The 227,973-nt window shown below is 73.6% G+C and carries 199 protein-coding genes, 3 tRNA genes, 7 pseudogenes and 1 riboswitch (2 of these 210 only partly in view); of the genes and pseudogenes, 121 read left to right on the top strand and 88 right to left on the bottom strand.

All coding sequences use genetic code 11. The features are described from left to right. Window positions 1–620 carry the 3' portion of an SGNH/GDSL hydrolase family protein gene (locus AB0947_RS06685; protein WP_366749187.1) on the top strand. It extends 166 nt beyond the left edge of the window, so 620 of the gene's 786 nt are visible here — the last part of the coding sequence; its start codon lies off the left edge, out of view; it ends in the stop codon at window positions 618–620. Window positions 621–1,064: 444 nt separating this feature from the next. On the opposite strand, the gene AB0947_RS06680 is transcribed toward AB0947_RS06685, so the two are convergent. Further along, window positions 1,065–1,685, bottom strand: a complete 621-nt coding sequence (locus AB0947_RS06680; protein ID WP_366749151.1) for a TetR/AcrR family transcriptional regulator — start codon at window positions 1,683–1,685, stop codon at window positions 1,065–1,067. 56 nt (window positions 1,686–1,741) lie between these two features. Continuing rightward, complete coding sequence (locus tag AB0947_RS06675) at window positions 1,742–2,932, bottom strand: Glu/Leu/Phe/Val dehydrogenase dimerization domain-containing protein (protein ID WP_366749150.1); 1,191 nt, start codon at window positions 2,930–2,932, stop codon at window positions 1,742–1,744. A 182-nt stretch (window positions 2,933–3,114) separates the two neighbouring features. On the opposite strand from AB0947_RS06675, the gene AB0947_RS06670 reads away from it, so the two are divergent. The 13 genes and pseudogenes from AB0947_RS06670 to AB0947_RS06610 all read left to right on the top strand — a co-directional run bounded on the left by AB0947_RS06670 (window position 3,115) and on the right by AB0947_RS06610 (window position 15,812). Further along, a complete protein-coding gene (locus AB0947_RS06670; protein WP_366749149.1) occupies window positions 3,115–4,290 on the top strand; it encodes an MBL fold metallo-hydrolase in 1,176 nt (391 codons plus the stop codon). A 558-nt stretch (window positions 4,291–4,848) separates the two neighbouring features. Continuing rightward, window positions 4,849–6,714: pseudogene (locus AB0947_RS06665) on the top strand (ATP-binding protein); the annotation flags it as partial. A 689-nt stretch (window positions 6,715–7,403) separates the two neighbouring features. Then, window positions 7,404–7,838, top strand: coding sequence for a roadblock/LC7 domain-containing protein (locus AB0947_RS06660; protein ID WP_356341184.1), 435 nt, complete (start codon window positions 7,404–7,406; stop codon window positions 7,836–7,838). Between the two features lie 2 nt (window positions 7,839–7,840). Further along, a complete protein-coding gene (locus AB0947_RS06655; protein WP_366749148.1) occupies window positions 7,841–8,212 on the top strand; it encodes a DUF742 domain-containing protein in 372 nt (123 codons plus the stop codon). Further along, the gene (locus tag AB0947_RS06650) at window positions 8,190–8,789 is read left to right on the top strand and encodes an ATP/GTP-binding protein (protein WP_366749147.1); all 600 of its coding nucleotides are present in this window, start codon (window positions 8,190–8,192) and stop codon (window positions 8,787–8,789) included. Before AB0947_RS06655 ends, AB0947_RS06650 begins: the two co-directional genes overlap by 23 nt. Window positions 8,790–8,850: 61 nt before the next feature. Continuing rightward, complete coding sequence (locus AB0947_RS06645) at window positions 8,851–9,426, top strand: GAF domain-containing protein (protein WP_366749146.1); 576 nt, start codon at window positions 8,851–8,853, stop codon at window positions 9,424–9,426. Window positions 9,427–9,624: 198 nt separating this feature from the next. Beyond that, window positions 9,625–10,653: an L-threonine 3-dehydrogenase gene (gene tdh / locus AB0947_RS06640; RefSeq protein ID WP_366749145.1), complete on the top strand. Its 1,029-nt coding sequence runs from the start codon at window positions 9,625–9,627 to the stop codon at window positions 10,651–10,653. Window positions 10,654–10,697: 44 nt separating this feature from the next. Further along, a complete protein-coding gene (locus AB0947_RS06635) occupies window positions 10,698–11,891 on the top strand; it encodes a glycine C-acetyltransferase (RefSeq protein ID WP_366749144.1) in 1,194 nt (397 codons plus the stop codon). 30 nt (window positions 11,892–11,921) lie between these two features. Then, a complete protein-coding gene (locus AB0947_RS06630; RefSeq protein WP_366749143.1) occupies window positions 11,922–12,824 on the top strand; it encodes a LysR family transcriptional regulator in 903 nt (300 codons plus the stop codon). Window positions 12,825–12,870: 46 nt separating this feature from the next. Continuing rightward, window positions 12,871–13,437 (top strand): XRE family transcriptional regulator, encoded by a 567-nt coding sequence (locus AB0947_RS06625; protein ID WP_366749142.1) that lies wholly within the window; start codon window positions 12,871–12,873, stop codon window positions 13,435–13,437. Next, window positions 13,434–13,979, top strand: coding sequence for a GNAT family N-acetyltransferase (locus AB0947_RS06620; RefSeq protein WP_366749141.1), 546 nt, complete (start codon window positions 13,434–13,436; stop codon window positions 13,977–13,979). The genes AB0947_RS06625 and AB0947_RS06620 overlap by 4 nt, the downstream gene beginning before the upstream one ends. Before the next feature lie 54 nt (window positions 13,980–14,033). Then, the gene (locus tag AB0947_RS06615; RefSeq protein WP_366749140.1) at window positions 14,034–14,393 is read left to right on the top strand and encodes an MmcQ/YjbR family DNA-binding protein; all 360 of its coding nucleotides are present in this window, start codon (window positions 14,034–14,036) and stop codon (window positions 14,391–14,393) included. Window positions 14,394–14,519: 126 nt separating this feature from the next. Then, on the top strand, window positions 14,520–15,812 hold the full coding sequence (locus AB0947_RS06610) for an MFS transporter (RefSeq protein ID WP_366749139.1): 1,293 nt from the start codon (window positions 14,520–14,522) through the stop codon (window positions 15,810–15,812). Between the two features lie 73 nt (window positions 15,813–15,885). Here AB0947_RS06610 and AB0947_RS06605 read toward each other — a convergent pair whose 3' ends face one another. Both AB0947_RS06605 and AB0947_RS06600 read right to left on the bottom strand, forming a co-directional pair. After that, entirely contained in the window at window positions 15,886–16,797 is a 912-nt protein-coding gene (locus tag AB0947_RS06605) for a transketolase C-terminal domain-containing protein (RefSeq protein WP_366749138.1), read from the bottom strand. Between the two features lie 22 nt (window positions 16,798–16,819). After that, window positions 16,820–17,527 (bottom strand): transketolase, encoded by a 708-nt coding sequence (locus AB0947_RS06600; protein WP_366749137.1) that lies wholly within the window; start codon window positions 17,525–17,527, stop codon window positions 16,820–16,822. A 125-nt stretch (window positions 17,528–17,652) separates the two neighbouring features. Here AB0947_RS06600 and AB0947_RS06595 point away from each other — a divergent pair. Continuing rightward, window positions 17,653–17,726: transfer RNA gene (locus AB0947_RS06595), tRNA-Pro, on the top strand. A gap of 81 nt (window positions 17,727–17,807) precedes the next feature. Here the strand turns inward: AB0947_RS06595 and AB0947_RS06590 are convergent. The 5 genes from AB0947_RS06590 to AB0947_RS06570 form a co-directional block, all read right to left on the bottom strand. Continuing rightward, complete coding sequence (locus AB0947_RS06590) at window positions 17,808–18,539, bottom strand: hypothetical protein (protein WP_366749136.1); 732 nt, start codon at window positions 18,537–18,539, stop codon at window positions 17,808–17,810. 153 nt (window positions 18,540–18,692) lie between these two features. Next, window positions 18,693–19,229, bottom strand: a complete 537-nt coding sequence (locus AB0947_RS06585) for an NUDIX hydrolase family protein (RefSeq protein ID WP_366749135.1) — start codon at window positions 19,227–19,229, stop codon at window positions 18,693–18,695. 7 nt (window positions 19,230–19,236) lie between these two features. Then, window positions 19,237–20,412, bottom strand: coding sequence for an amidohydrolase family protein (locus AB0947_RS06580; protein ID WP_366749134.1), 1,176 nt, complete (start codon window positions 20,410–20,412; stop codon window positions 19,237–19,239). A gap of 2 nt (window positions 20,413–20,414) precedes the next feature. Next, window positions 20,415–21,818 carry a glutamine synthetase family protein gene (locus tag AB0947_RS06575; RefSeq protein ID WP_366749133.1) on the bottom strand — a complete coding sequence of 468 codons (1,404 nt, stop codon included), beginning with the start codon at window positions 21,816–21,818 and terminating at the stop codon, window positions 20,415–20,417. 39 nt (window positions 21,819–21,857) lie between these two features. Continuing rightward, complete coding sequence (locus tag AB0947_RS06570; protein WP_366749132.1) at window positions 21,858–22,670, bottom strand: SAM-dependent methyltransferase; 813 nt, start codon at window positions 22,668–22,670, stop codon at window positions 21,858–21,860. Between the two features lie 705 nt (window positions 22,671–23,375). Here AB0947_RS06570 and AB0947_RS06565 point away from each other — a divergent pair. After that, window positions 23,376–24,251, top strand: a complete 876-nt coding sequence (locus AB0947_RS06565; RefSeq protein WP_366749131.1) for a Cof-type HAD-IIB family hydrolase — start codon at window positions 23,376–23,378, stop codon at window positions 24,249–24,251. Here AB0947_RS06565 and AB0947_RS06560 read toward each other — a convergent pair. The 5 genes from AB0947_RS06560 to AB0947_RS06540 form a co-directional block, all read right to left on the bottom strand. After that, the gene (locus AB0947_RS06560; protein WP_366749130.1) at window positions 24,241–25,038 is read right to left on the bottom strand and encodes an SAM-dependent methyltransferase; all 798 of its coding nucleotides are present in this window, start codon (window positions 25,036–25,038) and stop codon (window positions 24,241–24,243) included. The two genes, AB0947_RS06565 and AB0947_RS06560, sit on opposite strands and share 11 nt — an antisense overlap. Before the next feature lie 67 nt (window positions 25,039–25,105). Next, the gene (locus AB0947_RS06555) at window positions 25,106–25,753 is read right to left on the bottom strand and encodes an endonuclease (RefSeq protein ID WP_366749129.1); all 648 of its coding nucleotides are present in this window, start codon (window positions 25,751–25,753) and stop codon (window positions 25,106–25,108) included. A 13-nt stretch (window positions 25,754–25,766) separates the two neighbouring features. After that, window positions 25,767–26,108 carry a DUF3140 domain-containing protein gene (locus AB0947_RS06550; protein WP_366749128.1) on the bottom strand — a complete coding sequence of 114 codons (342 nt, stop codon included), beginning with the start codon at window positions 26,106–26,108 and terminating at the stop codon, window positions 25,767–25,769. Window positions 26,109–26,136: 28 nt separating this feature from the next. Continuing rightward, entirely contained in the window at window positions 26,137–26,631 is a 495-nt protein-coding gene (locus AB0947_RS06545) for a DNA starvation/stationary phase protection protein (protein WP_366749127.1), read from the bottom strand. An 86-nt stretch (window positions 26,632–26,717) separates the two neighbouring features. Beyond that, window positions 26,718–27,527 carry a lysophospholipase gene (locus tag AB0947_RS06540; RefSeq protein ID WP_366749126.1) on the bottom strand — a complete coding sequence of 270 codons (810 nt, stop codon included), beginning with the start codon at window positions 27,525–27,527 and terminating at the stop codon, window positions 26,718–26,720. A gap of 165 nt (window positions 27,528–27,692) precedes the next feature. On the opposite strand from AB0947_RS06540, the gene AB0947_RS06535 reads away from it, so the two are divergent. The 4 genes from AB0947_RS06535 to AB0947_RS06520 all read left to right on the top strand — a co-directional run bounded on the left by AB0947_RS06535 (window position 27,693) and on the right by AB0947_RS06520 (window position 32,398). Continuing rightward, window positions 27,693–28,880 (top strand): thiolase family protein, encoded by a 1,188-nt coding sequence (locus AB0947_RS06535; protein ID WP_366749125.1) that lies wholly within the window; start codon window positions 27,693–27,695, stop codon window positions 28,878–28,880. 73 nt (window positions 28,881–28,953) lie between these two features. After that, window positions 28,954–30,465 carry a long-chain fatty acid--CoA ligase gene (locus tag AB0947_RS06530; protein ID WP_366749124.1) on the top strand — a complete coding sequence of 504 codons (1,512 nt, stop codon included), beginning with the start codon at window positions 28,954–28,956 and terminating at the stop codon, window positions 30,463–30,465. 83 nt (window positions 30,466–30,548) lie between these two features. Beyond that, window positions 30,549–31,322, top strand: coding sequence for a sulfite exporter TauE/SafE family protein (locus tag AB0947_RS06525; RefSeq protein ID WP_366749123.1), 774 nt, complete (start codon window positions 30,549–30,551; stop codon window positions 31,320–31,322). A 329-nt stretch (window positions 31,323–31,651) separates the two neighbouring features. After that, window positions 31,652–32,398: a cobalt-precorrin-6A reductase gene (locus AB0947_RS06520; RefSeq protein WP_366749122.1), complete on the top strand. Its 747-nt coding sequence runs from the start codon at window positions 31,652–31,654 to the stop codon at window positions 32,396–32,398. Between the two features lie 151 nt (window positions 32,399–32,549). On the opposite strand, the gene cobF is transcribed toward AB0947_RS06520, so the two are convergent. Together cobF and AB0947_RS06510 are read right to left on the bottom strand one after the other, a co-directional pair. After that, complete coding sequence (cobF, locus tag AB0947_RS06515; RefSeq protein WP_366749121.1) at window positions 32,550–33,332, bottom strand: precorrin-6A synthase (deacetylating); 783 nt, start codon at window positions 33,330–33,332, stop codon at window positions 32,550–32,552. 145 nt (window positions 33,333–33,477) lie between these two features. Further along, window positions 33,478–33,984 (bottom strand): DUF309 domain-containing protein, encoded by a 507-nt coding sequence (locus tag AB0947_RS06510; RefSeq protein ID WP_366749120.1) that lies wholly within the window; start codon window positions 33,982–33,984, stop codon window positions 33,478–33,480. A 104-nt stretch (window positions 33,985–34,088) separates the two neighbouring features. Here AB0947_RS06510 and AB0947_RS06505 point away from each other — a divergent pair. After that, a tRNA-Pro gene (locus AB0947_RS06505) sits at window positions 34,089–34,162 on the top strand. A gap of 254 nt (window positions 34,163–34,416) precedes the next feature. Continuing rightward, window positions 34,417–35,433, top strand: a complete 1,017-nt coding sequence (locus AB0947_RS06500) for a zinc-dependent alcohol dehydrogenase family protein (RefSeq protein ID WP_366749119.1) — start codon at window positions 34,417–34,419, stop codon at window positions 35,431–35,433. A gap of 90 nt (window positions 35,434–35,523) precedes the next feature. Here AB0947_RS06500 and AB0947_RS06495 read toward each other — a convergent pair whose 3' ends face one another. The 3 genes and pseudogenes from AB0947_RS06495 to AB0947_RS06485 all read right to left on the bottom strand — a co-directional run bounded on the left by AB0947_RS06495 (window position 35,524) and on the right by AB0947_RS06485 (window position 37,361). After that, the gene (locus tag AB0947_RS06495; protein WP_366749118.1) at window positions 35,524–35,694 is read right to left on the bottom strand and encodes a hypothetical protein; all 171 of its coding nucleotides are present in this window, start codon (window positions 35,692–35,694) and stop codon (window positions 35,524–35,526) included. A gap of 223 nt (window positions 35,695–35,917) precedes the next feature. After that, window positions 35,918–36,598 (bottom strand): annotated as a pseudogene (locus tag AB0947_RS06490) (polysaccharide deacetylase family protein); the annotation flags it as partial. Window positions 36,599–36,665: 67 nt separating this feature from the next. Continuing rightward, entirely contained in the window at window positions 36,666–37,361 is a 696-nt protein-coding gene (locus AB0947_RS06485) for a glycoside hydrolase family 11 protein (RefSeq protein WP_366749117.1), read from the bottom strand. Between the two features lie 312 nt (window positions 37,362–37,673). Here AB0947_RS06485 and AB0947_RS06480 point away from each other — a divergent pair, with 312 nt between their 5' ends. Then, the gene (locus AB0947_RS06480; RefSeq protein ID WP_366749116.1) at window positions 37,674–38,759 is read left to right on the top strand and encodes an endo-1,4-beta-xylanase; all 1,086 of its coding nucleotides are present in this window, start codon (window positions 37,674–37,676) and stop codon (window positions 38,757–38,759) included. Between the two features lie 171 nt (window positions 38,760–38,930). On the opposite strand, the gene AB0947_RS06475 is transcribed toward AB0947_RS06480, so the two are convergent. Continuing rightward, on the bottom strand, window positions 38,931–39,953 hold the full coding sequence (locus tag AB0947_RS06475; protein ID WP_366749115.1) for a LacI family DNA-binding transcriptional regulator: 1,023 nt from the start codon (window positions 39,951–39,953) through the stop codon (window positions 38,931–38,933). 133 nt (window positions 39,954–40,086) lie between these two features. Here AB0947_RS06475 and AB0947_RS06470 point away from each other — a divergent pair, with 133 nt between their 5' ends. Genes AB0947_RS06470 through AB0947_RS06455 form a run of 4 tightly spaced genes read left to right on the top strand, consistent with a single transcriptional unit; the run spans window position 40,087 to window position 45,551 of the window. After that, window positions 40,087–41,391 (top strand): extracellular solute-binding protein, encoded by a 1,305-nt coding sequence (locus AB0947_RS06470; RefSeq protein WP_366749114.1) that lies wholly within the window; start codon window positions 40,087–40,089, stop codon window positions 41,389–41,391. Window positions 41,392–41,398: 7 nt separating this feature from the next. Further along, window positions 41,399–42,355 (top strand): sugar ABC transporter permease, encoded by a 957-nt coding sequence (locus AB0947_RS06465; protein ID WP_366749113.1) that lies wholly within the window; start codon window positions 41,399–41,401, stop codon window positions 42,353–42,355. Beyond that, a complete protein-coding gene (locus tag AB0947_RS06460; protein ID WP_366749112.1) occupies window positions 42,352–43,170 on the top strand; it encodes a carbohydrate ABC transporter permease in 819 nt (272 codons plus the stop codon). The genes AB0947_RS06465 and AB0947_RS06460 overlap by 4 nt, the downstream gene beginning before the upstream one ends. Continuing rightward, window positions 43,167–45,551 (top strand): glycoside hydrolase family 3 N-terminal domain-containing protein, encoded by a 2,385-nt coding sequence (locus AB0947_RS06455; RefSeq protein WP_366749111.1) that lies wholly within the window; start codon window positions 43,167–43,169, stop codon window positions 45,549–45,551. The genes AB0947_RS06460 and AB0947_RS06455 overlap by 4 nt, the downstream gene beginning before the upstream one ends. 57 nt (window positions 45,552–45,608) lie before the next feature. Here AB0947_RS06455 and AB0947_RS06450 read toward each other — a convergent pair whose 3' ends face one another. The 6 genes from AB0947_RS06450 to AB0947_RS06425 form a co-directional block, all read right to left on the bottom strand. Further along, window positions 45,609–46,976, bottom strand: a complete 1,368-nt coding sequence (locus AB0947_RS06450) for a cellulase family glycosylhydrolase (protein WP_366749110.1) — start codon at window positions 46,974–46,976, stop codon at window positions 45,609–45,611. Window positions 46,977–47,186: 210 nt separating this feature from the next. After that, the gene (locus AB0947_RS06445; protein ID WP_366749109.1) at window positions 47,187–49,205 is read right to left on the bottom strand and encodes a beta-galactosidase; all 2,019 of its coding nucleotides are present in this window, start codon (window positions 49,203–49,205) and stop codon (window positions 47,187–47,189) included. A gap of 26 nt (window positions 49,206–49,231) precedes the next feature. After that, window positions 49,232–50,119, bottom strand: a complete 888-nt coding sequence (locus AB0947_RS06440) for a carbohydrate ABC transporter permease (RefSeq protein WP_366749108.1) — start codon at window positions 50,117–50,119, stop codon at window positions 49,232–49,234. Continuing rightward, a complete protein-coding gene (locus tag AB0947_RS06435) occupies window positions 50,116–51,096 on the bottom strand; it encodes a sugar ABC transporter permease (RefSeq protein WP_366749107.1) in 981 nt (326 codons plus the stop codon). The genes AB0947_RS06440 and AB0947_RS06435 overlap by 4 nt, the downstream gene beginning before the upstream one ends. Window positions 51,097–51,104: 8 nt before the next feature. Continuing rightward, entirely contained in the window at window positions 51,105–52,418 is a 1,314-nt protein-coding gene (locus AB0947_RS06430) for an extracellular solute-binding protein (protein ID WP_366749106.1), read from the bottom strand. Between the two features lie 268 nt (window positions 52,419–52,686). Beyond that, window positions 52,687–53,478 carry a GntR family transcriptional regulator gene (locus tag AB0947_RS06425; protein WP_366749105.1) on the bottom strand — a complete coding sequence of 264 codons (792 nt, stop codon included), beginning with the start codon at window positions 53,476–53,478 and terminating at the stop codon, window positions 52,687–52,689. Between the two features lie 176 nt (window positions 53,479–53,654). On the opposite strand from AB0947_RS06425, the gene AB0947_RS06420 reads away from it, so the two are divergent. From AB0947_RS06420 to AB0947_RS06400, 5 genes are all read left to right on the top strand, one after another. Then, window positions 53,655–54,674 carry a sugar ABC transporter substrate-binding protein gene (locus AB0947_RS06420; RefSeq protein WP_366749104.1) on the top strand — a complete coding sequence of 340 codons (1,020 nt, stop codon included), beginning with the start codon at window positions 53,655–53,657 and terminating at the stop codon, window positions 54,672–54,674. Next, the gene (locus AB0947_RS06415) at window positions 54,674–55,750 is read left to right on the top strand and encodes an ABC transporter permease (protein ID WP_366749103.1); all 1,077 of its coding nucleotides are present in this window, start codon (window positions 54,674–54,676) and stop codon (window positions 55,748–55,750) included. Before AB0947_RS06420 ends, AB0947_RS06415 begins: the two co-directional genes overlap by 1 nt. Window positions 55,751–55,753: 3 nt before the next feature. Then, window positions 55,754–56,665, top strand: coding sequence for an ATP-binding cassette domain-containing protein (locus tag AB0947_RS06410; RefSeq protein WP_366749102.1), 912 nt, complete (start codon window positions 55,754–55,756; stop codon window positions 56,663–56,665). Between the two features lie 2 nt (window positions 56,666–56,667). Then, complete coding sequence (locus tag AB0947_RS06405) at window positions 56,668–57,576, top strand: sugar phosphate isomerase/epimerase (RefSeq protein ID WP_366749101.1); 909 nt, start codon at window positions 56,668–56,670, stop codon at window positions 57,574–57,576. A 160-nt stretch (window positions 57,577–57,736) separates the two neighbouring features. Next, window positions 57,737–57,931 carry a hypothetical protein gene (locus tag AB0947_RS06400; RefSeq protein ID WP_366749100.1) on the top strand — a complete coding sequence of 65 codons (195 nt, stop codon included), beginning with the start codon at window positions 57,737–57,739 and terminating at the stop codon, window positions 57,929–57,931. Between the two features lie 48 nt (window positions 57,932–57,979). On the opposite strand, the gene AB0947_RS06395 is transcribed toward AB0947_RS06400, so the two are convergent. Genes AB0947_RS06395 through AB0947_RS06385 form a run of 3 tightly spaced genes read right to left on the bottom strand, consistent with a single transcriptional unit; the run spans window position 57,980 to window position 60,968 of the window. Beyond that, a complete protein-coding gene (locus tag AB0947_RS06395; RefSeq protein WP_366749099.1) occupies window positions 57,980–58,984 on the bottom strand; it encodes a Gfo/Idh/MocA family oxidoreductase in 1,005 nt (334 codons plus the stop codon). 32 nt (window positions 58,985–59,016) lie between these two features. Next, entirely contained in the window at window positions 59,017–59,793 is a 777-nt protein-coding gene (locus AB0947_RS06390; protein WP_366749098.1) for an SDR family oxidoreductase, read from the bottom strand. Window positions 59,794–59,801: 8 nt separating this feature from the next. Then, window positions 59,802–60,968, bottom strand: a complete 1,167-nt coding sequence (locus tag AB0947_RS06385) for a phytanoyl-CoA dioxygenase family protein (RefSeq protein ID WP_366749097.1) — start codon at window positions 60,966–60,968, stop codon at window positions 59,802–59,804. A 110-nt stretch (window positions 60,969–61,078) separates the two neighbouring features. Between AB0947_RS06385 and AB0947_RS06380 the strand changes: the two genes are divergently transcribed. Beyond that, window positions 61,079–62,110 carry a LacI family DNA-binding transcriptional regulator gene (locus tag AB0947_RS06380; RefSeq protein WP_366749096.1) on the top strand — a complete coding sequence of 344 codons (1,032 nt, stop codon included), beginning with the start codon at window positions 61,079–61,081 and terminating at the stop codon, window positions 62,108–62,110. Here the strand turns inward: AB0947_RS06380 and AB0947_RS06375 are convergent. After that, a complete protein-coding gene (locus AB0947_RS06375) occupies window positions 62,091–63,251 on the bottom strand; it encodes a Gfo/Idh/MocA family oxidoreductase (protein ID WP_366749095.1) in 1,161 nt (386 codons plus the stop codon). The two genes, AB0947_RS06380 and AB0947_RS06375, sit on opposite strands and share 20 nt — an antisense overlap. A gap of 127 nt (window positions 63,252–63,378) precedes the next feature. On the opposite strand from AB0947_RS06375, the gene AB0947_RS06370 reads away from it, so the two are divergent. After that, window positions 63,379–64,386, top strand: a complete 1,008-nt coding sequence (locus AB0947_RS06370; RefSeq protein ID WP_366749094.1) for a LacI family DNA-binding transcriptional regulator — start codon at window positions 63,379–63,381, stop codon at window positions 64,384–64,386. A 25-nt stretch (window positions 64,387–64,411) separates the two neighbouring features. Here AB0947_RS06370 and AB0947_RS06365 read toward each other — a convergent pair whose 3' ends face one another. Continuing rightward, window positions 64,412–64,756: a cupin domain-containing protein gene (locus AB0947_RS06365; protein ID WP_030646947.1), complete on the bottom strand. Its 345-nt coding sequence runs from the start codon at window positions 64,754–64,756 to the stop codon at window positions 64,412–64,414. Window positions 64,757–64,885: 129 nt separating this feature from the next. On the opposite strand from AB0947_RS06365, the gene AB0947_RS06360 reads away from it, so the two are divergent. Next, entirely contained in the window at window positions 64,886–65,401 is a 516-nt protein-coding gene (locus AB0947_RS06360) for a hypothetical protein (protein WP_366749093.1), read from the top strand. Window positions 65,402–65,429: 28 nt separating this feature from the next. On the opposite strand, the gene AB0947_RS06355 is transcribed toward AB0947_RS06360, so the two are convergent. Continuing rightward, window positions 65,430–66,008 (bottom strand): helix-turn-helix domain-containing protein, encoded by a 579-nt coding sequence (locus tag AB0947_RS06355; protein ID WP_366749092.1) that lies wholly within the window; start codon window positions 66,006–66,008, stop codon window positions 65,430–65,432. Between the two features lie 242 nt (window positions 66,009–66,250). Here AB0947_RS06355 and AB0947_RS06350 point away from each other — a divergent pair, with 242 nt between their 5' ends. Together AB0947_RS06350 and AB0947_RS06345 are read left to right on the top strand one after the other, a co-directional pair. After that, on the top strand, window positions 66,251–67,681 hold the full coding sequence (locus AB0947_RS06350) for an MFS transporter (protein ID WP_366749091.1): 1,431 nt from the start codon (window positions 66,251–66,253) through the stop codon (window positions 67,679–67,681). 45 nt (window positions 67,682–67,726) lie between these two features. After that, window positions 67,727–67,800 (top strand) — tRNA-Pro (locus AB0947_RS06345). Between the two features lie 93 nt (window positions 67,801–67,893). Here the strand turns inward: AB0947_RS06345 and AB0947_RS06340 are convergent. Both AB0947_RS06340 and AB0947_RS06335 read right to left on the bottom strand, forming a co-directional pair. Continuing rightward, window positions 67,894–68,961, bottom strand: coding sequence for an NAD-dependent epimerase/dehydratase family protein (locus AB0947_RS06340; RefSeq protein WP_366749090.1), 1,068 nt, complete (start codon window positions 68,959–68,961; stop codon window positions 67,894–67,896). Window positions 68,962–68,974: 13 nt separating this feature from the next. Next, entirely contained in the window at window positions 68,975–69,427 is a 453-nt protein-coding gene (locus AB0947_RS06335) for a MerR family transcriptional regulator (protein WP_366749089.1), read from the bottom strand. A gap of 183 nt (window positions 69,428–69,610) precedes the next feature. Between AB0947_RS06335 and AB0947_RS06330 the strand changes: the two genes are divergently transcribed. The 4 genes from AB0947_RS06330 to AB0947_RS06315 all read left to right on the top strand — a co-directional run bounded on the left by AB0947_RS06330 (window position 69,611) and on the right by AB0947_RS06315 (window position 73,936). Then, window positions 69,611–70,399, top strand: coding sequence for a LytTR family DNA-binding domain-containing protein (locus AB0947_RS06330; RefSeq protein WP_366749088.1), 789 nt, complete (start codon window positions 69,611–69,613; stop codon window positions 70,397–70,399). Between the two features lie 76 nt (window positions 70,400–70,475). Next, entirely contained in the window at window positions 70,476–70,880 is a 405-nt protein-coding gene (locus AB0947_RS06325; RefSeq protein ID WP_366749087.1) for a hypothetical protein, read from the top strand. A 49-nt stretch (window positions 70,881–70,929) separates the two neighbouring features. After that, a complete protein-coding gene (locus AB0947_RS06320) occupies window positions 70,930–72,684 on the top strand; it encodes a cation acetate symporter (RefSeq protein ID WP_366749086.1) in 1,755 nt (584 codons plus the stop codon). Between the two features lie 34 nt (window positions 72,685–72,718). Next, window positions 72,719–73,936: a histidine kinase gene (locus AB0947_RS06315; RefSeq protein WP_366749085.1), complete on the top strand. Its 1,218-nt coding sequence runs from the start codon at window positions 72,719–72,721 to the stop codon at window positions 73,934–73,936. Between the two features lie 18 nt (window positions 73,937–73,954). Here AB0947_RS06315 and AB0947_RS06310 read toward each other — a convergent pair whose 3' ends face one another. The 7 genes from AB0947_RS06310 to AB0947_RS06280 all read right to left on the bottom strand — a co-directional run bounded on the left by AB0947_RS06310 (window position 73,955) and on the right by AB0947_RS06280 (window position 81,125). Then, the gene (locus AB0947_RS06310) at window positions 73,955–75,388 is read right to left on the bottom strand and encodes an amino acid permease (RefSeq protein ID WP_366749084.1); all 1,434 of its coding nucleotides are present in this window, start codon (window positions 75,386–75,388) and stop codon (window positions 73,955–73,957) included. 177 nt (window positions 75,389–75,565) lie between these two features. Next, window positions 75,566–76,261: a GntR family transcriptional regulator gene (locus AB0947_RS06305; RefSeq protein WP_366749083.1), complete on the bottom strand. Its 696-nt coding sequence runs from the start codon at window positions 76,259–76,261 to the stop codon at window positions 75,566–75,568. A 23-nt stretch (window positions 76,262–76,284) separates the two neighbouring features. Next, complete coding sequence (locus AB0947_RS06300; RefSeq protein WP_366749082.1) at window positions 76,285–77,286, bottom strand: proline racemase family protein; 1,002 nt, start codon at window positions 77,284–77,286, stop codon at window positions 76,285–76,287. A 13-nt stretch (window positions 77,287–77,299) separates the two neighbouring features. Beyond that, a complete protein-coding gene (locus tag AB0947_RS06295; protein ID WP_366749081.1) occupies window positions 77,300–78,199 on the bottom strand; it encodes a dihydrodipicolinate synthase family protein in 900 nt (299 codons plus the stop codon). A 76-nt stretch (window positions 78,200–78,275) separates the two neighbouring features. Beyond that, a complete protein-coding gene (locus tag AB0947_RS06290; protein ID WP_366749080.1) occupies window positions 78,276–79,673 on the bottom strand; it encodes an NAD(P)/FAD-dependent oxidoreductase in 1,398 nt (465 codons plus the stop codon). After that, window positions 79,666–79,968, bottom strand: coding sequence for a (2Fe-2S)-binding protein (locus AB0947_RS06285; protein WP_366749079.1), 303 nt, complete (start codon window positions 79,966–79,968; stop codon window positions 79,666–79,668). Before AB0947_RS06285 ends, AB0947_RS06290 begins: the two co-directional genes overlap by 8 nt. After that, window positions 79,965–81,125 carry an FAD-binding oxidoreductase gene (locus AB0947_RS06280; protein ID WP_366749078.1) on the bottom strand — a complete coding sequence of 387 codons (1,161 nt, stop codon included), beginning with the start codon at window positions 81,123–81,125 and terminating at the stop codon, window positions 79,965–79,967. Before AB0947_RS06280 ends, AB0947_RS06285 begins: the two co-directional genes overlap by 4 nt. 140 nt (window positions 81,126–81,265) lie before the next feature. Between AB0947_RS06280 and AB0947_RS06275 the strand changes: the two genes are divergently transcribed. From AB0947_RS06275 to AB0947_RS06235, 9 genes are all read left to right on the top strand, one after another. Next, window positions 81,266–81,388 carry a putative leader peptide gene (locus tag AB0947_RS06275; protein WP_263983426.1) on the top strand — a complete coding sequence of 41 codons (123 nt, stop codon included), beginning with the start codon at window positions 81,266–81,268 and terminating at the stop codon, window positions 81,386–81,388. An 83-nt stretch (window positions 81,389–81,471) separates the two neighbouring features. After that, window positions 81,472–82,359, top strand: coding sequence for a glutathione S-transferase C-terminal domain-containing protein (locus AB0947_RS06270; protein WP_366749077.1), 888 nt, complete (start codon window positions 81,472–81,474; stop codon window positions 82,357–82,359). A 77-nt stretch (window positions 82,360–82,436) separates the two neighbouring features. Next, window positions 82,437–82,547, top strand: a riboswitch (SAM riboswitch). A gap of 354 nt (window positions 82,548–82,901) precedes the next feature. After that, on the top strand, window positions 82,902–83,885 hold the full coding sequence (locus tag AB0947_RS06265) for an amino acid ABC transporter permease (RefSeq protein WP_366749076.1): 984 nt from the start codon (window positions 82,902–82,904) through the stop codon (window positions 83,883–83,885). Next, window positions 83,882–84,673, top strand: coding sequence for an amino acid ABC transporter ATP-binding protein (locus AB0947_RS06260; protein ID WP_366749075.1), 792 nt, complete (start codon window positions 83,882–83,884; stop codon window positions 84,671–84,673). Before AB0947_RS06265 ends, AB0947_RS06260 begins: the two co-directional genes overlap by 4 nt. A gap of 110 nt (window positions 84,674–84,783) precedes the next feature. Then, window positions 84,784–85,803, top strand: coding sequence for an ABC transporter substrate-binding protein (locus AB0947_RS06255; RefSeq protein ID WP_366749074.1), 1,020 nt, complete (start codon window positions 84,784–84,786; stop codon window positions 85,801–85,803). A gap of 47 nt (window positions 85,804–85,850) precedes the next feature. Continuing rightward, window positions 85,851–86,660 (top strand): GNAT family N-acetyltransferase, encoded by an 810-nt coding sequence (locus AB0947_RS06250; RefSeq protein WP_366749073.1) that lies wholly within the window; start codon window positions 85,851–85,853, stop codon window positions 86,658–86,660. Beyond that, complete coding sequence (locus AB0947_RS06245) at window positions 86,657–86,788, top strand: putative leader peptide (protein WP_366749072.1); 132 nt, start codon at window positions 86,657–86,659, stop codon at window positions 86,786–86,788. Before AB0947_RS06250 ends, AB0947_RS06245 begins: the two co-directional genes overlap by 4 nt. A gap of 130 nt (window positions 86,789–86,918) precedes the next feature. Beyond that, window positions 86,919–88,121 carry an LLM class flavin-dependent oxidoreductase gene (locus tag AB0947_RS06240; RefSeq protein WP_366749071.1) on the top strand — a complete coding sequence of 401 codons (1,203 nt, stop codon included), beginning with the start codon at window positions 86,919–86,921 and terminating at the stop codon, window positions 88,119–88,121. 26 nt (window positions 88,122–88,147) lie between these two features. Further along, window positions 88,148–89,542: an NtaA/DmoA family FMN-dependent monooxygenase gene (locus AB0947_RS06235; RefSeq protein ID WP_366749070.1), complete on the top strand. Its 1,395-nt coding sequence runs from the start codon at window positions 88,148–88,150 to the stop codon at window positions 89,540–89,542. Between the two features lie 400 nt (window positions 89,543–89,942). Here the strand turns inward: AB0947_RS06235 and AB0947_RS06230 are convergent, their stop codons facing one another. Then, the gene (locus tag AB0947_RS06230; protein WP_366749069.1) at window positions 89,943–91,028 is read right to left on the bottom strand and encodes a M12 family metallopeptidase; all 1,086 of its coding nucleotides are present in this window, start codon (window positions 91,026–91,028) and stop codon (window positions 89,943–89,945) included. Window positions 91,029–91,122: 94 nt separating this feature from the next. Between AB0947_RS06230 and AB0947_RS06225 the strand changes: the two genes are divergently transcribed. Beyond that, on the top strand, window positions 91,123–92,847 hold the full coding sequence (locus AB0947_RS06225; protein ID WP_366749068.1) for a LuxR C-terminal-related transcriptional regulator: 1,725 nt from the start codon (window positions 91,123–91,125) through the stop codon (window positions 92,845–92,847). Between the two features lie 626 nt (window positions 92,848–93,473). Here AB0947_RS06225 and AB0947_RS06220 read toward each other — a convergent pair. Further along, window positions 93,474–96,086 (bottom strand): CHAT domain-containing tetratricopeptide repeat protein, encoded by a 2,613-nt coding sequence (locus AB0947_RS06220; protein WP_366749067.1) that lies wholly within the window; start codon window positions 96,084–96,086, stop codon window positions 93,474–93,476. 76 nt (window positions 96,087–96,162) lie between these two features. Between AB0947_RS06220 and AB0947_RS06215 the strand changes: the two genes are divergently transcribed. Genes AB0947_RS06215 through AB0947_RS06205 form a run of 3 tightly spaced genes read left to right on the top strand, consistent with a single transcriptional unit; the run spans window position 96,163 to window position 98,701 of the window. Beyond that, window positions 96,163–97,596 (top strand): S8/S53 family peptidase, encoded by a 1,434-nt coding sequence (locus tag AB0947_RS06215; protein ID WP_366749066.1) that lies wholly within the window; start codon window positions 96,163–96,165, stop codon window positions 97,594–97,596. After that, a complete protein-coding gene (locus AB0947_RS06210) occupies window positions 97,593–98,231 on the top strand; it encodes a sigma-70 family RNA polymerase sigma factor (RefSeq protein ID WP_366749065.1) in 639 nt (212 codons plus the stop codon). Before AB0947_RS06215 ends, AB0947_RS06210 begins: the two co-directional genes overlap by 4 nt. Window positions 98,232–98,245: 14 nt before the next feature. Further along, window positions 98,246–98,701: a hypothetical protein gene (locus AB0947_RS06205; protein ID WP_366749186.1), complete on the top strand. Its 456-nt coding sequence runs from the start codon at window positions 98,246–98,248 to the stop codon at window positions 98,699–98,701. Between the two features lie 93 nt (window positions 98,702–98,794). Here the strand turns inward: AB0947_RS06205 and AB0947_RS06200 are convergent, their stop codons facing one another. The 6 genes from AB0947_RS06200 to AB0947_RS06175 form a co-directional block, all read right to left on the bottom strand. After that, on the bottom strand, window positions 98,795–99,586 hold the full coding sequence (locus tag AB0947_RS06200; protein WP_366749064.1) for an N-formylglutamate amidohydrolase: 792 nt from the start codon (window positions 99,584–99,586) through the stop codon (window positions 98,795–98,797). Between the two features lie 136 nt (window positions 99,587–99,722). Further along, entirely contained in the window at window positions 99,723–101,942 is a 2,220-nt protein-coding gene (locus AB0947_RS06195) for an NADP-dependent isocitrate dehydrogenase (RefSeq protein WP_366749063.1), read from the bottom strand. Between the two features lie 37 nt (window positions 101,943–101,979). Beyond that, window positions 101,980–102,411 (bottom strand): DUF4186 domain-containing protein, encoded by a 432-nt coding sequence (locus AB0947_RS06190; RefSeq protein WP_366749062.1) that lies wholly within the window; start codon window positions 102,409–102,411, stop codon window positions 101,980–101,982. A gap of 42 nt (window positions 102,412–102,453) precedes the next feature. Further along, complete coding sequence (locus tag AB0947_RS06185) at window positions 102,454–103,545, bottom strand: mechanosensitive ion channel family protein (RefSeq protein WP_366749061.1); 1,092 nt, start codon at window positions 103,543–103,545, stop codon at window positions 102,454–102,456. Between the two features lie 189 nt (window positions 103,546–103,734). Then, window positions 103,735–105,273, bottom strand: coding sequence for an amino acid permease (locus AB0947_RS06180; protein ID WP_366749060.1), 1,539 nt, complete (start codon window positions 105,271–105,273; stop codon window positions 103,735–103,737). Window positions 105,274–105,397: 124 nt separating this feature from the next. Next, on the bottom strand, window positions 105,398–106,396 hold the full coding sequence (locus AB0947_RS06175; protein WP_366749059.1) for a hypothetical protein: 999 nt from the start codon (window positions 106,394–106,396) through the stop codon (window positions 105,398–105,400). 299 nt (window positions 106,397–106,695) lie between these two features. On the opposite strand from AB0947_RS06175, the gene AB0947_RS06170 reads away from it, so the two are divergent. The 3 genes from AB0947_RS06170 to AB0947_RS06160 are packed head-to-tail and all read left to right on the top strand — an operon-like array spanning window position 106,696 to window position 110,776. After that, window positions 106,696–108,126 (top strand): FGGY family carbohydrate kinase, encoded by a 1,431-nt coding sequence (locus AB0947_RS06170; protein ID WP_366749058.1) that lies wholly within the window; start codon window positions 106,696–106,698, stop codon window positions 108,124–108,126. Next, window positions 108,123–109,526: an FAD-dependent oxidoreductase gene (locus tag AB0947_RS06165; RefSeq protein WP_366749057.1), complete on the top strand. Its 1,404-nt coding sequence runs from the start codon at window positions 108,123–108,125 to the stop codon at window positions 109,524–109,526. Before AB0947_RS06170 ends, AB0947_RS06165 begins: the two co-directional genes overlap by 4 nt. 23 nt (window positions 109,527–109,549) lie before the next feature. Then, window positions 109,550–110,776: an FAD-dependent oxidoreductase gene (locus AB0947_RS06160; protein WP_366749185.1), complete on the top strand. Its 1,227-nt coding sequence runs from the start codon at window positions 109,550–109,552 to the stop codon at window positions 110,774–110,776. Between the two features lie 27 nt (window positions 110,777–110,803). Here AB0947_RS06160 and AB0947_RS06155 read toward each other — a convergent pair whose 3' ends face one another. Together AB0947_RS06155 and AB0947_RS06150 are read right to left on the bottom strand one after the other, a co-directional pair. Next, complete coding sequence (locus tag AB0947_RS06155) at window positions 110,804–111,568, bottom strand: crotonase/enoyl-CoA hydratase family protein (protein WP_366749056.1); 765 nt, start codon at window positions 111,566–111,568, stop codon at window positions 110,804–110,806. Between the two features lie 47 nt (window positions 111,569–111,615). After that, a complete protein-coding gene (locus AB0947_RS06150; RefSeq protein ID WP_366749055.1) occupies window positions 111,616–112,581 on the bottom strand; it encodes a lysylphosphatidylglycerol synthase transmembrane domain-containing protein in 966 nt (321 codons plus the stop codon). Between the two features lie 96 nt (window positions 112,582–112,677). On the opposite strand from AB0947_RS06150, the gene AB0947_RS06145 reads away from it, so the two are divergent. After that, a complete protein-coding gene (locus AB0947_RS06145) occupies window positions 112,678–114,582 on the top strand; it encodes an ABC transporter ATP-binding protein (RefSeq protein WP_366749184.1) in 1,905 nt (634 codons plus the stop codon). Window positions 114,583–115,201: 619 nt separating this feature from the next. Here AB0947_RS06145 and AB0947_RS06140 read toward each other — a convergent pair. Then, window positions 115,202–115,633 carry an ASCH domain-containing protein gene (locus tag AB0947_RS06140; protein ID WP_366749054.1) on the bottom strand — a complete coding sequence of 144 codons (432 nt, stop codon included), beginning with the start codon at window positions 115,631–115,633 and terminating at the stop codon, window positions 115,202–115,204. Window positions 115,634–115,951: 318 nt separating this feature from the next. Here AB0947_RS06140 and AB0947_RS06135 point away from each other — a divergent pair, with 318 nt between their 5' ends. The 5 genes from AB0947_RS06135 (at window position 115,952) to AB0947_RS06115 (ending at window position 124,278) form a co-directional block, all read left to right on the top strand. Beyond that, on the top strand, window positions 115,952–118,135 hold the full coding sequence (locus tag AB0947_RS06135; RefSeq protein ID WP_366749053.1) for an RICIN domain-containing protein: 2,184 nt from the start codon (window positions 115,952–115,954) through the stop codon (window positions 118,133–118,135). 95 nt (window positions 118,136–118,230) lie between these two features. Then, window positions 118,231–118,758: a 2Fe-2S iron-sulfur cluster-binding protein gene (locus AB0947_RS06130; protein WP_366749052.1), complete on the top strand. Its 528-nt coding sequence runs from the start codon at window positions 118,231–118,233 to the stop codon at window positions 118,756–118,758. Continuing rightward, window positions 118,759–119,754, top strand: a complete 996-nt coding sequence (locus AB0947_RS06125; RefSeq protein WP_366749051.1) for a xanthine dehydrogenase family protein subunit M — start codon at window positions 118,759–118,761, stop codon at window positions 119,752–119,754. A gap of 22 nt (window positions 119,755–119,776) precedes the next feature. After that, a complete protein-coding gene (locus AB0947_RS06120) occupies window positions 119,777–121,870 on the top strand; it encodes a xanthine dehydrogenase family protein molybdopterin-binding subunit (RefSeq protein WP_366749050.1) in 2,094 nt (697 codons plus the stop codon). Beyond that, window positions 121,867–124,278, top strand: a complete 2,412-nt coding sequence (locus tag AB0947_RS06115; protein WP_366749049.1) for a glycosyl hydrolase family 65 protein — start codon at window positions 121,867–121,869, stop codon at window positions 124,276–124,278. The genes AB0947_RS06120 and AB0947_RS06115 overlap by 4 nt, the downstream gene beginning before the upstream one ends. A 109-nt stretch (window positions 124,279–124,387) precedes the next feature. Here the strand turns inward: AB0947_RS06115 and AB0947_RS06110 are convergent, their stop codons facing one another. After that, the gene (locus tag AB0947_RS06110) at window positions 124,388–125,428 is read right to left on the bottom strand and encodes an NUDIX domain-containing protein (RefSeq protein WP_366749048.1); all 1,041 of its coding nucleotides are present in this window, start codon (window positions 125,426–125,428) and stop codon (window positions 124,388–124,390) included. A gap of 144 nt (window positions 125,429–125,572) precedes the next feature. Here AB0947_RS06110 and AB0947_RS06105 point away from each other — a divergent pair, with 144 nt between their 5' ends. After that, on the top strand, window positions 125,573–126,382 hold the full coding sequence (locus AB0947_RS06105; RefSeq protein WP_366749047.1) for a response regulator transcription factor: 810 nt from the start codon (window positions 125,573–125,575) through the stop codon (window positions 126,380–126,382). A gap of 57 nt (window positions 126,383–126,439) precedes the next feature. Continuing rightward, window positions 126,440–126,940, top strand: a complete 501-nt coding sequence (locus AB0947_RS06100; RefSeq protein WP_366749046.1) for an SRPBCC domain-containing protein — start codon at window positions 126,440–126,442, stop codon at window positions 126,938–126,940. Window positions 126,941–126,955: 15 nt separating this feature from the next. Here AB0947_RS06100 and AB0947_RS06095 read toward each other — a convergent pair whose 3' ends face one another. After that, window positions 126,956–128,059 (bottom strand): winged helix DNA-binding domain-containing protein, encoded by a 1,104-nt coding sequence (locus AB0947_RS06095; protein ID WP_366749045.1) that lies wholly within the window; start codon window positions 128,057–128,059, stop codon window positions 126,956–126,958. Between the two features lie 203 nt (window positions 128,060–128,262). Between AB0947_RS06095 and AB0947_RS06090 the strand changes: the two genes are divergently transcribed. The 4 genes from AB0947_RS06090 (at window position 128,263) to AB0947_RS06075 (ending at window position 130,999) form a co-directional block, all read left to right on the top strand. After that, on the top strand, window positions 128,263–128,964 hold the full coding sequence (locus AB0947_RS06090) for an isochorismatase family cysteine hydrolase (protein WP_366749044.1): 702 nt from the start codon (window positions 128,263–128,265) through the stop codon (window positions 128,962–128,964). 2 nt (window positions 128,965–128,966) lie between these two features. Beyond that, a complete protein-coding gene (locus AB0947_RS06085) occupies window positions 128,967–129,737 on the top strand; it encodes an SDR family oxidoreductase (RefSeq protein WP_366749043.1) in 771 nt (256 codons plus the stop codon). Between the two features lie 24 nt (window positions 129,738–129,761). Continuing rightward, window positions 129,762–130,379 carry a VOC family protein gene (locus AB0947_RS06080; RefSeq protein ID WP_366749042.1) on the top strand — a complete coding sequence of 206 codons (618 nt, stop codon included), beginning with the start codon at window positions 129,762–129,764 and terminating at the stop codon, window positions 130,377–130,379. Between the two features lie 161 nt (window positions 130,380–130,540). After that, the gene (locus AB0947_RS06075) at window positions 130,541–130,999 is read left to right on the top strand and encodes a pyridoxamine 5'-phosphate oxidase family protein (protein ID WP_366749041.1); all 459 of its coding nucleotides are present in this window, start codon (window positions 130,541–130,543) and stop codon (window positions 130,997–130,999) included. A 36-nt stretch (window positions 131,000–131,035) separates the two neighbouring features. Here AB0947_RS06075 and AB0947_RS06070 read toward each other — a convergent pair whose 3' ends face one another. The 4 genes and pseudogenes from AB0947_RS06070 to AB0947_RS06055 form a co-directional block, all read right to left on the bottom strand. After that, entirely contained in the window at window positions 131,036–132,256 is a 1,221-nt protein-coding gene (locus AB0947_RS06070) for a metallophosphoesterase (RefSeq protein WP_366749040.1), read from the bottom strand. Window positions 132,257–132,499: 243 nt separating this feature from the next. Then, window positions 132,500–133,642: an enolase C-terminal domain-like protein gene (locus tag AB0947_RS06065; protein ID WP_366749183.1), complete on the bottom strand. Its 1,143-nt coding sequence runs from the start codon at window positions 133,640–133,642 to the stop codon at window positions 132,500–132,502. 17 nt (window positions 133,643–133,659) lie between these two features. Then, window positions 133,660–133,959, bottom strand: a pseudogene (locus tag AB0947_RS06060) (thiamine pyrophosphate-binding protein); the annotation flags it as partial. 388 nt (window positions 133,960–134,347) lie between these two features. Next, window positions 134,348–134,875: pseudogene (locus AB0947_RS06055) on the bottom strand (sigma-70 family RNA polymerase sigma factor); the annotation flags it as partial. Between the two features lie 697 nt (window positions 134,876–135,572). Here AB0947_RS06055 and AB0947_RS06050 point away from each other — a divergent pair. After that, a complete protein-coding gene (locus AB0947_RS06050; protein ID WP_366749039.1) occupies window positions 135,573–137,357 on the top strand; it encodes a glycoside hydrolase family 15 protein in 1,785 nt (594 codons plus the stop codon). A 132-nt stretch (window positions 137,358–137,489) separates the two neighbouring features. On the opposite strand, the pseudogene AB0947_RS06045 reads toward AB0947_RS06050, so the two are convergent. Together AB0947_RS06045 and AB0947_RS06040 are read right to left on the bottom strand one after the other, a co-directional pair. Next, a pseudogene (locus tag AB0947_RS06045) lies at window positions 137,490–137,672 on the bottom strand (SDR family NAD(P)-dependent oxidoreductase); the annotation flags it as partial. A gap of 25 nt (window positions 137,673–137,697) precedes the next feature. After that, window positions 137,698–138,090, bottom strand: coding sequence for a hypothetical protein (locus AB0947_RS06040; protein WP_366749038.1), 393 nt, complete (start codon window positions 138,088–138,090; stop codon window positions 137,698–137,700). Window positions 138,091–138,340: 250 nt separating this feature from the next. Between AB0947_RS06040 and AB0947_RS06035 the strand changes: the two genes are divergently transcribed. From AB0947_RS06035 to AB0947_RS06025, 3 genes and pseudogenes are all read left to right on the top strand, one after another. Beyond that, window positions 138,341–139,006, top strand: a complete 666-nt coding sequence (locus tag AB0947_RS06035) for a hemerythrin domain-containing protein (protein ID WP_366749037.1) — start codon at window positions 138,341–138,343, stop codon at window positions 139,004–139,006. A 245-nt stretch (window positions 139,007–139,251) separates the two neighbouring features. Beyond that, window positions 139,252–139,616: pseudogene (locus tag AB0947_RS06030) on the top strand (MarR family transcriptional regulator). A 214-nt stretch (window positions 139,617–139,830) separates the two neighbouring features. Continuing rightward, complete coding sequence (locus AB0947_RS06025; protein ID WP_366749036.1) at window positions 139,831–140,949, top strand: amidinotransferase; 1,119 nt, start codon at window positions 139,831–139,833, stop codon at window positions 140,947–140,949. A 375-nt stretch (window positions 140,950–141,324) separates the two neighbouring features. On the opposite strand, the gene AB0947_RS06020 is transcribed toward AB0947_RS06025, so the two are convergent. Beyond that, complete coding sequence (locus tag AB0947_RS06020) at window positions 141,325–142,230, bottom strand: AraC family transcriptional regulator (protein ID WP_366749035.1); 906 nt, start codon at window positions 142,228–142,230, stop codon at window positions 141,325–141,327. Window positions 142,231–142,425: 195 nt separating this feature from the next. On the opposite strand from AB0947_RS06020, the gene AB0947_RS06015 reads away from it, so the two are divergent. The 6 genes from AB0947_RS06015 to AB0947_RS05990 all read left to right on the top strand — a co-directional run bounded on the left by AB0947_RS06015 (window position 142,426) and on the right by AB0947_RS05990 (window position 145,792). Then, on the top strand, window positions 142,426–142,986 hold the full coding sequence (locus AB0947_RS06015; protein ID WP_366749034.1) for a quercetin 2,3-dioxygenase: 561 nt from the start codon (window positions 142,426–142,428) through the stop codon (window positions 142,984–142,986). Between the two features lie 9 nt (window positions 142,987–142,995). After that, on the top strand, window positions 142,996–143,142 hold the full coding sequence (locus tag AB0947_RS06010) for a DUF1427 family protein (RefSeq protein ID WP_366749033.1): 147 nt from the start codon (window positions 142,996–142,998) through the stop codon (window positions 143,140–143,142). After that, window positions 143,139–143,375: a DUF1427 family protein gene (locus AB0947_RS06005; protein WP_366749032.1), complete on the top strand. Its 237-nt coding sequence runs from the start codon at window positions 143,139–143,141 to the stop codon at window positions 143,373–143,375. Before AB0947_RS06010 ends, AB0947_RS06005 begins: the two co-directional genes overlap by 4 nt. 10 nt (window positions 143,376–143,385) lie before the next feature. Beyond that, complete coding sequence (locus tag AB0947_RS06000) at window positions 143,386–144,351, top strand: amidohydrolase family protein (RefSeq protein WP_366749031.1); 966 nt, start codon at window positions 143,386–143,388, stop codon at window positions 144,349–144,351. A 19-nt stretch (window positions 144,352–144,370) separates the two neighbouring features. Further along, window positions 144,371–145,306, top strand: a complete 936-nt coding sequence (locus AB0947_RS05995; protein WP_366749030.1) for an alpha/beta hydrolase — start codon at window positions 144,371–144,373, stop codon at window positions 145,304–145,306. A gap of 276 nt (window positions 145,307–145,582) precedes the next feature. Continuing rightward, the gene (locus AB0947_RS05990) at window positions 145,583–145,792 is read left to right on the top strand and encodes a hypothetical protein (RefSeq protein ID WP_366749029.1); all 210 of its coding nucleotides are present in this window, start codon (window positions 145,583–145,585) and stop codon (window positions 145,790–145,792) included. Window positions 145,793–146,083: 291 nt separating this feature from the next. Here AB0947_RS05990 and AB0947_RS05985 read toward each other — a convergent pair whose 3' ends face one another. Next, window positions 146,084–147,700 carry an alpha-L-arabinofuranosidase B gene (locus tag AB0947_RS05985; RefSeq protein WP_366749028.1) on the bottom strand — a complete coding sequence of 539 codons (1,617 nt, stop codon included), beginning with the start codon at window positions 147,698–147,700 and terminating at the stop codon, window positions 146,084–146,086. Window positions 147,701–148,637: 937 nt separating this feature from the next. On the opposite strand from AB0947_RS05985, the gene AB0947_RS05980 reads away from it, so the two are divergent. From AB0947_RS05980 to AB0947_RS05965, 4 genes are all read left to right on the top strand, one after another. After that, on the top strand, window positions 148,638–149,546 hold the full coding sequence (locus AB0947_RS05980; RefSeq protein ID WP_366749027.1) for a zinc-binding dehydrogenase: 909 nt from the start codon (window positions 148,638–148,640) through the stop codon (window positions 149,544–149,546). Between the two features lie 73 nt (window positions 149,547–149,619). After that, a complete protein-coding gene (locus AB0947_RS05975; protein ID WP_366749026.1) occupies window positions 149,620–150,657 on the top strand; it encodes an AraC family transcriptional regulator in 1,038 nt (345 codons plus the stop codon). Window positions 150,658–151,450: 793 nt separating this feature from the next. Next, window positions 151,451–151,870 carry an aspartate 1-decarboxylase gene (gene panD, locus AB0947_RS05970; protein WP_366749025.1) on the top strand — a complete coding sequence of 140 codons (420 nt, stop codon included), beginning with the start codon at window positions 151,451–151,453 and terminating at the stop codon, window positions 151,868–151,870. 30 nt (window positions 151,871–151,900) lie between these two features. Continuing rightward, complete coding sequence (locus tag AB0947_RS05965) at window positions 151,901–152,245, top strand: GNAT family N-acetyltransferase (RefSeq protein ID WP_366749024.1); 345 nt, start codon at window positions 151,901–151,903, stop codon at window positions 152,243–152,245. Between the two features lie 647 nt (window positions 152,246–152,892). Here AB0947_RS05965 and gndA read toward each other — a convergent pair. Next, window positions 152,893–154,332 (bottom strand): NADP-dependent phosphogluconate dehydrogenase, encoded by a 1,440-nt coding sequence (gene gndA / locus AB0947_RS05960; protein ID WP_366749023.1) that lies wholly within the window; start codon window positions 154,330–154,332, stop codon window positions 152,893–152,895. Between the two features lie 271 nt (window positions 154,333–154,603). Between gndA and AB0947_RS05955 the strand changes: the two genes are divergently transcribed. Then, window positions 154,604–155,758 (top strand): transglycosylase family protein, encoded by a 1,155-nt coding sequence (locus AB0947_RS05955; protein WP_366749022.1) that lies wholly within the window; start codon window positions 154,604–154,606, stop codon window positions 155,756–155,758. A gap of 940 nt (window positions 155,759–156,698) precedes the next feature. On the opposite strand, the pseudogene AB0947_RS05950 reads toward AB0947_RS05955, so the two are convergent. Next, window positions 156,699–157,529, bottom strand: a pseudogene (locus tag AB0947_RS05950) (DMT family transporter); the annotation flags it as partial. Between the two features lie 228 nt (window positions 157,530–157,757). Between AB0947_RS05950 and AB0947_RS05945 the strand changes: the two are divergent. The 6 genes from AB0947_RS05945 to AB0947_RS05920 all read left to right on the top strand — a co-directional run bounded on the left by AB0947_RS05945 (window position 157,758) and on the right by AB0947_RS05920 (window position 166,667). Further along, a complete protein-coding gene (locus AB0947_RS05945) occupies window positions 157,758–158,537 on the top strand; it encodes a (2Fe-2S)-binding protein (RefSeq protein ID WP_366749182.1) in 780 nt (259 codons plus the stop codon). A gap of 40 nt (window positions 158,538–158,577) precedes the next feature. Continuing rightward, window positions 158,578–159,729, top strand: coding sequence for a glycogen synthase (gene glgA, locus AB0947_RS05940; RefSeq protein WP_366749021.1), 1,152 nt, complete (start codon window positions 158,578–158,580; stop codon window positions 159,727–159,729). Window positions 159,730–159,779: 50 nt separating this feature from the next. After that, window positions 159,780–161,000, top strand: coding sequence for a glucose-1-phosphate adenylyltransferase (gene glgC / locus AB0947_RS05935; protein WP_366749020.1), 1,221 nt, complete (start codon window positions 159,780–159,782; stop codon window positions 160,998–161,000). 126 nt (window positions 161,001–161,126) lie between these two features. Beyond that, a complete protein-coding gene (locus tag AB0947_RS05930) occupies window positions 161,127–163,448 on the top strand; it encodes a GH92 family glycosyl hydrolase (RefSeq protein WP_366749019.1) in 2,322 nt (773 codons plus the stop codon). A 146-nt stretch (window positions 163,449–163,594) separates the two neighbouring features. Then, window positions 163,595–164,926, top strand: coding sequence for a wax ester/triacylglycerol synthase family O-acyltransferase (locus AB0947_RS05925; RefSeq protein ID WP_366749018.1), 1,332 nt, complete (start codon window positions 163,595–163,597; stop codon window positions 164,924–164,926). A gap of 223 nt (window positions 164,927–165,149) precedes the next feature. Further along, on the top strand, window positions 165,150–166,667 hold the full coding sequence (locus tag AB0947_RS05920; RefSeq protein WP_366749017.1) for an SDR family NAD(P)-dependent oxidoreductase: 1,518 nt from the start codon (window positions 165,150–165,152) through the stop codon (window positions 166,665–166,667). Window positions 166,668–166,749: 82 nt separating this feature from the next. Here AB0947_RS05920 and AB0947_RS05915 read toward each other — a convergent pair whose 3' ends face one another. Further along, on the bottom strand, window positions 166,750–167,145 hold the full coding sequence (locus AB0947_RS05915; RefSeq protein ID WP_366749016.1) for a hypothetical protein: 396 nt from the start codon (window positions 167,143–167,145) through the stop codon (window positions 166,750–166,752). Between the two features lie 452 nt (window positions 167,146–167,597). Between AB0947_RS05915 and AB0947_RS05910 the strand changes: the two genes are divergently transcribed. Then, complete coding sequence (locus tag AB0947_RS05910; protein ID WP_319148262.1) at window positions 167,598–167,771, top strand: hypothetical protein; 174 nt, start codon at window positions 167,598–167,600, stop codon at window positions 167,769–167,771. Window positions 167,772–168,001: 230 nt separating this feature from the next. On the opposite strand, the gene AB0947_RS05905 is transcribed toward AB0947_RS05910, so the two are convergent. Continuing rightward, the gene (locus AB0947_RS05905) at window positions 168,002–169,387 is read right to left on the bottom strand and encodes an amidase (RefSeq protein WP_366749015.1); all 1,386 of its coding nucleotides are present in this window, start codon (window positions 169,385–169,387) and stop codon (window positions 168,002–168,004) included. A 177-nt stretch (window positions 169,388–169,564) separates the two neighbouring features. Here AB0947_RS05905 and AB0947_RS05900 point away from each other — a divergent pair, with 177 nt between their 5' ends. After that, complete coding sequence (locus tag AB0947_RS05900) at window positions 169,565–171,601, top strand: endo-beta-N-acetylglucosaminidase (protein ID WP_366749014.1); 2,037 nt, start codon at window positions 169,565–169,567, stop codon at window positions 171,599–171,601. A 94-nt stretch (window positions 171,602–171,695) separates the two neighbouring features. Here the strand turns inward: AB0947_RS05900 and AB0947_RS05895 are convergent, their stop codons facing one another. After that, window positions 171,696–172,397, bottom strand: coding sequence for a FadR/GntR family transcriptional regulator (locus AB0947_RS05895; RefSeq protein WP_366749013.1), 702 nt, complete (start codon window positions 172,395–172,397; stop codon window positions 171,696–171,698). A gap of 163 nt (window positions 172,398–172,560) precedes the next feature. Between AB0947_RS05895 and AB0947_RS05890 the strand changes: the two genes are divergently transcribed. From AB0947_RS05890 to AB0947_RS05855, 8 genes are read left to right on the top strand one after another with little or no spacing between them, the layout of a single operon-like run. Beyond that, complete coding sequence (locus AB0947_RS05890; protein ID WP_366749012.1) at window positions 172,561–173,625, top strand: sugar ABC transporter substrate-binding protein; 1,065 nt, start codon at window positions 172,561–172,563, stop codon at window positions 173,623–173,625. Continuing rightward, a complete protein-coding gene (locus AB0947_RS05885; RefSeq protein ID WP_366749011.1) occupies window positions 173,622–175,160 on the top strand; it encodes a sugar ABC transporter ATP-binding protein in 1,539 nt (512 codons plus the stop codon). Before AB0947_RS05890 ends, AB0947_RS05885 begins: the two co-directional genes overlap by 4 nt. Next, window positions 175,153–176,178 carry an ABC transporter permease gene (locus AB0947_RS05880; RefSeq protein WP_366749010.1) on the top strand — a complete coding sequence of 342 codons (1,026 nt, stop codon included), beginning with the start codon at window positions 175,153–175,155 and terminating at the stop codon, window positions 176,176–176,178. The genes AB0947_RS05885 and AB0947_RS05880 overlap by 8 nt, the downstream gene beginning before the upstream one ends. A 35-nt stretch (window positions 176,179–176,213) precedes the next feature. Next, window positions 176,214–177,554, top strand: coding sequence for an L-fuconate dehydratase (locus AB0947_RS05875; protein WP_366749009.1), 1,341 nt, complete (start codon window positions 176,214–176,216; stop codon window positions 177,552–177,554). Beyond that, entirely contained in the window at window positions 177,551–178,324 is a 774-nt protein-coding gene (locus AB0947_RS05870; RefSeq protein ID WP_366749008.1) for an SDR family oxidoreductase, read from the top strand. Before AB0947_RS05875 ends, AB0947_RS05870 begins: the two co-directional genes overlap by 4 nt. Beyond that, complete coding sequence (locus AB0947_RS05865) at window positions 178,321–179,289, top strand: aldo/keto reductase (RefSeq protein ID WP_366749007.1); 969 nt, start codon at window positions 178,321–178,323, stop codon at window positions 179,287–179,289. Before AB0947_RS05870 ends, AB0947_RS05865 begins: the two co-directional genes overlap by 4 nt. Continuing rightward, complete coding sequence (locus AB0947_RS05860) at window positions 179,286–179,600, top strand: L-rhamnose mutarotase (protein ID WP_366749006.1); 315 nt, start codon at window positions 179,286–179,288, stop codon at window positions 179,598–179,600. Before AB0947_RS05865 ends, AB0947_RS05860 begins: the two co-directional genes overlap by 4 nt. After that, window positions 179,597–180,436: an amidohydrolase family protein gene (locus AB0947_RS05855; RefSeq protein WP_366749005.1), complete on the top strand. Its 840-nt coding sequence runs from the start codon at window positions 179,597–179,599 to the stop codon at window positions 180,434–180,436. Before AB0947_RS05860 ends, AB0947_RS05855 begins: the two co-directional genes overlap by 4 nt. On the opposite strand, the gene AB0947_RS05850 is transcribed toward AB0947_RS05855, so the two are convergent. Further along, window positions 180,424–181,845: a lipase maturation factor family protein gene (locus AB0947_RS05850; RefSeq protein WP_366749004.1), complete on the bottom strand. Its 1,422-nt coding sequence runs from the start codon at window positions 181,843–181,845 to the stop codon at window positions 180,424–180,426. The genes AB0947_RS05855 and AB0947_RS05850 overlap by 13 nt on opposite strands. Before the next feature lie 128 nt (window positions 181,846–181,973). On the opposite strand from AB0947_RS05850, the gene AB0947_RS05845 reads away from it, so the two are divergent. From AB0947_RS05845 to AB0947_RS05835, 3 genes are all read left to right on the top strand, one after another. After that, a complete protein-coding gene (locus AB0947_RS05845; RefSeq protein ID WP_366749003.1) occupies window positions 181,974–183,188 on the top strand; it encodes a DUF6777 domain-containing protein in 1,215 nt (404 codons plus the stop codon). Window positions 183,189–183,840: 652 nt separating this feature from the next. Further along, window positions 183,841–185,907: a SpoIIE family protein phosphatase gene (locus tag AB0947_RS05840; protein WP_366749002.1), complete on the top strand. Its 2,067-nt coding sequence runs from the start codon at window positions 183,841–183,843 to the stop codon at window positions 185,905–185,907. Window positions 185,908–185,965: 58 nt separating this feature from the next. After that, window positions 185,966–186,829 carry a DNA-formamidopyrimidine glycosylase family protein gene (locus tag AB0947_RS05835; RefSeq protein ID WP_366749001.1) on the top strand — a complete coding sequence of 288 codons (864 nt, stop codon included), beginning with the start codon at window positions 185,966–185,968 and terminating at the stop codon, window positions 186,827–186,829. A gap of 76 nt (window positions 186,830–186,905) precedes the next feature. On the opposite strand, the gene AB0947_RS05830 is transcribed toward AB0947_RS05835, so the two are convergent. The 3 genes from AB0947_RS05830 to AB0947_RS05820 form a co-directional block, all read right to left on the bottom strand. Beyond that, complete coding sequence (locus AB0947_RS05830; protein WP_366749000.1) at window positions 186,906–187,559, bottom strand: zf-HC2 domain-containing protein; 654 nt, start codon at window positions 187,557–187,559, stop codon at window positions 186,906–186,908. A gap of 150 nt (window positions 187,560–187,709) precedes the next feature. Next, on the bottom strand, window positions 187,710–188,225 hold the full coding sequence (locus tag AB0947_RS05825) for a hypothetical protein (protein ID WP_366748999.1): 516 nt from the start codon (window positions 188,223–188,225) through the stop codon (window positions 187,710–187,712). A gap of 150 nt (window positions 188,226–188,375) precedes the next feature. Further along, complete coding sequence (locus tag AB0947_RS05820; RefSeq protein WP_171150625.1) at window positions 188,376–188,924, bottom strand: sigma-70 family RNA polymerase sigma factor; 549 nt, start codon at window positions 188,922–188,924, stop codon at window positions 188,376–188,378. A gap of 239 nt (window positions 188,925–189,163) precedes the next feature. Here AB0947_RS05820 and AB0947_RS05815 point away from each other — a divergent pair, with 239 nt between their 5' ends. Then, window positions 189,164–190,312, top strand: coding sequence for a CapA family protein (locus AB0947_RS05815; protein ID WP_366748998.1), 1,149 nt, complete (start codon window positions 189,164–189,166; stop codon window positions 190,310–190,312). Here the strand turns inward: AB0947_RS05815 and AB0947_RS05810 are convergent, their stop codons facing one another. Together AB0947_RS05810 and AB0947_RS05805 are read right to left on the bottom strand one after the other, a co-directional pair. Next, window positions 190,313–191,734: an amino acid permease gene (locus AB0947_RS05810; protein ID WP_366748997.1), complete on the bottom strand. Its 1,422-nt coding sequence runs from the start codon at window positions 191,732–191,734 to the stop codon at window positions 190,313–190,315. A 200-nt stretch (window positions 191,735–191,934) separates the two neighbouring features. Further along, window positions 191,935–192,414 (bottom strand): universal stress protein, encoded by a 480-nt coding sequence (locus AB0947_RS05805; RefSeq protein ID WP_366748996.1) that lies wholly within the window; start codon window positions 192,412–192,414, stop codon window positions 191,935–191,937. Between the two features lie 98 nt (window positions 192,415–192,512). Between AB0947_RS05805 and lysX the strand changes: the two genes are divergently transcribed. Next, window positions 192,513–195,791 carry a bifunctional lysylphosphatidylglycerol synthetase/lysine--tRNA ligase LysX gene (gene lysX / locus AB0947_RS05800; protein ID WP_366748995.1) on the top strand — a complete coding sequence of 1,093 codons (3,279 nt, stop codon included), beginning with the start codon at window positions 192,513–192,515 and terminating at the stop codon, window positions 195,789–195,791. 95 nt (window positions 195,792–195,886) lie between these two features. Continuing rightward, window positions 195,887–196,723 carry a polysaccharide deacetylase family protein gene (locus tag AB0947_RS05795; RefSeq protein ID WP_366748994.1) on the top strand — a complete coding sequence of 279 codons (837 nt, stop codon included), beginning with the start codon at window positions 195,887–195,889 and terminating at the stop codon, window positions 196,721–196,723. A 49-nt stretch (window positions 196,724–196,772) separates the two neighbouring features. Here the strand turns inward: AB0947_RS05795 and AB0947_RS05790 are convergent, their stop codons facing one another. Then, window positions 196,773–197,444 carry a class F sortase gene (locus tag AB0947_RS05790; RefSeq protein ID WP_366748993.1) on the bottom strand — a complete coding sequence of 224 codons (672 nt, stop codon included), beginning with the start codon at window positions 197,442–197,444 and terminating at the stop codon, window positions 196,773–196,775. Between the two features lie 332 nt (window positions 197,445–197,776). Between AB0947_RS05790 and AB0947_RS05785 the strand changes: the two genes are divergently transcribed. Then, on the top strand, window positions 197,777–198,778 hold the full coding sequence (locus AB0947_RS05785) for a hypothetical protein (protein ID WP_366748992.1): 1,002 nt from the start codon (window positions 197,777–197,779) through the stop codon (window positions 198,776–198,778). Between the two features lie 113 nt (window positions 198,779–198,891). On the opposite strand, the gene AB0947_RS05780 is transcribed toward AB0947_RS05785, so the two are convergent. Both AB0947_RS05780 and AB0947_RS05775 read right to left on the bottom strand, forming a co-directional pair. After that, on the bottom strand, window positions 198,892–199,656 hold the full coding sequence (locus AB0947_RS05780; protein ID WP_366748991.1) for a hypothetical protein: 765 nt from the start codon (window positions 199,654–199,656) through the stop codon (window positions 198,892–198,894). Between the two features lie 34 nt (window positions 199,657–199,690). Beyond that, on the bottom strand, window positions 199,691–199,822 hold the full coding sequence (locus AB0947_RS05775) for a hypothetical protein (RefSeq protein ID WP_366748990.1): 132 nt from the start codon (window positions 199,820–199,822) through the stop codon (window positions 199,691–199,693). A 772-nt stretch (window positions 199,823–200,594) separates the two neighbouring features. Here AB0947_RS05775 and AB0947_RS05770 point away from each other — a divergent pair. The 3 genes from AB0947_RS05770 to AB0947_RS05760 all read left to right on the top strand — a co-directional run bounded on the left by AB0947_RS05770 (window position 200,595) and on the right by AB0947_RS05760 (window position 204,787). Beyond that, window positions 200,595–201,560 carry an SCO0930 family lipoprotein gene (locus tag AB0947_RS05770; RefSeq protein WP_366749181.1) on the top strand — a complete coding sequence of 322 codons (966 nt, stop codon included), beginning with the start codon at window positions 200,595–200,597 and terminating at the stop codon, window positions 201,558–201,560. Window positions 201,561–201,833: 273 nt separating this feature from the next. Next, window positions 201,834–202,646 (top strand): SAM-dependent methyltransferase, encoded by an 813-nt coding sequence (locus tag AB0947_RS05765; RefSeq protein ID WP_366748989.1) that lies wholly within the window; start codon window positions 201,834–201,836, stop codon window positions 202,644–202,646. Beyond that, window positions 202,643–204,787, top strand: a complete 2,145-nt coding sequence (locus AB0947_RS05760) for an EAL domain-containing protein (protein ID WP_366748988.1) — start codon at window positions 202,643–202,645, stop codon at window positions 204,785–204,787. Before AB0947_RS05765 ends, AB0947_RS05760 begins: the two co-directional genes overlap by 4 nt. Here AB0947_RS05760 and AB0947_RS05755 read toward each other — a convergent pair. Then, complete coding sequence (locus tag AB0947_RS05755; protein WP_366748987.1) at window positions 204,724–205,644, bottom strand: LysR family transcriptional regulator; 921 nt, start codon at window positions 205,642–205,644, stop codon at window positions 204,724–204,726. The two genes, AB0947_RS05760 and AB0947_RS05755, sit on opposite strands and share 64 nt — an antisense overlap. Window positions 205,645–205,798: 154 nt before the next feature. Between AB0947_RS05755 and AB0947_RS05750 the strand changes: the two genes are divergently transcribed. Then, the gene (locus tag AB0947_RS05750) at window positions 205,799–206,689 is read left to right on the top strand and encodes an NAD(P)H-binding protein (protein ID WP_366748986.1); all 891 of its coding nucleotides are present in this window, start codon (window positions 205,799–205,801) and stop codon (window positions 206,687–206,689) included. A 745-nt stretch (window positions 206,690–207,434) separates the two neighbouring features. Here the strand turns inward: AB0947_RS05750 and AB0947_RS05745 are convergent. Then, window positions 207,435–208,319 (bottom strand): LysR substrate-binding domain-containing protein, encoded by an 885-nt coding sequence (locus AB0947_RS05745; RefSeq protein ID WP_366748985.1) that lies wholly within the window; start codon window positions 208,317–208,319, stop codon window positions 207,435–207,437. A 120-nt stretch (window positions 208,320–208,439) separates the two neighbouring features. On the opposite strand from AB0947_RS05745, the gene AB0947_RS05740 reads away from it, so the two are divergent. The 5 genes from AB0947_RS05740 (at window position 208,440) to AB0947_RS05720 (ending at window position 213,727) form a co-directional block, all read left to right on the top strand. After that, on the top strand, window positions 208,440–209,111 hold the full coding sequence (locus AB0947_RS05740) for a succinate dehydrogenase (RefSeq protein ID WP_366749180.1): 672 nt from the start codon (window positions 208,440–208,442) through the stop codon (window positions 209,109–209,111). A gap of 1 nt (window position 209,112) precedes the next feature. Then, complete coding sequence (locus tag AB0947_RS05735; RefSeq protein ID WP_366748984.1) at window positions 209,113–211,062, top strand: fumarate reductase/succinate dehydrogenase flavoprotein subunit; 1,950 nt, start codon at window positions 209,113–209,115, stop codon at window positions 211,060–211,062. After that, window positions 211,059–211,808, top strand: a complete 750-nt coding sequence (locus tag AB0947_RS05730) for a succinate dehydrogenase/fumarate reductase iron-sulfur subunit (protein WP_366748983.1) — start codon at window positions 211,059–211,061, stop codon at window positions 211,806–211,808. Before AB0947_RS05735 ends, AB0947_RS05730 begins: the two co-directional genes overlap by 4 nt. 246 nt (window positions 211,809–212,054) lie before the next feature. Continuing rightward, window positions 212,055–212,825 carry a GNAT family N-acyltransferase gene (locus AB0947_RS05725; protein WP_366748982.1) on the top strand — a complete coding sequence of 257 codons (771 nt, stop codon included), beginning with the start codon at window positions 212,055–212,057 and terminating at the stop codon, window positions 212,823–212,825. Continuing rightward, window positions 212,825–213,727, top strand: a complete 903-nt coding sequence (locus AB0947_RS05720) for a lysophospholipid acyltransferase family protein (protein ID WP_366748981.1) — start codon at window positions 212,825–212,827, stop codon at window positions 213,725–213,727. The genes AB0947_RS05725 and AB0947_RS05720 overlap by 1 nt, the downstream gene beginning before the upstream one ends. Window positions 213,728–214,023: 296 nt before the next feature. On the opposite strand, the gene AB0947_RS05715 is transcribed toward AB0947_RS05720, so the two are convergent. The 3 genes from AB0947_RS05715 to AB0947_RS05705 all read right to left on the bottom strand — a co-directional run bounded on the left by AB0947_RS05715 (window position 214,024) and on the right by AB0947_RS05705 (window position 217,669). Next, window positions 214,024–216,360, bottom strand: coding sequence for an excinuclease ABC subunit UvrA (locus tag AB0947_RS05715; RefSeq protein WP_366748980.1), 2,337 nt, complete (start codon window positions 216,358–216,360; stop codon window positions 214,024–214,026). A gap of 29 nt (window positions 216,361–216,389) precedes the next feature. Next, entirely contained in the window at window positions 216,390–216,587 is a 198-nt protein-coding gene (locus AB0947_RS05710; RefSeq protein ID WP_366748979.1) for an antitoxin, read from the bottom strand. A gap of 74 nt (window positions 216,588–216,661) precedes the next feature. Beyond that, a complete protein-coding gene (locus AB0947_RS05705) occupies window positions 216,662–217,669 on the bottom strand; it encodes an LLM class flavin-dependent oxidoreductase (RefSeq protein WP_366748978.1) in 1,008 nt (335 codons plus the stop codon). 71 nt (window positions 217,670–217,740) lie between these two features. On the opposite strand from AB0947_RS05705, the gene AB0947_RS05700 reads away from it, so the two are divergent. Next, complete coding sequence (locus AB0947_RS05700) at window positions 217,741–218,232, top strand: hypothetical protein (RefSeq protein WP_366748977.1); 492 nt, start codon at window positions 217,741–217,743, stop codon at window positions 218,230–218,232. Between the two features lie 21 nt (window positions 218,233–218,253). Here AB0947_RS05700 and AB0947_RS05695 read toward each other — a convergent pair whose 3' ends face one another. After that, window positions 218,254–218,469, bottom strand: coding sequence for a dodecin (locus tag AB0947_RS05695; protein ID WP_030348223.1), 216 nt, complete (start codon window positions 218,467–218,469; stop codon window positions 218,254–218,256). Between the two features lie 210 nt (window positions 218,470–218,679). Here AB0947_RS05695 and AB0947_RS05690 point away from each other — a divergent pair, with 210 nt between their 5' ends. Continuing rightward, entirely contained in the window at window positions 218,680–219,936 is a 1,257-nt protein-coding gene (locus AB0947_RS05690) for an extracellular solute-binding protein (RefSeq protein ID WP_366748976.1), read from the top strand. Between the two features lie 15 nt (window positions 219,937–219,951). On the opposite strand, the gene egtD is transcribed toward AB0947_RS05690, so the two are convergent. From egtD to egtA, 4 genes are read right to left on the bottom strand one after another with little or no spacing between them, the layout of a single operon-like run. Continuing rightward, entirely contained in the window at window positions 219,952–220,911 is a 960-nt protein-coding gene (egtD, locus tag AB0947_RS05685; RefSeq protein WP_366748975.1) for an L-histidine N(alpha)-methyltransferase, read from the bottom strand. Beyond that, a complete protein-coding gene (gene egtC / locus AB0947_RS05680) occupies window positions 220,908–221,723 on the bottom strand; it encodes an ergothioneine biosynthesis protein EgtC (protein ID WP_366748974.1) in 816 nt (271 codons plus the stop codon). Before egtC ends, egtD begins: the two co-directional genes overlap by 4 nt. Continuing rightward, window positions 221,723–223,066: an ergothioneine biosynthesis protein EgtB gene (egtB, locus tag AB0947_RS05675; RefSeq protein WP_366748973.1), complete on the bottom strand. Its 1,344-nt coding sequence runs from the start codon at window positions 223,064–223,066 to the stop codon at window positions 221,723–221,725. Before egtB ends, egtC begins: the two co-directional genes overlap by 1 nt. Next, on the bottom strand, window positions 223,063–224,412 hold the full coding sequence (egtA, locus tag AB0947_RS05670; RefSeq protein WP_366748972.1) for an ergothioneine biosynthesis glutamate--cysteine ligase EgtA: 1,350 nt from the start codon (window positions 224,410–224,412) through the stop codon (window positions 223,063–223,065). Before egtA ends, egtB begins: the two co-directional genes overlap by 4 nt. A gap of 271 nt (window positions 224,413–224,683) precedes the next feature. Here egtA and AB0947_RS05665 point away from each other — a divergent pair, with 271 nt between their 5' ends. Beyond that, the gene (locus AB0947_RS05665) at window positions 224,684–225,508 is read left to right on the top strand and encodes a TIGR02452 family protein (protein WP_366748971.1); all 825 of its coding nucleotides are present in this window, start codon (window positions 224,684–224,686) and stop codon (window positions 225,506–225,508) included. 180 nt (window positions 225,509–225,688) lie between these two features. Here the strand turns inward: AB0947_RS05665 and AB0947_RS05660 are convergent, their stop codons facing one another. Then, window positions 225,689–226,135: a type II toxin-antitoxin system PemK/MazF family toxin gene (locus AB0947_RS05660; protein WP_366748970.1), complete on the bottom strand. Its 447-nt coding sequence runs from the start codon at window positions 226,133–226,135 to the stop codon at window positions 225,689–225,691. 46 nt (window positions 226,136–226,181) lie between these two features. Further along, window positions 226,182–226,655, bottom strand: coding sequence for a hypothetical protein (locus tag AB0947_RS05655; RefSeq protein ID WP_366748969.1), 474 nt, complete (start codon window positions 226,653–226,655; stop codon window positions 226,182–226,184). A gap of 106 nt (window positions 226,656–226,761) precedes the next feature. Between AB0947_RS05655 and AB0947_RS05650 the strand changes: the two genes are divergently transcribed. Both AB0947_RS05650 and AB0947_RS05645 read left to right on the top strand, forming a co-directional pair. After that, window positions 226,762–227,448, top strand: a complete 687-nt coding sequence (locus tag AB0947_RS05650; RefSeq protein WP_366748968.1) for a helix-turn-helix domain-containing protein — start codon at window positions 226,762–226,764, stop codon at window positions 227,446–227,448. A gap of 263 nt (window positions 227,449–227,711) precedes the next feature. After that, on the top strand, window positions 227,712–227,973 hold the 5' portion of the coding sequence (locus AB0947_RS05645; protein ID WP_366748967.1) for a hypothetical protein. It continues 167 nt past the right edge of the window; 262 of the gene's 429 nt are visible here — the first part of the coding sequence; its start codon is at window positions 227,712–227,714; its stop codon lies beyond the right edge, outside the window.

Raw genomic sequence — 227,973 nt, 5'->3', positions numbered from 1 at the left:
TGCTGGACCAGATCGTGGCCGACCAGGTGCCGCAGGCCATCGACCTGGCTCCGGACCTGATCTCCTTCTGCGCGGGCGGCAACGACATCATCCGCCCCGGCACCGACCCCGACGAGGTGGCCGAGCGCTTCGAACGCGCCCTGGCCCGGCTGACGCAGGCCGCCGGCACGGTGATGGTGACGACCGGCTTCGACACCCGTGGCGTCCCCGTCCTCAAGCACCTCCGCGGCAAGATCGCCACCTACAACGGTCACGTCCGCGCCATCGCCGACCGGTACGGCTGCCCCGTCCTCGACCTGTGGTCCCTCAAGTCCGTGCAGGACCGCAGGGCCTGGGACAGCGACCGGCTGCACCTCTCGCCCGAGGGGCACACGCGCGTGGCGCTGCGCGCGGGACAGGTCCTCGGCCTGGACGTCCCGGCCGACCCGGAGCAGCCGTGGCCGCCGCTGCCGCCCCGGGGCACACTGGAGATCCGCCGCGACGACGTCCAGTGGGCGCGGGAGTACCTCGTCCCCTGGATCGGCCGCCGGCTGCGCGGTGAGTCCTCGGGCGACCACGTGACCGCCAAGGGCACGCTGTCACCGGACGACATCAGGATGCGGATCGCCGCGGTGGCCTGACCCGGCCGCCCCACCGCCCCGCCACGGCCCGCGCCCGCACCACCGGCGCGGGCCGTTGTCGCAGATCACCGGCGGCGCCGGGTCGGGGGGCTCGGCGAACAGGAGCGGCAGCCGGACGACTGCGTCCGGCAGCGCGGGCGGAGCGTCGCCGGCGGCGCGGTCGCTCCAGGCCGGGCCTGAACAGCCGGCCCCCGGCTTCGGTCTCCGGCTGGAACTCCGCGCTGGGCCGGCCCGGCACGCCCGTCCCGACGGGGAGCACCGCCATCGACGGCGTCCTCGTGCCGAAGGCCGACCGGTCGGATCCGCCGGCGCTCTGCGTCCCGGGCCGCCCCGGGCCCCGCGGGGGAACGGTGCTGCACTGGACGCGGCACCGCGGAGACTCCGCGCCCCGGTGCCGGCGTGTCCGCGTAAGGTCGCGGCGGCGGTTCCGCGGAGACCCGCGCGTCAGCGCCGCCTGTCCGTCAACGCACCGCGTTCCAGGCCCAGTTCGCGCGCGAGGGCGTCGTCCACCCACTCCTGCGCCCGGGACCGGGGCACCGCGCCCGGGTACGACGTGAGCTGCACCGCCAGCCCGTCCAGCAGCGCGGTCAGCCGCAGTGCCGTGCCGGCCGGGTCCGCGCACGCGAACTCACCGGCCGCCACGCCCTCGGCGATGACGCCGGCGATCGCCGCCTTCCACTGCTCGTCCAGCTCCCGGGTGACCTGCCGCAGTGCGGGCTCGCGCAGGGACACCGCCCAGCCCTCGATCCACAGCCGCCAGCCCTTGGCCTGTCCGGTCGGCGCGTACCAGCGCACCGCCGACCGCAGCCGGCGCAGCGCGGTGGTCCGCCGGTCCAGCAGCCTGCGCAGGCGCGCGAGATCGTCCTCGGCCGCGTAGGTGAACGCGGCGGCGACCAGCTTCTCCTTCGTGGAGAAGTGGTACAGCACCAGCGCGTTGCTCACCCCGAGGGCCGCGGCCACGTCGGCGATCCTGACCGCCGCCACGCCCCGCGCCTCGATCTGCCCGATGGCTGCCCGCAGCAGCTCCTCCCGCCGCTCGGCCACGCTCAACCGCACTCTCGCCACGCGGTCACCCTAGTCGTTGCCCCCGGTGCCGCCGAAGCCGTCGCACGGCAGGGCCGTCACCGGTACCGGCCGAACCGTTCCGCGATCACCGGCAACCGGTCCGCCACCAAGGCGTGCGCAGCCGTGCGCGGGGTCGTACCGTCGGCCTGCGCGCGGTCCAGCATCCGGCCGGTCAGGGCGCGCATCGAGCGCCGGACGTGGGCGAGCGCCTCGTCGGCGTCCGCGCCGATGTCGCCGAACAGGGTCCACCACCACCAGGCGTTCGTCGCGGAGTTGACCACCACGTCCGGCAGGACCGTCACCCCGCGCGCGGTCAGCAGCGCCTCCGCCTCGGGCAGCACGGGCATGTTGGCGGCCTCGACGATCCAACGCGCCCGGATCCGCTCCTGGTTCGCACGGTCGACGGCGTACGACACGGCGGCCGGCACCAGCACCTCCGCCTCCGCGGACAGCCAGGCGTCGCCGGGCAGTTCGCGGTCACCGGGGCGCAACGCCCCGCGGTCCACGGTGCCGTAGCCGTCCCGCGCCGCCAGCAGCGCCTCGACGTCGAGCCCCGCCGGGTTGGCGATCGTGCCCTTGATGTCGGCGACGGCCACGACGCTCAGGCCCGCGCGCGCGAGGAAGCGCGCGGTGGCCCCGCCCATCGTGCCGAGACCCTGCACGGCGACCCGGGTGCCCGGATACGGCACCGCCGCCCGGTCCAGGGCCGTCAGCACCGACTCGGCGACCCCGCAGCCGCCCACCAGTTCGTCCAGGCCGATGCCGTCCACCCGCACCGCGAAGGCGTCCGCGAGCCGCTGGCGGGCCGCGGCCTCGTCGTCCAGCAGCGGGTAGACCGCCTGGATCGAGGAGACCAGGCCCGCCTCGGCCGCCGCGCGGTCCACCAGGGCCTGGGTGAGACCCAGGTCCTCGCCGGTGGTCCAGCAGCTCTCGACGTACGGCCGCACGGCGCGCAGATAGCGCACGAGGAGCCCGTACGCCTCCGGGTCCCGGGGGTCGCAGTCGATGCCGCCCTTGGCACCGCCGAGCGGGACGTAGCGGCTCCCGGGGTCGTAGTGCAGGGCCTCCTTCATCGTCATGCCGCGGGCGAGTCCGGTGACCTCCTCCAGCGTGCAGCCGGGCCGCATCCGCAGCCCGCCGCTCGCCACGCCCCGCACCAGCCGGTCCACGACCAGGAAGCCCTGGCGACCGGTGACGTGATCGGTCCAGACGAGCGACAGCGAAGGGGCGGTGAGGGGGGTGGTCATGGGGCTTCCTCGGGGGAGCGATGAGGTGATCACCTGAACGGCGAGTCAGTATCCGGAGCCGGTTGGGACCCTGTCAACGCGCGGAAGGGAGCTTCGGCAGCGGACGGCGCACCCCCGCGGACCCTCGCCGCCTGCGCGGCCGACCATAATGGGGGACCTCACCCACTCCACCGGGAGGTACCGTGACCGGTCTGCGTTCCGCGAGCTCCGGGCTCCGCGCGCTGCGGCCCGCTGCGTTCGGAGCGGACCCGGGGGGTGAGCGCATGGCACGCATCCGCCGCTCACCGCATTTCAAGGACGGCGTCTTCCAGAACCCCGGCGGCCCCGCCCGCACCCGGCCCACCGGGTCCTCGCTGGACCTCGCGAAGGTGTTCCTGGACAAGGACACCCGGCCGCTGCGCGCCCCCAAGGGCATCGTCCCGGTGCACCCCACGACCTTCGCCGACCTGGCCAAGCCGCCCGCCACCGGACTGCGGCTGACCTGGATGGGCCACTCCAGCGTGCTCGCCGAGATCGACGGTCACCGCGTCCTGTTCGACCCCGTCTGGGGCGAGCGCTGCTCCCCGTTCCCCTTCGCCGGTCCCAAGCGGCTCCACCCGGTGCCGCTGCCGCTGGCCGCGCTCGGCCCGGTCGACGTCGTCGTCATCTCGCACGACCACTACGACCACCTGGACCTGCCGACCATCAAGGCGCTGGCCGGCACGGACACCCTGTTCGCCGTGCCGCTCGGCGTGGGCGCCCACCTCGAACACTGGGGCGTCTCCCCGGACCGGCTGCGCGAACTGGACTGGCACGAGTCCACCCGGGTCGGCGGCCTCACCCTCACCGCCACCCCGGCCCGCCACTTCTGCGGCCGGGGCCTGCGCAACACCCAGCACACCCTCTGGGCGTCCTGGGCCGTCGCCGGCGAGGAGCACCGGATCTACCACAGCGGCGACACCGGCTACTTCGACGGCTTCAAGGACATCGGCGCCGCCCACGGCCCGTTCGACGCCACGATGATCCAGATCGGGGCGTACAGCGAGTTCTGGCCCGACATCCACATGACCCCGCAGGAGGGCCTGCGCGCCCACCTCGACCTCCAGGGCGGCGCGCCGCACGGCGTCCTGCTGCCGATCCACTGGGGCACCTTCAACCTCGCCCCGCACCCCTGGGCCGAGCCGGGGGAGTGGACCAAGGAGGCCGCCGAGGAGGCCGGCCAGGCGGTGGCCCTGCCCCGGCCGGGCGAGCCGTTCGAGGCTTCAGGCAAGCTGCCGGCCGAGGCGTGGTGGCGGAGCGCGTCGGGGGACGTACGGCGCACCTGGCGCTCGGTCGGCGCGTTCGTGGCGGAGCCGCCCACGCGCGACACCGGCGCCTGACCGGCCGGCCGGGGCCGGGGGGCGTCCGGGGCCCTGGCCCCGGCTCACCCAGTTCGGCTGTCCGGCGTACGCCGGCATGCCGCTCGACCCCTGACCCAGGGCATGGCCAAAGCCAACACGTTGAGTGATGATCGGGGTGGACCGGGTCGCGCGGAGGGGCCCGGAGGCCGCCGCGCGGGCGGCGCCGGGAGCGTGCCCCCGCGCGCGTGCGCCGCGCGGGGAGAGCGCGATGGGCCGGGGTGATCGGCCAACCTTTCCGTTCCTGACCGCTTGTGACCAGGGTGGATCGCCCCTGACTTGATTCTGCCCGGTCCCGGGCGGCGGCCATCGGACCTTCGTGCGGCGCCTCATACCAGAGCGGGACGCTGCTGGGGTGACTTTGTCAACTGCCCACCGCACATGATGCTCAGGCGACTACTGTGAGTGTCCGCCGGGTGACGCGCGGCCGGGTGCACCGGCCCCGTCGGCCGGCAGCGATGACGCGTGCCCGCATCGACGCATGCCCGCACGGCGCACCGCACGAGGACACAGGCCCGACGGACCAGTACGAGGACGCAGATGTCTCACCTCCGAGCACCGGCCGCCCGCGCCGATCGCCGCGAGGGCGGCCGGCACGGGCGACCGGTCGCCCGACCCGCTCCCGCACTGCCCGAGACGCACATACGGCCCCAGCTGATGCGGCTCGCCGTCCTGCCGCCCCTCGCGGTCGCGCTGAGCGGCACCGCAGCGGTGCTCTTCAGCATCCGCTCCACCGGCGTGCGCACCGGCCCCCTGCTGTGGGCCGTGCTCGCCGGATCGGTCACCGTGGCGGTCGCCGGCATCCTGATCGCCGCCGTGGCCGCCGACCGCACCGCCCGCTCGGTCGCCGACCGCGTCGACGCGCTGCGCCGCACCGCCGCGCGCGGCGAGGCCGACCTGCACGCCCTGGTCGACGCGCTGCGGCAGGGCGAGACCCCGCCGCAGCGCGGCCCGCGCCGCCGGCCGCCCGCCGACGCCGACGACTTCGAGCTGCTCGCCGCCGATCTGGCGCGCGCGTACGACGGCGCCGTCACCGCCGTCGTACGGGCCGCCCAGCTCTCCAGCCAGACCGGCAGCCAGCAGAAGCTGGAGGTGTTCGTCAACCTGGCGCGGCGGCTCCAGTCCCTGGTGCACCGGGAGATCTCGACCCTGGACGACCTGGAGAACGAGATCGAGGACCCCGATCTGCTCAAGGGGCTCTTCCACGTCGACCACCTGGCCACCCGCGTCCGCCGGCACGCCGAGAACCTCGCCGTGCTCGGCGGCGCGGTCTCGCGGCGGCAGTGGAGCAACCCCGTCAGCATGACCGAGGTGCTGCGCTCCGCCATCGCCGAGGTCGAGCAGTACTCCCGCGTCAGGCTGGTGCCGCCCATCGCCGGCGAACTGCGCGGCCACGCCGTGGCCGACGTCATCCACCTGCTCGCCGAACTCATCGAGAACGCCACGGTGTTCTCCGCCCCGCACACCCAGGTGCTGCTCCGCGCCAACCTCGTCACCTCCGGGCTCGCCGTGGAGGTCGAGGACCGCGGCCTGGGCATGCCCGTCGCCGAGCAGGAGCGGATGAACGCCGTGCTCGCCGACCCCGACCAGGTCAACGTCGCCAGCCTGCTGGCCGACGGCCGCATCGGGCTCTACGTCGTCTCCCAGCTCGCCCGCCGGCACAGCATCCACGTGCGGCTGCAGACCAACATCTACGGCGGGGTGCAGGCCGTCCTCGTCGTGCCGCAGGCCCTGCTGGGCAACGCGCCGGGCGTGCCGGGCGCGGTCGCCGGGACCGCCGTACCGCAGCCGCAGCCGCAGCGGTCGGGGGAGGCCGGGGCGCCGCAGGTAAGCCGGGCGATGGCATCCGCGCCGCCCCCCGCGCCCGCGCCTTCGCCAGGTCCCGTGAGCGGCACCGAAGCGGGGGGTGCCGCACAGGGCGGGCGTGGCTCCGCGCAGGGCGGCGGGGACCGGGCCGGCGAGGCGGCCGGGGCCGGGACGGGCGGCGGGCAGACCGCGGCGACCGGGCGGCGCAGGCACGCCCAGCGGGGCCCGGGGCGCCGTGGGACCGAGAGCGGCGCGCGAGTGCGGCACGGAAGTGACCCGGCCCCGCTTCCCGTGCGCGGTGCCCAGGAGGCGCGGCCCACACCCGCCGAGGCCGTGCCCGGCATCAGCGCCGAGGACCGGGCGGCGGTGGAGGCGCACACGGGCGTCCTGCCCACCCCGCGCGTCGGCCCGGTCCGCGGCAGCATGGACAAGCCCCAACTGCCCCGCCGGCGCGCCCAGGAGCACATCGTGCCCCAGCTGCGCGGCGGACCGCTGCCCCGCCAGGAGAGCGACACCGTCGCCGGCCACGACCCCGGCCTGATGGCTGCCTTCCAGCGCGGCATCGGACTCGCGGAGGCCCAGCAGAGCCTGGAGGCCGAGCAGACGGAGCCGGGGTTCCGCGAGCCGGGGTTCCGGGAGACAGAGTCCGAGAAGACGGCGTACGAGAAGACGGCTTACGAGAAGACGGGGTACGAGACGGCGTACGGGCACATGGGCTCGGCCCACATGGATGCTGAGCACAGGGCAGGCGCGCACCTCCCGGCGTCCACGCCGGGACCGGCCGAGCCGACGCGCGAACGCCCCGAGCACGGCGATCCGGACCACATGGAGTCGCGGCACATGCGTCAGGCGCACATGGGTCAATTGCACATGGGCCAGGAGCACACAGGCCAAGCGCACCCGAGTCAGACGCACATGGGGTCGGACTACACGGGTGCGGACCACATGGGCCCGGACCACATGGGCCCGGGCCACACCGGCCCGGACCGCCCGGCCCAGGGCTACCCCGGTGCGCACCACATGGGACCGGGCCACATGTCCACCGACCACACAGCCCAGCCCCCCACTGCCCAGCCCCCCACTACTCCGGACCCCACCACACAGCACGTCGCCCCCATACCCCAGGCGCGCGCCCACGCGCCCGCAGCCGACGGTGTTCGCGGCAGCGGCCGGACCGAGGGGGGCGCGCCGGCCGGATGACCGCCTCCGCCCCCGCACCCCTGCGCCGTACCCCCACCCCCACCCCCAGCGCTCCCGCTGGTCTTCGTACCCCAAGGAGTCGATCCACCATGGCGAGCGATGCGCCGACCGTCCACGCCTCCGATCTCGACTGGCTGCTGAGCGGCCTCGTGCAGCGCGTACCGCACACCACCAGCGCGGTGCTCCTGTCCTGCGACGGACTGGTGAAGTCCGTGCACGGCCTGGACGCCGACAGCGCCGACCACATGGCGGCCCTGGCCTCCGGTCTGTACTCCCTCGGCCGCAGTGCGGGCGTCCGGTTCGGCGACGGCGGGGACGTCCGCCAGGTCGTCGTCGAACTCGACGCGACCCTGCTGTTCGTCACCACCGCCGGCTCCGGCACCTGCCTCGCCGTGCTGGCGGGCCGCGAGGCCGACGCCGCGGTGCTCGGCTACGAGATGGCGATGCTGGTCAAGAGCGTCCGCCCCTACCTGGTCACCGCGCCCCGGCAGCACGCCGTCGAATCCACGGCGACGAGGCCCTGAGCGTGGCCGCGGCCGGCGACGGACCCTGGCTGGACGACGCGGCCGGACGGCTCGTGCGGCCGTTCACGGTGAGCAACGGCCGCACCGAACCCAGCATCGCCCTCGACCTGATGTCGCAGGTGATGGCCACCGGCGTCACCCCGCTCGGCTACCTCGCCCCCGAGCACGCGCAGGCGCTCGACCTGTCCCGCGCGCCCGTCTCGGTGGCCGAGGTCGCCGCCCAGCTGAAACTGCCCGCCGTGGTCACCAAGGTGCTGCTCTCCGACCTGGTCGACTGCGGCGCGCTGACCACCAAGCCGCCCGTGTACCACCACACCCCCACTGACCGGTCTCTGCTGGAGGCAGTGCTCGATGGACTACGACGACAGCTCTGACCCGTTCCCGACCGCGCTCAAGATCCTGGTGGCGGGCGGGTTCGGCGTCGGCAAGACCACCTTCGTGGGCGCGGTCAGCGAGATCGCGCCGCTCAGCACGGAGGAGCTGCTCACCACGGTCAGCGTCGGCACGGACAGTCTCGACGGCGTCGAGAACAAGATGGAGACCACGGTCGCCATGGACTTCGGCCGGATCACCCTCGATCCGCACCATGTGCTGTACCTGTTCGGCACGCCGGGGCAGGAGCGGTTCTGGTTCATGTGGGACGAGCTGTCCGAGGGCGCGCTCGGCGCGGTGATCCTCGCCGACACCCGGCGCCTCCAGGACTGCTTCGCCGCCGTGGACTTCTTCGAGGAACGCGGGCTCGCCTTCGTCGTCGCCCTCAACGAGTTCGACGGCGCCCACCGCTACGAGCCGGAGGAGGTGCGGGCCGCCATCGACCTTGACCCGCAGATCCCGGTGGTCCGCTGCGACGCCCGGATCTCCAGCTCCGGGGTCCAGACCCTGCTCGTCCTCGTCCGCCACCTCCTCGCCCACGCCCCGGCGACCGCGCCCAGCCAGGGCGCCCACAGGTGATCCCGCCCTACCGCCCACGGAGCCCCTATATGAGGTACGCCCACAGCGACGGAGCCCGGCCATGAGCTACGAGCCGCCCCGGCCGGTCCGGGGTCTGCTGCTCACCCCCGAGGACAAGGAGGCGCCCGCCCGCGTCCACCGGTTGCGCCGGCTCGGCCTGGCGGACCGGCCCGACCCCGCGCTCGACGCCTTCGCGGGCCACCTCGCGCAGCTCACCGGCGCGCTCTACGCCATGGTCAACTTCATCGGCGAGGAGCACCAGTTCTTCGCGGGCCTGAGCGCCCCGGCCGTCTGCCCGGTCGTGCGGGACGACGGCACCAGCGCCGAGATCGGCCGGGCCCTGCCGCGCGACCACGGTTTCTGCCCCCATGTGGTGGTCCGCCGCAAGGCACTCGTCCTGGAGGACGTCGGCGACTACCCCCGGTTCGCGTGCAACCCGGTCGTCGACGGCTACGGCATCCGCTCCTACCTCGGCGCCCCCCTCATCGACAGCTCCGGCATGGCGCTCGGCACCGTGTGCGCGGCCGACACAGCGCCCCGCGCCTGGGGCAGGGCCGGCCTGGAGACCATCAAGGCACTCGCCGCCGATCTCGTCGTACGCCTCGAACGGAGCAGCGAGGACGGACTTCCTCTCTGACGCGGAGGACACCCGCGCGGGGCGGCGTGACGGGCGTTTTCGGGGGACGTGTAGGAAAGCTGAGGCGCCGGTTAAGAAAAGCTCGATGGACCCGGGCTCGCGCGTACGGCAGATTGCAGGGTGATTCCACCCCTCTGACCCGGTGCGGGCACCTTCGGCGCGCCCGCGGGCCGGGCCTCACCCACAGGAGCCGTAGCGTTGAAGGCGCTGGTCAAGGAGAAGGCGGAGCCGGGACTCTGGCTGACGGACGTCCCGGAGCCCGCCATCGGCCCCGGGGACGTCCTGATCAAGGTCATGCGGACCGGTATCTGCGGCACGGACCTGCACATCCGGTCGTGGGACGGCTGGGCCCGGCAGACGATCCGGACCCCGCTCGTGCTGGGCCACGAGTTCGTCGGGCAGGTGGTCGAGACCGGGCGGGACGTGACCGACATCCGCATCGGCGACCGGGTCAGCGGCGAGGGCCACCTGGTGTGCGGCAAGTGCCGCAACTGCCTGGCCGGCCGCCGGCACCTGTGCCGCGCCACCGTCGGTCTCGGCGTCGGCCGTGACGGCGCGTTCGCCGAGTACGTCGCCCTGCCCGCGACCAACGTCTGGGTGCACCGCGTCCCCGTCGACCTCGACGTCGCCGCGATCTTCGACCCGTTCGGCAACGCCGTGCACACCGCGCTGTCCTTCCCGCTGGTCGGCGAGGACGTGCTGATCACCGGCGCGGGCCCGATCGGCCTGATGGCCGCCGCCGTGGCCCGGCACGCGGGCGCCCGCAACGTCGTCGTCACCGACGTCAGCGAGGAGCGCCTGGAGATCGCCCGCAAGATAGGGGTGAGCCTGGCCCTGAACGTCGCCGAGTCCACCATCGCCGACGGACAGCGCGAACTGGGGCTGCGCGAGGGCTTCGACATCGGCCTGGAGATGTCCGGGCGGCCCGAGGCCATGCGCGACATGATCGCGAACATGACGCACGGCGGCCGGATCGCCATGCTCGGCCTGCCCGCCGAGGAGTTCCCGGTCGACTGGGCCCGGATCGTCACCTCGATGATCACCATCAAGGGCATCTACGGCCGCGAGATGTTCGAGACCTGGTACGCGATGTCGGTGCTGCTGGAGGGCGGCCTGGACCTGGCCCCCGTGATCACCGGCCGGTACGACTACCGCGACTTCGAGGCGGCCTTCGCCGACGCCGCGAGCGGCAGGGGCGGCAAGGTCATCCTGGACTGGACCGCGTAACCCCCTTCCCCCGCAAGCACCTTCAGGTATTCAGGAGCTCCCTCATGTTCGACACCGTCCGCGACGACCTGCGCGCCACCCTCGACGAGATCCGCGCCGCCGGCCTGCACAAGCCCGAGCGCGTCATCGGCACCCCGCAGTCCGCGACCGTGAACGTCACCGCCGGCGGCCGCCCCGGCGAGGTCCTCAACTTCTGCGCCAACAACTACCTCGGCCTCGCCGACCACCCCGACGTGATCGCCGCCGCCCACGCCGCCCTGGACCGCTGGGGCTACGGCATGGCCTCCGTCCGCTTCATCTGCGGAACCCAGGAGGTGCACAAGGAGCTGGAGGCCCGGCTGTCGGCCTTCCTCGGCCAGGAGGACACCATCCTGTACTCCTCCTGCTTCGACGCCAACGGCGGTGTCTTCGAGACCCTGCTCGGCGAGGAGGACGCGGTGATCTCCGACGCCCTCAACCACGCCTCCATCATCGACGGCATCCGCCTGTCCAAGGCCCGCCGCTTCCGCTACGCCAACCGCGACCTCGCGGACCTGGAGACCAAGCTCAAGGAGGCGTCCGACGCGCGGCGCCGCCTGATCGTCACCGACGGCGTGTTCTCCATGGACGGCTACGTCGCGCCCCTGGCGGAGATCTGCGACCTCGCCGACCGCTACGACGCGATGGTCATGGTCGACGACTCGCACGCCGTCGGCTTCGTCGGCCCGACCGGCCGCGGCACCCCCGAGCTGCACGGCGTCATGGACCGCGTCGACATCATCACCGGCACCCTCGGCAAGGCCCTCGGCGGGGCCTCCGGCGGTTACGTCGCCGCCCGCGCCGAGATCGTCGCCCTGCTGCGCCAGCGCTCCCGCCCCTACCTGTTCTCCAACACGCTCGCCCCGGTGATCGCCGCGGCCTCCCTGAAGGTCCTCGACCTGCTGGAGTCCGCCGACGACCTGCGCGTGCGGCTCGCCGAGAACACCGCGCTGTTCCGCCGCCGGATGACCGAGGAGGGCTTCGACATCCTCCCCGGCGACCACGCCATCGCCCCCGTCATGATCGGGGACGCGGCGAAGGCGGCCCGGATGGCCGAACTGCTGCTGGAGCGCGGGGTCTACGTGATCGGCTTCTCGTACCCGGTCGTCCCGCAGGGGCAGGCCCGCATCCGCGTCCAGCTGTCCGCCGCGCACTCCACCGAGGACGTCGACCGCGCGGTCGACGCGTTCGTCGCGGCGCGCGCCGAGCTGGCGGCCTGACCAGGGCGGACGCCCTGGGATAATGGGGGCATGATCGAGGCACGGCGGCTCCACATCCTCCGTGCGGTGGCCGACCACCGCACGGTCACCGCGGCGGCCGCCGCGCTCTACCTCACCCCCTCCGCCGTCTCCCAGCAGCTGACGGCCCTGGAGCAGGAGACCGGCCACCGCCTGGTCGAGCGCGGCGCCAGGGGCGTACGGCTCACCCCGGCGGGCGAGATCCTGCTCAGCCACACCAACGCGGTCCTCGCCCAGCTGGAGCGTGCCGAGGCCGAGCTGGCCGCCTACGGCTCGGGCGAGGCGGGCACGGTCACCGTGGCGGCCTTCGCGACCGGCATCGCCCAGGTCGTGGCCCCGGCCGTGGCCCGCCTCGCCCACCACGCGCCCGGCATAAGGATCCGTGTGCAGGACGCGGAGGGAGACGCCAGCCTGCCCATGGTCCTGGACCGGCAGGTCGACGTCGCGGTCGCCGTCGAGTACCGGGGCGCGCCGTCCGCCGACGACCCCCGCCTGACCCACGTCCCGCTGTACGCCGAGCCGTTCGACGCCGTGGTACCCCTGGGGCACCGTCTGGCGGACGCCCCCGAGGTGCCCCTCGCCGACCTGGCCAAGGACACGTGGATCGGGCCGTACCCCGGCAACCCGTGCCACGACGTGGTCGTCCTCGCCTGCGAGAGCGCCGGCTTCCAGCCCCGCCTGGAGCACTCCTCCGACGACTTCCGGGCCGTCGTCGCCCTCGCCTCGGCCGACGCGGGCGTGGCCCTCGTCCCGCGCTCGGCGCTGCGGGGCATGGACCTGGCCGGCGTGGTCGTCCGCCCCGTCGACGGCGTCGCCCCGACCCGCCGGGTCTTCGCCGCCGTCCGCCGGGGCGCCGAGGGGCACCCGCTGATCCGGCCGGTGCTGGAGGCGCTGGGCGAGGCGGCGCAGGCGTGAGGCTTCCGTAACGGCGCCGTCTCATTTCCGGGATAGCGTCCCGGAAATGAGAAACGAGGACACCGTCGATCTCCTCATCGGCGCCCGGCTCGCGGAACTGCGCGCCCAGCACGGCTGGTCGCTCGGCGAACTCGCGGAGCGCAGCGGGGTCAGCCGGTCCACCCTGTCACGCGCCGAACGCGCGGAGACCAGCCCCACCGCCGCCCTGCTGAACCGGCTCTGCCACGTCTACGGCCGCACCATGTCCCACTTGCTCAGCGAGGTGGAGGCGGCACCGGCCCCGCTGGTCCGGGCCGCCGAGCAGCGGGTGTGGGAGGACCGCGCCTCCGGCTTCGTCCGCCGGTCCGTGTCCCCGCCGCACACCGGACTGCGCGGCGAACTGGTCGAGGGCCGGCTCGTCCCGGGCGCGGACATCGCCTACGACCGCCCGCCCGTGCCCGGCCTGGAACAGCACCTGTGGCTGCTGGAAGGGGCTCTGGAGGTGACGGCCGGGGACCGGGTCCACCGGCTCGGCGCTGGGGACTGCCTGCGGATGCGGGTGACCGGAGCGACCCGCTTCCGCTGCGCCGGTCCGGACGAGGCGCGGTACGTGCTGGCGGTGGTGCGGCCATGAGGCCCCGCGGGGACACGGTGACCAGGGTGGAACGCTGGGACGGTGCCCGCGTGCGCGACCGCGTCGGCGACCTGGCGGCGCTGCTGACCGACACCGTGGCCTCGGGCGCCTCCGTCGGCTTCCTCGCGCCCCTCGGCCACGCGGCGGCGGTCGCCTGGTGGCGGGAGCGGGCGGAGGCCGCGGCGGCGGGCCGGCTCGCCGTCTGGGCGGCCCTGGACCCCGTGGGCCGGGTGACCGGCACGGTGGGCCTGGCCTGCCCCGACAAGCCGAACAGCAGGCACCGCGCCGAACTGGTCAAGCTGATGGTGCACCGCTGCGCGCGGGGGCGGGGCCTCGGCCGCCGGCTCCTCACCACCGCCGAAGAGGCCGCCGCGGCCGACGGCCGCACCCTGCTCCATCTCGACACCGAGACGGGCAGCCCCGCGGAGGGCCTGTACCGCTCGGCCGGCTGGACGAGGGCCGGGACCATCCCCGACTACGCGGCGAGCCCGGCGGGCGTGTTGCGGCCGACGACGCTGTACTACAAGCGGCTCGGAGGCTGACGGCCGGCGGGTGCGGCGGGGTGGCTGTCAGTGGCGGGAGCTACCGTGCGTGGCATGCCGGATGCACACGACGTACGCCGAATCGCCCTGTCCCTGCCGGACACCACGGAGAAGACCGCCTGGAGCATGCCCACGTTCCGGGTCGCCGGGAAGATGTTCGCGACCCTCCCCGAGGACGAGACGTCCCTCGCCGTGCGCTGCCCCAAGGAGGAGCGCGACGAACTGGTCCTGGCCGAACCGGGAAAGTTCTGGATCGCCGGCCACGAGGCGCAGTTCGCCTGGGTGAGAGCGAGGCTCGCCGCCCTGGAGGACGAGGACGAGCTGCGGGCCATCCTGGCCGACTCCTGGCGCCAGGCCGCCCCGTCCCGGCTCCTGGACGCGCATCCGGAGCTGGGGCTCCCGGCCGGGGGCTGAAAAGCCCGGCGGGCGCCTCCCGGGAAGTGGCATGATCCCGCCTCGGCGGCTGGGAAGAGGCCGCGGCAGGGGACGGGAAGCGGCACGGGCTGGGGAACGGCCGGGTCGGGGAGGGGAGCGCTCGGGATGACCGGAACGGACGCGCGGCGGGATGTCGCCGGCCGGGGTGTGCGCACGGCGGCGGCCGGTGTCCCGGCGCTCTGGTCGCGGGACTTCGCGCTCTTCTTCGTGGCCCGGGCCGTCGCCCGGCTCGGCGACACCATGCTGCCCGTCGCCCTCGCCGCCGGTCTGCTGGAACACGGGTACGGCGCGGGCGCGGTCGGCCTCGCCATGGCCTCCACGGCCGCCGCGTTCGCGGGACTCGTCGTCTTCGGCGGGGTCATCGCGGACCGGTTCAGCACCCGCAGGCTGATGATCGGCGCCGACCTGGTCCGGCTCGGCACCCAGTCCGTCGCCGCGGGCCTGTTCTTCACCGGGCACGTGGTGCTGTGGCAGATCTGCGCCATCGGCATCGCCAACGGCGTGGCCGGCGCGGTCTTCCAGCCCGGCGTGGCCAGCACCGTGCCCCGCCTCGCCACCGACATCCAGGGCGCGAACGGCGCCATCCGCATCGCCGAGTCCGCCGCCCAGCTCGCCGGTCCCGCCGTCGCCGGCGTCCTGGTGGGCCTCGCCTCGCCCGGCGGGGTCTTCGCCGCGCACGCCGCCACCTACGCGCTCAGCGCCCTGTGCCTGCTGCTGCTCCGGCTGCGCCCGCTCCCCGTCACCGCCCGCGCGGCCACCGGTTCCGCCCTGCGCGCCTTCCGCGCCGATCTCGTCGACGGCTGGCGGGAGTTCCGCTCCCGCGCCTGGCTGTGGGGCGTGATCGCCGTCTGGTGCCTCTACATGATCGCCGTGTGGGGCCCGACCGTGCCGCTGGTGGCAACCGAGGTCGTCCGGCACCACGGCCCCGGCGCGTACGGCCTGGTCAACTCGGCCCTCGGCGCGGGCACGGTGGTCGGTGGCCTGCTCGCCCTGCGGCTGCGCCCCCGCCGCATGCTCCGCGCGGGCGCGCTCTCCCTGTTCGCCTTCTTCGGCTTCCCCGCGACCGTCGGGGCGGGCCTCGGCGTACCGGCCATGGCGGCCGGGGCGGCGGTCGCCGGGGCCGGGATGTCGTTCTGGGGCGTGATGTGGGCGACCACCGTGCAGACCCAGGTACCGGCCGACGTCCTCAACCGCATCCACGCCTACGACGTGGCGGGCTCCCTCGCGATGATGCCGGTCGGCCAGGCCCTCGCCGGCCCGGCGGCCGCGTCCCTCGGCGCCGACCACGTCCTGCTGACCGCGGCGGTGGTGAGCCTGGCGGTGGCGGCCATCCTGCTGGCAGTGCCCGCGGTACGCGACTTGACCCGGGCCGACGCGACGGCATCCGCCGTGCCGTGATGACCGAGGTGACCCCTGGCGTGAGCGTCCCCGCATGCCGGCCCGCGCGGGGGCGCTCACCCGGGTCCCGCCGTCACCTGCCCCGCCCCGCATCCAGGAAGTGCCCGATCCGCTCCCGCAGGGTCGCCTCGTCCAGGCCGTGCGCGGCCACATGTTCCTCGATCGTGCCGTAGCGGCGCAGCTCACGGCGGCCGACGCCGAGGCCGAGCACCCGGTGCGGGACATCGGCCAGTGCCTCGCTCACCGCGGCCGTCGACGTCCCGGCCAGATACGGCTCGACCAGCACGACGTCCGTGCCCGCCGCCTCCGTCGCCCGGCGCAGCCCGGCCGCGTCGAACGGCCGTACCGTCGTCGCGTACAGCACGGTCACGTCCAGGCCCTCCGTCGCGGTGAGGACCGCGTCCAGCATCGGGCCGACCGCGACGACCACCCCCGAACGGCCCTCGCGGACGGTGACGAAGTGCCGGCCGTCGATGACCCGCCCCTGCCGGTTGGACTGCAGCGACAGCCGCACGTACACCCGGTCGTCGCCCGCCGCGACCGCGTGGTGCAGCAGCGTCTCGGCCTCGTCCGGGTGCCCGGGCACGTGCACGGTCCAGCCGTCCAGCGTGTCGAGGAGGGCCACGTCGCCCGGGGCCATGTGGGTGACGCCGCCGGCCGGCCAGTCGAAGGAGGCGGCGGCGCTCACCAGCACCGCGCCCGTGTCCTGGTGTCCCAGGTCCAGCTTGAGCTGCTCGAACGGCCGCTCCACGAGGAAGCTGGCGAAGGTGTGCACGATCGGCCGCAGTCCGGTGAGCGCCAGCCCGGCCGCCGCGCCGACCAGCAGCTGTTCCCGGATGCCGACGTTGATCACCCGGTCGGGGTGCCGGCGCTCGGCCTCGCGGAACCCGTCCCGGCCGATCTCGGCGAGGACGACCGCGACCCGGGGATCCTCGTCCAGCAGCCGGGAGGCGACGGGGGCGAAACGGTCACGCATGGTGTCCATCGAAAAGACCCTTTCCGGGAAGTCAGGCGTTCTTCGGCTCGACGCGGGCCACGACGACATGCGGCCGGCCGGGATGCGGGGCGGTGAACGCGGCGTACAGCGCCTCGTGGTCGCGCCCGTCGACGGTCACCGCGGACCAGCCCGCGGCCTCGAACCGGGCGGCGATCCCGCCGGGCAGCGCATGGCTCGCGGAGGAGTTGTCGACCACGACGGTGTGCAGCCGGTCGAGCCCGGCGGGCCCCGCGAAGGCGATCGCCTCGTGGTTGCTGCCCTCGTCCAGCTCGGCGTCCCCGATCAGCACCCAGACCGCCGGATCGGTCCGGCCCTGCGCCCGCAGGCCCAGCGCGGTGCCCACGGCGATCGGCAGCCCGTGGCCGAGCGAGCCGCTGCCGATCTCGGCCCCCGGCACCAGCACGCGGTCCGGGTGGTGCCCGAGCGGGGAGTCGTAGGACCCGAAGCCGGGCAGCCACTCGACGGGCAGGAACCCCTTGGCGGCCAGCACGGCGTAGTACGCCATGGGCCCGTGCCCCTTGCTCAGCAGGAAGCGGTCCCGGGCCGGGTCGTCCCGCCGCTCGGGAGTGACCCGGAGCACCCGGTCGTAGAGCACCCACAGCACGTCGAGCGTGGACGTGGCGGCGGGTCCGTGCTTCTCGTCGCCGGTCATCAGCCCCATCAGCCGGGGCAGGTCGTCGTAGCCGTGCGTACGGCTCTGATCCGTTGCGGTCGTCATACCGATGATCGTGCAACCTCAATCGGACTTGAGGTCAAACCGGGAAAGGGGCGCGCGACCACCGAGCCGAGTGCGGTATTGTTTCCCTGCGCGTTCGGCCGGGGAAAGCCCAGGTCAAACGGCACCGGGACGTGGCGCAGCTTGGTAGCGCACTTGACTGGGGGTCAAGGGGTCGCAGGTTCAAATCCTGTCGTCCCGACTTGTGAGAGTCGCCGGTGAGGGCCGGTTCCGGATGTCTCCGGAACCGGCCCTCCGACGTTCGAGCGGTTCTTCCGGCGGGTCAGGAAGCCGCCTTGTCGCCCTTGCTGCCGTCGATCACCTGTCCCGCCGGCGGGGGTGCCGCCTTGACCGGCTTCTCGTAGTCCGAGAAGACGACCGTGCCGGGATTCTCACCGCCGGACTGCTGGAGTTTGAGAATGTACGGCTTTCCCTCCGTGGCGACGTACATGGTGATGGTTTCGCCGCCGCCCTTCTTTTTCTTCAGGGCGATCGCCTCACGGCCGTTCACCGTGGTGACGCCGCCCTTCGTCATTCCCTTGCGCTCGGATGTGTCGCTGTCCATGTCGGCCAGGAATCCCTGCTTGTCGCACAGTCCCGTCGTACGGGCGTCACCGACCGGCACCTTCACCCAACGGCCGCTCAGCGCCTGGGCCTCCTTCCGGCCGCCGGCGGAGCCCTTGGCGGCGTTGGCCCAGAACTCCTTGTCACCCTTGACGTACGTTGCCTGGCCTGCGTGGATGACGTCGGCCGAGCCCCGTTCCATGGCCATCCGGCCCTTGCAGTTCTTCTGGGTGTCGACGTGGAAGTCGACCGTCAGGGGCTGCCCGTCCGCGGCGACCTTGCCGGCCATGCGCAGTGACGCGGCGTTCCTGGTGGCGGTCACCGCCTTGGCGGCCACCTGGTCCGCGCTCTGCCCCTTGAACGGCTGGTCCGACGATCCGTCGGCCGAGCACCCCGCGGCGCCCACGGCAGCGGTCGCGCAGATCACGGATGCGGCTAACGTGCGGCTCACAGACATGCAAAACCCTTCCCGGGAAACCTTCCGCATTTCCTGGACGGCCGCTCTTTTCCTCGCGGCGGCCGCCGTGGAAGTCCGGTTTCCCGGGAATTGTGGAATAGTCGCTTCCTCTTCTCCCCGAAGGCCGGGGCGCCGGTGACGGGTGGGTCAGAGAGCCAGCCCCACGTGCGCCAGGGCCTGCTTCAGCAGCACCCCGTGGCCGCCCGGCATCTCGTTCTGCACCGCCGGGGAGGCTGCCTCCTGGGGGCTGAACCAGACGAGGTCCAGCGCGTCCTGGCGGGGCCGGCAGTCGCCGGTCACCGGCACGATGTAGGCCAGGGACACCGCGTGCTGGCGCGGGTCGTGGTACGGCGTGATGCCCGCCGTCGGGAAGTACTCCGCGACCGTGAACGGCTGGAGCGAGGCGGGGACGCGGGGCAGGGCGACCGGGCCGAGGTCCTTCTCCAGGTGGCGCAGCAGCGCGTCACGGACCCGCTCGTGGTGCAGCACCCGGCCGGAGACCAGGGTCCGGCTGACCGTGCCGTCCGGGCCGATGCGCAACAGCAGCCCGATGCTGGTGACTTCACCGCTGTCGTCCACGCGCACGGGCACGGCTTCGACGTACAGGATCGGCATCCGGGCCCTGGCCATCTCCAGCTCGTCCGTGGTCAGCCAGCCGGGCGTGGTTTCGGTCATGTCAGACATTGCTTGATCATACTTTCCGGGTGGGGCGCCCGCTGGAATCGCGGGCCGGTTCGGATACGGGCGGTCCGTACAGTCGGCGGGCGTTGTCGCGGCCCGTCCAGGCCGCGATCCGCAGGGCGTCGGCGAGGCTGAACTCGTCGGCGTCGACGCGTTCTTGCAGCAGATCGGCGAGGCCCTGCCGGAAGCACAGGGCACCCAGGTGGTGGAACTCGGCCACACCATAGGCGTCGGAGCTGTACAGCAGTTTGCGGAACGGGGTGATCTCCAGCGCCTCCTCCAGCACGGCGCGGCAGCGGGCCGGGCCGGTGTAGTGCAGGGCGAGCCCCACGTCCAGGTACACCTGCTCGAACACCGCGGCCAGATAGGCGGCCTGCCGGTGGTACGGCCAGCAGTGCAGCAGCAGTACCGGGATCGTGCCGGCGGTCCGGTGCAGCCAGTCGGTGAGCAGGGCGGGGTCCGCGCGGTGCAGCCGTACGTCCGCGTCGCCGAAGCCGGTGTGCAGTTGCAGCGGCAGCCCCAGCTCGACGGCGGTCCACAGCAGGTGCCGGACCAGGACCGGGTCGGTGAGGCGTCCGCCCCGCGCCAGCCAGTGCCCGGCGGCCTGTGTCACCTCGGCCCCGGACGGGCGCTCCGGGTCCAGGGCGAAACCCGTGCGGTAGGCCGCGACGGACTTCACCGCGACCACGCCCGGCCGCCGTACGGCCTCCTCGGCGGCCGCGCGGAACACGGCCGCGTACTCGCCCGCCTCCACGCCCCCCGCCGCCACCGACTCCGCGATCCGCTCCAGCCGTACGACCTCACAGGCGGCGGCACCGGCGGCCGCCGCCAGCTCGGCGGGCGTCGTGAGGGGGTGCGGGGCGTAACCGGTGTCCACGCAGAACACCCCGGCTCCGGCCGCCGTCAGGAAGCGGCGGTTGACCTCCCGCCAGCCGAGCCGGGCGCGCCGGGCCACGTAGTCGGCGGGCGGTGCGTGCCGGGGCAGGTCCAGCAGGGGCGCGCAGTGGCGGCGCACGGCCAGGCCGGCCGGGCTGTCGAAGGGCGAGACGTCCGGCCAGGCCGCGCCCTCGGTGATCAGGGACGCGAACTCCGTGCCGCTCAGGTCAGCCGTGACCGCGCCGTGGCAGTGGTGGTCGACGAGCGGCAGCGCGGCGAGGGCCTCGTGGACGGGTCCGGGTGCGGCCATGGTCAGTACGTCCAGCGGTAGGCCGCCGCCACCTGCTCGGGGCCGAGCCCCTCGACGGCCGCCGCCTCGCCGAGCCGTACGGCGATCACCGCGTCGGCGAGGACCGGGCCCAGCGCGGCCCGCGGCACCGGGTCCGCGCGGAACTCCGCCACCGCCTCCGGCAGCGACCGCGGCAGCCGCCGTACGCCCAGGGCCGCCGCCTCCTCGGGGCCGTGGCGGGCCGGATCGCCGGTGATCTCGTCGGGCAGGGCGCGGGCCGCCGTGACGCCGTCGAGTCCGGCGGCGATCACACAGCCGAGGGCCAGGTACGGGTTGGCGGCCAGGTCGACCGGTTTGACCTCCATGTTGGCGTCCTGGTCGTGGCGGCCCGCCGTGCCCGTGACCATCCGCAGCGCGGCCTCGCGGGTCTCGCGGCCCCAGACGGTGAAGACCCCGGCCCACTGGGACGGCTTCAGCCGCAGATAGCTGGCCGGGCTCGGCGCGGTGACCGCCGTCAGGGCCGGGAGGTGGGCGAGGACCCCGGCCGCGAAGGACTCCGCCTCGGCCGTCATGCCGTACCGGCGGTCGCCGCCGGCGTGCAGGTTCACGCCGTCGCGCCAGCAGGACAGGTGCAGATGGCCGCCGTTGCCGACACCCTCGGCGGACACCGCGGGCGCGAACGACACGCGCAGGCCGTGCCGCTGGGCCACCGCCCGGATCGTCTGCCGGACCAGCACACTGAGGTCGGCCGCCGCCACCGGGTCCCGGGCGCCCACCGAGATCTCGAACTGTCCGGGCGCGTACTCGGGGTGCAGCTGGTCGACGTCCACGCCCTGCGCGGCGCACGCGGCCAGCAGGTCGGCGGTGTAGTCGCTCAGCCCGACCTGCCGGATCGCGCCGTACGCCGGGCCGGAGACGGCCGGTACGAACTCCCCGGGGGGCGCCGAGTCCAGCCCGACGGACCACTCGATCTCGATCGCGGCCTTGAAGGCGAGGCCGTGCCGTTCGGCGGCCTCGGTGACGGTCCTGCGCAGGAAGGTCCGGGCGCAGCCGGGATGCCGGGCACCCTCCTGGGTGATCCGGTCCACCGGCGCCCACGCCCAGCCGGGCTGCCCGGCCAGCGCCACCAGCCGGTCCAGGTCCGGGTAGAGCCTGAGGTCGCCGTCGGGGGAGCCGAGCACGTCGGTGGTGACGATCGAGTCGTGGGCGAGGAAGGTGTCGAACACCGGGGACATGCCGACGCCCCAGGACACGGCCGCCTCCAGCCGTCCGGTGGGGATCGTCTTCACCCGGCAGACGCCCGCGGTGTCCACGTACGCCAGCACGATGCCGCGCACGCCCTGGGCGGCCAGGTCGGCGGTGAGGCCGGCCACCCGGCGCAGGTCCCCGGGACGGCCGCCGGGCACGGGGTCGGCGAAAGTCGTCATGCGTCCTCCTCGGCGGGCCCGGCCCGCGCGCGGCCGGGGTCAGGGTTTCACGGCCACCGCGCCGAGCTGCGGCACCGGGGCGGCGCACGCCGACTCGGCGCGCCACTGCGAGCACGGCACCAGTCCCGGCTCCACCAGGTCCAGGCCCGCCAGGAACCCGGCGATCTCGGCGCGGCCGCGGGCGGTGATCGGCGGGGTGGCGTGGGCGTTCCAGAACTCCATGGCGGCCACGTTGCCCTCGCCGCCCACCTCGCGGTCGTCCGTCGGATGGGTGAGGACCAGGTGGCTGCCGGAGGGCATCGCCGCCATCAGCCGGCGCACGATGTCCCGGGCCTCGCCGGTGTCCAGGACGAAGTTGAGGATGCCCAGCATCAGCACCGCCACCGGCCGGTTCAGGTCCAGGGTCCCGGCGGCCCGTCGCACGATGCCGTCCGGGTCGTGGGCGTCGGCGTCGACGTAGTCCGTGACGCCCTCCGGGGAGCTGGTGAGCAGCGAGCGGGCGTGCACGAGCACGATCGGGTCGTTGTCGACGTACACGATCCGGGACTCGGGGGCGATTCGCTGCGCTATCTCGTGCGTGTTGTCGGCCGTCGGCAGGCCGGTGCCGATGTCGAGGAACTGCCGGATGCCCCGCTCGGCGGCGAGGAAGCGCACCGCCCGCCCCAGGAACTCCCGGTCGGCCCGCGCCACCGCCCGGATCACCGGGAACATCCCGGCGATCCGCTCGCCCACGCGCTGGTCCACCTCGTAGTGGTCCTTGCCGCCGATCCAGTAGTTCCACACCCGGGCGTTGTGCGCCACGCTGGTGTCCAGCCGTGCCGATCCGGCCCCCGGGGAGTCGACCTCGCTCACCTGTCCGCCCTTCTCACGTGCGGTTCTCCGCCGTCATTGTGCCTCCCGATGATCGAGCTGTCCCGCGAACCGGAAACGGCGATCGGTTCCGCCCGGGCTCGGGCCCCGCACCGGGCGGTCCGGGGAAGGTTTGCGCTTCGCTTCGGCGGTGCCTGGCAGGCGTGCGCTTCGCCTCCGGCGGTTTGGGGAGGGGTGGGCTTCGCCCCCGGCGGTTGCAGCGGAGTGGCCTGCCGGGTGCCCCAGTCCCCGGCGGTGGCAGCCAAGCGCTTCGCCCGTGGCGGTTGCGGGCAGGCTTGCGCCTCGCCCTGGTGGTTGACGACAGCCGGGTGCCCCGGCGCTCGACGGTTCGGGCGCTTGCGCCTCGCGCCGGTGGTTGCGGCCTGCCGGGCGCTGCGGTCCCCGGCCGTTCCAGCCGAGCGCTTCGCCCCCGGTGGTCGCGGGCGAGGCTTCCGTCCCGCCCCGACAATTTCGGCCTGCCGGGTGCCCCGGCTCCCGGTGGTTGCAGCCAAGCGGTTCGCCCCCGGTGGTTGCGGACGGGCCTGCGTCCCGCCCCGGCGATTTCGGCATGCCGGGTTCCCCGGCCCCGGTGGTCCTAGCGGAGCTGCGGTGCACGCGTGCTTGCGTCTCGCCCCCAGGTGGTTCCGGGGCGGTGGGGCGTATGAGGAACACTGGACCGGTAGCACCGCCCCCGACCGGAAGCAGGACATGCCCGCCACGCCCACGCCCCTCCTCGACGCCGCCGGCCTGCCCGCCGGCCCCGCCGACATCCGGCTGATCGTCACCGACATGGACGGCACGCTGCTGGACGACGCCAAGCGGATTCCCGACGGGCTGTGGCCGATGCTCGCCGAACTGCGCCGCCGCGGCGTGCTGTTCAGCCCGGCGAGCGGACGCCAGTACGCCACGCTCTTCCGGCAGTTCGAGGAGGTCGCCGAGGGCATGGTGTTCATCGCGGAGAACGGCACCTACGTGGTCCGCGACGGCGTGGAGCTGAGTTCCGACCCGCTGGACCGGTCCGTCGCCGCCGGGGTCGCCCGCAGGGCGCGGCGGCTGGTCGCGGACGGCGCGGACGTCGGCGCGGTCGTCTGCGGCAAGCGGGCCGCGTACGTCGAGCGCACCGACGAGGCGTTCCTGGCGGAGGTGCGCAAGTACTACGTCGAGCACCGGATCGTCGAGGACGTCACCGCCGTCGACGACGAGATGATCAAGGTCGCGCTGTTCGACTTCGGCTCTGCCGAGCACACCACCGCCCCGGCCCTCGCGGAGTTCACCGCGACCCACCAGGTCGTCGTCTCCGGCGAGCACTGGGTGGACGTGATGAACCGCACCGCCGACAAGGGCACCGCCCTGCGCGGCCTCCAGCGGGCGCTCGGCATCACGCCCGCCCAGACCATGGTGTTCGGGGACTACCTGAACGACCTGGAGATGCTCGACGCCGCCGAGTGGTCCTTCGCCATGGCGGGCGCCCACCCCGAGGTGATCCGGCGGGCCCGCCACCTGGCCCCGTCCAACAACGACGACGGCGTCCTGCGGACCGTCGCCCGGGTGCTGGACCTGCCGTACGACGGCGTCAGGGCTTGACCGCGACCCCGCCGTACAGGGAGACCGGCCCGTCGGACGTTTCCTCGGGCCGCCACTCGGCCACCGGCACGATCCCGGGCTCCAGCAGCCGCAGTCCCTCGAAGAAGGCGCCCACTTCGACCCGGGAACGCGCCACGAGGGTGACCCCGCCGGCCGCGTAGGCCGCGATGCCCCGCCGGACGTTCTCCGGTTCGAAGTCGGCGGTCATGGCCGAGAGCACCAGACAGCTGCCCGGCGCCAGCGCGCCGACCAGGGTGTCCACCAGGTCGTGGGCGCCGTCGTCGTCGGCGATGAAGTGCAGCAGGGCGATGAGCGAGAGGGCCACCGGGCGTTCGAGGTCCAGGACGCGGGCGGCCTGGCCGAGGATCGTCTGCGGATCGCGGGCGTCGGCCTGCACGTACTCGGTGACGCCCTCCGCGGTGCCGCGCAGCAGCGCGTGCGCGTGGGCCAGCACGATGGGGTCGTTGTCGACGTACACCACCCGGGCGCCGGGGACCACGGACTGGGCGATCTGGTGCAGGTTCGGCTCGGTCGGTATGCCGGTGCCGATGTCCAGGAACTGGCGGATCCCCCGTTCCGTTGCCAGCATCCGCGTGCTGCGGCGCATGAACGCCCGGTTCGCGCGGGCGGCCCTCGGGGCGCCCCCGTCGATCGCCGCGATCCGCCGGCCCAGCTCCTCGTCGGCCGGATAGTTGTCCTTGCCGCCGAGGAACCAGTCGTACACCCGGGCCGGATGCGGCCGGGTCGTGTCGATGCCGTCCTGGATCCGCGGCCCCGTCCCCGTCACGTGATGCTCCTCCGCCCGTCGGGTCCCGGTGGTCGGTCCGGGACGCGCGGGGAGCAGTCTGGCACGATCAAGCGGCCCGGCGCAGACAGTCTTCGGCCACCTCGTCGTCGAGCGCCGCCCGGACCAGCGCGGCGGCCAGGACGGCCGGCTCGGTGTCCCCGGCCAGCTTGGCGAGCTTGTCCGGCTCCTTCGGCAGGCCGAGCCGCCCGGCCCCGGACAGCGCCTTGCCGTCCAGGTACGGCGCGATGTCCGGCCACACCCGCTGCGCCTCGCGCAGGAAGATGTCGGCGCCGGCCGGCCCGATGCCCGGCTCCTCCTGGAGCAACCGCCTCAGCTCGCCGGTGTGCCCGCCCGCCTCCCGGTGCAGCCGGCGCAGGTCGCCGCCCCAGCGCTCGGTCAGCAGCTCGGCGCCGTCGCCGAGCTGGGTCGCGGTGCGTTCGTCGTACCGGCGGTAGCCGCCCCGGCCGAGCGCGTCCACCCGCTGCTGCCAGGCGGCCCCGGCCATCCGGCGGGGGCTGTCCAGGTGGTCCTCGTGCAGGGCCCGGGCGGCGGCTACCGCGACGGAGGCCCGGATCCGGGCACTGAGCAGCAGGGACAGCACGAGCAGCCGGTACAGCGGCTGCGGGGTGTCCTTCAGGCGGATGCCCGCCTCCTCGGCGTACGTCCGCCCGTACCCGGACACCAGCTCGCGCACGACCCGTTCGTCCCGGTCCATGGTCCGGCTCCGGCTAGGGCTTGAGCGGGTCGTGGCCCAGCGTCATCAGCCGGTGCCGGCGCCCGGTGTCCTCCGGCGTGCTCTCCGGCTCGGGTTCGTTCTCCAGGTCGGCCAGGTCACCGACCGTGTCGACGACCTTGTGCATGACCCGGACGTCGTCATCCGTGAGGTCGGTACGGCGCTTGCGCAGGATGGCGAGGACATGCTGGCCGGTGAGCGTCGCCTCCTCCGGGAGCGGTTCCGTCTCCTCGTCGGCGTCCCGGACCTTCAGCCAGGCCGCGAGTTCCGCCGAGGTCATGTTCACCACGCGGTGGAAGTCCTCCCACAGCGCCTCGGTCTCCAGGGCGTCGGCCATGGGTCTGCCCCTTCCGTGCGGGAGCGGTCTACTGGTTGGCGGCGTCTTCGCGCGGATGGTTCTCGGCCTCGAACATCCAGCGCTGCTTCTCCAGGTCGGCGGTGACGGAGATCAGCAGGTCCTGGGTGACCGGGTCGGCCTTCTCGGTCGCCTCGATCCGCTCGCGCAGCCGCCCGATGGCCGCCTCCAGCGCCGACACCATCAGCTCCACGACCTCGGTGTCGCGCACCCAGCCGTCCTTGGCGCCGGGCAGTGCGAAGGACGCGGCGATGGTCTCCGGCCGGCCGTCCGGCGGCACGCCCAGCGCGGCGGCACGCTCGGCCACCGTGTCCGAGTGGGTCCGGGCCGCGGCGACCACCTCGTCGAGCTGGAGGTGGATCGACCGGAACCGCGGGCCCACGACGTTCCAGTGCGCCTGCTTGCCGATCAGCGACAACCCGAGCAGGTCCACCAGGGTCTCCTGCAGGGCGGTTCCGGTGACGCGGAGCGCCTCCTCGGGCAGCGAGCTCTTGACCACGGTCATGGTCTCCGTACATCCCCTTCCAGCGGTTGTCCACGGTCATGTCCGACAGGGCGGGTGCCCGCTGGGCGGGGGAGCAAACCGGCAGATCAGCGGGGTAGTACCCGGTCCAGGAAGGCCAGCAGCTCCGCGAAGACCTCCCCCTTGCACGTCTCGTGGAACACCTCGTGCCGCGCCCCCGGGAAGATCCGCCCGGTGAGCCGGCCGCCGCTCAGCCGCTCCACCCCGGCGCGGCTCCCGGGCAGCGGCACCAGGCGGTCGTCGTCGCCGTGCAGCCACAGCAGCGGCAGCCCGCCGACGTCACCGCCCCGGGCGACGGTCTCCAGCGTCCGGGCGAACGCCTCCAGCGTCGGCCGCTTCATGGGCCCGTGCCACACCAGCGGATCGGCCGCGTACGCGGCACCGACGTCCGGGTCCCGGGAGAGCGCGGACGGGCTGACCGGGACGTCCGGGATCTCCTCCAGGGCCAGCAGCCGCCCCGGCAGCTCCCAGGCGCCGATCACCGGGCCGGACAGGACCAGGGCGCTCGGTTCACCGCCGTACCGCTGGGCGTAGCGGGCCGCGATCAGCCCGCCCATGGAGTGGCCCACCAGGACCAGCGGCAGGCCGGGGTGTGCGGCGCGGGCCGAGTCCGCCACCGTGTGCACGTCCGTGACCACGTCCTCGAAGTCCTCGATCAGCACCCGCTCCCCGGCCGACCGGCCGTGCCCCGCGTGGTCCGGCGCGTACACGGCGGCGCCGTGTCCGGTGAGCCGGGCGGCGAGTTCCGCGTACCGGCCGGCGTGCTCGCCGTACCCGTGTACCAGCAGTGCCAGGCAGCGGGGGGCCGGGTGCGGCCACTCCCGTACGGCGAGGGTTCCGTGCGTGCCGTCGAGGACGTGCTCGCGGACGTGGGGCATCTCTCCTCCAGCTGCCTCGGGGAAGGTCCCGGGGATCTTCCCAGTGGGGCGGTCGGCGGTCTATAGTCCAAAACTAGCAGTGCTAATTAATGGGCTGCCGGGCAGCGGGAGAGCTGTCGTGAGGTCCGTGCTGATCCACAGCGTCGTAGGTCAGGAGTCCCAGCCGTGCGTCCCGTCCACTTCGCGGCCGCCCGCCGCACCCCCATCGGCAAGCTGCGCGGAGCCCTCTCCGGGGTCCGCCCCGACGACCTGGCCGCGACCGTCATCCGCCGCCTGGTGGCCGACGTGCCCGCGCTCGACCCCGCCCGGATCGACGACGTCTACTGGGGCGCCGCCAACCAGGCCGGCGAGGACAACCGCAACGTCGCCCGCATGGCCGCCCTGCTCGCCGGACTGCCCGACTCCGTGCCCGGCGCCACCGTCAACCGGCTGTGCGCCTCCGGACTCGAGGCGGTCACCACCGCCGCCCGGACCATCGCCGCCGGCGAGGCCGACGTCGTGATCGCCGGCGGCTCCGAGTCCATGAGCCGCGCCCCTTTCGTCCTGCCCCGCCCCGACGAGGCCCTGCCGCAGCGCATCGAGACCTACGACACCCGGCTCGGCTGGCGGCTGGTCAACCCCGCCATGAAGGAGCTGCACGGCCTGCTCTCCATGGGCGAGACCGCCGAGGAGGTCGCCGCGCGGTACGGCGTCTCCCGCGAGCGCCAGGACGAGTTCGCCCTGCGCAGCCACCGGCTCGCCGCCGCCGCACGCAAGGACGGCCACTTCGACGGTGAACTCCTGCCCGTCGAGCGCCCCGACGGCATCGTGTTCGAGCAAGACGAGTGCGTCCGGGAGGACACCTCGCTGGAGAAGCTGTCCCGGCTGAAGCCCGTCTTCCGCGCGAACGGCACCGTCACCGCCGGAAACGCCTCGCCGATGAACGACGGCGCGGCCGGCCTGCTGCTGGTCAGCGAGGAGGCCCTGGACGAGCTGGGCCTGGAGTCGCTCGGACGCTACATCGCGGGCGCCTCCGCCGGTGTCCACCCCGACGTGATGGGCCTCGGCCCGGTCCCCGCCACCCGCAAGGCGCTGGGCCGGGCCGGCTGGGAGATCGGCGACGTCCAGGAGGCCGAGTTCAACGAGGCGTTCGCCGCGCAGGCACTCGCGTGCGTCGACCAGCTCGGCATCGACCCCGGCCTGGTCAACCCCAGCGGCGGCGCCATCGCCCTCGGCCACCCGCTCGGCTGCTCCGGCGCCCGCATCCTCACCACCCTGCTGCACCGGATGCGCCGCACGGGCGCGCGGCGGGGACTCGCGACGATGTGCGTGGGGGTGGGGCAGGGGAGCGCGGTGCTGGTCGAGAGGCACTAGAGCTCCCTCAACGGGGGGCACCCCGCAAGGGGATCCGGTACACGAGCCGCAGCAAGAAACGGAGCAGCACTCCATGGCCACCCTGTCCGTCGCCGCCATCCTCGCCGAGAACGCCCGGCGCCGCCCCGGCAAGACCGCCCTCGTCGAAGGCGATCTGCGGCTCACCTTCGCCGACGCGTGGCAGCGCGCGCTGGCCCAGGCGGGCGCGCTCACCGGTCTCGGCGTACGGCCCGGCGACCGGGTCGCCCTCATGGCCCCCAACACCGCCGAGTTCCCGGTGGCCTACTACGCGATCGCCGCGGCGGGCGGGGTCGTCGTCCCCGTGCACCTGCTGCTCTCCGCCGGCGAGGTCGAGCACGTACTGCGCGACAGCGGGGCCACCGTGCTGCTGGTGCACCCGGCCCAGGCGGAGACCGGCACCGCCGCCGCACGCGCCACGGGCGTCCGGGCCATCACCCTCGGCACGGAGTTCGAGAAGCTCGCGGCCGGCGCCGAGCCCCTCGCGTCGTACGTCACCCGGGCCGCCGACGACCCCGCGGTGATCTTCTACACCAGCGGTACGACCGGTGTCCCCAAGGGTGCCGTGCTCAGCCACTTCAACCTGGTGATGAACGCGACCGTCAACGCCTTCGACGCCAACGACATCCGCGCCGACGACATCGCCCTCGGCGCGCTGCCGCTGTTCCACGCCTTCGGCCAGACCGTCTCGCTCAACTCCACCTGGCGGGCCGGCGCCACCCTGGTGCTGCTGCCCCGCTTCGACGCGGCCCGCGCCATCGACCTGATGGTGCGCGAGGGCGTGAACACCTTCCACGGCGTGCCCACCATGTTCGTCGCCCTCGCGGCCGTCGCCGCGGACGCGGAGCGGCTCCCGGCGCTGCGCGTGTGCGTCTCCGGCGGGGCCTCGCTCCCGGTGGCCGTGCTGGAGCGGTTCGAGGCCGCGTTCGGCGCGGAGATCTACGAGGGGTACGGGCTGTCGGAGACCTCGCCGACCGCCACCGTCAACCAGCCGGTGTTCGGCACGAGGGCCGGCACCATCGGCCACCCCCTGTGGGGCATCGACGTGGAGATCGCCCGCGCGGAGGTGGAGGGCCGGATCGAGCTGCTGCCGCCCGGTGAGGTGGGCGAGGTCGTCATCCGCGGGCACAACGTCTTCTCCGGCTACCTCGGCCGCCCCGAGGCCACCGCGGAGGCCCTGGTGGACGGCTGGTTCCGCACCGGTGACCTCGGCACCAAGGACGACGAGGGCTTCCTGCGGATCGTCGACCGGAAGAAGGACGTCATCATCCGCGGCGGCTACAACGTCTACCCGAGGGAGGTCGAGGAGGTCCTGATGCGCCACCCGGAGATCGCCCAGGCCGCCGTCATCGGCCTGCCCGACGACCTGCACGGCGAGGAGGTGTGCGCCGTCGTCGTCCCCGCGCCGGGCACCGCGCCGGACGCCGCCGCGCTCATCGAGTGGTCCAAGGAGCACCTGGGCCGGCACAAGTACCCGCGGCGGGTGGAGCTCGCGGACGCGCTGCCGCTCGGGCCGAGCATGAAGGTGCTCAAGCGGGAGCTGCGGGCGCGCTACACGGGCCGCTAGACGCCGCACCGCCGTCGCACGGGGCCGCCCGCCGGGGCACTCGTCACGCCGGGTCCATGCATGGGCATAGCATCGGTCCCTCCATGAACACGATGACGCTCTGGCACATATCCGGCTGGGGGTTCGCGGCGCTCGCCCTCGCGGCCCTGCTCGTCGGCTTCTCCAAGACGGCCGTCAGCGGGGCCAACACGGTCAGTCTCGCGATCTTCGCGGCGGTCCTGCCCGCCCGCGCCTCCACAGGCGTGCTGCTGCCCGTCCTGATCGCCGGTGACGTGCTCGCCGTCCTCACCTACCGGCGGCACGCGCACTGGCCCACCCTGTGGCGGCTGTTCCCGGCGGTGGCGGCCGGCGTGGTGGCCGGCACGCTGTTCCTGGTGTGGGCCGACGACGGGATCGTACGGACCTCGATCGGCGCGATCCTGCTGCTGATGGCCGGGGTGACGCTGTGGCGCCGGCGGACGGCCGGCACCCCGGAGGACCCGGACGAGGCCGGCACCCGGGCGGGCCGCGTCAAGGCCCGCTCGTACGGTGTGCTCGGCGGGTTCACGACGATGGTCGCCAACGCCGGCGGGCCGGTGATGTCGATGTACCTGCTGTCCGCGGGGTTCCGGAAGCTCGGCTTCCTTGGCACCTCCGCGTTCTTCTTCCTCATCGTGAACGTCTCGAAGGTGCCGTTCAGCGCGGGCCTCGGGCTGATCGACGGCCGCTCGCTGCTCCTCGACGCCGCGCTCGTGGTGTTCGTCGTGCCGGGGGCGCTGTTCGGCAAGTGGGCTGTGAACCGGATCAACCAGCGACTCTTCGAACAACTCGTGATCGCGGCGACGGTCGTGGGCGGCCTGCAACTACTGCTCCGCTAGCCCGCCGGCGCTACTCCGCCGGCCGCTGTTCCGCCACGCGTCGGTACAGGTCGCGGTGCACGGCGAGCACGGCGACGAGCCGCGCCCCCGCTTCATTCCGCCGAAGGCCCGGTTGAGCGCGGCGCGGTCGAACCCCGGCCCGGCGCCGCCGGCCACGACCACGCGAGAGGGGCGGCTGTGGCGGCCGGCGGGGTCAGCACCTTCCACGACACGGTGCGGACCCGGTCGACGCCGATCGGGACGGCACGCGGGGACGCCGAGGACCGCACGGCCCGGCGGTGGCGACCCGGGCGGCGTGCCGGCCCGTACGACCTCGTACGCTCACCCCCATGCCCGCGCACGTCCTGATCCTCGGCGGCACCACCGAGGCCCGTCGCCTCGCCGCCGACCTCGCCGCCCGGCCCGGGGTGCGGGTCACCACCTCGCTCGCCGGCCGGGTCGCCCGGCCCGGGGCGCTGCCCGGCGAGGTGCGGACCGGCGGCTTCGGCGGGCCGGAGGGCCTCGCCGACTGGCTGCGCGCGCACCGCGTGGACGCCCTGGTGGACGCCACCCACCCCTTCGCCGCGTCGATCACCGACCACGCGGCCCGCGCGGCGCGGGCCACGGGCGTCCCCGCCGTCGTCCTGCGCCGCCCCGGCTGGCGGCCGGGCCCCGGCGACCGCTGGCACGACGCCGCGTCCCTGGCCGCGGCGGCCGAGGCCCTGCCCGGCCTCGGCCGCCGGGTGTTCCTCACCACCGGCCGCCTCGGCCTCGCGGCCTTCGCCCACCTCACCGGCCTGCGCTTCCTCGTCCGCTCGGTCGACCCGCCCGAGCCGCCGCTGCCCCCGGACACCACCGTCGTCCTGGACCGGGGTCCCTTCACGGTCATCGGGGAGACGGAACTCCTGCGCGCCCACCGCATCGACGTCCTGGTCACCAAGGACAGCGGCGGCGACGCGACGGCCGCGAAGCTGACGGCGGCACGGGGGCTGGGCCTGCCCGTGGTCGTCGTACGCCGCCCCGCCCTCCCGGCCGGCGTCACCGCCGTACCGGACGTGGCGGACGCCCTGGAACGGCTGGGCTTCGGCCCGGCCTGACGACGGCGGCCCGGACGCGGCCGATCGCGCACCAAGGAAAGACGGGCGACCAGGGCCGTCTAGCGGCCTCCCGCGTGGGGCCCCGCCGACAGCGCGGACCGGGGAAGCGCAGCGGCCGTGGCGCGCTGCCCGGCTCCCTCCGCCCCCTGGGTCAGTCCCCGCTTTCCCGCGACGGATGCCGGCGCAGCAGGTACGTGTCCATGATCCAGCCCTTGCGCTCCCGTGCCTCGGCCCGCAGCCGTTCGATGCGCGGGCCGGCCTCGGCGATCGGTCCGGAGACGAGGATCTCGTCCGGCGTGCCTATGTAGGCACCCCAGTAGATGTCCATGTCCTCCCCGGCGTACCGCCGGAAGGCCTGGTGCGCGTCGAGCATCACGACCACGTCGTCGACGCCCTCCGGGAAGCCCTCCGCCAGCCGCCGCCCGGTGGTGATCTGCACCGGCCGGGCGACCCGGTTCAGCCCGGTGCGATGCCGGGCGACCAGGGCGGAGACGCTGCTGACGCCCGGCACCACGTCGTACGTGAACCGCACCGCGCCCCGCTCCAGCACCTCCTCCAGGATGCCCAGCGTGCTGTCGTACAACGCGGGGTCGCCCCAGACCAGGAAGGCGCCCGTGCCCGCCTCGTCCAGTTCCTCGGCGATCAGCCGCTCGTAGATCCCGGCGCGGGCGCTGCGCCAGTCCCCGACGGCGGGGGAGTAGGCCGGTCCGCCCGCCGCCCGGTCCCGCTCCGGATCACGGGCCTCCACCACCCGGTACGACCCCTCGGGCAGATGGGCGTCCAGCATGTCCCGGCGGAGCCGGGTGAGGTCGCTCTTCACCTCGCCCTTGTCGAGCAGGAAGAACACGTCCGTGCCCCGCAGCGCCTTGACCGCCTGGAGGGTCAGCTGGTCGGGGTCGCCCGCGCCGATACCGATGACATGAATCTTTCGCACGCCCCGAGTGTGCCGCATGCCACTGACCATGCGTCCACCGGCTCCGCACAGCCTGCGACGACGGCCTGCTCGCGGGCGTGCGGGAGGCGTCCGGGGCGGGGGCACGCCGGGCCCTCGTCGGTGGTGCGGCTTCGGGGGGCGGGGGTCACGGCCCCAGGCGCGGTGCCTCGGTCCCCGCGTCGATCGGTGCCGCACCGTCCTCGACCCGTCCCGCCAGCTCCCGGGCCCAGCGGGTGAGGCCCGGCAGGTCCAGTCCGTACGGGCGGTCCTCGCCGCGTCCGGCCGACCACTCCTCGACCGCTTGGGCGCCCCGCCGCAGCAGCCGCGCCCCGCCGACGGTGTTCCCGCGGGCCGCGTGGGTGAGGCCGACCGCCAGCTGGGCAAGACCCCGCCACAGCGCGCGCTCCTCCTCCGGGCCCGACTTCCAGGCGTCCTCGAACACCTCGTGCGCGTGGAACGGCCGCCCCGAGGCCAGCAGCGCCCGCGCCTCGGCGACCGTGTCCTGCGGTGTCCGCAGGACCCCCTCCGGCTGCCGCGGGACGCCCTCGGCGCCGTACGGCAACGGGCGCCCCAGCCCGTCCCGGGGCCGCGCGTTCCGCGCCCGCCCGGCCGTGTCCCGGTCCCTGGCATCCGATGCGCCCGCGTTCGTCATACCGCCGATTGTCCCCCGTACCGCCGGGTCTCCTTCGGCGCACCCCCGGGCGTGGGGTAAAGTGCTGTCCGCACGATCACGCGGGGCATCGCGCGTGAGTGCGACGGGACGTGGCGCAGCTTGGTAGCGCACTTGACTGGGGGTCAAGGGGTCGCAGGTTCAAATCCTGTCGTCCCGACGTGTGGAAGTCGGCCAGGGCCGGTTCCGGAGGCATCCGGGACCGGCCCTGACGCGTGTGCGGAGACCGGCGGCGTCCGCCTGGCCGGCAGGGCGCCTCCCCGCCGCTGACTCGCCGGACGCCGGGATGAGCGGTTACCTGGAGCAAAGAGGCGTTCCCCGGGTGGCATCCGCCGCCCCGGGGGTGCCATACGGCCACGGGGGCCCGCGAGCCGCCCCGAGCCCCTCCCCCCACGAAACGTAAGGACTTCCCCCATGCGCGGAGCAGTGATCCACGCCCCTGGAGACGTGCGCTTCGAAACCCTGGACGACCCGGAGATCCAGGAGCCGACGGACGCGGTCATCCGTACGGCCGTCACCTGTGTGTGCGGTACCGACCTGTGGCCCTGGCGCGGCCTGGACGCGACCGACGAGGCACACCCCATGGGGCACGAGTACGTCGGCTTCGTCGAGGCGGTCGGCAGCGAGGTCACCTCGGTCAAGCCCGGCCAGTTCGTCGTCGGCTCGTTCGCGACCTCGGACAACACCTGCGCCAACTGCCGCAACGGCTGGCAGTCCAACTGCGTGAACCGCGAGTTCATGACCACCTGCCAGGCCGAGTACGTGCGCATTCCCAACGCCCAGGGCACCCTGGTCGCCACCGAGGAGGTGCCGGGCGAGGAGTTCTGGCCCGGCCTGCTGGCCGTCTCCGACGTGATGGGCACCGGCTGGTACGCCGCCGAGGCCGCCGAGGTCAGGCCCGGTTCCACGGCCGTGGTGGTCGGTGACGGCGCGGTCGGGCTGTGCGGGGTGATCGCGGCGAAGGAGATGGGCGCCGAGCGGATCATCGCCATGAGCCGTCACGAGTCCCGTCAGAAACTGGCCCGGCAGTTCGGTGCCACGGACATCGTCACCGAGCGCGGCGAGGACGGCGTCGCCCGGATCAAGGAGATGACCGACGGGATCGGCGTGGACTCGGTCCTGGAGTGCGTCGGCACCGGTGAGTCCATGCGGCAGGCCCTGCACTCGGCCCGGCCCGGCGGCAACGTCGGCTTCGTCGGCCTCCCGCACGAGGTGGCGATCGACGGGGAGGAACTGTTCCACACCCACGTCGGCCTGCGCGGTGGCCCCGCCCCCGTGCGCCGCTTCCTGCCCGACCTGATCGACCGCGTCCTGTCCGGGCGGATCGACCCGGGCAGGGTCTTCGACCTCACCCTGCCCCTGGAGCAGGTCGAGGAGGGCTACCGGGCCATGGACGAGCGCCGCGCCATCAAGGCCCTCCTCACGCCCTGACCCACGCCGTGGACCCGTCGGCGCCGGCGGGCGGGGCGCCGGCCAGGGTACGCCGCCGGCCCGGCAGCCGTGCCGGGCCTGCGGAGCTGTTCACTGTTCCTCCTCGTGCCTCGGATGCACGAGGAGGGGCGCGGCCGCGTGGGGCGGGGGACCGGCGTCGTCGTCGGTCTCGGGAAGGGGGAACAGGACTTCTTCGAGTGCCGGTGTGATGAAGAGGAACGCGATCACGAGGACGGGCACGAGCAGGGCAATCAGGATCACAGCACCTCCCGGAGGTCGGTCTGTGGCACCTGGTTGGGCCGCTCCCAGGATGCGCCCGAACGGCGTAACGCGCATGTCGTCCGGCCGCCGGGCCGCGATCCGCGGGTTCCCGCCGGGCGCGGGGGCATGGCCGCGGGGCCGGCCTGACCGGCCCGCGCACAGGGGTCGGGGGCGGCCCCGGTGGTGTCCGGAGCCGCCCCTCAGCCGTTCGTCCCGGGGGTCAGGGGGCCACGGCGCGGCCGGTCTGCGGGGAGATGCGGCCGGCGCACAGGCCCTTGCCGGCCAGCGTCTGCGCGATGCGCGGGATGGCCGCGAGGGTGTTGGCCGGCCACTCGTGCATGAGGATGATCTGGCCGTTGGCCAGCCGGGACACCGCCTGCACGATCGCGTCGGTGCTCGCGCCGTTCCAGTCCTGCGAGTCGACGTCCCAGATGATCTGCCGCAGGCCGTACTTGGCCTCCACCGCCTGCACGGTGGCGTTGGTCTCGCCGTACGGCGGGCGGAACAGCTGCGGTGTCCCGCCCCCGGCCGCGGCGATGGCCTGCTGGGTGCGGGAGATCTCGGAGTCGATCTGCGCCTGGCTCTGCTGGGTGAGGTGGGGATGGGTGTAGCTGTGGTTGCCGATCCACATCCCGGCGTTCGCCTCGGCCCGGACCTGGGCCGGGTAGGCGGCCGCGAACTGGCCCTCGTTGAACATCGTGGCCCGCAGGCCGTTCTGCCGCAGGGCGTTGAGCAGGGCCGGGGTGTGGTCGTTGGACGGGCCGTCGTCGAAGGTGAGCCCGACGTATCCGGAACAGGTGGCGGCGTGCGCCGGGGCCGCGTCGGTGACGGCGGTGACCGTGCCGGCCACGGCGGTCGCCGCGAGGGCCAGTCCGGTCAGCAGGGGGCGGGGTGCGGCACGCATGCGGGTGGGTCCTCCTCGGATGGGCGGCCTGACCGCCGTGGGGGGTGGATGGGGCGCAGGGGGAGGATCAGCCGCTCACCGTGAGGTTGGACGAGCCGCTGCTCTGGTACCCCTCGGTGGCGAGGATCATGTAGTAGTTGAAGCTGCCCAGCGGCATGCCGTAGCGGGCCCAGGCGTCGAAGTGGTTGCCGGTGGTGATGGTGCCGCCGGTCCTCTTGGACTGCCGGACGCTCCAGTACTGGTTGAAGGTCCTGGTGCCTTCCACGGACGGTGCGTTGTACCGCGTCGTCTGGTAGACGTCGTACGTGCCGCCGTCGCTGGTGACCGTGCCCTTGTACGTCCCGGTGGGCCGGTAGTTGCCCCAGTTGTCGACGATGTAGTACTCGACGAGCGGGTTCGAGGTCCACCCGTACAGCGACAGGTAGCCGTTGCCGGAGGGGTAGAAGCTGCCCGAGTACTGCACGTTCCTGCGTCCGCCGTTGCTCCAGCCCTTGCCGGCGACGAAGTTCCCGCAGTTCGTCCACGAGGTGCTGTAGTTGCCGCCGGAGTTCAGGGTCATCGAGACCGAACCGCCGCCGTCGGTCCAGAAGGAGTAGTAGAAGCCGTTGTTGGTGCCGGTCTGGTTGGTGGTGATGACCGTGGCGGCGTCGGCGGTGCCGGGCAGCAGCAGCCCGGACGCGGACGTGGCCAGCGCGAGCGCGCCGGCGCGGTTGAGGAAGCCCCTCCGGCTCATCGGGCGGGTGAGGGCGTGCTCCATGTCCATGCTTCCTCCTGGGTGAGGTGGGTTGTCATGTTCGCGCCATACGCCAGGGCCGAGCCGTCCCCGAGGAAGGGAGGCTCGATTGCTGGAGAGTATGGGGCGGGCGTGAAAGGGCGGTCAATGCGTCTGTTTCCGAAACATCATCGAAACTTGACGGCTAACTACGGGCTGTATAGCCGAAAGTTTCGATAGAGGGCGCCAGAGGCGCCCGAATAACTCCCCGTACGACGGTTGACGCGGAATTGACGGCTGTTTAGCGTGACGCAACGCTCGTCAGGTAATGCGAAAGTTTCTATTCGCCCACAGGAGTTGCCCATGAACCTGTCCCGCTCCCTCGCGGCCGCCGCCTCGGCCTGCTGCCTGGCCCTGCTCCCCCTCGCCGCCGCGAGCCCCGCGAGCGCCTCCGGGGGCGCCGCGGTGCCGGACCGTCCGCTGCGGCAGCTCGCCGCCGACGACCACCTGCGGGTCGGCACGGCCGTCGACATGTCCGCGCTCACCGACGACGCCGCCTACCGCCGGCTCGCGGGCTCCGAGTTCTCCACCGTCACCCCGGAGAACGTGATGAAGTGGGAGGCGATCGAGCCCCGCCAGGGGGAGTACGACTACGCGGCCGCCGACCGCCTGGTCGACTTCGCGCGCAGACACGGCCAGAAGGTGCGCGGCCATGTCCTGGTCTGGCACAACCAGTTGCCCTCCTGGCTCACCTCCGGCGAACCCGGCCCCGACCGGCTGCGCGAGATCCTGCACCGCCACATCACCGACACCGTCCGGCACTTCAGGGGCAAGGTCTGGCAGTGGGACGTGGTGAACGAGGCGTTCAACGAGGACGGCACCCTGCGTGACACCATCTGGCTGCGCGAGCTCGGCCCCGGCTACATCGCCGACGCCTTCCGCTGGGCGCACCAGGCCGACCCGCACGCCCTGCTGTTCTACAACGACTACAACACCGAGTGGACGGGTCCGAAGAGCGACGCCGTCTACGCTCTGCTCAGCCGCCTGCGCACGGAGGGCGTTCCTGTCGACGGGGTCGGCTTCCAGGGACACCTCGGCATCCAGTACGGCCTGCCCACCGGCATGGCGGCCAACTTCGCCCGCTTCGACAAGCTCGGACTGGCAACGGCCGTGACCGAGGCGGACGTGCGCATGCCCCTGCCGGCGGACCCGGACAAGCTCGCCACCCAGGCCGAGGGCTACCGCCTCCTGCTCGACGCCTGCCTGCGCGCCCGCCACTGCGTCTCGTTCACCGTCTGGGGCTTCACCGACGCGTACTCCTGGGTCCCCGGCACGTTCCCCGGCGAGGGCGCCGCGAACCTGTACGACGAGGAGTACCGCCCGAAGCCGGCGTACCGCGCGCTCCAGTCACGACTGGCGGGGCGGGCGCGGGCCGGGGGTGCCGAGTAGCGCGCGCCTCACTGCCCCGCGGACCGGCCGGCCACTGACGGCCGGCCGGTCCGCGCGTCCGCGACCCGGTACGGCGGCCGATGCGCCGGTACCGGGGTGAGCCGTGCCCGCGTGCCGTGGCGGCCGTGGGCCGGGGCGGGGCGGGGCCGGCGCCCCGCCGCGTTTGGCCCCTCAGCTCCTCGCGGGCGGTGCCGTGCTCTGCCGTACCACCAGGTGCGTGGCCAGTTCGATGCGCAGGGCCGCCTTCTTGGTGTCCTTCCGCCGCAGCAGCATCCGGGCCGCCTCCTCGGCCATGCGCTGGAGCGGCTGTTGCACGGTGGTCAGCGGCGGGCTCGACCAGCGGGCCGGCGGTACGTCGTCGTAGCCGACCACCGACAGGTCCCCGGGCACGCTCAGGCCGAGGACCCGGGCCGCCTCCAGGACGCCCAGCGCCTGGAGGTCGCTGCCGGCGAAGATCGCCGTGGGGCGGTCGGGCCGCCGCAGCAGGTCCATGGCGTGCTCGAAGCCGCCCTGGACGTGGAAGTCGCCGAACCGGACCAGCCCGGGGTCCGGTTCGTGACCGGCCATCGCCATCGCCGAGCGGTATCCGTCCAGCCGGGCCAGTGAGCACATCAGGTCCTCGGGGCCGGTGATGATGGCGACGCGTTCGTGCCCCTGGTCGGTGAGGTGGCGGGTGGCGGCGACTCCGCCGGCCCAGTTGGCCGAGCCCACGGACGGGACGTCGGGGTCGGGATCGCCCGCCGGGTCCACGATGACGAACGGAATGGCCCGGGACCGCAGTTGGCGCTTCACGTCCTCCGGCACCGTGGAGAAGACCAGCAGCACCCCGAGGGGCCGGCGGCGCAGCACGCCCCCGATCCACTCGGGTCCGGGAGCCTGCCGGGTCCCGCTCTCGGTGAGCGCCACGGTCGCGTCGTTCTGCTTGGCGACGTTCTCGACCCCGCGGATGAGTTCCATCGCCCAGACGCTCTCCAGCTCGTGGAAGACGATCTCGATGAGCGGGGCCTGCGGCTGTCCGGGGGTGCGCCGGCGGTAGCCGTGGGTCTCCAGCAGACGTTCGACCTTGGCGCGGGTCGCCGGGGAGACATCCGAACGACCGTTGAGGACCTTCGAAACTGTCGGCAGCGAGACGCCGGCTTCTCGCGCCACGGCTGCCAGGGTGACTCTCCGACCGACCTGGGCTTCTTCGGGCATGGCCGCAGCATAGGCCACTCGGCCGGATAACGGTTTGGCCGCGTAGGTGCACGACCGTTGACCATTTCTTCCCTCCGCTCCTACTGTCCAGCGCATGACTTTCGGGTCCAGAGCCGAAACTTTCGGAAGGCGGATGATCATGCGTACACGGATGCCCCGGGTGCTCGCCTGTGGTGCGACGCTCGCGCTGGCGGCGAGTCTCGCCGCTTGCGGGAACGGCAGCGGCGGGGGTTCCTCGAACGACGGCAAGATCCATGTGCTGGTGTACGGGGACGCCAGCAACAAGGTCGAGAAACAGATCGTCGACACGTTCAACAAGACGTCGAAGGTCAAGGCCGTCCTCGACACCATCCCCGGCGCCGACTACCAGCAGAAGCTGCAGACGATCATCAACACGCCCCAGGCACCGGACGTCTTCTTCAACTGGGGCGGCGGCAGCATCCAGCCGTTCGTCAAGGCCGGGCTGCTGATGCCGCTGGACGACTTCGTCAAGAAGGACCCGAACCTCGACGACAAGTTCCTGCCCAGCGTCTACAACAGCGCGGTCGTCGACGGCAAGCCGTACGGCATCCCCATGCGCGGCACGCAGCCGGTGCTGCTGTTCAACAACAAGAACGTGCTCGACAAGGCGCACGTGAAGCAGCCCCAGACCTGGGACGAGCTGGTCGACGCCGTCAAGAAGCTCAAGTCCGCGGGCGTCACCCCCATCGCCCTCGGCGGCGGTGACCAGTGGCCGACGCTGATGTGGTTCGAGTACGTCTACGACCGTGTGGCCGGCCCGGAGCTGTTCCAGAAGGCCCTCGGCGGCGACAAGGACGCCTGGGCGAGCGCGGACAGCAAGAAGGCGCTCGGCATGCTCAAGGAACTCGTCGACACCGGCGCCTTCGGCAAGAACTACGACTCGGTGAAGTACACCAACGGCGCCTCGCCCGCGCTGGTGGCCCAGGGCAAGGCCGGCTTCGAGCTGATGGGGTCCTGGTACTACGCGCAGCAGCAGCAGGACGCGAAGGACTTCGCAGCCAAGGGGCTCGGCTACGGCACGTTCCCGACGATTTCCGGCGGCAAGGGCGACCCGACCGACGTCGTCGGCAACACCAACAACTTCTATTCGGTGCTGAAGAAGACCAAGCACCCCGAGGCGGTCGCCGACTTCCTGAAGCTCATGTACTCCGACGAGTTCGTCAAGGCCCAGATGGCCATCGGCAACCTGCCCACCACCACCAACACCCAGAAGTTCCTGGACACCTCCGCCAGCCCCGAGTACTCCCGCTTCCAGTACGACCTGGTCGCCAAGGCCAAGTCCTTCCAGCTCTCCTGGGACCAGGCCTTCCCGCCGTCGGCCATGACGCCGATCCACCAGGCCGTCCAGCAGTTCTTCAACGGACAGCTCGACGCGGACGGCTTCATCAAGGCCATGCAGGCCCTTCCGACCGAATGAACCGCTCATGACCACACAGCTCACGAGTGCTCCGCCCTCCGCCGTGCCTTCCCGGAAGGCCCGGCGGCGGCCGGAGGACTCCTACTCCGCACGCGGCACGCGCCCCGGCTTCGGCTGGGCGCTGCCCGCCACCCTGTTCTTCGCCCTCTTCGCCCTCGCACCGCTGATCATGGTGGCGGTGCTGTCCTTCATGAGCTGGAACGGCCTGGGGTCACCGCAGTTCGTCGGCACGGACAACTGGAAGCGCATCCTCGACGACCCCGTCATGATCAAGAGCATCTGGCTGACCCTGCTGCTCACCGCCCTGGGCGTGGTCATCCAGACCCCGCTGAGCATCGTGCTCGGCGTCTGGGCCGCGGGACACCAGCGCAACCGCGCCGTCCTCTCCGCGATCTACTTCATCCCGCTGCTGCTGTCCTCCACCGCGGTGTCGGTGCTCTGGCGGGCCCTGCTCGACCCGAACTTCGGCATCCCGGCGCGCATGACCTGGCTGTTCGGGGACGGCAACCTGTTCGGTGAGCAGGCCTCGGCCATCGGGGTGCTGGCCTTCGTCAGCACCTGGCAGTTCACCCCGTTCCACACGCTGATCTACCAGGGCGCGGCCCGGGCGATCCCGCCGGTGCTGTACCAGGCGGCGGAGATCGACGGCGCGGGACGCTACCGCCAGTTCTTCCACATCACCCTGCCGCAGCTGCGCAACTCGATCGTCACCTCGATGATCCTGATGATCGTCGGCGGGCTCACCACGTTCGAGACCGTGCTCATCCTGACCCAGGGCGGGCCGGGCACGGACACCACGATCAGCGCCTACTACATGTACCAGAAGGCCTTCAAGGGCTTCGACTTCGGCGCCGGTTCGGCCATCGCCCTGTGCCTGGTCGTCGCCGCCACGGTGGTCTCACTGATCGTCGTCCGCGTCTCCGGCTACGACAAGATGCGCAGCGACATGGAGGGGGTGTCATGAGGCGCCGCCCCAACTACCTGGCCGGAGCGGGCTCGATCGCCTGGCTCGTCCTGGTGGGACTGCCGCTGTACGTGATGCTCGCCGCGACCCTGCGCACCCGGCAGGACTACGCGAGCAAGGGCCCGCTCTCCTTCCCCGGCGACTTCACCCTCGACAACTACACCGGGGCGTTCGACTCGGGCTTCGGGCAGTACTTCCTCAACACCATCATCGTCACCGTCTGCGTCGTCGCCGTGGTGCTGCTGCTCGTACCGCCCCTGGCCTACGCGATCGTACGCAGCCGCAGCCGTGTCACCTCGCAGATCTTCCGGCTGTTCCTGCTGGGCCTCGCCATCCCCGCCCAGGCCGTCATCGTGCCGATGTTCTACCTGATCAGCGAGGCGGGCCTGTACGACAACCTCCTCGGCGTCATCCTGCCCACCGCCGCGTTCTGCCTGCCGATGTCCGCGCTGATCCTCAGCGGCTCCATGCGCGACATCTCCCCGGAGCTGTTCGAGGCCATGACGGTGGACGGAGCGACCCCGCGGCGGATGTTCTTCCAGCTCGTCGTGCCGCTCTCGCGCGGCGGCCTGTCCACGATCGTGGTGTTCTCCGCGCTCCAGGCCTGGAACGGCTTCCTGTTCCCGCTCGTCCTGACCCAGTCCGACTCGACCAAGGTCATCACCCTGGGTCTGTACAACTTCCAGACCGAGCACGGGATCGACATCCCCGGCCTGCTGGGAGCCGTGACGCTCTCCATGGTGCCCGTCCTGCTCGTCTACCTGTTCGCCCGCCGCGCCCTCGTCCAGGGCCTGATGGGCATGGGAGGAAAGTGACCACCAACGTGGCCGTAGAGACCACCCCCGAGATCCCCCTCTGGAACGACCCGACCCAGGACATCGGCACCCGCGTGTCCGCGCTGATCGCCGCGATGACCCTCGAGGAGAAGATCGCCCAGCTGTACGGCGTGTGGGTCGGCGCGTCCGACGAGGGCGGCGAAGTCGCCCCGCACCAGCACGACATGGAGGAGGCCGTCGACCTCGACGCGCTCCTGCCGGCCGGGCTCGGCCAGCTGACCCGCCCCTTCGGCACGGCGCCCGTCGACCCCGCGCTCGGCGCGCTCTCCCTGCTGCGCACCCAGACCCGGATCGCCGCCGCGAACCGCTTCGGCATCCCCGCCCTGGCCCACGAGGAGTGCCTGGCCGGGTTCGCCACCTGGGGCGCCACCGCCTACCCCGTCCCGCTGTCCTGGGGCGCCACCTTCGACCCCGCCCTCATCCGCCGGATGGCCGCCGCCATCGGCCGCGACATGCGGTCCGTCGGCGTCCACCAGGGCCTCGCGCCCGTCCTCGACGTGGTGCGGGACGCCCGCTGGGGCCGCGTCGAGGAGACCATCGGAGAGGACCCCTACCTCGTCGGCAGCATCGGCACCGCCTACGTCCAGGGCCTGCAGTCCGCCGGTGTCGTCGCCACCCTGAAGCACTTCGCCGGCTACTCCGCCTCCCGCGCCGGGCGCAACCTCGCCCCCGTCGCCATGGGCCCGCGCGAACGGGCGGACGTCCTGCTGCCCCCCTTCGAGATGGCGGTGCGCGAAGGCGCCGCCGACTCCGTCATGCACGCCTACACCGACACCGACGGCATGCCCTCGGCCGCCGACGAGGACCTGCTCACCGGGCTGCTCCGGGACACCTGGGGCTTCGAGGGCACGGTCGTCGCCGACTACTTCGGCATCGCCTTCCTCAGCACCCTGCACGGCGTCGCCGGTGACTGGGCGGACGCGGCGGGCACGGCCCTGCGCGCGGGCGTCGACGTGGAACTGCCCACCGTCAAGACGTACGGCGCGCCCCTCGCCGAGGCCGTCGCCGCCGGCCGGGTGCCGGAGGCGCTGATCGACCGCGCGCTGCGCCGGGTCCTCCTCCAGAAGGCCCGGCTCGGGCTGCTCGACGCGGACTGGGACCCGGTCCCGGCCGCCCTCGGCGGAGCGGACCTGGACGACCCCGACGCCCTGCGCGGCACCGTCGACCTGGACAGCGCCGAGAACCGGGAACTGGCCCGCACGGTCGCCGAGGAAGCGGTCGTCCTGCTGCGCAACGACGGCACCCTGCCCCTCGGCCGGCCGCACCGCATCGCCCTGATCGGGCCCAACGCGACCGAGGCCACGGCCGTACTGGGCTGCTACTCCTTCCCCCAGCACGTCGGGGTGCACCACCCCGGGACCCCGCCCGGCATCGACCTGCCGACCCTGGAGGACGCCCTGCGGCGCGAGTTCCCCGACGCCGAGTTCACCGTCGTACGCGGCACCGGCGTGGACGACGGCGACGTCCTCGGCATCGCCGAGGCCGTCGACACCGCGCGCCGGGCCGACGTCGTCGTCGCGGCGCTCGGCGACCGCGCGGGCCTCTTCGGCCGGGGCACCAGCGGCGAGGGCTGCGACGCCGAGTCCCTGGCCCTGCCCGGCGCCCAGCAGCGCCTGCTCGACGCCCTGCTCGACACCGGCACACCCGTGGTGACGGTCCTGCTGGCCGGCCGGCCCTACGCCCTCGGCCGTGCCGTGGACGAGGCCGCCGCGATCGTGCAGTCCTTCTTCCCCGGGGTGGAGGGCACCACGGCCATCGCCGGCGTGCTCAGCGGCCGGACCAACCCGTCCGGACGGCTGCCCGTCAGCGTGCCCCGCGGTACCGGCAGCCAGCCCGCCGGCTACCTCGGCGCCCGGCTCGCCCAGGCCAGCGACGTGTCCAACATCGATCCCACGGCGGCCTTCGCGTTCGGACACGGCCTGTCCTACACGTCCTTCGAGTGGGGCGAGCTGACGGTGGAGCGGCCGGAGGCGGACACGGGCGGCGCGTTCCTCCTCGCCCTGACCGTACGCAACACCGGCGAGCGGGAAGGCACCGAGGTCGTCCAGCTCTACCTGCACGACCCGGTCGCCTCCGTCGTCCAGCCGGTGCAGCGCCTCGTCGGCTACGCCCGCGTCCCGCTCGCCCCGGGCGAGGCCCGCCGGCTGCGGGTCACCGTGCCGGCCGACCTGGCCTCCTTCACCGGCCGCGACGGGCACCGGGTGGTCGAACCCGGCGAACTGGAACTGCGGCTGGCGGCGTCCAGCGGCGACGCCCGGCTGACGGCGAAGGTCACCCTGACCGGCCCCGCACGCCAGGTGGACCACACCCGCCGGTTCCACGCGCTCTTCGAGCAGGAGCCCGCGCACCCCGCCGTCTGACGCGCCCCGCGCCGCCGGCCCGCTCCCCGGACCGCCGGGGAACGGGCCGGCGGCGCGTCAGCCCCGTTCCACGGTGACGGTCACCAGACCGCCCGGGACGGCGGACACCAGGGCCCGGCCGGCCGGCCGGCGTACGACGCCGGCGCCGCCCTCGGCCGTGACCCGCCAGGCGCCCGGCGGCAGGGACAGCTCGGTCACCCGGGAGCCGTGCGGCGCCGCGCGGTAGACCAGCCGGTACACGCCCGTGCCGGCGTCGTACGCGGCGGAGCGGACCGTGCCCGCCACCGCCTCCGCGTACGGCTCGGCGGTCAGCTCCTTGTGGGGGCGGAAGGCGCCGGTGCCGTCCACCGCGCAGTACCCGCCGCCGTAGCACCACACGTAACCCGCCCAGCCGGACGCGTAACGGCCGAGAGAGGCCATCGCGTCCCGGTAGAAGCGGTCCATGTGCGGCAGGGAGCTGTCCGGCGCACCCCACTCGCCGACCACCACCGGGACCCGGTACCGCTCCGGGTACGCGGTGACCGCCCGCTCGTACGCCTCGATCCAGCCCGCCCCGGGGTCGTAGTCGGCGCCGGCCTCCATGGCCGTGTCGTAGAAGTGCGGCGCGTACACCACCCGGGGGTCGTGGACGCGGCCGAGTCCGGTCGGTACGCCCTCGCCCACGACCGGGGTCGGCTCCACGAACAGCCAGGCGTCCCGGTCGGCCGAACGGACGGCGCGGGCGAGGCGGTCGTACATCGGCGTCAACTGCTCGCGTTCGATGCGGCGCGCGGCCGTCGGCAGGTCCTCCCCGGGCTCCGGCTCACCCATCGGCTCGTTGATCAGGTCGTAGCCGAGCACGGCCGGGTGGCGGGCGAAGCGGGCGGCGAGCGTGCGCCACATCCCGGCCTGGGCGCGCCGGAGGTCCGCGTCCTCGTAGAGATGGGTGAAGGCGCGCTGCACGGCGGGTTCGAAGTACTCGGCGAACCAGTCGTCCGGGTGCGCGGTGAACGGCAGCCCGTCGGTCCGGGTCGCCCACGCGGGGATGCCGCGATGGCCGAAGGCGGGGCCGAAGACGTCCTGATGGGCGTCGATGACGACCTTCACGTCATGGCGGTGGGCCAAGTCCAGGACGCGCTCGATCTTCTCCAGGTAACCGCGGCTGTAGTGCCCCGGTGTGGGTTCCAGGTCGTCCCAGAACACCAGCAGCCGGGCGAAGTCGAAGCCCCGGGCCCGCAGGTCGCGCAGCTGGCGTTCGGTGACGGCGGACAGGGCCTCCTCGCCCCGGTGCGCCTTGTCCGCGATGTTCCAGCCGTGCAGGGTGAGCACCCGTCCGTCCCGGTCGGTGAGCCGGGGGACGTCCCGCCCGGTCCCCTCGGCGTGGGCGGTGGCGGGGGTGAGGAGGGCGGCGAGGACCGCGCCCGCCGTCAGCATCGCTCGCAGCACGGGAAACCTCCGGGAAGCCGGCGTCGAGTTCCTTGACTTCGTGCGCACTTCCAGCTGAACACTCCCGTGCTACCAGTCATCCGCGGGGAGGACCAGCAGGAGGACGGGGGCCGGGGCGGTCACCCGGCCCCTGGCCCCCGGTCGTCCGGACGGGCCCCCGGCTGGACGCGGCCCGCTGCGCCGCGCGGCCTCCCGGACGTCAGGCGCGGCTCACCGGCCGCGCGGCTCGCGCACGACGGCCACGTCACCGGGCGCGACGGTGACCGTGCCGGACGTCTCCTTGCCGGTCAGCAGCTCGAACGAGCCCTGTGCCACCGGTACTTCGGCGCCCTGCCCGGTGTGGTCGATGACGAACAGGTAGTCCGCCTCCGGGCCGCGCCGGCGGGCCACCTCCACCCCGGGCGGGGCGGTCCGCACCGGAGCCACGCCCGCCTCCTCGCGGACGCGGTCCAGCAGTGCGGCCAGGGTGGCCGGGTCCGGCAGGGTGGCCAGGTACCAGGCGGACCCGGTGCCGTGCGCCCGCCGGGTCACCGCCGGGACCCCCGCCAGGGGCCCGTCGGCGTACGAGGCGACCGCCTCGGCACCCGCCGGCCGCAGCCGCTCCGACCACAGCGAGCCCGTCGCCCCGTCCGGCACGGCACCGGTCAGCGCGACCGGTTCCCCGGGCAGCAGCGGGAACGGCTCGTCGGAGCGGACGCCCAGCACCTCCCGGAACGCCCCGGGGTAACCACCCAGCCGGGCATGGCAGTTCTCGTCGACCGCACCGCTGTGGAAGCCGACCGCCAGGGTGCCGCCGCCGACGGCGTACGCGGTGAGGTTCGCCGCGCCCGCCGCGTCGACCAGGTACAGGTTCGGGGCCAGCACCAGCCGGTAGCCGGTCAGGTCCGCGTCCGGCCGGACGAAGTCCACGGCCACGCCCGACCGCCACAGCGGCTCGTACCAGGCCCGCACCAGGTCCAGGTAGCACAGCGCGCCGCTCGGCTGGGAGGGGAGTTCCAGGGCCCAGCGGGCGTCCCAGTCCCACACGATCGCGGCCTCGGCGGTGCCGGTGCTGCCGCGCACCTCGGCCAGCGCCTTCAGGTCGGCGCCGAGCCGGACCACGTCCCGCCAGATCTGGCTGTCCGTCCCGGCGTGCGGCACCATCGCCGAGTGCCACTGCTCGGCACCCGCCTTCGACTGGCGCCACTGGAAGTAGGCGATGCCGTCCGCGCCGCGCGCCACGTGGGCGAGCGCGTCCCGGCGCAACTGGCCGGGACTCTTGGCCCGGTTGACGGGCTGCCAGTTCACCGCGCCGGTCGAGTGCTCCATCAGCAGCCACGGGCCGTCCGCGAGCGAACGCGTCAGGTCGCCGCTGAGCGCGATGTCGATCTGCGGCTCGGGATCCGTGGACCGCAGGTAGTGGTCGTTGGAGACGAGGTCCAGCTCGGGCGCCCAGCGCCAGTAGTCCAGGGCGTCGAAGCTGAAGTTCACCATGAAGTTGGTGGTGGCCGGGACCGTGGGCGCCGCCGCCCGGAGCACGTCCCGTTCCGCCGTGTACAGCGACAGCAGCTCGTCGGAGCAGAACCTCCGCCAGTCCAGCCGGTGCGTCGGGTTGGACACGGCGCCGGTGGCGCGCGGCGGCAGGACCTCCTCCCAGTCGTAGTACCACTGGGACCAGAACGCGGTGCCCCAGGCGTGGTTGAGGGCCGCCAGGTCGTCGCCGTAGCGCTCGCGCAGCCAGCGCCGGAAGGCCGCCGCGCTGGTGTCGCAGTAGCAGGCCGCGTTGTGGCAGCCGTACTCGTTGTGCACGTGCCACATGCGGACGGCCGGGTGGTCCGCGTACCGCCCGGCGAGCGCGCCCGCGATGCGCAGCGCGGCCTGCCGGTAGGCGGGGCTGGACGGGCAGAACGTCTGGCGGCTGCCGTAGGAGAGGGTACGGCCGTCCCGGTCGGCCGGCAGGGCCTCCGGGTGGGCCCGGAAGAACCAGGCCGGCGGCGCCGCCGTGGGCGTGGCCAGGTCGGCGGCGATGCCGTTCTCGTGCAGCAGGTCCAGGATCTTGTCCAGGCGCGAGAAGTCGTACACGCCCTCGGACGGCTCCAGCAGCGCCCACGAGAAGATGCCGACGCTGACCAGGTTCACCCCGGCCTCGCGCATCAGGCGCATGTCCTCGGCCCACACCTCCTCGGGCCACTGCTCGGGGTTGTAGTCGCCGCCGTAGGCGATGCCGGGGACGGACAGGGTGCGCTTCACGGTGTTCTCTTTCGGGTGCGGGCCCGTCAGCCCTTGTTGGAGCCCAGGGTCAGGCCGCTGACGAACTGGCGCTGGAGCACGAAGTACACGACCAGGGTGGGGATCGCGGTCAGCAGGGCGCCGGCGGCGACCAGGTTGGGGTCGGTGAAGTACTGCCCGGAGAGGTTGTTCAGCGCCGAGGTGATCGGCATGTTCTCGCCGGTGGAGATCAGCACGAGGGCCCAGAAGAAGTCGTTGTAGATCCAGATGGACAACAGGGTCGCCAGGGCCGCCATCGCCGGCTTGCACAGCGGCAGCGTGATCTGCCAGTACAGCCGCCACACCGAGGCGCCGTCGACCAGCGCGGCCTCGGTCAGCTCGTGCGGCAGCGAGCGCATGTAGTTGCTCAGCACGAACGCGCAGAAGCCGGACTGGAACGCCACGTGGATCAGGACGAGGCCCAGCGCGGAGTCGTACAGCTTGCCGCTCGCGGTGATGCCCGGCAGGTCGGTGAGCAGGTACAGCCGGTACAGCGGGGTGATGATGACCTGCTGCGGCAGCAGGTTGCCCGCCGTGAAGACCAGCAGCAGCGCCAGGTTGACCCGGAAGTCGAAGCGGCTGACGTAGAAGGCGACCATCGACGACAGGAACAGCGTCAGCAGGACGGCCGGCACCGCGATGATCAGCGTGTTGCCGAAGTAGTGCAGCATGTCCGACTGCTGGAACGCGTGTGTGAAGTTGTCGAAGTTCAGCGTGTCCGGCCAGGACACGTACCCCTTGGCGCTGGTCTCGCTGTACGGGCGCAGGGCCGAGAAGACCGCCCACAGCAGGGGCGCCAGCCAGGCGAGCGCGGTGCCCGCGAGGAAGACGTGCAGCAGGACGCGGGCCGGCCGGACCGGGGTACGCCGCTTTCCCAGGGCGCTCACGGTGCTCATGCGCGCCGCTCCTTCCGGAAGGTGGCGATCAGGTACGGGATGATGACGGCGAGGGAGATCACCAGCAGGACGACGGCGATGGCGGAGCCGTATCCGATGCGGCTGGACTCGCCGATGATGTTGTTGGTGACCAGGATCGACAGCAACTCCGTGCCCTGGGCGCCCTTGTTGAAGACGAAGACCAGGTCGAAGGCGCGCAGTGCCTCGATGATGGTGACGACGAGGACGACCGTGTTGGTCGGGCGCAGGGTCGGGAAGATGACGTTCTTGAACGTCTGCCACTCGTTGGCGCCGTCCAGCGCGGACGCCTCCCTGAGCGACGGGTCGACGCTCTTCAGGCCGGCCAGGTAGAGGATCATCATGTAGCCGGTGTGCCGCCAGGACGCGGCGATCAGCACGGCCCACAGGTTGAGGTCCGGGTCGCCGATCCAGTCGATGTAGTGGCCGGGCTTGTTGGCGCCGATGATGCTGTTGATCAGGCCCGTGTCCGGGTTGTAGACCAGCTGCCAGACGAAGCCGATGCACGCCATCGAGATGACGACGGGCAGGAAGTACGCGGTCTGGTAGACGCGGCTGAACCGGATCCGCTTGTCGAGCTGGACGGCGAGGAACAGGCCGAACGGCGTCGGGATCAGGATCAGTACGACGAACCAGATGACGTTGTGCTGGACGGCGGGCCAGAACTGCGGGTTGTCGCTGAACAGCTGCCGGAAGTTGTCCAGGCCGACCCACTTGATGGAGTCGAACCCGATGCCGTCCCAGGTGGTGAAGGCGAGGAGGATCGAGGCGAGGGCCGTGAACCAGACGAGGATCACGTGCAGGACGGTCGGCACGCCCGCCATGAGGGCGAGCGTGAACCGGTCACGGCGGGTCAGCAGGCGCCGGTGGCCCTGCGAGACCCGCTTCTTCGCGGGCGCGGCCCCGGGAGCCGGCACGGCCGCCGGCTCCGGGGTCTTCGTCGTCGTGTCGGTGCTCATCGGGCCGCTCACGAGGACGCGAAGATGGTCTTCTTCTGGCGCTCGATGGACGACAGCAGACCGTCCACGCCCTTGGGGTTCTGGAGGAACTTCTGCAGGCCGGGCTGCATCACCGTGGAGGTGAAGTCGGGGCGGCTGTCGCGGTCCATGAACTGGGTGAGGCTCTTGGCGCTGCCGATCATCTCGAACGCCTTCTTCTGGAGCGCCGAGTAGGAGGAGGTGTCGGCCTTGCTGGAGGCGGCGACCACGCTCGGGTCGGTCTTCAGGTACAGCTCCTCGGCCGCCGGGCTGCCCAGGTACTCCAGCAGCTTGACGACACCCGCGTGGTTCTTCGGGGACTTGCTCACCATGAAGCCGTCGGTCGGCGCCTCGACGGTGTCCTGGCCGTACGCGGAGTTGATCTCCGGGAAGGCGAAGAAGTCGAGGTCGTCCAGGTCGGCCTTGTTGGTGAACTGCTGGGCCACGAAGGAGCCGAGGAGGTACATGCCGGCCTTCTTGGCCACCAGCGTCTGCGCGGCGTCCTGCCAGGTGCGGCCCATGAAGCCGTCCTGGTGGTAGGGGAGGAGCTCGGCCCAGTGGTCGAAGACGTCCTTCACCTTGGCGTCGGTCCAGGACGCCTTGCCGGCCATCAGCTGGACGTGGAAGTCGTAGCCGTTCAGGCGGAAGTTGATCTGGTCGAAGGTGCCCATCGCCGGCCAGGCGTCCTTGTCGCCGAAGGCGATCGGGACCAGGCCGTCCTTCTTCATCTGCTTGCACAGGGCGACCAGGTCGTCCCAGGTGGCCGGGACCTTGTAACCGTGCTGCTGGAAGACGCTCTTGCGGTAGAAGACCGCCCACGGGTAGGTGGTCAGCGGCACGAAGTAGTACTTGCCGTCCGCGCCCTTGCTGAGCTTCTTCATCGCGTCGGGGAAGTTGTCCCCGATCTTCGCCCACACGTCGTCGATCGGGCTGGCGAGGCCCTTGGCCGCGAAGAACTGCATGCGGTACCCGGCGAACCAGTTGAACACGTCGTCCGGCGTGCCCTGCAGATACGAGTTGATCTGCTCCTGGAAGGTGTTGTGGTCCTTGGTGTTGACATCGACGCTGAGGCCGGACTGCTTCTTGAAGGCCGCGTAGACGCTCTCGTAGGCCTTCTTGGGCACCGCGTCGGAGGCGTTCGAGCCCAGGGAGACGGCCTTCGGGTCGGATCCGGAACCGCTGCCTCCGCAGGCGGACAGCAGGGGTATGCCGGCGCCTGCGAGCAGGGCGGCACCGCCCGCTCCGCGCAGCAGGGAACGGCGGCTGGGACCCGGGACGGAGAGACCGGAGGACGAGAGGCGCATGGCGGCTCCTGATGCATACCAGGGTTCGGCCAAGGGGATGAGTTGATCACCGAAAAGTTCGAAACCGCTCAGAAACCAACTCGACCGAACATCGTGGGCGTAATAACAGCCCCATGTCCGCTCATGCGTCAATAGCTCCGGTCGCACTGAGGTGTCTCTTGCCCGAAACGTAATCGTCACCGTCACCTGCACCGTTGACGGTGACGGGGCGCAGCGGCCCGCACGGCCCGGGCGGCCGAGGGGGCTGTGTGAAACAGATCGTTCCGTTTCAGCTCCTGACCAGCAGTCGGAAGTCGAAGGCGTACCGGGACGCCCGGTAGACGTGGCTGCCGTGCTCCACCGGCCGGCCCGCGTCGTCGTAGGCGGTGCGCCACATGGTGAGCAGGGCCGCTCCCTCCGGCTCCTCCAGCAGGGCGCCCTCCTCGGCGCTCGCGGCGCGGGCGCCGATGGACTGGCGGGCGCTGTGCAGGACGATCCCGGCCGCGCGCAGCAGCCGGTACAGGCCCGTGGACTCCAGCTGCCCGGTACCGAGTTCGAGCAGGGAGGCCGGCAGGTGGTTGCGCAGGAACGCCACGGGCCGGCCGTGCGTGCTGCGCAGCCGCTCCAGTACGACGACCTCGGCGCCCTCCGGGAGCCCGAGGGCGGCGGCCACGTCGGCGGGCGCCGCGATCCGCTCGTTGCGCAGCACCCGGGTGGTCGGGCCCTGTCCGGCCGACTCCAGGTCGTCGTAGAGGCTGCTGAGTTCCAGCGGGCGCCGGACCTGGCTGTGCACCACCTGCGTACCGACCCCGCGGCGGCGCACCAGCAGCCCCTTGTCGACCAGGGACTGGATCGCCTGGCGGACGGTGGGCCGGGACAGCCCGAGCCGCACCGACAGGTCGACCTCGTTGCCGAGCAGGTCCCCCGGCACCAGCACGCCGTGCTGGATGGCCGCCTCCAGTTGCCGGGCGAGCTGGTAGTACAGCGGAACCGGGCTCGACCGGTCCAGGGCGAAGGTCACGGGATCCAGCGCGCGATCACCCGGTGCCGTTCGCTGCGGGGTGCGGTGTACTGGGCTCATGGCTCCCAGGTGTAGGTCCCGGCGCCGAAGGTGTCAATACTTTGTACTTACATTCGGACCTGCTTGTGAAATGATGTCTTAACAAAGTATTGACAGCGGGCTCGGCAGAGGCTTGTATCCCGTCCCAACGCAACAGCGTCCTTGCCCCGTCGCACGCACAGTGAGGTGCTGGAAAGATGGACCGCTCTTCTCGTCCCCGCTTCCGCAGACTGGCCCCCTTCGTGGCGGCGGCCGCCGCGGCAGCCCTCACCCTCGCCGGCTGCTCCAGCGGTTCCGGCGGCAAGAAGGCCGAGGAGGAGGCGGCGAACCCCTCCGCGGGCAAGGCCGACACCCCTCGCATGACCGTCGCCCTCGTCACCCACCAGGCGCCCGGCGACACCTTCTGGGACACCGTCCGCAAGGGCGCGGAGGCCGCGGCGGCCAAGGACAACATCAAGCTGGTCTACTCCGCCGACCCGAACGCCGGCAACCAGGCCAACTACGTGCAGAACGCCATCGACCAGAAGGTCGACGGCATCGCGGTCACCCTGGCCAAGCCCGACGCGATGAAGGGCGCCATCGCCAAGGCCGAGCAGGCCGGCATCCCGGTGGTCGGCCTCAACTCAGGACTGACGGACTGGAAGAAGCTCGGCCTGCTGGAGTTCTTCGGGCAGGACGAGAGCGTGGCGGGCGAGGCGTTCGGCGACAAGCTCAACACCACCGGCGCGAAGAAGATCGTCTGCGTGGTCCAGGAACAGGGCAACGTGGGCCTCACCCAGCGCTGCGACGGCGTGAAGAAGACGTTCAAGGGCACCACCGAGACCCTGTACGTGAACGGCACCGACATGCCGTCGGTGAAGTCGACCATCACGGCCAAGCTCAAGCAGGACAAGTCCGTCGACACCGTCGTCACCCTCGGCGCCCCCTTCGCGCTGACCGCGGTGCAGTCGGTCGGGGACGCGGGCAGCAAGGCGAAGGTGGCCACCTTCGACCTCAACAAGGAACTGGTCAAGGCGGTGCAGAAGGGCACCATCGAGTTCGCCGTCGACCAGCAGCCCTACCTCCAGGGCTACCTGGCGGTCGACTCGCTGTGGCTCTACAAGAACAACGGCAACTACAGCGGCGGCGGCGAGCAGGCCGTCCTCACCGGCCCGGCCTTCGTGGACAAGTCCAACGTCGACAAGGTCGCCGGGTTCGCCGCGAAGGGCACCCGGTGATGAGCATGGCCCAGCAGGCTGAACCGGCGGTCGGCAGGTCGCCGGCGTCCGGCCCCCGACAGAGCGACGGCCGCACCGCCCGGCGCCCGCCGGCCCTCCGGCTGCTGGCCCGGCCCGAGGTGGGTGTCTTCCTCGGCGCCGTCGCCGTCCTGGTCTTCTTCCTGATCGCGGCGCCGCCGGTGCGCGACGGCAGCTCGATGGCGAACATCCTCTACCAGTCCTCGACCATCGGCATCATGGCCCTCCCGGTGGCCCTGCTGATGATCGGCGGGGAGTTCGACCTCTCCTCCGGCGTCGCCGTGATCTCCTCGGCGCTCACCGCGAGCATGCTCAGCTACCAGCTCACCGTGAACGTGTGGACCGGCGTGATCGTCGCCCTGGCCGTGTCCCTCGCGATCGGCGCCTTCAACGGCTGGATGGTGGTGAAGACCGGGCTGCCCAGCTTCCTGGTCACCCTGGGCACCTTCCTGATCCTCCAGGGCACCAACCTCGCCGTCACCAAGCTCGTCACCGGCAACGTCGCCACCGACGACATCAGCGACATGGACGGCTTCGACCAGGCCCGCAAGATCTTCGCCTCCTCCTTCGACGTGGGCGGGGTCCAGGTGAAGATCACGGTGGTCTGGTGGCTGGTCTTCGCGGCCGTCGCCACCTGGGTGCTGCTGCGCACCAAGTACGGCAACTGGATCTTCGCGGTCGGCGGCAACAAGGACAGCGCCCGCGCGGTCGGCGTCCCGGTGAGGTTCACCAAGATCACCCTGTTCATGCTGGTCGGCTTCGGCGCCTGGTTCGTCGGCATGCACAACCTGTTCTCGTTCAACACCGTGCAGTCCGGCGAGGGCGTCGGCCAGGAGCTGATCTACATCGCCGCGGCCGTCATCGGCGGCTGCCTGCTCACCGGCGGCTACGGCTCCGCGATCGGCCCGGTCTTCGGCGCCTTCATGTTCGGCATGGTGCAGCAGGGCATCGTCTACGCCGGCTGGAACCCCGACTGGTTCAAGGCCTTCCTCGGCGTGATGCTCCTCGGCGCCGTCCTGATCAATCTGTGGGTCCAGCGCACGGCGACCCGGAGGTAAGCGATGACCGACAACACCACGGGCACCCACGGCGCCGTCCTCCAGGACGGCGCACCCGCCCCCGACGGGCTCCTGGTCGAACTCCGCGGCGCCGGCAAGTCCTACGGCAACATCCGCGCCCTGCACGGCGTCGACCTGAAGGTCCACGCCGGCCGGGTGACCTGCGTGCTCGGCGACAACGGCGCCGGCAAGTCCACCCTCATCAAGATCATCTCAGGGCTGCACCAGCACACCGAGGGCGAGTTCCTCGTCGACGGCCGGCCGGTGCGCTTCACCACCCCGCGCGAGGCCCTGGACAAGGGCATCGCCGCCGTCTACCAGGACCTCGCCACCGTCCCGCTGATGCCGGTGTGGCGGAACTTCTTCCTCGGCTCCGAGCTGACCAAGGGCCCCTGGCCGCTGCGCCGGCTCGACATCGCCCGCATGAAGGAGACCGCCGACCGGGAACTGCGCCACATGGGCATCGTCCTGGACGACCTGGAACAGCCCATCGGCACCCTCTCCGGCGGCCAGCGCCAGTGCGTCGCCATCGCCCGCGCCGTCCACTTCGGCGCCCGCGTCCTCATCCTGGACGAGCCCACCGCCGCCCTCGGCGTCAAACAGTCCGGTGTGGTGCTGAAGTACATCGCCGCCGCCCGCGACCGCGGGCTCGGCGTCATCTTCATCACCCACAACCCCCACCACGCCTACATGGTCGGCGACCACTTCAGCGTCCTGCGCCTCGGCACCCTGGAGCTGAGCGCCGAACGCAGCGAGATCGGCCTCGAAGAGCTGACCAACCACATGGCCGGCGGCGCCGAACTCGCCGCGCTCAGGCACGAGCTGGCCCAGGTGCGCGGCGTCGACGTGGCCGAACTGCCCGAGGACGGCGACCTCGGCGCACCCGTGGCGACCTCCCCGGAAGGAACCCCCTGATCATGGCGCACCCCACTCCGCTCGACCGCATCCGGGTCGGCTCCGCCCCCGACTCCTGGGGCGTCTGGTTCCCCGACGACCCCCGGCAGGTGCCCTGGGAACGCTTCCTCGACGAGGTCGCCGAGGCCGGCTACGACTGGATCGAACTCGGCCCCTACGGCTACCTCCCCACCGACCCGGCACGGCTCGCCGACGAGGTGGCCAAGCGGAACCTGAAGGTGTCGGCGGGCACCGTCTTCACCGGCATGCACCGCGGCCCCGCCGTCTGGGAGGAGACCTGGGCGCACGTCAGCCAGGTCGCCGCGCTCACCCAGGCGATGGGCGCCCGGCACCTGGTCGTCATCCCCTCCTTCTGGCGCGACGACAAGACCGCCGAGATCCTGGAGCCGCCCGAGCTGACCGCCGGGCAGTGGGCCCACCTGACCAAGGGCATGGAACGGCTCGGCCACGAGGTCAAGGAGACCTACGGCCTGGACATCGTCGTGCACCCGCACGCCGACACCCACATCGACACCGAGGAGCATGTCGAGCGCTTCCTGGACTCGACCGACGGCGAGCTGGTCAACCTCTGCCTGGACACCGGGCACTACGCCTACTGCGGCGGGGACAGCGTCAAGCTGATCGAGACCTACGGCGAGCGCATCGGGTACCTGCACCTCAAGCAGGTCGACCCGGACGTCCTCGCCGAGGTGGTCGCGGGCGGGGTGCCGTTCGGACCGGCCGTGCAGCGCGGCGTGATGTGCGAACCGCCCTCCGGGGTGCCGGCGCTGGGGCCGGTGCTGGAGGCGGCGCAGAAGCTGGGCGTGGAGCTGTTCGCGATCGTCGAGCAGGACATGTACCCGTGCGAGCCGGACAAGCCGCTGCCGATCGCGGTACGCACCCGGCGCTTCCTGCGGTCCTGCGGGGCCTGAGGGCCGGCCGCTTCCGAGGGAACCGGGCCGCGGTGCCGACGACCGCGGCCCGGTTCCTGCGCTGTTGCGGGGGATTCGGCCGCCGGGCGGCCGGGAACCAACGGGGACACGCGGACGTCTGACCCACAACGGGGAACGCCCGCGCGGACGGGAGGACGAGATGACACACCGTACGGAAGCCCACACCGCGGCCCCGGACGCGGCCGACGCCGCCGCCCGGCGCCGCGACCGCTTCGGCGCGCTGCCGGAGCGGATACGCCCGCAGGACACGGTGGAGACGAAGCCGGCGACGGCGCCGGACCCGGCGCGGGACACCTACAACCCGGACGAGTGGCTGATCCGGTACTGCGGCTGAGCACACGGCGACGGCGCCGGGCACCTGCCCGGCGCCGTCGCCGTGCGGTCAGGCCGCCCGTACCTCCGCCAGGGTCACCGGCCGGTGCTCGTGCAGGGACAGCGTGCAGGCCTCGGCGATCCAGCCGGCCTCCAGGGCGTCCTCGACGGTGCACGGCGAGGTCCGGGTCCCGGCCACGACCTCGGTGAACGCGGTCAGTTCGGCGCGGTAGGCGTCGGTGAAGCGGTCCATGAAGAAGTCGTGCGGGGTGCCGGCGGGGAAGGTGACCCCGGGCTCGGCCGAGCGCAGCGGCAGCTTGTCGTCCAGGCCGACGGCGAGGGAGTCGGCGAAACCGTGCAGTTCCATGCGCACGTCGTAACCGCGCTTGTTGTGCCGGGAGTTGGACACCACCGCGATCGTGCCGTCGTCCAGGGTCAGGACGGCGCCGGTGGTGTCGGCGTCGCCCGCCGCCTTGATGTAGTCGGCGCCCCGGTTGCCGCCCACCGCGTACACCTCGGTGACCTCACGGCCCGTCACCCAGCGGATGATGTCGAAGTCGTGCACCGAGCAGTCACGGAAGATCCCGCCGGACGCGGCGACATAGGCGGCCGGCGGCGGCGCCGGGTCCAGGGTCGTGGAGCGGACCGTGTGCAGCATGCCCAGCTCACCGGCCTGTACGGCGGCCCGCGCGGCGACGAAGCCCGCATCGAAGCGCCGGTTGTAGCCGATCTGGATCGGCACGCCGCTGCCCTGCACGGCCTTGAGGACCTCGACGCCCTCGACCATCGTCCTGGCGACGGGCTTCTCGCAGAAGACCGGGACGCCGGCCTCGACGCCGGCCAGGATCAGGGCGGGGTGGGCGTCGGTGGCCGCCGCGACCACCAGGCCGTCCACGCCGGCCGCGAGAAGGGCCTCCGGCGAGTCCGCGACCTGTGCCCCGAACCGCTCGGCGGCGGCCTTGGCCGCGTCCGCGAACGGGTCGGCGACGACGAGCGAGTCGACGGCGTCCAGCCCGGAGAGGGTCTCGGCGTGGAAGGCGCCGATGCGGCCGAGGCCGAGGATTCCGATACGCATGCGGTGCTGCTCCTAGGGTTGGTGCCTGAGTTTTAGTCGAGGCCGCCGAGCACGTTCTGGTCCCAGTCGATCACCGAGCCGGTGACCACCCCCGACCGCTCCGACAGCAGGAAGACCACGAAGTCCGCGATTTCGTCCGGCTGGCCGAGCTTGCCCATCGGCAGCCGGGCCGCTGCCTGCTCCCGCCAGTCGTCGCCGGCGCCGTGGAAGGCCCGCTGGGTGGCGTCCTCGCCCTCGGTCGCGGTCCAGCCGATGTTGAGCCCGTTGATCCGGATCCGGTCCCAGCGGTGGGCGTGCGCCGCGTTCCGGGTCAGGCCCGCCAGGCCGGCCTTGGCGGCGACGTACGGCGCGAGGAACGGCTGTCCGCCGTGCGCCGACGACGTGATGACGTTGACGATCGTGCCGGGCGCCTTGCGGGCCGTCATGTCGGCGACCGCCGCCTGCATCGCGAAGAACGGGCCCTTGAGGTTGACCGCGATGTGCGCGTCGAACAGTTCCGGCGTGGTGTCCAGCAGCGTGCCCCGCGAGGTCAGCCCGGCCGAGTTGACCAGGCAGTCGATCCGGCCGTACGCGTCCACGACCCGGGCGACCGACGCCTTGGCCTGCCCGGCGTCCGCCAGGTCGGCCCGCACGTACATGGCCTTGCCGCCGGCCGCCGACAGCTCCGTCACCAGCGCCTCGCCCGGCTCCGGGCGGCGCCCGCTCACCGCGACGACGGCGCCCTCGCGGACGGCGGCCCGCGCGATGGCGGCCCCCACGCCCTGACTGCCGCCGTTGACCAGGACGACCTTGTCGTCGAGAAGTCCCATGCCCTGCCTCAGCTCTCCCGGCGTCGCGCCGCCGTCCGCAGTTCCTCGCGCAGCCGCGCGGGCCGCCATGTCTCCCTCAGCGCCCGCCGCACCAGGTCCGCCTGCGCCGGCGGGGCCAGCCCGGCGACCGGCGGGTCGCTGTCCAGGTTGGTGGGGAAGGGGTAGCCCTCGGCGCTCGCGGCGATCACGTTGTCCAGCCACTCCTCGGACGCGCCCGCCGCCTTGCGCCGCAGCAGCACCGGGAACACCGCGTTGGTCACCGCCTCGCGGTCCACGGTCTCCATCGCGCGGCCGAACGCGGACGAGATCTGCAGCAGGTTGGCCGTGCGCCGGACGTCCGCCGTCCGGTTGGTGCCGGCGGCGTGGAAGAGCGCCGGGTTGAAGAAGACGGCGTCGCCCTTGTCGAGCGGGAGCTGTACGTGGCGGGCCGTGAAGTACTCCTGGAACTCCGGGAGCCGCCAGGCCAGGTAGCCCGGCTCGTAGAGCTGGGAGTACGGCAGGTACAGCGTCGGCCCGGACTCCACCGGCATGGCGCAGTGGGCGACCGCGCCCTGGAGGGTGAGCGCGGGGGAGAGGCGGTGCACGTGCGCGGGGTAGGCGGCGGCGACCGCGTTGCTCAGGAAGCCCAGGTGGTAGTCCCGGTGCGGGGTCTGTCCGGCGCCGCCCGGATTGACCACGTTCACCTGGGAGGTGACCTGGTAGCCGGGGCCCAGCCAGGCGGTGGCGAGCAGCGCCAGGACGTCGTTGGCGTAGTAGCCGGCGAACGCCTCGGCGTCGTACAGGGCCGTCTTCTCCAGCGCGTTCCACACCCGGTCGTTGGCGCCCGGCGCGGCGAAGTGGTCGCCGGCGGTCGCCCCGGCGGCCCGCTGTTCGGCGATCAGCGCCTCGAACACCGCCGTGACCCGGTCGACGACGCCGGGTTCCGGGAAGGCACCCCGGACCACGACGATCCCCGGGCCCTCGGCGAGCGCCCGCACCAGCTCGGCCCGCAGCGCGCTCCGGTCGCGGGCCGTCCGCAGCCGCTCGCCCTCGTACACGAGGACGTTCTCCACGACGGACGCGGCGTGCGGGTAGCCGGCGGCGTCCGTGGCCCGCTCCACCAGGGCGCGGAACGCGCCGAGATCGCAGTCCTGCTCGGACAGCCAGGCGCGGCCTGGCACGGCGGCGACGGACATCGGTGTCCCTCTTTCGGTCTCGGCAGCGGCGCGGTCCTGTCATTCTTGTCAGTACAAACCCCTCGAACAACCAGCACGCGACCATCAAAAACCCCTCAAGGAGACGGTCCATGGGCCACCCGTTCCCGATCCGGGAGATCGCACGTCAGGCCGGTCTCAGCGAGGCCACCGTGGACCGGGTGCTGAACGGCAGGGGAGGGGTGCGGGAGAGCACCGCGCGGGAGGTGCAACGGGCGATCGCCGATCTCGACCGGCAGCGCACCCAGGTCCGGCTGGTCGGCCGTACCTTCATGGTCGACATCGTGGCCCAGGCGCCCGAGCGGTTCACCACCGCCGTGCGCGCCGCCCTGGAGGCCGAACTGCCCGCCCTGCACCCGGCCGTGGTGCGCTCCCGCTTCCACTTCCGTGAGACCGGCCCGGTCCGCGAGCTGGTCGGCACGCTCGACCGGATCGCCCGGCGCGGCTCGCAGGGCGTGATCCTCAAGGCGCCGGACGTCCCCGAGGTCACCGCGGCCGTCGGCCGACTGACCACCGCCGGGGTACCGGTCGTCACCCTGGTCACCGACCTGCCGGCGAGCGGACGCGTCGCCTACGTCGGCATCGACAACCGGGCGGCCGGGGCGACCGCCGCCTACCTGACGGGCCAGTGGCTCGGCGACCGCCCCGGCAACGTCCTCACCAGCCTCAGCAGTGGCTTCTTCCGCAACGAGGAGGAGCGCGAGATGGGCTTCCGCGGCGTCATGCGGGCCCGGCACCCTCAGCGGACGCTGGTGGAGATCGCCGAGGGCCAGGGCCTGGACGCCACGCAGTACGACCTGGTCCGCGCCGCCCTGGAACGCGACCCGGGGATCTTGGCGGTGTACTCCATCGGCGGCGGCAACAACGCCACCCTGCGGGCCTTCGCCGACCTCGGCCGCGAGTGCGCCGTGTTCGTCGCGCACGACCTCGACCACGACAACACCCGCCTGCTGCGCGAGCACCGCCTGTCCGCCGTGCTCCACCACGATCTGCGGCACGACCTGCGCGAGGCCTGCCACGAGGTGATGCGCTTCCACGGCGCGCTGCCGCCGGCCGGACCGGTCCTGCCGTCCGCGATCCAGGTGGTCACGCCGTACAACATGCCTACGACCCCGGCAGCGTGACCCACGCCCCGCTCGCGGCCGACTCCGCCATCGCGTCCAGCACGGTCGCGCTGTGCACCGCGTCCGCGAGCGTGGTGCCGTACGGGGTGCCCTCGGCGATGGAGCGGACGAAGCGGTAGGCCTCGATCACCTTCAGGTCGTCGTAGCCCATCGCGTTGGCCGCGCCCGGCTGGAACGCGGCGAACTCGCCGGCGCCCGGGCCGACGTACACCGTGCTCACCGGCTGGTCCTGGTACGTCGTGCCCCGGCTCACCTTCAGCTCGTTCATCCGGCGGAAGTCCCAGAACACCGCGCCCCGGGTGCCATGCACCTCGAAGCCGTAGTTGTTCTGCTCGCCGACCGAGACCCGGCAGGCCTCCAGGACGCCCCGGGCACCGGAGGCGAAGCGGAGCAGGCAGCCGACGTAGTCCTCGTTCTCGACCGGGCCCGGCTCACCGCCGGCGGCCAGTGCGTGGCCGGCCGTCGCACCGCTCGGACGGGCGCGTTGCGGGACGAAGACCGCCGTGTCCGCGGTGAGCGAGGCGATGTCGCCGAGCAGGAAGCGGGCCAGGTCGGCGCCGTGCGAGGCGAGGTCGCCGAGCACCCCGCTGCCGCCGCGCTCGCGCTCGTAGCGCCAGGTCAGCGCGCCGTCCGGATGGGCCGCGTAGTCGCTGAAGAGACGGATGCGGACGTGGGTGACCGTGCCGATCCCGCCGGAGGCGATCAGCTCGCGGGCGGCCTCGACGGCGGGCGCGTTGCGGTAGTTGAAGCCGACCGCGCCCTGCACGCCGGCCCGGGCGACGGCCTCGGCGACCGCGCGGGCGTCCCCGGCGGTCAGGCCCACCGGTTTCTCGATCCACAGGTGCTTGCCGGCCTCGGCCATCGCCACGCCGATCTCCCGGTGCAGGAAGTTCGGCGCGGTGACGCTCACCGCCCGCACGCGCGGGTCGGCGGCCACCTCGCGCCAGTCCCGGGTCGCCGAGGCGAACCCGAACCGCTCGGCGGCCTCCTCCGCCCGGCCCGGCACCTCCTCGGCGACGGTGACCAGCCGGGGCCGCAGCGGCAGCCGGGGGTAGTGGTGCGGGAGACGGGCGTACGCCTGGGTGTGCACCCGGCCCATCCAGCCGAACCCGATGACGGCGACACCGAGCGCGTCCACCATGACAGCCCCTCTTTCTCCGGATGGCGGTTGGACCGGTCCAGTTGCGATCGGTGGCCACCTTTGTTCGGACATGACCAGCGTGTCAACCCTTTGACAGCGCGGCACGCCGCGTGGAACGGTCCATCCCATGAGGGCGCCGACGATCCGTGACGTGGCGGAACGGGCGGGCGTGTCGAAGTCGCTCGTCTCCCTGGTGCTGCGCGGTTCCGGCCCGGTGCGCCCCGAGAAGCGGGAGGCGGTCCTGCGGGCCGTGCGCGAGCTGGGCTACCGGCCGAACGCGGCGGCCCGCAGCCTGAGCGAGCGGCGCACCCGCACCATCGGTGTCCTCCTGGACGACCTGCGCAACCCCTGGTTCGTGGAACTGCTCGACGGGCTCAACTCCCCGCTGCACGCGGCCGGTCTGCACATGCTCCTCGCCGACGCGCGCCTCAACCGGCGGATGGGCCACGACCTCGCCGAGCCCTTCCTGGACCTGGGCGTCGACGGACTGGTGGTGGTCGGCACGGTCCCGGACGCGGTCGGCCTCGGCGTGCTCGCGCGGCGGATGCCGGTGGTCGTGGCGGGCGCGCGCGAGGCGCAGCCGCCGGGCGTGGACATCGTCGCCGGGGACGACGAGCGGGGCGCCCGGCTCGCCACCGAGCACCTGCTCGGGCTCGGCCACCGCCGGATCGCGCACCTCGCGGGCCACGGCGCCGTCGGCGCGCTGCGCCGGCGGGGCTACGAGGCGGCGATGCGGGCGCACGGCGCCGAACCGCTCGTCGAACCCGGCGACCTGACCGAGGAGGGCGGCTACCGCGGGACCGTCCGCCTGCTCACCCGGCGCGAGCGGCCCACCGCGCTCTTCGCCGTCAACGACATGGCCGCGGTGGGCGCGCTGTCGGCGGCGGGCGAGCTGGGGCTGCGGGTGCCCGGCGAGCTGTCGGTGACCGGGTACGACAACACCAGCGTCGCCCGGCTGCGGCACCTCTGGCTGACCACCGTCGACACCGCCCCGCACGAGGTGGGCCGGCGCGCCGCCCGCTGCCTGCTGGACCGCTTCGAGCGGCCGGGCGGTGCGGGGCGGGTACGGCTGGCCGCGCCGACGCTTCGGATCCGGGGGACGACGGGGCCGCCCGGGGACGGCCTCACGGGTTGACCGGCCGCACGCCCGGCCGACGGCCTCACAGGTTGATCGCGTAGGCCTTGCGCAGCGTCTCGTGCACGGTCCACGTCGTACGGTCGCCCGCGCGGAGCACCGCCATGTCACCGGGCCCCACCGTCAGCGTCGGCCCGTCCTCGACCTCGATGGTCGCCGAGCCGCTGATCACCACGAACAGCTCGTCCGCCTCGGTGTCCGTGACCACTCCCGGCGTGATCTGCCAGATCCCGCGGAGCTGCCGGCCGTCCGCCGACTCCCACACCACCTTCCCCGTCACCTCGGGGTTCCCGGCCACGATCCGCTCCGGGTCCAGGGGTTCGGGTGCGAGGTCGGCGTCGGGGATGTGGAGCGCGAAGCTGTGCGTCATGCAGCGACCCTGTCCGGTGCGCCGGCCGCGCCGCCATGGACAGTGTGTGGGGCATCGGGCCTGGTCGCAGGACACTTCGTCGGGGAGCGCCGGCTGGCGGGGGCCTGGGGCCCGGGTGATCGTGGGGACATGGCTGACTCCACGGCGGCCGGACCGGCGCCGCCCCGGCAGCACGACACACGGGAGATCGTCCTGTTCGGCGGGGTGTACGGCGCCGTCCTCGCCAGCTCGATGGTTGCGGCGCTCACCCAGTACGGGCACACGTCCGCCGACGTCCGCGGCTACGACGCCGCGTGGGTGCTGGTGACCGCGTGCGCCTCCGCCCTCGCCCACGGCTACGCCCACTACATCGCCGAGCGCGCCCCGCACAGCCGGTGGGACGTGCTGCTCGCCATGCGCAACGAGTGGCCGCTGGTCACGGCCGTGCTGCCCACGGTCTTCCTGCTCGCGGGCGCGCGCTGGGGCTGGTGGCCCGCGAAGGGCATCGAGTACGTGGCGTTCGCCCTCAACATCGTGATCCTCTTCGGCATCGGCCTCGTCACCGCCCGCTGGTCGGCGCGCCGCTGGCCGACCGCCCTGCTGATGGGGCTCGGGGACGCGTGCCTGGGGGTCGTGGTGGTGGTGGCGAACGCGATCATCAAGTAGGGCCGGGCAGCGCGGGGACCGGCGGGGTTCAGCGGGACGCGCGCACCCCGTCCAGGGCGATGGCGAAGACCCGGTCGCGCTGGGCGTCGTCCTCGAACGCCGTCGCGGTGATCCCGGCGACCATCCGCAGCAGATCACCGAAGTCCATGTCCGCCCGGGCGACGCCGGCCCGCTGCGCGCGCTCCAGCAGGGGGCCGCCGGCCGCGTACATCGAGTCGCGGCAGGACTGGAAGATGCCGGACTCGCCGTCGAGGGCCTCGCGGACGGCGCGCTTGGTGACCATGTACCCGGCGAACCGGTTCAGCCAGGCCGTCAGCGCCTCCCACGGTTCCCGGTCCGCGAGTTCCACGGCCGCCCGGCACAGGGCGTTGACCTCGTCGGCGTAGACGCTCTCGAACAGGTCGCGGCGGGTCGGGAAGTTCCGGTAGAGCGTGCCGATGCCGACCCCCGCGCGGCGGGCGATGTCCTCCAGGGAGGCGTCGGCGCCGTGCTCCGCGAACGCCTCGCGGGCGGCGTCGAGCAGGGCGTCGTAGTTGCGGGCGGCGTCCTTACGGTGCGGCCGGCGGGCCGCCACGATCTCGCCGACGGGGAACGGCGTGGCCGTCACTGCTGCCTCCCGGGAGGGAATCGACTGGAACCGGAGGTCTACCTCCGCTACAGTGGAGGCACACCTCCACTTTAGCAGTGCGGGGTCGGCTCCGCCGTGGCCGGACGCGGCCCGCGGAGCCGGCCCCGGGCATCCCCGTGGCGCGGCCCGTACGACCGCGCCCCTCGGTACCCGGCTCACCCGGTGCCGCCCCCCACGTCCCCGTTCTCCCTCCGCATCCCTGATTCCGGAGAGGCTTCCTCATGCCCCGCGCGTCCACTCGCCTCACCTTCGCGGTCCTCGCGACCGGTGCCGGCGTGTTCTCCATGCTCCAGTCGCTGATCGCGCCGGCCCTGCCGACCGTCCAGCACGCCCTGCACACCTCGCAGTCCACCGCGACCTGGGTGATGACGGCCTATCTGCTGTCCGCCTCGGTCTTCACCCCGATCCTCGGCCGGGTCGGCGACCTCGTCGGCAAGAAGCGGACCCTCGTCGCCGTCCTGCTGGCCGTCCTCGCGGGCTGCCTCGTCGCCGCGCTGGCCCCGACCATCGGCGTGCTCGTCATCGCCCGGGTCGTCCAGGGCGTCGGTGGCGCCCTGTTCCCGCTCTCCTTCGGCATCATCCGGGACGAGTTCGCCCCCCATGAGGTCAGCGGCAGCATCAGCAACCTCTCCGCCGTGATCGCCGCCGGCGGCGGGGTCGGCATCGTGGCCGCCGGCCCGATCGTGTCCGCGCTCGACTACCGCTGGCTGTTCTGGATCCCGGTGGCGATCGTCGCCGCGACGGTCCTGATCGCGCTGCGCTACGTCCCCGAGGCGCCCAAGCGGGCGGAGGGGAAGGTCAGTTGGAGCGGCGCCGTGCTGCTCGCCGGCTGGCTGGTGGCCCTGCTGCTGCCGCTGAGCCAGGCCGGCCAGTGGGGCTGGGGCTCGGCGAAGGTGCTCGGCCTGTTCGCCGCCGCCGTCGTGCTGTTCGGCGTGTGGCTGGCGACCGAGGCCCGCTCGCGGTCCCCGCTCATCGATCTGCGGGTGCTGCGGCTGCCCGCGGTGTGGACGACCAACACGGCCGCGCTGCTGTTCGGCGCCGGCATGTACTCGATCTGGTCCTTCCTGCCGGGCTTCGTCCAGACGCCGTCCGCGGCCGGTTACGGCTTCGGCGCCAGCGTCACCGCGTCCGGCCTGCTGATGCTGCCGATGCTGGTCGCGATGTTCCTCTCCGGCGTCCTGTCCGGCCGCCTGGAGCCCCGCGTCGGCGCGAAGGCCCTGCTCACCACGGGTGCCGCGCTCGGCGCGGTGGCCTGCGGCCTCCTCACCCTGTGGCATGACGAGCAGTGGCAGGTGGCGGTCGTCTCGGGCCTGTTCGGCCTCGGCATCGGACTCGCCTTCGCCTCGATGGCCAACCTGATCGTGGGCAGCGTGCCGGTGGAGCAGACCGGCGCCGCGACCGGCATGAACGCCAACATCCGCACCATCGGCGGCTCGATCGGCGCCGCGCTCACCAGCGTCCTGGTCACCGGGCGGCTCCAGCCCTCGGGCCTGCCGTACGCCTCCGGCTACACCCACGGCTGGGCCCTGCTCGCCGTCCTCTGCCTGGCCGCGACCGGCGCCGCCCTCCTCGTCCCGGTCCACCGCACCCGCCGCCCGGCCGCCCCGGACGCCGTACCGGGTCCGACACGGGCACCCGCTCAGGTGCGGTAGGGTTGACCTGCGTGATCACGCGGAACGCTCCGCGTGAGACCGCGGCGGGACGTGGCGCAGCTTGGTAGCGCACTTGACTGGGGGTCAAGGGGTCGCAGGTTCAAATCCTGTCGTCCCGACTCGTGAGAGTCGCAGGCCAGGGCCGGTTCCGGAGCCATCCGGAACCGGCCCTGTCGTGTGCCCGTGGACCGGACGGCCCGGATTCCGGCGGTTCAGCCGGCCCCGGGCAGGGTGAGTCCCGACCGGATCAGGCCGTCCGCGGTCGCCACGATCGTCTCGACCGTGCCGCGGGGCTCCCAGCCCAGCACGGAACGGGCCTTGTCATTGCTGATGACGGGGATGCGTCCGCCCAGGACCGCGGCGTCGCGCAGGGCCGGTTCCGTCTTCGCGGCCTCGCGCACCTGCTCGATGGTCAGTTCCTCGCGGGGCAGCAGACCGGCCGCGGCGGGGACGTGCTCACGCAGGACCTGTGCCATGCCGAAGAGGCTGATGGACGGTCCGCCGACGGCGATGAAGCGCTCTCCCGCCGCCTTCGGGTGCAGCATGGCGCGCAGGTGCAGGTCCACGACGTCCCGTACGTCGACGACGCCGAAGTACATGACCGGCACCACGGGCATCCGCCCGGTCAGCATGCCGGCGACCAGGCCGACGGAGCCGGAGGGCCGGTCGCCCAGTCGGGGACCGAAGATGCCGGTGGGGTTGACGACCGTCAACTCGATGTCCGCGTGGTCGCGGACGTAGTCCCAGGCCGCGCGCTCGGCGAGCACCTTCGACTTGTGGTAGGCGGGCAGGCCCTCGGTGTCCGGGTCGGTCCAGTCCTCCTCCGAGTAGTGGTCGCCGGGCTTCACCGTGTATCCGACCGCGGCGAAGGACGACGTCATCACCACGCGGGGGACGCCGGCCTCCCGGGCCGCGGAGAGGACCCGCAGCGCACCGTCACGGGCCGGGAGGACGACGTCGTCCTCCGTCTTCGGCGGAGTGGTGGGGAAGGGCGAGGCGTGGTGCAGTACGTGACCGACACCGTCCATGGCCTCCGCCCAGCCGCCGTCGGCGCCGAGGTCGGCGACGGCGAACTCCAGCCGGTCCGCCGGATCGACCCCGGCCCGCCGGAGCGCCGCCCGGACCTGGGCCTCCTGCCCGGGTTCCCGGACGGTCACACGGGTCCGGTACCCCTCGTGCAGCAGCCGGGCGATCGAGTGGCCGCCGACGAGGCCGGTACCACCGGTGACGAGTACCCTCCCGCGTCCTGAGGCGGGGGCTACGTCCTTGTGCGTGTTCATCGTGCTCGGTCCTTCAGTCGGTGAACTGGTCCATGACGCGTGTGACGTCTTCGATCGCGCGCTTCTCGGCGGCGGTGTCCCCACGGACCCGGGCGTCCCAGAGGTCTGCCTTGCCGCGCAGATACGCCAGGCGGAGCCGGAGCCGCTCGATGTCGGCGGCCAGCTTCCCGGCCTGTGCGGCGAACAGGTCCCGCTGTTCGGCCGCCGCGGAGTCGCCCTGGGCGAGCAGGTCCAGGTAGCGGCGCATTCCGCCGACCGTCATCCCCGCCGACCGCAGGCAGGCCAGCGCCTCGACCCGGTCCGCCGTCGCCGGGTCGCAGCGGCGATGACCGCTGGACTCGTCGCGGGGGACCCTGCCCAGCAGGCCGATCTTCTCGTAGTAGCGGAGTGTGGGCTCGGTGAAACCCGATCGCCGGGCCATCTCCTGGATGGTCAGACCCGCCGCGCGGTCTGTGCTTCCTGCCATGCGGTCAAGCCTCCGGCACCTCAAGCGCTTGAGGTCAAACCGGAACGCGGCGATGCGACGCGCGTCACCCAGCAGGGTGGCGAACCGGAGGCGCGTCCCGTTGAACCCGCCGGCCCCACACCCCGTGCTCCCCACGGGGACACCGCGCCCGCGGTGCCCGTCCGTCCGCCGGGGGGAGTCGCCGTGCTTCGGGTGCTGGCCGTCGATGACGAGGAACCGGCGCTCGCCGAACTGCTGTTCCTGCTCCGGGCCGATCCCCGGGTGCGGTCGGCGGAAGGGGTCCTCGAAGCGGCCGAGGCGCTGCGGCGGCTGGGCCTGCGGGGGCCGGACGGTGCGGCGGACGTCGACGCGGTGTTCCTGGACGTCCGCATGGCGGGTCTCGGTGGCCCGGACCTCGCCCGGCTGCTCGCCGGCCGCGCCGAGCCGCCCCGCGTCGTCTTCGTCACCGCGCACGCGGAGCGCGAGGAGTACGCCCTGCGGGTGCCCGGGCTCCCGGTCGTCGACTGGCTGCTCAAGCCGGTGCGGCGCGAGCGTCTGGCCGAGGCGGTCCGGCGGGTCGCCGAGCTGGTCGCGGCCGACCGCGCCCCCCACCCGGGGCGCTGCGGGGTCCGGTCGCCCGCCGACGGTGTCGCGGTGGAGGGCGAGGGCGGCACACGGTTCCTGCCCGTCGCCGACATCACCCGTGCCGAGGCCCATGGCGACCACGTACGGCTGTACACCCGCCAGGACAGCCACCTGGTGCGCATCCCGTTGTCCACGCTGGAGGAGTGCTGGCGGGCGAAGGGCTTCGTGCGGATCCACCGGCGCCATCTCGTCTCCCTCGCCCGCATCGACGCGCTACGGGCCGACGGGGGCAGGCTGACGGTCAGGATCGGCGCGTCGGTGCTGGTCGTGAGCCGCCGGTCCGCCCGTGAACTGCGGGACCGGCTGGTCGAGAAGGCCACGACGAACCCGCCCGTCAACGGCCGCTGACCGGAAGCTGTCGCTTTGGTTCCCTGGTGCGTACACTCCACTGCGAAGTGTGATCATCGCGGTCGGAGGACGCGGCATGGGTGCACCTGGGACTCCTCGACGTGAAGTGGTCACGGGGACTCCGCGTGCCGCCCGCGCGGACCACGCAGGCCGGGGGAGCCGTGCCGGCCACGCCCGCCCCGGTGCCGTCCGGGGTACGGAGGAGCGTCCGGCCGTCGAATCCCTTGCCCTGCGCTCCCTGATACGCCGTCAGCTGAGGCTCGCGCTCCTCGCGTTCGGGCTTCTCGTCGTCCTGCTCGGGCCGCTGCCCCTCGTCTTCACGGCCCTGCCGGACACGGGAGCCTGGCCGGGCGGCGCCCTGATCGTCTGGGCCGTCCTCGGCGTCGCCGTCTACCCGGCGCTCGTCGTCCTCGGCCGCTGGTACGTCGTACGCGCCGAACGCAACGAACGGGACACCGCGGACCTCGCCGAAAGGGCCTGACGGTGACCGACGCGCGACGACACCGGCCCGGCCGCGCGGGGGCCGCCGGGTGAACCAGACGTACGGCATCGTGGCCGTGTCCGCGGCGGTCGTCGCGACCCTGGTGATCGGCTCGGCGGGGCTGCGCATCTCCCGCACCACCTCCGACTTCTACGTCGCCTCCCGCACCGTCCCGCCGTACCTCAACGCCATGGCCATCAGCGGCGAGTACCTGTCGGCGGCCTCCTTCCTCGGCATCGCCGGACTCGTCGCCGCCGAGGGCGTCGACATGCTCTGGTTCCCCGTCGGCTACGCCGCCGGCTACCTCGTGCTGCTCGTGTTCGTCGCCGCCCCGCTGCGCCGCTCCGGGGCGTACACCCTGCCCGACTTCGCCGACGCGCGGCTGGAGTCGCGGGCCGCCCGGCGCGTCGCCAGCGTGCTCGTCGTCGGCGTCGGCTGGCTCTACCTGCTGCCCCAGCTCCAGGGCGCGGGCCTCACCCTGGGCCTGGTCACCGGCGCACCGCGCTGGCTCGGCGGGGTGCTCGTCGCCGTCGTCGTCACCCTGGCCGTGGCCGCCGGCGGCATGCGAAGCATCACCTTCGTCCAGGCCTTCCAGTACTGCCTGAAACTGACCGCGCTCCTCGTGCCCGCGGTCTTCCTGGTGCTCGCCTGGCACGGCGACCCGCGCCCCGCCGACGCCCTGGACGAGCCGCCGACCTTCCGCCGGCACACCCAGGTCACCGTCGAGACCACCGTCCGCATCAGGATCGGGACGCCGCTGCGGGCCGTGGTGACCGGCGCCGTGGACGGACAGGGCTACGACGACGGCCGTCTGCTGCTGGACCCCGGGGTGCACGAGGTCCGCGCCGGGACGACCCTGCGGTTCCCGCCGGACTCCCCGGTGCCCGGGCGCGAGTCCGACGACGGACGGCGCACCGGAGCCTCCAGCTGGGCGGAGCCCCTGTCGGGCGGCAAGGACGATCACCCCCTGTACACGACGTACGGGCTGATCTTCGCCACCTTCCTCGGCACCATGGGGCTGCCCCACGTCCTCGTCCGCTTCTACACCAACCCCGACGGCCGCGCCGCCCGCCGCACCACCGTGATCGTGCTCGCCCTGGTCGGCGGCTTCTACCTGCTGCCGCCCCTCTACGGCCTGCTCGGCCGGATCTACGCCCCCGACCTGCTGCTCACCGGCACCACGGACGCCGCGGTGCTCGTCCTGCCGGAACGGCTCGTCGGCGGCGCCGGCGGCGACCTGCTCGGCGCGCTGATCGCCGCCGGCGCCTGCGCGGCCTTCCTGTCCACCGCCTCCGGGCTCACCCTGTCCGTCGCGGGCGTGCTCAGCCAGGACGTGCTGCCCTCGCTCGGCGTGCGCCACTTCCGGCTGGCGACGCTCCTGGCCGTCGCCGTGCCCGTCACGGTGAGCGTGGCCGCCGGCAACCTCCCCGTCGCCAACGCGGTCGGCCTCGCCTTCGCGGTGGCCGCCTCCTCCTTCTGCCCGCTGCTGGTCCTCGGCATCTGGTGGCGCGGCCTCACCGCACCCGGCGCCATCGCGGGACTGCTCACCGGCGGCGGCAGCGCCCTCGTCGCGGTCGCCCTGACCATCGCCGGGCCCCTGACCGACGGCTGGGCGCACACCCTGCTCGCGTGGCCGGCCGTGTGGTCCGTACCGCTCGGCTTCCTGACCATGATCCTGGTCTCCCTGGCCACCCGGCACCGGATCCCGGCCGGCACCGAGGCCGCCATGGCCCGCCTCCACCTGCCCGAACGCCCCGCCGGCCAGGGCGCGCCCCCCACCCGCCGAGGAGTGACCACCCCATGACGACCCACCGGCCCGCGGCCGAGGGAGCCCGCGCGTGAACGGGTTCGCCCTCCTCGCCGCCGGGGCCCCGCTGCTGTTCGCCGGGGGCCTCGCCGCCGGACGCCTGCTGGCCCGCCGCGCCACCGAGGGCGGTACGGACCCCGGCACCCCCGTGGAACGCGCCACCTTCCACACCCTGCACACCGCGTCGCTGGCCGCACCCCCGCTGCGCGCCGGACTCACCGAGGACGCGGCCCGCAAGGCGGTACGGCGGCTCCGGCCGCTGTTCGGCACGGCCGCCCTCGCTCTCACCGACCGGGACCGGCCGCTGGCCTGGGACGGACCGGGCCGGCACCACGAGGACACCGTCTCGGACCGGGTCCGTCAGGTGCTGGAGACCGGCCGCGCCCAGACCTTCGCCGTCGGCTGCCCCGACCCGGAGTGTCCCGTGCGCTGGGGCGCCGCCGTGCCGCTCACCGTCGACCGGCGGGTGCTCGGCGCCCTCGTCGTGCTCGGCGCCCGGGAGTCGGCGTCCCTCCTGCGGGCCGCCGGGGAGGTGGCGCGCTGGGTGTCCGTACAGCTCGAACTCGCCGAGCTCGACCGGGCCCGCACGGGGCTGATCGAGGCGGAGATCCGGGCGCTGCGCGCGCAGATCTCCCCGCACTTCATCTACAACTCCCTCGCGGCGATCGCCTCGTTCGTCCGCACCGATCCCGAGCGGGCACGCGAGCTCCTCCTGGAGTTCGCCGACTTCACCCGCTACTCCTTCCGCCGGCACGGCGAGTTCACCACCCTGGCCGAGGAGCTGCGCTCCGTCGAGCAGTTCCTGGAACTGGTCCGCGCCCGGTTCGGGCAGCGGCTGCGCGTGACCCTCCAGATCGCCCCCGAGGTGCTGCCCGTGACGGTGCCCTTCCTGTGCCTCCAGCCGCTGGTGGAGAACGCCGTCAAGCACGGGCTGGAGGAGAGCGTCGAGCGCAGCCGGATCAGCATCACCGCGCTGGACGAGGGGGCGCTGGCCCGGATCGTCATCGAGGACAACGGGGTCGGCGTGGAACCGGACCGGCTCCGCCGGATCCTGCGCGGCGAGGGCAGCCCGTCGGCCGGCATCGGGCTGCGCAACGTGGACGAACGGCTGCGGCAGGTCTACGGCGACGACCACGGGCTGGTCATCGAGACCGGCGTCGGAGCCGGCATGAAGATCACCATCCGCGTCCCCAAGTACCGGCCGGGAGTGCACAGCACGCCCCCGCGCACGGCGTCCGGCAGCGCCTGAGGGAGGCCGGCCGGGACGTCAGCGCCCGGTTGCCGAGGGCTGTGCCCGCTTGCGCTGCCGCAGCGCCGCCATCACCGCGTAGACAATGATCCCCACGAACAGGAACAGCACGCCCTGGTACACCGCCGCGTAGCCGGCGCCCGCCATCAGCCACACCGAGAAGACGGCGGCCACGGCGGTGACCACGCAGTCCCGCACCAGCCGGGACCGGTCGACCGCCCCGGGACGGCCGGACACGAGGTGGAAGATCTGCGCGGCGGCGGCCAGCAGGTACGGGACCGTCGCGGTGAACGTGGTGACCAGGACCAGGACCTCGAAGACCTTGCCCGAGCCCGAGAAGTAGTTGTAGACGGTGAGCAGCGAGGCGAGGACGACCGTCACGCCCACCCCGACCGTGGGCACGCCCCGCCGCCGGCGCGTGAAGGCGCTCGGGAACAGCCCGTCGCGGGCCGCCGCGTACGGAGTCTGGGCGCTCAGCAGGGTCCAGCCGTTGAGGCAGCCGGTCATCGACACGAGGGCGGCGAGCGCCACGGCCGTACCACCCCAGCCGCCGCCGAACATCGTGTTCACGGCGTCCGAGAACGGCGCGGTGGAGGTCACCAGGCGGTCGTGGTCGACCGTGCCGAACACCGACAGGGTGCCCAGCAGGTACACCAGCGCGGCGCCCGCGGTGCCGATCACGGTGGCGCGCCCCACGTTGCGCCGGGCGTTCCGGACCTCGCCCGCGCTGACGGCGGCGGACTCCACCCCGAGGTAGGAGAAGAGCAGCAGGGCGGCGGAGGCCGACACCGCGCCGATCGCGCCCTGGCCGCTGGAGTTGAACGGGCCGAGCCGGCCGGGGTCGAAGAAGAACAGGCCGCCGACCGCGACGAGCAGCAGCGGCACGAACTTCAGCACGGTGGACACCAGCTGCACGGCACCCACGTACCGGGTGCCCGCGAAGTTGGCGAGGGCGGGCAGCCACTGCAGGACCAGCGCGGCCAGGCAGGCGGTCCAGCGGTGCTGGTTCACCGGGACCAGCACGTCGAGGTACCCGACGGCGGCCACGGCGAGCGCGGCGTTCGACACCCAGGTGGTGATCCAGTACGACCAGGCGGCGAGGAACCCGGCGAAGTCGCCGAACGCCTCGCGGGCGTAGACGTAGGGGCCGCCGGTGCGCGGGTCGCGCGCGGCGAGCCGGCCGAAGACCAGGGCCAGCGCGATGGCGCCGACGGTCAGCACGCCGAAGGCGACCAGGCTGACCGTGCCGTAGGGGGCGATGGACGCGGGGAGCAGGAAGATGCCGCCGCCGATGATGTTGCCCATGACCAGCGCGGTGGCGACGGGCAGGCCGAACCGGCGGGCATGCCTGCCGCTGTCGCCGTGCGGGTCCTCGGCGGGAGCCGTGGGGGTCTCCGCGGGGATCTCCGCGGGGGCCGGAGCCGACTGCGGGACGGTTCCGGTGTTGTGCATGGGTGGTGCGCCTCTCATGGAACTGGTGATCCCGGGATCACCGGGACGCGTCCCATGGTCGGGGATGTACCGATGTGACTCAAAATCGCCGCTTTTTGTTCCGTGCGAGCCGCCGGATCGTGCAAAAAGCGTCGCGGCGCGGACGTCCGGCCGTGAGATGTCCGGCGCCGGAGGCGGTCAGTCCGTCGCCGCCCACAGGCTGCGCACATGCCCCAGGTGCCGGGTCATGACCGTGCGCACGGCCTTCTCGTCGCGCTCCAGCAGGGCGTCCAGCAGCTCCAGGTGCTCCTCGGCGGAGGCGAGCAGCCGGCCCGCCTCCACCAGTGCGGTCAGCCCGTACAGACGGGAGCGTTTGCGGAGGTCGGCGACGACCTCGACCAGGTGGGCGTTGCCCGCGAGGGCGAGCAGCCCGAGGTGGAAGCGGGTGTCGGCCTCGACGTAGGCGATCAGGTCGCCCGCCGCGGCGGCGGTGACGATCTCCCGGGCCGCCGGGCGCAGCGCCTCCAGGGAGACGCGGTCGGCCGTGCGGGCGAGGTCCACCACGGTGGGGATCTCGATGAGCGCGCGGATGTGCGTGTACTCGTCCAGCTGCCGGTCGGAGACGGCGGTGACCCGGAAGCCCTTGTTGGGCACGGTGTCGACCAGCCCCTCCTTGGCCAGGTCGAGCATCGCCTCCCGCACCGGCGTGGCCGAGACCCCGAACCGGGCGGCCAGCGACGGCGCCGAGTACACCTCGCCCGGCCGCAGCTCACCCGCGACCAGCGCGGCGCGCAGGGCGTCCGCGACCCGCTCGCGGTAGCTGCTCCGCCGGCCGCCGAGCCGGGGGAGCGCGGGCATGTCGGCGCCCTGGGTGTTCTGTGCCATGTCACGCATCACCGGGGTGAGTGTAGAGGACGCTAGAGGACGAACCCTCGCGGGAACGGGTCGTCCGGGTCCAGCAGGTACTGCGCGGTCCCCGTGATCCACGCGCGGCCGGTGAAGCCGGGCAGCACGGCCGGCACCCCGCCGACCTGCGCCGTCCCGAGCAGCCGGCCGGTGAAGCGGGTGCCGATGAACGACTCGTTCACGAACTCGGTGTGCAGCGGGAGCTCGCCGCGCGCGTGCAGTTGCGCCATGCGCGCGCTGGTCCCCGTGCCGCACGGGGAGCGGTCGAACCAGCCGGGCTGGATGACCATGGCGTGCCGGGAGTGCCGGGCCGTGGCGCCCGGCGCCCAGAGGTGGACGTGGTGGCAGCCCCGGATCGAGGGGTCCTCCGGATGCACCGGCTCCGCCTGCGCGTTGATCGCGTCCATCAGGGACAGGCCGGCCGCGAGGATGTCGTCCTTGCGGGCGCGGTCGAAGGGCAGCCCGAAGGCGTCGAGCGGCAGGATCGCGTAGAAGTTGCCGCCGTAGGCCAGGTCGTAGCAGACGGTACGGCCGTCCGGGAGGGTGATCTCGCGGTCCAGGGCGACGGCGAACGACGGCACGTTCCTGAGCGTCACGTTCCGCGCGGCGCCGTCCTCCACCGCGACCTCGGCGATCACGACCCCCGCCGGGGTGTCGAGCCGGATCGTGGTCACCGGTTCCGTGACCTCCACCATGCCGGTCTCCACCAGCACGGTCGCCACGCCGATCGTGCCGTGCCCGCACATCGGCAGATAGCCGGAGACCTCGATGTAGACCACGCCCCAGTCGCAGTCCGGGCGGGCCGGCGGCTGGAGGATCGCGCCGCTCATCGCGGCGTGCCCGCGCGGCTCGTTCATCAGCAGCTGTCTGACGTCGTCGCGGTGTTCGCGGAACCACAGCCGCCGTTCGTTCATGGTCGCCCCGGGAATGGTGCCGATCCCGCCGGTGATCACGCGGGTCGGCATGCCCTCGGTGTGCGAGTCGACGGCGTGCAGGACGAGCTTGCTGCGCATGGTCGGGCTCCTCTCACGCCAGTCCGGCGGCGACGGCCTTCTCGGTGGCCGCGCGGACCGCGGCCTCCTGCTCGGGCAGCAGCGGCACGCGCGGCGGGCGCACCGGGCCGCCGTAGCGCCCGACGACGTCCATGGACAGTTTGATCGCCTGGACGAACTCCGTCCTCGAGTCCCAGCGCAGCAGCGGGTGCAGCTGCCGGTACAGGGGGAGCGCGGTGGTGAGGTCACCGGCCAGCGCGGCCCGGTACAGCTGCGCCGAGGCGCGCGGCAGCGCGTTCGGGTAGCCGGCCACCCAGCCCTTGGCGCCGGCCACCGCCAGCTCCAGCAGCACGTCGTCGGCGCCGATCAACAGGTCCAGTTCCGGGGCGAGTTCGGCGATGCGGTAGGCGCGGCGCACGTCACCGGAGAACTCCTTGACGGCGTGGACGAGTCCCTCGCCGTGCAGCCGGGCGAGGAGTCCGGGCACCAGGTCGACCTTGGTGTCGACCGGGTTGTTGTACGCCACCACCGGCAGGCCCGCCTTCGCGACCTCCGCGTAGTGGGCGAGGACCGAACGCTCGTCGGCGCGGTAGGCGTTGGGCGGCAGCAGCATCACCGACGCGCAGCCGGCCTCGGCCGCGCGCTCGGCCCAGCGGCGGGCCTCGGCCGAACCGTACGCGGCGACGCCCGGCATCACCCGCTCCCCGCCGATCGCGGCCACGGCGGTCTCCACCACCCGGGCACGCTCCTCGGGAGTGAGCACCTGGTACTCACCGAGCGAGCCGTTCGGCACGACGCCGTCGCAGCCGTTGGCGACCAGCCAGGCGCAGTGCTCGGCGTAGCGGTCGTGGTCGACCGAGAGGTCGGCGCGCAGGGGGAGGGCGGTGGCGACGAGGATGCCGCGCCAGGGGCGGTGGTGCTCGGGGTGGGTCATGCTGATCCCTCATTCAGTGGCGTGTGACATATTACTGAGCGGTCGGAGGGCCGGTTCGTGGTGCCGGGAGGTCGTCTCACTCCGGCTCCGGCAGGGTGGCCAGGACGCCGAGCGGTACCGGTCGGGCGAACGGCCGGCGTCCGGCGGTGAGCGGGCAGCCGGTCAGGCCGGCCACCGCGGGCGCGCACATCCGCCCCTGGCACCAGCCCATCCCGGCCCGGGTGAGCAGCTTGACCGTGCGCAGGTCCCCGGCGCCGAGGGAGCCGGCGGCCCCGCGCACCTGCCCGGCGGTGACCTCCTCGCAGCGGCACACCACGGTGTCGTCCGGGATCCGGTCCGCCCAGCCCGCCGGCGGGGTGTACACCGCGTCCAGGGCCGTGGCGAACGCGCGCAGCCGGGTGCGGGCCCGGGCTGCGGCGGCCCAGCCGCCCGGGTCGGGGGCGGTGCCGCGCAGCCGGGCGGCGGCCGAGCGCCCGGCGATGTGCCCCTCGGCGAGCGCGAGGGCCGCGCCGCCGATCCCGGTGGCCTCCCCGGCGGCCCAGACGCCGGGCACGTCGGTGCGCTGCTCTTCGTCGACCCGTACGGCGGTGCCGGACAGGGTGCAGCCGAGGGTCTCGGCGAGGTCGGTGTGCGGCAGCATGCCGTGGCCCACGGCCAGGGTGTCGCAGGGGACGCGCCGGGCACTGCCGGGCCGCGGGCGTCCGTCCCGGCCGAGCGCGGCCACCGTCACCGCCTCCAGCCGGTCGGTGCCGTGCGCCGCCACGACGGTGTGCCGGGTCAGCATGCGCACGCCGTGCCGCAGCAGCCGGGCCGCGTAGCCGGCGCCCTCGGCGAGTTTGCCCGGCTGTGCGGCCAGGGCGGGTGCCCGGTGGAGCAGCGCCCCGGGCCCTGCGGACTCCACCAGCGCGGCGACGCGTGCACCGGCCGCGGCGAGCCCGGCGGTCACCGGCAGCAGCAGCGGCCCGGTCCCGGCCACCACCACCGTGCGGCCGGGCAGCACGAGGCCGCCCTTGAGCATGGCCTGCGCGCCGCCCGCCGTGACGACCCCGGGCAGTGTCCAGCCGGGGAAGGGCAGCACCCGCTCGTACCCGCCGGTGGCCAGCAGCACCGCGTCGGCGTGCACGGTGACACCGTCCTCCTGCGCGGGGCCGAGCAGGGCGTGCACGGCGAACGCACCGGAGGCGGAGTCCTGTGCCACACACCACACATGATGGTCCGTCAAGTGAGTGATCCGGCCGGCCGTGCGGTGCCGGTCCAGGCCGTCGCGCAGCCGTACCCAGGTGCGCCACTGGTGGTGCAGGGCCTGCGGCCGGCGGGCGCCGAGGGCGGCGGCGGGCTGCCGGTAGAACTGCCCGCCGGCCTGGTCGGCGGCGTCGACCAGCGTCACCCGGACGCCCCGTGCGGCCGCCGCCAGCGCCGCGGTGAGCCCCGCGGGGCCCGCGCCGACGACGGCGAGGCGCGGTCGTTCAGTCATCGTCCCGGCCCGTCCCCTCCTGAGTACGGATGTCGTCTCCCGGGCGCACCGGAACCAGGCAGGCCCGCTGGTTGGGGCGGCCGTTGACGGTGACCAGGCAGTCGAAGCACACCCCGATCCCGCAGAACACCCCGCGGGGCCGGCCGGCGTCCCGTGTGCTGCGCCAGGCCGTCACGCCCGCCGCCCACAGCGCCGCCGCGACCGTCTGGCCCGGCAGCGCCTGGAGGGGCCGGCCGTCGAAGGTCACGGTGCACGGGGGCCCCGGCCGGGCCCGCGTCAGCTCCCAGGGATTCACCGGGCGTCGCCTCCCTCGGTGTCGAACCGCTCCGGCCGGAACGGCGTGAGGTCCAGTTCGGGCGCCTTCCCGGTGAGCGCCTGCGCGATCAACAGGCCGGTGCCGGGGGCGAGTCCGATGCCGGCGCCCTCGTGCCCGCAGGCGTGGAACAGGCCGGGCACCCGCGGATCGGGCCCGATCGCCGGCAGGTGGTCCGGCAGGTACGGCCGGAAGCCCGCGTACGCGCGCAGTGCGCGGACCCGTTCGAGGAACGGGAACAGCCCGATCGCCCCGGCGGCGAGCGCCCGCGTCGCGGTCAGCGACAACGACCGGTCGAAGCCGACCCGTTCCCGGGTGGCGCCGATCAGGACGGGACCGGCGGCCGTGCCCTCCACGACCGGCGAGCTGCGCAGCGCGGCCGAGTCGCTGGCCACGTCGGCCACGTAGTCGGCGGCGTACACCTTGTGCCGGATCCTGCGCGGCAGCGGCTCGGTGACCAGCACGAAACCGCGCCGGGGGAGCACCGGCAGCCGGACGCCGGCGAGCGAGGCGAGGTCGCCGCCCCAGGTGCCGGCCGCGTTCACCACCGCCGGCGCGTGGATGTCGCCCCGGTCGGTGCGGACGCCGTGGACCGCTCCCCGCGCGGTGCGCAGCACCCCGGTCACCGTGCGGCCGGTGTGCAGGGCGGCGCCGGAGGCGCGGACCAGATGGGCGGCGGCGAGCGCGGGCATCACCTGGGCGTCCTGCGGGTAGTGCACCGCCCCCGCCATGCCGGGCGCCAAGTGCGGTTCCAGGTCGGCCAGTTGCCCGGCGTCGACCGGTAGGGCGGTGACGCCGGCGGTCCGCTGCTCCGCGGCGAAGTCCCGCAGCGCGGCCAGGGCGCCGGGACGCGAGGCGACCACGAGGCCCCCCTTGGGCTCGTACTCGATCGCGGCGCCCAGCTCCCCCGCCAGCCCGGCCCACAACCGGGCCGACAGCAGCGCGAGTCCGAGCTCCGGGCCCGGCTCCTTGTCGGAGACGAGCAGGTTGCCCTCGCCGGCTCCGGTGGTGCCGCCGGCCACCGGGCCCCGGTCCACCAGCCGTACGTCGAGTCCGGCGCGCGCGGCGTACAGGGCACAGGCCGCGCCTGTCATTCCGGCCCCGACGACCACGACATCGCAGGTCAGTCGCTTCGCCACGTCAGTACTATGTCACATGTTGCTCTTGCTGAGGAGTATCCGGCGCCGACTGCGATCCCCAGGCGTGGACGCCCCCTTGACGCCGTACGGAGCCCGATCGACACTCCAGGTAGGGAATCCTAGTGAACAGGTAGGAAATCATGGCGCGCGGCGAAACGGGCACGGGCCGGACCGGCCGCACGCCGTTGCGCGCACCCCTGCTCACCTCCCGCCGCCACATCGACCTGCAGCGCGTCTGCAGCGCGATCCGCCGTCACCGCTGAGCCGGGCCGCCACCTCCGCCCCCGCAGTCCGGTCACGCCCGCGCCGGCGCGCCCCTCCGCACACCCACCACCCGGGGAGACGCATGTCCATCACTCCGCTCGCCGCCGTCCCGTCCACCCGTGGTACCGCGCCCCTCTTCCGGGGCCGGATCGGCCGGGACGCGCGCAGCGGCCACTACGCCGTGCCGCACCGCTACCGGCTCCACCTGTCGACCGCCTGCCCCGACGGGCTGCGCCTCGCCGTCGGCCACAGCCTGCTCGGCCTGGACGCCCGCTGTCCCGTCACCCTCCTGCCCGCCGTCCCGGACTGTCCCGGCGGCGGCCACGCGGCGCTCCGCCCGCTCTACGAGGCGAGCGCCCACCACTACACCGGCCCGGCGCTCGCGCCCGTGCTCAGCGACGACTGGTCCGGACGCATCGTCAGCACCCACACCCCCGACATCCTGCGCGACCTGGACCGGTTCCGGCCGAACGGCGACGGCCGGCTGTACCCCCGGGGCCTGGAGTCCGTGATCGAGGCCGTCGAGCGGATGTGCGCCGAGGGCATCGAGGAGGCCGCGCAGCGCGCCGGACGCGCCGGGGCCGGCCCCGACGAGCGGACCGCCGCCCTCGACGTGCTGCTGGACACCCTGGGCTGCCTGGAGCGGCGGCTGAGCGGCGAGGAGTACCTGGCCGACGACGGGCTCACCGCCGCCGACATCGAGCTGTGGGTCACCCTCGTGCAACTCGACACCGTCCACCGCTGCCACCTCGACGCCTCCGCCGTGCAGCGCATCGCCGACCACCGCGCCCTGTGGGCCTACGCCCGCCGTCTGGCCGCCCACCCCGCCTTCGGCCGCCACCTCGACCTGGACGGCATCGCCCGCCGCCACCACGGCCGCTGCCAGGGCCTGGAGGCCGCCGGAGCCGCTGTCCAGATCCTGGACTGGGCAGGCCACGCCGCGGACACCCCGGACACTTCCCGCAGGTGAGAGCGGGCCGCCGATGTCCACTTGACGGACGTCCGTTGACATTCGAACGGGCAACTGCCTTACTTACCGCTCAGAACGGTCATGAGCGTCAGCGCCAAGCCCTGGCTCGCTGACCGGCAACCCTCGCACCGCGGTGGGGTGCCCCAGGTGACGACCGGACCGGATGACGTTTTCGGTAAGCGCGAGGCCCCACGGGGCCGGAACAGTGACAGGTGACGCCATGTACGCAGCTCCCCGGACGGCCGCGAGCCGCCCCCAGGGCTGCGTACCGTCGTACGCCGGTCTCCTCGTCGCCGACCGCGCCGTCGATCTGCTCCGCGTGAACAGCGCACTGTGTACCGCGCCGGGCTCTGCCCGCTGTCAGGGCTGACGTCTGCCTCCCAGCCCCCGCGTTCCCACCGCACACCGTCCGTCCGGTGTGCCGTTGTCCGCCCAGCCCCCGGTTCCGCGCCCGTCCGTGCGCCGCCTCGCGCCGCAGTGCCGTCGTGGTCCACCGCCGCTCCCGCGCGGCCCCGGGGTGACCGACTCCGCCGGAGCCCGCCATGAGTGAACCCCCAGGCGCCGCCGTCTCCCTAGCCGAGGCGCCGGCCCCCGCCGACACACCGTCAGAAACCCTGTCCGCGCAGCGGATCCAGCCGCTGCGCCGGCCCGGGCGGTGGATCGTCACCGCCGCCGTCCTCGTGCTCGTCGCGCAGATCCTGCACGGACTGGTCACGAACCCCTTCTACCAGTGGGACCGCTTCCGCTACTGGTTCCTGCGCCCCACCGTCCTCGACGGCCTCCTCGTCACCCTCGAAGTCGCCGCGCTCAGCGCCGTCCTGGGGCTCCTCGGCGGCATCCTGCTGGCGCTCGCCCGGCTCTCCGGGAGCCCGGTGCTGCGCGCGGTCAGCTGGACCTACACCTGGCTGTTCCGCTCCGTGCCGCTCATCGTCGTACTGATCTTCCTGTACAACTTCAGTGCCCTGTACAGGACGTTGAGCCTCGGGGTGCCGTTCGGACCCGCCTTCGTCACCTTCGACGAGTCCCGGCTGGCCACCGACATGACGATCGCCGTCATCGGCCTCAGCCTCAACGAGGCGGCGTACGCGGCGGAGGTGGTCCGCGGCGGCATCCTCTCCGTCGACCAGGGACAGCACGAGGCGGCCGCCGCCCTGGGCCTGCCCAAGGGCTACCAGTTCCGCCGGATCGTCTTCCCGCAGGCCCTCAGGTCCATCACCCCGAACTACGTCAACCAGCTGATCGGCCTCATCAAGAGCACGTCCCTGGTCTTCTACGTGTCGCTGCTCGACCTGTTCGGCGCGGTGCAGTCGATGGGCAGCACCTACCCCGGTGACGTGGTGCCGCTGCTGCTGGTCGCCACCGTCTGGTACCTGATCCTCACCAGCGCCGTGTCCGTCGTCCAGTTCTACGTCGAGCGGTACTACGCCCGGGGCGCCACCCGCACCCTGCCGCCGACCCCCTTGCAGAAGGCCCGGGCCGGCCTCGCCGGCCTGCGGGCCCGGTTGAGCCGGGAGGCCGCCGTATGACCATCGCCGAGACCCTGCCGAAGGCCGCCCCCGCCGCGCTCGAAGTACACGGCGTCCACAAGTGGTACGGCACCCACCGCGTCCTCGACGGCATCGACCTGACCGTCCGCCCCGGCGAGGTCACGGTGATCATCGGGCCGTCCGGCTCCGGCAAGTCCACGCTGCTCAGGGTCGTCAACCACCTGGAGAAGCCCGAGATCGGACACGTCAGCGTGGGCGGCGAGCTGATCGGGGTGAAGCGGCACGGGGACCGGCTCAAGGAACTGAGCGAGCGCGCCATCCTCGCCCAGCGCGGCCGGATCGGCTTCGTCTTCCAGAACTTCAACCTCTTCCCGCACCTGACCGTCCTGGAGAACGTCGCCACGGCCCCCGCCGCCACCGGCCGGCTGTCCAGGGCGGCGGCCCAGGAGCTCGCCCGGGAACTGCTCGAACGCGTCGGTCTCGGCGACAAGGCCGGCGCCTACCCGCGGCAGCTGTCCGGCGGACAGCAGCAGCGCGTCGCCATCGCGCGCGCCCTCGCCCTGCGCCCCGGGATCATCCTCTTCGACGAGCCGACCTCGGCGCTCGACCCCGAACTCGTCGGCGAGGTGCTGGCCGTCATCAAGGACCTGGCGACCAGCGGCACCACCCTCGTCATCGTCACCCACGAGATCGGCTTCGCCCGCGAGGTCGCCGACCGGGTCGTCTTCATCGACGGCGGCCGGATCGTCGAACAGGGCCCGCCCGGCGAGGTGCTGGACCGGCCCCGGCACGCACGGACCCGGGAGTTCCTCGGCAAGGTCCTCTGACCGCGCCGCCACGGCAGGACGCCCCGGCCCCGCCGCCCGGGCCCCCAAGACCCACCCCTCACCGCACCCTCAGCGCTCACCCTCACCAGCGAGACAAGGACAGCCACGCCATGCCTACCCACCTCTCCCGACGCGCCGTGATCCGCGGCATCACCGCCGCGACCGCCGTGGCCGCCCTCGCCACCGGGCTCGCCGCCTGCGGAGGCGACAGCGAGGCCGTCACCAAGACCGACACCGCCGGCACGGTGACCGTGGGGCGGCTGTCCAACGGAGCGGCCAAGGAGACCGCGCTGAAGGTCTCCGAAGTGAAGTCCATCAGCGCCGAACTGCCCGCCTCCGTGCGCAGGAGCGGCAAGCTCGTCATCGGCGTGGGGGCCCTGCCCTCGGGCTCCGCACCGCTGAACTTCGTGGGCAGCGACCAGAAGACCCTCACCGGCTCCGAGCCCGACCTCGGCCGCCTGGTGGCCGCGGTCCTCGGCCTGAAGCCCGAGATCAGGAACTCCACCTGGGAGAACCTCTTCGTCGGCGTCGACAGCGGCAAGGTCGACGTGGCCTTCTCCAACGTCACCGTCACCGAGGAACGCAAGCGCAAGTACGAGTTCGCCTCCTACCGCAAGGACAACCTGGCCTTCGAGGTGCTGAAGAAGAACCCCTGGAACTTCGACGACGACTACGAGAACCTCGCCGGCAAGACGGTCAGCGTGGGCGCCGGCACCAACCAGGAGAAGATTCTCCTGGAGTGGAAGGCCAAGCTGGCCAAGGAGGGCAAGAAGCTCACCGTCAAGTACTTCCCGGACCAGAACGCCATCAACCTGGCGCTGAGCAGCGGGAAGATCGACGCCTACCTCGGTCCCAACCCCGCGGTCGCCTACCGTGCCCGGCAGACCGCGGGCACCCCCAACGCCACCCGCAACGCGGGCACCTTCTCCGGTGCCGGCGAGACGCTCCAGGGCCTGATCGCCGCGACCACCAAGAAGGACAGCGGACTCGCCAAGCCGCTGGCCGACGCCCTCAACCACCTGATCGAGAACGGGCAGTACGGCAAGTGGCTGGCCGCCTACGGCCTGTCCAACGAGTCCGTGGCGAAGGCGCAGGTCAACCCGCCCGGGCTGCCGCTGGACAACTCCTGACGGGTCGTCGGTCCACCGGCATGGAGACAAGAGAGGGGGTCGCTCCCGTGGCCCGTCCGACCGACGTCCGCCCAGGCGCGACCCCGCTCCCGCCCGCGGACCCCGTCCTGGACAACGCCGTCTGGGCCGCCCTCACCGGCCCGCACGCCCGGCTCGCCGACCGGCACGGCCGCGCGGCCCGCTACCGGCCGGAGACCTACGCCTTCGCGGCGCTCGCCGACCCCGCGGACCCGGCGGCCTGGGCCGACCTGCACACGCTCGTCGGTCCGGGAAACCCCGTACGGGTCAAGCCGGTGGAGCGGGTTCCCGACGGCTGGGAGGTGCTCGGCGAGGGCGCGGGGGTCCAGCTCGTGGACACCGCGCTGCGGGCCGCACCGGACCCGGAGGCGGTCCGCCTGGGAGCCGACGACGTCCCCGAGATCCTCGATCTGGTGGCCCGCACCCGGCCGGGCCCCTTCCTGAGCCGGACCGTCGAGATGGGCACCTACCTCGGCATCCGGCACCGGGGCAGGCTCGTCGCCATGGCGGGGGAGAGGCTGCGGCCGCCCGGCTGGACCGAGATCAGCGCCGTGTGCACGGACCCCGCGTACCGCGGCCGGGGGCTGGCCACCCGGCTGGTGCGCGCGGTCGCGGCCGGCATCCGGGACCGCGGGGACACCCCGTTCCTGCACGCCGCCGCCGACAACACGCCCGCGATCCGGCTCTACGAGTCGATCGGGTTCACCCTGCGCCGCCGCTCCCGCATCGTGCGGCTGCGCAGCCCGGGAACAACGGCGGCCGGCCGGACGTTGGACGTCCCGACGAGTTCCGCCAGGCGGACGCCGATCCGGCCCGCCGCGCCCGACGGACGGAGGTGACGGCCGTGACCCGAGTGCCCCCGCGGGCCCGCCCGCCGCGCGCCCCGCACCCGTACCGGTCCGTCCGCCTGCACTCCAGGCCGCACATAGACCTCCAACGCGTGTCCGCCGCGCTCTGTCGTCCCTGACCTCCCCCCGGCCCCGCCCCGGCCCGGGGGCTCCCCCCGCCGCGCCCGCCCGCGGCCGACGCCGCCCGCCCCGGCCGCCGCCGGCCCTGCCGGCCGGCGTTCTCGTACGGACATCAAGGAAGGCACCGACGTGTCCTCAACCCCTGCCGCACCCCTGCACCTCGCCGTCGCCCTGGACGGCACCGGATGGCACCCGGCGTCCTGGCGCGAGCCGGTCGCCCGACCCCGCGACCTGTTCACCGCCGGCTACTGGACCGACCTGATCACCGAGGCCGAACGCGGCCTGCTCGACTTCGTCACCATCGAGGACGGCCTCGGCCCGCAGTCCTCCCACCTCCTCGCACCCGACGAGCGCACCGACCAGGTCCGCGGCCGGCTCGACGCGGTCCTCATCGCCTCCCGCGTCGCCCCGGTCACCCGGCACATAGGCCTGGTCCCGACCGTGGTGGCCACGCACACAGAGCCGTTCCACATATCCAAGGCGATCGCCACCCTCGACTACGTCAGCACCGGGCGCGCGGGCCTGCGGGTCCGCACCGACTTCCGCCCGGACGAGGCCGCGCACTTCGGCCGCCGCACCATCCCCCGGATCGAGGGCTTCGACAGCCCGGACGCGCGGGAGACGATCACCGACCTGTTCGACGAGGCCGCCGACTACGTGGAAGTGGTCCGCCGGCTGTGGGACAGCTGGGAGGACGACGCCGAGATCCGGGACGCGGCGACCGGCCGCTTCATCGACCGGGACAAGCTGCACTACATCGACTTCGAGGGCCGCTGGTTCAACGTCAAGGGCCCCTCCATCACGCCCCGGCCGCCGCAGGGCCAGCCCCTGGTCACCGCCCTCGCCCACCAGACGGTGCCGTACCGCCTGGTGGCCCGTCAGGCCGACGTCGGCTACGTCACCCCGCACGACGCGGACCAGGCCCGGGCGATCGTCGCCGAGATCCGCGCCGAGCAGCAGGCGGCGGGCCGCGCCGGGGAGACGCTGCACGTCTTCGGCGACCTCGTCGTCTTCCTGGACGACAGCCGGGCCGGGGCCGAGGCCCGCCGCGACCGCCTCGACACCCTCGCGGGCGAGCCGTACACCAGCGACGCCCGGATCTTCACCGGCACGGCCGCGGAACTCGCCGACCTGCTGGAGGAGCTGGCGGCGGGCGGGCTGACCGGGTTCCGCCTGCGGCCCGCGGTCGCCGGCCACGACCTGCCCCGGATCACCCGGGACCTGGTGCCCGAGCTGCGGCGGCGCCGCCGCTTCCGGGACGCCTACGAGGCCGGCACCCTGCGCGGCCTCCTCGGTCTCGCCCGCCCCGCCAACCGCTACGCCGCAGCCTGAACGCCGGAGAGGACGACCGTACCGCCATGAGCAAGCCGCTGAAGCAGATCCACCTGGCCGCCCACTTCCCCGGCGTGAACAACACCACCGTGTGGAGCGACCCGGCCGCCGGCAGCCACATCGAGTTCAGCAGCTTCGCGCACTTCGCGCGGACCGCCGAACGCGCCAAGTTCGACTTCCTGTTCCTCGCCGAGGGGCTCCGGCTGCGCGAGCAGGGCGGGAAGATCTACGACCTGGACGTGGTCGGCCGCCCGGACACCTTCACCGTGCTGGCCGCGCTGGCCGCCGTCACCGACCGGCTCGGCCTGACCGGCACCATCAACTCCACGTTCAACGAACCGTACGAGGTGGCCCGCCAGTTCGCGAGCCTCGACCACCTCTCCGGCGGCCGGTCCGCCTGGAACGTGGTCACCTCCTGGGACGCCTTCACCGGCGAGAACTTCCGCCGCGGCGGCTTCCTGCCGCAGGAGGAGCGCTACTCCCGCGCCAAGGAGTTCCTCGCCACCGCGCACGAACTGTTCGACTCCTGGCGCGGTGACGAGATCATCGCCGACCAGGCCACCGGCACCTTCCTCCGGGACGCCAAGGCCGGCGCCTTCGTGCACCAGGGGCAGCACTTCGACATCCACGGCCGGTTCAACGTCCCGCGCTCCCCGCAGGGCCGCCCGGTCGTCTTCCAGGCCGGCGACTCCGACGAGGGCCGGGAGTTCGCCGCCTCCAGCGCGGACGCGATCTTCAGCCGGTACTCCACCCTCAAGGAGGGCCAGGCCTTCTACACCGACGTCAAGTCCCGCCTCGCCGCGTACGGCCGCCGCCCCGACCAGCTGCTCATCCTGCCCGCCGCGACCTTCGTCCTCGGCGACACCGACCAGGAGGCCGCCGAACTCGCCCGCGAGGTCCGCCGGCAGCAGGTCAGCGGCGCCACCGCCATCAAGCACCTGGAGTTCGTCTGGAACCGGGACCTGTCGGCGTACGACCCGGAGGGCCCGCTGCCCGAGGTGGACCCGGTGGTGAGCGAGGACCACATCTCCCGGGGCCGCGCCCAGGTGCGGATGTACCGCGACCCGGTGGCCATCGCCCGCGAGTGGCGGCAGCTCGCCGAGGCCAACAAGTGGTCCATCCGCGACCTGGTCATCAACACCGGCAACCGGCAGACGTTCATCGGCTCGCCCCGGACCGTCGCGCAGACCATCAACGACTTCGTGCAGGCCGACGCCTCCGACGGCTTCATCCTCGTGCCGCACATCACCCCCGGCGGACTCGACCCGTTCGCCGACAAGGTGGTCCCGCTGCTCCAGGAACAGGGCGTCTTCCGCGCCGACTACGAGGGCACGACCCTGCGCGACCACCTGGGTCTCGCCCACCCCGACGCCGAGGGCGGCAGCCGGGGCGGCGCCCCGGCGGAGCGGGCCGCGTCGTGAGGTTCCTCGCGGCGTGGGGGAGCGGCACGAACGGCCGGTCCGCTTCTCAGCGCCGGCCGTCGCGCTCAGCCGCGTCCCGGCCGGCGGCACCAACCGGGCGCCGGGACGCGGGCTTTCACCGACGACGTACCCGGCGGGCCGGTCCCGGTGCCCTCGGCGCGAGCAGCGGGCCCAGTGCCTCCTCGGGCCTTGGTCCCGGGGTGTCGACGAAGCGGGCATGACCGCGTCGTCCCGCCCGTGCCGGGGAGGGCCCCCGAGGACGCTCGGCATCCGTCGTCGTGCCCGGGGAGCGGGAGCCGCCCGGGAACTGGCGCGGGCGTGGACGTCACCTCCCCCGTAGGTGACGTCCACGCCCGCTCCCCCCGGTGCCGGACAGTGGCTCTGTGCCGTCCGTGTGCCGTCACCAGCACATGACCGCCGTCTCCCCCGACCCCCACGTGGAGTACAGACGGACCCGGACGGCATAGCGGCGGCCCTTGACGAGCCGGACCCGGACGGCGGCGTTGTCCGGCGTGCCGCCGTCGTCGTGGCCCGCGAGGAAGCGCGGCTCCCCGTCGCGCTGCTCGAAGACCACCAGCACGGTGTCGGCGTCGCCGAACGCGCCCACGGTGTACTCGCGGGTCTCCGGCGGCTCGACGGTGAAGTCGGCCTGCTCGCCGTGCCCCAGCCCGAGCGGCGCGGACCGGAACGGCACCAGTGCGGCCGGCCCGCCGGGAGCGGCGGGCGGGTACCAGCGGAGCACGAACTCCTTGTCGGCCGGCGACGGAGCGCCGGGCGGACGCAGCCCCCCGCGGTACTGCTCCGGCTCCAGCACCAGCCCCGGCCCGAACGGCAGCGTCATCACCGACTGCGGGTCCCACACCGAGCCGCCCGCCTCACCGGCGTCCAGCTGCCGCAGCACGTTCGTGTCCGTCGTCTCCCGGCTCCAGAAGTTCGGCGGGCCCGCCAGCTCGGCGTACACGGCCTCGTCGTCCCAGTGCAGCCCCGCGAACGGGCTCTGGTGCTCGTGCACCATGCCGAGCGCGTGCCCGATCTGGTGCAGGACGGCCCCGCGCTCCCCGGGCGCGGTCACGTCCCAGCCGAGGTTCATGGTGCGCTCGCCCCGGCCCACCGACAGCGCCTCCCGGCCGACCGCCGACCAGGACCCGGCACCGGTCTGGAACCCGATCCGCAGCTCCGCCTCGTGCCGGTCGCCGACCTCGGCGAACCTGACGCCGATGCCCAGGTCCTGCCACTCGGCGAAGCACTCGCGGACCACGTCCCGCTGCTCCTCGCCGCCCGCCCACGGCACCCGGCGCAGCTCCCCGGTCCCGGGGACCGGGACGACGGAGGCGTCGGTGGGGGCGTCCAGGAAGCAGTAGTGCAGGACGGTGCCGTTGACCCACATCCGCCGCCCGGCGAGCAGCGCGCCCAGCCGCTCGGCGGTCAGCCCCGCCGCGAACGACGGGGCCGGCTGCCGCGGAAGCGAGCAGAGGCGTCGGGTCATGCGGCCAGCGTGCCCGCCGCCCCGGCCGCACGCCTGAGTCGGGGGCTACTCAAGTCGCCCTGTATCAAACCTGAGTACGCGCGCTCAGCATGGTGTGAGGACTTACGAACAGGACGCGAAGACCCTGGAGCTGCCCTGGCCGTTCACCGGCCGGGCCGACGAACTGGAGCTGGTGCGTGGCGCGCTGGCCGCCGGCCGGCCCGGCATCGTGGTGACCGGCCCGGCCGGCCGCGGCAAGACCCGGCTGATCACGGAGGCGGTCCGGGGCACGGACCACGCCCGCGTGACCGGCACGCCCGAGGCCCGGGACCTGCCCCTCGCGGTGTTCGCACACCTGCTGCCCGACACCGTCTCGCTGCACCGCGCGGTCCGCGCGCTGTCCGGCGTACGGCTCCTGGTCGTGGACGACGCCCAGTTGCTGGACGAGACCTCCGCCGCCCTGGTCCACCAGCTCGCCGTGCAGGGCCGCACCCGCCTGGTCGTGGCCGCGGCGGACGGGCCGCCCGCGCCCGGCGCGGTGTCCCGGCTGTGGACCGGGGAACTGCTGCCCCGGCTGGCCCTCGGCCCGCTGGCCCCCGAGGACACCGCCCAGCTGCTCGCCGGCGCCGGCCTGGAACCGCTCACCGTGCGCCGCCTGCACCAGGCGTGCCGGGGCGATCTGCGGCTCCTGCGCGACCTGGTGACCGCGCTCACCGGCTCCGGCCGGCTCACCCCCGTCCCGGGCACCGGCGAACGGGCCTGGCGCGGACCGCTGCCGGTGACCCCGGCCGTCCGCGAGCGGCTGGCGCCCGCCCTGGAGCGGTCCGTTCCCGGTGAACGCGACGCGCTGGAACGGCTGGCGTTCGCCGAGCCCCTGCCGCTGCCCGTGGACGACCTGGACCTGGACGTCCTCGAACGCCTGGAGACGGACGGCCTGATCGACGTCGACGACCAGGGTGCCGTCACCCTCGCCCATCCCCTGCACGGCCCCGCGCTGCGCGCCACGGCCGGCCGGCTGCGGGCCCGCCGGCTGGCCCGCGCGCCCTTCGCGCACGGACCCGCGCTCGACGCCGAACAGCGCGCCCTGGTCCGGGGGATGGACCGGCTCGACGTCCGGCCGGTGCCGACGCCGGTGGGGGAGTGGCTGGTCGCGCAGGGCGGCCCGCTGCCGGCCGGGTACGCCGCGCTCCGCGCCCGGTTCGCGCGGCTGCGGGGCGAACTGCGGGAGGCGGCGGCGTGGGCGCGCGAGGGGCTGAGGGAGACTCCGTCGCACGACGGGTGCCACAGGGAACTCGCGCTGGCCGAAGGGGCGCCGGGTGAGGTGACCGACCCGGACGGCCTCCACGCGCTCTACGACGCCGTACGCCTCGGGGAGCCCGGGCGGGCGGCCGGGCGGCTGCCGGCCGGCAGCGTGCTCGCCCGGCACGCGGACGCGCTGGCGCGCGTCGACGGGGCCGCGCTCGACCGGGCGGCGCAGGCGCTGGCCGAGCGGGGGTTCCTGCTGTACGCGGCGGAGGCGCACGCGCAGGCGGTACGGGCCCACCGCGATCCCCGGGCCGCCCGGCTGTCCCGCAGCCGGGCCGTCGCGCTGGCCCGCCGCTGCCAGGGGGCGCGCACGCCGGCGCTGGCCGGTCTGGTCCTCGGTGAACTCACCGCCCGGCAGCGGCAGATCGTCACACTGGCCGCGGCGGGGCTGAGCAACCGGGAGATCGCCGAGCGGCTGACCCTGTCCGTGCGGACGGTCGGCAACCACCTGTACAGCGCGTACACCCGGCTCGGCACGGGGGACCGGGGGGCGCTGCCCTGGCTGGTGGACGCGCCGGAGAGGGAGACGGCCTAGCTGTGCTGTCCCGAGGGCTCGTCCGGGGCCGGGACCCGCGCCGTGGGCGAGCCGGGCTCGGTGGCACAGCGCGTCGCCGAGCCCGGTGCGGGCGTGGCGGCGGTGCGTCCGGCGCGGGTGCGGGGTGAGCAGGCGCGCGTCGTGGCAGACCGCCGGGTGCCGGCGGCCGGTGCCCGGGGTCACTCCGAGGCGGTGGGCCGGTTCCGTGGTCGCGGGCGGCTCAGCGGGGAGCCGCGGCGGGCGGGCGTGGGGCGGCTGAGGAGGCGCACCTGCGCGTCGTGGCTGGCCGGGTCGCGCGCTGGGTGCGGCCGATCAGCGGCTGGACCCCGGCGGGCGGACGGGGTGGGCGGCAGGATCAGTCTGCGGCCGGCTCGGCGGGGAGCTGCGGCGGGCGGGCGCGGGGCGGCCGAGGAGGCGTCCCAGCGCGTCGCGGCCGGCCGGACCGCGCGGCGGGTACGGCAGGGTCGGCGGGGCCGATCAGCGGCTGGACCCCGCGGGCGGACGGGGTGGGCGGCACGAGCAGTCCGCGGACGGCGGTGCTCACGTCGTTCCAGGGCGCCCTGCCCGGCGAGCAGCCGCCCGCGGTGGGCGCACACGACGAAGCCGCAGGGACGGCACGCCCCCGCTCACGCCGCGCCGAACGCCGCGAACGCCCAGCCCGTCGCCTGGTGCACCGCGTCGCCGGGCAGGGCCGCGCGGGCGTCCCGCAGCGCCTCGGCCAGGGACAGGCCCGCGCCGAGGCCCTTGTGCAGGGCCAGCATCAGCGGGACGACCGCCGCGTCGTTGACCGGGGCACTGCTCGCCACCACCCCGGCCGTGCCCAGCGGCAGCAGCGCGGTGACCAGGCCGAGGAGTTCGTCCGCGCCGACCGAGGCGAGGCGGGCGGTGTCGCAGCTGGACAGGATGATCCGGTACGGGCTGCGCGCCAGCCGCTCGAAGTCGTGGACGATCAGCGGCCCGTCGGCCATGCGCAGGGCGGAGAACAGGGGGCTGTCGGCGCGGAACGTGCCGTGCGCCGCGAGATGGGCGAGGCCCGCGCCGTCGAGTTCCGCCAGCACCCGCGGCACCTGCGCGTCGTCGCCCTCCAGGACCGTCGCCGTGCCGTACCGGTCCGCCAGTTCGGGCACCTCCGCGCCGCCCGTCGCCAGGCCGGGGCCGCGCACCAGCACGGGCCGCCCGTCCGGCGGGGGCACCGTCTCCCGGGCGCGCAGCCAGCTCCCCGCCGACGGCGACACGCTGAGCACCCGCTCCCGCAGCGCGGGCAGCAGCGCCCACGGCACCCGGTGCAGCGCGCCCGGCGGCACGATCACCACCGGACCCGGGCCGAGGTGCCGTACCGCCCCGGCCAGCAGCAGCTCTTCCAGGCGCCGGCCGGCCGCCTCCACCACAGGGAGCCGCGCCTCGGCACCCGGGTGCGCGAGCCGCCGCAGCCCGGCCTGCACATGCTCGGCCTCGGCCACCGCCTCCGCCAGCGAGCCACCGGCGAACCGGCGTACCTTCCCCTGCCCGCACAGCAGGACGTGCACCCGGCCGTCGACCACCGCCAGCTCGACCAGCCACCCGTCACCGAGCCGGTCCAGCAGCCGGCCCACGTCGAGACGGTCGCCCGCGTCGGCGGCGGCCCCGCCGATGTGCCGGGTGCGCGAGCGGATCTCCCGCTCCAGGCGCCGCTGTTCGCGCTCCAGCGCCGGCACCGGACGGCCCTCCATCCGGGCGGCCTCCGCACGGGCCGCGATCTCCCGGTACGCGGTCAGCCCGCTCAGCAGCGCCGGATCGTCGGGCGGCCGGGTCGGCGGCGCGGACAGCACGGTCGCCCGCCACCGCTCGCTCCACCCCAGCAGCCGCCGCGGACTGCCCTCGGCGAGGCTCACCTCCTGCGCCAGCGCGGCCAGTTCGGCACCCTGCGCGGTCGCGTGGGCGCGCAGCTCCGGGGCGCCCAGCGTCATCCGGTGGTCGTCCAGCACGTCCAGGCCGCGCCGGCACGCCTCCAGCACACCGCGCCGGGAACCGGCCGCCCGCGCCCGCAGCGCCTGCGCCGCCCAGCCCGTCATCCGGGCCGGCGGCGGCCCGCCGTGCCGGCTGCGGGCGGCGACCGCCAAGTGCCGTTCCGCGTCCGCCGTCCAGCCCAGCGCCAGTGCGATCCGGCCCGCGAGCAGGGAGGCCTCGGGCGCGGCGGGGGAGCCGAAGGAGGCCAGCCGCTCGGCGACCGCCGCCGCGTCCGCGACCATCCGCCCCGACCGGCGCCCGGCCGCCACCCGTGCCTCGATCAGCACCAGCCGGGCGTGCGTCTCCCACCACGTCCGGCGCTGCGCCGCGAACAGCCGTACGGCCACGGCCGCGCGGGCTATCGCGGTCTGCGCCTCCCCGGCCGAACGGGCGGCCCGTGCCGCGGCCAGCAGCAGCTCGGCCTTGCGGGTCGACTGACCGCCGATCCGGTCCAGCAGCGCGATCGCCGCGTCCGCCTCGGCCAGCGCCTCCGGGGCGAGCCCCGCCGCCATCAGCACCTCGCAGCGCCGGATCGACAGGTTGTACGTCGGCGTGCCCAGCTTGGCGTAGCGCTCCTCGGCCTCGTCCAGCAGCCGCAGCGCCGCCGGGACGTCCCCGGAGCGGAACGCGGCCAGGCCCCGGCTCTCCACCGCGTCCGCCTTGTCGTGCTCCTGGCCGGTGGTGTCCCACAACCGCTCCGCCGCCGTGAAGTCCGCGACGGCCCGCTCCACCGAGCCGAGCGCCAGGTGCACGGTGGCCCGCAGGGTCAGCGCCCGCGCCGTCCAGATGTCGTCGGCGGCCTGCCGCAGGACGGGAAGGGCCCGCCGTACGTCCTCCAGGGCCTCACGGTGGTGCCCCAGCACCCACCACACGTAGGCCCGCCGGTACAGCACCCGGGCCCGGGTGTGCCCGCTGCCCCGGCTGACCCCTCGTTCGAACGACGCGAGCCCCTGCCGCGTGCGCCCCGCGTGCACCAGTGCGACCCCGAGGGTCGCGAGCACATCGGCCTCCCGGTCGGCCGACTCGGCCCGCGCGGCCAGGTCCCGGGCCCGCCGCAGGTGCCTCAGCGCGATCCGCAGGTCCCCGAAGTCCCGCTGCCAGATGCCGAGCACCTGGTGGGCGACGCTCGCGTGGACCGGTGACGGAGCTGCGCGCAGGACGTGCTCGGCGCGTGCCCGGGCCTCGCCCGGATCGGCGAACACCATGGGCAGCAGCTCGAGAACCGGCTCGCTTCCCGCTGTCACGTCTCGCATGGTAGTGGCCTGTTGTATCAGACGGCGGTCCCGCGGCTCTCACTGTCGGACACCGTCTTGAGGGGGAGGACACCACATGGCACCACACCGGTTCCACGAGCAGTTCCACCACATCCAGCGCTCCCTGCCCGACATCCCCCTCACCATGGGGCCGGACGACTCCGCCGGGTCCTTCTACGAGAAGGGGGTCGTCCTCGTCCGGGACGGCGAGGAGGCCCGGTTCGTCGAGGACGCCGTGCGCACGCACTTCACCGAGACCCGGGGACTCGTCCCCGACCACGTGCGCCGCGTGGGCCCGCGGGCCGGCCGCACCGGCGTCACCCGCATCCGGGTCGGCGACCCGGCCGAGGGCGAGGACAGCGTCCCGCACGCCCTGCGCGCGGTGCGGGAGGCCGAGGACCGTCAGGGCCGCCGGCTGGCCGGCCGCAACCACGTGGTGCACATCGCGGGGAACGTCAACGCCTGCCCCGGCGACGAACCCGTGCCCGTCCCGCGCACCGCGACCGCCAACCCCGAGCCCGCCGACGGGCGTTACGATCCGGCCACCGCGGTCGGCGTCCTCGTCGTCGACACCGGTCTGGTGCACGACCACCGCTCCTACCCGCTGCTCGCCCACACCACGGGCGACGTCCAGCTGACCGAGACCGACGCCGACGGCGTGCTGCGCCAGTACGTCGGCCACGGCACGTTCATCGCCGGCATCCTCGCGGCCGTCGCCCCCAACACCGACATCACCGTGCGCGGCACGCTCAACGACGCCGGCGCCGTCCTGGAGTCGGAGTTCGGCGCCCTGCTCTTCGACGCGGTCGACCGGGGCGGCTGGCCGGACATCATCAGCCTCTCCGCGGGCACGCCCAGCGCGGACACCGACGGCCTGATCGGCCTCGACGCGTTCATGGCGGAACTGCGCGAGCAGCGCACCCTGCTGGTGGCCGCCGCCGGCAACAACGGCAGCGACGTCCCGTTCTGGCCCGCCGCCTACGCCGGCCTGGCCGAGTTCGCCGACTGCGTGCTGTCGGTCGGCGCCCTCCGCGCGGACGGCGCGTCCGGGGCCTGCTTCACCAACCACGGGCCGTGGGTGCGCGTCCACGCCCCCGGCGAGCGCCTCACCAGCGCCCTCACCGGCTTCACCGCGCCCGTGCCGTACGTCTACCAGCACTCCACCTACGACGCCTGCCGGTTCGGCGACGCCGACTACGCCTGCACCTGCCAGTTCCCGCGCCACACCGGTGTGCTGAGCGAGGGCCGGGAGAGCACCGGCGCCAAGCCGGACCAGGTGATGTTCGACGGCCTCGCGCAGTGGAGCGGCACCTCCTTCGCCACCCCGGTGGCCGCGGGACTCGTCGCCGCCCGGATGACGGCGTACCGGGAACGCGACCCGCGCGCGGCCGGCGCCGGGCTGCTGGCGGCGGACGCGGAAGGGGCCGAGGTGCGCGGGGCGCGGGTCGCGGCGCTCCGCCCGCCCACCTGGCGACCCGTCCCCGTCGTGCTCCCGGCGCTGCCCGCATGACGGCCGGAACCCTCCGCTCCACGGCGTACGATGACAGGCCGTACACAAGGGGTGGAGCCGTGGACCGAACAGAGGTCGGCGCGTTGGTCCAGTCCGCCGTCGACGGGGACGCCGCGGCCTGGAAGGCGCTGGTGGAAGGGATGAGTCCGCTGGTGTGGTCGGTGGTGCGGGCGCACCGGCTGTCGGACGCCGACGGACACGAGGTCTTCCAGACCACCTGGTTCCGCTTCGCCCAGCACCTCGGCCGCATCCGGGAACCCGACAAGGCCGGTGCCTGGCTGGCCAGTACGGCCCGGCACGAGTGCCTGAAGGTGCTCAAGGGCCTGGCGCGGCTGACCCTGACGGATGATCCGCGGGTGCTGGACCGGGCCAGCGAGGACCGGACGCCGGAAGAGACGCTGATCGATTCGGAGGAGGCGGCCGACCGGGCCGAGCGGGTCCGCCGCCTCTGGCAGGAACTGGACGGACTGGGCGAGCGCTGCCGGCAGTTGCTGCGCGTGCTGATGGCCTCGCCGCCGCCCAGCTACGGGGAGATCTCGGCCGCCCTCGGCATCGCGGTCGGCAGCATCGGCCCGCTCCGCCAGCGCTGTCTGCGCCGGCTGCGGGCCCGGATGGACACGCGGGGTGCGGTGTGAACGGCGACGACGGGATGCCCGAGGGGCCGGAGGAGTTCGCGGACGGGCTGCTGGAGGAGGAGCTGCGCCAGGCGGCCGCCGTCCTGGACCCGGTCCCGGCCGAGCTGGTCCAGGCGGCCCTGGAGGCGTTCGCGCTGCACGAGCTGGACGCCCGGCTCGCCGAGCTGACCTTCGACTCGCTGGTGGACGCGCTGCCCATCAGGGGGGTCACCGACGCGCCGCGCATGCTCACGTTCCGCGCGGGCGAGGTGACCGTCGACGTCGAGGTCACCGAGGAGGGGCTGATCGGCCAGCTGCTGCCGCCGCAGCCGGCGCGGATCGAGGTGCTCGGCGGCCCGCAGACCGCCCGCGCCCCGCTCACCGCGGACCCCCTCGGCCGGTTCGCCGGCACCGCCCCGCCGTCCGGCCCCTTCGCCCTGCGCCTGCGCACCGGCGCGGAGGTGATCGTCACGGAGTGGCTGCGGGCCTGAGCGAACCGGCTCCCGGCTCGCACCGGAAGCCGGGCCGGGGCAAGGCGTACCGGTGGTCCTCAGCACCGCCGGTCCGCCGCGCCGGCCGCCCGGCTACACCGCGTCGACGAGTGCCGCCAGCGCCGTGGCGAGGCGGTCCAGGCCCGGGCCGGCCGGGCCGCCTGGCTCCGTCATGTACGTGTCCCGCCGGATCTCCACCATCAGCGCGCCGACCCTGGCGTCCGTGCCGTAGAACTCCAGCGGCACGTACGTCCCGGCGAACGGGCTGTCCAGGCTCGTCCCGCCGCAGCCGGCGAACGCCTTGCGGGCGGCCTCGGTCAGCTCCGGCGGGGTGTGGAAGGCGTCCGTGCCCAGGCACACCGGCGGGCGCGGCCCGCTGCCGTGCAGCTCGTACGGGAGCGGCCGGGCCGGATACGAGTGCACATCGATGATCACCGCGCGCCCGGCCGTGGCCAGCCGGCCGGCCACGGCCTCCGTCATGGCCGCGGCGTACGGCCGGAAGTAGCGGGCGAGCAGCGGTTCCGGGTCGGTGTCCGCGGCCCGCAGCTCACCCCGGTGCGTGGTCCGCGTGTACACGGCACCCATGCCGACGGCGAGCATCTCCTCCCGCTCGTCCGGGAACCGTTCCGGGTCCACCACCAGCCGCGACAGCCGGTTCACGAACCGCCAGGGCCGGAGCCCGGCGAGCGCGGCGGCCCGCTCGGCGATCTCGGCGGTGTGCGCGTCCGTGATGTGGTCCAGCTCCCGCTCCAGCGCGGCGTCGTCCAGCACGATCCCGGCGCGCACGTCCCGCGGTACCGCGCGCGCCGAGTGCGGCACGTGCAGCAGCACCGGTGAGCCGGCGGCACCGGGGAGGAGGTCGAACGAGGGGGCGGTCTGGGACACCGGCTGCTCCTGGGGTGGTGGCGGGGACGTGCACGGTCAAGGTGCCACACGGCACTGACAACGGCCCCGCCCCCGCACGCCGCCGCCCCGGCCGGGAAACCCCGGCCGGGGCGGCGGACACGTCACCTCGAAGGGACTAGCCGAGCGACGCCAGCGCCTCGTTCCAGGTGGCCGACGGGCGCATGACCGCGTCCGCCTTGGCCTTGTCGACCTGGTAGTAGCCGCCGATGTCGGCCGGGGAGCCCTGCACCGCGTTCAGCTCCTCGACGATCTTCTGCTCGTTCGCGGCGAGGGTCTCGGCGAGCGGCGCGAAGGCCTTGGCCAGGTCGGCGTCGTCGGTCTGCCGCGCCAGCTCCTGCGCCCAGTACAGGGACAGGTAGAAGTGGCTGCCGCGGTTGTCGATGCCGCCGACGCGCCGGGTCGGGGACTTGTCCTCGTTGAGGAAGGTCGCCGTGGCGCGGTCCAGGGTGTCGGCGAGGACCTTGGCGCGGGTGTTGCCGGTGGCAGCCGCGTACTGCTCGAAGGACGGCACCAGGGCGAAGAACTCGCCGAGGGAGTCCCAGCGCAGGTAGTTCTCCTTGACGAGCTGCTGGACGTGCTTCGGCGCGGAGCCGCCGGCGCCCGTCTCGAACAGGCCGCCGCCCGCCATCAGCGGGACGACCGAGAGCATCTTGGCGCTGGTGCCCAGCTCCAGGATGGGGAAGAGGTCGGTCAGGTAGTCGCGCAGCACGTTGCCGGTCACCGAGATGGTGTTCTCGCCGCGGCGGATGCGCTCCACCGACAGCTTGGTGGCCTCGACCGGGGACAGGATGCGGATGTCCAGGCCCTCGGTGTCGTGCTCCGGCAGGTACTGCTTGACCTTGGCGATCAGCTGCGCGTCGTGGGCGCGCGTCTCGTCCAGCCAGAACACGGCCGGGTCGCCGGTGGCGCGGGCGCGGGTGACGGCCAGCTTGACCCAGTCGCGGATCGGGTCGTCCTTGGTCTGGCAGGCGCGGAAGATGTCGCCCTGCGCGACCGGCTGCTCGATGAGCACGTTGCCGGCCTGGTCGGTCAGGCGGACCGTGCCGGCGGCCGGGATCTCGAAAGTCTTGTCGTGGGAGCCGTACTCCTCGGCCTTCTGCGCCATCAGGCCGACGTTCGGGACCGAGCCCATGGTGGACGGGTCGTAGGCGCCGTTGGCCCGGCAGTCCTCGATGACGGCCTGGTAGACACCGGCGTAGGAGGAGTCCGGGATGACGGCGAGGGCGTCGTGCTCCTGGCCGTCCGGGCCCCACATGTGGCCGGAGGTGCGGATCATGGCCGGCATGGAGGCGTCGATGATGACGTCGGAGGGCACGTGCAGGTTGGTGATGCCCTTGTCCGAGTCGACCATCGCCAGCTCCGGGCCCTCGGCGATCTCGGCCTCGAAGGAGGCCTTGATCTCGGCGCCCTCGGGCAGGTTCTCCAGGCCCTTCAGGATGCCGCCGAGGCCGTCGTTCGGGGTGAGGCCGGCCGTCTTGAGGGTCTGGCCGTACTTCGCGAACGTCTTCGGGAAGAAGGCGCGCACCACGTGACCGAAGATGATCGGGTCGGAGACCTTCATCATCGTGGCCTTCAGGTGCACGGAGAACAGGACGCCCTCCTGCTTGGCGCGGGCGACCTGCGCGGCCAGGAACGCGTTCAGCTCGGCGACGCGCATGACGGACGCGTCGACGACCTCGCCCGCGAGGACCGGCACGGACTCCTTCAGGACGGTGGTGGTGCCGTCCTCGCCGACCAGCTCGATCTTCAGGGCGCCGTCCTCGGAGACGACGACGGACTTCTCGGTGGAGCGGAAGTCGTTCTCGCCCATGGTCACCACGTTGGTCCTGGACTCGGAGGTCCAGGCGCCCATGCGGTGCGGGTGGGTCTTGGCGTAGTTCTTCACCGAGGCCGGGGCGCGGCGGTCGGAGTTGCCCTCGCGCAGCACCGGGTTGACGGCGGAGCCCTTGACCTTGTCGTAGCGGGCGCGGATCTCGCGCTCCTCGTCGGTCTTCGGGTCGTCCGGGTAGTCCGGCAGCGCGTAGCCCTTGCCCTGGAGCTCGGCGACGGCGGCCTTCAGCTGCGGGATGGACGCCGAGATGTTCGGCAGCTTGATGATGTTGGCCGCCGGGGTCTTGGCCAGCTCGCCCAGCTCGGTCAGCGCGTCGGGGATGCGCTGGCCCTCGTCCAGGTACTCGGGGAAGACGGCGATGATGCGCCCGGCCAGCGAGATGTCACGCGTCTCCACGGGCACACCGGCCTGCGAGGCGTACGCCTGGATCACCGGCAGGAACGAATGCGTCGCCAGGGCCGGGGCCTCGTCTGTGTAGGTGTAGATGATGGTCGAGTCAGTCACCGGGTGCTCCGCTCCACGTCTGCAACATTGCTCGACATCAAGATATCTCGTGCCCGGGGTCGGCTCGACAGGGGTCCTGGCCGGAAAAACCGCCGTCCGCCATCTCGCGCGCGATCCACCGGCTGATCACCTCCACCACGTACGCGTGTTCGGCACGGGTCAGTGCGCGCCCCTTGGGGATGCCGTGCCAGCGCTGCAGGCAGCTCCGGCAGCAGGTGGCGGTCGCGTGCTGGGCGACGAACACCGGGTGACCGCGGTACGGCGTCTGCCGGCCGTCCTTGTACGGCTCCGCCGGCGCCAGCCGCTTGGCGATCAGGTCGTACGCGTGCCACCGCAGGGTCGCCGGTCCCTTGAGGCCGGCGGTCGCCCGGTCCCGCCCGCGCAGGTGGAACCTCGCCCGGAACGGCTGGCGCGCGAGCGCGTCCAGCCGCCGGTCGAGCGTGCGGGGGTCCGGGGCCGGCGTGGTCATGCTGCTTCCAGCGTACGTGCCGGCCGGGACGTCGCGGCCGGGCTACTCCGTGGACCCCGGCCCCGGCACCGCGCCCTGCCCGCTGCGCTGCTGCGGGATCACCACCGTGCCCTGCTGGAGCGAGACCGTGCGGGCGGGCGCCGGGATGCGGATGCCCTCCTCGCGGTAGCGGCGGTGCAGGCGCTTGATGAACTCGTGCTTGATCCGGTACTGGTCGCTGAACTCGCCGACGCCGAGGATCACCGTGAACCCGATCCGGGAGTCGCCGAAGGTGTGGAAGCGGATGGCGGGCTCGTGCTCCGGCAGGGCGCCCGTGACCTCCGTCATGACCTCCGTGACCACCTCGGCGGTCACCCGCTCGACGTGCTCCAGGTCGGAGTCGTAGCTCACCCCCGCCTGCACCAGCACGGTCAGCTGCTGCTCGGGCCGCGTGAAGTTGGTCATGTTGGCCTTGGCGAGCTGGCCGTTGGGGATGACCACCAGGTTGTTGGAGAGCTGCCGGACCGTCGTCTGGCGCCAGTTGATGTCCACGACATAGCCCTCCTCGCCGCTGCTCAGCCGGATGTAGTCGCCCGGCTGGACGGTCTTGGAGGCGAGGATGTGGATGCCCGCGAAGAGGTTGGCGAGCGTGTCCTGGAGCGCCAGGGCGACCGCCAGACCGCCGACGCCGAGGGCGGTGAGCAGGGGCGCTATGGAGATGCCCAGGGTCTGCAGGACGACCAGGAAGCCGATCGCCAGCACCAGCACGCGGGTGATGTTGACGAAGATCGTCGCCGAGCCCGCGACCCCGGAGCGTGACTGGGTCACCGAACGGACCAGGCCGGCGATCACGCGGGCCGCGGAGAAGGTCACCACGATGATCAGCCAGACCTCGAGCGCCTGGTTCACGTGGTGCTGGACGGTCCGGGTGAGCGGCAGTACGGCCGCCGCCGCGGCAGCGCCGCCCGCGATCGCCGCCCAGGGCACGACCGAGCGCAGCGCGTCCACGATGACGTCGTCGCCGCTCCAGCGGGTCCGCTTGGCGTGCTTGGCCAGCCAGCGCAGCAGGGTGCGCGACATGAAGGCGAGCACCAGCCCCGCCGCCAGGGCGACGCCGGCGAGGACGAGGTCGTCCAGGGTCAGCGCGCGGTTCACCGGTCACCTCCGGGGCGCTGAACCGCTGCGGGGCACCGTTGGTGAAGTCTCGTCACGTTGTCACCTGCTCGAAGTCCGGGATGTGCGACCGCGCCGGCCGGAGGAACTCCGGTGACCGGCGCGCTCGTTCATCCTGCCGCATGCGGCACACCGGTCCGAACCGGGACCGGCGCTCTTCGGGCAGCCGGCTCAGACGATGCCCTCCGCGAGTTCCGCCTGGTCGCGGTCGCTGCCGTACGCGGCGGTGGTGGGGGTGCCGTACGACCGGCGGGCGACGTACCACCAGACGCTGGCCAGGACGAGGACCACGGCGAGGGCGACGGAGGCGTAGTTCATCGTGTCGACCGTGACCGGGGACGACTGCGGCAGGCAGAACAGGACCGTCACACAGGCCACCCACACGACCGCGATCCAGCCGACCGGCTTGCTCCAGCGGCCCAGCTGCCACGGACCCGGCCGGAAACGGTCGCCCGCCCGCAGCCGCAGGAACACGGGGATGGCGTAGGCCGGGGTGATGCCGATGACGTTGATGGCGGTCACCGCGTTGTACGCCGTCGCCGAGTACAGCGACGGCAGGGCGAGGACACAGGCCACGACGACGGACAGCCAGACGGCCGCGACCGGCGTCTGGGTGCGCCCGCTGACCTTGCGCCACAGGTGCGAGCCGGGCAGCGCGCCGTCCCGGCTGAACGCGAACACCATCCGGCTGGCCGCGGCGACCTCGGCGTTGCCGCAGAACAGCTGGGCGACGATGACCACGAGGAGCAGGGCGCTGGCCCCGTCGGTGCCGAGGCCGTCCAGCATGATCTGGGCGGGCGGTACGCCGGTGTCGGTGGTGCGCGTGGCGTCGTAGTCCTGGATGGCGAAGGTGAGGCCCGCGAGCAGTACGAAACCGGCCAGCCAGGACACCCAGATGGCGCGGACGATACCGCGGGAGGCGGCCACCGAGGCGTGCGAGGTCTCCTCGGAGAGGTGGGCGGAGGCGTCGTAGCCGGAGAAGGTGTACTGGGCGAGGAGCAGGCCGATCGCCGCCACGTACAGCGGGTTGTCCCAGCCGGTCTCGTCGACGAACTTCGTGAACACGAAGGACGCCGACTGGTGGTGGTCCGGGACGATCACCAGGGCGCCGACGATCAGTGCCACGCCCGCCAGGTGCCACCACACGCTGACCGAGTTGAGCAGGCTGACCAGGCGCACGCCGAACAGGTTCAGCACCGCGTGCAGCAGCAGGATCGCGCAGAAGATCAGCATGGTCCTGCCGGGCGTCGGCTCGAAGCCCCACTGGAGGTTGGCGAACGCGCCGGTGAACAGGGCGGCGCCGTAGTCGATGCCGGCGATCGCGCCGAGCAGGCCGAGCAGGTTCAGCCAGCCGGTGTACCAGCCCCAGCGCCGGCCGCCGAGCCGGTCGGCCATGTAGTACAGGGCGCCGGAGGTCGGGTAGGCGCTGGTGACCTCGGCGAGCGCGAGCCCGACGCACAGCACGAACAGGCCGACGCCCGCCCAGCCCCACAGCATCACGGCGGGGCCGCCGGTGTTCAGGCCGAACCCGTACAGGGTCATGCAGCCGGACAGGATCGAGATGACCGAGAAGCTGATCGCGAAGTTGCCGAAGCCGCCCATGCGGCGGGCCAGCACCGGCCGGTAGCCGAGTTCCCGCAGCCGCTGCTCCTCGTCCTGCTGCGGCAGACCGGGGGAGGGGGCGGACGAGGGGTCGGGGGTGGGGGACACGCGGGGACCTCCTGGATCAACGGTTGTCGGACGGGCACGTGCAACGGGGTCGTTCAGGGGGCGGTGCGAAGGGGCGGTGCGGGGAAGCTCCCGAGGTGGTGCGGAGGGGGTGCGGACGCGGTGGTCAGGGGCGGTGTCCGGGCCGGGAGCCCCCCGCGGCGGCCCGGCAGCGGTCCCGGGCCTGTACGAAGACCTCCACGGCCCGGTCCCGGTCCGGCGTGCGGTACATCCAGGGCGGCGGGGTGAAGTAGGGGCCGATCGCGTCGAACACCCGTGCCGCCTCCGGGAACTGCAGGGAACCCCACAGCGCGTGGGCCAGGTGGTTGAGGTCCGGCAGCGCGCGCTCGGCCGGCTCCGTCGGCTCGAACCACGAGTGCAGCGCGCGCCGCGCCTCCCGGGTCGCCTCCTCCGCCACCCAGTGCAGGTCCAGCGCCGCGTCGTGCCCGCTGTCCCGGCGGTAGCGCTCGACCCGGACGTACAGCGGCAGCAGGTGCAGCGCCGAGCCGGGCGGGGCCTGGCCGGCGGCCCACTGCGCGTACCCGGCGGCCTCCGCGAGCCGGCCCGAACCGCCGCGCGCGTACAGGAACTGGAGCATCCGGTGGTGGGCCTCGCGGTTGAACGGGTCGCGCCGTGCGGCCTCGGCCAGCAGCCCCCAGGGCCCGGGCGGCAGCATCGGCTCCGGCGCGGCGGCCCGGTGCTCCTCCCAGCGCTGCTGCGGGTCGAGCTGGGCCAGTGCCAGCAGACACACCCAGGGCACCGGGTCCCGCGGGGCGGCCACGGTCGCCGACTGGGCGGCGTCCCACGCCTCGATCCACAGCTCATGGGTACGGCGGTGCCGTTCCCGGCGGGCCCGCAACGCGCGCTCGACGCCGACGCGGGCGTGCATCACCACCGCGTGCGCGCTGTCCGGCTCCTCGGTGAGCCAGGCCCGCACCACGTCGGTGCCGGCCGCGGCCGCCGCCAGCACCTGGGTGCGCTGGGTCCACTGCCACCACCGCGTGGTCTCCGCGAGCAGGGTGCGCATGGCCATCCAGCGGCCGGTGCGCAGCTCCTGGAGCGCGGCGCGCAGCGCGTGGTCGGGGCCGGCCGGGTCGTAGGAGGGGCGGGTTCCGTCTCTGGCCATCAGCCGCCGGCCCCCGGCCACGGGCGCACGGGCGTGGTGGCGGGGTGACGTTGCAACAGCCCTCCCCTGGGCGGTGATGAAGATGTCTCGGTGGTCGGCGGTCACTATAGAGGCGTGTGTTCCGCCGTACCATTGTTGCCAAGTCAACAAGCCACAGGGCGAGTTGACCGCCCGGGGAAGACCTTGACTCCGGGGCCGCGACGGCGGCAGGCTGACGCGGTGATCTTCCAGGCCGCAGCGCAGGGCGCGGGACGGACACGGGCGCGGGACGCCCGGCCCGCCCGCGCCGGGGGTGCGCGATGACCGGGCCGGTGCTCGCCGTCGACCAGGGCACGTCCGGCACCAAGGCGCTCGTGGTCTGCCCCGAACGCGGTGTCCTCGGCACCGGTTTCGCCGAGGTGCGCCCCCGCCACCTGCCCGGCGGCCTGGTCGAGGCGGACCCGGCGCGGCTGTACGACTCGGTGCTGGAGGCGGGCCGGCGCGCGCTCGCCGAGGCCGGTGAGGACGTCGTCGCGCTCGGCCTCGCCAACCAGGGCGAGACCGTCCTCGCCTGGGACCCGGACACCGGCCGTCCGCTGACCGACGCCCTGGTGTGGCAGGACCGGCGGGCCGAGACCGTGTGCGCCGAACTCGGCGAGCACGCGGACGAGTTGAGGGAGCTGACCGGGCTGCCCCTCGATCCGTACTTCGCCGCGCCGAAGATGGCCTGGATCCGCCGCCACCTCACCCGCGACGGCGTCGTCACCACCTCCGACGCCTGGCTGGTCCACCGCCTCACCGGTGCCTTCGCCACCGACGCCGCCACCGCCGGCCGTACCCAGCTGCTCGACCTGGACCGCGCCGAGTGGTCCCCGCGCGCCCTGGACCTCTACGGCCTGGCCGGCGAACGCCTCCCCGAGGTGACCGACGCGGCCCAGCGGGTCGGCACCACGCGCGCGTTCGGCAGGGAGATCCCGCTCACCGGACTGATCGTCGACCAGCAGGCCGCCCTGCTCGCCCAGCGCGTCACCGGGCCCGGCGCCGCCAAGTGCACCTACGGCACCGGCGCGTTCCTGCTCGCCCACACCGGCGACCGCCCCCGGCGCGGCGGCTCCGGGCTGGTCAGCTGCGTGGCCTGGCGGCTCGCCGGACACACCGGCTACTGCCTGGACGGCCAGGTGTACACCGCCGCCTCCGCCGTGCGCTGGCTCACCGACCTCGGCGTCCTCTCCGGTGCCGCCGACCTCGACCCGGTCGGCGGCACCGTCCCCGACAGCGGTGGGGTCACCTTCGTCCCGGCCCTCGCCGGACTCGCCGCCCCCTGGTGGCGCGGCGACCTGCGCGGCTCCCTCACCGGCCTCGGCCTCGACACCACCGCCGGCCACCTGGTGCGCGCCCTGTGCGAGGGCATCGCCGCCCAGGTCGCCGAGCTCGCCGAGGCCGCGGCCGGCGACCTGGGCGCGCCCCTGACCACGCTCCGCGTCGACGGCGGCCTCACCCGCTCCGCGCTCCTCATGCAGACACAGGCCGACCTGCTGCAACGCCCCGTGGAGGTGTCCGCGCTGGCCGACGCCACCGCGCTCGGCGCCGCCACCCTCGCCCGCCTCGGCGCCGACCCCGGCCTGAGCGTCGCGGACGCCCTGCCCGACGGGAGACCCGCCACCGTGTACGAGCCCCGCATCCCGGCCGACCAGGCCGCCGAACGCCGCGCCGGCTTCCGCTCCGCCGTCGCGGCCCTCCTCGGCCCGTGACCGTCACCGCGGCCGGACCGCTGCCCACGACGCCGTACGACGTGGCGATCGTCGGCGCCGGTGTCGTCGGCTGCGCCATCGCCCGCGAACTCGCCCGCCGGCCCCGGCTGCGCGTCGCCCTGGTCGAGGCCCAGGACGACGTCGGCCAGGGCACCTCCAAGGCCAACACCGCGATCCTGCACACCGGTTTCGACGCGACGCCCGGCACCCTGGAGGCCCGCCTGGTCCGCGAGGGGTACGCGCTGCTCGGCGCCTACGCCGCCGGGACCGGCATCCCCGTCGAACGGGTCGGCGCGCTGCTGGTCGCCTGGGACGAGGAACAGCTCGCCGCGCTGCCCCGGCTGGCCCGGAAGGCCGAGCGCAACGCGTACCACGACACCGCCCTGCTGGGCCCCGAGGAGCTGTACGCCCGCGAGCCCCGCCTCGGCCCCGGCGCGCTCGGCGCCCTGCACGTCCCCGGCGAGAGCATCGTCTGCTCCTGGACGACCACCCTCGCCTACGCCACCCAGGCGGTCCGCGTCGGCGTCGACCTGCACCTCAACACCGCCGTCCGCGCGGTGAGTTCCCCGGACGGGCACCTGCTGACCACCAGCCGGGGCACCCTGCGCGCCCGCCACCTGGTGAACGCGGCCGGACTGCACGCCGACACCCTGGACCGCGCGCTCGGCCACGAGGACTTCACCGTCACCCCGCGCCGCGGCCAGCTCCTCGTCTACGACAAGCTCGCCCGCCCCCTCGTGCGGCACATCCTCCTCCCCGTGCCGACCGCCCTCGGCAAGGGCGTCCTGGTCGCCCCCACCGTCTACGGCAACGTCCTGCTCGGCCCCACCGCCGAGGACCTGCGCGACAAAGAGGCCACCGGTTCCACCGCCGACGGGACGGCCGCGCTGCGGGAGCAGGGCCGGCGCATCCTGCCCGCCCTGCTGGAGGAGGAGGTCACCGCCGTCTACGCCGGGCTGCGCGCGGCCACCGGGCACGAGGACTACCGCATCACCGCGCACCCCGGGCAGGCGTACGTCACCGTCGGCGGCATCCGCTCCACCGGCCTGACCGCGTCGCTGGCCATCGCCGCCCATGTCGTGGGCCTGCTGGCCGACGGCGGCCTCGACCTCGGCCCGGTCCGGGAGCCGGAACCGGTGACCATGCCCAACCTCGGCGAGGCCTTCCCGCGCCCCTACCAGCGGCCCGGCCTCATCGCCGCCGACCCCGAGTACGGCACCCTCGTCTGCCACTGCGAGCGCGTCTCCCGCGGGGAGATCCGCGACGCCCTCGCCAGTACGGTCCCGCCCCGCAGCCTGGAGGGCCTGCGCCGCCGCACCCGCGCCCGGTCCGGCCGCTGCCAGGGCTTCTACTGCGGGGCGGCGCTACGGGAGTTGTTCGAGCGGGGGGCGAGGCCGTGACCGCCCCGCGTCACCTGGACGCCATGGCGGCCCCGCGGCACGTGGACGTCCTCGTCGTCGGTGCCGGCCCCGCCGGGCTCGCCGCCGCCGCGCGGCTGGCCGCCGCCGGCGCCGGACGCGTGGAGGTGCTGGAGCGCGAGGCACGGCCCGGCGGAGTGCCCCGGCACTGCGCCCACGGCGGCTTCGGCACCTGGACGCACCCGCTGACCGGCCCCGGGTACGCCCGCCTGCTCACACAGGCCGCCGAGCGCGCGGGCGCCACCGTCCGGACCGGCGTGACGGCACTGGACTGGGCGCCGACGGGACCCGTGCTCACCACGGTCGGCCCCGGCGGCCCGGAGACCGTCACGGCACGGGCGGTCGTCCTCGCCACCGGCGCCCGCGAACGCCCCCGTCCCGCCCGGCTGGTGCCCGGCACCCGCCCCGCCGGCGTGTACACCACCGGCGAACTCCAGCAGGCGGTCCACCTGTTCGGGCAGCACATCGGCACCCGCGCGGTCGTCGTCGGCGCGGCGGACGTCTCCTACGCGGCGGCGGACACCGTCCGCGCGGGCGGCGCCGAGGTCGTCGCCCTCGTCACGGAACACCCGCGCGCCCGGACCGGCCGCGCCCGCGCCCGGACGGCACTGCTGCGCCACGGCGTCCCGCTGCTGACCGACACCACCGTCACCGGACTCCTCGGCCACGGCCGCCTCTCCGGCGTCCGCGTCCGCCACCGGGACGGCCGTACGACCGTCCTCGCCTGCGACACCGTGGTCTTCACCGGCGATTTCGTCCCCGACCACGAACTGGCCCGGCGCGGCGGCCTCACCCTGGACCCCGGCACCCGCGGCCCCGCCGTCGCCGGCTCCCTGCACACCTCCCGCCCCGGTGTCTTCGCCGCCGGCAACGTCCTGCACGCCGTGGAGCCCGCCGGCACGGCGGCCCGCGAGGGCGCCCGGGCGGCCGGCGCGGTGCTGGACTTCCTGGCGGGCGCGCCCTGGCCGGCCCCCGGCGTCCCCGTGACCGTCGCACCGCCGCTGCGCTGGATCGCCCCGAACCGCGTCACCCCGGCCGCCCCGCCCGCCCCCCACGTCCTGCGCACCGGCGTCCCGCTGCACCGGCCGGTCCTGTACGTCCGCCAGGACGGCCGCCTGCTGCACCACGAGCGCCTCCCCACCGCCCTGCCCGACCGCACCCTGACCCTCGGCGCCCGCTGGCAGCACCGGGTCGACCCCGAGGGCGGCGAGGTACGCGTGAGCACCGGCTGAGCGCGGGGCCGCCGCGGGGGCGGCGGTTCACGAGTCCGTGAACGACCCGTGCCGCCCGGCACCCGACGCGAACCGGGCGGCGCCCTCCGCGCCCTCGGCCAGCACCCCCATGCCCCAGCGGAGTTCGCCGCGCAGCGCCGTCTCCTCGTCCTGTCCCTCCTGGTCGAGGACCGACGCCCGGTCACCGCGCAGGCAGGCCTGCGGGAAGCGGGCGATCCGTGCCGCCAGCGCCTCCGCCTCGGCACGCGCGTGCCCGGCCGGCACCAGCCGGTTCACCAGACCCATCCCGTACGCCTCGCGGGCCGGCACCGGGCGGCCGGTGAGGATCATGTCCAGGGCCCGGCCGGTGCCGATCAGCCGGGGCAGCCGTACCGTGCCGCCGTCGATCAGGGGCACGCCCCAGCGGCGGCAGAACACCCCGAACACCGCGTCCTCCTCGGCGACCCGCAGATCGCACCACAGGGCGAGTTCCAGGCCGCCCGCGACCGCGTGCCCGGCCACCGCCGCGATCACCGGCTTGGACAGCCGCATCCGCGTCGGCCCCATCGGCCCGTCGCCGTCCCGTGCCACCCGGTTGCCGCGCTCCGTGCCGATCGCCTTCAGGTCCGCGCCCGCGCAGAAGGTGCCGCCCTCACCCCACAGCACCGCCACCCGGGCGCTTTCGTCCGCCTCGAACGCCCGGAAGGCGTCGGCCAGTCCGGCGGCCGTCGGACCGTCCACCGCGTTGCGGGCCTCCGGCCGGGACAGCACGACCGTGGTGACGTACTCCTCGCGTTCTGTGCGGACCGGCACGGCGGGTGCTCCTTCTGGGACGGGGCGGCTCGGAGGGCCACTGTGCCTCAGATGACCTTCAGCCGCACCAGCGCGCCCAGGGTCAGCGCCCCCGGCACCAGCGGCAGCCACACGGTGATGATCCGGTAGGCCAGCACCACCGCCGTCGCCACCGCCGCCGGGCCGCCCATCGCGACCAGGGCCACGACCAGCGCCGCCTCCACGGACCCCAGCCCGCCGGGCGTGGGCACCAGCGCCACCGCGACCGTCGCCGCGAGGTAGGCCAGCACCATGTGCGCGGGCGGCACCGGCAGCCGCAGCGCCTGCCCGACGGCCGCGAGTCCGGCCGCCTGGAGCGCGGGGAAGGCCAGCGAGCCGCCCCACAGCGCCAGGGCGCGGGCCGGCCGGCCGTGCACCGACCGGGCCTCGTCCAGGGCGTCCCGCGCGAACCCGGACACGCGCGTGCGCAGCGGCCGTACGAGCGCCGCCCCGGCCACCGCCACCACCAGCAAGACCACCCCGCCCAGCAGCAGCGGCAGCGCCGAGCCGTCCGGCAGCAGGGGGCCGAGCCGCAGCGCGTCCGGGAACGCGGCCAGCAGCGCGGCCAGCAGCCCGAGCCGGCCCACGCACTCCGCCAGCAGGTACAGGGCGAGCGCGGCCGAGGAACGCGCCGGCGGCACCCCGCACACGGTCATGAAGCGCAGGTTGACGGCGCCCGCGCCGAGCCCGGTCGGCAGCAGGTGGTTGGCCGCGGCCGCCGCGAACTGGGTGGCCAGCAGCCGTCCCTTCGGCAGCGGCTGGAGCACCGCGCCCTGCCGGGTGACGGCGGCGGCGACCCAGCTCAGGCAGGTCGCCGAGGCCGCCGCGAGCAGCCACGGCCAGGAGGCGGTGCGCAGCTGGCCGAAGCCGTCGGCGAGGACCGAGCGGTGCCGTACGGCGGCCACGGCGACGAGCCCGAGCGGCACCAGGCACAGCACCTGGCGCACGGGGAGGCGCCGGGGCGGGCGCCGACGGGGGAGCGGGACGGCAGTCACACCGCCACAGGGTCTGCGGAGCGTCCCAACAGCGGGTGAACCGTCGCGGACATTGACCTCAACGAACGTTGAGGTTCTACGGTCTCTTCCATGAGCATGGAGACCACCGCCTGGACGCAGCTGCACAGCGTGATGAACGCGCAGTCCGAGCGTCGCCCCTTCGCCCGCGCCACCCTGCGCCGCATCGCCGCCTTCGCCCGCCCGCACCGCGCCGGCATCGCCCGGTTCGTGCTGCTCGGGGTGGTGACCGCCCTGCTCGCCGTCGCGACCCCCGTGCTCGCCGGCCGCGTCGTCGACGCGATCGTGGCGGGGCACGACTCCGGCACGGTGGTCCGGCTGTCCCTGTTCATCGCGCTCGTCGCGCTCGCGGAGGCGGGGCTCGGCATCCTCGGCCGCCGCCTGTCGGCGACGCTCGGGGAGGGACTCATCCTCGACCTCAGAACGGCTGTGTTCGATCATGTGCAGCGCATGCCTGTCGCGTTCTTCACACGTACGCGTACGGGCGCGCTGGTCAGCCGTCTCAACAACGACGTGATCGGCGCCCAGCGCGCCTTCGCCAACACCCTCTCCGGTGTCGTCAGCAACCTGGTCACCCTGCTGCTCACGCTCGCCGTGATGCTCACCCTGTCCTGGCAGATCACCCTGCTGGCACTCCTCCTGCTGCCCGTGTTCGTGCTGCCCGCCCGCCGCATGGGCAGCCGGATGGCCCGCATGCAGCGCGAGGCCGCGGCGCTGAACGCGGCCATGGGCACCCGGATGACCGAGCGGTTCTCCGCCCCCGGCGCCACCCTGGTCAAGCTGTTCGGGCGCCCGGAGGAGGAGTCGGCGGAGTTCTCGGCGCGGGCCGCCCAGGTCCGGGACATCGGCGTCCGCACGGCGACGGCCCAGTCCGTCTTCATCACCTCCCTCACCCTGGTCTCCGCCCTCGCCCTGGCCCTCGTCTACGGCCTCGGCGGCTGGTTCGCGCTGCGCGGCACCCTGGAGCCCGGCGCGGTCGTCTCCCTCGCGCTGCTGCTGACCCGGCTGTACGCCCCGCTGACCGCGCTCGCCGGGGCCCGGGTCGAGGTGATGAGCGCACTCGTCAGCTTCGAGCGGGTCTTCGAGGTGCTCGACCTCAAGCCGCTCATCACCGAGAAGCCGGACGCCCGCGAGGTCCCCGACGGCCCGGTCGCCGTCGAGTTCGACGACGTCCGCTTCTCCTACCCGTCCGCCGACCAGGTCTCCCTCGCGTCCCTGGAGGAGGTCGCCGCGCTCGACACCCGCGGCGGCACCGAGGTGCTGCGCGGCATCTCCTTCCGCGCCGAGCCCGGCCAGACCGTCGCCCTCGTCGGCTCCTCCGGCGCCGGCAAGTCGACCATCGCCCAGCTCCTGCCGCGCCTGTACGACGTCGACGCGGGCGCGGTCCGCATCGGCGGCGTCGACGTCCGCGACCTCACCTCCGCCTCGCTGCGGGCCACCCTCGGCATGGTCACCCAGGACGGCCACCTCTTCCACGACACCGTCCGCGCCAACCTGCTGCTGGCCCGCCCCGAAGCGGGTGACGAGGAGCTGTGGGACGCCCTCGGCCGCGCCCGCCTCGCCGACGTCGTCCGGTCCCTGCCCGACGGTCTGGACACCGTCGTCGGCGAGCGCGGCTACCGGCTGTCCGGCGGCGAACGCCAGCGCATGACGATCGCCCGGCTGCTGCTCGCCCGCCAGCGCGTGGTCATCCTGGACGAGGCCACCGCCCACCTGGACAACACCTCCGAGGCGGCCGTCCAGGAGGCGCTCACCGAGGCCCTGGAGGGCCGCACCGCCGTGGTCATCGCCCACCGCCTGTCCACGGTCCGCGCCGCCGACCAGATCCTGGTCGTGGAGTCCGGCCGCATCGTGGAACGCGGCACGCACGAGGAACTGCTGGCGGCGCGGGGCCGGTACGCCGAGCTGCACCGCACGCAGTTCGCGGGACGCGGCGAGGTGACGGAGACGGTCGCGCCGGGGGCGGTGCCGACGGTGGGGTGAGGATGACCTGGGGTGTCCGGGGCGCGCCGCTCGCCGCGACCGCGCGACGGCTGCCCGCACCGGGGCGGGGACGCCAAGTGACCCGGCCGGCGGGCGTCACCCGGCCGCGGCAGCCCCGCCTCCGCCGTCGCGCCGCCCCTCGGTGAGCAGCGCGTCGACGGCGTCCCTGATCTCCTCGTCCTGGACGAAGCCCCGCCGGCCGACGCGACCGCGCAGCCGCTCGATGGTCCGCGAGCAGGCCGAGGGCGAAGCCGGGGGCCGGTCCGGCGAAGAGCCCGGCGGTCCAATGGTGGACGCCCCGCACCCCGGCCTCCACCGTGCTGCGGTGGAGCGCGACGCCGGGATCCCGTACCGCGTGCAGCAGCAGGTCCAGCCGGGGCGCGGGCAGCCGCGGATCGGCCGGTGTGAGGGCGTGCACGGCGGCCAGCCCGAGCCGGGCCTCGGGGGCGTCGAGCAGATCGCGCAGGAGCCGGCGGGCCTCGTCGGCGTGGGCCCCGGCCGGTTCGCGCAGGGCCGCCGCGCCGAGGGCGAGGACGAGGTCCAGGCGGGTCACCGGATCGTCCTCCGCACAGGGCCTGTCCGGTTGATCCTCCCGGACTCCCATCGAGTCGGACACGGGTCACGGACCACCCGAGTTGTCGGGCTCGACCACTCGGAAGCGTTCTGCAACGACAAGGGTGTCGTCATCGATGACCGGGGTGTGTCCCAGGTACTCGCTCACGCCATCGCTCCGGAAGAACTCTTCGTGCGCTGCCCGCCACTCCGCCACGTCGGAGTAACCGCGTCCCTCCGCTCGCGCGAAGCCGTCGTCGATCTCCTTCATGGGAACGACGCGCACGTCGACGAGCTCGATCGTGACGGCCGGACGACCTTCGGAATCAAGCACCGAGAATCGCTGTCCGGTCACCGGTACTGCCTCGCCGGCGTGTTCGTAGATCTCCAGGAGACCCGTGAGCGCGGTCTTCCGACCGCTCAGGATCGCCGCCACACCACGGTCACGTTCCGGACCCGGGAAGGCGAGTTCAAGAGTCGGAAGATCGTCATGTCCCATCGAGCGAGGTTATGAAGCCCGGCCGCGTTGATCAAGGGCCACCGCTCCGTCGGCCCCCGAACCCACAGCAAGTCGTCCGGAGGAAGCGTCCTGGTCCGCGGTGTCCGGCGCGGCCAGGTCCACGGCCTCCGACCCCGCCCGGTCCACGGCCTCCACGGACACCGGCGGGTGCCGGTGGGGTTTCCCGTTCCCCCTCTTGACGCCAGTGGTCCGTACCTTTAGTTTCACGCCTTAAACAAAGCCCCGCAGGCCCCAACGGCCGAATGTCCCCCGGCTGTTGGGTCTGCGGTCCCCCCACCCGAAAGGCCACCCGCCCACATGGCCAGACCCCTCCCGGCGGCGGGCACGCTCGCCGCCCTGTCCCTCGCCGCCACCCTGCTCACGGCGGCACCCGCGCCCGCCGCCACCGCCGGGGCCGCCGCCCTGCCCACGGGCTTCGCCACGGTCATGAACGCCGCGAGCGGCAGGTGTCTGGACGCCAAGGCCGCCGCCACCGCCAACGGCACCGCCGTGCAGCAGTACGCCTGCAACGGCACCACGGCCCAGCAGTGGAGCCTCACCGACGCCGGCGGCGGCTACGTCCGCATCGCCAACCGCAACGACACCAACCAGGTGGCCGACGTCGCCGACGTCTCCACGGCCGACAACGCGCCCGTCCACCTGTGGAGTTACGGCGGCGGCGCCAACCAGCAGTGGCTCCCCGTGGACGACGGCGGCGGCGCCTTCCACTTCGTCAACCGCAACAGCGGCAAGTGCCTGGACGACCCCGGCGCCTCGCTCGCCGACAGCGTGCAGTTCGTGCAGTACACCTGCAACGGCACCGCCGCCCAGCGCTTCCAGGTGGTCCCCGTGACCCAGTCGGCGAGCAACCCGGACCTCGGCCCGGGCGTCGTCGTCTTCGACCCGTCGATGTCCTCCTCGACGATCCAGGGCAAGCTGGACACCATCTTCAAGCAGCAGGAGACCAACCAGTTCGGCTCCCAGCGCTACGCCGTCCTCTTCAAGCCCGGCGCCTACAACGCCGACGTCAACGTCGGCTTCTACACCCAGGTGCTCGGCCTCGGCCTGACCCCGGACGCGGTGACGGTCAACGGCGCGGTGCACGCCGAGGCCGACTGGTTCCAGGGCAACGCCACCCAGAACTTCTGGCGCGGCGCCGAGAACCTGTCCGTCAACCCCACCGGCGGCGGCGACCGCTGGGCGGTCTCGCAGGCGGCGGCCTACCGCCGGATGCACCTGCGCGGCAACCTCGCCCTGGACGACGGCGGCTGGTCCTCCGGCGGCTACCTCGGCGACAGCAAGGTCGACGGACAGGTCAACTCCGGTTCCCAGCAGCAGTGGCTGACCCGCAACTCCCAGCTCGGCGGCTGGACCGGGTCCAACTGGAACATGGTGTTCGTCGGCAGCCAGGGCGTCCCGGCCACCAGCTTCCCGAACCCGCCGTACACCACCGTCGCGCAGAGCCCGGTCACCCGGGAGAAGCCGTTCCTGTACGTCGACGGCTCCGGGAACTACCAGGTGTTCGTGCCGTCCGTGCGCACCAACTCCACCGCGACGAGCTGGGCCGGCGGCAGTCCGGCCGGCAGCTCGCTGCCGCTGAGCCAGTTCTACGTCGTCAAGCCCGGCGCCACCGCCGCACAGATCAACGCCGCCCTGGCGGCCGGCCAGAACCTGCTGGTCACGCCCGGCGTCTACCACCTCGACCAGACCCTGAAGGTGACCCGCCCGGACACGGTCGTCCTCGGCCTCGGCCTGGCCACCTTCGTCCCGGACAACGGCGTCACCGCGATGTCCGTCGCCGACGTCGACGGCGTGAAGATCGCGGGCCTGCTCTTCGACGCCGGCACCACCAGCTCCAAGACCCTGGTCGAGGTCGGACCGGCCGGCTCCGCCGCCTCCCACGCGGCCGACCCGACCTCCCTGCACGACGTGTACTTCCGCGTCGGCGGCGCGGGCGTCGGCAAGGCCGCGACCGGCCTCGTCGTCAACAGTGACAACGTCATCGGCGACCACATGTGGATCTGGCGCGCCGACCACGGCAGCGGCGTCGGCTGGACCAGCAACACCGCCGACACCGGCCTGGTGGTCAACGGGGACGACGTCACCATGTACGGGCTGTTCGTGGAGCACTTCCAGAAGTACCAGACCGTCTGGAACGGCAACGGCGGCCGCACCTACTTCTTCCAGAACGAAATGCCGTACGACCCGCCGAACCAGGCCGCCTGGATGAACGGCTCCACGCAGGGCTACGCCGCCTACAAGGTCGCCGACTCGGTCACCAGCCACCAGGCGTACGGCCTCGGCAGCTACTGCTACTTCAACGTCAACCCGGGCGTGACGGCCGCCCGCGCCATCGAGGCGCCGGACAACCCGAACGTCCGCTTCACCAGCATGGTGACCGTCTCCCTCGGCGGCACCGGCACCATCAGCCACGTCATCAACAACACCGGAGGGCCGTCCAACGCGACGACCAACGTCGCGAACCTCGTCCGCTACCCGTGAGCGAAGGGGATGACCTTCCGGACGTGTGAGCCCCGCGTGTCCTGGATACGCGGTGTGCACGGCCCCACCGTCCGTCCGGAAGGTCATCCCCCGCCATGACCAGCGCATCCCACCACTCCGAAGTCACCCTCCGGGTGAACGGCAAACCCCACACCGTGCGCGTCGACCACCGGCGCGTGCTGCTGGACCTGCTGCGCGAGGACCTGGACCTCACCGGTTCCAAGAAGGGCTGCGACCACGGCCAGTGCGGTGCCTGCACCGTGCTGGTCGACGGCCGCCGCCTCAACAGCTGCCTGCTCCTCGCCGTCACCCTCGACGGCAGCGAGATCACCACCGTCGAGGGCCTGGGCGGCGACCGCGAGGAACCGCACCCGCTCCAGCGGGCCTTCCTGGACCGCGACGCCTTCCAGTGCGGCTACTGCACCCCCGGCCAGCTCTGCTCCGCCGTGGGCATGCTCGCCGAGGCCGCGGCCGGCCACCCCTCCCACGTCACCGACCCGGCGGCCCCCGCCGAGGGGCCCGTACCGCTGGACCGGTCCGAGATCCGCGAACGGATGAGCGGCAACCTGTGCCGCTGCGGCGCCTATCCCCGCATCGTCGAGGCGATCGAGGACGTGATCTGAGTGAACGGCTTCGGATACCTCAGGCCCGGCAGCGTCCAGGAGGCCGTCGAGGCCTACGCCGCCCAGCCCGGCGCCCGCTATCTGGCCGGCGGCACCAACCTGGTCGACCTGCTGAAACTCGGCGTGGAGCGGCCCGCCCTCCTCATCGACATCGGCCGGCTGCCGCTGGACCGCGTCCAGGAGCTGCCCGACGGCTCCCTGCGGGTGGGCGCCACCGTCCGCAACAGCGACCTCGCCGCCGACCCGCGCGTCCGCGAGCGCTGGCCCGCGCTGTCCCAGGCGCTCCTCGCCGGCGCCTCCGCACAGCTGCGCAACGCCGCCACCACCGGCGGCAACCTGCTCCAGCGCACCCGCTGCCCCTACTTCCAGGACCTGGACAAACCCTGCAACAAACGGGAGCCGGGCAGCGGCTGCGGCGCCCGGGACGGCGTCCACCGCGACCACGCCGTCCTCGGCCACTCCCCGCACTGCATCGCCACCCACCCCTCCGACATGGCCGTCGCCCTCGCCGCCCTCGACGCCCAGGTCGAGCTGTACGGCACCGACGGCACCCGGCGCCTGCCGGTGGCCGACTTCCACCGGCTGCCCGGCGAGCACCCCGAGCGGGACACCTGGATCCGCCCCGGCGAACTCATCACCGGCGTGCTGCTCCCGGCCGCCACCGCCGGCGCCCCGTCCGCCTACCGCAAGGCCCGGGACCGGGCGTCGTACGCCTTCGCGCTCGCCTCCGTGGCGGTCGTGCTGCGGGTCGTGGACGGCGTCGTCGACCAGGTGGGCGTCGCCTTCGGCGGGCTCGCCCACCGGCCCTGGCGGGCCCGGCACACCGAGCTGGCGCTGCTGGGCGCCCCCGCCACCCCGGCCGCCTTCGAGGGAGCCGTGGCCCTCGAACTCGCGCACGCCGAGCCGCTGCGCGACAACGCCTACAAGGTGTCCCTCGCCCGCAACCTCGCCCTGGACGTCCTGAACCGTCTCGCCCCGGCCCCGGCAGTGGCCTGACCCTCACCAGACCGGAGGACCCATGACCGGCACGACCGGCACCGCCCTGGGCGCTCCCGCCGAGCGCAGGGAAGGGCGCCAGAAGGTCACCGGCGCCGCCCGCTACGCAGCCGAGTACACCCTGCCTGGCCGCGTCCACGCCTGGCCCGTGCCCGCCGCGGTCACCCGCGGCCGGGTCACCGCCGTCGACACCTCGGCCGCCCTCGCCCTGCCCGGCGTCCTCGCCGTCCTCACCCCCTTCGACGCGCCCCGGCTCGCCGAACCCGAGGACGGCACGCTCGCCGTGCTGCAGAACCCGGACGTGCCGCACCGGGGCTGGTGCGTGGCCCTGGCCGTCGCCGAGACCCTGGAGACCGCCCGCGCCGCCGCCCGCGCCGTCCGCGTCACCTACGCCACCGCACCCCACGACACCGGCCCCGCCGAGGGCCACCCGGACGCCTACGGACCCGAGGACGCGGGCGGCCAGCCCGGACGGCTGGAACACGGCGACCCCGAGGCCGCCTACGCCGCGGCCGAGGTGCGCGTCGACGCCACCTACCGGGTGCCGCCGCTGCACAACCACCCGATGGAGCCGCACGCCAGCACCGCCCACTGGGACGGCGACCGGCTCACCGCGTACACCTCCAGCCAGGGCGGTACCACCGTGCGGTCCGTCCTCGCCCAGCTGTTCCGGCTGCCCGAGGAGCGGATCACCGTCGTCGCCGAGCACGTCGGCGGCGGCTTCGGCTCCAAGGGCACCCCGCGCCCGGACGTCGTCCTCGCCGCGCTCGCCGCCCGGCACACCGGCCGGCCCGTCACCGTGGCCTACCCCCGCCGGTACCTGCCCACCACCGTCGGCCACCGCGCCCCGACCGTGCAGCGGCTGCGGCTCGGCGCGCACCCGGACGGCCGGCTCACCGCCGTGCTGCACGACGTCACCACCCACACCTCGCGCGTGAAGGAGTTCGTGGAATACGCCGGGGTGGTCTCCCGCGTCATGTACGCCACCCCCGGCCTACGCAGCGCCCACCACGTGGTCCCGCTGGACGTGCCCACCCCGTCCTGGATGCGGGCCCCCGGCGAGTCACCCGGCATGTACGCCCTGGAGTCCGCCATGGACGAACTCGCCGACGCGCTCGGCATGGACCCGGTGGAGCTGCGCGCGCGCAACGAACCGGAACGGGAACCGGGCAGCGGCAAGCCGTTCAGCAGCCGGCACGTCGTGGAGTGCCTGCGCGAGGGCGCCCGCCGCTTCGGCTGGGCCGGCCGCGACCCGCGCCCCGGTATCCGCCGCGAGGGCCCGCTGCTGATCGGCACCGGCGTCGCCGCCGCCACCTACCCCGTGCAGGTCGCCCCGTCCACCGCCACCGCCGAGGCCCGCCCCGACGGCACCTTCGTCATCCGGGTCAACGCGGCCGACATCGGCACCGGAGCCCGTACCGTCCTCGCCCAGATCGCCGCCGACGCCCTCGGCGTGCCCCTGGAGCGGGTGCGCACCGAGGTCGGCCACAGCGATCTGCCGCCGGCCCCGCTGGCCGGGGGCTCCTCGGGCACCGCCTCCTGGGGCTGGGCCGTGCACGAGGCGTGCACCCGGCTCGCCGCGGAGCCCGCCCCGCCGTCCGGCGAACGCCACGTCGTCCGCGCCGACACCACCGGGACGGCCGACGCCGAGAGCCCCTACGCGCGGCACGCGTTCGGCGCGCACTTCGCCGAGGTCGCCGTCGACACCGTCACCGGCGAGATCCGGGTGCGCCGGCTGCTCGGCGTCTTCGCCGCCGGGCGGATCCTCAACGCCCGCACCGCACGCTCCCAGTTCACCGGCGCCATGGTCATGGGCCTCGGCATGGCCCTCACCGAACACAGCACCCTGGACCCGGCGTTCGGCGACTTCCCCGAGTCCGACCTCGCCTCCTACCACGTCCCCGTCCACGCCGACGTCCCCGCCATCGAGGCCCACTGGATCGACGAACACGACACCCACCTCAACCCCATGGGCAGCAAGGGCATCGGCGAGATCGGCATCGTCGGCACCGCCGCCGCCCTCGGCAACGCCGTCCACCACGCCACCGGCATCCGCTTCCGCACCCTCCCCCTCACCCCCGACCGGATCCTCGCCGGCCTGCTGTCCGAGGGGTGACGGTGACGGGACCCGCGTGGGAGCACCCCTGGGAATACCCCTGGGAGCACGTCTGGGAGTACGACGGCTACCGGCCGGCGGAGGAGCGCCTGCGGGAGTCGCTGTGCACCCTCGGCAACGGCTACTTCGCCACCCGCGGGGCACTGCCCGAGTGCGTCGCGGACGACGCGCACTACCCGGGCACCTACGCGGCCGGCTGCTACAACCGGCTCACCTCCGAGGTCGCCGGGCGCCGCGTCGAGAACGAGGACATGGTCAACCTGCCCAACTGGCTGCCGCTGCGCTTCCGCACCGCGGGCGGGGACTGGTTCACCCCGGACGCCGTGCCCGTCACCGAGCACCACCAGGTGCTCCACCTCGACCCCGGCCTGCTGGAACGCCGTACCCGCTACCCGGTGGGCCCCGACGCCACCCTCCTCGTCCGCCAGGTGCGCCTGGTCCACCTGGCCGACCCCCATCTCGCGGCCCTGCGCACCGAGTTCACCGCCGAGGGCCACACCGTCGAACTGGACGTCGAGGCCGCGCTCGACGGGCGCGTGACCAACTCCGGCGTCGCCCGCTACCGGGACCTGGACGGCCGGCACCTCAGCCACATCGAGGTCGGCACCAGCGCACCCGGCACGGTCTGGCTGCGCTGCCGCACCCGGACCTCCGACATCAGCGTCGGACTGGCCGCCCGGCTGACCGCCGCCGTGCCGGTCACCCACGCCAACGAGGCCCACCGCGCCGTCCAGCGCCTCCGGCTGTCCCTGCCGCCCGGCCGGACCGCCACCGTCGACAAGACCGTCGCCCTGCACACCTCCCGCGACCCGGCCATCAGCGACCCGCTGCGCGCGGCCGCCGACCGGGCCGACGCCGCCCCCGGCTTCGACGAACTGCGCGAGACCCACCGCGCCACCTGGGAGCAGCTGTGGCGGCGCACCGCGCTCGACGTGCCCGGCGAGGCGGGCAGCATCCTGCGCCTGCACCTGTTCCACGTCCTGCAGACCCTCTCGCCGCACACCGCCGACCTGGACGTCGGCGTCCCCGCCCGCGGCCTGCACGGCGAGGCCTACCGGGGGCACGTCTTCTGGGACGAACTCTTCGTCCTGCCCTACCTGAACCTCCACCTGCCCGAGGTCTCCCGCGCCCTGCTCCGCTACCGCCACCGCCGCCTGGACGCCGCCTGCCACGCGGCCCGGGACCTCGGCCGGGGCGGCGCGCTCTACCCCTGGCAGAGCGGCAGCGACGGCCGCGAGGAGACCCAGCAGCTGCACCTCAACCCGCGGTCCGGCCGCTGGCTGCCGGACCACTCCCGGCTCCAGCACCACGTCGGCTTGGCCGTGGCCTACAACGTCTGGCAGTACTGCGAGGCGACCGGCGACATCGAGTTCCTGCACGGCGAGGGCGCCGAGGTGCTCCTCCAGATCGCCCGCTTCTGGGGGCAGTCGGCGACCTGGGACGACCACCTCGGCCGCTACCGCATCCGGGGCGTGGTCGGCCCCGACGAGTACCACGACGCCTACCCCGGCGCGGCCCGGCCCGGCCTGGACGACAACGCGTACACCAACGTCACCGCCGCCTGGGTGCTCACCCGCGCCTTGGACCTGCTGCACGGCCTGCCCGAGCCGCGCCGCCGGGAACTCACCGAGCTGACCGGCCTCGGCGAGGACGAACCCGACCGCTGGAGGGAGGTCGCCCGCCGCCTGCACATCCCCTTCCACGACGGGGTGATCAGCCAGTTCGACGGCTACGGCGACCTCGCCGAACTGGACTGGGCGGGCTACCGCGGACGGTACGACGACATCCGGCGCCTGGACCGCATCCTGGAGGCGGAGGGCGACACCGTCAACCGTTACAAGGCGTCCAAGCAGGCCGACGTGCTGATGCTGGGCTACCTGTTCTCCCCGCCCGAACTGCGCTCCCTTTTCCAGCAGTTGGGGTACCACCTGGACGAGCACATCTGGCTCGCGACCGTGGACCACTACCTGCACCGCACCAGTCACGGCTCCACCCTCAGCGGCCTGGTGCACGGCTGGATCCTGGCCCGCGCCCGCCGCTCCGACGCCTGGAGCTTCGTCCAGGAGGCGCTGCGCGGCGACATCGCCGACCTCCAGGGCGGCACCACCGGCGAGGGCATCCACCTCGGGGCGATGGCCGGCACGCTCGACCTCGTCCAGCGCGGACTGACCGGCCTGGAGACCCGCTCCGGCGGCCTGGGCCTCGACCCGGTCCCGCTGCCCGAACTGTCCTCCTACGGCTTCGGCATCCGCTACCGCGGCCACTGGGGCGTCCGCCTGCGCCTGCGCAGCGGCCTGCTGGAGATCGCCGTACCGGACTCCGGCCGCTCACCCATCGACCTCCGCCTGCACGACCGCGTGGTACCGGTGGGACCGGGCGAAACGGCCCGCCTGGTACTCCCGGACTGACCCGGCCGCCGTCCCCTGCCGGGCGTGGGCTCGGCGTTCGGCGTGGGTTCGGCTTCCAACGTCCGGCACCCGAGTCCGGTCGTCGTCCCGTGTCAGCGTCGCCGTGGGCTCAGGTCCGCGTGACCGGATAGCGGTGCACCGGGGGCAGGCCGGGCAGCAGTCCCGGCCATACCGTGTCCAGGACGTGCGCGCTCGGTGTGAACAGCGGGCGGGTGAGGCCGGGGAGGTCGGCGGGCTCGTGCCACTCCCAGCGGCGCATCAGCCGCGGCTCGGTGACGACCGGCTCGCCGGTGAACGCCGTGACCCGGACGGCGGCCGTCACGCGGGGCATGCCGTCCACGGAGTCCATCAGCACCGCCCGCACCCGCGTGCCGGCGGGGTCGGCCCGCAGGGACGTCTCCTCCTCCAGCTCCCGCACGGCCGCCGCGGCGAAGTCCTCGCCCGGCTCGTTCTTGCCGCCGGGCAGTTCCCACACGCCCCGCGCCGACCAGCCCAGCAGCACCCGCCCCGCCGCGTCCGTGACGACCACACCGGCCCCGGTCAGCGCGTGCGCGGTGGGCCGGCCCTTGCCGGCGCAGACCAGAGCGGCGGGGGCCGGGCCGCGCAGGACGAGCAGGGCCAGACCGCCGGCGTCGTACCGTCCGGCGGACTCCCAGCCCGCGCACAGCAGCCCGATCTCCTCCTCGTCCAGCGCCCCGCCCCGCTCGCGCTCCGGTACGGCGCCCACCACGGGGGTGATCACGCACAGCGCGCCGCCGGGACGCAGCCGCTCGCGCAGCCGGCCGAGCACCCGGGTGCGGTCGCGGACGAACGCCCACAGCCGGACGGTGATCAAGTCGTACGCGTCCTGCGGCAGTCGGTCCAGGCTGTCCCGTTCGATGTCCAGCCGCCGGTACGTCACCCCCGTCCCGCCGGCCCCCCGGGCCTCGGCGAGCGCGACGGCGGACCGGTCCACGGCGTCCACCCGGTAGCCGGACGCGGCCAGGTGGCGGGCGAGTTCGCCGAGCCCGCAGCCGACGTCCAGGCAGCGCCCGCCCGCCGGCGCCGGTACGTGCTCGGCGAGCAGCCGGCGCTCGGCGGGTCCCAGCGGCCGGAACCGGCCCCCGCGCGCGTAGTGCGCGTCCCATTCCTCGGGTCGCGGCTGTGCCACCGGGCCTCCTCATGACGGTCGATACGCGGACAAGGGGATCATGACCTGGTCACGGCCGGGACACACCACCGTCCGTGATCTCGACGGCGCCCCCCGGCGGGACCACCATGGGAGGGCGGTCGAGGACGAGAGGAGCCGCCGCACATGAGGGTGACCGACGCGCCCTTGCGCGTCCTGGCCGTGGACGACGAGGAACCCGCGCTCGAAGAACTGCTCTACCTGCTGGGGGAGGACCCGCGGGTCGGCACCGCCGTGCCCGCCCTGGAGGCCACCGAGGCGCTGCGCCGGCTGAGCCGGACCATGGCGCAGGGCCCGGACGGCACGGAGGGCTTCGACGTCGTCTTCCTCGACATCGACATGCCCGGCCTCAGCGGCCTCGAACTCGCCCGGCTGCTGGGCGGGTTCGCCGCTCCTCCGCTCGTCGTCTTCGTCACCGCCCACGAGGACTTCGCCGTGCGCGCCTTCGACCTGAAGGCGGTGGACTACCTGCTCAAGCCGCTGCGCAAGGAGCGCTTCGCCGAGGCCGTACGACGGGTCGCCGAGCTGGTCCGGGCGGGACAGGGCCCCCGCCCGGCCGCCCCGGTGCCGCCCGCGCCCGCGGCACCCGCCGTCGGCGACCAGGTGCCCGTGGAACTGGGCGGGGTGACCCGGTTCGTGCCCCTCGCCGACATCACCCACGTCGAGGCGCAGGGCGACTACGCGCGGCTGCACACCGGCCGGGGCAGCCACCTGGTGCGGATACCGCTGTCCACCCTGGAGGAGCAGTGGCGCTCGCGCGGCTTCGTCCGGATCCACCGCAGCCGGCTCGTCGCCCTCGGCCGGATCGAGGAAGTCCGCCTGGACGGGGGCAATGTGAGCGTCCGGATCGGTGACCGGGTGCTGGCCGTCAGCCGCCGCAACGCCCGCGAGCTCCGCGACCTGCTGGCGGGCCGCGCGACGGGGCGGATGCGCTGAGGGCCGCCGGGAGGTGCCGTCGCGCGGCCCGGCCGCCGCGCGTGTTAGGTTCGTCGGATGAGTGCCCAACACGGCTCGTTCTCCTTGGACTTGGACTTCACGGTGCCCCGGTCCGAGGTCTTCCGCGGCTTCGCCGACGCGTCCCTGCGGCGCCGCTGGTTCCGCCTCCCCGGCGGCTCCGCCACCGCCCGGCACGAACTGGACTTCCGGGTCGGCGCCGGCGAGAACGCCCGCAACGTCTTCGTCTCCGGAGACACCGAGGAACACCTCGCCTACCGCTCCACGTTCCTGGACATCGTGCCGGACACCCGGATCGTCTACGTCTACGAGGCCGAGGTCGACGGCAGCCGCCGCTGGATCTCCCTGGTCACCGTCGAACTCGCCGACGAACCCGCCGGCTCCCGCCTGACCTGGACCGAGCAGTACACCTGGCTCGTGCCGACCGGCGACGGCACCCAGGACGCCGCCCACCTCCGCGGCGGTACGCGCCTGCTGCTCAACGGCCTGTCCACGGTCGTGAACCCCGACCGCCACCACGGCCTGCGCGTACGGTCCTGAGACCCGCCGCCGGGCTCATCCGGCCGGCGCCACGACCACGTCCCGCCTGGCGACGCCGGGGTCGGTGAACTCCAGGACCCGCTCGGCCTCGGCACGCAGCTCCCGCACGGCCTTCGCGGGCAGGTGCCCGAACGGGGTGAGGGTCAGGGTCACCGCCGTCCTGCGCCGGGCCGTCGCCCAGGTACCGGCGACGAACCCGTCCCACAGGAAGGTCGCCGGCACCCGCAGGTTCCTGGTGATCAGCCGGGGCCGGTACTCGGTGCGGACGATCCGGCCGCGGTCCTTGTGGGCGAGGAGCAGACTGTCGAACTCCGGCAGCAGGCGGACCGGCGCCGGCGTGTCCGGATCGGGGCGCGGCGCGTCGGGCAGGTCGTGGACCACCTGGCCGTCCTCGGTGGTGAACGTGCGCAGCTCCGGGGCGAGCCGCTCGAACACGTCCGCCGCCTTCAGCCAGGCGAACTCGCGCAGGTCGGCGGGGCCGGCCGGGCCGTAGGCGGCCAGGTAGCGGCGGACGAAGTCCTCCGCCGAGCTCTCTCCGGCCGGCTCCGCGCCGAGCCAGGCCCCGGCCGTGGTGACCTCGCTGGAGGCGGGGAACGCCCACCGGTCCGCCGTCGGCACCATGACCAGGGGCAGGTTCATGCGCACGCAGTAGCCGAGCGCCCGCTCATCGGCGTCGGGGAACTCCCGCCGCATCCGCTCCCGGATCGCCGCGAAGTCCAGCGGCCCGGCGTCGAGGACGCCACGGGCGACCGCCAGCAGGCGCTCCTGGTCGATCTCCGGGCCCGCGATCCGTCGGGTGACGCCGGCCGCCGCGGCCGCCAGGGAGGGCTCCACCAGGGCGCGGAAGGCCAGGTAGTCGCGGGCGCTGAGCAGGTGCAGGGTGGCCCGGACATAGGTGGCCCGGACCACCTCCCGCTTCTCCAGCGCCGTGCGCAGGTCGTCGGCGCCGAATCCGGCCAGCCGGGTCCACAGGGCGAGGAACGGCGAACCCGGCTGCTGCGCCTGGAGGGCGAGCAGGCGTTCCACGGCCTCGGCCACGGACGTGTGCGCCCGCTCCAGGAGCAACTGCCGGGCCAGCGTGGCGCGGTTCAGCGCCCTGCGGCTCAGGACGTCGGTCATGTCGCTCCTCCGGCTCGGGTGACGCTCCCCGCGCCAACCTAGGGCACGGGGGCGTCGCCGGGGGAGCCCGTACCCGCTACGGCCCACCTGTCCGCCGGCGCGGATGCCGTCCGGCGGGACGAGTGCCAGACTGGGGATTCCGAGCCGTGGCCCGCGGCAGCCGGCTCGGGGCCTGCCCGTGCGCGGCCGGATGGGAACCGTCCATGACTTCTGAGACCCCTGCACCGCTGTACCCCCCGGACCGGACCGCCCTCCTGGTCATCGACCCGTACAACGACTTCCTGTCCGAGGGCGGCAAGCTGTGGCCGCGGGGGAAGGAAGTGGCGGAAGGCGTCGGCCTGCTCGACCACATGCGCACCATGCTCGCCACGGCCCGCGGCCAGGGCTTCCGCGTCTTCATCGTGCCCCATCACCAGACGACGCCGGACGACTACGTCACGTGGGACCACCTGTCCCCGACCCAGCAGCGCATCGTGCGGCAGCAGATCTTCGCCGCGGGCAGCTGGGGGGCCGAGTGGCACCCCGACTTCCGGCCCCGCGAAGACGAGTTCGTCGCGCTCCGGCACTGGGCGTCGAGCGGTTTCGCGAACACGGACCTGGACTTCCTGCTCAAGCAGCACCACATCCGGAACCTGCTGCTCATCGGCATGCGGGCCAACACCTGCGTGGACACCACCGCACGCTTCGGCCAGGAGCTGGGGTACCACGTGACCCTCGTCCGTGACGCCATCGCCGCCTTCAGCTGGGAGGAGATGACGGCGACGTTCGACATCAACGCACCCCTGTACGCCCACGCCGTCCTCACCACGGACGAGTTCGTCGGCATCGTGGACGGCGGGACCGGCGAGGGTTCCGGGCGCCAGGGCGTACGGGAACCAGGCGGAAACGGCGGTGACCCCCGGTGAGCGTGACCGGAGCAGGAGCGGGCGGCACGCCCGGAGGACTGGCCACGCCCGGAGGACTGGCCGGGCAGACGGTCGTGGTCGTGGGAGGCAGCGCCGGCATCGGCCTGGAGACCGCGCGCCAGGCGCGTGCGGCCGGCGCCGAACTGGTGCTCGTGGCGCGTGACGCCGAACGTCTGCGGCGGGCGGCGGACGAACTGGACCCGCGCGGCACCGCCGCGTTCGACGCCCGGGACACCGCCCGTCTGGAGCGGTTCCTCGGTGAGCTGCCCGGGCAGGTCGACCACGTGATGGTCACGGCGGGCAGTCCGTCGTACACCCCCCTCGCCGAACTCGACCTGACCGACGCGGGACGGGACTTCGGCGGGCGCGTCGCGATGCTGCTCGCCGTGGCACGGGCGAGCCGCGGGAAGGTCAGGGCCGGGGGGACGCTGTTGTTCATCGGCGGCACCGGTGGCCGCCGGCCCGCCGCCGGAATGGCCGTGACGGGCGCCCTCACCGCCGCGCTGCCCGCGCTGACCGCCAACCTGGCACTGGAGGTCGCCCCCGTCCGGGTCAACCTGATCGCGGCCGGGTTCGTGGACACCCCCCTGTCGGCCTCGCTCCTCGGTGACCGGCTGGAGGCGCGTCGCGAGGAGCTGAGGAGGACACTGCCCATCGGCCGGGTGGTCGGACCGGCGGACGTCGCCGCCCTCGCACTGCACCTCATGACCAACGGCGCCGTGACCGGCGCCACCTACGACATCGACGGCGGCCAGCACCTCGTGACCCACTGAGCCGGCGAGAGGAAAACACAAGTCATGGACATGAAACTCGAGATCGTCGTGGTGCCGGTGGCCGACGTCGACCGCGCCAAGGACTTCTACACCGGACTCGGCTGGCGGCTCGACGCGGACTTCGCCCCCGAGGAGAACTTCCGGGTGGTGCAGGTGACCCCTCCCGGTTCCCCGGCGTCGGTCATCTTCGGTTCATCGGTCACCGACCGGCCCCCGGGCTCGGCCCAGGGCCTGTACCTGGTCGTCGACGACATCGAGGCCGCCCACGAGGAGCTGACGCGGTGCGGGGCCGACCCGGGCGAGGTGTTCCACGACGCCGGCGGGGTCTTCCACCACGCCGGCACCGAGGCCCGCGTGTCCGGCCCCGACCCGGAACGCGGCAGTTACGGCTCCTTCCTGACCTTCAGCGACCCGGACGGCAACGGCTGGTTCCTCCAGGAGGTCACCTCCCGGCTTCCGGGGCGGCTGGATCCCGCGGTCACCTCGTTCTCCTCGGCCGACGACCTGGCGAGCGCCCTGCGACGGGCCGCGGCGGCACATGACGAGCACGTGTCCCGCACCGGCACGGAGGACCCGGACTGGCCCGACTGGTACGCGCGCTACCTGGTCAGCCGGCAGGCCGGCACGGAACCGCCCGCCTGAACCGAGTTCCGATCACCCTGTGACCTTCGCCGGGTGTGACCCACGGTCGTCCCCGTACGGGAGTGGCCGGGCGCGGGAGGGGAGTACCCGCTCATCGGTCGCCGGGAGTAGGTCCCGCGCCCCAGGCGCGCGCCGCGCCCGCTCGGCTAGGGTCGGCCGCCATGGAGACCAGGGGACTCGTCCGCCGCGGGACGGCGGAGCGCAAGCGTGACGTTCTGCGGCGGCTCGACACCGAGCGGGACGTATGGGTGTCGACGGCCCACCCTGATCGCGGGCCGCACCAGGTGCCGCTGTGGTTCTCGTGGGACGGGCGCGCGGTGTGGATGTGCACCAGCGCGGCGTCCGTGACCGCGCGGAACGTCCGGAAGGAGCCGCGCGTGCGCCTGGCGCTCCCGGACACCTACGACGTGGTGCTCCTCCAGGGCGAAGCGGAGTGCTTCCCGGACCAGGAGGTGGCCTCGGACGCGGCGGAGGCGTTCGCCGGCAAGTTCGGCTGGGACCCGCGCCTGGAAGAGGGTTCCTTCGTGTACGTGCGCGTGGTCCCGAGGACCGTGCGCGCCTGGCGCGGCGAGCCGGAACTGCGCGGGAGGGTCGTCATGCGCGACGGGACGTGGCTGTGACAGCGGCCGCCCCGGGAGGTGCCGGCCGGCCCCGTGCTACGGCGACGTGGGCAGGTGCGGGGAGCGGAGCACCAGCAGGGTGATCTCGCTGGGGGCGAAGACGCGGAACGGCGGGCCCCAGAAGCCGGTGCCGCGGCTGGTGTAGAGCAGGGTGCGGGTGCCGTGCCGGCTGAGGCCGGCGAGGGCGGGCTGGTCGAGGCGGACCAGGTGGTGGAACGGCCAGATCTGGCCGCCGTGGGTGTGGCCGGAGAGCTGGAGGTCGATGCCCGCGGCTGCCGCCCGGTCGACGAACTTGGGCTGGTGTGCCAGGAGCAGGACGGGCAGACCGGGGTCGGCGCCGTCCAGGGCTCCGGCGAGATGGGCGCGGTGGCCTGCCAGGCCGGAGGACTCGGCGGTGACGTCGTCCACGCCGGCGACCACGAGGGTGTCGCCGCCGCGTTCGATCAGCAGGTGGCGGTTGCGCAGCGGCTCCCAGCCCAGCTCGTCCATCAGGTCGACCCAGCCCTGGGCCTCGCTGTAGTACTCGTGGTTGCCGGTGACGTAGACGCGGGCGTGGGTGGCCCGCACGGTGCCGAGCGGGGTGGCCTGGGCGCGGCGGCGTTCGGCCGTGCCGTCCGCGATGTCGCCGGTGTGGCAGACCAGGTCGGCGTCCAGGGAGTTCACCGTCTCGCACACCCGTGCCGACCAGCGGGCGCGGTCGAGCGGGCCGTAGTGGGTGTCGGTGATGAGGACGACGCGGGTTCCGTCCAGCCCGGCACCCAGTTGCGGCAGCCGCACGTCGAGCCGGCGCACGCGCGGTACGCGGCGCGCCTCGGCGTACCCCCAGGCGAGCAGTACGGCGGTCACGGCGAGGACGGCCCAGGTGACGACGCGGGCGCGGTCCTGGCCCTCGCCGACGCCGGCCACGGTCAGGGCGAGCCGCAGCAGGACGCCGAGCAGAACGGACCAGGTGAACAGGGTCCAGCCGGCGCCCAGCAGGGTGTCACCGGTGATCGCCGCCCGGTCCTGCTGACGCCGGCCGTGCCCGCGCACCATCGCGAGCGGCATACCGACGAGGCCGAGGGCGCACAGGGCGGTGCCGGCCAGCGTGACGGGCAGCGGCCAGTGCTGGCCGGTGTACAGGAGCACCCAGCAGGGCACGGCCCACAGCAGGACGGGGGCGATCAACGGGATGTAGCGCATCAGGCGGTGCAGCAGGCTCGGCCGGGGCGCTCGCGCTTCACCCTCGGCGGGCCGGATGTCGCTGGTGTCGGTCACGCTTCCCCTCCCTGACCAGGCTGCCTCTCGCGCACTGTATCCGGTCGGCCCCGGGCCGGCCGGACCGGCGTTCACGGGAGCGGCCCGACGCCGGTGGAGCGGGTCCCGGCCCGCGCCTTCCCGGCCGTGCCGGCGGCCACCGGCCCGAGACGCTTACCGGCGTGCGGACGTCCTGCCGGGCGTCGTCCGGCGGTAAGGCTTCGCCATCGGTCCGTGCCTCTCCTTCGCGAACGCGAGCCCCGGTCAGGGGGTCCGGTCTCCGTACACGCGGTAGCGCTCGGCGTCGGGCCACTTGACCTCCAGGCCGAGGCCGGGACGGGAGGTGTCGGGGCGCAGGGCGCCGCCCTCGGGTGACAGCGTGCCGTGGAACAGCAGGCGTTCCAGCCGCACGTGGTCGTGGAAGTACTCCAGGTGCCGCAACCGGCGCACCGCGCAGAACGCGTGGGCCGACACCGCCGGCGCGCAGTGCGCGGACAGGTCCAGCTGGTGGGCCGAGGCCAGGCCGGCCGTTTCCAGGACGCCGGTGATACCGCCGCAGCGGGTGACGTCGGCCTGAAGGCAGTCCACGGCGGGGCCCTGGACCAGGTTGACGAAGTCCCGTGTGGTGTACGCGTATTCGCCCGCCGCGATCTCCAGCCGCGCCGGGCCCCGCTCGACCAGCGTACGCAGCCCCTCCAGGTCGGCGGAGCTGACGGGTTCCTCGAACCAGCGCACGTCCCAGTCGTCGTGGAAGCGGTGGGCCCAGTACAGCGCCTGCTTGCGGCCCAGCGCACCGTTGGCGTCGGTGAGGATCTCCGTCCCGTCGCCGACGGCCTCGCGTACGGCCGTGAGACGCCGCGGATCGCGTTCGGGGTCCCTGGAGGTCTTGAGCTTGACGCGCGGGATGCCCTGCTCCACCCAGCCGGCGAGCTGGTCGGTGAGGCGGTCCAGGGGGTAGTTGGTGAATCCGCCGCTGCCGTAGACCGGCACCCGGTCGTGGCAGGCGGGCAGCAGGTGGATCAGCGGCAGGTCCAGCAGTCTGGCCTTGAGGTCCCACAGGGCCACGTCCACCGCGGAGACGGCCATGGCGCCGACGCCGGGGCGGCCGGCGTTGCGGATCCGCCGTCCCATCAGCTGCCACAGGGCCCCGGGCGAGGTGATGCGCGCGCCCCGCAGCAGGCCGGTGAGCTGGGAATCGATGAAGGAGGCGACCGACACGTCCCCGTAGGTGTAACCGAGCCCGGTGCGGCCGCCGGCGTGGACCTGGACGAGGACCATGGTCGTGGAGTCCCACTCCAGGGTGCCGTCCTGTTCCTTTCCGTCCGGGCCGTCGGTCGGCACCTCGAAGGCGTGCACGCCGACCGCGTCGATCCGCACGGCGTCCAGGTCCGTTCCGGTACCGCTCACGAGTGCCCTCCCGGATGGCCGACCACGGCGACCACCGGCTGGTGGTCCGGCTTCGCTTCGTACAGCCCGTTGAGCAGATGCACCGCACCCGGCCCCGAGGCCGCCACGCGGCAGCTCACCTCGCCGGTGAACCTCGCACGGGCACAGGCCGTGAACGCGGCCATCTCCTCGTGCCGGGTGCGAATGAACTCCGGTTGACCCTGCGCCCGGTCCAAGGCGCCGAGCAGCCCGTCGATCCCGTCGCCGGGACAGCCGTAGATCCGCTCCACCCCCCATTCCCGCAGACGGTGCAGCACGCAGTCGGCCACCAGTGTCATGACATGCTCCTTCGGATGCGCATCTCCGCGACCCACATGAGGTGACCTGCGGCCACGGCCCGTAAACGACCGCCGCTCCCGCCTGCGCGTGCGACCGGGTGCACGAGCAGTGAGCGTTCACCGGCTGCACGGCGGTCGCGCGGCCCCTGCCGCACGGCTGCGTCGGAGCGCGTGCCAGGAGGCCGGGGGAGGTGACGGCGGGGTCCGGCCCGGGGGCACCGCCCGCAACGCCGTCCGCGGGCGCCTGTTCGCCGGTACGGGGCGGGGTGTGCCGCGAGCACCCGGGGCGCCCCGCGGGGCCGGAAACGGCGAGGTGGGTCTCACCCATGACGTCCGCGAACGCGGGCGCGGACCGCTGCCCTCCGTCCACGGGAGCGTCGAGGTGACGGAGCCGGACGGCGCCCTGCGACCGCATCGCCTCCGTCACCGCGGATTCGGACAGGCCAGAGGCCCGTGCCAGCTCCGCCGGCGTGGGCGGGCACCCGCCGCCGGCCTGCTCCGGTTCTCGCTGTGCCCGCCGTACCCGCTGTCGGGCCTCCTGCACGGTGCGGGGCAACCGCACGAGTCCCGTCCGGTCCCGCAGGTGCCGCTTCAGCTCCCCGGTGATCGTCGGTACCGCGTACGACAGGAAGGCGTGGCCGTGATCGGGGTCGTAACCGTCGACGGCCTTGACCAGACCCAGACAGGCGACCTGGAAGAGGTCGTCCTGCTCCTCGCCGCCGAGGCCCCGGTACTTGGCGGCGATCCTGCGCGCGACGGGGAGCAGCGCGCGGATCGCCTCCTGACGGGCGCCCTCCCGCTCCCGGGCCGTCGGCTGCCGCCGTACGCGGCCCACGAGCTCGTCGATCCGCGCGGAGGTGAGCGCCCTGCCGGCTGCACACCTCGGCGGCGGACGAAGGGGGGCGAGGGGAGTCATCTGGGCCTCTGCGCTGAACGGGGTTGCGGGGCATGGTCATGGGTCCCCGCCTTCATCCGTCCTAGGCAAAAATCACCCTGCCGGTCGAGCTTTTCCAGTCACTCGGTGTGCCGGACGGCTGACTGAGGTTTGCTTCCGGAGATCCTCCTCAAGGCACACCGCGAGCTACGGGACACCGCCACCCGTGACGCCGGCGCACCGCTTCGCCACGGTCACGCGGCCGGCGGGGAGCGAGGCGGCGAACGCCCTGTCGCCGACCACCGCCCACGCCGTGAACCGACCGAGGTCACACCCCCGCCGAAGCCGCGCACACCCGGTCGGTCCCACCGGCAGGAAGCCACATGAGGACGGAACACCCGCCGTCCCCCACCATGACGCGCCTTGGCGCCCCGCCTGACCGCCACGAGGAGCCGAGGAGCGACGCGTCCGAGCGACGCGGCGGGGCACCGGCCCGTCTTCTCGGCGGCCTGCGTCCGTTCCTGCTGTCCGCGCTGCTGCTGGCGGGCGTGGGAGCGGTCGGCCGGCTCATCGGCCGGGTGGTGCATCGCCGTGAGCCTTGCCGACGGGGAGCCCCCGCCGTCCGGGGCCCGGCGCTCGTGACCGGTGCTCCTTCCGGAACGCGGCCGGCGCACGGCGCCGCCCCCGTTGCGGCGTACGGACCGTTTCCCGGCCGGACGGCGGGGAAATCCCAGGGTCCATGAACGAGAGAGCGGACGGACAGACAACAGGACTGGGAAACGGTGTGTGCCCACCGTGGGTGCTGCGGGACTACGCGCTCCTGGCCGACGGCGAACGCGGCGCCGTGGTGGACCCGGCGGGACGGATCGTCTGGCTGTGCGCCCCGCGCTGGCACAGCGACGCGGTGTTCTCCTCGCTCATCGGAGGCGGTGGCTACTTCGCCGTCGAACCGGTGGACCGCTGGCACGTCTGGGGTGGCTACTACGAGGACGGCACACTGATCCGGGTCGGCCGCTGGCTGACCGCCGACGCCGTGATCGAGTGCCGCGATGCGCTAGCCATGCCGGCCACGGCGGACCGGCTGGTACTGCTGCGCCGGATGCGCGTCGAGGCGGGCGAGGCCCGGCTGCGGGTGGCCCTCGACCCGAGGCCCGGGTTCGGCGCACGGCGGGTGCGCGATCCCCGCCTGCGGGACGGGGTGTGGCACGCGGACGCCGACGGGATGCGGCTCCGCCTGCTCGGCGCGCACCGGGCGGCCTGGGACCCGGAGTCCGGGCTGCGCGGCGAGTTCCGGCTGCGCAAGGGCGAGTGGCACGACCTCGTCCTGGAGCTGTCCGAGCGGGAACAAGCGGACCGGCTGGACCCCGAGGAGCTGTGGGAGCGGACGGAGCGCACCTGGCGGCGGTCCGTGCCCGACTGCTCGGCGCTGGCCGCTCCGCGTGACGCCCGGCACGCCTACGCCGTGCTGCGCGGCCTGACCAGCACCTCCGGCGGCATGGTCGCGGCGGCCACCACCTCGCTGCCGGAGCGGGCGGACACCGGCCGCAACTACGACTACCGCTTCGCCTGGATCCGCGACCAGTGCTACGCGGGTCTCGCCGTCGCCACCCACGGCCCGCACGAACTGCTCGACACCGCGGTGCGCTTCACCGCCGAGAGGGTCCTCGCCGACGGCGAGCACCTGCACCCCGCCTACACCGTCGACGGCGGCGCCGTACCCGGCCAGCACGAGCTTCCGCTGCGCGGGTATCCGGGGGGCAACGACCGTATCGGCAACCACGCGGCCGGGCAGTTCCAGCTCGACGCGTTCGGGGAGGCGCTTCAGCTGTTCGCCGCCGCGGCCCACCACGACTGTCTCACCCGGGAGGCCGAGCGGGCCATGACGGTCACGGTGGACGCGGTGGAGCGCAACTGGGCGCGGCCCGACGCCGGCTTGTGGGAACTGGAGGACCGGTGGTGGACCCAGTCCCGGCTCAGTGTGGTCGCGGGCCTGCGCCGGGCGGCCCAGGTGCTGCCGGGCACGTCCGGACAGCGGTGCGCCGACCTGGCCGACACCGTGTACGCCGAGACCCGGCGCCGCTGCCTGGGCGGGGACGGCCACTGGCGCCGGGCCGCGGACGACGACGGGCCGGAGGCCGCGCTGCTGACGCCCCTGGCCCGCGGCTGCCCTCCCGCCGACGACCCCAGCAACGCGATCACCCGCCGCTTCATCGAGGAGGAGCTGGGCGAGGACGGCTACCTGTACCGCTTCGTCCATCCCGGGGTCCCCCTCGGCGAGGCCGAGGGAGCCTTCCTGTTGTGCGGGTTCACCATGGCGCTGGCCACCGACCACCTCGGTGACCGGGCCGGTGCGCTGCGCTGGTTCGAACGCACCCGGGCGGCCTGCGGGCCGTCCGGGCTGTTCGCGGAGGAGTACGACGTGCGTCAGCGCCAGCTGCGCGGCAACCTGCCCCAGGCGTTCGTCCACGCCATGCTGCTGGAGTGCGCGGTCCGGCTCAACGACGTCTCGGCGCTGCCGCGCTGACGGAGTCGCGCGGCCCTGCGGCGATCAGCGCGCACAGGGCGCCGCCGGCGGCCGCTCCGAGCGCGAGCGGGCGCCGGCGGCGCCGTTGCCGACGGGCTCGTCGGTCTGCCGAGTCGTAGCCGGTGCGGGCGACGGACGGACCTCCGTCACCGGTGAGAACACCGTGCTGAAGGCGGCGTTCACCCAGACGTCGACCGGACCGAGCTGGTCCTCCGCCTGCTGCGCGGCTGCCTCCACAGCCTCCGGGTCGGCCGTGTCCACCACCAGGGGCAGGGCCCGTCCGCCGGCGGCCCGCGCCTTGTGGGCGGCCTGCTCCCCCCCGCCACCCGAGGAGCCCCGGTCACGGTTCGCTTACGCCCCGGGAGCCCAGGTGCTCGTTGTGCCAGGCGATGGCGCGTCTGATCTCCTCTTGCTGAAGCCCGGTCCGGCATCCCAGTTCCTCGAGGCCGAGGACGGGCGGCCCGGAGGTCAGGGCCCGGGTGATCTTCGCCGCCCACAGTTCCTCGTACGTGAACGGGCGGTGCCGGTAGATCTCCCGCACGATCGCGAAGTGTGCCTCGCCGCAAGCCGTGATGAGCCGCAGGCCGTCGAACCAGTCGTTGACCGGGCTGACGGAGGACGAGTCGGGCACGTAGCCGCGCACCGCCTCGTCCTCGGCGAAGGCGGCCGCGCACAGGTCGCACAGGTCCAGGCGGGTCCGCGCCGTCTTCTTGTCCTTCTTCCACCAGGCCATCGAGAGCCGCCCTCACCACGTACTTCCCGGGTACTGCCGTGAACGTCGACCACACGCCGAGCGCGCCCCGGGGTTTCCCTTCCTCCCGCGGCGAAAACGACAAACCCGCCGTCGACGGCCCCGGACCAGGCTCAGCCGGCCGAGCGCCGCACTCACCGCCGGTCGCCGTACCCCCGCGAACAGCCCTGCGCGTGGGTGAGGCGGGCGGGGGTACCCAGACCCGCTGAGACAGCAGTGAGGAGGGACCGACATGGGCACCTTGACGAAGCAGGCCGCGCAGAAGACGGCGACCATGCCGTCGCTCGCCGGCAAGGCGGCGGCCAAGGCCGCACCGACCGTGTCCGCCTGGTCCGGGCGGGCGCTGGGAGCCCTCGGCGGCGAGAACGTCGTGGACGTGCTCACCCGCCAGCACCGGCAGATCAAGCTGGGCTTCCTCCGGGCCGCCCTTCCCGGCCCGTGGCGCCGCCGCAACTTCGACCGGCTGATGCGCCTGCTCGCCGTCCACGAGGCCGCCGAGGAGGCGCACGTGCATCCCGTCGCGCGCCGCGCGCTGGAGCACGGCCGTGAGCTGGCGGCCCGCCGCCGCGCCGAGGAGAAGCAGGCCAAGGAGCTGCTGGTCGCCCTCTGGCGCACAGGGCCCCACGGGACCGGATACCTGCGGCGCCTGAACGAGGTCAGGCGCGCGGTCACCCGGCACGCCGCGCGCGAGGAACGCGAGGAGTTCCAGGCGCTCCGCAAGGCCGTCAGCGTGCCCCGGCTGCGCATGCTCGGCGCCGAGGTCAAGCTCACCCAGGCGTACGCCCCGACCCGGCCGCACCGATGGGTCAACAACGAGGCCGCGAACAAGCTGGCCGCGCCGATCCTCGGTCCTGTCGACCGCGCTCTCGACGCCCTTCACCGCGGCAACGGGTCGTGACGCGGCAGGCACGTCAGGTCGTGTGCGTGTGGTCTCCGTGCGCCCAGGCTCCGCCCCGCTGGGCGGCCACACTGCCGCCCGCCGTGCCGTCTTACGGCCTTTCGGCGCGTCCGCCGGGGCGAGAGCCGCGATGACGGTGAGGGCCGCCGTCCCGCTCGGCCGGCTGTTCCGACAGCACCGGGGCGGGCCGCACCCGAGCGCGAAGCGCGACGGACCCCGTGCGACGACCGCCGGACCCGGCCTCGATCCTCCGCCGTCGGGAGGGCCGACCGTGGCGCGGTGGAAAGACGCGGGCGCTGCCGACCGCTTCCCGGTGGCTGGTGGCTGTCTCCGCCCGCCCGCTCGCTCGCCGAGGTCGAAGAGCGGGTGACCCTGCCGCGGTCGCCCCGGCGACGGCCATGCGCATGTTGGACCGGTTGATCGCTGCCGGGCTGGCGAACCGGCAGCACAATCCCGCCGACCGGCGGGAGACCATGCTGCGGCTCACGGCCGCCGTCCGATGTCTGCGGCCGACGCAGCGGCCGGCACTCGTCGAGGCGCTCGACGCGTTCAACGAGGCGGGCTGGGAGCCGTCCGTGTCGGCCGGGGAGAGCAGCATCCTCTCGGCTGAGCGATGGACCTGCCGGGGGGTGGAGAGGCACGCCCGCCATCCCCTGACGCCCGCCGCCCCCTGACGCTGGCGCGGCACGGCCAGACCAGGACAACCGATCGCAGTGCGTGATGTTCGGATATACGCTGAGTGAGCCCCTGATCGGACAAGCCCGCCGGATGCCGTCGAACCGCCCGTACGAGAGGTAGGAGGGGTGCGAGTGGACCCTGAGCCGTTGCCCTCGACCGTGGACACCAGGGAAACGCCCGAGGGTCTGCCCGTCGCGCCGGTCAGTTCCCACAACGAATGGGATCCCCTGGAGGAGGTCGTCGTCGGGCGTCTCGAAGGCGCGACTTTTCCCTCCCGCCACCCGGTCGTGGCCTGCAACATCCCGCCCTGGGCCGCGCGGCTGCAAGGTCTCGCCGCCGGCTTCAGATATCCGGGCGCCCTGGTCGAGCAGGCACAGCGGGAACTGGACCAGTTCATCTCCCTCCTCCAGTCCCTGGGGGTCACGGTCAGACGCCCGGACGCGGTCGACTTCAGGCAGCGCTTCGGCACCCCTGACTGGTCGTCACACGGGTTCTGCAACACCTGCCCCAGGGACAGCCTCCTGGTGGTCGGCGACGAGATCATCGAGACCCCGATGGCATGGCCGTGCCGGTACTTCGAGACGCACTCCTACCGCTCACTCCTCAAGGAGTACTTCCGCCGGGGCGCACGCTGGACCGCGGCACCGAAACCGCAGCTCACGGACGAGCTGTTCGAGAAGGACTTCCGCCCTCCCGCCGCGGGAGAGCCCATGCGGTACATCCTCACCGAGTACGAGCCGGTGTTCGACGCGGCGGATTTCGTCCGCGCGGGACGCGACCTGTTCGTCACGCGGAGCAACGTCACCAACCGCATGGGCATCGAATGGGTGCGCCGGCACCTCGGACCGGACTACCGGGTCCATGAGATCGAGAGCCGATGCCGTACGCCCATGCACATCGATACGACGTTCGTCCTGCTGTCACCCGGCAAGGTGATGGTCAACCCCGACTACGTCGACGTGGACCACTTGCCGGACGTACTGAAGTCCTGGGACGTCCTGATCGCTCCCGAACCGGACCCGATCGACGAACGCCTTCTCAAGATCACGTCCATGTGCGGCAAGTGGCTGAGCATGAACGTGCTCATGGTCGACGAGAAACGGGTGATCGCCGAGCGCCATCACGTCAACACCCTGCGGGCGCTGGAGAGATGGGGCTTCGAGCCCATTCCGTGCGACCTGTTGCACTACGCTCCGTTCGGCGGTTCCTTCCACTGCGCGACACTCGACGTCCGGCGCAGCGGCACGCTCGAATCCTACTTCTGACTCCTGACTCCCCTCAGCCGGAACGGAACGCGGCCTTGCCGAGCATCGTGCTGGCGGTGCTGGCAACTGTCGCCAACGGCCTGGGGTCGGTGTTGCAGCGCAAGTCGGCACGGTCGGGCTGGCCGGGCTGCTGACGAGCCTGTCGCCGTCCGGGGGCTCCAGCAGCGAGGTGTCCGGACGGATGTGGGCCCTGGCCGCGGGTGCGAACGTGCTGCTGATCGTCGCCGGCGGTCTGGTGGGCGCGGCTGGCCGCACAGCCCGGGCTTTCCCTGGGCGATCCGGTGATCTGGGGACCGCCTTGCCGGCACGGAGGGACCCGCGCCGCCCCCGTCGCCGCACGCCCGCCGGGCCCGCGCGGTGTGTCCGCGGTGTACGTCAGTGCTTCGTCACCGACCGGAACGTGGTCGGTGTCATCCCGGTGTGCTGCCGGAAGAAGGCGCTGAAGACGGTCGGGTAGGCGAACCCGACGCGCTCGCCGATGGCGGCCGGCGACAGCGAGGTGTGGATGAGAAGCCGTTTCGCCTCCAGCAGCACCCGGTCGTCGATGTACCGCTTGGCGCCGCAGCCCAGCGCCGCCCGGGTCGCGCGGGTGAGGGTCCGCGGGCTGTAGCCGAGTTGCGCGGCGTAGTCCTCCACCCGGTGGGTCCGGGCGAAACCTTCCTCGACGGCCTGACGGAACCGCTGGAACGGCTCGCGGCCGGCCGAGCGCGTCCGCTGCCGTGGGTCCGCCAGGTGCACCAGCCGGATGAGGATCACGGACAGCAGGCCGCGCAGCGTCTCGACGTACGCCTCCAGCGTCAGGTCGGCAAGGCAGGCGTGCTCCTCGACCAGGGTGTCCAGCAGCCGCAGCAAGGTCGCCTGACGAGACGGTTCGGGCGTGACCAGGCGGTACGCGAGGTGCTCGCCGTCCCGGATCAGCGCGTCGGTCGCGGCGCTGGGGAAGCCCGTCGGGAAGACGAGCACGGTGGCATCGGCGTCGCCGGGACCGTCCGGGAACTGGAGCACCTGACCCGGCCACACCCACAGCCAGTCGCCCGCGCCCACGCGGTACGCCGTGAAGTCGACCGAGCAGTCCACCTGCCCGTCGCGCACCGCGAGGACCAGGTGGAACGCCGGACGGGCGGGCTGGGTGAGGGGCGTCTCGCGCTCGACGGCGCGGGCCGCGAGCCCGGGCAGACCGAGCACCTCCAGGCCCGGCGGCCGGCCGGGCGTGGGCCGGTAGACCACCGTCGGAATGCCGCCGGCCCGACGGTCGGCCGTGATGTGTCCGTTTCCCTTCATCGCGTGCCCGAGTGTAGGCCGGACCGTGCCGTCCGGCGGGGCTAGCTTGGAGGAGATCCGCGCCGCCGGAGGCCGTCGAGGCTGGCGAACGGCCGGCGCACCGCAAGGAACACCGTGGGCCGCAGCCCGGGACGGGCCGCCCAGCCGCGCACTCCTCCCGGTCGTGTGCCGGTCTCACCGCTGGAAGGAATCCTCGTGACCATTGAGTACGCCACTCGGTACCGTCAGCGCTCCCTCATCCCGCCGGAGCCCGGCAAGCCGTACTTCGTCGAGAAGGGCGAGGGCGACCGCGCCCACCTCTTCGGCGACCTGTTCACCGTCTACGCCGGCGGCGAGCAGACCGAGAACACCTTCAACTTCTTCACCTGCGACGGCCCCAAGGGCGACATCATCCCCGCCCACTCCCACCCGGACACCTACGAGGTCTTCTACATCGCCGAAGGCGCCGTCCGCCTGTTCGTGGAGGATCTGGAGGGCGAGCAGTACGAGAGGCTGCTCACGGCGGGTGACTTCGGGTTCGTGCCGAAGAACTGCCCGCACGCCTACCGCATCGAGCGCCACCACTCCCGGATCGTCGGTGTGGCGGCCGGGCCGGGCGGCACCTTCGAGCGGTTCTTCGAGAACCTCGGCACACCCACCGACGAGCACGGCCTGCCCCGCACGCCCTACGTCCCCGACCCGCGCAGCTTCGGGACCGTACCGCAGCGGTTCGACGTGAACTTCCTGCCCGGCCACACGTGGCGCACCGGAAGCTGAGAACACCCCATGCCGTATCTCAAGGCCCTGTCCGCCGGTGTCCTCGTCGGTGTGCTGTACGTGGTGGTGCGGCACAAGTCGCCCGCGCCGCCCCCGGTCGCCCTGGCCGGCCTGCTGGGCATGCTGCTGGGCCAGGCCGCGCTGGGGGCCCTGTGAGTGCCGCCGGCGCGGCCGGTGCCCTGCTCCGCCGGGCCGTGCCCGCCTTCGCCGCGGGCCTGTTCATGGGGGCGGTGTACTGGGCGCTCGGCATCGCCTCGCCCGCTCCGCCGCTCGTCGGCCTGACCGGCCTGGCCGGCATCGTGCTCGGTGAACGCGCCGCCACCGCCGTCCGCGACCGTCTCGCCCGCCGCTCCACCCCCGCCGCGTCCCACTCGTCCACCACCGGTTGAGGAGATGTCCGTGTCCCCCGACGCTCCCGGATACATCGATGTCCACGCCCACTTCGTCACCGACTCCTACGTCCGCCAGGCGCGTGACGCCGGGCACGAACTCCCCGACGGGGTCCCCACCTGGCCTTCCTGGTCGGCGAAGGCCCACGTGGACCTGATGGACCGCTGCGGCATCGAGACCTCGATGCTGTCCGTCTCCTCCCCGGGCGTCCATTTCGGTGACGACACCGCCGCCCGCCGCCTGGCCCGCGAGGTCAACGAGGCCGGGGCTGACACGGTACGCGAGCACCCCGGCCGGTTCGGGCTGTTCGCCTCGCTGCCCCTCCCGGACGTCGACGGCGCCCTGGAAGAGATCGCGTACGCCTACGACACCCTGAACGCCGACGGCGTGGTCCTGGAGACCCACACCCACGGCACCTACCTCGGCAACCCCGGCCTGGAACCCGTCTGGGCCGAGCTGGACCGGCGCGGCGCGGTCGTCTTCCTGCACCCGACCTCCCCGGTGTGCTGGGAGCAGTCCGCCCTCGGACGCCCCCGCCCGATGGTCGAGTTCATCTTCGACACCGCGCGGACCGTCACCGATCTGCTCATGGCCGGCACCCTGGACCGCCACCGGAACCTCCAGGTCATCGTGCCGCACTGCGGCGGGGCCCTGCCGGTCCTGGCGGACCGCATCGACGGCTTCATGAAGATGTTCATGCCGGCGGGCACCGGCGCCCCCGACGCCGTCGAGCAGCTCGGCCGCCTCTACTACGACCTCGCCGGCCCCGCCCTGCCCCGTCAGATCCCCGCCCTCCTCGGCCTCGTCGGCACCGACCGGCTCCTGTACGGCAGCGACCACTGCTGGACCCCCGCCGCCGCGGTGGAGGCCCACGTCGCGGGCCTCGACGCCGCCCCGGCACCCGAGGGCGCCGCGAGCTGGCGCGCCCTCACCACCGCCAACGCCCGCCGCTGCCTGGCCCGCACGGCCCACTGAGACGACGGAGCCGACCATCGTGACCGACGCCGCACCCGCGTCCTTCCCCCTCCACCTGCTGGCCCCGCCGGATCCGGCCACACTGTCCCTGCCGCACCCGGCCCACCCCGCCGACGGTGTGAGGCTGCTGCGCGGCGCCGTCTACGCCGTCCCCGACGGCAGCCGTCCGCTGACCGCCGACCTGTGGCTGCCCGAGGACGCCGGCGCACCCGTGCCCGTCGTCGTCTTCGTCCACGGCGGCGCCTGGCGCACCGGCCTGCGCGACGACCTCGGCCCCCGCTTCCGCTCCTGGCGGCCCGGCCCGTTCGCCCGCCTCGCCCGGGCGGGCTTCGCCGTCGTCTGCCTCGACTACCGCCTCAGCGGCGAGGCGCCGTACCCGGCCCAGACCGGCGACCTCACCGCCGCACTGGCCTGGCTCCACACCCGCGCCGACGACCTCGGCCTGGACACCGCACGGACCGTGCTGTGGGGCGAATCGGCAGGCGGCCACCTCGCCGCCCTGACCGCGCTGACCCGCCCCGCCCGGACCGGCACGGCGACCGTCACCGGCTGCGTCACCTGGTACGCCGCCACCGACCTGCCCGGACTCGCCGAGGACCGCCCCGGGGGCGCGTACGACCCGCGGGACCCGGGCTCCTTCGAGGCCCTGCTGCTCGGCGGTGCCCCGGCGGAACGGGCCGAGGCGGCGCGGGACGCGAGCCCGGTCACCCACGTGGGCCCGGAGGCGCCGCCCTTCCTCCTCCTGCACGGCGTCGACGACACCCTGGTCCCGGCCCGGCAGTCCGTACGCCTCGCCGAGGCCCTGCGCGCCGCCGGGCACCACCCGGACCTGCGCCTCCTCGCCGGCGGCGACCACCTCTGGGTGGGCCTGTCCGAGCAGGACGTCGAGGACTGCTACGTCCGCACCGTGGACTTCGCCCGCCGCTGCACGCGTGACGCCGAGGGGGCTTCGTAGGTGGCTGGAATGTGTGAGTCCCCGACCGGTCGGCCCTAGGTTCGGCCTCACGCATATCGGGCAACACGGGGGAACAGAATGAAGTGGGCGAACCTGTCAGGGCGTCTGAAAGTGCGGGCTTCCGCTGTCTCGGTGGCCGTCGGGGCCGCTCTGGCCGCTTCGGTGCTGGCTGCTTCTCCTGCCGCAGCCATGTGGATCGATCCGAACCCTGGGCCCGCACCGGACAGTTGCGCGCCCGGAAACGTCTGCGTCTATGCCGCCTTGATCCCGGTCGGCATGACGCCCGAACACCGGTACTACTACTACGGCTCGTACAACTTCGTGAACGAGTTCGACGATCACACCGTGTGGAACAACCAGACCGGCGGAGCCCGCGCACTGCTGTGCCTGGGCTACAACGGCACCAACTGCACCGTCACCATTCCCGCCGGCCAGGCGTTCCACGGGTCGCTCACGCCGTACAACTCGATCAAGCTGGTCCCCTGACCGCGGCCTTCCCGGGTGCGGGCCGCCCTGCTGGATGCCGAGCAACACCACGAGGCCGGCTGCGAGAGAAGGCATGCCTGCCTGGCGACGAGTATGACCATGCACGATCTCAACGAGCCCCCCACACCACCGGCCACCCCACCTTGCGGCAATGCCCACTACCGCGCAGAGCTATTCCGCGCTAAACCCCGGCAACTCGCCGCACCGGTGCGCGCCCTCGGGAACGCACTGCACCGCGCCGGCTGGTCCGCCGGCGCGGCGTCACTGTGCGGGGTGTGGTGGTGCGGGGGTTCAGGCCCAGGGCTGGCCGACGGCCCAACTGGTGTCGTCGCTCCAGGAGGTGGTGCTGTCCCAGGTGTGGGACCCGCCCTGGCTGGCGATGTAGACCGTGTAGCTGTAGTGGCGCAGGTAGTCGCTGGGGTAGTTCACCGAGCGGAAGGAGTAGCCCTGGCCGTTGTGGCCGGCCTCCGGACAGAAGGTGGCGTCCTGGGCGAACTGCGAGGTGCCGTCGTTGGAGCCCAGGTGCAGCTGGAAGTTCGAGTGCCGCAGGTATTGACCGGACTGGTTCGCGGACTCGAAGGACAGGCACGAGGAGTCGGCCAGTCCCGCGCGCACGGTCCAGGTGGCGTCGCCCTTGGTGGTGGAGCTGCTGGACGTGGTGACCGGTGCGATGACGACGTTGGTGTCGGCGTCGTCGTGCACGATGTAATCGTTGGTGCAGCACGGGGTGGTCGCCCGCAGTGAGATCTTCGAGCCCGGCGTGATGCCGCCGGGGTTCGAGGTCGACGTCGTGTAGCCGGCGGCGTCGATGTTGGCCTGTACGGCGTTCTCGGTGGCGTCCGACGGGTAGCCCGACGTCATGACGCCTTCGTAGAAGGTGCCGGCGGAGCCGTGGCTGTTGTCACCGCCGATGCCGAGGATGATGGCGCCTTCCTTCTTCATCGGGTTGTAGCCCGCGACGTTGGGGCGCGGCCCGTTGTAGTAGGTGGACAGGCCACCGGACTGGGCGTTTCCGGCCCGGATCGCCCAGTGGTTCGGCTCGCCCTTGACGATGGCGGTGAGGAACCGGTGGCTGACGCTGGGGTCGTTCGCGTTGTAGCCCGCGTTGGCCCCGGAGAACAGCCCGTTCTCGAGGTCGGCCATGACCCAGGGGCCGTTGCCGGTGCCGTAGCCCCAGACCTTGATGTTGCCGAAGTAGATGGCCTCCATGGTGCCGTTGCCGTTGTCCCGGCTGTTGGTCTCGGCGTTGCCGTAGTCGAAGCAGCAGCCGCCGTTGTAGTGCGTGCCGTCGAGGACCGCGTACATCCCTTCGGGCTGGTCCCCGGTCGCGATCCCGTTGGTGTGGTTGTTGCGGTAGCCGGTACCCGGGGCCACGTAGACGCCGTACGCCTTGTGGCCGCCCACGGTGACGGGCGCGGCGGTGGCGTCGGCCAGGTTGTCGTAGCCGCCCGCCGCGGGCCCGGAGAATCCTCCCGGCGGTGCCTGGGTGAGGTGGTTGCCCCGGCCGGACTGGTCGTAGATCACCGTGATGAGACACGTCGTCCCGGCGCAGAAGGAGTCCTGGGCGGCGGCGTTGGCGTACCCCCCGGCGCTGAGCACGCCGATGTCCCGGGTGGCGTTGTCCGAGGCACGCCGCACCTGGTAGAGGGGGCCGTTGTAGGAGGAGTACAGCGCGCGGGTCGTGCTGTGCGCCGCGACGCAGGGCGTTCCCCCGCCGGCGTAGATGTCGCACGGCTGGGAGGACGCGGCCGCGGCGGCCGCCGTGGCGTCGGCGTGCTGTCCTGCGGACACGGCGCCTGCCCCGTTGGCGGATGCCTGGCCCCCGAACAGGGCTGCGGTCAGGGCGAGTCCCGACGCCAGTACGGCGAGCGTTCTGCCCTGACGTAAGCGGCCCGAGATCAACGACATGGTTCCTCCTCGTGGAATGAGCAGGGAGATGTCACGGCTGGCGTCACGGGGACTGCGGGACGGCGGCGGATGAGGAGCCGAGCGTTCCGCCGGTTCCCGCCTCCGTTTCGTTCCGTCCGGGCACGCGATATCCCCAGCAATTGGTTCGAAATACCGACCATTGGACGACTCTCCGGACAGACGTTGATGGTAGGGGGCTGCTCAGGCGTGTCAATACTTCACGCAGGATGGCATTGGCACATGCGGCACCAGGTCGGGCCGGCAGCCCGGCAGTCCGGCGGCCGGGTGACCACGGGACCGTTCACGCCCGTTCCCGGGCTCATGGTCGAGGCCGACGTCCAGGACGCCCGATGAATCACGCACGAAGCCTTGACGGCTGCCCGCGGTTCCCTAGTATCCAGTTGTCCGAAGAACCGAGCATCGTTCGATATCAAGAACACGGTCCCGGCAAACTGCTCCCCAGACAACTGCCCCACGCAGAGCCCCGTGCCGCCGATGCCGCAGGTGTCCTTCACCCGTTGTCCCAGTGCAGCGGATCACCCCCCAACTCACCGAAGAGGTTCTTCACGTGTCTTCTTCCGGACTCAGTCCTGGCAGCATGCTCATCCTGAGCAGCCTCACCGGGCCGGCGACCGCCAGGCTGTTGCCCACCGCACGGCGTGGTCCCGTCCGGAAGCGGACCGCGAATCGGTGAAGGCAGCGGTCCAGGCTCGGTAGGTGGGGTCATGGACGGCTGGACGCTTCATCGGATGCGTGTGGAAGTCGACGCGTCGCGAATCGCGCTGACACAGATGGTCAACTGATCGATTCTCATGGGGCTGGTCGCCGGCCTGGTCGTGCGTAGGGTTCCAAGGAGGCGGCGGTGCGGCATTCGCGCACTCGATCCGCTGCCGCGCCGAGTGGTCAGGCGCATCCACGAGAGAAGGAAGCACACCTTATGCGCGCCCTTGTGGTCGATCACAGCGAGGCGGGACCCGTCCGGTTCGCCGACGTCGACGAGCCCGTGCCGTCCGCCGGCGAGACGCTGGTGGAGATACGGCACATCGGTCTCAATTTCGGGGAGCTGAAGTACCCGCACGAGTGGCCGGACGGCGCTGTGCACGGCCACAACGCCGCCGGTGTCGTGGTGCGGGCCGCATCCGACGGCTCGGGGCCGCCCGAAGGCACGCGCGTCGCGCTGGGAATGGCCCCCTACGCGTGGGCGGAGCGGGTGGCGGTCGGCCCCGACTGGCTCGGCACCGTCCCCGAGGGTGTGGAGCTGGCCGACGCCGCCGCGCTGGGGGTCGCCGGAGTCACCGCGCTGCGGGTGTTGCGCAAGCGTTCCGTACTGGCGCGCAAAGTCCTGGTCACCGGCGCCAGCGGGGGTGTCGGGCACTTCGCCGTCCAACTGGCGGCGCTGGCGGGCGCCCGAGTGGCGGCACTCGTCGGCTCGCCGGACCGGGCCGCCGGGCTCCGCGAACTGGGGGCCGAGGAGGTCCTGACCGATCTGGACGAGACCGAGGACCGGTTCGACCTCGTCCTGGACACGGTCGGCGGGCCGGTATCGGCCCGGGCGTGGAGTTCCCTCGCCGAGGGCGGCGCCCTCCACCTGGTCGGTGTCACTTCGGGCCAGGACACCAGGTTCCCCTCAGGGACCTTGCTCGGGTTCGGCGAACCCCGCACCATCGCCACCTTCGGCGACATGACGCCGCCCAGTCAGGAGCTGACGGATCTCCTGGGCCTCGTAGCGGCCGGGAGAATCGCGGTACCGGTGGGCCTGCGAGGCGATTGGAGGGACGTGGACGACGCCGTCCGGGCGCTGTTCGCCCGGACGGTGCACGGAAAGATCGTTCTCGATGTGACCTGAAACCATGGACGAGAACACCAGCGACGTCGCGCTCGGCCGTCGCGATTCCCGATGGTCGGCGAGGGCGGTAACCATGGATGTGCTTGCGGAGGTCTTGCGGGTTTCGGGTGCGCGAGGAGCGCTCGGGGTGGTGTTGAAGGCCGGAGGAATGTGGGGCCAGTGGCTGGACACCTATCCGGGAGCGGCACTGCACGTGGTGTCCCGTGGCACGATGTGGCTCCACGTCACTGGCGAGAAGCCCCTGGAGGTGCGGGCCGGGGACGCCGTCCTGGTGTCGTCGGGCACCCCGCATGGGATAGCCGGCGGACCCAGCGTGACGATGGGTTCCTGCGACCGTGAGGCGGCGGTCCGGGCCCTCACCGAGGGCGGCGCTCTCCGGCTGGGCTCGGCACCGGAGCGGACGGAGGTGATCGTCCTGCACTATGAGCAGGACCCGGAGGTGAGCACACCGGTGCTCACCTTCCTCGCCCGGCCGGTACACGTCACAGCCCGCGAGAACGCACAGTTCGGAAGAACCGTCGAACTGCTCACGACGGAACTCGCACACCCGCAGATCGGCACCACCGCCGTCGTCAACAGCATCGTCGACCTCCTGCTCGTCCAGTTCATACGCGCCTGGCTGGCCCGCCACCCGGAGGAGCGGTCCGGCTCGTGGCTGGGCGCGATGCGTGATCCGGTCGTACGCGACGCCCTGGCACATGTCCACGCCCGACCGGAACACCCTTGGACCACGCAGACGCTGGCCGCCGCGGCGAACGTCTCCCGCGCGACGCTGTCCAGGCGCTTCCGGTCCGCCCTTGGACAGACACCGGGCGCGTACGTGACACAGTGGCGCATGGACCTGGCGTCCGTCCGGCTCCGCGACACCGACGAACCGGTCGAGTCGATATCCGACGCGGTGGGATACGGTTCCGCGCACGCTTTCCACCGTGCCTTCCGCCGTGCCCGGGGCATGGCCCCGGGCGAGTACCGTTCTCGACTTCGCGAGCGACCACAGGCAGGCGAGCACCGGCAACGCTTCAGCACCAGTACGACGCCCTGTCCCGCGTCAGCGATGCGACCGCCTCAGTCAGTGGCCGCACCTCCTCCACCCCAGCGCACCGACCGGTGAATCGCCCCGGGACCGGTGGAGGCTCCATGCGTTGACCCCAGCCCCCGGTTGGGGCGGGACGTTACCGATCGCACGGTGCAGGCGCTGGTTGTCGAACCAGTCGATCTACTCCCGGCCTTGAGCCGGGGGTGCCCCCCACCGCGGTGCTGAGTTCGAAGTCGGCGCGACCGTGCCGGAGCCTGCGGGATGCCGGTTCGGTCTCGCGGCGCCACAGGGACGTGTCGAGGGCGTCGAGGACGAACTCGGCCCGCTTGCCGGTGGCGGCGGACCGGACGACGATCACCAGGGAGAACACGGCCACGACGAAGACGACGGAGACGATCCCGGCCCAGGCGGCAATTTAGGCGAGGCCGCTGACCACCACTCTGGTCAGGGCGTTGCAGATCGGCTCGACTCCGAACACCTGCCGACGGGCGTCGATGAACGCCACGAGCGCTTCGACGGCCGGCGTCGACCTCGGCCTTGCGGACCCACGTCCGCACCGTCCCGGCGAAGCCGACGCCCAGCGTGGTCGGGACGGACCTCCGCGACCATACGCACCGCTGACTCACGAAGCTCGGCAGGGTGAGGGGACGGACGCGCCGTGACTCGTTCCCCCAGGGAATCAAGCGATTCACTCCCGGTCGGTGGCTTCGCGGCAGCCTGCCTCGCGCAAATCAGGCAGGTGAGAAGCCTGCTCGCCTTGGCGCACGTTGTTCTGGAAAGTCTTCGAGTCGGAGACACGCCCGTGTACAGTGAATACCGCCCTTGACCTGCACAAAGCAGGCAGGGAGCCGTCTTTCAGGAGTTCGACATGCTGCGCACCATGTTCAAGTCCAAGATCCACAGAGCCACCGTCACCCAGGCCGACCTGCACTACGTGGGATCGGTGACCATCGACGCGGATCTCCTCGACGCCGCCGACCTGTTGCCCGGGGAACTGGTGCACATCGTGGACGTCACCAACGGCGCCCGGCTGGAGACGTACGTCATCGAGGGTGAGCGCGGGTCCGGGGTCATCGGGATCAACGGGGCCGCGGCCCACCTCGTGCACCCCGGCGACCTCGTGATCATCATCAGCTACGCCCAGGTCACCGACGCGGAGGCGAGCGCGCTGCGGCCCCGGATCGTGCACGTCGACGCCGGCAACCGGATCGTGTCCCTCGGCGCCGATCCGTCCGAACCGGTCCCCGGCTCGGACCAGCAGCGCAGCCCGCAGGCCGTAGGAGCCTGACCCGGACGAGGACCAGGAGCGTGCGTGCCCATGAGCGGCACCGGGATCCGCGACGACCGGGCGGCGGGCCGCCTGGAGGCCGTCGGCGACGGCGAAGTCGTCGGCCGCATCGAGTACTTCGTCCTGGAGGCGCATGAGCGCGCCCTGGTCCCCGTCCACACGATCGTCGAGCCCGCCCACGAGGGCAAGGGCATCGCCGGATCGCTCGCCCGCGCGTTGTACGCCCTCGCCGGGCGCGAGGGCGTCCCGGTGGCCCCGCTCTGCCCGTACGTCGTGACGTGGGCCGAACGCCATCCCGAGGCGGCCCCGCCGGCCGACCCCCGGCTGCTGTCGGCCGCGAAGGACTGGCTGCGCGCCCACCCTGACCGCTTCTGATCGAGCGACGGTCCGCTCGGGCCCACCCAGGCCCACCCGGGCCGACCCAGGTCGGTCGGAGCGCGCGGCGCCCCCGCGTCCGTCTCTCGGCGTGCCGTCGCCCTCGGGGTCGTCCCTCCAGGAGCGAGTGCGACCCCGGCCGCCTCCCGGGAACGCCCCCGCGACCCGTCCCGTCGGCCACCCGCCCGGACCCGTTCGGTGCTGCCGTCGGGTGAGTGGCCGGGCGGTCGCCGGGTAGGCGGGGGAGTAGTCCAGAGGCGACGTCCCGTGACTGCCCGGAGGACAGCATGACGAACCCGCATCCCGACCCGGTACCGCCGGGCCCGACACCGGGTCCGGGCCCGACCCCGCCGGATCCGTACCCGAGCCCGGTGCCGACCCCGGAACCGGTCCCGGAGCCCACGCCACCCCCACCGGGGCCCGACCCAAGCCCGCCGCCGCCCCACCCCGGCCCCCCGGAGCCGTCCCCGTCCCCCATCCCGCCGGGCCCGGAGCCCGTACCGAGCCCGGAGCCGGGGCCTCCGCTCACCTGAGACACGGGAGGGGCCGGACGCCCGCACCATGAGGGGCGCCGGGCTCCTCCCGGGCGCGCGGGGCGGTACCGGGACGTACGGCCGAGACGAACGTGCCCGTCGAACCGCGCCGGGCTACGCGGTCACCTCGGTGCGGTCCCCGCCCCACAGCGTGTGGAACGTGCCGTCCCGGTCCACCCTCCGGTACGTGTGCGCACCGAAGAAGTCCCGCTGCCCCTGCGTCAGCGCCGCCGGCAGCCGTTCCGCCCGCAGCGCGTCGTAGTACGCCAGCGCCGCCGCGAAGCCCGGCGTCGGCACGCCCTGCCGGGTCGCCGCGACCAGGACCTCCCGCCAGTCGTCCTGCGCCTCGGCGATCTCGCGGGCGAACGTCTCGTCCGACAGCAGGCTCGGCAGGTCGGCCCGGGCGTCGTACGCCGCGCGGATGCGGTCGAGGAACGCGGCCCGGATGATGCAGCCGCCCCGCCAGATCGAGGCCACCGCGCCCAGGTCGATGTCCCAGCCGTACTCCTCGCTGCCCGCGGCGATCTCGTGGAAGCCCTGTGTGTACGACACGATCTTGGACGCGTACAGCGCCTGCTCCACCCGGTCGGCGAAGGCGGCCGCCTCCGACTCGCCCAGCGGCGACGGCTTCGGGCCGGCCAGGTCCCGCGAAGCGGCCCGCAGCGGCGCGTGGCCGGACAGCGAGCGGGCGAAGACCGCCTCGGCGATGCCGGACACCGGAACACCGAGGTCCAGCGCGATCTGCACCGTCCAGCGGCCGGTGCCCTTCTGCTCGGCCTGGTCCACCACGACGTCCACGAACGGCTTGCCGGTGGCCGCGTCCACGTGGGACAGCACCTCGGCGGTGATCTCGATCAGGTACGAGTCCAGCCGGCCGGTGTTCCAGGTGCGGAAGATGTCGGCGATCTGCGCCGGGGAGTACCCGGCGACGTCGCGCAGCAACTGGTACGCCTCGCCGATCAGCTGCATGTCGGCGTACTCGATGCCGTTGTGGACCATCTTCACGAAGTGCCCGGCACCGTCGGGGCCCACGTGCGTCACGCACGGCGCGCCGTCCTCCGCCTTCGCGGAGATCTTCTCCAGCATCGGGCCCAGCGACCCGTACGACTCCTTCGAACCGCCCGGCATGATGCTCGGGCCGTGCAGCGCGCCCTCCTCGCCGCCGGAGATGCCCGCGCCGACGAAGTGGATGCCCCGCTCGCGCAGCTCACGCTCCCGGCGCCGGGTGTCGGCGAAGTGCGCGTTGCCGCCGTCGATGATCATGTCGCCCGGCTCCAGCAGCGGGGCGAACTCCTCGATCACCGCGTCCGTCGGCTGGCCCGCCTTGACCATGATGACCAGCCGGCGCGGGCGTTCCAGGGCCGCCACGAACTCCTCGGCGGTCTCGGCCGCGACGAAGTCGCCCTCGTCCCCGAACTCCTCCACCAGCGCCTTCGTGCGCGACACCGTACGGTTGTGCACGGCGACCGTGTAGCCGTTGCGCGCGAAGTTCCGCGCGAGGTTGCGGCCCATGACCGCGAGGCCCGTGACGCCGATCTGCGCTGAAGTGCTCATACCGCCTGCTCCCTGTTGCCTCGTGTACTACGGCTCCGTCAGTACGGGTCCCTGCCCATCCTGACGTGCCGCTACGGCGAGCGCACATCCGACCCGCCAGGCATCTGTACGCAGCGGGACCGCCGTCCGCCTCACTGACCGGCCCGGCGGATCAAGCAGGGGCCGTTCCCGGCCACTTGGGTCGCACGGGAGGCCGAATTCCAGTCTTGTCATGGCCAGTTCGTGGCGCTTACTTTTGCCGCTCCTGACGCATGCCGAGGGGATTTCGGACATGGCCGTACGCGGCCGGCACCGCCGGTACCAGCCGAACAGGATCAACCGCGCCTCACTCACCGTCACGGCGGGCGGTGCCGGCCTCGCGATCCCGCTGGTCGCCGCCGGCACCGCGAACGCCGCCGACGTGGCGACCTGGAACAAGGTCGCCGCCTGCGAGTCCAGCGGCAACTGGAGCATCAACACGGGCAACGGCTACTACGGCGGACTGCAGTTCACCCAGTCCACCTGGGAGGCGTACGGCGGCGCACGGTTCGCACCGCGCGCCGACCTGGCCACCAGAGCCGAGCAGATGGCCGTCGCCGAGAAGGTCCTCGACGGGCAGGGTCCCGGCGCCTGGCCGGTGTGCTCGGGGCAGGCCGGGCTGACCCGGGGCGGACCCGCCCCCGGCGTGCACACCGAGACCAGCGCCACGCGCCCCGCGAAGACCGGCTCCGCGCATTCCGGCTCCGTCAAGGACGTGCGGCCGCAGACGACCCCGCAGTCCCGGGCCGGCCGGGCCGAGATGTACACCGTGGTGCACGGCGACACCCTCTCCGGCATCGCCGGCGACCACCACGTCACGGGCGGCTGGCGCACCCTGTACGCGGGCAACCGCACCACGATCGGCGCCGACCCCGACCTGATCATCCCGGGGCAGCGGCTCAGCCTGGACGGCACCGCGACCCGCTCCGCGCCCTCCAAGGCACCGAGGAAGAAGGCGCCTTCGGAGCACCCCACCACCCACCACACGCCACCGCCGACCCGGCACGCGCTCGTCGCCCCGGTCACCGCCTCCGTCGGCACCGGGTACCACGTGGCGGGCTCCCACTGGTCGAAGGGCTACCACACCGGCGTCGACTTCCTCGTGCCGACCGGCACCTCCGTGAAGGCGGCGGCGGCCGGGCGCGTGGTGGCCGCGGGCTGGGGCGGCTCGTACGGCTACCAGGTCGTGATCCGGCACGCCGACGGCCGCTACACCCAGTACGCCCACCTGTCGGCCATCGCCGTGCGCGACGGCCAGAGCGTCACCGCGGGCCAGCGCATCGGCCGCTCCGGCTCCACCGGGAACGTGACGGGCCCGCACCTGCACTTCGAGGTGCGCACCGGGCCCGGGTTCGGCTCGGACATCGACCCGCTCGCCTACCTCCGGGCCGGCGGCGTCAGGATCTGACGCGGGTACGGTGCAGGGCCGGCAACGGCACCGGCAGCGGTACGGCGACGCCCGCGGGCAGCGGGGCGTACGACACCGGGGGTACACCGTCGGTGACCGTCCCGGCACCGCCGGTGCCCGCCATTCCGCCGCTCCCGGGCGGCCCGGACACCGACAGCCCGGACACGCCCGGGTCGGCGGCCTCCGCGAGGACGGCCGCGTCGCTCGGCTCGGCGTGCGTCGTGGCCTCGGCCGGACCGGTGGGTACGAGTCGTTGGGCCGGCTCTGGGTGGCCGACCGGTTCGGCTGCCGTGGCGCGGGCCGCCGGCTCGCTCGTCCCCGTGCGCGTCAACGGCTCGGCGGCCCTCAAGGGGACGACCGCCTCGCTCACCTCCGCGCCGCCCCGGGCCTCGGCCGGACCGGTGGGTACGACTCGTTGGGCCGGCTCCGGGTGGCCGACCGGTTCGCCCGCCCCGGTGCACGTCAGCGGCTCAGGCGCCCTCACAGAGACGACCGCGGCACTCACCTCGGCGCCGACCACGCCCTCGGCCACCCCCACGCGGACGCCCGCCTCGACGCCCACCACGGCCCCCTTCAGACCCGCGCGGCCGGCCGGCTCGCCCAGACCCGCGCGGCCGGCCGGCTCGCCCAGACCCGCGCGGCCGGCCGGCTCGCCCGGCTCGGCCCGGGCCGGGGCCGTCGGCCCGGGGACGCGCACCGGCTCGCTCGGCCCGGCGGGGTACGCCGGTTCGGGCGTCCCGGCGCGTGCCTCCGGCCCGGCCGCTCCGGTGTTGGGGTCCGCGTGCGCGCCCCGCTCCGCACCCGCAGCCCCGCCCGCGCGCGGTTGCGGCACGGTGGGACGCGCGGGGGCCGTGGACCCCGTCTCCGCGGCCACCGGTACTCCCCGCGCGGGGGGCCCGGCCGGTGCCGAAGCGGCGGACGCCGGCCCGTCCGCGGCCGTCTCGCGGGTCAGCCGCTCCGTCGTCAGCATGATCAGGCCGCCGGCCGCCACCACACCGCAGCCCAGGGCCAGCACGGTGCCCGTGGTGCCGTAACGGAACGTCTCGCCGAACAACAGGATGCCGACCGCGGCGGCCAGCACCGGATTGACCACCGTCAGCGTGGCCAGCGGCGCGGCGAGGCCGCCGCCCCGGTAGGAGGCCTGGGACAGCAGGACGCCGGCGACCGCGAACAGCCCGATCACCGCGAGCGAGGGCAGGTCGCCCAGCGCGATGCCGTCGCTCCAGTCGACGGCGACGGTCTTGGTGAACACCGACGACATGCCGAACGCTATGCCGGAGGCGGTGGCGAGGAGCACGCTGCGCACGGCGGGGTGCCGGTGCGCGGCCAGGCCCGCGCACATCAGCGCCACCACCGCCCCGCCGGTGACCAGCGCGACCGCCAGCCGCTGGGCCGGGGCCAGGGAGTGCCCGGAGGAGGAGCCGACCAGGGAGAGCAGACCGGCGAGGCCCACCGTGGCCATGAGCGCGCCGCGCCAGGCGGTCGCGCCGGCCCGGCGGCCGACGCACAGCGCCGCCAGGGGCAGTGCGAAGACGATGGTCAGCGCGCCGAGCGGCTGGACCAGGCTGAGCGGACCGTAGGCCAGCGCCACGACGTGCAGCACGCCCCCGAGACCGTTGAGCGCCAGCGCACCCCACCAGCCCGGCCGGCGCAGCGGCAGGTACCCGCTGTCGGGAGAGGACACCGCGACCTGCTCCTGCACGATCGCTCCGCCCGCGTAGGCGAGGGCGGAGACGACCGACAGGAGCACGGACAACGCCAGGGCGCTCATCGGTGTCTCCTCTGCGTGCGACGGGCGTCCTGGGCCCGGCGCGGGGTACGGTCGGCTGCCATGGCCAACACTCTGCCCGCCCGGCTGCTTCCCGTCGTCGTACCTGAGCACGCAATGCGTCCTACTGCCGATGGAGTACGGCAGCGGCCTGATCATCCCCTGGACGGGTGAACGCGGGCGGGCCCCCGCCCGGTCACGCCCGCGGCGGGCCTGGTACGAGTGTCTGCCGTGGACCTGGACCCCGATCTCTCCGCCCTGCGCGCGCTCGGCGGCTTCTTCCCCCTGCGCACCCTCCCGGGCACCGCCGACGGCACCGGCGCCCGACGGCTGCCGGCCCTCGCGGAGAGCTACGCGGAGGGCTACGCGGCGACGGCCACGGAGACCGGCCGCCGCGATCCGCTGGCGCTGCGCGTCGCCACCGTCGCGGACCGGCTCGGGACCGGCGAGCCCCGGGTCGCGGCCTCCCTCGCCCAGCAGGGACTGGCCGCGCGGCTGTGGTCGGCGGCCCTCGGCTGTGCCGTCCTGTACGGCCGGCTGCCCGACCTGGACCCGCGTCTGCTGCGCTGGGACGCCCGTGCCGCCGTCCCCGACGATCTGTGGCTCACCGAGCTGCGCCCGCTGCCGGGGGACGCCGCCACGCTCGCCGGCACCGTGCTGCACGGTCATCTGGAGCCCCTGGCGCGGGTCCTGCGGGCCCGCTACGGCGTCGCGCCGGGCCTGCTGTGGGGCAACGCGGGCTCCGCGCTCGCCGCGACCGCCCGGGAACTGGGCCGCTGGGCCCGCGCCCACGGCCGTACCGACGTCGCGGCCCGCACCCGGACGCTCACCGGTGACCTCTTCGCCCACCCCCTGCTGAGCGCCACCGGCACCCGCACCGGTCCGGCGTTCCGGCGCCGCAGCTGCTGTCTGTACTACCGGGTGCCCGGCGGCGGGCTCTGCGGCGACTGCTGCCTCACCGCGGCGCCGCGCTCCTCCCCGCGCTCTTCCCCGGGCGCCGCATCTGGGTGACCATGAGGGGAACCTGCCACCGAGACCAAGGGGTTGCCGGGTGCGAGTGGGACTGCTGAGCCGGGAGTACCCCCCGGATGTGTACGGCGGCGCCGGTGTCCATGTGGAGTTCCTCGCCCGCGAGTTGGCGGCCCTGGTGGACCTGGAGGTGCACTGCTGGGGCGAGGGCCGCGGCGTCGGCGTCGTACGGCACCGGCCCTGGTCCGTCCTCGACGGCTCCAACGACGCGCTGCGCACCTTCTCCGTGGACCTCGCCATGGCCGCCGCCCTCGAAGGCCGCGAACTCGTCCACTCCCACACCTGGTACGCCAATCTCGCCGGCCATGTCGCCAAGCTGCTGTACGGCATCCCGCACGTGGTCACCGCGCACTCGCTGGAGCCGCTGCGCCCCTGGAAGGCCGAGCAGCTCGGCGGCGGCTACGCGCTCTCGGGCTGGGCCGAGCGCACCGCGATAGAGGCCGCCGACGCGGTGATCGCCGTCTCCGGCGCCATGCGCGACGACATCCTCGCCTGCTACCCGGCCCTCGACCCGGCCCGCGTCCACGTCGTCCACAACGGCATCGACACCCGCCTGTACCGGCCCGACCACGGCACCGACGCGCTCACCCGGCACGGCATCGACCCCACCCGCCCGTACGTCCTGTTCGTCGGCCGCATCACCCGGCAGAAGGGCGTGCCCCATCTGCTGCGCGCGGTACGGGACATCGACCCCGGCGCCCAGGTCGTGCTGTGCGCGGGCGCGCCCGACACCCCCGAGATCGACCGGGAGTTCCAGGAGCTGTTCGAGGAGCTGCGCCGGGTGCGGGCGGGCGTGTTCTGGATCCCGCAGATGCTGCCGCGCACGGAGGTGATCCAGCTCCTCACGCACGCCGCGGTGTTCGCCTGCCCGTCGGTGTACGAGCCGCTGGGCATCGTCAACCTGGAGGCGATGGCCTGCGGCACGCCGGTCGTCGCGTCCCGGGTGGGCGGCATCCCCGAGGTGGTCGACGACGGCCGTACCGGTCTCCTGGTCGACGCGGACGACGACTTCGAGCCCGGGCTCGCCCGTGCCCTGGACACCGTCCTCGGCGATCCGGACGCGGCGCGGCGCATGGGCGAGGCCGGACGGGCCCGCGCGGTGGGGGAGTTCGGCTGGGACGCGGTGGCCCGCCGCACGGCGGGGCTGTACGAGGAGATCCTCAAGCAGGCTTAGTCCGGCCCGCTCGGGGCAATGATGGTTCAACCACGGTGAGGGGAGCGGCCATGCGTCGTGGAGGGCCTTCCGTACTCGGGATCGTGCTGGCCGGCGGCGAGGGCAAACGCCTGATGCCGCTGACCGCGGACCGCGCCAAGCCGGCCGTCACCTTCGGCGGCACCTACCGGCTCGTCGACTTCGTCCTGTCCAACCTCGTCAACGCCGACGTGCTGCGCATCTGTGTGCTCACCCAGTACAAGTCGCACTCGCTGGACCGGCACATCACCACCACCTGGCGGATGTCCAGCCTGCTCGGCAACTACGTCACCCCGGTCCCCGCCCAGCAGCGGCTCGGCCCGCGCTGGTACCTGGGCAGCGCCGACGCCCTCCTGCAGTCGCTGAACCTGGTCCACGACGAACAGCCCGAGTACGTGGCCGTGTTCGGCGCCGACCACGTGTACCGCATGGACCCGCGGCAGATGCTGGCGCAGCACATCGAGGGCGGCGCGGGCGTGACGGTGGCGGGCATCCGGGTGCCGCGCGCGGAGTCCGCCTCCTTCGGGGTGATCACCCCGGGCTCGGACGGCCGTACCGTCGAGCGCTTCCTGGAGAAGCCCGCCGACCCCCCGGGCCTGCCGGACGACCCGGACAGGATCTTCGCGTCGATGGGCAACTACCTCTTCACCACGAAGGTCCTGATCGAGGCACTGCACCGGGACGCCGAGGACAGCCAGTCCGTGCACGACATGGGCGGCTCGATCCTGCCCCAGCTGACCGCGCGCGGCGAGGCGCAGCTGTACGACTTCTGCGACAACCACGTGCCCGGCGAGACCAGCCGCGACCAGGGCTACTGGCGGGACGTGGGCACCCTGGACGCCTACTACGAGGCTCACATGGACCTGATCGCCGAGCGCCCGGCGTTCAACCTCTACAACCGGCAGTGGCCCATCTACACGCACTCCTACCAGCTCTCCCCGGCCCGCTTCAACGCGGGCGGCATCGCGAGCGAGTCCATCATCAGCGCGGGCTGCCTGATCCGCGGCCAGGTCACCCGGTCGGTGCTCTCCCCGGGTGTCCGCGTCGACCCCGGTGCGGTCGTCCAGGGCTCGGTCCTGCACGACAACGTCCGCATCGGCCGGGGCGCGGTGGTCCGCGGCGCCGTGCTGGACAAGAACGTCGAGGTGCCGCCCGGCGCGACGATCGGCGTCAACCCGGAGCGGGACGCCGAGCTGTACACCGTGTCCAAGGGCGGGGTCATCGCGTTGGGGAAGGGGCAGCGGGTGCCCTGACGGACAGGGCGTCAGCCGCCGCGACGGCGCGACGCGTTCGACTTCACCCTCTCGGAATGCCCAGGTTTGCACCGTCGGCCGTCCAGGATGCAGGCAACGACGTCCAACCTGCGGAGGTCATCCGACATGAGAGGGACCCGGCGCACACGGCTGTGCCTGGCCGGGGTGATGGCAGCGTCCGCGCTGATCGCCACCCCCGCCGCACGCGCCGCCGAGCGGACCGACGGCCACCTCACCGACCTGGTCAACCCCTTCATCGGGAGCCAGAACGAGGGCAACACCTTCCCCGGCGCGGCCGTGCCCTTCGGCATGGTGCAGCTCTCCCCGGACACCGGGCACAGCACCGGGTACGACTACGCGCAGAACCGTATCCGCGGGTTCTCGCTGGTCCACCTCTCAGGCGTCGGCTGCCGGATCGGCGGCGACCTGCCCGTGCTGCCCACCACCGGCGACGTCACTCAGACGGACGACGCCCGGTACGCGGCGGCCTTCTCGCACGACGACGAGGAGGCTAGCCCCGGCTACTACCGGGTCGGCCTGGCCTCCGGCATCCGCGCCGAACTCACCGCGACCGCCCGCACCGGCGTCCAGCGCTACACCTTCCCGGCCACCGACAAGGCCAACGTCCTGCTGAACGCGGCCCAGTCGCTGCACAAGACGGTGAGCAGCACGGTGCGGATCCTGGACGACCGCACCGTGCGCACCGAGATCACCGGCCACGGCTTCTGCCGGGACACCGGCCCCTACACGGTGTACACGATCACCCGCTTCAGCCGGCCCTTCACCGCCTACGGCACCTGGGACGGCGGGACGGTCACGCCGGGAGCCCGCAGCGGATCCGGCGGCGCCTACGTCCGCTTCGACACCACCCGGGACCGCACGGTCGAGGCGACCACCGCGCTGTCGTACGTCGACTCGCGCGGCGCCGCCGGAAACCTGCGCGCCGAGGGCGGACGGGCCTTCGACGCCGTACGCCACCGGGCCCGCGAGGAGTGGGAGCGCCGGCTCGCCGCGGTCCGGGTGCGCGGCGGCACGCCCACGCTCCGCCGGACCTTCTACTCCTCGCTGTACCGCTCCCACCTCGCGCCCAACATCGGCAGCGACGCCGACGGCCGCTACTTCGGCTGGGACCGCCGTACCCACCGCGCCCGCGGCTTCACCTACTACCAGAACTGGTCGCTGTGGGACACCTACCGCACCCAGGCCCAGCTGCTCGCCCTCCTCGCCCCGCGCGAGGCCCGGGACATGGCCCGGTCGGTGGTCGCGGTCGACGAGGACGGCGGGTGGCTGCCCAAGTGGGGCTACGGGCCGGTCGAGACGAACATCATGAGCGGTGACCCGGTCACCCCGTTCCTGACCACCGCGTACCACATGGGGCTGCTGAAGGGGTTCGAGGAGCGGGCCTACCGGGCGCTGAGGAAGAACGCCGACGGCGTGCCGCCCGCCGCGTACCCGGGCATCGGCCGGGAGGCCAACGCCGAGTACATCGCCAGGGGTTTCGCCCCCTACGCCAAGGACCGGCCGTACGCCAAGATGGGCGACTCGGACTACCACCACGGTGCCTCCGTCACCCTGGAGTACGCCCTCGCCGACGCGATGCTCGCCCAGATGGCGCGCGGTCTCGGCCACGGGGAGGACGCCGCCCGCTATGCCGCCCGCTCGCGCGACTACCGGAACGTGTTCGACCCCGGCACCGGGTTCTTCCGGGCCCGCGACGCCTCCGGCGCCTTCACCGGCTCGCCCGACCCGGCCCGCGGCACCGGCTTCCACGAGGGCACGGCCTGGCAGTACCAGTGGCTCGTCCCGCAGGACGTCCCGGGCATGGTCGGTCTGATCGGCGGCACACGCGCGGCCAACGCCCGCCTCGACGCCTTCTTCGCCTACGACCGCCTCCTCACGGACCCGGAGGGGACCGCCCGCGAGGTATGGGTGCACGGCGACCCGTACGCCTACTACAACGCGGCCGTGTACAACCCGATGAACGAGCCGGACCTGATCGCGCCCTACACCTACCTCTCCACCGGCCAGCCCTGGAAGACCACCGACGTGGTGCACGCCGCGCTGACCCTGTTCACCGACAGCCCCACCGGCATGACCGGCAACGACGACCTCGGCACGATGTCCGCCTGGAACGTCCTGTCGTCCATCGGCCTCTTCCCGGTCCAGCCCGGCTACGACACCTGGGGTCTGACCACCCCGGTCTTCGACCGCGTCGACCTCACCCTGGACCGCCGCCACTGGCCCGCCGGCCGGCTGACGGTGACCGCGCCCGGCACCTCGGCCGCCGACCGCTACGTCCAGGCCGTGCACACGGACGGCAGGCCGCACGGCCGGACCTATCTGACGACCGGCGCGCTGCGCTCCCTGCGCTCCCTCGCCTTCACGGTCGGCCCGCGCCCGTCGGAGTGGGGTACGTCACCCGAAGCGGCGCCGCCCGTCCTGAAATGACCTCAGCCGACGCCTGCGTCCCGCCGCTCCCACGCGCGGCGGGACCGAACCTGGCGTTAACTGAGCGTAGCTTGATCGTACTTGACCGTAATCGCCAGCAGGGATTGACTGCTGATGCCCCCCTCGTCGATGCGTGAGGCAATCCCTTGACTTCCGACCTGCTCGCTCCACTCGACCTGGCCTTCTGGAACATGGAGTCCGACCGGCATCCCATGCACCTCGGGGCGCTCGGCGTCTTCTCCGCGCACTCGCCCACGGCCGGGGCCCACGCCGCCGACCTCCTCGCCGCCCGGGCCGCCGCCGTACCCGGCCTGCGCATGCGCATCCGCGACCTGTGGCAGCCGCTCGCCTTCGGCGGCGCCATGCGCGAGACCGACCCGGACTTCGACCCCCTGAACCACGTACGGCTGCACGCCCCGACCGACGACTTCCACGCGGTCGCCGGCCGGCTGATGGAGCGCCCGCTGGAACGCGGCCGGCCGCCGTGGGAGGCGCACGTGCTGCCCGGCGAGGACGGGGTGTCCTTCGCCGTGCTGTTCAAGTTCCACCACGCCCTCGCCGACGGGCTGCGCGCGCTGAAGCTCGCCGCCGGCGTCCTGGACCCCGTCGACCTGCCCGAACGGGCGCCCCGCGCGATCGAGCCGCCGCGCGGCCTGCTCTCCGACGTGCGCCGGCTGCCCGCGCGGATGCCCGGACTGCTCCGGGACGCGCTGTCCGACGTGGGCCGGGCCCTGGACATCGGCGCCTCGCTCGCCCGGTCCACCCTCGGCATGCGGCCGTGCGCCGCGCTGACCTCCGCGCCCAGCGGCACCCGCCGCACCGCCGGGGTCGTCCTCGACATCGACGACGTGCACCGGGTGCGCAAGAGCGCCGGCGGCACCGTGAACGACGTCCTCATCGCCGTCGTCGCCGGGGCGCTGCGCCGCTGGCTGGACGAGCGGGGCGACGGCAGCGGGGGCGTGGCGCCGCGCGCCCTGATCCCGGTTTCCCGGCGCCGCCCGCACACCGCCCAGCCGCAGGGCAACCGGCTCTCCGGGTACCTGATACGGCTTCCGGTGAACGAGCCCGACCCGCTCGGCCGTCTGGAGACGGTGCGGACCGCGATGGTCCGCAACAAGGACGCGGGTCCCTACCGGGGCGCCGGCGCGGTCGCGCTGCTCGCCGACCACGTGCCGGCGCTCGGGCACCGGCTCGGCGGGCCACTGGTCGGCCAGGCGGCCCGGCTGTGGTTCGACATCCTGGTCACCAGCGTGCCGCTGCCCGGGCTCGGGCTGCGGCTCGGCGGCCACGAGCTGACCGAGGTGTACCCCCTGGCCCCGCTCGCGCCCGGCCAGGCGCTGGCGGTCGCGATCTCGACGTATCGCGGGCGCGTGCACTACGGCCTGGTCGCCGACGCGGTGGCCGTGCCGGACCTGGACCGGTTCGCCCACGCGGTGTCGGCGGAGGTGGAGACGCTGCTGACCGTCTGCGACGGCTGAGCACCGGGCACGGCGGCGCGGGCGAGGGTCCGCCCGTCGGCCGCCCCGCTCCGCACCCGGCGCCGAAGGCCGCCCGGCGCCCGGCGGCCCGCTGCCGTGCGTGATCGGTACCCACCCGGCACGGCAGCGGTTTGGCGCGGTGGCCCAGGCTCCGTAAAATTCGCTGTTCGAAAGCGGGCGCGAGTCGGAGCGCTGCGCGGGTGACCAGGGAAGCGGCAGCGCGATGACGGTGACAGACGACGGCTCGGCGGCGATGGACGTGCCCACGGACGCCGCCATGGACGAGGCGGTCCACGGGCCCGGTATCGACCCGGAGCGGCTGGCCGTGTGCCTGAGCGTGCTGGAGGAACTCGACCGGATCGACGTCGACCACCCCGACGCCATCGCGGTCCGCCGTGCCACCTCGCACATCTACCGCACGGTGAAGCAGCGCCGCCGCCAAGAGCGCCGGGCCGCCAAGACCGCGCACGACCGCGCCGTCACCGAGGCCACCGCCACCGGCTCCGCCGAGCGCATCGACGACGAGACCGAGGGCATCCTGCCCTCCTCCAAGGTCGACGCCGGCCGGATCGCGGGCATACTCCAGCGCCCGCGCTCCTGCTACACCTGCAAGCAGCGCTACGTCGAGGTCGACTACTTCTACCACCAGCTGTGCCAGAAGTGCGCCGCGGAGAACCGGGCCAAGCGGGACGCCCGCGCCGACCTCACCGGCAAGCGCGCCCTGCTCACCGGCGGCCGGGCCAAGATCGGCATGTACATCGCGCTGCGCCTGCTCCGTGACGGCGCGCACACCACCATCACCACCCGCTTCCCCAAGGACGCCATCCGCCGCTTCAAGGCGATGGAGGACTCGGCGGACTGGATCCACCGCCTGGAGGTCGTCGGCATCGACCTGCGCGACCCCGGCCAGGTCGTCGCGCTGGCGGATCAGGTCGCCGAGGCCGGCCCGCTGGACATCCTGATCAACAACGCCACGCAGACCGTGCGCCGCCTGCCCTCGGCCTACGCCGCCCTGGTCGAGGGCGAGAGCGCCCCGCTGCCCGCCGGGGAACTCCCCGCCCACCACGTCATCGGCGCCTTCAACTCCGGCGCGGTCGACGGCCTGGCCGCGCTGCCCGTCGGCACCAGCGGCCTCGACGCGCAGAAGGTCGCCGACCTCGCCCTGGTCGCGGGCAACGCCAGCGTCGCCCGGCACCTCGAAGGCACCGCCATCGACGCGGGCGGCCTGCTCCCCGACGTCGTGGAGTCCAACACCTGGGTGCAGACGATCGAGCAGATCTCCCCGGTGGAGCTGCTGGAGACCCAGCTGTGCAACTACACGGCGCCGTTCATCCTGATCAGCAAGCTCCGGCCGGCCATGGCCGACGCCGCCCGGAAGGCGGCGAGCGGACGGGCGTACATCGTGAACGTCTCGGCCATGGAGGGCGTCTTCAGCCGGGGTTACAAGGGCGCGGGCCACCCGAACACCAACGCCGCCAAGGCCGCCATGAACATGGTGACGCGGACCAGCGGCCACGAGATGTTCGAGACCGACCGCATCCTCATGACCTCGGTCGACACCGGCTGGATCACCGACGAGCGCCCCCACTACGACAAGCTGCGCCTGGCCGAGGCCGGCTTCCACGCACCGCTCGACCTGGTCGACGGCGCCGCCCGCGTCTACGACCCGGTCGTGCGCGGCGAGGCGGGCGAGGACCTGTACGGCGTCTTCCTGAAGGACTACGCCCCCGGCAAGTGGTAGACGACGGGCGGAGCCGCCGCGGGGGTCGCGCCCAGGCACGGGGCACGGCCCCGGCGCGCGAGCCACGGCGGCCGCCGCGCCCTCAGTCGACGGCGCCGAGCCGCGTGTGGCGGGCCGCGACCAGTTCCAGCACCGTGCGCCAGTCCTCCAGCTCGCCCGCGTCGAGGCCGGCCGTGCGGCTCTCCTCGCCGGCCTGGCGCAGCCGCAGCGCATCGTCGTCCGCCGGGTCCGCGTCACCCCGGACCAGCCGGGACACCCGTTCCCCGAGCAGGGCGCGCACCGCCTCGGCCGCGCCGCGCGCCCCGGCCGCCTCGTCCCCCGGGCAGAGCACCGGCCCGATGCCCCGCACCAGCCCCGCCACCTGCAGTTCCTTGTCGGCGGGACGGCTGCGGCGCAGCAGCGCGGCGGTGCGCAGCGCCTGCCGGGGCCGGCCGGCGTGCAGCAGATCCATCAGCTCCTCGACACTGCGCAGTTCCATGCGTCAGCCCTTCCGCGAGACAGCCGTTGCGGCGTCAGCAGAACATGACGAGCTTGCCGCCGGGCCAACAGCACTTGAAGGGGTGTTCGTTCCTGTAGGCCATACGGGTGCTTCGGCGTGTAGTCCGCGTGAGCGGAATGTTTCAAAAGGTCACATCGTGGGGGTATTGAGAAGCGGTAAGAAGTGCATCGGTTACAGGTTGTTTGCATTCCCTATCGAGCGGATGCCCGCTCATTTGGTTAGTCTGGAGCCGACGGACACCAGCACCGGGGTTCCACCCACACCCACCGTCCGTCCTGGGGCGAGCCGGCGAACACCGGCCTGCTCTGACAGAGGAACCGGCGCCACCGCGTCCGAACTGGCCTTCCATCCAGACCTGAGCGGGCGTCGAGCACCGGAGCGCAGACTGTCCGGTACGCCCCGAGGGTGACCCGACACATAAGGAGTGCGCGGTGACACCGGAGAAGACGAATCGCGAGCAGCGCCCCAAGGAACACACGGAGCGCGGGGGCCGCAGGCCCGGAGAACTCGGCAGCCTCGACGTGTGGGCCCGGTCCGCCCCGATCCGCCTCGCGGGTTACGAGGACGACCTCGCCGAGCCCCACATCCTGCCGAGCGTGGACTGACCTCCGGGTCGGTCCCGTCGCGATCGCCGCCCGCGTGGGCGTGACAGACGCACGCCCATGCGGACCACCGAGGCCGCGCCCACACCGCCGCCGCTCCGGCCGCCCGAGCCACGGGCACAGTTCCTGATCCGGACGCCCGCACGCCTCGGCCCCCGCGCACCTCACACGCCGCCCGCCGATCCGGCTCCCGCGCGCCTCGGCGGGCCGTCGCCGGTCCGGTTCACCGCGCGTCACCCACCGGATGCCGGTCCCTCGTCCGCCTCCGCCTCCGCCTCCGCCACCGGAGCCGTCCGCCGCCACGGGGCCGGCTCCTCCAGCTCCCGTGCCAGATCCAGCAGGACGGCCTCCGTGCCCGGCCGGCCCACCAGCTGTACGGCACAGGGGGCGCCCGAGGGCAGGACGCCGGCCGGCACGGACATCGCGGGCCAGCCCGTCAGGTTCCACGGCGGGGTGAAGGGCGAGTAGGCGGTGTTGGCCAGGACGTTGCGCAGCCAGCCGCGCTCGTGCCACGGCCCGGCCTGCGGGGAGCGGCGGGCGAGGGCCGGGGTGAGCAGCACGTCGTACTCGGTGAAGAACGGCGTCAGCCGGGCGCGCAGCCGCTCGCGCGCCTCGCCGGTGCGCACCGGCCGGACGAACCGGCGGCCCACGGCCGCGTGCACCCGGGTCCGGCGGGCCAGCCGCGCCCGGTCCAGGCCCTGGGCGTCCACCGCCGTGCCCGCCGTCCAGTGCTGGAGCGCGGTCACGCCCAGGGAGAGCGGGTACGGTGGCTCGGCCCGCCGCACCTGGTGCCCCGCCCGGGCCAGCGTCCCGGCCGCCTGCCGGACCGCGGCCGTATACGACCGGTTCACGCTCACCCCGGCGAGCGGACTGCGCAGGCCGACGGCGATCTTCCGGCGCGTTCCCTCCCGCGGCCGGACGAACTCCGTGTCCGCGAGGACCGCCAGCATCAGCCGCAGGTCCTCGACCGTCGTGGCCAGCGGGCCGTTCTCCGACATGCCGAACCAGTCGCCGTCGCCGATCCCCGCCGGCACCACCCCGTGCCCCGGCTTCAGGGTGACCAGACCGCAGTTCGCGGCCGGGATGCGCAGCGAGCCCATTCCGTCGTTGCCCAGCGCGAGCGGCACGAGCCCCGCGGCCACCGCCGCCGCGCTGCCCCCGGAGGAGCCGCCGGCCGTGCGGGCGAGGTCCCAGGGGTTGCGGGCGGTGCCGTACGGGCCCTCCGTGGTGCCGAAGACGCACAGTTCGGGCACGTTCGTCAGCCCGACGACCACCGCGCCCGCCGCCCGCAGCCGGGCCACCGTGACATGGTCCTCGGCGGCCGGGGCGTCCGGGGTGGCGGCGGAGCCGTTGCGGCACGACTCACCGCGCACCGCGAGATTGTCCTTCACCGCCAACGGCACGCCGGCGAGCGGCAGTCCGGCCAGGTCGGCACGGGACGCCAGCTCGTCGGCCTCGGCGAGCGCCGCCTGGGCCCGGACCTTCCGGAACGCTCCGATCCGGCCGTCGAGCCGCTCGATCCGCGCGAGGTGCCCGGCCACCACCTCCCTCGGCGTCACCCGCTTCTCGCGGACGGCGGCGGCGATCTCGGTGGCACTCCGGCCGGCCCAGCTGCTCACGGGCACTCCTCGTTACTCATCGGTACGGAAGACGGGCAGGGAGAACTGTGCCGGTTGCGGGGGCCGCGCGTCGAGAGGCCGTGCACCGTCATTGACTTCCACCGATGGCCCCGACAACGATGTCACGGCGCAGTCGTCACAGCAGGTATGTCCCGTCCCCCCTGGAGGCCTCCGCTCGTGAACCCCACCCGACGCACGGTCCTGATCGCCGCCGGTGCCGCCGCCCTGACCCCCGCGCTGTCCGTGCCGTCCGCGCAGGCGGCCCCGCGAGCCGCCGCCGCGACCCCGCCGTACGCCTCCTACTGGTACCCGGACACGCTGCCCGCCGGCAGCCCCGGCCCCGGCATCACCTGGCGCAGCCTGAAGAGCTGGCGCGCGGCCGACGACGCCGACCTCGCCTTCAACGCCGCCTCCATACCGCTCGCCGCCCGCTTCACCCCCGTCCCGGCGAACACCACCGCCCGCTCCGGACAGGCCCGCGTCCAGGCCCTGGTCTCCTTCGGACCCACCTCCGCCAACCCCTCGCAGGGCTCGGCCACCGCCGACTACTACGCCCTGACCCACTGGGCGTACATCGACGAGCTGGTGTTCTGGGGCGGCTCGGCCGGCGAGGGCCTGATCCTCGCGCCGAACGCCCCCGTCGTGGACGCGGCCCACCGGCACGGCGTCCCCGTCCTCGGGAACATCTTCCTGCCGCCGGTGGCCTACGGCGGACAACTCCAGTGGACCCGGGACCTGGTGCAGAAGGACGCCACCGGCCACTACCCGCTCGCCGCGCAACTCGTCGCGGTCGCCGCGGCCTACGGCTTCGACGGCTGGTTCGTCAACGCCGAGACCAGCGGGGGCAACACCGCGCTGGGCACCGCCATGCTGGGCTTCCTCAAGGAGCTGAAGGCGCTCGCGGCGGCCAAGGGGCAGCGCGTGACCTGGTACGACGCGATGACCGTGAACGGCACGGTCAGCTGGCAGGGCGCCCTGAACAGCCAGAACCAGGCGTTCTTCCAGGCCGCCGACGACATGTTCGTGGACTTCCGGTGGAGCGCGGCCACGCTCGCCGCCTCCGGCACGAAGGCGGACCAGCTGGGCCGCAGCCGCTATGACCTGTGGGCGGGCGTCGACGTCGAGTCGAACGGGTCCGGCACGTGGGTGGATTGGGACGCGATCGTGCCGGCCGACAAGGCGCACGTCACGTCGATCGGCTTCTACCGGCCCGAGTGGACCCGCAACCACCTGCCCGCCGACCAGCGCGCCCCCGAGGACTTCCACGCGGCCGACGACCGGTTCTGGACGGGGCGGTCACTGGATCCGTCGCGGCCCGACCCGAGCGATCCGTGGCGGGCGCCCGCGGTGTCCGTGGCGGACCGGTCGACGGTGACCTCGGTGCCGTTCGCGAGCGTGTTCAACACCGGGCACGGACTGCGGTGGTACGAGGAGGGGGCCGTCACCTCGGAGGCGCCCTGGAACCACCTCGGACTCCAGGACCGGCTGCCGTCGCGGCGGTGGGTGGTGCGCACGGCGGGGCAGCGGCCGGCCGTCTCCTTCGACTTCGCCGACGCCTGGCGGGGCGGCAGCAGCCTGCTGGTCGCGGGTGAACTGGATCAACCAGCGGTGGTGGACCTGTACGCGACCCGGCTGCCGATCGGTGTGAACACGGTTGTCGAGCTGATCTCCCGGAGCGAGGCGGGGGAGGTGACGGTCGAGCTGGCGGTGGCGACGGCCGAGCCGAGCGGGCCCGGGGCGACCCCGCCCTACACCTATCTGTCTGTGAACCCGGTCAACAACGGAGTTCGCGTCCGGTCGGTCAACGGCTGGCAGACCGTGACCGTCCCCCTCACAGGACTGTCCGGTACCGTCCGCGCGCTCGGCGTACGGCTCACCGCGACCGCGGGCCCGGTCCGCTGGCGTCTGGGCGGCCTCGCCGTACGCGACACGGTCACGACACCCGCCGCCCCCTCCGGCGCCCGCGTCACCGCGGCGAACGGCGGCGACCTCCGCCTCGCCTGGACCGCCGCCCCCGGCGCCGTCCGCCACTACACCCTCCACCGCCTCCTGGCCGACGGCACCCGCCGCTTCCTCGGCGCCACCGGTCAGCGCGCCTACTTCGTCGCCGGCCAGCGGCCCGAGCAGGGCGAGACGGCCGCACGGTTCGAACTGCGGGCGGTGGGGGAGCTGTACAACGCCTCGGCACCGGTGACCGTGACCCACCCCTGGTAGCCGTCCGGAACCGCGGTCGGACCGCGGGGAGCACGGCTGGCCCGCGGGGGCGGAACCGTTTCGGGTACCGCCCCCGCCACGGCCGTCGTCGCCGCTACCCGCCGAGCTGGGTCCGCAGCCACTCCTCCACCTCGCCCACGTGGGCTGCTGCCGCCGCCCGGGCCGCTTCCGGGTCGTGTGCGGCGAGGGCGCGGTGGATGGCGGCGTGTTCGCGGCGGGTGCGGGCGAAGGCGCCCTCCTCCTGGTAGCCGCGCCAGACGCGGGCGCGGAAGGTGCGTGAGGACAGGCCGTCGAGGATGGCGGCCATGGCCTCGTTGCCGGCGGCGGACGCGATCTCGCGGTGGAAGGCGAGGTCGTGGGCGAGGATCTCCTCGGGGTCGTCGGTGGCGTTCATGGCCGCCAGGTGCTTCTCCACGGCGGCCAGTTGGCCGTCCGTGATGCGCGCGGCGGCCAGGGCGGTCGCCGTCGACTCCAGGATCCGGCGCACTTCGAGGAGTTCCACGAGACGCGGGCCCCGGGACAGGTCGGCGACCACCCCGAAGGTCTCCAGCAGGTCCCCGGCCTCCAGCGCGGTGACGTAGATCCCGGACCCGTGCCGCGCCTCCAGGACGCCCATGACCGTCAGGGCGCGGATCGCCTCCCGCATCGAGCTGCGGGAGATGCCGAGCCGGGCGGCGAGTTCCCGCTCGGTGGGCAGCCGCTGGCCCGGTTCCAGCCGGCCCTCGGCGATCATCGCCTTGATCTCCTCGATGGCGCGCTGGGTCACCGTGCCCTTCTGCGGGGCCGCCTCGTCCACGCCACTCCTCCAGTCACCGGGTGCGTCGCAGTCTAGCCAGCCGAGTGGTCCGACCACTATGCATCCAAAGCCGGGATTTTCGCTGCACGAGGGTGTTCCGGCGCCTGAGTGGTCTGATAAGTATGCGGTCGTCGCTCGAACCACCTCGACGAGGAGCCGCGAGATGCCCGCCAGCACAGTGAGCAAACGCAGCAGGTCCCGGATCACCGGCGCGGCGGCCCTGGCCGTCGGCGCCTCGCTCGTGCTCGCCGCCTGCGGCAGCACCAAGGACACCGCGAGCGCGGGAAGCGGCGGCACCGGCAAGGTCGGCGTGATCCTGCCGCTGCTGACCTCGCCGTTCTGGCAGTCGTACAACGACTACGTGCCCAAGATGGCCAAGTCCGAGGGCGTCGAGGTGCTGAAGACGGTCAACTCCAACAGCGACCCCTCGCAGCAGATCACCGACATCGACAACGAACTCACCCAGGGCGTCAAGGGGCTGGTCGTCGCCCCGCTGGACAGCGCCGCCATCCAGGCCGGACTCGACCAGGCCGAACGCAAGGGCGTGCCGGTCGTCGCCGTGGACGTGGCGCCCGACAAGGGCAAGGTCGCCATGGTGGTGCGCGCCGACAACGTCGCCTACGGCAAGAAGGCCTGCGACTACCTCGGGCAGCACGTGAGCAGCGGCAAGGTCGTGCAGATCATGGGCGACCTGGCCTCGGTCAACGGACGCGACCGCTCCGAGGCGTTCCGCTCCTGCGTGAAGGAGAAGTACCCGAGGCTCGAGGTGCTGGAGATCCCCGCCAAGTGGGAGTCCGACACCGCCGCCGCCAAGCTCGACACCCTCCTCAACGCCAACCCCGACATCAAGGGCATCTACCTCCAGGCGGGCGGTGTCTACCTCGCGCCGACCCTGCAGACCCTGAAGTCGAAGAACATGCTCAAGGCGGCCGGGCAGAAGGGGCACATCGCGATCGTCTCCAACGACGGCATCCCGCAGGAGTACGAGGCCATCCGCAAGGGCCAGATCGACGCCACCGTCTCCCAGCCGGCCGACGCCTACGCCAAGTACGGCCTGTACTACATCGAGGCGGCGATGGAGGGGAAGAAGTTCCGGCCCGGCCCGACCGACCACGACTCCACGATCGTCAAGCTGCCCAGCGGCATCCTGGAGGACCAGTTGCCCGCCCCGCTGGTCACCAAGGACAACGTCGACGACCCCGAGCTGTGGGGCAACACGGTCCGATGAGCCACGGTCCGCACAGCCACCGTCCGGTGACCACCCCGCCCATCGGCACCACGCCCCTGGTCGAAGCGGAGGACGTCGTCAAGCGGTACGGCCCCACGGTCGCCCTCGCCGACGGCCGGCTCACCGTGCTGCCCGGCGAGTCCCACGCCCTCGTCGGCCGCAACGGCGCCGGCAAGTCCACCCTGGTGAACATCCTCACCGGCCTCCAGGCCCCGGACGCGGGCACCGTCCGCTTCGACGGGGAGGCAGCGCCCCCGCTCGCCGACCGGGACGCCTGGCGCCGCAAGGTCGCCTGCGTGTACCAGAAGCCCACCGTCGTACCGGAGCTGACGGTCGCGGAGAACCTCTTCCTCAACCGGCAGCCGCGGGCACGCGGGCTGATCAGCTGGCGGCGGCTGCGCGCCGGGGCCGCCGACCTCCTCGCCACCTGGGACGTCCACGTCGACCCGGAGGCCCGTACCGCCGACCTCAAGGTCGAGGACCGCCAGATGGTGGAGATCGCCCGCGCCCTGAGCTTCGGCGCCCGGTTCATCGTGCTGGACGAACCCACCGCCCAGCTCGACAAGCGGGAGATCGAGCGGCTGTTCGACCGGATGCGGGCGCTCCAGGACTCCGGGGTGACCTTCCTGTTCATCTCGCACCACCTGCAAGAGGTCTACGAGGTCTGCCAGACCGTCACCGTGCTGCGCGACGCCCGCTGGATCACGACGGCCCCCGTCGCCGAGCTGCCCAGGGCGGCCCTGGTGGAGGCCATGGCGGGGGACTCGGTCACCGAGCGGGCGCGGCCGCGCGCCACGGTGACCGGCACCGCCCCGGTCGTGCTCGACGTGCGCGGCCTGACCTCCACCGCGTACGACGGCATCGACCTCACCGTCCGCCGCGGTGAGGTGCTGGGACTCGCCGGGACCAGCGGCAGCGGCAAGACCGAGCTGGCCGAGACCCTCGCCGGACTGCACACCCCGGCCGCCGGCTCGGCCCTGCTGCAAGGAGAGCCGCTGCCGTTCGGCGACGTGCGGGCGGCGCTGGACGCGGGCGTCGGCTGGGTGCCCCGCGACCGGCACGAGCAGGGCCTGGTCCCCGGCATGACCGTCGGCGACAACACCACCCTGAGCGTCCTGGACCGGCTCGGCCGCTTCGGATTCGTCGGCACCGACCGCAGGAGCGGCTTCGCCACCGAGCTGATCGACCGCCTCGACATCCGCACCGAGGGCCCCGGACAGCCCGTCTCCGACCTGTCCGGAGGCAACGCGCAGAAGGTCGTCATGGCCCGCGCCCTGGCCTCCGACCCCCGCCTGCTCGTCCTGATCAACCCGACGGCCGGCGTCGACGTGAAGTCCAAGGAGTCCCTGCTGGCCCGCGTGGACAGCGCCCGCGAGGACGGCACGGCCGTGCTCGTCGTCTCCGACGAACTCGACGACCTGCGGCGCTGCGACCGCGTCCTCGTCCTCTTCCACGGCCGCATCGTCGCCGAACACCCGGCCGGCTGGCGCGACCACGAGCTGATCGCCTCCATCGAAGGAGTGGACCATGGCTGACACCAAGGCCCCGCCGCTCACCTCGCCCCGCCTCCCCGACCAGCGCGCCGCCCGCGCCGTGCTGCTCCGCCGCGCCCGGGAACTCGCCCTCGTGCCGGCCCTGTTGCTGCTCATGGTGCTGGGCGCGGTGGTCAACGACTCGTTCCTCACCGAGCGGAACCTGATCTCGATCCTGGGCGCCTCGGCCGCCCTCGCCATGGTGGTGCTCGCCGAGTCGCTGGTGCTCATCACCGGCAAGTTCGACCTGTCCCTGGAGTCGGTCGTCGGCATCGCGCCCGCCGTCGGGGCGCTCCTCGTCCTGCCCTCGGCGCAGGCCGGCTGGGGCACCGGCTTCCCGGCGCCGGTCGCCCTGCTCGCGATCCTCGTCGCGGGCGCGGCCGTCGGCGCCTTCAACGGCGTCCTGGTCGTGAAGTTCAAGCTCAACGCGTTCATCGTGACCCTCGCGATGCTCATCGTGCTGCGCGGGCTGCTGGTCGGCGCCACCAAGGGCAAGACCCTGTTCGGCATGCCCGACAGCTTCTCCTCGCTGGCCACCACCACCTTCCTCGACGTCCCGATGTCGGTGTGGCTCGCCGCCGTCGCCTTCGCCGTCACCGGAGGCGTGCTGAAGTACCACCGCATCGGCCGCGCCCTGTACGCCATCGGCGGCAACGCGGAGGCCGCCCGCGCCGCGGGCATCCGCGTGGACCGCGTGATGCTCGGGGTGTTCGTCGTCGCCGGGGTCCTCGCCTCCGTCGGCGGCATCATGCAGACCGGCTACGTCGGCGCGATCAGCGCCAACCAGGGCCAGAACATGATCTTCACCGTGTTCGCGGCGGCGGTGATCGGCGGCATCAGCCTGGACGGCGGCAAGGGCACCATGTTCGGCGCCCTGACCGGCGTCCTCCTCCTGGGCGTCGTGCAGAACCTGCTCACCCTCGCCCAGGTGCCGTCGTTCTGGATCCAGGCCATCTACGGCGGCATCATCCTCGTCGCCCTGATGATCGCCCGTGTCACCACGGGCCGCGCCCAGGACTGATGAACCGTCACCTCCCCTCGGCAGAAAGGGCATCCGTGTCCGACGCTCCCGCCCGTGTCATCGCGGTCGACACCCACGACATCCGCTTCCCCACCTCGCGCGAGCTGGACGGCTCCGACGCGATGAACCCGGACCCCGACTACTCGGCGGCCTACGTCGTCCTGCGCACCGACGCCGCCGACGGGCTGGAAGGACACGGATTCACCTTCACCATCGGGCGGGGCAACGACGTCCAGGTCGCCGCGATCGACGCGCTGCGGGGCCATGTGCTGGGCCGCGACGTCGAGGAACTGTGCGCCGACCCCGGCTCGCTCTTCCGGGACCTGATCGCCGACAGCCAGCTGCGCTGGCTCGGCCCCGAGAAGGGCGTGATGCACATGGCGATCGGGGCCGTCGTCAACGCCGCCTGGGACCTCGCCGCCCGGCGGGCCGGCAAGCCCCTGTGGCGGCTGCTCGCCGACGCCGAACCCGAGTGGCTGGTCCGGCAGATCGACTTCCGGTACATCACCGACGCCCTCACCCCCGAGGAGGCCCTCGACCTGCTCAGACGCGGCCGAGCGGGTGCGGAGGAGCGCCGGGCCCGGCTCCTGGAGCGCGGCTTCCCCGCCTACACCACCTCCCCGGGCTGGCTCGGCTACGACGACGACAAGCTCGGCCGGCTCGCCGCCCGGGCCGTCGCCGACGGCTTCCGGCAGATCAAGCTGAAGGTCGGCGCCGACCTCGACGACGACATCCGCCGCTGCCGGGTGGCCCGCGCCGTCGTCGGACCGGAGATCCGCCTGGCGATCGACGCCAACCAGCGCTGGAACGTGGACGAGGCGATCCGCTGGACCAACGCCCTGGCCGAGTTCGGCCCGTACTGGATCGAGGAGCCCACCAGCCCCGACGACGTCCTCGGCCACGCCGCCATCCGCCGCGCGGTCACCCCCGTGAAGGTCGCCACCGGCGAACACGTGCAGAACCGGATCGTGTTCAAGCAGATGCTCCAGGCCGGCGCCCTCGACATCGTGCAGATCGACGCGGCCCGCGTCGGCGGGGTCAACGAGAACCTCGCCATCCTGCTCCTCGCCGCCAAGTTCGGCGTCCCCGTCTGCCCGCACGCGGGCGGGGTCGGGCTGTGCGAACTCGTCCAGCACCTGTCGATGTTCGACTACCTGGCCGTCTCCGGCAGCACCGAGGACCGCGTCATCGAGTACGTCGACCACCTCCACGAGCACTTCGTCACCCCGGTCGTCATCCGCGACGGCCACTACACGGCACCCACCGCGCCCGGCTTCTCCGCCGCCCTGCGCCCGGAGTCCCTCGCGCGGTACACGTACCCCGGCGGCGCCTACTGGGCCGCCGACCCCGACACCCGGAAGGATGAGGCCGCATGAGCGACTTCGCGGGACTGAGGGCCCTGGTGACCGGCGGCGCGTCCGGCATCGGCCGGGCCACCGCCGACCTCCTCGCCGCCCGCGGCGCCCGGGTCGCGGTCCTCGACCTCGACCCGTCCGCGGTCGGGAAGCCCCTCCTCGGGGTGCGCGCCGACGTCACCGACGACGCCTCCGTGCGCACCGCCGTCCAGGACGCGGCCGAGGCGCTGGGCGGGCTCGACGTCCTCGTGAACAACGCGGGCATCGGCGCCCAGGGCACCGTCGAGGACAACGACGACGCCGAGTGGCGGCACGTCTTCGACGTCAACGTCCTCGGCATGGTCCGCACCGCCCGCGCCTGCCTGCCGTACCTGCGCCGCGCCGCCACCGCCCGGCCGGGCACCGCGGCCATCGTGAACACCTGCTCCATCGCGGCCACCGCCGGCCTGCCGCAGCGCGCCCTGTACAGCGCGACCAAGGGCGCCGTGTACTCCCTGACCCTCGCCATGGCCGCCGACCACGTCCGCGAGGGCATCCGCGTCAACTGCGTCAATCCCGGTACGGCGGACACCCCGTGGATCGGCCGGCTGCTGGACGCGGCCGAGGACCCGGCCGCCGAACGGGCCGCCCTGGAGGCCCGCCAGCCCACCGGCCGGCTGGTCTCCGCCGCCGAGGTCGCGGGCGCCATCGCCTACCTGGCCAGCCCCCTGTCCGGCGCCACCACCGGCACCGCCCTCGCCGTCGACGGCGGCATGCAGGGCCTCAGGCTGCGCCCGGGGGCGGACCGGTGACCCCCCTCGGCCGCGGCGGCGTCGACGTCACTTCCCTGGGCCTCGGCGCCGCCGCCCTCGGCAACCTCTACACCCCGGTCGGTGACGAGCAGGCCCACGCCACCGTGCGAGCGGCCTGGGAGCGCGGCATCCGCTACTTCGACACCGCCCCCCACTACGGCCTCGGGCTGTCCGAACGCCGCCTGGGAGCCGCCCTGCGGGAGTACGACCGCGCCGACTACACGCTCTCCACCAAGGTCGGCCGCCGCCTGGAACCGGCCGACGGCACCGGCGACGACCTGGCCAACGGCTTCGCCGTACCCGCCGGCCACCGCCGCGTCTGGGACTTCACCGCCGACGGCGTCCGCCGCACCCTGGAGGCGAGCCTGGAGCGCCTCGGCCTCGACCGGGTCGACGTCGTCTACCTCCACGACCCCGACGACCACGCCGAACAGGCCTTCCGCGAGGGCTACCCGGCGCTGGAGAAGCTCCGCGCGGAGGGCGTCGTGGGCGCCATCGGGGCGGGCATGAACCAGGCGGAGATGCTGACCCGGTTCGTCCGTGACACGGACGTGGACGTGGTGCTCTGCGCGGGCCGGTACACCCTCCTGGACCAGAGCGCGGCCACCGAGCTGCTGCCCGAGGCCGAGCGACGCGGCGTGTCCGTGGTCGTCGGCGGCGCCTTCAACTCCGGCCTGCTGGCGGACCCGTCCCGTCACCCGACGTACGACTACACCCGTGCGCCCCGGGAGTTGCTGGACCGGGCCCTGCGGATCCAGGCGGTCGCCGAGCGCCACGGCACCACCCTGCGCGCCGCCGCCCTCGCCTTCTGCTCCGCCCACCCGGCCGTGGTGAGCGTCCTGGCCGGCGCCCGCTCGGCCGCCGAGGTCCACGACTGCGCCGACCAGTTCGCGACGCCGGTGCCGGACGCCTTCTGGCGGGAACTGCGCGCGACCGGCCTGCTGCCCCCGGAGGAACCGTCATGAGGGTCGCCCTGCACACCAGGGTCCGCGCGGACCGGATCGAGGAGTACGAGGCCGCCCACCGTGCGGTCCCGGAGGACCTCACCGACGCCATCCGCGCCGCGGGGGCCACCTCCTGGACCATCTGGCGATCGGGAACCGACCTCTTCCACGTCCTGGAGTGCGCGGACTACGCCCGTCTCCTCGCCGAGCTGGCACGGCTCCCGGTCAACGCGGCCTGGCAGACCCGGATGGCGGACCTGCTGGACGTGGCGCACGACTACTCCGCCGACGGCGCGGCCGCGACCCTGCCCGTCGTGTGGGAGCTGCCGTGAGCGTCGACGCCCACCACCACGTCTGGGACCTGACCGTCCGCGACCAGGACTGGATCCGGGGACCCGCACTCCGGCCGCTGCGCCGGAACTTCACCGTCGCCGACCTCGAACCCCAGGCACGCGCCGTGGGGGTCGACCGCACCGTCCTCGTCCAGACCGTCACCGTGCCCGAGGAGACCCCCGAGTTCCTCGCCCTCGCCGCAGTCCACGACCTGATCGCCGGGGTCGTCGGCTGGACCGACCTCACCCGCCCCGGCATCGCCGACGAACTGGCCCGGCTGCGCGAGCTGCCCGGCGGCTCCCACCTGAAGGGCATCCGGCACCAGGTGCAGGGCGAACCCGACCCCGAGTGGCTGCTGCGGCCCGACGTCCTGCGCGGCCTGGCCGCCGTCGCCGACGCCGGCCTGGTCTACGACCTCGTGGTCCAGGCCCACCAGCTCCCGGCCTGCGCGGCGGCGGCCCGGGCCCTGCCCCAGCTCACCTTCGTCCTCGACCACCTCGGCAAGCCGCCCATCGCCTCCGGGGAGCGCGCGTCCTGGGCCGCCGACCTGCGCCGCCTCGCCGCCCTGCCCAACACCGTCGCCAAACTCTCCGGCCTGGTCACCGAGGCCGGCCCGGACACCCGGAACGCCGCAGGACTGCGCCCGTACGTCGACACCGCCCTGGACGCCTTCGGCCCGGCCCGGCTGATGGCCGGCTCCGACTGGCCGGTGTGCACCCTGGCCATGACGTACGCCGAGGTCCACGCGCTCACCCGGGAGGTGACGGCGGGGCTCGGCGAGGCGGAGCGCACGGCGCTGTTCGAGACCACCGCGAGCCGTGTCTACGACCTGTGAACCGCGCCCGCGAGCCGTGTCGGCGGCAGGTACTCCCGCACGAACGTCCGCTCCCAGCACGCCCCCGTCGCGCGCAGCTCCCGCCAGGTCGTGTACCGGTACCGGAACAGCCGGGCCCGGACATGGCGGGGCGGCGTGCCGGGCGGGAAGGGGGAGCGGCGCAGCAGCCGCAGCGTGTCCCGGTCGTTCTCCAGCAGGCGTTCCACCAGACCGCCGAACCACTCCCCGGCGTAGGCCGGTGACAGCGCCGCGAACCACATCAGCCAGTCCAGGCGCAGATGGTAGGGGGCGAACTGGCGAGGCCAGCGGCGCGGATCGCCGGGCTTGCCCTTGAAGACGTACTCCCGCCAGTCCGAGTCCGGGCGCGGGGTGTCGTCCAGCGTGCCCTCGACCACCACCTCGTAGCGGACCCGGCTGACGCTGCCGAACGCACCGTAGGTGTTCACCAGGTGCAGCGGGTCGAAGGAGCGGTTCATCACCTGCCGGCGGGAGACCATGTTGACCACCGGGCGGTGGCTCAGGAAGAGCAGCAGCGCACCGACCGCCAGCGCCAGCACCTCGTACCACAGCGGCGCCGGCGGTACCGGCGGCGCGGTCGCCGGCAGCCGGAGCGCGGACAGCGCCAGCACGATGGTGATCCAGTTCAGCCAGGAGAAGTTGCCGGAGAGCACCAGCCACAGCTGGGTGACGATCATCAGCGCGGCGGCGGCCGAGGCGATCGGCTGCGGGGTGAACAGCAGGACCGGTACGACCAGCTGGGTGACGTGGTTGGCGGCCACCTCCACCCGGTGCAGCGGCTTGGGCAGGTGGTGGAAGAACCAGCTCAGCGGGCCCGGCATCGGCTGGGTCTCGTGGTGGTAGTCCAGACAGGTCAGCCGCCGCCAGCAGGCGTCGCCCCGCCACTTGATCAGCCCGGCACCGAACTCCACCCGGAACAGGATCCAGCGCAGCAGGAACAGCACGACGACCGGCGGCGCCGTCTCGCCGTTGCCGAGGAACGCGGCCAGGAAGCCCGTCTCCAGCAGCAGCGACTCCCAGCCGAAGGCGTACCATGTCTGGCCCACGTTGACGATCGACAGATACAGCGCCCACGGCATCAGCCACAGCAGGATCCCGGCCCACAGCGGCAGCAGCGAGTCCGCCCCGGCCAGCAGGGCCGCCGACACCGCGCAGCCCGTCCAGGCACAGGCCGCGAAGAAGCGGTCGGAGTAGTGCAGGTGGAACAGGCTCGGGGCGTGCCGGAACCGCGCCCGCGCCAGGTACCGGGGGATCGGCAGCATGCCGTGCTCGCCCAGCAGGGCCCGGAACTGCAGGGCCGCCGTCAGGAACGCGACCAGGTACACGGCGGCCAGGGCCCGCTGGAAGACCAGCCGGCTCAGCCAGTAGCCGGGTGCGGTGAACCAGTCCACGGCTGTGCGCGCCCTCCTGTACGGCGACCCCGGCCGCCGGTGTCGTCACGGCGTTCCCCGAGTTGCCAGCCGAACCCGAGCGATGCCAACAATAGGGCGTAATCACCCACAGTGATGCGGAGTGTGCGGTGCGGATACCCACCCGATCCATCGTCGCGGCCTGGGCGCTCTCGGTGGCGCTCCTCGCCGGGGGCTGCGCGGGCGCCGGTGTCAAGCAGACCAAGGCGGGCGAACTGGTCCTCCTTGAGGCCGCCACCGACCGCGGACCGGACCCGTTCACCGACTCCGCGGCCACCGCCACCCGGCCGGAGTCACCCCGGGGCACCGCACGCGTCCAGCCCGGCGAGGCCGAGGCACCCCTGCGCGCGGCCCGTACCGTGTCCGGCGCCACCCCCGGCCTGTACCGGGGCACCCCGCGCGTCGCCGCCTGCGACGTCGAGCGGCACATCGAGGGTCTGGCGGCGGACGGGGCCAGGGCCGACGCCTTCGCCCAGGTGGCCGGCGTCACCCGGTCGGCGCTCCCCGGCTACCTGCGCGGCCTGACCCCGGTCGTCCTGGGCGCCGACACCCGCGTCACCAACCACGCCTACCGCGACCGCGCGGCCGCCCGCTACCAGGCCGTGCTCCAGGCCGGCACCGCCGTCCTCGTCGACGAACGGGGCGTGCCCCGGGTGCGCTGTGCCTGCGGCAACCCGCTCACACCGCCCGCCCCGACGCGCGGCGGTGCCGGGGCCCGGGGCACCCCCTGGGCCGGCTACGAGCCGGACGAGGTGATCGTCGTGGCCCCGGCGCCCCGGGCCGTCACCAGCCTCACCATCGTGGACCCCGCGACCCGCACCTGGACCGAGCGCCGGGTCGGCCCGGATGTCCGCCGGGACCGGGTCGTGTCCCCGCCCGCGCCGGCCGCGGCCAGCCCGGTCCCGTCCGGCTCCGCGGACGCCGGACCGTCCGTCACCGGCCGGCCCAGCCCGCGCGCCAGCGGCCCGGCCGTGCCGCGGTCCCCGTCCGGCACGCGGCGGTCCCCGGCGGGTACGCCGTCGTCCCCGTCCGGCTCCGCCGTGCCGGACGGCCGGGGCGATCGCCCGGACAGTGCCAGCGGGCTCGCGGACCGCGACACCGGGACGACGGCGCAGCAGCCGCCGCCCGCCGTGGACGCCCCCGATCCCGACCCCGTCCCCGATCCGGCCCGCGATCTCTCCCTCGACCTCACCGTGGACCCCTCGGACCGGGGTCCCTCCGACCCGGGCTCCTCCCGCCCGGACGGCTCCGCTCCGAAAGCCCCGGAGCGCGGTGCCTCCGACCCGCGCACCTCCGCCGGCACCGGCGCGTCCCGCGTGCCCTAGATCCCCGGCCTCCCCGACGGCGGCGGCCTGGTCCCGGATGCCCCGCCCGCCGTCCGGCCCGGCATGGCGCCCGGCGCGACCGCCACCGTCCCCGTCCGTCCCCCGGCGGGGCCCGGCGGCTGAGCGCGGGCCGGTTCCCGCCGAGGCCCGCCACCCACCGGCCGAGCGCACGTGCCCGGCCTCCCCGACGGCGGCGGCCTGGTCCCGGATGCCCCGCCCGCCGTCCGGCCCGGCATCGCACCCGGCGCGACCGCCACCGTCCCTGCCCATCCCCCGGCCGGACCCGGCGGCTGAGCGCGGGCCGGTGCCCGCCGAGGCCCACCACCCACCGGCCGAGCGCTCGTGCCCGGCCTTCCCGGCGGGGGTGGCCTGGTCCCGGGCGTCCCGCCCGTCGTCCGGTCCCGCATCGCACCCGGCGCGACCGCCACCGTCCCCGTCCGTCCCCCGGCCGGTCCCGGCCGGCTGAGCGCGGGCCGGTGCCCGCCGAGGCCCACCACGGGCGCGTCCCGCGTGCCCAAGATCCCCGGCCTCCACGACGGGGGCGGCCAAGGCCGGTGTCCCGAGGCCCATCACCCACCGGCCCCTCGCCCAGCGCACGTGCCCGGCTGCCGATCAAGTCGAAGAATCGGCCGGTTCCTGGCAAGGTGGCCCCATGGCCGATCGGGGAGCGAGCGCCCTGTCACTCCCGGAGGACTGGCCCGCACACCCGGACCCGATCCTCGCGCTCAACCGCATGGGCAGTTTCGACTGGGACCTGGACGCCGGTCTGTTCCACATGGACGCCCAGGCTTTCGAGGTGTTCGACCTGCTGCCCGAGGAGTACGACGGGCGCCCGGAGACCCTGGCCGTGCGGGTGCCGCCGCCGGAGGCCGCCCGGCTCGACGCGGCGGTCGCCCGGGCGATCAAGGACGGCAGCGAGAACTACGGCGTCTACTTCCGCATCCGCTGCCGTGACGGCACCATGCGCTGGACGCACACCCAGGGCTACATCCGGCGCGACGGCACCGGCCGCCCGCGCCGGGTCGTCGGCATCGTGCGCGACGCCACCGAGGAACTCGCCGACAGCGCGGCCCGCAGCCTCCGCGCCGCCCAGGACGAGGCGTTCAGGCAGCAGACCAGTGTCGTCCAGGTCATCTCCGCCGCGCTCGCCCACGCCCGCAGCGTCCAGGACGTCATCGATGTCCTGAAGGACGCGCACGGCATCCGCCACCTCGGCGCGGCCAGCCTGGTGATGGGGCTGGTGGAGGCGGGCCGGATCCGGCTGGTGGCCGAGGGACCGGTGGGCGCGTCCGTCCCCGGGACCCGGATCACCCGGATCGACGAGCCGTACCCGATGAGCGAGGTCGTCCGCACGCTCGGCCCCCGGTTCATCGAGTCGCCCGAGGAGTTCGCCGAGGGCTACCCGATCCTCTGGCCGCACCTCACCGACCTGCACATCACCTCGGCCGCCTATCTGCCCCTGATCGCCCAGGCCCGCCCGATCGGCGCGATGGGCCTGCTCTACGCCGACCGGCGCGGCTTCTCCGCCGAGGAGCGCGCCGTCCTCGTCGCACTGGGCAGCAGCATCGCCCAGAGCCTCATGCGGGCCATGCTCTACGAACAGGAGAAGGACCTCGCCCAGGGCCTCCAGCAGGCCATGCTGCCCCGCACCATCCCGAGCGTCCCCGGCGCCGACGTCGCGGTCCGCTACCGCTCCGCGGCACTGGGCCGGGACATCGGCGGCGACTGGTACGACCTCATCCCGCTGCCCGGAGGCCGGGTGGGCGCGGTCATCGGGGACGTCCAGGGCCACGACACGCACGCGGCGGCCGTCATGGGCCAGCTGCGCATCGTGCTGCGCGCCTACGCCGCCGAGGGCCACCCCCCGGCCACCGTGATGGCCCGCGCCTCCGTCTTCCTGCACGAACTCGACACCGACCGCTTCGCCACCTGCCTGTACGCCGAGGCCGACCTGTCCACCGGTGTCGTCCAGGTGGTCCGCGCCGGCCACATCGACCCGCTGGTGCGGCACGGCGACGGCAGCTGCGCCCGGGTCGGCGTCGAGGGCGGACTGCCGCTCGGGCTGTCCGCCGAGTTCGGGCGGCTGGAGTACCCCGTCGCCACCCTCGAACTCGACCCCGGCCACACCCTGCTGCTGTGCACCGACGGGCTGGTCGAACAGCCCGGCGCCGACTTGGACGACGGCATGCGCGGCCTGGTGGCCCTCGTCCGCGACGGTCCCCGCGGGGTGCGCGACCTCGCCGACCGGCTGATCCAGCTGGCCGAGGAGCGGGGCGGCGACGACGACGTGGCCCTGCTCCTGCTGCACCGCCGCGGCCGGGAGACAACGCGGCCCGGCGGCCGGCTCCGGCAGCATGTGGCGCCCGGCGACCCGGAGGCCCTCACCCAGGCCCGGCACATGATCCAGGCCGCGGTCCGCGCCTGGGGCGCCCAGGAGCTCGCCGACGAGATCGGGCTGGTCGCCGGCGAGCTGATCACCAACGCGCTGATGCACACCGAGGGCTCCGCCATCGTCACCCTGCGGGCCCTGGACGGCGGCGACCGCAGGCTGCGCATCGAGGTCGAGGACGGCTCCAGCGCCCTGCCCCGGCGGCGCGACGCGGGCGAGATCGGTGTCTCCGGGCGCGGCCTGGTCCTCGTGGAACGGCTCTCCGACAGCTGGGGAGTGGAGGCGCGGGGCGGCGGCAAGGCGGTGTGGTGCGAGTTCCGGGTGCCGTAGCCACCGCGCCGGGCGTGACGGCGGGGGTGTTGCCGGTGCCGGATGGCACTCTGGACGTATGCCCGAACTGCCCGAGGTAGCAGCGCTGACGGACTTCCTCACCGAGCACCTGGCCGGACGGCGGGTGGTGCGGGTGCTGCCCGTGGCCATCAGCGTCCTGAAGACCTACGACCCCCCGGTCACCGCCCTGGAGGGGGCCGGGGTGACGGCCGTGCGCCGGCACGGCAAGTTCCTGGACATCGAGACGGACGGCGGCCTGCACCTGGTGGTCCATCTGGCCCGCGCGGGCTGGTTGCAGTGGAAGGACCGGCTGCCGGACGGCCCGCCGAAGCCCGGCAAGGGGCCGCTGGCGCTGCGCGTGGCGCTGGAGACCGGCGAGGGCTTCGACCTGACCGAGGCCGGCACCCAGAAGCGTCTCGCCGTGTACGTCGTCCGCGGCCCGGAGGAGGTGCCCGGCATCGCCCGCCTGGGCCCGGATCCGCTCGCCGGCGACTTCGACGAGGACCGCTTCTCCGCCCTGCTGAAGGGCGAACGGCGGCAGCTGAAGGGCGCCCTGCGGGACCAGTCGCTGATCGCGGGCGTCGGCAACGCCTACAGCGACGAGATCCTGCACGCGGCGAAGATGTCCCCGTTCAAGCTGGCCGCCTCGCTCACGCCGGAGGAGACCCACCGGCTGTACGAGGCGCTGCGCGACACGCTCAACGAGGCGGTCGAGCGTTCCCGGGGCGTGGCCGCCGGGCGGCTGAAGGCGGAGAAGAAGAGCGGCCTGCGCGTCCACGGCCGCACCGGCGAACCCTGCCCGGTGTGCGGCGACACCATCCGCGAGGTCTCCTTCAGCGACTCCTCGCTCCAGTACTGCCCCACCTGCCAGACGGGCGGCAAGCCCCTGGCCGACCGCCGGCTGTCCCGCCTGCTGAAATGAGCCCGGGGCCCGGCGCCGGCCGAGGTGCCGGCGGGGTGAGGGCGGCGCCCGGGAGCACGGTCACGTTCCGGCGCGGTCACCGTGCCCGTACCGTGACCAGGTGTTTCCCGTCCGTCGTGCGGACCTCGAAGCGGGCGATCTGGTCCGGGCGCAGCGCGGTGGCGCCCATGGCGGTGGTGGGCCGGGTGCCGCCGCCCGCGTTGGTCCAGCCCGCGACGACCTGTTCCGTGCCGTCGAGGCCGACCGCGACCAGCCGGCAGGCGTGTGCCCCGGAGCCGTCCCTGACCTCCAGCCGCAGATCGCTGCCGAAGTCCTCCTCCGCCGAGGTGACCCGTGCCCACACCCCGGTGTCCGGATCGGTCGCCACGGCGACCTGTGCGGCCGCGTCCGTGTGCCCGGCGAACGCCACGATCCCGGGACCGGCCACGGCCAGCACCACGGAGGCGGCCAGGCCGTACAGCGTCCGGCGGCGTCGCGTCCGCCGCAGGCGCGCCAGCTCGCCGAGCAACCGGTCCAGCAGCCGGGGACCGGGCTGGGCCATGGGGTGCACGAAGCGCGGCGTGGCCCGGCGGTACAGCATCAACTGCCGGGTTGTGGCTCCGAACTCGGTCACGTGCGCCGCGCACCGAGGGCACTCCATGAGGTGGTCCTCGAAGCGGAAGGCCTCCGCCTCGTCCAGCACGCCGAGCGCGTACGCGCCGGCGTCGCGATGCCTTTCCAGGGACCTCATGCCGAATCCTCGTGCCGAAGGGTGGGGGAAGGGTTACTCCTTGCTCCCACCCGTACGCAGCCGGCCGCCGAATCACTCAAGCCACGCGCAGAATCGCGGCAAGGGATTCGGAGCGGCCCGGCCCGTGGATTGGTGTGAATTCCGGCGGGTTCAGAAGAGGTGGATCGCGAGGTGCCCGAGGGGCAGTCCGAGCCGCCAGGCCGGGGTCCACACCTTCGGTCCCTCGTCCTCCCCGGACACCGCCCCGCCGCCGGGCACGGCGTCCAGGTCCGGCGCGAGCAGTTCGGTCTCCTCCAGCCAGCGCCAGGCCTCCACCGCCAGCGCCAGGTCCGGGCTGGGCGTGCCGGAGCCGGCCGCCCGCCCGGTCAGCTCGGCCAGGCGCTCGCGCACCCAGTCCTGCCACGGCTGGTCGTAGGCGGTCAGCGACAGCCAGTTCTCCAGCTGGGAGATCACCCGGATGCCGGACAGTTCCCCGTCGGTGTCGGACAGGAAGACGGTCAGCGCCAGCGCGTCCCGGCCGGCCCGGAACTCGAACGACGTCGGTGGCATCAGATCGCCGGTGCGCAGCAGCTCGTCGGCGATGTACTCGGCGTACAACCAGGCCATCGGAACGGCCAGTTCACCGCCGTCGGCGCCGTCCGTGCTCTCGTGCCCGCTGTGCAGCATCCCTTCCTGCCTTCCTCCGGTGCGTGCGCGTCGCCCGGGCCGCGTCGGGACCGCGGCCCCGGTGCCCGCAGGAACGCGGATGAGGACAGCCCATGCCCGAACGGGGGCCGCAGCAAGGCGCTTTACCGAGGTTTGACCCGGCTTCCGGTTTCACCGCAGGTCGGTCGCGTAACCCGGAAGACCCCGGCGCAGGGCGCGCAACGCGTAGTACGCGCGGGATTTCACGGTACCGGGTGGAATGCCCAGGGTCTGCGCCGCTTCCGCCACACTGGCCCCGCGGAAGTACACGAGTACCAGTACGTCACGGTGTTCCGGCGTGAGTGTCTTCACAGCCTCCCGGACGTCGAGCATCGCGGCGGCCCTTTCGGCGTGGTCGGCGGTGACCCGTGCGTTCTCGGGGACCTCGTCGCCGCTCTCGGGCGGTCGCGCCCGCCGGGCCCGCCGGGCGTCGATCGCGAGCCGCCGGGCCACGGTGAGCAGCCAGGGCCGTACGGAGTCGTAGCCGTCGGCGTGCAGCGCCTCCGGATGCTGCCAGGCGCGCACCAGTGTCTCCTGGACGAGGTCCTCGGCGCGCTGCCGGTCTCCGTCGCAGAGCCGGTACAGCAGGGCGAACAGGGGACCGCCGTGCTCGCGCTGGAGCGCGGCCAGCTCGTGCTCGGCGGTCGTCGTCCCGGGGGTGAGTGAGGTTCCGGCCGTCATGGCCGTATGGCAGCGCAGGGCGCGGCCGGCGGACAGGGGGCGGATCCGGTCGTGCGACGGACGGTCGAACGCGTCGGTGAACGGTCGGACGAGCGGTACGGCGGGAACCGGGTGAGCGGTACGTCCGGACCCCGGACGGGCTAAGGACGGCTGTCGGGCTGTTTATCCGACTCATCAGATTCATACCCATATGCCCGTGACGGCTTCGTCTGTATATACGACAAATCTGGGGTGAGTTGATGATCGGACGCAGACAGCAGGTGGCCCTGGCCCTGACCGCCGTCCTCGCGGCCGGAGCCGCCTGCCAGAACCAGAACCGCGAGTCCGGCGCGGATGGACGCCCCGCGCCCGCCGCCGCGGACGGCTTCACCCTCGTCGCCTCCGGAGACGTGCTGCCGCACACCTCCGTCATCGAGCGGGCCTCCTTCGACGCCGGCGGCAGCGGCCACGACTTCCGCCCGATGCTCGCCGGCGTCAAACCGGTCGTCTCCGGCGCCGATCTGGCGCTGTGCCACATGGAGACCGTCTACGGCACCGACGGCGACTACACCGGCTACCCCGACTTCAAGTCCCCGCCGCAGATCGCCCAGGCCCTCGCCGCCACCGGCTACGACGGCTGCTCCACCGCCTCCAACCACGCCCTGGACGACGGCGCCGCCGGCATCCGGCGCACCCTCGACGCCATGGACCGGGTCGGCCTGCGGCACGCCGGGACCGCCCGCAACGAGGCCGAGGCCCGCTCGGTCACGCTCCTGCGGGCGGGCTCGGCCAAGGTCGCCCACCTGTCGTACACCTTCGGCACCAACGGCAACGCGCTGCCGCCCGGACAGCCCTGGGCCGTCGACATGATCGACGCCGACCGGATGATCGCCGACGCGCGCGCGGCCCGCCGGGCCGGCGCCGACGTCGTCGTGGTCTCCGTGCACTGGGGCACCGAATGGCAGGACGAGCCCGACCGGCAGCAGCTCACGCTCGCCCAGCGGCTCACCTCCTCGGCCACGGCCGGCCGCCCGGACATCGACCTGATCCTCGGCACCCACGCCCACGTCCCGCAGGCGTACGAGAAGGTGAACGGGACCTGGGTGATCTACGGCATGGGCGACCAGATCGCCGGCGAGATGTACAACGGCGAGGGCGCCCAGGACCCGCGCGGCAACGAGTCCACCCTCGGCCGCTTCACCTTCGCCCCGCCCGCCCGGCCGGGAGAGGCCTGGCGGGTCACCAAGGCCGAGTTCGTCCCGCAGCTCTACGACCTCGACGCCGGCCGGGTCGTGGACCTCAACAAGGCCATCGCCGAGGGCGCCGAACTGGAGGGGGTGCGCGACCGGATCAGGGACGTGGTGCTCAGCCGGGGCGCCGGGCAGGACGGCCTGGTCATGGCCGAGTGACTACGGAGCCGGCCGCCGCGCCAGCGCCGAGCGGCGGTAGGAGTAGCCGAAGTAGATGCCGCAGCCGATCACGAACCACACCGCGAACCGCACCCAGGTCTGCCACTGCAGGAACGTGATCAGCCAGATCGAGAAGACGACCCCCAGCGCGGGCACGACGGGCATCCCCGGCGTCCGGAAGGTGCGCGGCAGCTCCGGCTGCCGGTAGCGCAGCACGATCACCGCCGTGCACACCACCACGAACGCCAGCAGGATGCCGATGTTGGTCAGCTCGGCCGCCTCGCCGATCGGTACGAAGCCGGCGATGGCGGCCGAGGCCAGCCCCACGATCCAGGTCACCCGGGTCGGCACGTGCCGCGTCGGGTGCGTCTTCGCGAACCACCGGGGCAGCAGTCCGTCCCGGGACATCGAGAACCACACCCGGGTCACGCCCAGCATGAACGTGAACATGACCGTGAGGATGCCGATGATCGCCCCGACGGCGATCACGTCGGCCAGCGCGTCCAGACCCACCGACTTGAACGCCGTGGAGAAGCCGCTCTCCTTGTCGATCTCCTTGTAGTTCTGCATCCCGGTCAGCACCAGACAGGCCGCCGCGTACAGCACCATGGAGATCACCAGCGAGTAGATGATCGCCTTCGGCATGTGCCGCTGGGCGTCCTTCGACTCCTCGGCCGCCGTCGACATCGCGTCGTAGCCGAACACGGCGAAGAACACCGTCGCGGCCCCGGTGAACGCCCCGCCGACGCCGAACGGGAAGAACGGGTGGTAGTTGCGCGTGTCGATGTGGAAGGCGCCCACCCCGATCACCAGCAGCACCACCAGCACCTTCAGCGCGACCACCGACGTCTCGAAGCGGGCCGCGCTGCGGATGCCCTGGTTCAGCAGCCAGGCGATCAGCAGGCAGAGCAGGGCCGCGAACAGGTCGACCCGGTGCCCGGCCCCGGTACCGGGCGCGCCCAGCATCCACCGCGGCAGGCCGGCGCCCATCTGCTCGACCAGGAAGCCGAAGTAGCCGGAGATGCCGATGGCCACCACGGCCACGATCGCGGTGTACTCCAGCAGCAGGTCCCAGCCGATGAACCAGCCCGCGAACTCGCCGAGCACCGCGTACCCGTAGGTGTAAGCCGACCCCGCCTTCGGGATCAGCCCCGCGAACTCGGCGTACGACAGCGCCGCGCACGCGCTCGCGACACCCGCGATCAGGAAGGACACCAGCACCGCGGGCCCGGCCGTGCCGTTCGCCACCGTCCCGGCCAGCGTGAAGATGCCCGCGCCGATGATGCCGCCCACACCGATCGCGGTCAGCTGCCAGAGCCCCAGCGACTTGTCCAGGCCGGTGCCCTCACCGACCTCCGTCTCCTCGATGTGCTCGATGGGTTTGCGGCGGAGAATCCCCTCACCCGCACGGAGCCTGTCCATGGGCCTCACCTCTTCGCCGACGGCAAACGGCTGACGGCGGATCATGATGGCTCAGCCAGGAGCCCCGGGGAAGACGCCACGCACGGCCCGGCGGGGCCCGGAACCGGGTCCGCGCCGGGGGAGGGCGGCGAGCCGCCGGCCGGCGACGGCACGGGTGCCACCCGGCCGCCGGGGCCGGACCGCGCCCCCGCCGCGCCGCCCTACGGCACGACGGTGACCGGCCAGCGGCCCGTCTTCACCAGGCGGACCGCCACCGAGCCGATGATCCGGTGGCCGGCCTGTTCCGAGGCGCCCACCACCACCGCGTCCGCCTTCAGCTCGTCCGCCGCCTTCACCAGCCCGTTGTAGGGGTCGCCGCGGAAGGTGTGGAACTCCCAGCGCACCTCGAACGTCCCCTTGAGCCGCTCCGCCGCGTCCCGGATCTGCGCGACCAGGTCCTCCGCGATCTCGTCGGTGGTCTCCGCCACCGGCACCCCGAGCGCCGCCCCGGCCGCGAGCACCGGCTGCACGTACACCACCGCCAGCAGCGCGCGCTGGCGCCGGGCCAGACCGGCCGCGTACGCGGCGGCACGCATCGAGGAGTCGGAGCCGTCCACGCCGACCACGATGACCTTCGGCCCGTCCGTACCCCGTTCGAACCGGTGCGCGTGCGAGTGCTGCTCGTGATGCTGTTCCGTCACGCCACGAGGCTATCGGAACCGACCGTTCCTGGTGAACGGCGGTTCACGGGGGGCCGCTCGACGGGCGAGGCACGGCAGCCCTTCCTAGAGTCGGAACCATGACCGCCACCGCGGAACCGTCCGCACGGGGGGCCGCCACGGCGCCGGCCGGACCGCCCGCCGGCGGACGCCTCGGCCGGGTCCCGCAGGCCTTCGCGACCCTCGTCGCCGCCCTCGGCCTGCTGTGCGCCCTGCTCGCGGTCGTCAGCCCGCTGCGCCGGCCGCTCCGCCCGCTCGTCCGCACCCTCGACCAGCTCCTCATCCCCATCAGCGACAACCTCGCCTACGCCGTCTTCCTGTTCCTGCTGGCCGGCGCCCTCGCCGCCCGCAAGAAGATCGCCTGGTGGCTGGTCGCCGTCTGCCTCGCCCTGCTCGTCCTCGCCGACGCGCTCGGCACCGCCGCCGGTCTGTACGCCGAGTCGCTGCCGTCCCTCGTGCTGTGCGCGCTGCTGCTGCTCCTGCTCGTGCTCGCGCGCGGGGAGTTCTACGCCGTCTCCCGCCGCGGCGCCGTATGGCGGGCGCTCGCCGTGCTGCTGGCCGGGCTCGCCGTGGCCATCCTGCTCGGCTGGGGCCTGGTGCTGCTCGTCCCCGGCACGCTCCCGGCCGGCCAGCACCTGGCCTGGGCCGCCGCCCGGGTGTGCGGCGGGCTGGTCCCGGCCAGCGACTTCGACGGCCGCCCGCCACGCCAGGTGACCTTCGTGCTCGGCCTGTTCGGCGCCCTCGCCCTGCTCAACGCGGCGGCCACCCTGTTCCGCTCCCAGCGCCTCGAAGCCGCCCTGCACGGCGACGAGGAGGCCCGCATCCGCGCCCTGCTGGCGGAGTACGGCGACCGGGACTCCCTCGGCTACTTCGCCACCCGGCGCGACAAGGCCGTCGTCTTCTCGCCCAGCGGCAAGGCGGCCGTCACCTACCGCGTCGAGGCCGGCGTGTGCCTGGCCTCCGGGGACCCCGTCGGCGACCCGGAGGCCTGGCCGCGCGCCATCGACGCCTGGCTCGACCTGGCCCGCCGGCACGCCTGGACGCCCGCCGTCATGGGGGCCTCCGAAGCCGGCGCCCTCGCCTGTGCCCGCGCCGGCCTCGGCGCCCTCCAGCTCGGCGACGAGGCGGTCCTGCGCGTCTCCGGATTCGACCTGGCCGGCCGCGGGATGCGCGTCACCCGGCAGGCCGTGCACCGGGTCCGCCGCACGGGAGCCGTCTGCCGCATCCGCCGCCACGCGCACCTCGGCGAACGCGAGATGGAGGAGATCGTCCGCAAGGCCGACGCCTGGCGGGACACCGAGACCGAACGCGGCTTCTCCATGGCCCTGGGCCGGCTCGGCGACCCCGTCGACGGCGACTGCCTGCTCGTGGAGGCCCTGGGCGAGGACGGCCGGCTGCTCGCGCTGCTCTCCTTCGTGCCCTGGGGCCGCGACGGCGTCTCCCTGGACCTGATGCGCCGTGACCGCACCGCCCCCAACGGGGTCATGGAGTTCATGGTCGCGGAACTGTGCGCCGCCGCGCCGAAGCTGGGCGTGCGCCGCGTCTCCCTGAACTTCGCCGTCTTCCGCTCGGCCTTCGAGGAGGGCGCCCGCATCGGTGCCGGGCCGGTCCTGCGGCTGTGGCGCCGGCTGCTGCTGTTCCTCTCCCGGTGGTGGCAGCTGGAGGCCCTGTACCGCTCCAACGCCAAGTACCTCCCCGAGTGGTACCCGCGCTTCATCTGCTACGGCGACACCGCCCACCTCGCCCGCATCGGCCTCGCCTCCGCCATCGCCGAAGGCTTCGTCCCCGTCCCCTCGCTGCGCAGACTCTGGGGAAAAGGGCACTCGGAAGGCGGACGGCGGCCCGCCACCACGGCGGGCCCGCCGTCCGTGCCGGTGTCCGGCCCAGCCGGAGGGGACGGGGCCGGGCCCGCCACCCCGGACGCGGGCCCGTCCGACCAGGTCCGGGTGCGCTACCGCACCCGCGACCGGCTGCGCGCCACCGGCACCGACCCCTATCCCGCGGGCGTACCCGCCCCGACCCACGCCCTCGCCGACGTCACCCCCGGCGCGGACGTCACCGTGTCCGGACGCGTCATGCTCCTCCGCGACCACGGCGGCATCGTCTTCGCCCTGCTGCGCGACTGGTCCGGCGACCACCAGATCGCCCTCACCCGCGACGGCTCCGGCCCCGCACTCGACCGCTTCACCCGCGACACCGACATCGGCGACCACATCACCGTCACCGGCCACGCTGCCCCCAGCGACACCGGTGAACCCACCGTCTTCGTCACCTCCTGGCAGCTCACCGGCAAGTGCCTGCACCCCCTGCCCCACAAGCGGCACGGCCTGACCGACCCCGAGGCCAAGGTCCGCCAGCGCCACCTGGACCTGATCACCAGCCCCGACGCGCGCGCCGTCCTGCGCACCCGCTCCGCCGCCGTCCAGGCGCTGCGCCAGGGGCTGCTGGACCGCGGCTACCTGGAGGTCGGGACCCCGGTGCTCCACCAGGTCCACGGCGGCGCCCACGCCCGCCCCTTCACCACCCACATCAACGCCTACGACCTCGACCTGTACCTGCGCATCGCCCCCGAGCTGTACCTGAAGCGGCTGTGCGTCGGCGGTCTGGAGAAGGTCTTCGAACTGGGCCGCACCTTCCGCAACGAGGGCGTCTCCCACCAGCACAACCCCGAGTTCACCATGCTGGAGGCCTACCAGGCGCACGCCGACTACGACGTCATGCTCGACCTCGCCCGCGAACTGATCCAGGGCGCCGCCACCGCCGCCTTCGGCTGCCCGGTCGCCCGCAGGGACGGCGGGGAACACGACATCTCCGGGACCTGGCCCGTCAAGACCGTGCACGGGGCGCTGTCCGAGGCGCTCGGGGAGGAGATCGGCCCCGGCACCGAATTGCTGCGGCTGCACCGGCTGTGCGACCGCACCGGGGTGCCGTACACCGCGGACGACGGGCCCGGTGACGTCGTCCTGGAGATGTACGAGCGGCTGGTCGAGCGCCGGACCGGACCGCCCACCTTCTACAAGGACTTCCCGGCCGGTGTCTGCCCGCTGACCCGGCGGCACCGCACCGACCCGCGGCTCGCCGAACGCTGGGACCTCGTCGCCTTCGGCACCGAACTCGGCACCGCGTCCACCGAGCTGACCGACCCCGTCGAACAGCGCCGCCGGCTCACCGACCAGTCGCTGCTCGCCGCCGGCGGCGACCCGGAGGCCATGGAACTGGACGAGGACTTCCTCCAGGCCCTCGCCTACGGCATGCCCCCGACCGGCGGGCTCGGCCTCGGCGTCGACCGGGTCGTCATGTTCCTCACCGGTCTGACGATCCGCGAGACACTGCCCTTCCCGCTCGTGCGCCGCCGCTGAGGCGTCCGGCGCCCACTGCGCTGTCCGGGTGTATTACCGCCGCCGCACCGGTGCCGTTGTGGTGCGGCGACCTCCGGTGGGGCGACTGATGGGTCATGCAGAAGGATCAGTTGTTCACCCGGCGCCGGATGCTCCTCGCCGGCGTCGCCGCCCTGGGAGCCGCGGGCACCGCCGGAGCCGTCCTGGCGCAGAGCGGCGAGGAGACCGCCCGCGGCACCGCCGCCCCCGTCGCCGGCCCACAGGCCCGCCAGGCGCTCAAGCCCTCAGCCTTCCGGCTCCAGCCGCTCACCGGAGACGGACCGCCACGCGCCGCGCCCCGCAAGCTGAAGGTGCGCAAGGAACCCATCATGCAGGTCTCCACGAGCGGCCGGCACATGGTGCTGACCTTCGACGACGGCCCCAACCCGGACTACACCCCGCACATCCTGGACACCCTCGCCAAGCACCACGTACGGGCGATGTTCTTCGTCTGCGGCGAGTGCGTCGTGCGGAACAGGGAACTGCTCGCACGGATGGCCGACGAGGGCCATGTCGTCGGCAACCACACCTGGACGCACCCGCTGCTGACCGAGCTCAACCGCCGTGAGATCCGCTCCGAGATGGAGAGCACCAGCGACGCCATCGAGGACGCCTACGGCGAGCGCCCGCAGTGGTTCCGCGCACCCTACGGCGCCTGGAACCGCGCCGCGTTCCAGTTGGGCGCCCAGATGGGCATGGAGCCGATGGCCTGGACCGTGGACACCACCGACTGGATGGTGCCCGGTACCCGCACCATCATCGACCGGGTGGAGAACGGGGCCGCCCCCGGTGTCGTGGTGCTCTCCCACGACGCCGGGGGCGACCGCTCGCAGACCGTCCGCGCGATCCGCGAGTGGCTGCCCTATCTGATCGACTCCGGGTACCGCCTCACCGTGCCGCGCCGCCGCGTGTGACGCCTTCCGGGGGACCCGCCCCTCTTCCCGCACGCCGGGCCGCGGTGGTTCAGACGACCGTGGCCAGGCGGGCGAAGACCACGACGTTCCCGTCGTAGCCGTTCTGCTTCGAGAAGCCGCCGCCGCAGGTGATGACCCGCAGCTCCGGCGCCCCCTTCGAGCCGTACACCCGGTCGCCCGGGAAGTTGCTCTTCTCGAACACCTCGACCCCGTAGATCTCGAACACGGCGGTCTTCCCGTCCTGGCGCAGGACCTCGACCTGGTTCCCCTTCTTCAGCGCCCCGAGGCCGTAGAACACGGCGGGGCCCTGCTTGTTGTCGACGTGTCCGACGATGACCGCGGTGCCCTTCTCGCCCGGGGACACGGCTCCGGTGAACCAGCCGGCCAGGTCCGGGTTCTCCGGCGGCGGCGCGGCGACCCAGCCGTCCGCGTCCAGCCCGACCTGCACCACGGGCGCGTCGACCCGGATCGCCGGGATCCGCACCCGCTGCACGGGGGAGAACGGCAGGGGTGCGGTCCCCGGTGCGAGGGTGCCCAGGGTGGCGCGGTTGTCCGGGGCCGCCGCCGTGGCGGGCTGCGGCGGGCCGACGTCGAACTCGCCCGAGCCATTGCGCATGAGCGCCAGGCCGGTGAGCAGAACGAGCGCTATCACCCCCCAGGGGGCGCGCCTCCTCCGTCGCTCCTCCTCTTCGGCAAGCTGGGCCAGCTTGGACGCAGACATTCGTCACCCCTCTCGACGCGGGCCTCGGCACGTCCCTCGCGCATGGGAAAACGCTAAGTCCCGCGCGTGCGGCGGGCGACGGGTCGAACGGCGAACGGGTGGCCCCGCACCCGGTCGGTGCGCCATCCGAGTTGCCGTTTCCAGGAAATTTCTGACGGTCTGTGACCTGCGGCAATATCCGATTGTGTGGTTGTCCGTCGGCGTGTCGGCTCACCAGGACGGACCATTCTCGACATGCGGGCGTGTTCTGCGCGTCTGAGGGTCTACCCGGGAGGTGTTTTCTCGCCGATCCACCGGGGACGGGACCCGGGGCGCCTCCCGCGGAGGATCACATGCGCAACCAACGCGCCCTGGCGGCGGCGTGCACCGCGGTCGCCGTGCTCGGGCTCGCCGCCCCTGACGCCGTCGCGGACGGCATGGGCAACGGGGGCGGGCCGAGCAGCACCGACAACAACCCCGCGGTCATCGTGCCCGGTACCGGCAACATCGGCACCTTCAGCGGGAACGGCGTCTTCCCCGGGAACGGTGTCTTCCCCGGCAACGGGAACTTCAACGGCAACGGGAACTTCAACGGCAACGGCCACGGGAACGGGAACTTCAACGGCAACAACAACGGCCACGGCAACGGCAACTTCAATGGCAACTTCAATGGCAACAACAACGGCCACGGCAACGGAAACTTCAACGGCAACAACGGCCACGGGAACGGGAACTTCAACGGCAACAACGGCCACGGCAACTTCAACGGCAACGGCCGCGGGGGCGAGGGCAACGGGCGTGGCGGTGAGGGCAACGGCCGCGGGGGCGAGGGCAACGGCCACCGTGGCAACGGGCGCGGAGACGAGTTCGGGCGGCGCGACGAGTTCGGGCGGCGCGACGAGTTCGGGCGGCGTGACGAGTTCGGGCGGCGTGACGAGTTCGGGCGGGGCGACGAGTTCGGCAACTCGCAGGACATCTTCGTGACGCCCGACATCGTCTCGGCCGGGGGCCGCATCACCGTCATCGTGAACGGCTGCCGGCGCGGTACGGCGAGTTCCGACGCCTTCGGCACCATCGACCTGGACGCGGTCCACGACGACACCGCGCGGGGTGTCGCCATCGTGGACCGCGACGCGGGCCGCGGCCGGTACGACGTCACCGTCCGCTGCGACGGCCGCACCCTGACCCGGCGCGGGGCCTTCAGCGTCATCGGCGGCGTCAACGGCGGCCTCGGCGGGAGCAGGACCAGCGGCGCGACGCCCACCGACATGGCCATCGGCGGCGGCCTCGTGGGCGCGGCCGTGCTCGGCAGTGGTGCCTTCTGGATGCGCCGCCGCCACGAGAAGCGCGCCTGAGTCCCCGGTGCGCCGCCGAGGCCACCGGATCTCCCCCCGCTCCCGAGCACGCGCGTCGGCAGGCCTTCGCCCCGCTTCCCCGAGGGAAGCCGGGGGCGGAGGCCTGCCGTGGGCTACCCGGTGATGCCCGGGAATAGGGTCTGGAACGGCTCCGCCGTCACCGCGATACCCCGGCTGTAGGGCGCGTCGAAGTCCCAGATGAGGAACAGCATGAAGGCGATCGTCGCGGAGAACAGCCCGGCCAGGACCAGTTCGCGCCCGGTGCGCCGGATCTGGAGCGCGAACACCATGCCGACGGTGATCAGCGCACCGGTCAGCAGCCCCCACCACACGACCGGCGGCATGGTGGCCCCGGTGGAGTCGGCGCGCGCGTTGCGGGCCTGGTCGGCGGTGGCCATCTGGTCCAGCAGCGGCTGGTAGGCCTGCGCCTCGAAGTCGTTCTTCGGCTGGTAGTCGGTGACGGCCTCCCGCACCTTGTGCAGCAGTTCGGTGCCGCGGTCCGTGACCCGCTCGTCGTCCGCCATCGTCCGCCACTCGGTGTGGACGACGTAACCGACGTAGGCGTCGATGTCCGCGCGGATCCCGTCCCGGACGTCCGGCGGGTAGACCCGGACCCGCTCCGAGATCTCGTGCAGTGCCTGGGCCTCGGTCTGCACGTGGTCCTGGGCGCTGCTGCGCGCCTCCCACACGCCCGCGATGGCCAGGCCCAGGACGATGGCGTAGATGACACCGATCCACATCGTCATGTACTCGATGACGTCCGGGGTCTCGTTGGGATCCTCGTCCTCGGTGGCCGCCCGGTGCCGTAGCAGCGTGATGACGACCACCACGGCACAGGCCCCCAGCATCGCGAGGATGAGAACAAGCCAATCCGACAACTGATGCCTCCAGGGAGTGAGGGGTGCCGGCGCGTCAGCGCGGGCGCAGCGCCGCCACGGCGACGATCGCGGGGACGGTGATGAGCAGGACGTAGGTGACGGGCGAGGTGTGGCCGTGCGTGGGACGGCTGATGGCGTGGGGGTGGTACTCCGCCGGGTAGCTCACCGGGGTCACGGAGGGCCGCGGGGTGGGCTTGGGCGTCGGCTTCGGCGTGGGTCTCGGCGGTGGCGTGGGGGTGGGGGTCGGCCGGGGTGCCGGGGGCGCCGGGGCTGGCCGGGCGGGCGGTCGCGGCGCGGGGGCCGGTCTCGGCGGTGGCTTCGGCACCGGCCGGGGTGGCGGTTTCGGGGTCGGCGTCGGCTCGGGCGGAGGCGTCGGCTTCGGCGGCGGGGTCGGCGGGGGAGGGGGAGTGGGTGTCGGAGTGGGCGTGGGCGTGGGCGTCGGCGGACACGGTGGCGGGGGCGGCTTCGGACAGGGCGGGTCGGGCCAGTGGTAGCCGCCGGCATGGGCCACCGCCACCGTGCCGTCCGGGCCCGTGGAGGCGTACGCGCAGGCGTCGGCCGACGCGCTGCCGGCCGGCCAGCCCACCAGGGCCCAGGTCAGCGTCAACAGGGCCAGCACCCGTGTGGTGGGCGCGCATCGGGTCACTTCGGGTCCAGGCACGACCGAGATCATGAGGCGCGGGAGGCCGCCGTACCCCGTAGTGGGCCGAGATTGCTCCGAAAGAGGGAGATGGGGTGATCAGAGGTTTGGCGAGCGGAAGCGTCCGCTATCGCCCCGTGTGTCCCTCTGGTGTCTCTGCCCCGGCGCCGCAGCCGCACAGCGTCCGGAAAGAAATTCCGGCAGCCGTTGAACACCGGGGCCCCCGCGGTGCGTACCCATGGCCGTGCGGCGGCACATCAGGGCGCTGCAATATCCAGGCGATAATGTGGAGTTGACGATGAAGACCTCCTGGCGGACCGCCTCACTGGTGGCGACAGCCGCTTCGGTGCTGGCGCTGACGACGGCGTGCGGTCAGGACAATCCCACCACTCCCGCGTCGGCGGCCCAGAACGTCGGGGCCACCGCGGCGGCCGGCGACTACGGCAACCCGGGCAGCGGCACCTCGCCGGGTGCCGGCAACGGCTACGGCGCCGACGGCAACCAGAGTTCCGGCTCCCCGGCACCGGCCACCCCCGCGGGCAAGCTCGCCGTGGCTAGCAACCCCCAGCTGGGCAGTGTGCTGACCGACGGCGCGGGCCTCACCCTCTACCGGTTCGACAAGGACACCGCCAACCCGCCCAAGTCCAACTGCGCCGGCGACTGCGCCACCACCTGGCCGCCGGTCCCCGCCGGCGACGCCACCGCCGGCGCCGGCATCGACAAGGCGCTGCTCGGCGAGGTCACCCGTGTCGACGGCGCCAAGCAGCTGACCATCGGCGGCTGGCCCGCCTACCGCTACGCCAAGGACGTCAACGCCGGTGACGTCAACGGCCAGGGCGTGGGCGGCAAGTGGTTCGCGCTCGCCCCCACCGGCAAGAAGGCCAAGCTGTCCGACCTGCCCGGCCTGTCCGTCCGCAAGGACGCCAAGCTGGGTGACGTCGTCGTCGACAAGAACGGCATGACCGTCTACCGCTTCCTGAAGGACCAGGCCTGGCCGAAGTCCGTCTCCCGCTGCACCGGCGCCTGCCTGGAGAAGTGGCCGGCGGTCGGCCCGGTCAACGCCGACGACACCGAGGGCGTCAAGAAGAAGGGCCTGATGCCCTTCACCCGCCCCGACGGAGTGAAGCAGATGACCGTCAACTGCTGGCCGATCTACACCTTCTCCGGGGACAAGGCCCCGGGCGACACCAACGGTCAGGGCGTGGGCGGCACGTGGTACGCCGTCTCGCCCGACGGAAAGCCGGTCGGCGCGCCGGGCAACTGATCACCTCCCCAGGTCGATCGCCCCGCCCGCCCCGGCGCGCGGCCGAAGATCCGCCCCCTCCGCACCGCACGGAGGGGGCGGATCGTTGTGTGCGGTGAACGCGCGAGCTGCCCGTACCGCCGTCACACAGCGGGGCCATACGGGCACTTGCCGCAGGCAGTGACCGGGAACGGACGGTCAATTTCCGGTTCAGGTCGCTCCATTGGCGGGCGATCAGTAGCCTCAGCTCGAACACCGGATCGCCTGCACCCGTCCACCGTCTTGGAGAGATACATGGAGCGACCCGCCTGGGCCCCACGGAGCATCGACATCTCGGTGCCCAGCGTCTCGCGGATCTACGACTTCTACCTGGGCGGTTCGCACAACTTCGAGGTCGACCGGGAAGCGGCCCGCAAGGCCATGGAGTTCCTGCCGGGCCTGCCGAAGATCATGCAGGCCAACCGGGCGTTCATGCGCCGGGCCGTGCGGTTCGCGGCCGGGGAGGGCATCACCCAGTTCCTCGACATCGGGTCCGGCATCCCCACCTTCGGCAACGTCCACGAGGTGGCGCAGGCGGCCGTGCCGGGCGCGCGGGTGGTCTACGTCGACAACGACCCGGTGGCCGTCGCGCACAGCCAGGCGGTGCTGGCGGGCAACGACGACGCCGACGTGGTCGCGGCGGACCTGCGCAAGCCCCGGGAGATCCTCTCCAGCCCCCCTCTGGACCGGCTGATCGACCTGAATCGGCCAGTGGCCCTCCTCCTCGTTGCCATACTGCACTTCGTGGAAGACGCGGACGACCCGTACGGTGCGGTGGCCGAGCTGCGCGAGGCGCTCGCGCCCGGCAGCCTGCTGATCCTCACCCATGCCTCGTACGAGGGAATCCCGCTGCCCGCCGAGCGGGCCGGGGGCGCGGTGGACGTGTACAAGGACATTCGCAACCCGCTGATCATGCGCTCGCGCGATGAGATCGCGCGGTTCTTCGAGGGGTACGACATGGTGGAACCCGGACTGGTGCCGATGCCGCTCTGGCGCCCGGACCCGGCGCCGGAGGACGAGGATCCGTATGCCTTCTCCGGATTCGCCGGCGTGGGGCGTACGGCGTGAACGCGGAGCCGGACCAGCCGGAGGGCAGACTGCGCCGGCTGACGACGATCTGGAGCCGGGCACTCTTCCCGGTGACCTCCACGTCGCTGACCCGCACCGAGTTCGAGGAACGACTCCTCCCGCTCGCACGCCGGCTGAGTGAACTGCTGCGGGCCCGCAGCTTCGACGCGGACGCGGCGAAGGCCGTCGGCGCCGCCCTGGTCGAGGCGCACTGCACCGACCCCGAGGCACTGGCCCGCACCCTCGACTGCGTCGACGCCTACCTGGTGCTGTACTGCGGCGAGGACGGCCCCCAGGACGAACTGCGCATCCGCTCCTCCCGGTTGCAGCACGCCATGGCCGCCGGCTACGCCCAGGCGCTGCGCGAGCGCACCCTCGCCGAGCAGGAGGCCATCGCCCAGGCCGCGTTGCGGGCCCAGGGCGTGGTGGCCCAGGCGCTGCACGCCAGCGAGGCCCGCTTCCGCGCGGTCTTCGAGGGCGCCGCGATAGGAATCGGCATCGCCGACCTCGAAGGCAACGTCCTCCAGGTCAACGAGGCGCTGCTGCGCATGTTCGGCCTCTCCGAGCAGAACCTGCGCGGCCGGCGCGTCCAGGACTGGGTGCACCCCGAGGACGCCCCGCAGATCTGGCGGCTCTACCACGAACTCGTGAGCGGCGAGCGCGAGCACTACCACGTCGAGAAGGCCTTCAACCGCCCCGACGGCACGGCCCTGTGGACCAACCTGACGGTGTCCCTGCTGCGCGACGCCGACGGTGACCCGCAGTACCAGCTCGCCCTCATGGAGGACACCACCGAGCGCCGGCTGCTCAACCTCCGGCTGCGCTACGAGGCCACGCACGACGCCCTCACCGGCCTGCCCAACCGCTCCCTGTTCTTCGAGCGGCTGGAGAAGGCCCTCGGCGCGGGTTCGGGCCAGCGCTTCGGCCTGTGCTACCTGGACCTGGACGGCTTCAAGACCATCAACGACAGCCTCGGCCACGCGGCCGGCGACCGGCTGCTGGTGGAGGTCGCCGACCGGCTCCAGTCGTGCGCGACCGCGCCCGGCGAGATGGTCGCCCGGCTCGGCGGTGACGAGTTCGTGGCCCTGACCACCGGCCCCGGTACCGAACGGAAGGTGGACGAACTCGCCGAGCGCATCATGAACGCGCTGGTCACGCCGATCAGCATCGACGGCCGCGACCTCATGGTGCGCGGCAGCCTCGGCATCGTGGAGGGCCCGGCCGGGGAGCGCACCGCCGCCGAGGTGCTGCGCAGCGCCGACATCACCATGTACCGGGCCAAGTCGGCGGGCGGCAACCGCTCCGAACTCGCCGACCCCGAGGCCGACGCCCGCGCCATCACCCGGCACGGCCTGACCACGGCCCTGCCGACCGCGCTGGAGCGCGGCGAGTTCTTCATCGAGTACCAGCCCCTGGTCCACCTCGGTGACGGCAGCGTGCGCGGCGCCGAGGCCCTGGTGCGCTGGCTGCACCCGCAGCACGGCGTCCTCGGCCCCGACCGTTTCATTCCGCTCGCCGAGCACACCGGCCTGATCGTTCCGCTCGGCCGCTGGGTCCTGGAGGAGTCGATCCGGCAGGCCCGCGCCTGGCGGGAACTCCAGGGCGAGCAGCAGGCGGCCGGCCCGCTGCGGATCAACGTCAACCTGTCCCCGTGCCAGCTCAGCCACCCCGGCCTGGTGCAGGACACGGTGGACATCCTCGAACGGTCGGGCGTCACCCCGGACGCCCTGTGCCTGGAGGTCACCGAGTCCGCGCTCATCGGCGCCGACGACGACCTGCTCAAACCTCTGCGCCGGCTCGCGGAGATGGGCGTCGACATCGCCCTGGACGACTTCGGCACCGGCTACTCCAACCTCGCCAACCTGCGCCGCCTGCCGGTGAGCATCCTCAAGCTGGACCGCTCCTTCACCCAGGGCATGCAGCAGTTCCCCGCCGACCCCGTCGACCTGAAGATCGTGGAGGGCATCGTCTCGCTCGCCCACAGCCTCGACCTGGCGGTCACGGTCGAGGGCGTGGAGACCGGCGCCCAGGCCGAACAGCTGCGGATCCTGGGCTGCGACACGGCCCAGGGCTGGTACTACGCGCGTCCGGGCCCGCCGGAGAGACTCCACGACCTCGCGCTGGTGGACGCGACGGGCTGACCCGCCGGAGCCGCGCCGTCGTCCCCCTCCCGGGCGGCCGCGGCGACGGCGGCCGCCGCCCGGACGAGGGCCGCGGTCGCCATGGAACGGGACTGCTGCGGCCAGGCGACCGCCAGCAGCGAGGGCGGCGCGTCGGGGACGGGCCGGTAGACGGCACCCGGGCGCGGATAGCGTTCGGCGACGGACGCCGGCAGCAGCGCGACCAGCTCGCCCAGGGCGACGCGGGTGAGCAACTGGGCCAGATCACGGCCCTCGTTGCGCATGTCCGCCAGGAAGCGGTGCAGATCCCCGGGGCGCAGCCCCAGGTCGGCGAGGAGGACCTGGTCGCGGGCGGCGAGCGGGTGGGCCGCGCCGAGCACCGCCACACGCGGCTCGGCGATCAGGGTCTCGCTGTCCAGGCCGGTGCGGTCGAAGGGCTCGTGGACCAGCGCGGCATCGGCCTCGCCGCGCCGCAGCAGCCGCGGCTGTTCCAGCCACCCGCACAGCCGTACCGTCACCGGGACGGCGGCGGGGTCGGTGGCATAGCGCTCCAGGAGCGGCTCCAGCAGTCCCGCGTCGCCGTCGGCCTTGACCGCCAGGACGAGCCCTCGTCGCGGGTCCGCCGCGCGCTGGGCCCGCCGCCCGGCGGCCTCCAGGGCGTCCAGCGCGAACCGCGCCTGGGCGAGGAGAACGTGGCCCGCGCGGGTCAGGACCACGCTGTGGGTGGTGCGCTCGAAGAGGGTGACCCCGAGCTCCGCCTCCAGCCCGCGGATCGCCCGGGACAGCGGCGGGGCGGAGATGCCCAGCCGTTCGGCCGCGCGGGTGAAGTTGAGTTCCTCGGCGACGGCGACGAAGTAGCGCAGCGGGCGGGACTCCACGGTTTCGCCCTCCCTCCGGCAGTGCCTTCGACTCGGTCGTGCGCTCGGTATTGCTCTGAGGGTAACAACCCGGAGCGAAGCGGTCCTTCAGCCGGCGGCCGCCGGAGGGCAGGCTCGATCACGTCCACCCCTCCCGTTCTTCCAGGAGCGTTCCGTGATCCTCGTCACCACCCCGACCGGCCAGATCGGCAGCCGGGTCCTCGACTCCCTCCTCGACGCCGGGGACGCGGCGGGGGAGATCCGCGTCGTCGTGCGCGATCCCGGGCGCCTGTCCCCGCGGGTGCGCGCCCGCGTCGAGGCCGTCACCGGCTCGCACGCCGACCCCGACGTCACCGTCAAGGCGTACGCGGGCGCCGACCGGGTGTTCTGGCTGGTGCCGCCGAGGCCCACCGCCGACAGCGTCGACGGCCACTTCCGCGCCTTCACCCGGCCCCTGGCCGACGCGATCCGCGCCGGGGGCGTCGAGCGGGTCGTCGCCGTCTCCACCCTGGGCCGTGGCGTCGCCCGCAACGCCGGGCAGATCTCGGCCTCGCTGGCCATGGACGACGAGATCCGGGCCACCGGGGTCCACCACCGGGCGCTGTGCCCGCCGTACCTCATGGAGAACCTGCTCCACCAGGCCGCGGCGATCCGCGACGACGGTGTGATCGCCATGGCGGCGCCCGGCGACCGGGTGCTGCGGACCTGCACCACCCGTGACATCGGCGCGACGGCGGCACGGCTGCTGCTCGACGGCTCCTGGACCGGCCAGGACGACGTCCCGACGGTCGGTCCCGACGCGCTGACGCCCGAGGACATGGCACGTGTCGTCTCCGAGGTGCTGGACCGGCCGGTCCGCTTCCAGCGGATCAGCGGGGCGGAGTACCGGGCGTCGGTGCTGCGGTACGGCGCGAGCGAGAACTGGGCCGAGGCCCTGACCGACCTCGCGACCGCGACGGCCGAGCAGGGCTTCTACGGCAGCGAGGCGCCCAGCACGCCCGAGACGGCACCCACGTCCTTCCGCCGGTGGTGCGAGGAGGTACTCAAGCCGGCCGTCCAGCCCTGACGGCGACCGCCACCGCCCGCGGTTTTGGGGTAGGGCTCGTCGGGGGCGACCGGCGCGGTCCGCGGGCACGGGCTCGGTGGGGGGGTGACCGATGCGGTCTACGGGCACGGGCGCGGTGTAGGGGGTGACCGGCGTGGTACGCGGGGACGGGCTCGGTGTGTGGGGGCGACCGACGCGGTCCGGGGCGATGGGGCTCTGTGTGTGGGATGACCGGCGCGGTCCGCGGGCACGGGCGCGGTGTGGGGGGTGACCGATGCGGTCTACGGGCACGGGCGCGGTGTAGGGGGCGACCAGCGCGGTGCGCCGGGACGGGCTCGGTGTGGTGGTCGACCGGCGCGGTCCGCGGTGGCGCCGTCACCGTGGGCGGTCCCACCGACGGTTCCACCGGCCGGCGCCACGGGCTTCAGCGGCGCGGCTTCACTTGCCGTTCCACCGGCGCGGTCTGCGCTCCCGCCGACGGCCGCCCGCCTGCCAACGGCGGGACCATCCCCGCCTCCGCCGCCCCCCCGCGCGACCGACGGCACCCTCGCCACGACCGTCACCACCCCGGCCACTCGTCGGTGCCGACGCGGCCACCGCTGGCACCCTCCCGCCACCGGCGGCCCCCCGTCACTGCCCACACCGCCCGTGCCACCGGCGACCCCATCCGCGCGACCGGCAGCACCACCCGTGCCCCCGGCGGCACGCTGGCGTTACTCGCGCCGGCACCATCCCCGCCCCAACGACACCACCCCCGCCCCGCCGCCTACCGCTCCAGCAGCATCCGCTGTAGTTCCCGGGCCGCCCGGGGCGGAGCCACGTCGCTGCGGTGGGCCAGGGCGATGGTGCGGTGCAGGCCGGGGCGGGCCAGCGGGGTGACCCGTAGGCCCCGGCCCGCCCGGGCGGCCACCATCCGGGGGACGACGGCCACGCCGAGCCCCGCCCGGACGAATCCCAGCACCGCGTCCATCTCGCCGCCCTCCACCGCGAAGTCCGGCTCGAACCCGGCGGAGCGGCACGCGGCGACGGTCAGTTCCCGCAGGTCGTACCCGTGCCGGAACATCACCAGCCGTTCCCCCTCCAGGTCGGCGATCTCCACGGCCCGCCGGCCCCGGCCCGGGTCCGGCGCCTCCGGCGAGGACACCACCACCAGGTCCTCGCGCAGCAGCTCCACGGTCGTCAGCGCGGGCGCCGGCGTCGGCAGCGGCAGCACGACCAGCGCGAGGTCGAGCGCGCCGCGCGCCAGCTCCCGCACCAGGTCGTGGGAACCGCTCTCCTCGATCAGCAGCTGGATACCGGGGTACCGGTCGTGGAAGGCCCGCAGCACGTCCGGCAACAGCCCCGTGCACAGGCTCGGCGTCGCGCCCAGCCGTACCCGCCCCCGCCGCAGCTGCACCAGTTCCTGCACCTCGTGCCGGGCGGTGTCGGCGTCGGCCAGGATGCGCCGGGCCAGCGGCAGCAGCGCCTCGCCGGCGTCGGTGAGCGTGATGTTGCCCCGGGCGCGCAGGAAGAGGTCCGCGCCCAGCTCCCGTTCCAGCGCCCTGATCTGCTGGGACAGCGAGGGCTGGGCGACATGGACCAGCTCGGCGGCCCGGGTGAAGTGCCGGGTCTCGGCGACGGCCACGAAATACTGGAGCTGCTGGAACTGCACCCTGCCAGAATAGCCCCAGCCTATGGAAACAAGCTGGACCATGTCTTGGACCGATCGGGCCTTTCGCCCCTAGCGTGCTGTTCCATGGCTCTGGCAACGCGGACGGACCGACGGCCGTCCATGGCGCGCACGATGTGGGACTCCTCCGTCGGCAAGAAGACGGTGATGGCCGTCAGCGGCGTGATCATGCTCCTGTACCTGGTCGCGCACCTGATCGGCAATCTGAAGATCTTCTTCGGCGCCGGCGAGTTCAACCACTACGCGCACTGGCTGCGCACCGTGGGCGAGCCCTTCATGCACTACGAGTGGACCCTCTGGCTCGTCCGGATCGTCCTCGTGGTCGCCGTGGTGGCCCACGCCACGTCCGCCTACCAGCTCAGCCGGCGCGACATCAAGGCACGGCCCAGCAAGTACGTGCACAAGAAGCCGCGGGCCAGCTACGCGACCCGCACCATGCGCTGGGGCGGCGTCATCCTCGGCCTGTTCATCGTCTGGCACATCCTCGACCTGACCACCGGCACCGTGCACTCCGGCGGCTTCCAGGACGGCCACCCGTACCAGAACGTCGTGGACACCTTCTCCACCTGGTACGGCAACGTCGTCTACATCGTCGCGATGCTCGCGCTCGGCCTGCACGTCCGGCACGGCTTCTGGAGCGCCGCCCAGACCCTCGGCGTCGGCAGCCGCAGCCGCGACCGCGCCCTCAAGACCCTCGCGAACGTCCTCGCGCTGCTGCTCACGGCCGGTTTCATCGCCATCCCCGTGGGCGTCATGACCGGAGTGGTGAGCTGACATGACTACCTACGCCGACTACACGACCGGCGCGCCGGTCACCGACACCAAGGCCCCCGCCGGGCCCATCCACGAACGCTGGGACAAGCGCCGCTTCGAGGCGAAGCTGGTCAACCCCGCCAACCGGCGCAAGCACACGGTCATCGTGGTCGGCACCGGCCTGGCCGGCGGCTCCGCCGGCGCCACGCTCGCCGAACAGGGCTACCACGTCGTCCAGTTCTGCTACCAGGACTCCCCGCGCCGCGCCCACTCCATCGCCGCGCAGGGCGGTATCAACGCGGCGAAGAACTACCGCAACGACGGCGACTCCGTCCACCGGCTCTTCTACGACACCGTCAAGGGCGGCGACTTCCGGGCCCGCGAGTCCAACGTCCACCGGCTCGCGCAGATCTCCGTCGAGATCATCGACCAGTGCGTGGCCCAGGGCGTGCCGTTCGCCCGCGAGTACGGCGGCCTGCTCGACACCCGCTCCTTCGGCGGCGTCCAGGTCTCGCGTACCTTCTACGCCCGCGGCCAGACGGGCCAGCAGCTGCTGCTGGGCGCCTACCAGGCGCTGTCCCGGCAGATCGCCGCCGGGAACGTGGAGATGCACCCGCGCACCGAGATGCTCGACCTGATCGTCGTCGACGGACGGGCCCGCGGGATCGTGGCGCGCGACCTCGTCACCGGCAGGATCGGCACGTACTTCGCGGACGCCGTGGTCCTCGCGAGCGGCGGCTACGGCAACGTCTTCTACCTGTCGACCAACGCGATGAACTCCAACGCGACCGCCGTCTGGCGGGCGCACCGGCGCGGCGCGTACTTCGCCAACCCCTGCTTCACCCAGATCCACCCGACCTGCATCCCGCGCACCGGCGACCACCAGTCGAAGCTGACGCTGATGAGCGAGTCCCTGCGCAACGACGGCCGCATCTGGGTGCCCAAGGCCCAGGGCGACACCCGCCCGCCGAACGAGATCCCCGAGGACGAGCGCGACTACTACCTGGAGCGCATCTACCCGTCCTTCGGCAACCTCGTGCCCCGGGACATCGCCTCCCGCGCCGCGAAGAACGTCTGCGACGAGGGCAGGGGAGTGGGCCCCGGCGGACAGGGCGTCTACCTGGACTTCGCCGACGCGATCCGGCGCATGGGGCGCACAGCGGTCGAGGCGAAGTACGGCAACCTCTTCGACATGTACCAGCGGATCACCGACGAGGATCCGTACGAGGTGCCGATGCGGATCTACCCGGCCGTGCACTACACGATGGGCGGCCTGTGGGTCGACTACGACCTCCAGACCACGGTCCCCGGGCTGTTCGCGATCGGCGAGGCCAACTTCTCCGACCACGGCGCCAACCGGCTCGGCGCATCCGCGCTGATGCAGGGCCTCGCCGACGGCTACTTCGTGCTGCCGGCCACCATCAACGACTACCTGGCCCGCAACCCGCACCAGGAACCGGTCACCGACGAGCACCCCGTCGTGCAGGAGGTGCTGGCCGAGACCGAGGACCGGATCAACCTCCTTCTGGCCGTGGACGGCGACCGCACCCCGGACTCCTTCCACCGCGAACTCGGCGAGCTGATGTGGGAGTTCTGCGGCATGGCCCGCTCCGACACGGGGCTGCGCAAGGCGCTGGAACGCATCCCGCAGATCCGCGAGGAGTTCTGGCGCCGGATCAAGGTGCCCGGCACCGGCGAGGAGTTCAACCAGTCGCTGGAGAAGGCCAACCGCATCGTCGACTACCTGGAGCTCGCCGAGCTGATGTGCCTCGACGCGCTGCACCGCACCGAGTCCTGCGGCGGCCACTTCCGCGAGGAGTCCCAGACCCCGGACGGCGAGGCCGCCCGCAAGGACGACGCGTTCTCGTACGCCGCCGCCTGGGAGTTCACCGGCACCGGCGAGGCGCCCGTCCTGCACAAGGAAGACCTCGTCTTCGAGTACGTCCATCCCACCCAGCGGAGCTACGCATGAAGCTCACCCTGCGCGTCTGGCGGCAGAAGAACGCCGGCGCCGAAGGAGCGATGTCCACCTACGAGGTGGACGACATCTCGCCCGACATGTCCTTCCTGGAGATGCTGGACGTCCTCAACGAACAGCTCATCCTCTCCGGCGAGGAGCCGGTCGCCTTCGACCACGACTGCCGCGAGGGCATCTGCGGCGCGTGCTCGCTCGTCATCAACGGCGACGCGCACGGACCGGAGCGGACCACCACCTGCCAGCTGCACATGCGGTCCTTCCGGGACGGCGACACGATCGACATCGAGCCGTGGCGGGCGTCCGCGTTCCCGGTGATCAAGGACCTGGTCGTGGACCGGTCGGCGTTCGACCGGATCATCCAGGCCGGCGGCTACGTCACCGCGCCGACCGGCTCCGCGCCCGAGGCCCACGCCACGCCGGTGCCGAAGGCCGACGCCGACTTCGCGTTCGAGCACGCCGAGTGCATCGGGTGCGGGGCGTGCGTCGCCGCGTGCCCGAACGGCGCGGCGATGCTGTTCACCTCCGCCAAGGTCAACCATCTGAACGTGCTGCCCCAGGGCGCGCCCGAGCGGGAGACCCGGGTGCTGGACATGGTGGCGCAGATGGACGCGGAGGGGTTCGGCGGGTGCACGCTGACCGGTGAGTGCGCGACCGCCTGCCCCAAGGGCATCCCGCTGGTCTCGATCACCGGCATGAACAAGGAGTGGCTGAGGGCCACCCGGAAGGCAGGCAAGAGGTAACACCCGAGAACGTTCGCCGACCGGTGGACGGGCGGGGCCGGGACCGGTGCTCCCCGGCCCCGTCTGGTTTTCCCGGTCCCGGCCGTCTGCGCGCACGGACGACCCCGGCGTTCACCACCCCCACATCCCCTCTCCCGGCACCGGTCACGCGCACGCCAACCGTTCTCGGAAGAACAGGAGCGGCGGGCCGTACGACCCGGGCCCGCCGCCCCCGCCGCCGACCCGGCCCGTGCCCAGGAGAGAGCCATGACCGGCGTTTCCACCCTCGACCGTCCCCCGCAGCCCGCGGCACCCACCCGCTACACCGTCACCCTCGCCCGCGACGAGGCCGACGTGCGTGCCGCCCAGCGGCTGCGGCACGACGTCTTCGCCGGGGAGATGGGGGCCCTGCTGGCCACCGCGGAACCCGGGCACGACGTCGACGCCTTCGACTCCTACTGCGACCACCTGCTGGTGCGCGAGGAAGTGACCGGACAGGTCGTCGGCACCTACCGGCTGCTGCCGCCGGAGCGGGCCGCGATCGCCGGCCGGCTCTACTCCGAGGGCGAGTTCGACCTCGCCGCGCTGGACGCGATCCGGCCCGGCCTGGTCGAGGTCGGCCGCTCCTGCGTCCACCCCGACCACCGCGACGGTGCCGTCATCGGCCTGATCTGGGCCGGCATCGCCCGCTACATGACCGACCGGGGCCACGAGTGGCTGGCGGGCTGCTGCTCGGTGCCCCTCGCGGACGGCGGCGCCCTCGCCACCGGCACCTGGGAACGGGTCCGCGACAAGCACCTGGCACCCGAGGAGTTCCGGGTCCGGCCGCTGCTGCCGTGGACCCCGGGCGCCGCGGCCCCCGCCGCCCGCACCGAACTGCCCGCCCTGCTGCGCGGCTACCTCCGGCTCGGCGCCTGGGTGTGCGGCGAGCCCGCGCACGATCCCGCCTTCGGGGTCGCCGACCTGTACGTCCTGCTGTCGATGCGCCGGGTCGACGCGCGCTACCTGCGGCACTTCCTCTCCCTCGTCCCGGCCTGATGAACGCCTGGCTGCCCACCGCGCCCTGCACCCCGGGCGCCTGCCTGGAACCGGTCCGAACCGCCGCGGCCGTACCCCGTGCCGTGCTGCGGCTGACCGCGGTCGCCGTCCTGCTGCTGGCCGGGATCGCGCTGTCCCCGCTCGGCGGGAGGATCCCCGCCGGGTGGGCCGGGCGGTGGTGCCGGATGATCGTGCGGGCCGTCGGGGTCCGGGTCCGGATCACCGGCGCCGCCCCGCCCGCCGGCGGGCTGCTGCTGGTCGCCAACCACGTCTCGTGGCTGGACATCCCGCTGCTCACCGCCGTGCGCCCGGCCCGGATGCTCGCCAAGACGGAGGTCCGCGGGTGGCCCCTGGCGGGCGCGCTGGCCGCGCGCGGCGGGGCCCTGTTCATCGAGCGGGACCGGCTGCGCGCCCTGCCCGGTACGGTCGCCGAGATCGCGGGCGCCCTGCGCGCGGGCGCGGCCGTGACCGCGTTCCCCGAGGGCAGCACCTGGTGCGGGCGCGCCCACGGCCGCTTCCGCCGGGCCGTCTTCCAGGCCGCGCTCGACGCGGGCGTGCCCGTGCAGCCGGTCGGCCTCCGCTACCGGCGGCAGGACGGCGGGCCCGGCACCGCGGCGGCCTTCGTCGGCGAGGACACCCTGCTGGTCTCCCTGTGGCGGGTGGCCCGGACCCGCGGCCTGGTCGCCGAGGTGGAGGTCCGGCCGGTGATCCCGCCGGGCACCCACCCCGACCGCCGCGCCCTCGCCCTCGCGGCCCAGCCGGCCGCACCCGAGCCGGCCTGGACCCACGCGGCGCTGGTCGCGAGCGCGCCGCAGACGCCGTACGACGGGTCCGGCCGGCCACGGCCACGGACAGGTACGGGCGACGGCCGGGCGGCAGCCGTCCGGCTCCCGGCGCGGTGACCGCGGCGTACCGCGCCGCCCGGCCGTGCCCGGCGGCCTGTCCGGCCATGCGGCCGCCTGCCTGGCCGGGCGGCATCGGCGCGTGCGCGTGCCGCAGGTGCCGCACGATCGCGTGGTCCACGGCCTCGCCGCCCGCCGGATCCGCTCGGCGATGACGACGGAGCCCGGCGAGACCACCGCGGCCCGGGGCCCCGGCCCGCTCCACCCGCGGTCCGCCCCCCACCCCGCCTGGCCCCTGGCCCCCGGCCCGGCCGGCGTCCCCCTCGTGGCGCGGCACGGGCCGACGGATCGGCCGCTCAGGGCATGACCCGCGCCAGATAGGGCGCCGTCGCGCTGCCCTCCGTGCGGGACACCCGGGCCGGCGGGCCGGCCGCGACGATGCGGCCGCCCCGGTCGCCGCCGCCCGGGCCCAGGTCGATCACCCAGTCGGCGCCCGCGACCACCGTCATGTCGTGCTCCACCACGACGACGGTGTGCCCGGCGTCGACCAGCCCGTGCAGGCGGTCCATCAGCACCTCCACGTCGGCCGGGTGCAGACCGGTCGTCGGCTCGTCCAGCAGGTACAGCGTGTGGCCCCGGCGCCCGCGCTGGAGTTCGCTCGCCAGCTTGATCCGCTGGGCCTCGCCGCCGGACAGCTCGGTCGCCGGCTGGCCGAGCCGCAGGTAACCGAGGCCCACGTCGAGCAGGGTGCCGAGGCTGCGGGCGGCGGCGGGGGAGTCCGCGAAGAACTCCGCGGCGGCCTCCACGGTCAGGTCGAGCACGTCGGCGATGGTCCGCCCCCGGTACGTCACCTGGAGCGTCTCGGGGTTGTAGCGGGCGCCGCCGCAGTCCGGGCAGGGCGCGTAGGTGCTCGGCAGGAACAGCAGTTCCACGCTGACGAACCCCTCGCCCTGGCAGGTCTCGCAGCGCCCGCCGGCCACGTTGAACGAGAACCGCCCGACGCCGTACCCGCGCTCCCGCGCCTCCCGCGTGCCGGCGAACACCTTCCGCACGACGTCGAAGAGGCCGGTGTAGGTGGCCAGGTTGGACCGCGGGGTGCGCCCGATGGGCTTCTGGTCGACGCGGACCAGCCGCCCGACGCCGTCCAGGTCCTCCGTCAACTCGCCGATGAGCGTGGACTTGCCGGACCCGGAGACACCGGTCACCGCCGTGAACGCGCCGAGCGGGAACTCGGCCGTCACCTCCCGCAGGTTGTTCCGGGTCACCGGGCCCGCCGTCAGCCAGCCGCGCGGGGCGCGGACTTCGCGCGGCGGACCGGGCGACTCGTCGAAGAGGAACACGGCCGTCGCCGACTCCTCGACCGAGGCCAGCTCGGCGACCGGACCGCTGTACAGCACCCGCCCGCCGTGCTCACCCGCGCCGGGGCCCACGTCGACCACCCAGTCGGCGCCGCGCACCACGTCCAGGTGGTGCTCCACCACGAACACCGAGTTCCCGGCCGTCTTCAGCCGGTCCAGCACGGTCAGCAGCGCCTCGGTGTCCGCCGGGTGCAGCCCGGCGGACGGCTCGTCCAGCACGTACACCACACCGAACAGCCCGGACCGCAGCTGCGTGGCGAGCCGCAGCCGTTGCAGCTCGCCCGCCGAGAGGGTGGGGGCGGCCCGGTCCAGGCTGAGGTAGCCGAGCCCCAGCTCGACCACCGGGGCGATCCGGGACGTGAGGTCGCCCGTGAGCACCCGGGCCGTCTCCGTGCCGGCGCCGGCTGCGAGCAGTCCCGCGAGGCCGGTCAGCGGCAGCGCGGCCAGCTCGGCGATGGTCCGCCCGGCGAAGGTCACCGCGAGGGCCTCGGGCCGTAGCCTGCTGCCCCCGCAGGCCGGGCAGGGCGCGCTGGTCAGGAAGCGCTCCGCCTTCGCCCGCAGGGTCGGCGACCTGGTGTCGGAGAACGTCTTCAGGACGTACCGGCGGGCGCTCGTGTAGGTGCCCTGGTAGGGCCGTTGGATGCGGTCGGCGTCCCGGACCGGGTGGACGGTGACCACCGGCTGCTCGTCGGTGAACAGGATCCACTCGCGCTCACGCGCGGGCAGTTCGCGCCAGGGCCGGTCCACGTCGTGGCCGAGCGCGTCCAGGATGTCCCGCAGGTTCTTGCCCTGCCAGGCGCCCGGCCAGGCCGCGACGGCGCCCTCCCGGATGGTCAGCGAGGGGTCCGGGACCAGCAGCTCCTCGGTGGTCTCGTGCACCCGGCCGAGGCCGTGGCACGTGGGGCAGGCACCGGCCGCCGTGTTCGGCGAGAACGCGTCCGAGTCCAGCCGCTCCGCCCCGGGCGGGTAGGCGCCGGCGCGCGAGAACAGCATGCGCAGCGAGTTGGAGAGGTTGGTGACGGTGCCCACCGAGGAGCGCGAGCCGGGGGCGGAGCGGCGCTGCTGGAGCGAGACCGCGGGCGGCAGCCCGGTGATCTCACCCACCTTGGGCGCCCCCACCTGGTGGATCAGGCGGCGCGCGTACGGGGCGACCGACTCGAAGTACCGCCGCTGCGCCTCCGCGTAGACGGTGCCGAACGCCAGGGACGACTTGCCCGAGCCGGAGACACCCGTGAAGACGGCCAGGACGTCCCGGGGGATGTCCACGTCGACGCCCTTGAGGTTGTGCTCGCGGGCGCCGCGGACGCGGACGTACGGGTCATGGGGGCTGTGCATCGGGGGGATACTTTAACCGCCCCGGTGCGTCAGACCTGCGGAGGGTTGTCCCGGTCCTGCGGCCGGGTGCCGAACTCGTCGCGCAGTCTGTCCTGACCGGTGTCGACCTGCGACTGGTACTTGTTCCCGGTGCGCTCGTCGACGTAGTCGCCGCCCTTGTCGATGCCCTTGTCGGCCATGCCCTCACGGCCCTTGAGCATGCCCTTGATCTTGTCCTTGAAGGACATGGCAGCCCTCCTCGTCGCTAGGGGTTCGCCCTCCCAGGGTCACCGGCCCGGGCCGTGTTCGCATCTCGGGCGGGTCACCGGGCCGGCGCGAAGAGCGCGGCGAGCCGCCGGTGGGAGTCGAGCAGGGCCGTACGGTCGTAGGTGCTGGTGGTGACGAGCACCTCCTCGGCGCCCGTCTCCCCGAGCACGCTCTCCAGCTCCCGGGCGACCTGGTCGGCGGTGCCCGCGATGTGCCCGGCCAGCCCGGACACGTAGAAGTCCCGTTCCTTCGCGGTCATCGCGCGGGCCTCGACCGCTTCGGCGGGGGCGAGCGGCGGAAAGGTGCCGTGCGTGCGGGAGTACGCCATCGCCCAGGCCTCGGGGACCAGCAGCCGGCGCGCCTCCGCCTCGGTGCCGGCGACCGCGACCGTGCCGGAGATCACGACGTACGGCTCGGACGCCCAGCGCGAGGGGCGGAACAGGGAGCGGTACCGGTCGATGCCGCGCAGCATCTTCTCCCGGCTCCGCAGGTCCCCGATGACCATGGGCAGCCCGGCGCGCGCCGCGATCCGCGCGCCCTCGCCCATGGCCAGCACGAACGGCGGCACGGTCAGGCCCTCCGCGGGGCGGGCGTGCACGCCGGTCGGCGAGTCGCCGGTGAACCAGTCCAGCAACTCGCCGAGCTGGGCCGCGAAGTCGTCTGCGTCGCCCTTGTCCCGGCCGAGCGCCCGGCGCACCGCGTCCGTGAAGCCGACGGAGCGGCCGAGCCCCATGTCGACACGGCCCGGGAACAGGGACTCCAGCACCCCGAACTGCTCGGCGACGACCAGGGGCCGGTGGTTGGGCAGCATGACCCCGCCGGTGCCGACCCGGATGGCGCGGGTGGCGGCGGCGACCGCGGCGGCGAGCACGGTCGGCGCGGAACCGGCGACACCCGGCACGCCGTGGTGCTCCGACACCCAGAACCGGTGGTATCCCAGCGCCTCCGCCTCGCGGGCCAGCGCGACGGTGTCGCGCAGCGCCTCGGCGGTCGGGCGGCCCTCCCGGGTCCGGGAGCGGTCGAGGACGGAGAACCGGGCCCGGCTGATCAGTGTGCTGCTCACACCGTGGTTCAACGCCGTAGGGGGTCCGGGATTCCCGCGGTCACGCGCGGTGGCTGGTTAGGGTGGCCGGTGTGACCGACAGCAGCACGCGCCCGCTCGCCGTGTTCGACCTCGACAACACGCTCGCCGACACCGCCCACCGCCAGCACTTCCTGGAGAGCCGGCCGCGGAACTGGAACGCGTTCTTCGCCGCCGCGCCCCAGGACCCGCCGATCGCCGAGGGCGTGGCGCTGGCCGTGGAGAGTGCCCGCGCCTGCGAGGTCGTCTACCTCACCGGCCGTCCCGAGCGGTGCCGCCGGGACACGCTGGAGTGGCTCGCGGCCCACGGTCTTCCAGAAGGACGCGTGCACATGCGGGGTGACGCCGACCGCAGGCCGGCCCGGTTCACCAAGCTGGAGACGCTGCGCCGGCTCGCCCGGGACCGGGAGGTCCGCGTGGTAGTGGACGACGACGAAGTGGTCTGTGACGACGCCGAGCGGGCCGGGTTCACCGTCGTACGGGCCCGCTGGGCCGCGACGTCGGCCGCGCTGGAAGACGCTCAGGAACGGGAGGGGCGTACCTGAGGAGGGCCCGGGCGGGGCGGCTCAGTCGCCGTCCTCCAGGCGGAATCCGACCTTCAGGCCCACCTGGTAGTGCTCGACCCGGCCGTTCTCGATCTGGCCGCGGACCTGGGTCACCTCGAACCAGTCGAGGTTGCGCAGGGTCTGGTCGGCGCGGGCGATGCCGTTGCGGATGGCCTGGTCGAGGCCCTCGTGCGAGGTGCCGACGATCTCGGTGACCCGGTAGGTGTGGTTCGACATGCGGGTGCTCCTCTCGTGTCACGCCGTACTCCACCGTGCCGTATCCGCGCCCCGCGCGCACGGCGTCGCGGGCCGGCCGGGGGCCGGGCCTTGACCTCTGCATTGGTCCATACCAAAATCCAGCACACCCGTACGAGCCGTGTGCTCGTCCCCCCACGCCGGGCCCCCGCCCCTGTCCCAGCACTCCCGCCAGACAGAACAGGACCCCTCGTGAGACGTCGTCTGCTCGCCCTCCTCTGCGTCACCGGCTCCCTCGTCAGCGGCTGCGGGATGCTCCCCGGCGACCACGGCCGCAAGACCGTGACCGTGTGGCTGATGAAGGGCAGCGCCTCCGGGGAGTTCCTGCGGCGGTTCACCGAGGACTTCGAACGCACCCACGAGGACCTGCGGCTGGACATCCGCATCCAGGAGTGGACCGGGATCGTCGACAAGGTCCGCGGCGCGCTCAAGGCCCCCTCCGGCGACGGCCCCGACGTCATCGAGGTCGGCAACACCCAGGTGCCGCTGTACGCGGACGGCGGCCGGCTCGCGGACCTGACCCTGGAGTCGATGCGGGACTGGGGCAAGGACAAGTGGCTCCCCGGTCTCGCCGAGCCCGGCAAGGACGGCAACAAGCAGTACGGCATTCCCTGGTACGCCGCCAACCGGGTCGTCATCTACCGCAAGGACCTGTTCGAACAGGCCGGCATCACCAGCCCGCCCAAGACCCGCGACGCATGGCTCGCCGCCACCGAGAAGCTCGACTCCGGCGGCAACCAGGGCATCTACCTCGCCGGGCAGGACTGGTACACGCTCTCTGGCTTCATCTGGGACGAGGGCGGCGACCTCGCCCGGGAGAAGGACTACGAGTGGCAGGGCGCCCTGGACACCCCGGCCGCGCTGCGGGGCATGGACTTCTACCGCCGGCTCCAGGCGCTGGGCGAGGGACCCGTGGACGCCGACGAGGAGCACCCGCCCCAGGCCGGGGTGTTCGCCGGCGGCAAGGTCGCGCAGATCGTCGCCGTACCCGGGCTCGCCCAGGCGGTCGTCCGGCAGAACCCGGACCTGAAGGACAAGCTCGGCTTCTTCCCGGTGCCCGGCCGGACCGCCGGGCGGCCCGGCACCGTCTTCACCGGCGGCTCGGACCTGGTCGTCGCGGGCAACACCGGCGACCAGTTCGCCGCGACCGCCGTCGTCGGGGCACTCACCGGCGCCAAGTGGGACACCGAGCTGGCCCGCACCATGAACTACGTGCCCAACAAGACCACGCTGGCCGGCGCCGTCGGGGGCGAGGAGGGGGTCGCCGCCATGGCCGCGGGCGCGGCGCACGGCCGGGCGACCCCCAACACCCCTCAGTGGGCCGACGTGGAGGCCGACAACCCGATCAAGCAGTACATGACCCGGGTGCTGGGCGGCGCGGACCCGGCGGCCGAGGCCCGCCGGGCCTCACGCCGGATCACCGAGGCCCTCGCCCCGAACGTGGGCTGACCGGGCGCGCCCGGCTCACCGCACCACGCTCAGCGACAGCGCGAACCGGCCCTTCGCGTCCGTCCACCAGTGGGTCAGCTCCAGGCCGGCGGCGGCCAGTTCGCGGGACACGCCCTCCTCGCGGAACTTGGCCGACACCTCCGTGCGCAACTCCTCACCGGCCGCGAAGTCGACGGCGAGGTCCAGCGCGGGCACCTTCACGGTCTGCGCGGTACGGGAGCGCAGCCGCATCTCGATCCACTCCCGCTCGGCGTCCCAGCGGGCCACGTGGTCGAACGCGTCCGGGTCGAAGTCGGCGCCCAGTGCGCGGTCGACCACGGCCAGCACGTTCTTGTTGAACGCGGCCGTCACCCCGGCCGCGTCGTCGTACGCCCGGACCAGCACCCGTTCGTCCTTCACCAGGTCCGTGCCGAGCAGCAGTCCGTCGCCGGGGGCGAGCAGCGCGCGCACGGAGGCCAGGAACTCCGCGCGTTCGGCGGGCAGCAGGTTGCCGATCGTGCCGCCGAGGAAGGCCACCAGCCGGGGTCCCGGTGTGGCGGGCAGGGTCAGCGGGGCGGTGAAGTCGGCGATCAGCGCGTGCACTTCAAGCCCGGGACGCTCCTCGATCAGGGCCTCGCCGGCCTGGGTGAGGGCGCTCTCGCTGACGTCGACCGGGACGTACGCCGCGAGGGGCAGCGCGTCGATCAGGTAGCGGGTCTTCTCCGAGGAACCCGAGCCCAGTTCGACCAGGGTGCGGGCACCGCTGGCGGCGGCGATCTCACCCGACCGGGTGGCGAGGATCTCCCGTTCGGCGCGCGTGGGGTAGTACTCGGGCAGTTCGGTGATCCGCTCGAACAGTTCGCTGCCCCGGGCGTCGTAGAACCACTTGGGCGGCAGCCACTTGGGGGTGGCGGTGAGGCCGTGCAGGACGTCGGCGCGCAGCGCGGCGTCCGTGGCGTCCTCGGGGAGCGTGCGGGTGACGTGCAGGGGACTCAACGGCAGGGCTCCTTCGGTGATCGGGGTGCCACCGCTCGGGCGGAGCCGAGCGCGGGGGAGGCCGCCGGGTCCTCCAGCGGGGCGAGCAGCACGCCGGCGCGGCTCGCGGTGAGCACCGTGCGGTCGGGGACCTCCCGCCAGAGCGGGTCGTCGTCGTACGGCTCGGAGGCGACGACCGTGCTCCGGCCGGGTTCCGTGCGGTACCAGAGCGAGTCGCCCCAGGCGGTGGCGGTGATCGTGGCTCCGTCGGTCAGCAGCAGGTTGAGGCGGGAGGCGGGGGCCGCCCGCGCCAGTTGGCGAACCGTTTCGCCCATGGCCTGGTCCGGTTCGTCGCCGCTGCGCAGCCGGTGCAGGACCAGCGCCCAGACGAACGCCGAGTCGTTACGGGCCTGGAGCGAGAGCAGCTCGACCGGCGGCAGCGCGGACACCAGGGGCGCCGCCGCGTCCGGCCAGCCCGCGACCGCGCCGTTGTGGCTGAACAGCCACCGCCCGGCCGCGAACGGCGCCGCGGCGGCCTCGGCGTCCGCCCCCGCGAAGGTCGCGTCCCGGACGGCCGCCAGCACGGCACCCGAGCGCACCACCCGGCACAGGTCGGCGAAGGACAGGTCCGCCCAGATCGGCCCGGCCCGCCGGTAGCGCGCCGGTACCGGGTCCTGGGAGGCGTACCAGCCCACCCCGAAACCGTCGGCGTTGACCGTGCCGTGCCGCTGCCGGCGCGGCGCCCACGACTGGCGGAACAGACTGTGCGGGGGCTCCGTGAGGATCCGGCCGAGCGGCTCCTCGGGCCCCAGGAAGGCGAGGTGACGACACATCAGACCGCCTCCGAGCGGGCGGTGCGGAACCCGGAGAAGATCTGCCGGCGGATCGGGTAGTCCCAGTTGCGGAAGGTGCCCCGGCAGGCCACCGGGTCCACGGCGAACGAACCGCCGCGCAGCACCTTGCACTCGGGGCCGAAGAACACCTCCGAGTACTCCCTGTAGGGGAAGGCCCGGAAGCCCGGGTACGGCAGGAAGTCGCTCGACGTCCACTCCCACACGTCACCGATCAGCTGCCGGACGCCGAGCGGCGAGGCACCGGCCGGGTAGCTGCCGGCCGGAGCGGGCCTGAGGTGCCGCTGGCCCAGGTTGGCGTGTTCCGGTGCCGGGTCGGCGTCCCCCCACGGGTAGCGCCGCGAGCGGCCGGTGACCGGGTCGAAGCGGGCCGCCTTCTCCCACTCCGTCTCGGTGGGCAGCCGCCGCCCGGCCCAGCGGGCGTAGGCGTCCGCCTCGTACCAGCACACGTGCAGCACCGGCTCGTCGGCCGGGACCGGTTCCGTGATCCCGAACCGGCGCCGCAGCCACTGGCCGCCGTCCCGCCGCCAGAACTGCGGGGCGGAGATGGCGTGCTGCCTGATGTGCGCCCAGCCCGCCGGTGCCCACCAGCGCTCGGTGTCGTAGCCGCCGTCCTCGATGAACGCCTGGTACGCCGCGTTCGTCACGGGGGTCGTGTCGATCCAGAACGGCGCCACCTCGCGCGGGTGCGCCGGGCGCTCGTTGTCCAGCGCCCAGGGCTCGCTGGAGGTGCCCATGGTGAACGGGCCGCCGGGCACGAGGACTTCGGCCGGCCCGGTGAACAGCGGGGCCGGCTCGGGGTCCGGGGCGGTCAGCGCCTGCGGTCCCCTGCGCAGCTGATGGGTGATCAGCATGGTCTCGTCGTGCTGCTGTTCGTGCTGGGCGATCATGCCGAAGGCGAAGCCGGCCTCGGTCAGCCGGGTGCCGTGGAAGTCCGCGGACTGGAGCAGGTCCAGCGCCCGGCCGCGCACCTCGGCGGCGTACCGGCGGGCCTCGGCGGGCGGCAGCAGCGGCAGGGTGGGGCGCTCGGCCCGAGGGTGCTCGAAGGCGTCGTAGAGGCTGTCTATCTCCGGCCGCATCGCCTCCCGGCCGCCGACCGTCCGCAGCAGCCACAGCTCCTCCTGGTTGCCGATGTGCGCCAGGTCCCAGACCAGGGGGGACATCAGCGGCGAGTGCTGGGCGGTGAGGTCCGGCCCGTCGACGCAGGAGGTCAGCAGCGTGGTGCGGTCGCGGGCCGTGGTGAGGGAGGCCAGCGCGCGCTCCCGCAGCGCCTCGGCGTCCGTCTCGGCCGTCTGGGTGTCGATGTCGGTCTCCGGGGCGGTCATGTACGGATGTCCTTCCTCCTGTGGGCGGTGCGGGTGCCCCCGGCCGGGCCGGACCCGGACGACGGCGGGCCGGTCACGGAGAGCCGGTCCAGCAGGTCGTCGGCCGGGCAGCGGCCCCGGGCGACATGGCGGTCCTGGTACGCCGCCACCGCGTCGGTGACCCGGGCGGTGGCGCCGAGCCGGGGCAGCGCGTCCAGGGCCGCCGCGAAACAAACGTCGGCCGCCTCGCGCAGCTCCGGGTCGGCGAGCCCGTACCGGGCCGCGTCGAGCCACAGGGGGTTGTGCGGGGCGGGCAGGTTCAGGGTCCGTTCGCCCAGTGGTTTCACGGTCCGGTAGGCGGTCTCCGCGGCCTCCGGGTCGTCGAACAGCGCCGCCGTCACCGCGAGCGGCACGATCCAGCCGTCCTCGCCGGGCTGCGCGTCGATCATGCGCAGCTCCAGGTGGCCGCGCGGCCGGACCGGCGGGAACAGTGTGGTCAGGTGGTAGTCCAGGTCCGCCCGGGTGGGCGGCCGGGGTGTGCCGGAGCGGGTCCACTCCCGGAAGGTGAGCCCCTCGGGCACGTCCCAGGGCCCGCTGTCCCGGCGCACGCACATCACCGGCGCGTCCAGCACCCGCCGGGACCAGGCGGCCCGTGGGTCGCCGTCCAGCGGTGGGGCGCCGGCCCGGCCGGCGCCTATCTCCGTCCACACCAGCTGCCGGGTGGACTGCCAGCCCGTGGGGCGGCCTTCGATCAGCGGCGAGTTGGCGAACGCGGCCACCAGGACCGCGCCCAGCTGGTGCGCCAGCCACCAGCGCCGGGTGTGCCCCAGCGGGCCGGGCTCCTCGTGGCCTGCGTCCACACAGACCTGGACCGACGCCGAGGCGCACATCATGTGCCGGCCGGCCGGACCGGTGCGGTCCAGGCAGGTCTCCATGGCGTCGTAGCGGGGCTCGTGCAGGAACCTGCGCGGCGCGTGCCAGGGGTCGTGGCCGATGCCCGCGAGGCCGAGACCGTCCCGGGCCAGCACGGCCCGGACGGCGTCCAGGTCGGCGGAGACGGTGTCGACGCACTCCATCAGGGAGGCGGCGGGCGGCGAGCTCAGCTCCAGCTGGCCACCGGGTTCGACGGTGAGCGCCGAATTCAGGGGTACGGCCCGCACGGTGGCGTAGGCCGCTTCGAGTCGTTCGGGTGTGACCGGGAGCTGCGGCAGCTCCAGCGGGTGGACGAGCCACTCCAGCTCGACACCGAGGGTGCGGGGCGGTCCGGTCTTGAAGCAGATGCCCCGGACCAGGGCCTCCACCTCGGCCTCGGTGACGGCGGTGCGGTGCCCGGTACAGTCACCACCGTCGCTCTGTGTATGAGACATGTCGGGATCCTCCTGAGATTCCACCATGCCGCCGACCCGGGTGCGGGCCGGGCAGGCACTCGTCCCACCCAAGACCTTCGCACCGATTCGCACAAGAGTGCCAGCCGGGATGTTCCGGATTTATTACTTTTGTTTCTTCGTGCGTTCCCCGGCCGTCGGGGAGCCGGAAAACTCCGTTGCACCGCCCCACCAGCATCACCCAGGATGCGTGAATGAGCACGACGGGGGAGACCGCGCGGGCCGCGGCCACGGCGCCCACGGGGGTGGCGCCGTGAGCGCGCGCCTGCGCGGGATCGCCGCGGAAACGGAACGAATCGTAGCCGCGGGCCGGTACCGCGCGCCGGACGGCCGGGAGGTGTCGCTCGCCGAATCGGTGCAGGCCGCACGGGCGAGCACGCGGATGTTCGGCCCCGCTCCGGTGCCCGTGACACCGGCGAGCGGAACCGACCCGGTGGTCGAGGTCACCGGCGAGAGCAGCCTGGAGGCGGCCCGCCGGCTCGCCGACGCCCCGGTCGCCGTCCTGAACTTCGCCTCCGCCCGGAACCCCGGCGGCGGTTACCTCAACGGAGCGCAGGCCCAGGAGGAAGCCCTGTGCCGCGCCTCCGCGCTGCACACCTGCCTGCTGACGGCCCGCGCCTTCTACGACCACCACCGCGCCGACCGCGATCCGTTCTACTCGGACCGCGTGCTCCACTCCCCGGCCGTCCCCGTCTTCCGTGACGACCGGGGCCGGCTGCTCGCGGAGCCGTACCACGCGGGCTTCCTGACGGCCGCCGCCCCCAACGCGGGTGTCGTCCGGCGCACGGCGCCCGAGCGGGCCGTCGCGCTCCCGGCGGCCCTGGCCGTACGGGCCGAACGCGTCCTGGAGACGGCCGCGGCCCACGGTTACCGGCGGCTGGTGCTCGGCGCCTGGGGCTGCGGGGTCTTCCGACACGACCCAGCGCAGGTCGCGGGCGCCTTCCGCACGCTGCTGGGGCCTGACGGCCGCTTCGCCCGCGCCTTCGAGCACGTGGTGTTCGGCGTGCTGGACCGGACGCCGGGCGCGGTGGTACGAGGGGCCTTCGAGCGGGCGTTCCCGGAACCGGTGAGGGCCTAGCGGTAGTTCGGGGCGCGGCGCGTCCGCCGGCTCGGTCCCGGCGCGGGACCAGGGGGCGGTCGGACCCGGCCGTGGCGCTTCAGGCGCGGGCCCGGCCGTGGGGTCCGCCGCGTGGGGCTTGTGCCGTGGTCCGACGCGGTCAAGTCCGGCCGTACCACTCGTGCGACGGCACCGCGCCGCTCAGGTCCACCCGTAGCGCTCGTGCAGGCGTTGGCGGACCAGCTGGAAGCGCATGCGGTCCAGGGCGCACGCCTCGCGGCGCATGCCCTGCTCGTGCAGCCGCAGCACCCGGTCCACGTTCACCCACGAGTCGCGGCCCGACCGGTCCCAGGGTCCGCTGCCGATCGGCACCCACTCGCGGTCACCGTCGTGCCGCTTGCTGGAGAGCTGTACGGCGAGCAGGGTGCCGGCCGCCTCCCGGGCCACCACCAGCACCGGGCGGTCCTTGCCCCGGCCGTCGTTCTCCTCGAACGGCACCCAGGTCCACACGATCTCGCCGGGGTCCGGGTCGCCGTCATGGGCCGGGGCGTACTCGGTGCGCACCCGGCCGACCTCGCGCGGGTCGGCCTCGGTGGTGGCGTGCGGGCCCTGACGGCCGGGGACGTCCTCTTCGGTAAACGTGCTCACGGAGGCACCCTAGTGGCCCGCGCAACCCGGCTTTGGAGCAGGTGGGTTACCGCGGGGCCGGGCCGGGGTGCCGGGCCGGTGCGGAACCGGGGTGCTGGACCGGTGACGTGGCCGTCGGGCGCGCGCCGATCCGCATGCCGGGGCGCCGGCCGTGCACCGTCAGATAGGTCAGCCCGGACTCGCCGGCGGTGATGCTGCGGGCGGCGCCGTGCGGCAGCCAGACGAGGGCGCCCTCGCTGAGCGCCTCCACCGCCTGCGAGGAGCCGTTGCCGAGCGTGCCGTCCCCGGCGACGACCAGGACCAGCACGTCCAGTTGGGTCTCGGTGTGGGCCGTGATCCGTCCGCCCGGGGCCAGCCGGACGACGTTCGCGTCCAGCTGCCGGCCGCTCTCCGCCAGCTTCCACAGCACCCCGGCCGGCGCCGGGGGCGCGTCGGCCAGCGCGCGGGTGTCGCACAGCACGCGCGGTTCCGGCGCCGGACGGCCTGCTGCTGCGGTGTCGGTCGCGGACGGCGACGTCATCTGGTGTTCCCCTCGGGCTCTGTCCCTGCCACGGTGTCCGCTCACCCTACAATTAATACATGTAGGATTCGTGAAAACGAGCGCAGGCGGGAGAGGGGGTCCGGACGTGACCACGCGGGAGAGTCCGCGCCGCCGGGAGGTGCTGGAGGTGCTGCGCACCGCGCCCGCGCCGCTCGGGGTCGCGGAGGCCGCCCGGCGGATGGGGCTCCACGCCAACACCGTGCGGTTCCACCTGGACGCCCTCGTGGCCGACGGCCTGGTGGAACGCCGGGCCGCGGCGCCCACGGGACCCGGCCGGCCCCGCACCGTCTACACCGTCCGCCCCGGCATGGACCGCGGCGGCCCCCGCGACTACCGGTTGCTCGCCCGCATGCTGCTCAGCCGGTGGGCCGCGGCGGCCGACCCGGCCGGGGCACGGGCGGAGGCGATGGAGACGGGCCGGGCCTGGGGCCGCTTCCTGGTGGACCCCCTGCCGCCGTACGAACCGGCCACGCCCGGCCGGTCGGTGGCCGCGTTGCTCGACCTGCTGGACGGCCTGGGCTTCGCACCGCAGCCGGAAGGGGAGGACGCGGCGAACGGCGAGTCCGGCCGGACGCCCGAGCGGATCCGGTTGCGGCACTGCCCCTTCCTGGAACTCGCCGAGGAACAGGGCGGGCTGGTCTGCCCGCTCCATCTGGGCCTGATGCAGGGAGCGCTGGCGGAGCTGGGCGCGCCGCTGACGGCCACCTCGCTGGAACCGTTCGCCGCGCCCGACTCCTGCGTGGCCCACTTGGCGGGGGCCGCCCCCGGCTGACCCGTCCCGCGCGCTCCGGGCACCTCACGACCGGGCCCACCGCTGCGGGCCGAGCCACCGTGCCGCTCGCCGGATCCGCAGCCACCGCACGCCCGCTGTATCCGCGCCCCCGCTTCATCCCCAGCCGCCGAGCCGCCCCGGACCCGGGCCACCACACCGCCCGCCGGTCCAGAAGCCACCGCAGCGCCGTACCACCGCACCCACCGCACCACGTGCCCCGAGCAACCCCGCCGCCCATCCACCCCGGCGGAGAAAGGCCTCCCATGAACACCACCGCCGCCGCCACCGCCGGCGCGGTCACCTTCGTCTGGCTCGGGATGGTGCTGGCGATCTCCTTCCTGGAGGCGCCGCTGAAGTTCCGTGCCCCGGGTGTGACGATCCCCGTCGGTCTCGGTATCGGACGCCTGGTGTTCCGCGCGCTGAACGCCGTGGAGACCGTCCTCGCGGTCGTCGTGGTCCTCGCGGTCGCGCTGGGTGACGCCCCGGCCGCCGTCATCTCGCCGACCGCGGCGGTGGCGGCCCTGC

Origin of the sequence: Streptomyces sp. NPDC047841 (assembly GCF_040704085.1) — a bacterium.
Taxonomy (GTDB): domain Bacteria; phylum Actinomycetota; class Actinomycetes; order Streptomycetales; family Streptomycetaceae; genus Streptomyces; species Streptomyces argyrophylli.
Note: the sequence above shows the minus strand (reverse complement) of the source record. Positions and strands in the feature narration are given on the sequence as shown.

What these genes read in the sequence shown, in the direction of transcription:
- AB0947_RS06435 (WP_366749107.1), bottom strand. Translation starts at nt 51,096, where the DNA reads ATGAGCACCGACACGACGACGAAGACCCCGGAGCCGGCGGCCGTGCCG.
- AB0947_RS06205 (WP_366749186.1), top strand. Translation starts at nt 98,246, where the DNA reads ATGCCCGAGGGGCCGGAGGAGTTCGCGGACGGGCTGCTGGAGGAGGAG.
- AB0947_RS06105 (WP_366749047.1), top strand. Translation starts at nt 125,573, where the DNA reads ATGAGGGTGACCGACGCGCCCTTGCGCGTCCTGGCCGTGGACGACGAG.
- AB0947_RS06615 (WP_366749140.1), top strand. Translation starts at nt 14,034, where the DNA reads ATGCCGGATGCACACGACGTACGCCGAATCGCCCTGTCCCTGCCGGAC.
- AB0947_RS06645 (WP_366749146.1), top strand. Translation starts at nt 8,851, where the DNA reads ATGAGCTACGAGCCGCCCCGGCCGGTCCGGGGTCTGCTGCTCACCCCC.
- AB0947_RS06580 (WP_366749134.1), bottom strand. Translation starts at nt 20,412, where the DNA reads ATGGCCGCACCCGGACCCGTCCACGAGGCCCTCGCCGCGCTGCCGCTC.
- AB0947_RS06525 (WP_366749123.1), top strand. Translation starts at nt 30,549, where the DNA reads ATGAACACGATGACGCTCTGGCACATATCCGGCTGGGGGTTCGCGGCG.
- AB0947_RS06120 (WP_366749050.1), top strand. Translation starts at nt 119,777, where the DNA reads ATGACCGGCACGACCGGCACCGCCCTGGGCGCTCCCGCCGAGCGCAGG.
- AB0947_RS05740 (WP_366749180.1), top strand. Translation starts at nt 208,440, where the DNA reads ATGGCGCGCACGATGTGGGACTCCTCCGTCGGCAAGAAGACGGTGATG.
- AB0947_RS06035 (WP_366749037.1), top strand. Translation starts at nt 138,341, where the DNA reads ATGGGCACCTTGACGAAGCAGGCCGCGCAGAAGACGGCGACCATGCCG.
- AB0947_RS06130 (WP_366749052.1), top strand. Translation starts at nt 118,231, where the DNA reads ATGACCAGCGCATCCCACCACTCCGAAGTCACCCTCCGGGTGAACGGC.
- AB0947_RS06425 (WP_366749105.1), bottom strand. Translation starts at nt 53,478, where the DNA reads ATGAGCCCAGTACACCGCACCCCGCAGCGAACGGCACCGGGTGATCGC.
- AB0947_RS06550 (WP_366749128.1), bottom strand. Translation starts at nt 26,108, where the DNA reads ATGGCCGACGCCCTGGAGACCGAGGCGCTGTGGGAGGACTTCCACCGC.
- AB0947_RS06170 (WP_366749058.1), top strand. Translation starts at nt 106,696, where the DNA reads ATGACCGGGCCGGTGCTCGCCGTCGACCAGGGCACGTCCGGCACCAAG.
- AB0947_RS06470 (WP_366749114.1), top strand. Translation starts at nt 40,087, where the DNA reads ATGATCATGCGTACACGGATGCCCCGGGTGCTCGCCTGTGGTGCGACG.
- AB0947_RS06530 (WP_366749124.1), top strand. Translation starts at nt 28,954, where the DNA reads ATGGCCACCCTGTCCGTCGCCGCCATCCTCGCCGAGAACGCCCGGCGC.
- AB0947_RS06385 (WP_366749097.1), bottom strand. Translation starts at nt 60,968, where the DNA reads ATGTCCGTCGCCGCCGTGCCAGGCCGCGCCTGGCTGTCCGAGCAGGAC.
- AB0947_RS06660 (WP_356341184.1), top strand. Translation starts at nt 7,404, where the DNA reads ATGGCGAGCGATGCGCCGACCGTCCACGCCTCCGATCTCGACTGGCTG.
- gndA (WP_366749023.1), bottom strand. Translation starts at nt 154,332, where the DNA reads ATGAGCACTTCAGCGCAGATCGGCGTCACGGGCCTCGCGGTCATGGGC.
- AB0947_RS06020 (WP_366749035.1), bottom strand. Translation starts at nt 142,230, where the DNA reads ATGAAGGGAAACGGACACATCACGGCCGACCGTCGGGCCGGCGGCATT.
- AB0947_RS06405 (WP_366749101.1), top strand. Translation starts at nt 56,668, where the DNA reads ATGGCGCACCCCACTCCGCTCGACCGCATCCGGGTCGGCTCCGCCCCC.
- AB0947_RS05880 (WP_366749010.1), top strand. Translation starts at nt 175,153, where the DNA reads ATGGCTGACACCAAGGCCCCGCCGCTCACCTCGCCCCGCCTCCCCGAC.
- AB0947_RS05715 (WP_366748980.1), bottom strand. Translation starts at nt 216,360, where the DNA reads ATGCACAGCCCCCATGACCCGTACGTCCGCGTCCGCGGCGCCCGCGAG.
- AB0947_RS06430 (WP_366749106.1), bottom strand. Translation starts at nt 52,418, where the DNA reads ATGCGCCTCTCGTCCTCCGGTCTCTCCGTCCCGGGTCCCAGCCGCCGT.
- AB0947_RS06375 (WP_366749095.1), bottom strand. Translation starts at nt 63,251, where the DNA reads ATGGTGGACGCGCTCGGTGTCGCCGTCATCGGGTTCGGCTGGATGGGC.
- AB0947_RS06605 (WP_366749138.1), bottom strand. Translation starts at nt 16,797, where the DNA reads ATGGACACCATGCGTGACCGTTTCGCCCCCGTCGCCTCCCGGCTGCTG.
- AB0947_RS06325 (WP_366749087.1), top strand. Translation starts at nt 70,476, where the DNA reads ATGGGTGCACCTGGGACTCCTCGACGTGAAGTGGTCACGGGGACTCCG.
- AB0947_RS06365 (WP_030646947.1), bottom strand. Translation starts at nt 64,756, where the DNA reads ATGACGCACAGCTTCGCGCTCCACATCCCCGACGCCGACCTCGCACCC.
- AB0947_RS06190 (WP_366749062.1), bottom strand. Translation starts at nt 102,411, where the DNA reads ATGACCACGCCGGCCCCGGACCCCCGCACGCTCGACCGGCGGCTGGAC.
- AB0947_RS05990 (WP_366749029.1), top strand. Translation starts at nt 145,583, where the DNA reads ATGACGCCCGAACACCGGTACTACTACTACGGCTCGTACAACTTCGTG.
- AB0947_RS06480 (WP_366749116.1), top strand. Translation starts at nt 37,674, where the DNA reads ATGAACCTGTCCCGCTCCCTCGCGGCCGCCGCCTCGGCCTGCTGCCTG.
- AB0947_RS06160 (WP_366749185.1), top strand. Translation starts at nt 109,550, where the DNA reads ATGGCGGCCCCGCGGCACGTGGACGTCCTCGTCGTCGGTGCCGGCCCC.
- AB0947_RS05770 (WP_366749181.1), top strand. Translation starts at nt 200,595, where the DNA reads ATGAAGACCTCCTGGCGGACCGCCTCACTGGTGGCGACAGCCGCTTCG.
- AB0947_RS06210 (WP_366749065.1), top strand. Translation starts at nt 97,593, where the DNA reads ATGACGGCCGGAACCCTCCGCTCCACGGCGTACGATGACAGGCCGTAC.
- AB0947_RS06625 (WP_366749142.1), top strand. Translation starts at nt 12,871, where the DNA reads ATGAGAAACGAGGACACCGTCGATCTCCTCATCGGCGCCCGGCTCGCG.
- AB0947_RS06610 (WP_366749139.1), top strand. Translation starts at nt 14,520, where the DNA reads ATGACCGGAACGGACGCGCGGCGGGATGTCGCCGGCCGGGGTGTGCGC.
- AB0947_RS06175 (WP_366749059.1), bottom strand. Translation starts at nt 106,396, where the DNA reads ATGGCCAGAGACGGAACCCGCCCCTCCTACGACCCGGCCGGCCCCGAC.
- AB0947_RS06050 (WP_366749039.1), top strand. Translation starts at nt 135,573, where the DNA reads ATGAACGAGAGAGCGGACGGACAGACAACAGGACTGGGAAACGGTGTG.
- AB0947_RS06305 (WP_366749083.1), bottom strand. Translation starts at nt 76,261, where the DNA reads ATGCGTGACATGGCACAGAACACCCAGGGCGCCGACATGCCCGCGCTC.
- AB0947_RS05815 (WP_366748998.1), top strand. Translation starts at nt 189,164, where the DNA reads ATGATCGGACGCAGACAGCAGGTGGCCCTGGCCCTGACCGCCGTCCTC.
- AB0947_RS06460 (WP_366749112.1), top strand. Translation starts at nt 42,352, where the DNA reads ATGAGGCGCCGCCCCAACTACCTGGCCGGAGCGGGCTCGATCGCCTGG.
- AB0947_RS06310 (WP_366749084.1), bottom strand. Translation starts at nt 75,388, where the DNA reads ATGCACAACACCGGAACCGTCCCGCAGTCGGCTCCGGCCCCCGCGGAG.
- AB0947_RS06500 (WP_366749119.1), top strand. Translation starts at nt 34,417, where the DNA reads ATGCGCGGAGCAGTGATCCACGCCCCTGGAGACGTGCGCTTCGAAACC.
- AB0947_RS05965 (WP_366749024.1), top strand. Translation starts at nt 151,901, where the DNA reads ATGAGCGGCACCGGGATCCGCGACGACCGGGCGGCGGGCCGCCTGGAG.
- AB0947_RS05720 (WP_366748981.1), top strand. Translation starts at nt 212,825, where the DNA reads ATGAACGCCTGGCTGCCCACCGCGCCCTGCACCCCGGGCGCCTGCCTG.
- AB0947_RS06620 (WP_366749141.1), top strand. Translation starts at nt 13,434, where the DNA reads ATGAGGCCCCGCGGGGACACGGTGACCAGGGTGGAACGCTGGGACGGT.
- AB0947_RS06545 (WP_366749127.1), bottom strand. Translation starts at nt 26,631, where the DNA reads ATGACCGTGGTCAAGAGCTCGCTGCCCGAGGAGGCGCTCCGCGTCACC.
- AB0947_RS05710 (WP_366748979.1), bottom strand. Translation starts at nt 216,587, where the DNA reads ATGTCCTTCAAGGACAAGATCAAGGGCATGCTCAAGGGCCGTGAGGGC.
- AB0947_RS05860 (WP_366749006.1), top strand. Translation starts at nt 179,286, where the DNA reads ATGAGGGTCGCCCTGCACACCAGGGTCCGCGCGGACCGGATCGAGGAG.
- AB0947_RS06145 (WP_366749184.1), top strand. Translation starts at nt 112,678, where the DNA reads ATGGAGACCACCGCCTGGACGCAGCTGCACAGCGTGATGAACGCGCAG.
- AB0947_RS05765 (WP_366748989.1), top strand. Translation starts at nt 201,834, where the DNA reads ATGGAGCGACCCGCCTGGGCCCCACGGAGCATCGACATCTCGGTGCCC.
- egtC (WP_366748974.1), bottom strand. Translation starts at nt 221,723, where the DNA reads ATGTGTCGTCACCTCGCCTTCCTGGGGCCCGAGGAGCCGCTCGGCCGG.
- AB0947_RS05695 (WP_030348223.1), bottom strand. Translation starts at nt 218,469, where the DNA reads ATGTCGAACCACACCTACCGGGTCACCGAGATCGTCGGCACCTCGCAC.
- AB0947_RS06380 (WP_366749096.1), top strand. Translation starts at nt 61,079, where the DNA reads ATGGGCCACCCGTTCCCGATCCGGGAGATCGCACGTCAGGCCGGTCTC.
- AB0947_RS06475 (WP_366749115.1), bottom strand. Translation starts at nt 39,953, where the DNA reads ATGCCCGAAGAAGCCCAGGTCGGTCGGAGAGTCACCCTGGCAGCCGTG.
- AB0947_RS06075 (WP_366749041.1), top strand. Translation starts at nt 130,541, where the DNA reads ATGGAGACCAGGGGACTCGTCCGCCGCGGGACGGCGGAGCGCAAGCGT.
- AB0947_RS06465 (WP_366749113.1), top strand. Translation starts at nt 41,399, where the DNA reads ATGACCACACAGCTCACGAGTGCTCCGCCCTCCGCCGTGCCTTCCCGG.
- AB0947_RS06040 (WP_366749038.1), bottom strand. Translation starts at nt 138,090, where the DNA reads ATGGCCTGGTGGAAGAAGGACAAGAAGACGGCGCGGACCCGCCTGGAC.
- AB0947_RS05955 (WP_366749022.1), top strand. Translation starts at nt 154,604, where the DNA reads ATGGCCGTACGCGGCCGGCACCGCCGGTACCAGCCGAACAGGATCAAC.
- AB0947_RS05785 (WP_366748992.1), top strand. Translation starts at nt 197,777, where the DNA reads ATGCGCAACCAACGCGCCCTGGCGGCGGCGTGCACCGCGGTCGCCGTG.
- AB0947_RS06235 (WP_366749070.1), top strand. Translation starts at nt 88,148, where the DNA reads ATGAGCAAGCCGCTGAAGCAGATCCACCTGGCCGCCCACTTCCCCGGC.
- glgC (WP_366749020.1), top strand. Translation starts at nt 159,780, where the DNA reads ATGCGTCGTGGAGGGCCTTCCGTACTCGGGATCGTGCTGGCCGGCGGC.
- AB0947_RS06340 (WP_366749090.1), bottom strand. Translation starts at nt 68,961, where the DNA reads ATGAACACGCACAAGGACGTAGCCCCCGCCTCAGGACGCGGGAGGGTA.
- AB0947_RS06675 (WP_366749150.1), bottom strand. Translation starts at nt 2,932, where the DNA reads ATGACCACCCCCCTCACCGCCCCTTCGCTGTCGCTCGTCTGGACCGAT.
- AB0947_RS05920 (WP_366749017.1), top strand. Translation starts at nt 165,150, where the DNA reads ATGACGGTGACAGACGACGGCTCGGCGGCGATGGACGTGCCCACGGAC.
- AB0947_RS06080 (WP_366749042.1), top strand. Translation starts at nt 129,762, where the DNA reads ATGGACATGAAACTCGAGATCGTCGTGGTGCCGGTGGCCGACGTCGAC.
- AB0947_RS05730 (WP_366748983.1), top strand. Translation starts at nt 211,059, where the DNA reads ATGAAGCTCACCCTGCGCGTCTGGCGGCAGAAGAACGCCGGCGCCGAA.
- AB0947_RS06100 (WP_366749046.1), top strand. Translation starts at nt 126,440, where the DNA reads ATGAGTGCCCAACACGGCTCGTTCTCCTTGGACTTGGACTTCACGGTG.
- AB0947_RS05885 (WP_366749011.1), top strand. Translation starts at nt 173,622, where the DNA reads ATGAGCCACGGTCCGCACAGCCACCGTCCGGTGACCACCCCGCCCATC.
- egtA (WP_366748972.1), bottom strand. Translation starts at nt 224,412, where the DNA reads ATGTCTCATACACAGAGCGACGGTGGTGACTGTACCGGGCACCGCACC.
- AB0947_RS06260 (WP_366749075.1), top strand. Translation starts at nt 83,882, where the DNA reads ATGACCATCGCCGAGACCCTGCCGAAGGCCGCCCCCGCCGCGCTCGAA.
- AB0947_RS06220 (WP_366749067.1), bottom strand. Translation starts at nt 96,086, where the DNA reads ATGCGAGACGTGACAGCGGGAAGCGAGCCGGTTCTCGAGCTGCTGCCC.
- AB0947_RS06650 (WP_366749147.1), top strand. Translation starts at nt 8,190, where the DNA reads ATGGACTACGACGACAGCTCTGACCCGTTCCCGACCGCGCTCAAGATC.
- AB0947_RS06095 (WP_366749045.1), bottom strand. Translation starts at nt 128,059, where the DNA reads ATGACCGACGTCCTGAGCCGCAGGGCGCTGAACCGCGCCACGCTGGCC.
- AB0947_RS06635 (WP_366749144.1), top strand. Translation starts at nt 10,698, where the DNA reads ATGTTCGACACCGTCCGCGACGACCTGCGCGCCACCCTCGACGAGATC.
- AB0947_RS05810 (WP_366748997.1), bottom strand. Translation starts at nt 191,734, where the DNA reads ATGGACAGGCTCCGTGCGGGTGAGGGGATTCTCCGCCGCAAACCCATC.
- AB0947_RS06420 (WP_366749104.1), top strand. Translation starts at nt 53,655, where the DNA reads ATGGACCGCTCTTCTCGTCCCCGCTTCCGCAGACTGGCCCCCTTCGTG.
- AB0947_RS06290 (WP_366749080.1), bottom strand. Translation starts at nt 79,673, where the DNA reads ATGACTGAACGACCGCGCCTCGCCGTCGTCGGCGCGGGCCCCGCGGGG.
- AB0947_RS06135 (WP_366749053.1), top strand. Translation starts at nt 115,952, where the DNA reads ATGGCCAGACCCCTCCCGGCGGCGGGCACGCTCGCCGCCCTGTCCCTC.
- AB0947_RS06510 (WP_366749120.1), bottom strand. Translation starts at nt 33,984, where the DNA reads ATGACGAACGCGGGCGCATCGGATGCCAGGGACCGGGACACGGCCGGG.
- AB0947_RS06350 (WP_366749091.1), top strand. Translation starts at nt 66,251, where the DNA reads ATGCCCCGCGCGTCCACTCGCCTCACCTTCGCGGTCCTCGCGACCGGT.
- AB0947_RS06485 (WP_366749117.1), bottom strand. Translation starts at nt 37,361, where the DNA reads ATGGACATGGAGCACGCCCTCACCCGCCCGATGAGCCGGAGGGGCTTC.
- AB0947_RS06275 (WP_263983426.1), top strand. Translation starts at nt 81,266, where the DNA reads ATGGCGCGCGGCGAAACGGGCACGGGCCGGACCGGCCGCACGCCGTTG.
- AB0947_RS06140 (WP_366749054.1), bottom strand. Translation starts at nt 115,633, where the DNA reads ATGGGACATGACGATCTTCCGACTCTTGAACTCGCCTTCCCGGGTCCG.
- AB0947_RS05795 (WP_366748994.1), top strand. Translation starts at nt 195,887, where the DNA reads ATGCAGAAGGATCAGTTGTTCACCCGGCGCCGGATGCTCCTCGCCGGC.
- lysX (WP_366748995.1), top strand. Translation starts at nt 192,513, where the DNA reads ATGACCGCCACCGCGGAACCGTCCGCACGGGGGGCCGCCACGGCGCCG.
- AB0947_RS06395 (WP_366749099.1), bottom strand. Translation starts at nt 58,984, where the DNA reads ATGCGTATCGGAATCCTCGGCCTCGGCCGCATCGGCGCCTTCCACGCC.
- AB0947_RS06520 (WP_366749122.1), top strand. Translation starts at nt 31,652, where the DNA reads ATGCCCGCGCACGTCCTGATCCTCGGCGGCACCACCGAGGCCCGTCGC.
- AB0947_RS06370 (WP_366749094.1), top strand. Translation starts at nt 63,379, where the DNA reads ATGAGGGCGCCGACGATCCGTGACGTGGCGGAACGGGCGGGCGTGTCG.
- AB0947_RS05830 (WP_366749000.1), bottom strand. Translation starts at nt 187,559, where the DNA reads ATGAGGTCCCTGGAAAGGCATCGCGACGCCGGCGCGTACGCGCTCGGC.
- AB0947_RS06390 (WP_366749098.1), bottom strand. Translation starts at nt 59,793, where the DNA reads ATGGGACTTCTCGACGACAAGGTCGTCCTGGTCAACGGCGGCAGTCAG.
- AB0947_RS05790 (WP_366748993.1), bottom strand. Translation starts at nt 197,444, where the DNA reads ATGTCTGCGTCCAAGCTGGCCCAGCTTGCCGAAGAGGAGGAGCGACGG.
- AB0947_RS06010 (WP_366749033.1), top strand. Translation starts at nt 142,996, where the DNA reads ATGCCGTATCTCAAGGCCCTGTCCGCCGGTGTCCTCGTCGGTGTGCTG.
- AB0947_RS05985 (WP_366749028.1), bottom strand. Translation starts at nt 147,700, where the DNA reads ATGTCGTTGATCTCGGGCCGCTTACGTCAGGGCAGAACGCTCGCCGTA.
- AB0947_RS06400 (WP_366749100.1), top strand. Translation starts at nt 57,737, where the DNA reads ATGACACACCGTACGGAAGCCCACACCGCGGCCCCGGACGCGGCCGAC.
- AB0947_RS05975 (WP_366749026.1), top strand. Translation starts at nt 149,620, where the DNA reads ATGGATGTGCTTGCGGAGGTCTTGCGGGTTTCGGGTGCGCGAGGAGCG.
- AB0947_RS06585 (WP_366749135.1), bottom strand. Translation starts at nt 19,229, where the DNA reads ATGTCTGACATGACCGAAACCACGCCCGGCTGGCTGACCACGGACGAG.
- AB0947_RS05655 (WP_366748969.1), bottom strand. Translation starts at nt 226,655, where the DNA reads ATGACGTCGCCGTCCGCGACCGACACCGCAGCAGCAGGCCGTCCGGCG.
- AB0947_RS06090 (WP_366749044.1), top strand. Translation starts at nt 128,263, where the DNA reads ATGACTTCTGAGACCCCTGCACCGCTGTACCCCCCGGACCGGACCGCC.
- AB0947_RS06255 (WP_366749074.1), top strand. Translation starts at nt 84,784, where the DNA reads ATGCCTACCCACCTCTCCCGACGCGCCGTGATCCGCGGCATCACCGCC.
- AB0947_RS06630 (WP_366749143.1), top strand. Translation starts at nt 11,922, where the DNA reads ATGATCGAGGCACGGCGGCTCCACATCCTCCGTGCGGTGGCCGACCAC.
- AB0947_RS06555 (WP_366749129.1), bottom strand. Translation starts at nt 25,753, where the DNA reads ATGGACCGGGACGAACGGGTCGTGCGCGAGCTGGTGTCCGGGTACGGG.
- AB0947_RS05915 (WP_366749016.1), bottom strand. Translation starts at nt 167,145, where the DNA reads ATGGAACTGCGCAGTGTCGAGGAGCTGATGGATCTGCTGCACGCCGGC.
- AB0947_RS05980 (WP_366749027.1), top strand. Translation starts at nt 148,638, where the DNA reads ATGCGCGCCCTTGTGGTCGATCACAGCGAGGCGGGACCCGTCCGGTTC.
- AB0947_RS06270 (WP_366749077.1), top strand. Translation starts at nt 81,472, where the DNA reads ATGTCCATCACTCCGCTCGCCGCCGTCCCGTCCACCCGTGGTACCGCG.
- egtB (WP_366748973.1), bottom strand. Translation starts at nt 223,066, where the DNA reads ATGACCGCCCCGGAGACCGACATCGACACCCAGACGGCCGAGACGGAC.
- AB0947_RS06360 (WP_366749093.1), top strand. Translation starts at nt 64,886, where the DNA reads ATGGCTGACTCCACGGCGGCCGGACCGGCGCCGCCCCGGCAGCACGAC.
- AB0947_RS06540 (WP_366749126.1), bottom strand. Translation starts at nt 27,527, where the DNA reads ATGCCCCACGTCCGCGAGCACGTCCTCGACGGCACGCACGGAACCCTC.
- AB0947_RS06600 (WP_366749137.1), bottom strand. Translation starts at nt 17,527, where the DNA reads ATGACGACCGCAACGGATCAGAGCCGTACGCACGGCTACGACGACCTG.
- AB0947_RS05820 (WP_171150625.1), bottom strand. Translation starts at nt 188,924, where the DNA reads ATGACGGCCGGAACCTCACTCACCCCCGGGACGACGACCGCCGAGCAC.
- AB0947_RS05930 (WP_366749019.1), top strand. Translation starts at nt 161,127, where the DNA reads ATGAGAGGGACCCGGCGCACACGGCTGTGCCTGGCCGGGGTGATGGCA.
- AB0947_RS06440 (WP_366749108.1), bottom strand. Translation starts at nt 50,119, where the DNA reads ATGAGCACCGTGAGCGCCCTGGGAAAGCGGCGTACCCCGGTCCGGCCG.
- AB0947_RS06565 (WP_366749131.1), top strand. Translation starts at nt 23,376, where the DNA reads ATGCCCGCCACGCCCACGCCCCTCCTCGACGCCGCCGGCCTGCCCGCC.
- panD (WP_366749025.1), top strand. Translation starts at nt 151,451, where the DNA reads ATGCTGCGCACCATGTTCAAGTCCAAGATCCACAGAGCCACCGTCACC.
- AB0947_RS06215 (WP_366749066.1), top strand. Translation starts at nt 96,163, where the DNA reads ATGGCACCACACCGGTTCCACGAGCAGTTCCACCACATCCAGCGCTCC.
- AB0947_RS06300 (WP_366749082.1), bottom strand. Translation starts at nt 77,286, where the DNA reads ATGCGCAGCAAGCTCGTCCTGCACGCCGTCGACTCGCACACCGAGGGC.
- AB0947_RS05840 (WP_366749002.1), top strand. Translation starts at nt 183,841, where the DNA reads ATGGCCGATCGGGGAGCGAGCGCCCTGTCACTCCCGGAGGACTGGCCC.
- AB0947_RS05735 (WP_366748984.1), top strand. Translation starts at nt 209,113, where the DNA reads ATGACTACCTACGCCGACTACACGACCGGCGCGCCGGTCACCGACACC.
- AB0947_RS05835 (WP_366749001.1), top strand. Translation starts at nt 185,966, where the DNA reads ATGCCCGAACTGCCCGAGGTAGCAGCGCTGACGGACTTCCTCACCGAG.
- AB0947_RS06335 (WP_366749089.1), bottom strand. Translation starts at nt 69,427, where the DNA reads ATGGCAGGAAGCACAGACCGCGCGGCGGGTCTGACCATCCAGGAGATG.
- AB0947_RS06410 (WP_366749102.1), top strand. Translation starts at nt 55,754, where the DNA reads ATGACCGACAACACCACGGGCACCCACGGCGCCGTCCTCCAGGACGGC.
- AB0947_RS05870 (WP_366749008.1), top strand. Translation starts at nt 177,551, where the DNA reads ATGAGCGACTTCGCGGGACTGAGGGCCCTGGTGACCGGCGGCGCGTCC.
- AB0947_RS05825 (WP_366748999.1), bottom strand. Translation starts at nt 188,225, where the DNA reads ATGCTGCACAGCGGGCACGAGAGCACGGACGGCGCCGACGGCGGTGAA.
- AB0947_RS06575 (WP_366749133.1), bottom strand. Translation starts at nt 21,818, where the DNA reads ATGACGACTTTCGCCGACCCCGTGCCCGGCGGCCGTCCCGGGGACCTG.
- AB0947_RS06230 (WP_366749069.1), bottom strand. Translation starts at nt 91,028, where the DNA reads ATGACCCGACGCCTCTGCTCGCTTCCGCGGCAGCCGGCCCCGTCGTTC.
- AB0947_RS06265 (WP_366749076.1), top strand. Translation starts at nt 82,902, where the DNA reads ATGAGTGAACCCCCAGGCGCCGCCGTCTCCCTAGCCGAGGCGCCGGCC.
- AB0947_RS05725 (WP_366748982.1), top strand. Translation starts at nt 212,055, where the DNA reads ATGACCGGCGTTTCCACCCTCGACCGTCCCCCGCAGCCCGCGGCACCC.
- AB0947_RS06295 (WP_366749081.1), bottom strand. Translation starts at nt 78,199, where the DNA reads ATGACCCACCCCGAGCACCACCGCCCCTGGCGCGGCATCCTCGTCGCC.
- AB0947_RS06415 (WP_366749103.1), top strand. Translation starts at nt 54,674, where the DNA reads ATGAGCATGGCCCAGCAGGCTGAACCGGCGGTCGGCAGGTCGCCGGCG.
- AB0947_RS05890 (WP_366749012.1), top strand. Translation starts at nt 172,561, where the DNA reads ATGCCCGCCAGCACAGTGAGCAAACGCAGCAGGTCCCGGATCACCGGC.